Annotated in this window: 204 protein-coding genes, 17 tRNA genes, 3 rRNA genes and 8 pseudogenes (1 of these 232 running past the window's edge); 169 read left to right on the top strand and 63 right to left on the bottom strand. The window is 40.9% G+C overall.

Annotated elements, in window-relative coordinates; translation table 11 throughout:
• From LIT25_02540 to LIT25_02560, 5 genes are all read left to right on the top strand, one after another.
• A protein-coding gene (locus LIT25_02540; GenBank protein USK34302.1) for an SUKH-4 family immunity protein crosses the window boundary here: on the top strand, positions 1-304 show its 3' portion. The gene continues 251 nt to the left of window position 1, outside the view; the window shows 304 of its 555 coding nt (coding positions 252-555); the start codon falls outside the window, past its left edge; it ends in the stop codon at positions 302-304.
• Positions 305-355: 51 nt separating this feature from the next.
• Entirely contained in the window at positions 356-904 is a 549-nt protein-coding gene (locus LIT25_02545) for an SUKH-4 family immunity protein (protein ID USK34303.1), read from the top strand.
• 114 nt (positions 905-1018) lie between these two features.
• Positions 1019-1471 carry an SMI1/KNR4 family protein gene (locus LIT25_02550; GenBank protein ID USK34304.1) on the top strand — a complete coding sequence of 151 codons (453 nt, stop codon included), beginning with the start codon at positions 1019-1021 and terminating at the stop codon, positions 1469-1471.
• Between the two features lie 107 nt (positions 1472-1578).
• On the top strand, positions 1579-2043 hold the full coding sequence (locus LIT25_02555; protein ID USK34305.1) for a DUF600 domain-containing protein: 465 nt from the start codon (positions 1579-1581) through the stop codon (positions 2041-2043).
• Positions 2044-2212: 169 nt separating this feature from the next.
• Complete coding sequence (locus tag LIT25_02560; GenBank protein USK34306.1) at positions 2213-2716, top strand: cytoplasmic protein; 504 nt, start codon at positions 2213-2215, stop codon at positions 2714-2716.
• A gap of 24 nt (positions 2717-2740) precedes the next feature.
• Here the strand turns inward: LIT25_02560 and LIT25_02565 are convergent, their stop codons facing one another.
• Positions 2741-3433 carry a hypothetical protein gene (locus tag LIT25_02565; protein USK36127.1) on the bottom strand — a complete coding sequence of 231 codons (693 nt, stop codon included), beginning with the start codon at positions 3431-3433 and terminating at the stop codon, positions 2741-2743.
• 260 nt (positions 3434-3693) lie between these two features.
• On the opposite strand from LIT25_02565, the gene LIT25_02570 reads away from it, so the two are divergent.
• From LIT25_02570 to nadE, 5 genes are read left to right on the top strand one after another with little or no spacing between them, the layout of a single operon-like run.
• Positions 3694-4467 (top strand): NUDIX hydrolase, encoded by a 774-nt coding sequence (locus tag LIT25_02570; GenBank protein USK34307.1) that lies wholly within the window; start codon positions 3694-3696, stop codon positions 4465-4467.
• Between the two features lie 54 nt (positions 4468-4521).
• Positions 4522-5070, top strand: coding sequence for a cysteine hydrolase (locus LIT25_02575; GenBank protein USK34308.1), 549 nt, complete (start codon positions 4522-4524; stop codon positions 5068-5070).
• A gap of 19 nt (positions 5071-5089) precedes the next feature.
• Entirely contained in the window at positions 5090-6562 is a 1473-nt protein-coding gene (locus LIT25_02580) for a nicotinate phosphoribosyltransferase (protein USK34309.1), read from the top strand.
• Between the two features lie 27 nt (positions 6563-6589).
• Positions 6590-7204 carry a nicotinate (nicotinamide) nucleotide adenylyltransferase gene (gene nadD / locus LIT25_02585; GenBank protein USK34310.1) on the top strand — a complete coding sequence of 205 codons (615 nt, stop codon included), beginning with the start codon at positions 6590-6592 and terminating at the stop codon, positions 7202-7204.
• A gap of 12 nt (positions 7205-7216) precedes the next feature.
• On the top strand, positions 7217-8038 hold the full coding sequence (nadE, locus tag LIT25_02590) for an ammonia-dependent NAD(+) synthetase (protein ID USK34311.1): 822 nt from the start codon (positions 7217-7219) through the stop codon (positions 8036-8038).
• A 674-nt stretch (positions 8039-8712) separates the two neighbouring features.
• Here the strand turns inward: nadE and LIT25_02595 are convergent.
• Entirely contained in the window at positions 8713-10383 is a 1671-nt protein-coding gene (locus LIT25_02595) for a glutamine--tRNA ligase/YqeY domain fusion protein (GenBank protein ID USK34312.1), read from the bottom strand.
• 230 nt (positions 10384-10613) lie between these two features.
• Here LIT25_02595 and LIT25_02600 point away from each other — a divergent pair, with 230 nt between their 5' ends.
• The 23 genes and pseudogenes from LIT25_02600 to LIT25_02710 all read left to right on the top strand — a co-directional run bounded on the left by LIT25_02600 (position 10614) and on the right by LIT25_02710 (position 36665).
• Positions 10614-11636: a tripartite tricarboxylate transporter substrate binding protein gene (locus LIT25_02600; protein ID USK34313.1), complete on the top strand. Its 1023-nt coding sequence runs from the start codon at positions 10614-10616 to the stop codon at positions 11634-11636.
• A 216-nt stretch (positions 11637-11852) separates the two neighbouring features.
• Complete coding sequence (locus LIT25_02605; GenBank protein ID USK34314.1) at positions 11853-12305, top strand: tripartite tricarboxylate transporter TctB family protein; 453 nt, start codon at positions 11853-11855, stop codon at positions 12303-12305.
• 179 nt (positions 12306-12484) lie between these two features.
• Positions 12485-14011: a tripartite tricarboxylate transporter permease gene (locus tag LIT25_02610; GenBank protein USK34315.1), complete on the top strand. Its 1527-nt coding sequence runs from the start codon at positions 12485-12487 to the stop codon at positions 14009-14011.
• A 54-nt stretch (positions 14012-14065) separates the two neighbouring features.
• A pseudogene (locus LIT25_02615) lies at positions 14066-15673 on the top strand (sensor histidine kinase).
• Positions 15651-16346: a response regulator gene (locus tag LIT25_02620; GenBank protein ID USK34316.1), complete on the top strand. Its 696-nt coding sequence runs from the start codon at positions 15651-15653 to the stop codon at positions 16344-16346. The pseudogene LIT25_02615 and the gene LIT25_02620 overlap by 23 nt, the downstream one beginning before the upstream one ends.
• A gap of 187 nt (positions 16347-16533) precedes the next feature.
• Entirely contained in the window at positions 16534-16860 is a 327-nt protein-coding gene (locus tag LIT25_02625) for a hypothetical protein (protein USK34317.1), read from the top strand.
• A 47-nt stretch (positions 16861-16907) separates the two neighbouring features.
• Complete coding sequence (locus tag LIT25_02630) at positions 16908-18227, top strand: hypothetical protein (GenBank protein ID USK34318.1); 1320 nt, start codon at positions 16908-16910, stop codon at positions 18225-18227.
• A gap of 6 nt (positions 18228-18233) precedes the next feature.
• Complete coding sequence (locus LIT25_02635) at positions 18234-18632, top strand: hypothetical protein (GenBank protein ID USK34319.1); 399 nt, start codon at positions 18234-18236, stop codon at positions 18630-18632.
• 17 nt (positions 18633-18649) lie between these two features.
• A complete protein-coding gene (locus tag LIT25_02640) occupies positions 18650-19009 on the top strand; it encodes an SseB family protein (GenBank protein ID USK34320.1) in 360 nt (119 codons plus the stop codon).
• A 604-nt stretch (positions 19010-19613) separates the two neighbouring features.
• Positions 19614-22322 carry a GTPase domain-containing protein gene (locus LIT25_02645; protein USK34321.1) on the top strand — a complete coding sequence of 903 codons (2709 nt, stop codon included), beginning with the start codon at positions 19614-19616 and terminating at the stop codon, positions 22320-22322.
• Between the two features lie 139 nt (positions 22323-22461).
• Positions 22462-23223, top strand: coding sequence for a threonine/serine exporter family protein (locus LIT25_02650; GenBank protein USK34322.1), 762 nt, complete (start codon positions 22462-22464; stop codon positions 23221-23223).
• A 15-nt stretch (positions 23224-23238) separates the two neighbouring features.
• Positions 23239-23685: a threonine/serine exporter family protein gene (locus LIT25_02655; protein USK36128.1), complete on the top strand. Its 447-nt coding sequence runs from the start codon at positions 23239-23241 to the stop codon at positions 23683-23685.
• A 778-nt stretch (positions 23686-24463) separates the two neighbouring features.
• Positions 24464-24742, top strand: a pseudogene (locus tag LIT25_02660) (ABC transporter substrate-binding protein).
• Positions 24743-24963: 221 nt separating this feature from the next.
• Positions 24964-25707 (top strand): glycerophosphodiester phosphodiesterase, encoded by a 744-nt coding sequence (locus tag LIT25_02665; protein USK34323.1) that lies wholly within the window; start codon positions 24964-24966, stop codon positions 25705-25707.
• Between the two features lie 198 nt (positions 25708-25905).
• Positions 25906-27405, top strand: coding sequence for an alanine:cation symporter family protein (locus LIT25_02670; protein ID USK34324.1), 1500 nt, complete (start codon positions 25906-25908; stop codon positions 27403-27405).
• Between the two features lie 199 nt (positions 27406-27604).
• Positions 27605-29347 (top strand): ABC transporter ATP-binding protein/permease, encoded by a 1743-nt coding sequence (locus LIT25_02675; GenBank protein ID USK34325.1) that lies wholly within the window; start codon positions 27605-27607, stop codon positions 29345-29347.
• Entirely contained in the window at positions 29328-31148 is a 1821-nt protein-coding gene (locus LIT25_02680) for an ABC transporter ATP-binding protein/permease (GenBank protein ID USK34326.1), read from the top strand. The genes LIT25_02675 and LIT25_02680 overlap by 20 nt, the downstream gene beginning before the upstream one ends.
• Positions 31149-31206: 58 nt before the next feature.
• Positions 31207-31731 carry a type 1 glutamine amidotransferase gene (locus LIT25_02685; protein USK34327.1) on the top strand — a complete coding sequence of 175 codons (525 nt, stop codon included), beginning with the start codon at positions 31207-31209 and terminating at the stop codon, positions 31729-31731.
• A gap of 336 nt (positions 31732-32067) precedes the next feature.
• Complete coding sequence (locus tag LIT25_02690; protein USK34328.1) at positions 32068-33240, top strand: ABC transporter substrate-binding protein; 1173 nt, start codon at positions 32068-32070, stop codon at positions 33238-33240.
• 105 nt (positions 33241-33345) lie between these two features.
• Entirely contained in the window at positions 33346-34224 is an 879-nt protein-coding gene (locus LIT25_02695; GenBank protein USK34329.1) for a branched-chain amino acid ABC transporter permease, read from the top strand.
• Between the two features lie 5 nt (positions 34225-34229).
• On the top strand, positions 34230-35204 hold the full coding sequence (locus LIT25_02700; protein ID USK34330.1) for a branched-chain amino acid ABC transporter permease: 975 nt from the start codon (positions 34230-34232) through the stop codon (positions 35202-35204).
• Positions 35179-35958 (top strand): ABC transporter ATP-binding protein, encoded by a 780-nt coding sequence (locus LIT25_02705; protein USK34331.1) that lies wholly within the window; start codon positions 35179-35181, stop codon positions 35956-35958. Before LIT25_02700 ends, LIT25_02705 begins: the two co-directional genes overlap by 26 nt.
• Positions 35958-36665 (top strand): ABC transporter ATP-binding protein, encoded by a 708-nt coding sequence (locus LIT25_02710; protein ID USK34332.1) that lies wholly within the window; start codon positions 35958-35960, stop codon positions 36663-36665. The genes LIT25_02705 and LIT25_02710 overlap by 1 nt, the downstream gene beginning before the upstream one ends.
• Positions 36666-36889: 224 nt before the next feature.
• Here the strand turns inward: LIT25_02710 and LIT25_02715 are convergent, their stop codons facing one another.
• Positions 36890-38095 carry an MFS transporter gene (locus LIT25_02715; protein ID USK34333.1) on the bottom strand — a complete coding sequence of 402 codons (1206 nt, stop codon included), beginning with the start codon at positions 38093-38095 and terminating at the stop codon, positions 36890-36892.
• A gap of 231 nt (positions 38096-38326) precedes the next feature.
• Between LIT25_02715 and LIT25_02720 the strand changes: the two genes are divergently transcribed.
• Both LIT25_02720 and LIT25_02725 read left to right on the top strand, forming a co-directional pair.
• Positions 38327-38659 (top strand): DUF485 domain-containing protein, encoded by a 333-nt coding sequence (locus LIT25_02720; GenBank protein USK34334.1) that lies wholly within the window; start codon positions 38327-38329, stop codon positions 38657-38659.
• Between the two features lie 14 nt (positions 38660-38673).
• The gene (locus LIT25_02725) at positions 38674-40203 is read left to right on the top strand and encodes a cation acetate symporter (protein USK34335.1); all 1530 of its coding nucleotides are present in this window, start codon (positions 38674-38676) and stop codon (positions 40201-40203) included.
• 149 nt (positions 40204-40352) lie between these two features.
• On the opposite strand, the gene LIT25_02730 is transcribed toward LIT25_02725, so the two are convergent.
• Positions 40353-40538 (bottom strand): hypothetical protein, encoded by a 186-nt coding sequence (locus tag LIT25_02730; protein USK34336.1) that lies wholly within the window; start codon positions 40536-40538, stop codon positions 40353-40355.
• Between the two features lie 149 nt (positions 40539-40687).
• On the opposite strand from LIT25_02730, the gene LIT25_02735 reads away from it, so the two are divergent.
• The 9 genes from LIT25_02735 to LIT25_02775 all read left to right on the top strand — a co-directional run bounded on the left by LIT25_02735 (position 40688) and on the right by LIT25_02775 (position 51695).
• Positions 40688-41956 (top strand): two-component sensor histidine kinase, encoded by a 1269-nt coding sequence (locus LIT25_02735; GenBank protein ID USK34337.1) that lies wholly within the window; start codon positions 40688-40690, stop codon positions 41954-41956.
• A gap of 141 nt (positions 41957-42097) precedes the next feature.
• Positions 42098-44173 carry a carbon starvation protein A gene (locus LIT25_02740; protein ID USK34338.1) on the top strand — a complete coding sequence of 692 codons (2076 nt, stop codon included), beginning with the start codon at positions 42098-42100 and terminating at the stop codon, positions 44171-44173.
• A complete protein-coding gene (locus LIT25_02745) occupies positions 44166-44369 on the top strand; it encodes a YbdD/YjiX family protein (GenBank protein USK34339.1) in 204 nt (67 codons plus the stop codon). Before LIT25_02740 ends, LIT25_02745 begins: the two co-directional genes overlap by 8 nt.
• A gap of 96 nt (positions 44370-44465) precedes the next feature.
• Entirely contained in the window at positions 44466-46748 is a 2283-nt protein-coding gene (locus LIT25_02750) for an ATP-dependent DNA helicase (GenBank protein ID USK34340.1), read from the top strand.
• A gap of 75 nt (positions 46749-46823) precedes the next feature.
• Entirely contained in the window at positions 46824-46976 is a 153-nt protein-coding gene (locus tag LIT25_02755) for a hypothetical protein (protein USK34341.1), read from the top strand.
• A gap of 238 nt (positions 46977-47214) precedes the next feature.
• The gene (locus LIT25_02760) at positions 47215-48432 is read left to right on the top strand and encodes an endonuclease (GenBank protein USK36129.1); all 1218 of its coding nucleotides are present in this window, start codon (positions 47215-47217) and stop codon (positions 48430-48432) included.
• Between the two features lie 111 nt (positions 48433-48543).
• Positions 48544-49104, top strand: a complete 561-nt coding sequence (locus LIT25_02765) for an NAD(P)H-dependent oxidoreductase (GenBank protein USK36130.1) — start codon at positions 48544-48546, stop codon at positions 49102-49104.
• 70 nt (positions 49105-49174) lie between these two features.
• Positions 49175-49561, top strand: a complete 387-nt coding sequence (locus tag LIT25_02770; GenBank protein ID USK34342.1) for a VOC family protein — start codon at positions 49175-49177, stop codon at positions 49559-49561.
• Between the two features lie 229 nt (positions 49562-49790).
• Positions 49791-51695, top strand: a complete 1905-nt coding sequence (locus LIT25_02775; GenBank protein USK34343.1) for an ABC-F family ATP-binding cassette domain-containing protein — start codon at positions 49791-49793, stop codon at positions 51693-51695.
• A 424-nt stretch (positions 51696-52119) separates the two neighbouring features.
• On the opposite strand, the gene LIT25_02780 is transcribed toward LIT25_02775, so the two are convergent.
• Positions 52120-52899 (bottom strand): SDR family oxidoreductase, encoded by a 780-nt coding sequence (locus tag LIT25_02780; protein USK34344.1) that lies wholly within the window; start codon positions 52897-52899, stop codon positions 52120-52122.
• A 628-nt stretch (positions 52900-53527) separates the two neighbouring features.
• Between LIT25_02780 and LIT25_02785 the strand changes: the two genes are divergently transcribed.
• The 18 genes and pseudogenes from LIT25_02785 to LIT25_02870 all read left to right on the top strand — a co-directional run bounded on the left by LIT25_02785 (position 53528) and on the right by LIT25_02870 (position 71647).
• Positions 53528-53875, top strand: coding sequence for a flagellar basal body rod protein (locus LIT25_02785; GenBank protein USK34345.1), 348 nt, complete (start codon positions 53528-53530; stop codon positions 53873-53875).
• Between the two features lie 24 nt (positions 53876-53899).
• Entirely contained in the window at positions 53900-54544 is a 645-nt protein-coding gene (locus LIT25_02790; protein USK34346.1) for a PspA/IM30 family protein, read from the top strand.
• Between the two features lie 78 nt (positions 54545-54622).
• On the top strand, positions 54623-55354 hold the full coding sequence (gene liaF / locus LIT25_02795; GenBank protein ID USK34347.1) for a cell wall-active antibiotics response protein LiaF: 732 nt from the start codon (positions 54623-54625) through the stop codon (positions 55352-55354).
• Complete coding sequence (locus LIT25_02800; protein ID USK34348.1) at positions 55351-56391, top strand: sensor histidine kinase; 1041 nt, start codon at positions 55351-55353, stop codon at positions 56389-56391. Before liaF ends, LIT25_02800 begins: the two co-directional genes overlap by 4 nt.
• Positions 56384-57016: a response regulator transcription factor gene (locus tag LIT25_02805; GenBank protein USK34349.1), complete on the top strand. Its 633-nt coding sequence runs from the start codon at positions 56384-56386 to the stop codon at positions 57014-57016. Before LIT25_02800 ends, LIT25_02805 begins: the two co-directional genes overlap by 8 nt.
• A gap of 478 nt (positions 57017-57494) precedes the next feature.
• On the top strand, positions 57495-58754 hold the full coding sequence (locus LIT25_02810; GenBank protein ID USK34350.1) for an amidohydrolase family protein: 1260 nt from the start codon (positions 57495-57497) through the stop codon (positions 58752-58754).
• Positions 58726-59964 carry an amidohydrolase family protein gene (locus LIT25_02815; protein USK34351.1) on the top strand — a complete coding sequence of 413 codons (1239 nt, stop codon included), beginning with the start codon at positions 58726-58728 and terminating at the stop codon, positions 59962-59964. Before LIT25_02810 ends, LIT25_02815 begins: the two co-directional genes overlap by 29 nt.
• Before the next feature lie 340 nt (positions 59965-60304).
• The gene (locus LIT25_02820; protein ID USK34352.1) at positions 60305-60994 is read left to right on the top strand and encodes a DUF2306 domain-containing protein; all 690 of its coding nucleotides are present in this window, start codon (positions 60305-60307) and stop codon (positions 60992-60994) included.
• A gap of 263 nt (positions 60995-61257) precedes the next feature.
• Positions 61258-62226 (top strand): annotated as a pseudogene (locus LIT25_02825) (putative 2-aminoethylphosphonate ABC transporter substrate-binding protein).
• A 62-nt stretch (positions 62227-62288) separates the two neighbouring features.
• The gene (locus LIT25_02830) at positions 62289-63296 is read left to right on the top strand and encodes a putative 2-aminoethylphosphonate ABC transporter ATP-binding protein (protein ID USK34353.1); all 1008 of its coding nucleotides are present in this window, start codon (positions 62289-62291) and stop codon (positions 63294-63296) included.
• A 6-nt stretch (positions 63297-63302) separates the two neighbouring features.
• Positions 63303-65060: a putative 2-aminoethylphosphonate ABC transporter permease subunit gene (locus LIT25_02835; GenBank protein ID USK36131.1), complete on the top strand. Its 1758-nt coding sequence runs from the start codon at positions 63303-63305 to the stop codon at positions 65058-65060.
• On the top strand, positions 65060-65857 hold the full coding sequence (locus tag LIT25_02840; protein USK34354.1) for a phosphonoacetaldehyde hydrolase: 798 nt from the start codon (positions 65060-65062) through the stop codon (positions 65855-65857). The genes LIT25_02835 and LIT25_02840 overlap by 1 nt, the downstream gene beginning before the upstream one ends.
• A complete protein-coding gene (phnW, locus tag LIT25_02845; GenBank protein ID USK34355.1) occupies positions 65850-66962 on the top strand; it encodes a 2-aminoethylphosphonate--pyruvate transaminase in 1113 nt (370 codons plus the stop codon). Before LIT25_02840 ends, phnW begins: the two co-directional genes overlap by 8 nt.
• Positions 66959-68137 carry a saccharopine dehydrogenase NADP-binding domain-containing protein gene (locus LIT25_02850; protein ID USK34356.1) on the top strand — a complete coding sequence of 393 codons (1179 nt, stop codon included), beginning with the start codon at positions 66959-66961 and terminating at the stop codon, positions 68135-68137. Before phnW ends, LIT25_02850 begins: the two co-directional genes overlap by 4 nt.
• A 16-nt stretch (positions 68138-68153) precedes the next feature.
• Entirely contained in the window at positions 68154-68921 is a 768-nt protein-coding gene (locus tag LIT25_02855) for a DeoR/GlpR family DNA-binding transcription regulator (protein ID USK34357.1), read from the top strand.
• Positions 68922-69054: 133 nt separating this feature from the next.
• Positions 69055-69516 (top strand): GNAT family N-acetyltransferase, encoded by a 462-nt coding sequence (locus tag LIT25_02860; GenBank protein ID USK34358.1) that lies wholly within the window; start codon positions 69055-69057, stop codon positions 69514-69516.
• On the top strand, positions 69513-70223 hold the full coding sequence (locus LIT25_02865; GenBank protein ID USK34359.1) for a 5-formyltetrahydrofolate cyclo-ligase: 711 nt from the start codon (positions 69513-69515) through the stop codon (positions 70221-70223). The genes LIT25_02860 and LIT25_02865 overlap by 4 nt, the downstream gene beginning before the upstream one ends.
• Before the next feature lie 92 nt (positions 70224-70315).
• Complete coding sequence (locus tag LIT25_02870; protein USK34360.1) at positions 70316-71647, top strand: amino acid permease; 1332 nt, start codon at positions 70316-70318, stop codon at positions 71645-71647.
• 174 nt (positions 71648-71821) lie between these two features.
• On the opposite strand, the gene LIT25_02875 is transcribed toward LIT25_02870, so the two are convergent.
• From LIT25_02875 to LIT25_02890, 4 genes are all read right to left on the bottom strand, one after another.
• Positions 71822-72433, bottom strand: a complete 612-nt coding sequence (locus LIT25_02875) for a VTT domain-containing protein (protein USK34361.1) — start codon at positions 72431-72433, stop codon at positions 71822-71824.
• 83 nt (positions 72434-72516) lie between these two features.
• Positions 72517-73329 carry a YihY/virulence factor BrkB family protein gene (locus LIT25_02880; GenBank protein USK34362.1) on the bottom strand — a complete coding sequence of 271 codons (813 nt, stop codon included), beginning with the start codon at positions 73327-73329 and terminating at the stop codon, positions 72517-72519.
• A 117-nt stretch (positions 73330-73446) separates the two neighbouring features.
• Positions 73447-74232, bottom strand: a complete 786-nt coding sequence (locus LIT25_02885; GenBank protein USK34363.1) for an endonuclease/exonuclease/phosphatase family protein — start codon at positions 74230-74232, stop codon at positions 73447-73449.
• A 2-nt stretch (positions 74233-74234) separates the two neighbouring features.
• Entirely contained in the window at positions 74235-75875 is a 1641-nt protein-coding gene (locus LIT25_02890; GenBank protein ID USK34364.1) for a PTS transporter subunit IIBC, read from the bottom strand.
• A 435-nt stretch (positions 75876-76310) separates the two neighbouring features.
• Here LIT25_02890 and LIT25_02895 point away from each other — a divergent pair, with 435 nt between their 5' ends.
• Entirely contained in the window at positions 76311-77378 is a 1068-nt protein-coding gene (locus LIT25_02895) for a nitric oxide synthase oxygenase (protein ID USK36132.1), read from the top strand.
• A 272-nt stretch (positions 77379-77650) separates the two neighbouring features.
• Here LIT25_02895 and LIT25_02900 read toward each other — a convergent pair whose 3' ends face one another.
• Together LIT25_02900 and LIT25_02905 are read right to left on the bottom strand one after the other, a co-directional pair.
• Positions 77651-79072, bottom strand: a complete 1422-nt coding sequence (locus tag LIT25_02900; protein ID USK34365.1) for an aldehyde dehydrogenase family protein — start codon at positions 79070-79072, stop codon at positions 77651-77653.
• Between the two features lie 48 nt (positions 79073-79120).
• Entirely contained in the window at positions 79121-80470 is a 1350-nt protein-coding gene (locus LIT25_02905) for an aspartate aminotransferase family protein (protein USK34366.1), read from the bottom strand.
• Between the two features lie 229 nt (positions 80471-80699).
• Here LIT25_02905 and LIT25_02910 point away from each other — a divergent pair, with 229 nt between their 5' ends.
• The 12 genes from LIT25_02910 to LIT25_02965 all read left to right on the top strand — a co-directional run bounded on the left by LIT25_02910 (position 80700) and on the right by LIT25_02965 (position 94528).
• Entirely contained in the window at positions 80700-82091 is a 1392-nt protein-coding gene (locus LIT25_02910; protein ID USK36133.1) for a sigma 54-interacting transcriptional regulator, read from the top strand.
• Between the two features lie 354 nt (positions 82092-82445).
• A complete protein-coding gene (locus LIT25_02915; protein ID USK34367.1) occupies positions 82446-83897 on the top strand; it encodes a sigma 54-interacting transcriptional regulator in 1452 nt (483 codons plus the stop codon).
• Between the two features lie 339 nt (positions 83898-84236).
• Complete coding sequence (ablA, locus tag LIT25_02920; GenBank protein ID USK36134.1) at positions 84237-85640, top strand: lysine 2,3-aminomutase; 1404 nt, start codon at positions 84237-84239, stop codon at positions 85638-85640.
• A gap of 35 nt (positions 85641-85675) precedes the next feature.
• Positions 85676-85942, top strand: a complete 267-nt coding sequence (locus LIT25_02925; GenBank protein USK34368.1) for a YokU family protein — start codon at positions 85676-85678, stop codon at positions 85940-85942.
• 60 nt (positions 85943-86002) lie between these two features.
• Positions 86003-86863 (top strand): putative beta-lysine N-acetyltransferase, encoded by an 861-nt coding sequence (gene ablB, locus LIT25_02930; GenBank protein ID USK34369.1) that lies wholly within the window; start codon positions 86003-86005, stop codon positions 86861-86863.
• A 29-nt stretch (positions 86864-86892) separates the two neighbouring features.
• Entirely contained in the window at positions 86893-87123 is a 231-nt protein-coding gene (locus LIT25_02935; GenBank protein ID USK34370.1) for a ferredoxin, read from the top strand.
• Between the two features lie 330 nt (positions 87124-87453).
• Complete coding sequence (locus LIT25_02940) at positions 87454-88821, top strand: aspartate aminotransferase family protein (protein USK34371.1); 1368 nt, start codon at positions 87454-87456, stop codon at positions 88819-88821.
• Positions 88822-88831: 10 nt separating this feature from the next.
• Positions 88832-89530: a CoA transferase subunit A gene (locus LIT25_02945; protein USK34372.1), complete on the top strand. Its 699-nt coding sequence runs from the start codon at positions 88832-88834 to the stop codon at positions 89528-89530.
• The gene (locus tag LIT25_02950; GenBank protein ID USK34373.1) at positions 89515-90177 is read left to right on the top strand and encodes a 3-oxoacid CoA-transferase subunit B; all 663 of its coding nucleotides are present in this window, start codon (positions 89515-89517) and stop codon (positions 90175-90177) included. Before LIT25_02945 ends, LIT25_02950 begins: the two co-directional genes overlap by 16 nt.
• Positions 90178-90195: 18 nt before the next feature.
• The gene (locus LIT25_02955; GenBank protein USK34374.1) at positions 90196-91377 is read left to right on the top strand and encodes a thiolase family protein; all 1182 of its coding nucleotides are present in this window, start codon (positions 90196-90198) and stop codon (positions 91375-91377) included.
• 11 nt (positions 91378-91388) lie between these two features.
• Complete coding sequence (locus tag LIT25_02960) at positions 91389-92660, top strand: peptidase (GenBank protein ID USK34375.1); 1272 nt, start codon at positions 91389-91391, stop codon at positions 92658-92660.
• 410 nt (positions 92661-93070) lie between these two features.
• Complete coding sequence (locus tag LIT25_02965) at positions 93071-94528, top strand: amino acid permease (protein USK34376.1); 1458 nt, start codon at positions 93071-93073, stop codon at positions 94526-94528.
• Positions 94529-94828: 300 nt separating this feature from the next.
• On the opposite strand, the gene LIT25_02970 is transcribed toward LIT25_02965, so the two are convergent.
• Positions 94829-95020 (bottom strand): hypothetical protein, encoded by a 192-nt coding sequence (locus tag LIT25_02970; GenBank protein USK34377.1) that lies wholly within the window; start codon positions 95018-95020, stop codon positions 94829-94831.
• Between the two features lie 427 nt (positions 95021-95447).
• Here LIT25_02970 and LIT25_02975 point away from each other — a divergent pair, with 427 nt between their 5' ends.
• Entirely contained in the window at positions 95448-95864 is a 417-nt protein-coding gene (locus LIT25_02975) for a GNAT family N-acetyltransferase (GenBank protein USK34378.1), read from the top strand.
• A 216-nt stretch (positions 95865-96080) separates the two neighbouring features.
• Here the strand turns inward: LIT25_02975 and LIT25_02980 are convergent, their stop codons facing one another.
• Complete coding sequence (locus LIT25_02980) at positions 96081-96272, bottom strand: LuxR C-terminal-related transcriptional regulator (protein ID USK36135.1); 192 nt, start codon at positions 96270-96272, stop codon at positions 96081-96083.
• Between LIT25_02980 and LIT25_02985 the strand changes: the two genes are divergently transcribed.
• The gene (locus tag LIT25_02985) at positions 96271-96336 is read left to right on the top strand and encodes a hypothetical protein (GenBank protein USK36136.1); all 66 of its coding nucleotides are present in this window, start codon (positions 96271-96273) and stop codon (positions 96334-96336) included. The two genes, LIT25_02980 and LIT25_02985, sit on opposite strands and share 2 nt — an antisense overlap.
• A gap of 23 nt (positions 96337-96359) precedes the next feature.
• Here LIT25_02985 and LIT25_02990 read toward each other — a convergent pair whose 3' ends face one another.
• Positions 96360-97631 carry an MFS transporter gene (locus LIT25_02990; protein ID USK34379.1) on the bottom strand — a complete coding sequence of 424 codons (1272 nt, stop codon included), beginning with the start codon at positions 97629-97631 and terminating at the stop codon, positions 96360-96362.
• Between the two features lie 180 nt (positions 97632-97811).
• Here LIT25_02990 and LIT25_02995 point away from each other — a divergent pair, with 180 nt between their 5' ends.
• A complete protein-coding gene (locus LIT25_02995) occupies positions 97812-98606 on the top strand; it encodes a VOC family protein (protein ID USK34380.1) in 795 nt (264 codons plus the stop codon).
• A gap of 73 nt (positions 98607-98679) precedes the next feature.
• Here the strand turns inward: LIT25_02995 and LIT25_03000 are convergent, their stop codons facing one another.
• The gene (locus LIT25_03000; GenBank protein USK34381.1) at positions 98680-99078 is read right to left on the bottom strand and encodes a hypothetical protein; all 399 of its coding nucleotides are present in this window, start codon (positions 99076-99078) and stop codon (positions 98680-98682) included.
• Positions 99079-99242: 164 nt separating this feature from the next.
• Here LIT25_03000 and LIT25_03005 point away from each other — a divergent pair, with 164 nt between their 5' ends.
• On the top strand, positions 99243-99614 hold the full coding sequence (locus LIT25_03005) for a DUF1992 domain-containing protein (GenBank protein ID USK34382.1): 372 nt from the start codon (positions 99243-99245) through the stop codon (positions 99612-99614).
• A gap of 26 nt (positions 99615-99640) precedes the next feature.
• Positions 99641-100999, top strand: a complete 1359-nt coding sequence (locus tag LIT25_03010) for a deoxyribodipyrimidine photo-lyase (protein ID USK34383.1) — start codon at positions 99641-99643, stop codon at positions 100997-100999.
• Between the two features lie 300 nt (positions 101000-101299).
• Here the strand turns inward: LIT25_03010 and LIT25_03015 are convergent, their stop codons facing one another.
• From LIT25_03015 to LIT25_03025, 3 genes are read right to left on the bottom strand one after another with little or no spacing between them, the layout of a single operon-like run.
• A complete protein-coding gene (locus LIT25_03015; GenBank protein ID USK34384.1) occupies positions 101300-101827 on the bottom strand; it encodes a permease in 528 nt (175 codons plus the stop codon).
• The gene (locus LIT25_03020; GenBank protein USK34385.1) at positions 101824-102306 is read right to left on the bottom strand and encodes a hypothetical protein; all 483 of its coding nucleotides are present in this window, start codon (positions 102304-102306) and stop codon (positions 101824-101826) included. The genes LIT25_03015 and LIT25_03020 overlap by 4 nt, the downstream gene beginning before the upstream one ends.
• Positions 102299-102643: a PadR family transcriptional regulator gene (locus tag LIT25_03025; protein USK34386.1), complete on the bottom strand. Its 345-nt coding sequence runs from the start codon at positions 102641-102643 to the stop codon at positions 102299-102301. Before LIT25_03025 ends, LIT25_03020 begins: the two co-directional genes overlap by 8 nt.
• Positions 102644-103712: 1069 nt before the next feature.
• On the opposite strand from LIT25_03025, the gene treP reads away from it, so the two are divergent.
• The 5 genes from treP to LIT25_03050 all read left to right on the top strand — a co-directional run bounded on the left by treP (position 103713) and on the right by LIT25_03050 (position 109792).
• Positions 103713-105128 carry a PTS system trehalose-specific EIIBC component gene (gene treP, locus LIT25_03030; protein USK34387.1) on the top strand — a complete coding sequence of 472 codons (1416 nt, stop codon included), beginning with the start codon at positions 103713-103715 and terminating at the stop codon, positions 105126-105128.
• Positions 105129-105195: 67 nt separating this feature from the next.
• Entirely contained in the window at positions 105196-106881 is a 1686-nt protein-coding gene (treC, locus tag LIT25_03035; GenBank protein USK34388.1) for an alpha,alpha-phosphotrehalase, read from the top strand.
• Between the two features lie 26 nt (positions 106882-106907).
• Positions 106908-107627: a trehalose operon repressor gene (gene treR / locus LIT25_03040; protein ID USK34389.1), complete on the top strand. Its 720-nt coding sequence runs from the start codon at positions 106908-106910 to the stop codon at positions 107625-107627.
• Between the two features lie 470 nt (positions 107628-108097).
• Positions 108098-109495, top strand: a complete 1398-nt coding sequence (locus LIT25_03045; GenBank protein USK34390.1) for an Ig-like domain-containing protein — start codon at positions 108098-108100, stop codon at positions 109493-109495.
• 99 nt (positions 109496-109594) lie between these two features.
• Positions 109595-109792 carry a hypothetical protein gene (locus LIT25_03050; protein ID USK34391.1) on the top strand — a complete coding sequence of 66 codons (198 nt, stop codon included), beginning with the start codon at positions 109595-109597 and terminating at the stop codon, positions 109790-109792.
• A gap of 40 nt (positions 109793-109832) precedes the next feature.
• Here the strand turns inward: LIT25_03050 and LIT25_03055 are convergent.
• The 3 genes and pseudogenes from LIT25_03055 to LIT25_03065 form a co-directional block, all read right to left on the bottom strand.
• Positions 109833-110303, bottom strand: a pseudogene (locus tag LIT25_03055) (flagellin).
• 131 nt (positions 110304-110434) lie between these two features.
• Complete coding sequence (locus tag LIT25_03060) at positions 110435-110851, bottom strand: VOC family protein (protein ID USK34392.1); 417 nt, start codon at positions 110849-110851, stop codon at positions 110435-110437.
• A gap of 141 nt (positions 110852-110992) precedes the next feature.
• Positions 110993-111181 (bottom strand): NAD(P)-binding protein, encoded by a 189-nt coding sequence (locus tag LIT25_03065; GenBank protein USK34393.1) that lies wholly within the window; start codon positions 111179-111181, stop codon positions 110993-110995.
• 175 nt (positions 111182-111356) lie between these two features.
• Here LIT25_03065 and LIT25_03070 point away from each other — a divergent pair, with 175 nt between their 5' ends.
• Complete coding sequence (locus LIT25_03070; protein USK34394.1) at positions 111357-112286, top strand: alpha/beta hydrolase; 930 nt, start codon at positions 111357-111359, stop codon at positions 112284-112286.
• An 82-nt stretch (positions 112287-112368) separates the two neighbouring features.
• Here the strand turns inward: LIT25_03070 and LIT25_03075 are convergent, their stop codons facing one another.
• Positions 112369-116577 carry a bifunctional 2',3'-cyclic-nucleotide 2'-phosphodiesterase/3'-nucleotidase gene (locus tag LIT25_03075; protein ID USK34395.1) on the bottom strand — a complete coding sequence of 1403 codons (4209 nt, stop codon included), beginning with the start codon at positions 116575-116577 and terminating at the stop codon, positions 112369-112371.
• Positions 116578-116892: 315 nt separating this feature from the next.
• On the opposite strand from LIT25_03075, the gene LIT25_03080 reads away from it, so the two are divergent.
• The gene (locus tag LIT25_03080) at positions 116893-117411 is read left to right on the top strand and encodes a type 1 glutamine amidotransferase (GenBank protein ID USK36137.1); all 519 of its coding nucleotides are present in this window, start codon (positions 116893-116895) and stop codon (positions 117409-117411) included.
• 28 nt (positions 117412-117439) lie between these two features.
• Here LIT25_03080 and LIT25_03085 read toward each other — a convergent pair whose 3' ends face one another.
• The gene (locus tag LIT25_03085) at positions 117440-117604 is read right to left on the bottom strand and encodes a hypothetical protein (GenBank protein ID USK34396.1); all 165 of its coding nucleotides are present in this window, start codon (positions 117602-117604) and stop codon (positions 117440-117442) included.
• Positions 117605-117688: 84 nt separating this feature from the next.
• Entirely contained in the window at positions 117689-117916 is a 228-nt protein-coding gene (locus tag LIT25_03090; GenBank protein USK34397.1) for a DUF1128 domain-containing protein, read from the bottom strand.
• A gap of 193 nt (positions 117917-118109) precedes the next feature.
• Here LIT25_03090 and LIT25_03095 point away from each other — a divergent pair, with 193 nt between their 5' ends.
• Genes LIT25_03095 through LIT25_03105 form a run of 3 tightly spaced genes read left to right on the top strand, consistent with a single transcriptional unit; the run spans position 118110 to position 119784 of the window.
• Positions 118110-118580, top strand: coding sequence for a low molecular weight phosphotyrosine protein phosphatase (locus tag LIT25_03095; GenBank protein USK34398.1), 471 nt, complete (start codon positions 118110-118112; stop codon positions 118578-118580).
• Between the two features lie 18 nt (positions 118581-118598).
• Positions 118599-118937, top strand: a complete 339-nt coding sequence (locus tag LIT25_03100) for a YtxH domain-containing protein (GenBank protein ID USK34399.1) — start codon at positions 118599-118601, stop codon at positions 118935-118937.
• A gap of 4 nt (positions 118938-118941) precedes the next feature.
• Positions 118942-119784, top strand: coding sequence for a YihY/virulence factor BrkB family protein (locus LIT25_03105; GenBank protein ID USK34400.1), 843 nt, complete (start codon positions 118942-118944; stop codon positions 119782-119784).
• A 541-nt stretch (positions 119785-120325) separates the two neighbouring features.
• Here the strand turns inward: LIT25_03105 and LIT25_03110 are convergent.
• From LIT25_03110 to LIT25_03120, 3 genes are all read right to left on the bottom strand, one after another.
• On the bottom strand, positions 120326-120472 hold the full coding sequence (locus LIT25_03110) for a BH0509 family protein (GenBank protein ID USK34401.1): 147 nt from the start codon (positions 120470-120472) through the stop codon (positions 120326-120328).
• A 268-nt stretch (positions 120473-120740) separates the two neighbouring features.
• Complete coding sequence (locus LIT25_03115) at positions 120741-121901, bottom strand: MFS transporter (protein USK34402.1); 1161 nt, start codon at positions 121899-121901, stop codon at positions 120741-120743.
• A gap of 344 nt (positions 121902-122245) precedes the next feature.
• The gene (locus LIT25_03120) at positions 122246-122668 is read right to left on the bottom strand and encodes a pyridoxamine 5'-phosphate oxidase family protein (protein ID USK34403.1); all 423 of its coding nucleotides are present in this window, start codon (positions 122666-122668) and stop codon (positions 122246-122248) included.
• A gap of 122 nt (positions 122669-122790) precedes the next feature.
• Between LIT25_03120 and cax the strand changes: the two genes are divergently transcribed.
• The 3 genes from cax to LIT25_03135 all read left to right on the top strand — a co-directional run bounded on the left by cax (position 122791) and on the right by LIT25_03135 (position 125501).
• Complete coding sequence (gene cax / locus LIT25_03125) at positions 122791-123843, top strand: calcium/proton exchanger (protein ID USK34404.1); 1053 nt, start codon at positions 122791-122793, stop codon at positions 123841-123843.
• Positions 123844-124036: 193 nt separating this feature from the next.
• Positions 124037-124645: a membrane protein gene (locus LIT25_03130; GenBank protein ID USK34405.1), complete on the top strand. Its 609-nt coding sequence runs from the start codon at positions 124037-124039 to the stop codon at positions 124643-124645.
• 94 nt (positions 124646-124739) lie between these two features.
• Complete coding sequence (locus tag LIT25_03135) at positions 124740-125501, top strand: YfkD family protein (GenBank protein USK36138.1); 762 nt, start codon at positions 124740-124742, stop codon at positions 125499-125501.
• A 57-nt stretch (positions 125502-125558) separates the two neighbouring features.
• On the opposite strand, the pseudogene LIT25_03140 reads toward LIT25_03135, so the two are convergent.
• Positions 125559-126918 (bottom strand): annotated as a pseudogene (locus LIT25_03140) (IS3 family transposase).
• A 72-nt stretch (positions 126919-126990) separates the two neighbouring features.
• Complete coding sequence (gene yfkAB / locus LIT25_03145) at positions 126991-128118, bottom strand: radical SAM/CxCxxxxC motif protein YfkAB (GenBank protein USK34406.1); 1128 nt, start codon at positions 128116-128118, stop codon at positions 126991-126993.
• 141 nt (positions 128119-128259) lie between these two features.
• Here yfkAB and LIT25_03150 point away from each other — a divergent pair, with 141 nt between their 5' ends.
• From LIT25_03150 to LIT25_03185, 8 genes are all read left to right on the top strand, one after another.
• The gene (locus LIT25_03150) at positions 128260-128451 is read left to right on the top strand and encodes a hypothetical protein (GenBank protein ID USK34407.1); all 192 of its coding nucleotides are present in this window, start codon (positions 128260-128262) and stop codon (positions 128449-128451) included.
• A gap of 242 nt (positions 128452-128693) precedes the next feature.
• Positions 128694-130226, top strand: coding sequence for a fumarate hydratase (locus LIT25_03155; protein ID USK34408.1), 1533 nt, complete (start codon positions 128694-128696; stop codon positions 130224-130226).
• A 1947-nt stretch (positions 130227-132173) separates the two neighbouring features.
• Positions 132174-132977 carry a delta-lactam-biosynthetic de-N-acetylase gene (pdaA, locus tag LIT25_03160; protein ID USK34409.1) on the top strand — a complete coding sequence of 268 codons (804 nt, stop codon included), beginning with the start codon at positions 132174-132176 and terminating at the stop codon, positions 132975-132977.
• Between the two features lie 86 nt (positions 132978-133063).
• Entirely contained in the window at positions 133064-133927 is an 864-nt protein-coding gene (locus tag LIT25_03165; protein USK36139.1) for a DNA-3-methyladenine glycosylase, read from the top strand.
• A gap of 16 nt (positions 133928-133943) precedes the next feature.
• Entirely contained in the window at positions 133944-135332 is a 1389-nt protein-coding gene (rlmD, locus tag LIT25_03170) for a 23S rRNA (uracil(1939)-C(5))-methyltransferase RlmD (protein USK34410.1), read from the top strand.
• A 26-nt stretch (positions 135333-135358) separates the two neighbouring features.
• Positions 135359-136495 carry a DEAD/DEAH box helicase gene (locus tag LIT25_03175; GenBank protein USK34411.1) on the top strand — a complete coding sequence of 379 codons (1137 nt, stop codon included), beginning with the start codon at positions 135359-135361 and terminating at the stop codon, positions 136493-136495.
• 158 nt (positions 136496-136653) lie between these two features.
• On the top strand, positions 136654-136887 hold the full coding sequence (locus LIT25_03180) for an FAD-dependent oxidoreductase (protein USK34412.1): 234 nt from the start codon (positions 136654-136656) through the stop codon (positions 136885-136887).
• Entirely contained in the window at positions 136887-137114 is a 228-nt protein-coding gene (locus tag LIT25_03185) for an FAD-dependent oxidoreductase (protein USK34413.1), read from the top strand. Before LIT25_03180 ends, LIT25_03185 begins: the two co-directional genes overlap by 1 nt.
• Before the next feature lie 563 nt (positions 137115-137677).
• Here the strand turns inward: LIT25_03185 and LIT25_03190 are convergent.
• From LIT25_03190 to LIT25_03210, 5 genes are all read right to left on the bottom strand, one after another.
• Complete coding sequence (locus LIT25_03190) at positions 137678-137860, bottom strand: YfhD family protein (GenBank protein ID USK34414.1); 183 nt, start codon at positions 137858-137860, stop codon at positions 137678-137680.
• A gap of 82 nt (positions 137861-137942) precedes the next feature.
• A complete protein-coding gene (locus LIT25_03195; GenBank protein ID USK34415.1) occupies positions 137943-138071 on the bottom strand; it encodes a YfhE family protein in 129 nt (42 codons plus the stop codon).
• A 105-nt stretch (positions 138072-138176) separates the two neighbouring features.
• Complete coding sequence (locus LIT25_03200) at positions 138177-138734, bottom strand: GNAT family N-acetyltransferase (GenBank protein ID USK34416.1); 558 nt, start codon at positions 138732-138734, stop codon at positions 138177-138179.
• A gap of 308 nt (positions 138735-139042) precedes the next feature.
• The gene (locus tag LIT25_03205; protein ID USK34417.1) at positions 139043-140170 is read right to left on the bottom strand and encodes an amidohydrolase; all 1128 of its coding nucleotides are present in this window, start codon (positions 140168-140170) and stop codon (positions 139043-139045) included.
• A gap of 23 nt (positions 140171-140193) precedes the next feature.
• Positions 140194-141096, bottom strand: a complete 903-nt coding sequence (locus LIT25_03210) for a TIGR01777 family oxidoreductase (protein USK34418.1) — start codon at positions 141094-141096, stop codon at positions 140194-140196.
• Between the two features lie 161 nt (positions 141097-141257).
• On the opposite strand from LIT25_03210, the gene recX reads away from it, so the two are divergent.
• Positions 141258-142067, top strand: coding sequence for a recombination regulator RecX (gene recX, locus LIT25_03215; GenBank protein ID USK34419.1), 810 nt, complete (start codon positions 141258-141260; stop codon positions 142065-142067).
• Positions 142068-142071: 4 nt separating this feature from the next.
• On the opposite strand, the gene LIT25_03220 is transcribed toward recX, so the two are convergent.
• Positions 142072-142743: an SDR family oxidoreductase gene (locus LIT25_03220; protein USK34420.1), complete on the bottom strand. Its 672-nt coding sequence runs from the start codon at positions 142741-142743 to the stop codon at positions 142072-142074.
• 69 nt (positions 142744-142812) lie between these two features.
• Here LIT25_03220 and LIT25_03225 point away from each other — a divergent pair, with 69 nt between their 5' ends.
• Positions 142813-143151, top strand: coding sequence for a YfhH family protein (locus LIT25_03225; protein ID USK34421.1), 339 nt, complete (start codon positions 142813-142815; stop codon positions 143149-143151).
• Between the two features lie 38 nt (positions 143152-143189).
• On the opposite strand, the gene LIT25_03230 is transcribed toward LIT25_03225, so the two are convergent.
• Entirely contained in the window at positions 143190-143348 is a 159-nt protein-coding gene (locus LIT25_03230; GenBank protein ID USK34422.1) for a YpzG family protein, read from the bottom strand.
• Between the two features lie 30 nt (positions 143349-143378).
• The gene (locus LIT25_03235) at positions 143379-143543 is read right to left on the bottom strand and encodes a small, acid-soluble spore protein K (GenBank protein ID USK34423.1); all 165 of its coding nucleotides are present in this window, start codon (positions 143541-143543) and stop codon (positions 143379-143381) included.
• Positions 143544-143656: 113 nt separating this feature from the next.
• Between LIT25_03235 and LIT25_03240 the strand changes: the two genes are divergently transcribed.
• On the top strand, positions 143657-143923 hold the full coding sequence (locus LIT25_03240; protein USK34424.1) for a YfhJ family protein: 267 nt from the start codon (positions 143657-143659) through the stop codon (positions 143921-143923).
• Positions 143924-143958: 35 nt separating this feature from the next.
• On the opposite strand, the gene LIT25_03245 is transcribed toward LIT25_03240, so the two are convergent.
• Positions 143959-144939: a metal-dependent hydrolase gene (locus LIT25_03245; GenBank protein USK34425.1), complete on the bottom strand. Its 981-nt coding sequence runs from the start codon at positions 144937-144939 to the stop codon at positions 143959-143961.
• A gap of 377 nt (positions 144940-145316) precedes the next feature.
• Between LIT25_03245 and mutY the strand changes: the two genes are divergently transcribed.
• Entirely contained in the window at positions 145317-146411 is a 1095-nt protein-coding gene (gene mutY / locus LIT25_03250; GenBank protein ID USK34426.1) for an A/G-specific adenine glycosylase, read from the top strand.
• 126 nt (positions 146412-146537) lie between these two features.
• Here the strand turns inward: mutY and LIT25_03255 are convergent, their stop codons facing one another.
• Positions 146538-146762, bottom strand: coding sequence for a hypothetical protein (locus tag LIT25_03255; GenBank protein USK34427.1), 225 nt, complete (start codon positions 146760-146762; stop codon positions 146538-146540).
• A gap of 88 nt (positions 146763-146850) precedes the next feature.
• On the opposite strand from LIT25_03255, the gene fabL reads away from it, so the two are divergent.
• The 12 genes from fabL to LIT25_03315 all read left to right on the top strand — a co-directional run bounded on the left by fabL (position 146851) and on the right by LIT25_03315 (position 158178).
• Positions 146851-147603, top strand: coding sequence for an enoyl-[acyl-carrier-protein] reductase FabL (fabL, locus tag LIT25_03260; GenBank protein USK34428.1), 753 nt, complete (start codon positions 146851-146853; stop codon positions 147601-147603).
• Between the two features lie 96 nt (positions 147604-147699).
• Positions 147700-147876 (top strand): gamma-type small acid-soluble spore protein, encoded by a 177-nt coding sequence (locus tag LIT25_03265; protein USK34429.1) that lies wholly within the window; start codon positions 147700-147702, stop codon positions 147874-147876.
• 396 nt (positions 147877-148272) lie between these two features.
• On the top strand, positions 148273-148527 hold the full coding sequence (locus LIT25_03270) for a hypothetical protein (protein ID USK36140.1): 255 nt from the start codon (positions 148273-148275) through the stop codon (positions 148525-148527).
• 145 nt (positions 148528-148672) lie between these two features.
• Positions 148673-149203, top strand: coding sequence for a DUF402 domain-containing protein (locus tag LIT25_03275; GenBank protein ID USK34430.1), 531 nt, complete (start codon positions 148673-148675; stop codon positions 149201-149203).
• A 196-nt stretch (positions 149204-149399) separates the two neighbouring features.
• Entirely contained in the window at positions 149400-151142 is a 1743-nt protein-coding gene (locus tag LIT25_03280; GenBank protein USK34431.1) for an ABC transporter ATP-binding protein/permease, read from the top strand.
• A gap of 359 nt (positions 151143-151501) precedes the next feature.
• Entirely contained in the window at positions 151502-152503 is a 1002-nt protein-coding gene (locus LIT25_03285; GenBank protein USK36141.1) for an ABC transporter ATP-binding protein, read from the top strand.
• Complete coding sequence (locus LIT25_03290) at positions 152484-153452, top strand: dipeptide ABC transporter ATP-binding protein (GenBank protein USK34432.1); 969 nt, start codon at positions 152484-152486, stop codon at positions 153450-153452. Before LIT25_03285 ends, LIT25_03290 begins: the two co-directional genes overlap by 20 nt.
• 52 nt (positions 153453-153504) lie before the next feature.
• Entirely contained in the window at positions 153505-155115 is a 1611-nt protein-coding gene (locus LIT25_03295) for an ABC transporter substrate-binding protein (protein ID USK34433.1), read from the top strand.
• A gap of 59 nt (positions 155116-155174) precedes the next feature.
• Entirely contained in the window at positions 155175-156176 is a 1002-nt protein-coding gene (locus LIT25_03300; protein ID USK34434.1) for an ABC transporter permease, read from the top strand.
• A gap of 17 nt (positions 156177-156193) precedes the next feature.
• Complete coding sequence (locus tag LIT25_03305; GenBank protein USK34435.1) at positions 156194-157090, top strand: ABC transporter permease; 897 nt, start codon at positions 156194-156196, stop codon at positions 157088-157090.
• Positions 157091-157265: 175 nt separating this feature from the next.
• Entirely contained in the window at positions 157266-157835 is a 570-nt protein-coding gene (locus tag LIT25_03310) for a YdhK family protein (GenBank protein USK34436.1), read from the top strand.
• A 199-nt stretch (positions 157836-158034) separates the two neighbouring features.
• The gene (locus LIT25_03315; protein ID USK34437.1) at positions 158035-158178 is read left to right on the top strand and encodes a hypothetical protein; all 144 of its coding nucleotides are present in this window, start codon (positions 158035-158037) and stop codon (positions 158176-158178) included.
• 100 nt (positions 158179-158278) lie between these two features.
• Here LIT25_03315 and LIT25_03320 read toward each other — a convergent pair whose 3' ends face one another.
• From LIT25_03320 to LIT25_03330, 3 genes are all read right to left on the bottom strand, one after another.
• Positions 158279-159361: an aromatic acid exporter family protein gene (locus LIT25_03320; protein ID USK36142.1), complete on the bottom strand. Its 1083-nt coding sequence runs from the start codon at positions 159359-159361 to the stop codon at positions 158279-158281.
• A 191-nt stretch (positions 159362-159552) separates the two neighbouring features.
• Positions 159553-164025 carry a glutamate synthase gene (locus LIT25_03325; GenBank protein USK34438.1) on the bottom strand — a complete coding sequence of 1491 codons (4473 nt, stop codon included), beginning with the start codon at positions 164023-164025 and terminating at the stop codon, positions 159553-159555.
• A 311-nt stretch (positions 164026-164336) separates the two neighbouring features.
• Positions 164337-165632: a glutamate-1-semialdehyde 2,1-aminomutase gene (locus LIT25_03330; protein ID USK34439.1), complete on the bottom strand. Its 1296-nt coding sequence runs from the start codon at positions 165630-165632 to the stop codon at positions 164337-164339.
• A 130-nt stretch (positions 165633-165762) separates the two neighbouring features.
• On the opposite strand from LIT25_03330, the gene modA reads away from it, so the two are divergent.
• The 6 genes from modA to perR all read left to right on the top strand — a co-directional run bounded on the left by modA (position 165763) and on the right by perR (position 169899).
• Entirely contained in the window at positions 165763-166551 is a 789-nt protein-coding gene (gene modA / locus LIT25_03335) for a molybdate ABC transporter substrate-binding protein (GenBank protein ID USK34440.1), read from the top strand.
• Complete coding sequence (gene modB, locus LIT25_03340) at positions 166541-167197, top strand: molybdate ABC transporter permease subunit (protein ID USK36143.1); 657 nt, start codon at positions 166541-166543, stop codon at positions 167195-167197. The genes modA and modB overlap by 11 nt, the downstream gene beginning before the upstream one ends.
• A gap of 88 nt (positions 167198-167285) precedes the next feature.
• Positions 167286-167690 carry a potassium channel family protein gene (locus LIT25_03345; GenBank protein USK34441.1) on the top strand — a complete coding sequence of 135 codons (405 nt, stop codon included), beginning with the start codon at positions 167286-167288 and terminating at the stop codon, positions 167688-167690.
• A gap of 63 nt (positions 167691-167753) precedes the next feature.
• A complete protein-coding gene (gene bcp, locus LIT25_03350; protein USK34442.1) occupies positions 167754-168224 on the top strand; it encodes a thioredoxin-dependent thiol peroxidase in 471 nt (156 codons plus the stop codon).
• Between the two features lie 170 nt (positions 168225-168394).
• Positions 168395-169348 carry a D-2-hydroxyacid dehydrogenase gene (locus LIT25_03355; protein USK34443.1) on the top strand — a complete coding sequence of 318 codons (954 nt, stop codon included), beginning with the start codon at positions 168395-168397 and terminating at the stop codon, positions 169346-169348.
• Between the two features lie 113 nt (positions 169349-169461).
• On the top strand, positions 169462-169899 hold the full coding sequence (gene perR, locus LIT25_03360; protein ID USK34444.1) for a peroxide-responsive transcriptional repressor PerR: 438 nt from the start codon (positions 169462-169464) through the stop codon (positions 169897-169899).
• A 78-nt stretch (positions 169900-169977) separates the two neighbouring features.
• On the opposite strand, the gene LIT25_03365 is transcribed toward perR, so the two are convergent.
• Positions 169978-170331 (bottom strand): YgzB family protein, encoded by a 354-nt coding sequence (locus tag LIT25_03365; GenBank protein ID USK34445.1) that lies wholly within the window; start codon positions 170329-170331, stop codon positions 169978-169980.
• A 214-nt stretch (positions 170332-170545) separates the two neighbouring features.
• On the opposite strand from LIT25_03365, the gene LIT25_03370 reads away from it, so the two are divergent.
• The 20 genes from LIT25_03370 (at position 170546) to LIT25_03465 (ending at position 178187) form a co-directional block, all read left to right on the top strand.
• Positions 170546-171418, top strand: a complete 873-nt coding sequence (locus LIT25_03370) for a nucleotidyltransferase-like protein (GenBank protein ID USK34446.1) — start codon at positions 170546-170548, stop codon at positions 171416-171418.
• A 241-nt stretch (positions 171419-171659) separates the two neighbouring features.
• Positions 171660-173196, top strand: a 16S ribosomal RNA gene (locus LIT25_03375).
• A gap of 233 nt (positions 173197-173429) precedes the next feature.
• Positions 173430-176358: ribosomal RNA gene (locus LIT25_03380) — 23S ribosomal RNA — on the top strand.
• 125 nt (positions 176359-176483) lie between these two features.
• Positions 176484-176599: ribosomal RNA gene (rrf, locus tag LIT25_03385) — 5S ribosomal RNA — on the top strand.
• The 16S, 23S and 5S rRNA genes sit together here with 16 tRNA genes alongside, the layout of an rRNA operon.
• Positions 176600-176614: 15 nt before the next feature.
• A tRNA-Asn gene (locus LIT25_03390) sits at positions 176615-176689 on the top strand.
• 4 nt (positions 176690-176693) lie between these two features.
• A tRNA-Ser gene (locus LIT25_03395) sits at positions 176694-176783 on the top strand.
• A gap of 14 nt (positions 176784-176797) precedes the next feature.
• A tRNA-Glu gene (locus tag LIT25_03400) sits at positions 176798-176872 on the top strand.
• Between the two features lie 16 nt (positions 176873-176888).
• Positions 176889-176964, top strand: a tRNA-Val gene (locus tag LIT25_03405).
• A 58-nt stretch (positions 176965-177022) separates the two neighbouring features.
• Positions 177023-177099, top strand: a tRNA-Met gene (locus LIT25_03410).
• A 3-nt stretch (positions 177100-177102) separates the two neighbouring features.
• Positions 177103-177178 (top strand) — tRNA-Asp (locus LIT25_03415).
• Positions 177179-177202: 24 nt separating this feature from the next.
• Positions 177203-177278 (top strand) — tRNA-Phe (locus tag LIT25_03420).
• 13 nt (positions 177279-177291) lie between these two features.
• A tRNA-Thr gene (locus LIT25_03425) sits at positions 177292-177367 on the top strand.
• A gap of 10 nt (positions 177368-177377) precedes the next feature.
• Positions 177378-177462 (top strand) — tRNA-Tyr (locus LIT25_03430).
• 17 nt (positions 177463-177479) lie between these two features.
• Positions 177480-177553: transfer RNA gene (locus LIT25_03435), tRNA-Trp, on the top strand.
• Positions 177554-177580: 27 nt separating this feature from the next.
• A tRNA-His gene (locus tag LIT25_03440) sits at positions 177581-177656 on the top strand.
• 31 nt (positions 177657-177687) lie between these two features.
• Positions 177688-177762 (top strand) — tRNA-Gln (locus LIT25_03445).
• A 59-nt stretch (positions 177763-177821) separates the two neighbouring features.
• Positions 177822-177896: transfer RNA gene (locus LIT25_03450), tRNA-Gly, on the top strand.
• Between the two features lie 8 nt (positions 177897-177904).
• A tRNA-Cys gene (locus tag LIT25_03455) sits at positions 177905-177978 on the top strand.
• A gap of 19 nt (positions 177979-177997) precedes the next feature.
• Positions 177998-178086 (top strand) — tRNA-Leu (locus tag LIT25_03460).
• Positions 178087-178106: 20 nt separating this feature from the next.
• A tRNA-Leu gene (locus LIT25_03465) sits at positions 178107-178187 on the top strand.
• Positions 178188-178402: 215 nt separating this feature from the next.
• Here LIT25_03465 and LIT25_03470 read toward each other — a convergent pair.
• Genes LIT25_03470 through LIT25_03490 form a run of 5 tightly spaced genes read right to left on the bottom strand, consistent with a single transcriptional unit; the run spans position 178403 to position 182162 of the window.
• Positions 178403-178633: a hypothetical protein gene (locus tag LIT25_03470; GenBank protein ID USK34447.1), complete on the bottom strand. Its 231-nt coding sequence runs from the start codon at positions 178631-178633 to the stop codon at positions 178403-178405.
• A gap of 28 nt (positions 178634-178661) precedes the next feature.
• The gene (locus LIT25_03475; GenBank protein USK34448.1) at positions 178662-179234 is read right to left on the bottom strand and encodes a hypothetical protein; all 573 of its coding nucleotides are present in this window, start codon (positions 179232-179234) and stop codon (positions 178662-178664) included.
• Complete coding sequence (gene cadA, locus LIT25_03480; GenBank protein USK34449.1) at positions 179140-181311, bottom strand: cadmium-translocating P-type ATPase; 2172 nt, start codon at positions 181309-181311, stop codon at positions 179140-179142. Before cadA ends, LIT25_03475 begins: the two co-directional genes overlap by 95 nt.
• Positions 181312-181313: 2 nt before the next feature.
• Positions 181314-181847 (bottom strand): hypothetical protein, encoded by a 534-nt coding sequence (locus LIT25_03485; GenBank protein USK34450.1) that lies wholly within the window; start codon positions 181845-181847, stop codon positions 181314-181316.
• A gap of 18 nt (positions 181848-181865) precedes the next feature.
• Positions 181866-182162 carry a hypothetical protein gene (locus LIT25_03490; GenBank protein USK34451.1) on the bottom strand — a complete coding sequence of 99 codons (297 nt, stop codon included), beginning with the start codon at positions 182160-182162 and terminating at the stop codon, positions 181866-181868.
• A gap of 341 nt (positions 182163-182503) precedes the next feature.
• Between LIT25_03490 and LIT25_03495 the strand changes: the two genes are divergently transcribed.
• The 7 genes from LIT25_03495 to LIT25_03525 all read left to right on the top strand — a co-directional run bounded on the left by LIT25_03495 (position 182504) and on the right by LIT25_03525 (position 190084).
• Positions 182504-183445, top strand: a complete 942-nt coding sequence (locus tag LIT25_03495; protein ID USK34452.1) for a sugar ABC transporter permease — start codon at positions 182504-182506, stop codon at positions 183443-183445.
• Positions 183445-184272 (top strand): carbohydrate ABC transporter permease, encoded by an 828-nt coding sequence (locus LIT25_03500; GenBank protein USK34453.1) that lies wholly within the window; start codon positions 183445-183447, stop codon positions 184270-184272. The genes LIT25_03495 and LIT25_03500 overlap by 1 nt, the downstream gene beginning before the upstream one ends.
• Before the next feature lie 82 nt (positions 184273-184354).
• The gene (locus LIT25_03505) at positions 184355-185638 is read left to right on the top strand and encodes an ABC transporter substrate-binding protein (protein USK34454.1); all 1284 of its coding nucleotides are present in this window, start codon (positions 184355-184357) and stop codon (positions 185636-185638) included.
• 111 nt (positions 185639-185749) lie between these two features.
• On the top strand, positions 185750-186043 hold the full coding sequence (locus tag LIT25_03510) for a hypothetical protein (protein ID USK34455.1): 294 nt from the start codon (positions 185750-185752) through the stop codon (positions 186041-186043).
• A 480-nt stretch (positions 186044-186523) separates the two neighbouring features.
• Positions 186524-188335 (top strand): sensor histidine kinase, encoded by a 1812-nt coding sequence (locus LIT25_03515; GenBank protein USK34456.1) that lies wholly within the window; start codon positions 186524-186526, stop codon positions 188333-188335.
• On the top strand, positions 188316-189893 hold the full coding sequence (locus LIT25_03520; protein USK34457.1) for a response regulator: 1578 nt from the start codon (positions 188316-188318) through the stop codon (positions 189891-189893). The genes LIT25_03515 and LIT25_03520 overlap by 20 nt, the downstream gene beginning before the upstream one ends.
• Positions 189894-190010: 117 nt before the next feature.
• Positions 190011-190084: transfer RNA gene (locus tag LIT25_03525), tRNA-Gly, on the top strand.
• Positions 190085-190200: 116 nt separating this feature from the next.
• Here the strand turns inward: LIT25_03525 and LIT25_03530 are convergent.
• Positions 190201-190866, bottom strand: coding sequence for a hypothetical protein (locus LIT25_03530; protein ID USK34458.1), 666 nt, complete (start codon positions 190864-190866; stop codon positions 190201-190203).
• A gap of 87 nt (positions 190867-190953) precedes the next feature.
• Here LIT25_03530 and queG point away from each other — a divergent pair, with 87 nt between their 5' ends.
• The 10 genes and pseudogenes from queG to chbG all read left to right on the top strand — a co-directional run bounded on the left by queG (position 190954) and on the right by chbG (position 203127).
• Positions 190954-192087, top strand: a complete 1134-nt coding sequence (queG, locus tag LIT25_03535; protein USK34459.1) for a tRNA epoxyqueuosine(34) reductase QueG — start codon at positions 190954-190956, stop codon at positions 192085-192087.
• A 65-nt stretch (positions 192088-192152) separates the two neighbouring features.
• A complete protein-coding gene (locus LIT25_03540; protein USK36144.1) occupies positions 192153-193043 on the top strand; it encodes an amidase domain-containing protein in 891 nt (296 codons plus the stop codon).
• A 35-nt stretch (positions 193044-193078) separates the two neighbouring features.
• A complete protein-coding gene (gene trmL, locus LIT25_03545) occupies positions 193079-193573 on the top strand; it encodes a tRNA (uridine(34)/cytosine(34)/5-carboxymethylaminomethyluridine(34)-2'-O)-methyltransferase TrmL (GenBank protein ID USK34460.1) in 495 nt (164 codons plus the stop codon).
• An 840-nt stretch (positions 193574-194413) separates the two neighbouring features.
• Positions 194414-196309, top strand: a complete 1896-nt coding sequence (locus LIT25_03550; GenBank protein ID USK34461.1) for a PrkA family serine protein kinase — start codon at positions 194414-194416, stop codon at positions 196307-196309.
• A gap of 244 nt (positions 196310-196553) precedes the next feature.
• The gene (locus tag LIT25_03555) at positions 196554-196718 is read left to right on the top strand and encodes a hypothetical protein (protein USK34462.1); all 165 of its coding nucleotides are present in this window, start codon (positions 196554-196556) and stop codon (positions 196716-196718) included.
• Between the two features lie 352 nt (positions 196719-197070).
• Positions 197071-198243 carry a sporulation protein YhbH gene (yhbH, locus tag LIT25_03560; GenBank protein ID USK34463.1) on the top strand — a complete coding sequence of 391 codons (1173 nt, stop codon included), beginning with the start codon at positions 197071-197073 and terminating at the stop codon, positions 198241-198243.
• Positions 198244-198375: 132 nt separating this feature from the next.
• Positions 198376-199761, top strand: a complete 1386-nt coding sequence (locus tag LIT25_03565) for an ankyrin repeat domain-containing protein (GenBank protein ID USK34464.1) — start codon at positions 198376-198378, stop codon at positions 199759-199761.
• A 488-nt stretch (positions 199762-200249) separates the two neighbouring features.
• Positions 200250-200351, top strand: a pseudogene (locus LIT25_03570) (PTS lactose/cellobiose transporter subunit IIA).
• 692 nt (positions 200352-201043) lie between these two features.
• Positions 201044-202335: pseudogene (locus LIT25_03575) on the top strand (6-phospho-beta-glucosidase).
• Between the two features lie 102 nt (positions 202336-202437).
• Positions 202438-203127, top strand: a complete 690-nt coding sequence (gene chbG / locus LIT25_03580) for a chitin disaccharide deacetylase (protein USK34465.1) — start codon at positions 202438-202440, stop codon at positions 203125-203127.
• A 165-nt stretch (positions 203128-203292) separates the two neighbouring features.
• Here chbG and LIT25_03585 read toward each other — a convergent pair whose 3' ends face one another.
• From LIT25_03585 to LIT25_03600, 4 genes are all read right to left on the bottom strand, one after another.
• Positions 203293-204309 carry an acyltransferase gene (locus LIT25_03585; protein ID USK34466.1) on the bottom strand — a complete coding sequence of 339 codons (1017 nt, stop codon included), beginning with the start codon at positions 204307-204309 and terminating at the stop codon, positions 203293-203295.
• Positions 204310-204408: 99 nt separating this feature from the next.
• A complete protein-coding gene (locus LIT25_03590) occupies positions 204409-204537 on the bottom strand; it encodes a PRD domain-containing protein (GenBank protein ID USK36145.1) in 129 nt (42 codons plus the stop codon).
• Between the two features lie 559 nt (positions 204538-205096).
• A complete protein-coding gene (locus LIT25_03595) occupies positions 205097-206824 on the bottom strand; it encodes a HAMP domain-containing histidine kinase (protein ID USK34467.1) in 1728 nt (575 codons plus the stop codon).
• Entirely contained in the window at positions 206821-207534 is a 714-nt protein-coding gene (locus tag LIT25_03600) for a response regulator transcription factor (GenBank protein ID USK36146.1), read from the bottom strand. The genes LIT25_03595 and LIT25_03600 overlap by 4 nt, the downstream gene beginning before the upstream one ends.
• Before the next feature lie 619 nt (positions 207535-208153).
• Here LIT25_03600 and LIT25_03605 point away from each other — a divergent pair.
• Positions 208154-208573: a ferritin-like domain-containing protein gene (locus tag LIT25_03605; GenBank protein USK34468.1), complete on the top strand. Its 420-nt coding sequence runs from the start codon at positions 208154-208156 to the stop codon at positions 208571-208573.
• Between the two features lie 29 nt (positions 208574-208602).
• Here the strand turns inward: LIT25_03605 and LIT25_03610 are convergent, their stop codons facing one another.
• From LIT25_03610 to LIT25_03645, 8 genes are all read right to left on the bottom strand, one after another.
• Positions 208603-209055, bottom strand: a complete 453-nt coding sequence (locus LIT25_03610) for a hypothetical protein (protein ID USK34469.1) — start codon at positions 209053-209055, stop codon at positions 208603-208605.
• A gap of 468 nt (positions 209056-209523) precedes the next feature.
• On the bottom strand, positions 209524-210609 hold the full coding sequence (gene xerS / locus LIT25_03615) for a tyrosine recombinase XerS (GenBank protein ID USK34470.1): 1086 nt from the start codon (positions 210607-210609) through the stop codon (positions 209524-209526).
• 118 nt (positions 210610-210727) lie between these two features.
• Complete coding sequence (locus tag LIT25_03620) at positions 210728-211084, bottom strand: DUF86 domain-containing protein (protein ID USK36147.1); 357 nt, start codon at positions 211082-211084, stop codon at positions 210728-210730.
• 48 nt (positions 211085-211132) lie between these two features.
• Positions 211133-211558: a hypothetical protein gene (locus tag LIT25_03625; GenBank protein USK34471.1), complete on the bottom strand. Its 426-nt coding sequence runs from the start codon at positions 211556-211558 to the stop codon at positions 211133-211135.
• Complete coding sequence (locus LIT25_03630) at positions 211555-211722, bottom strand: hypothetical protein (GenBank protein ID USK34472.1); 168 nt, start codon at positions 211720-211722, stop codon at positions 211555-211557. The genes LIT25_03625 and LIT25_03630 overlap by 4 nt, the downstream gene beginning before the upstream one ends.
• A 622-nt stretch (positions 211723-212344) precedes the next feature.
• Entirely contained in the window at positions 212345-212485 is a 141-nt protein-coding gene (locus LIT25_03635; GenBank protein ID USK34473.1) for a hypothetical protein, read from the bottom strand.
• A 13-nt stretch (positions 212486-212498) separates the two neighbouring features.
• Positions 212499-212639, bottom strand: a complete 141-nt coding sequence (locus tag LIT25_03640; protein USK34474.1) for a hypothetical protein — start codon at positions 212637-212639, stop codon at positions 212499-212501.
• 297 nt (positions 212640-212936) lie between these two features.
• Entirely contained in the window at positions 212937-217247 is a 4311-nt protein-coding gene (locus tag LIT25_03645; protein ID USK34475.1) for a S8 family serine peptidase, read from the bottom strand.
• Between the two features lie 1303 nt (positions 217248-218550).
• Here LIT25_03645 and LIT25_03650 point away from each other — a divergent pair.
• The 6 genes and pseudogenes from LIT25_03650 to LIT25_03675 all read left to right on the top strand — a co-directional run bounded on the left by LIT25_03650 (position 218551) and on the right by LIT25_03675 (position 224570).
• Positions 218551-219383 (top strand): annotated as a pseudogene (locus LIT25_03650) (alpha/beta hydrolase).
• Between the two features lie 162 nt (positions 219384-219545).
• The gene (locus LIT25_03655) at positions 219546-220580 is read left to right on the top strand and encodes a substrate-binding domain-containing protein (GenBank protein ID USK34476.1); all 1035 of its coding nucleotides are present in this window, start codon (positions 219546-219548) and stop codon (positions 220578-220580) included.
• Positions 220581-220688: 108 nt separating this feature from the next.
• Positions 220689-221921 carry an extracellular solute-binding protein gene (locus LIT25_03660; GenBank protein USK34477.1) on the top strand — a complete coding sequence of 411 codons (1233 nt, stop codon included), beginning with the start codon at positions 220689-220691 and terminating at the stop codon, positions 221919-221921.
• A 150-nt stretch (positions 221922-222071) separates the two neighbouring features.
• Positions 222072-222935, top strand: a complete 864-nt coding sequence (locus LIT25_03665; protein USK34478.1) for a sugar ABC transporter permease — start codon at positions 222072-222074, stop codon at positions 222933-222935.
• Positions 222935-223756, top strand: coding sequence for a carbohydrate ABC transporter permease (locus tag LIT25_03670; protein USK34479.1), 822 nt, complete (start codon positions 222935-222937; stop codon positions 223754-223756). The genes LIT25_03665 and LIT25_03670 overlap by 1 nt, the downstream gene beginning before the upstream one ends.
• A gap of 91 nt (positions 223757-223847) precedes the next feature.
• Positions 223848-224570: a ThuA domain-containing protein gene (locus LIT25_03675; GenBank protein USK34480.1), complete on the top strand. Its 723-nt coding sequence runs from the start codon at positions 223848-223850 to the stop codon at positions 224568-224570.
• An 860-nt stretch (positions 224571-225430) separates the two neighbouring features.
• Here LIT25_03675 and LIT25_03680 read toward each other — a convergent pair.
• Both LIT25_03680 and LIT25_03685 read right to left on the bottom strand, forming a co-directional pair.
• Entirely contained in the window at positions 225431-226123 is a 693-nt protein-coding gene (locus LIT25_03680; protein ID USK34481.1) for a response regulator, read from the bottom strand.
• Positions 226123-227700: a sensor histidine kinase gene (locus LIT25_03685; GenBank protein ID USK34482.1), complete on the bottom strand. Its 1578-nt coding sequence runs from the start codon at positions 227698-227700 to the stop codon at positions 226123-226125. The genes LIT25_03680 and LIT25_03685 overlap by 1 nt, the downstream gene beginning before the upstream one ends.
• A gap of 106 nt (positions 227701-227806) precedes the next feature.
• Between LIT25_03685 and LIT25_03690 the strand changes: the two genes are divergently transcribed.
• Complete coding sequence (locus LIT25_03690; protein USK34483.1) at positions 227807-228835, top strand: TRAP transporter substrate-binding protein; 1029 nt, start codon at positions 227807-227809, stop codon at positions 228833-228835.
• Positions 228836-229404: 569 nt separating this feature from the next.
• Complete coding sequence (locus LIT25_03695) at positions 229405-230667, top strand: dicarboxylate/amino acid:cation symporter (protein ID USK34484.1); 1263 nt, start codon at positions 229405-229407, stop codon at positions 230665-230667.
• The last annotated feature ends 19 nt before the right edge of the window (positions 230668-230686 follow it).

Raw genomic sequence — 230686 nt, forward strand, 5'->3', positions numbered from 1 at the left:
TACTGGAGAAAATGATCCCATATGTATTTCTAAAAATAATGGAAATGTTATTTGTTTTGATTATCAGAATGATGTTATGGGAATTTTTATAAATTCAACTATCAATCAATTTGCAGAATCTCTTTTAACATATGTTGAATTTATAAGTAAAATAAAATCAGTCAACGGAAGAAAAGCTTTTTTAGAAAAAAACGCACCTAGTAAATCAATTTTGTGGTTAGAAAAAGAACTAAAAAGAATAGATAAAAACTCTTTAAATGAAAGCAGTTTTTGGAAGACAGAGATTGAAAGTTATGCAAATTAGACTCTGAAAAATAAGAAACATTTATAAAAGATAATTAAGGAGTTGGATAAATTGATATCACCTGAAAATTTCTTGAAGAATTGGAACACTGCAAAAGATGGAGAATTAATAGTTTTTAATGAAAATGATTTAAATATTAATTCGATTTCTGGACAAACAAGAGATTTCTTGGTGAATGCTGGTTTACCTGAAACACCCCCACCCTCTCTTGAATTTACTTCATCAAATGGATTTTTGCACAGTCTTATAGAGAAATTTAATATGCCATCCGATTTTAATGATTATTGGTATTTAGGTACTACAGGCTCTGGGGATCCAGTTTGTTTAAAGGTTAATGATAATATCGTTTATTTAAATAACGGTGATAATTATAATGAAATATTTATAAACTCTTCAATTAATCAATTTGCTGAATCAATTTTACTTTTCAATAACATGATTGATAAAGCAATAGAGGTAAATGGAGAAGATGCTTTTCTTGAAAATGATATACCTGATGAATTAATTACAAGGTTAAAAGAAGACTTAAAAAGAATTGACAAGAAATCCATAGATTCAAATTCATTTTGGAGAACGGAAATTGAAAATTTACAGGAGTAGTTTAAATAATGAGAAACCTTAAAGATATCAATAAATATGGATATGATAAGTAGTAGGATGGGACGGTTGTGGCTTCAAAGACGGTACCTAGAAGGGAAGAGTAGATATGTCACAATGGAAAGATGTGTTAAAAGAAATAGAAAAATTGTAGAGAAATATGGAAGTTCATTTAGAAATCCAGTATCAGATACAGAAATTATTAAAATGAAACAACATATTAAGCAGAAATTTGGAAACATTGCATTACCTGAGTCATATATCGAATTTTTAAAAATAGTAAATGGTTTAGACTTTAATGGATTAGTCATCTACGGTGTTGATAAAGTTCTAACTGATAAGGAAGAAGATGAAGAGATTCAGGGATTTATAGAGACAAACGAGCTTTGGTATGAGAATGATTGGAAAAAACAATATATATTTTTTGGAGATTCTGATACAGCTTGGTATTGTTACGACTTAAAAGAGAGTATGTATGAAGAACTTGATAAACCCTCAGGAACTTTAATTCAGTCATTTGATAATTTTGATTCCATGTTGAGTGATGCACTTGAAACAACTCTTTTATAATGAAATGGTATTTTACCATGCACTTAATGCTTTTAAAACCTCTAAATCGTTTAGTACTTTGATGATATCCTTTAAAAAGTTGTATTAAATAATTAGGAGTGGTTTTTATGGAAAAAGTGTTTGAAGACTATTTTTCAGAACTACAGACAGATATGGTAGCTATATGTTTAGAATACGTTGATGATAAAGCCGATGATATTTATATATATTGTTCATATGAGCCTGAAATGTATTCTTTTGATGTTTTTTATAGAATAAACAATAGATTTGTCTTAAAACATGAGGTTAATAATGCCGTTAAAATAATTACTAGAAAGCCAGAACATGTTTATGATACTGCTGACAATAGACAATTTGGAGTTCTTGATATTGGAAATGAAGACTTACAGAAGATACATCAAAAATGTAAGGAATTTGGTCGAGAGATGCCAACTGAAATGAAGATGCACTATAGTGTAACAAATAACAAGTTAGAAGTTAAATATCGATATGATTTAGTTTATTCTAATGATGATATTCTTTTACCAGATGATATATTTGAAAAATGGTATAAAGAAATTAGTGGGAAGTAATAGTAGATGAGTGGATTGTAATTGGTTTTGAGTAATTCTGATGGTTGATCCGTATTGTGTTGCGGAGGGAGTCATTTGAAAGACTCGGAATATGAAGAATTAACAAAAAGCAGTAGTTAATACATTTCAAGTTACGTTAAGTCAAAAAAGAGGCTGGGTGATTTAGTTAATGTACTATGGTGAAAATAGCCATTTAGTAGAAGAAGTAATAAAAGTAGCCTCTACTCTCAAATTAGCTTTCAGTGAAAAAATTCCAATACGAAATTTCACTATTACTCATGATTACGAGGAAGCCCAAGAATTGGCTTGGTCACAGGATTCTGAAATTGTAGACACCGTATGGGAGAGTGTAAAAGCATTTGAAAGTGGTGAAATCCTTGGGATACTGTACGAAGAGAATGTAACCCACATTGAAAAGTCATTGCGAGAATTGTTTCATTCTTCAAAAGGTTACCCAGATAATTTTGTTTTAGATTATATAGATATTTTTGAGGAGATTTCTGAAGATTTGCTTCAGTGTGCATTGAATCGGCTTATTTATGGGGAAATTGACAATTTTTTTGAAAGAGTCTTTCAGGTTTATAAGCAGGGAGGCTGGCCGTGCGGCTGGGATGGAAAGTATCCAGATGGACGAATGTTCATCTATATACCAAAAGAAAAAGAGTGCTCCTAAAATGACTGGAGCACTTGCTCATTTTTATCCATTATTTAATACAAACCGCCTGCCCCCATTAACATTCACTAAGCGAAAAAGTTGTGGTTTACACACAAATTGTTTGAGTAGTTCAAATGCTTGCTCATTCGTTGTTTCATCATCAATGACTATCCCTCTAAATTCTGCAGAATGAATAAGGGTATGGAAATCATGCTTGAACTCATGATCACCAACATAAGCATGAGCCAGTTTCCCATTCCAATCAATGTTGAACGTTTGATTTTCTGTCTTTGTAAATTTAATCGTGTGAAATGCCGCTGCGTCATGACCCAGTAAGTAAATACCAAAAGAGGTCGTATCTTGATCTAAGTTTTCTTGTTCATCCGGTGTTAAAAAATCAATGCGATATTCTTTCCCATCTAGGCTTTCAAGGTCAAAAGGTTTTAAATCAGTTCCTGCTAAAAAGCCAGTGTCACCCCATTGTGTTGAAGACAATGTACAGCTATGGTAGTTATTCCAGACGATTTTTGCGTGCCATTCGTCTTTTGCTTCCTCTTCATCTTCTTCATTATCCACATTCAAATCTTCCTCGTCGTAATCTGCCGTCTCAAGATGAAAATCAAAATATAATCCTGGTTTTGCTAAATTGCCAATTTCAAAATGCGCACTCCATTCAAAGCTTGCAATTCGGTGACCATTCGGCCAGGGGTTTTCTGCAAAATAAATTCGGTCCATTGGATTCACTCTCCGTTTTGAAATCATTAACTGGTTCTTATAAAATTCTGCCTTGTAAAGATTTGATTACTGTAAAGTTTATCAGAAAGCAATGCATGGTCAATTGGAAATACATTTAATGACAAAACAAGTTAATAACGTTATCGATTTTTTTGGAAATTCCCCGACATAATTCATTGACAGCTTCTAAAAAATAAGGTATAAATAAATTAACAATTAACAACTTGTTAATTAAAAACAAATTAAGGAGCCAGTTATTCATGTCAAACGATGAAGCTCTTAAGAAATACGATATAAAAAAATATCGGACTCCTGATGGGTACACGTCAGATATTTGTGTATTTACGATTGTGTCTGAAAGTGATGGAGAGTATAAGCCGCCATTGATGGATTTGAAGCTTATGCTGATCCAGCGTGCAGCGCTTGATGCAGAGGGGAATCCAAACATTGAGGCAAGCAAGTGGGCGCTTCCGGGCGGATTTGTTCAAGATGATGAATCAGCGTTTGAAGCGGCAAAGCGGGAATTAGAAGAGGAAACGAGTGTTTCCGGGGTTCATATGAAGCACTTTGGTGTGTATGATAAGCCGGGACGCGATCCGCGCGGCTGGATTATCTCGAACGCGCATTATGCGATTGTTCCAGAGCATTCGCTGTCCCTGAGAAAAGCTCAAGATGATGCTGCAGAGGTAGACCTTTTTTCAATCAACGATGTTCTGAATCTGGATCTCGCTTTTGATCACAGAGAAATCATTGAAGATGCCATTAAAATGATTACGAATGATCTTTTGCAGACGACAGTAGCTAAGAATTTTCTTCCTGAATTCTTTACTTATTCGGAGCTGCAGGCAGTGCTGAAGACGGTGACGGATGAACCTGCCATTGCAAGTGACCAGTCTTTTTCAAGGAAAATTAAGACACTGCCATTTATCAAGGAGGCAGAAGGAAAGACATCGCGCACGTCAAAAAAACCGACGCAGCTTTATACGTTTGTTGAGATGGATGTTGTCAAACCGATCTATACGGCACGTTATTAGATTTGATAATTAACAATTCATTAAGTGTTAAATACTAAAGGGGAGTGGACATTTATGAAAAGAGCGTTAATTAACATAGACTATACAGTGGATTTTGTAGCAGATGACGGGGCACTTACTTGCGGGAAGCCGGGGCAGGCAATTGAGGATGATATTGTAAAGCTGACTAAGGCTTTTATTGATGCAGGAGATTATGTGGTTTTTGCGATTGATAGGCATGATGAGAACGATAAGTTTCATCCTGAAAGTGCTTTGTTCCCGCCTCATAACATTGAAGGTACAGATGGGCGCAGACTTTTTGGGAAGCTTGAAGACGTTTATGAGCAGAATAAAGAGAAAAATCATGTACAATGGATGGATAAAACAAGATACAGTGCGTTTGCGGGGACAGATCTGGAATTGAAGCTCCGCGCACGGGGCATTACAGAAATTCATCTGGTTGGGGTTTGTACGGATATTTGTGTACTGCATACGGCAGTTGACGGTTTTAATAAAGGCTTCAAAATGGCTGTTCATGAAAAAGCAGTGGCAAGCTTCAATCCTGAGGGTCACACATGGGCGCTATCTCATTTTAAAAACAGCTTAAATGCACGGGTTGAATAGACAGATGGAGGTTCCTTTGATGAAATACACAGACGACAGTTTAATGCTTCACACGGATCTTTACCAAATTAACATGGCAGAAACGTACTGGGAAGACAACATGCACAACCGGAAAGCAGTATTTGAAGTCTTTTTCAGAAAGCTGCCGTTCAGCAATGGATATGGGGTTTTTGCCGGTCTTGAACGCATTGTCGAGTATTTGCAGAGTTTTTCATTTACAGAAAGTGACATTGAGTACTTAAGAGATGAATTGGGATACAAAGAAGATTATCTGGAGTATTTAAAAGAGGTTCGTTTTACTGGAACCGTCCGTTCAATGGTTGAAGGAGAGCTGGTTTTTGCCAATGAACCGATACTGCGGATTGAAGCGCCGCTTGCAGAGGCGCAGATGATTGAAACGGCTTTGCTTAACATTGTGAACTATCAAACATTGATTGCGACAAAAGCTTCACGCATCAAGCACGTTGTAGGCGAGCAAAGTGCGATGGAATTCGGAACACGCAGAGCGCATGAAATGGATGCGGCAGTGTGGGGCACCAGAGCTGCTTACATTGGCGGTTTTGATGCGACTTCTAATGTGCGCGCAGGTAAAATGTTCGGCATTCCTGTTGCGGGCACACACGCTCATGCATTGGTTCAGGCTTATCGTGATGAATACACTGCGTTCCATAAATACGCGCGCCGTCATAAAGACTGTGTTTTCCTGGTCGATACGTATGATACGCTAAAATCAGGGGTTCCTATTGCGATTAAAGTGGCCAAAGAGCTTGGCGATAAAATTAACTTCAAAGGGATTCGCCTCGATAGCGGAGATCTTGCATATTTATCGAAGAAAGCAAGAAAAATGCTGGATGAAGCAGGATTTACAGAGACGCAGATTATTGCTTCGAACGATCTGGATGAAAATACGATCATTAACCTGAAATCACAGGGTGCACAAATCGATTCATGGGGTATCGGCACGAAGCTGATTACCGCTTATGATCAGGCCGCTCTTGGTGCTGTATATAAATTAGTATCCATTGAAAATGAAAACGGGGAAATGAAGGATACGATTAAAATCAGCGGAAATCCTGAAAAAGTGACAACGCCGGGGATTAAAAGGGTGTACCGGATCATCAATTCCCTCAATAAAAAATCAGAGGGCGATTATATTGCGCTTGAGGATGAAAATCCACAAGCCGAGGAGCGCTTAAAAATGTTCCATCCTGTTCATACGTTCGTCAGCAAATTTGTGACGAATTTTGAAGCGAAGGAACTGCACCGTGATATTTTTGTAGATGGAAAATTGGTTTATAAACTTCCTGAGCTCCAGGAGATTCAAGACTATGCCGCTCAAAATATGGATGTTCTATGGGATGAGTATAAACGGACCATGCATCCTGAGGAGTATCCGGTCGATTTTAGCGAGCGCTGCTGGGAGAACAAGATGCGAAATATCGAAGAAGTTCAATCTAAGGTTAAGAATATGATTGAACAGGGAAAGAAGTAAGTAGAGGACGATGGGAGAGAAGAGCAAGTGGGGAAGATAGGGATTTACGGTTCGTCGTTTGATCCGATCACAAATGTACATTTATGGACGGCAAGCACCGTTGCACATCGATGCAGACTTGATAAAATTATTTTTCTGCCATGTTCAAACAAACGGAAAGATAAAGTGATGAAAACATCTGATCTGCACCGCTGGAATATGCTTGAGCTTGCACTTCAGGGGAATGACAAGTTTTTGGCTGATGATTATGAAATTAAGCAGGAAGCCTGGAATGTATATACGTATTACACGTTGGAGCACTTTAAAAAGAAATACCCGAATAATGAAATATACTTTATTATGGGTGCCGATCTGCTTGTTGATATTGCAGACGGCAAGTGGAAATATGATCAGGAACTGATTTCAAGCAATAAATTTATTGTGATGGCAAGAGAGGGCATTGATATGCTCCGTACGATTTCCCGTTCCCCGATTTTGCGGAATCATGATGACGGCTCAACTTTTCATTTGATTGATAAGGGGCTTGCGATGGAGATCAGCTCTACATACATCCGAGGTGAGTTTTCAAAAGGCGGGGAACCGCGCTACCTGCTGCCTGATGCTTGTTATGATTACATTAAAAAACATTCTTTATATCAGTAGGAGGAATTTTTGATGAGCTTGCAAGAGAAGATCATGAGTGATTTAAATGTTAAACCCGAAATTGATCCGAAGGCTGAAATAAGAGAACGCATTGATTTTTTGAAAGACTATCTGAAAAAAACGGGTGCGAAAGGATTTGTTCTTGGAATAAGCGGCGGGCAGGATTCTACTTTGGCAGGGCGTCTTGCCCAGCTGGCTGTTGAAGAGCTAAGAAGTGAAGGCAAAAGCGATGCGAAGTTCATTGCCGTCCGCCTTCCGCACGGCGTTCAGCACGATGAAAATGATGCACAGCTTGCTCTCAAATTTATTAAGCCTGAACAATTGATCACGTTTGATATTAAGCCGACTGTTGATGCCTTTGAAAAGCAATATGCAGATGCCGTTCAGGATGAGCTGAGCGATTTTAATAAAGGAAATGTGAAAGCAAGAACACGCATGATTACTCAATATGCGATCGGAGGTCAGGCTGGATTGCTTGTCATCGGTACAGATCACGCTGCAGAAGCGGTCACAGGGTTCTTTACGAAGTATGGTGACGGCGGAGCAGATCTTCTTCCGTTAGCCGGTCTTACTAAGCGCCAGGGCAGAAGCTTGCTTAAAGAGCTTGGAGCAGAAGAAAGATTATACTTGAAGGTTCCAACGGCTGACCTGCTTGACGATAAGCCGCAGCAGGCTGATGAGACGGAGCTCGGCATTACCTATGATGAGCTTGATGACTACTTAGAAGGGAAATCCGTTTCAGAGGAAGTCGCCTCTAAGGTGGAAAAGCGCTACTTAATGACTGAGCATAAACGCCAATTGCCTGCAAGCAAATTTGATGGCTGGTGGAAATAATAAAGGAAAGCAGCTGCATTTGCGGCTGCCTTGACTGGTACCATTTTGGAATTCGGCTGAAAAAAATGGAGAATCGGCTGTAAGTTTCTCGAATTCGGCTGTAAAATACGAAAAAACGGCTGAATGTTTGTGGAATTTGGCTGATAAAAGAGTTACGGTGTTTATTTTTTCATACTATGACTCACTGCCTTCAAAATAAACAGTTTTTCCTGTGAACTCAGCATTCTCCAGCTGCCTGCTCTGATTCTCATGATTCATCGTCCTCCTTTCTGCTTAGTATTTATTTAGTTCATCCTTCATTTTTTTTCGTTAGTACGATTATACCGCGAAAAATCATGATTAAAACCATTCAAATCTCTGCAATGTTCGGGTTGGACTTTGTCTGGAATTGTAAAAAGAGACCTTCAGACGACGTGATTCATCTCGATAGGACAAGCTTTTTACTCTTGTCCTATCGAATGCTGAAGAACATTTCATCAAAAAAAGACCTAAATTTCTTGGAAATTTAGGTCTTTTTTATGTTTAGGTTTTAAGAAAGTATAAAATTTTGCGCATCGATATCTAGCTCCATCGCCCAACTCCTCGGCCAGAACGGATCCGCCTGGCAAAAAGCGCCTTTTCTGGCGGATCCTTATCTGTCTGTAGGAGCTAAACGTGCGCTTGCGCTTTTCTTTTTATAATTTAAACGAGCTTTTTAAAGAGACAATCCGATTGTAAACAGCTTTTTCTGGTGTTGTATTCTTCGGATCCACGTTGAAATACCCGTGTCTGAAGAATTGGAATTTGTCCTGACCCAATACATCCTTCATGTTTGGTTCTACAAAGCCTTGAACGACTTCCAGCGATTGATCGTTCACGTAATCGAGGAATGTTTTTTCATCTGCTTCCTCTTCGCTTTTTTCCGCTTCCAGGTCTGCGTCAAGAATTAACGGCTGATACAAACGGAACTCTGCAGGCACGGCATTCTCAGCATCCACCCAATGGATTGTGCCTTTTACTTTACGGCCTGTAAAGCCTGATCCGCTCTTAGTTTCAGGGTCGTATGTGCAATGCAGTTCAACGACATTTCCATTTTCATCTTTGATGACATCTTCACATTTGATGAAGTAGGCATGCTTCAGACGAACCTCGTTGCCAGGGAAAAGGCGGAAATACTTTTTCGGAGGATCTTCCATGAAATCGTCCTGTTCGATGTAGATTTCTCTTCCGAACGGAATTTGTCGTGAGCCCATTTCAGGAACCTCTGGATTAATCTCTGCATCAAGCATTTCAGACTCGCCTTCAGGGTAGTTTGTTATCACCACTTTAAGCGGCTTAAGAACACCCATTGTCCGAGGCGCTTTCAGCTTAAGATCTTCTCTTGCGAAGTGCTCGAGCATGGCTTCGTCAACAGCACCATATCCTTTAGAAACGCCTGTTTCCCGTACAAAATTACGGATGGCATCAGATGTGTATCCTTTTCTTCTGAGTCCTGAAACCGTTGGCATGCGCGGGTCATCCCAGCCGTCTACAAAGCCTTCATCAACAAGCTGCTTCAGCTTGCGTTTACTCATGACTGTGTTCGTGATATTTAAGCGGCCAAATTCAATTTGCTGAGGCTTGCTTTCCATTTCACATTCCTCGACAACCCAATTGTAAAGGGGACGATGATCCTCAAATTCTGTTGTACAAATGGAATGTGTCACGCCTTCAATCGCATCTTCAATCGGGTGTGCGAAATCATACATCGGATAAATGCACCAAGTATCTCCTGTATTATGGTGAGTCGCATGTGATACACGGTAAATAACAGGATCACGAAGATTCAGGTTTGGTGACGTCATATCAATTTTAGCACGCAAAACCTTGCTGCCTGTTTCAAATTCGCCTTTGCGCATTTTATCGAACAGCTCAAGATTTTCTTCAGAAGGGCGATTGCGGTACGGGCTTTCTTTTCCAGGCTGAGTCAATGTGCCGCGGTATTCGCGGATTTCATCGGCTGTCAGGTCATCTACATATGCTTTGCCTTTTTTGATTAAAAGAACAGCGCGGTTGTACATTTCCTCAAAGTAATTTGATGCAAAGTGAAGCTCGTCCCACTCATAGCCAAGCCATTTCACATCTTCTTTAATGGAATCTACGTACTCCTGATCCTCTTTTAAAGGGTTCGTGTCATCAAATCGCAAATTGGTTCTGCCGCCAAAGTCATCGGCAAGTTCAAAGTTGATTAAGATCGATTTTGCATGGCCGATATGAAGGTAGCCATTCGGCTCAGGCGGGAAACGGGTGATGACCGTTGAATGCTTTCCGCTCTCCAGATCCTCTTTTATGATGCTTTTGATAAAGTTTGACGAGTTATTTTCCAATATCTATCGTCCTTTCTTCTATGTAAACTTCATTATATCCATAAATCATCTGTTCATTTTACAATTATATGTTTCCCGCGGCATTTATTCAAATGAATTCAGCTGTTATTTCGCCCGTGAACAAAAAGGACAAAAAGGAGCTAAAGGTTTTTATGCTCTTTACGTGTATAAACTATATTTTTTCAGAATCCTCTGTAAAATTAAGAAAACGCTTACAAAGGGGGATTTATATGTTCGGATTAAAAAAAGTATCCATGATTATGTGTACAGGGGCTCTTGCTTTAAGCTTAGGTGCTTGCAGCAGCGGAGAGAAAGCTGCTTCGGGCAGTACAGGTACAGGCTATCCATCAAAGGCTTTAACGGTTGTCGCTCCATCAGGTGCCGGTGGAGGCTGGGATTTAACGGCGAGGTCGTTCGTGAAGGTGTTAAGTGAAACCAAGCTTGTAGACCAGCCGCTCACCGTAGAAAACAAACCAGGCGGAGGCGGAGCGGTATTCATGGCTGAATATGCCACACAGGATGTGCAAAATAATGAGCGGTTATTTGTCAATTCGCCGCCTGTTATTATCAATAACCTGAAAAAAGAAGGAAACAGTCCATACGGATATAAAAATACAACCCCTCTTGCTCAATTGACGAAGGATTATGGGGCAATTGTTGTTAAAGAAGATTCAAAATACAAGGATCTGCAATCCTTATTGGAGGATGTGAAAAAAGATCCGGGTAAGCTTACGTTTGCCGGCGGATCAGCTCCAGGTTCTATGGATCATCTGATTTCAATTCTTCCAGCTTATGCAGATGGAGTGGATCCGACAAAGTTAAAATATGTTTCCTATGATGGGGGCGGAGAGGCGATTACAGCTCTTCTAGGGAACAATGCTGATGTAATAGGAACTGATGTATCAAGCGTCAAGGAGTTCTTAAAGGCAGGCAAGGTAAGAGTGCTGGCTACAACTGCATCCGAACGACTTCAAGGCGACCTTAAGGATCTTCCAACTGCGAAAGAGCAAGGAATTGACGCAGAATTCACCATTTGGCGGGGAGTTTTTGGTCCAGAGAAAATGTCTGATGAAGCTTATAAATATTGGGAGAAAACAATTAAAAATTTAGTAGAGTCTGAAGAATGGAAAAAGGAAGTCGAAACACAGGGATGGGAAATGGAATATAAGAATGGCGAGGACTTTAAAACATTTTTAGGAGAGCAGGAAAAACAAGTGCAAACCCTGCTTAAGGCTGTTGGAATGGCGAAATAATTGTGAAGCTGAAGAAGGAGGCAGTCTCCTTCTTTGCTTCAAGTTTTTAAGAAAGCATAAAATTTACCGTTTCTGGTCTAGCTTCACCGCCCAACTCCTCGGCCAGAACAAATTCCCCAAGGAAAGTAAAAAATCGGACTTTTCGGGTGAATTCTTATCTGTCATGCCTGAGCTAAACGGGCGGTTCCGCTTTTCCTATTAGAAAGGATGATTCAGATGTCAATCAAGTTTGACAGGGCAGCAGCCATTTTGTTTTTAGCGGTGGGAGCCCTCTTTATGTATGGCAGTATGCAGATAGCGGAATCTTCATATGGAAGTGTTGTCGGACCTAATATTTTTCCGTTCTTTCTCGCTGCCATCCTTTTTCTGCTTAGCCTTCGTTTGTTTTATGAAACCTTTCATTATGAGAAAAAATACGGAAAAAAAGAACCTTTGCAGATGAAAGCATTCATCATTATTTTTCTTGCAATACTGCTTTATATAGCAGCACTTGAAACAATCGGATATGTCATCACGACATTTGTTTTTCTATTTATATGCTTTCAAACAATGGAGCGCGGAAAATGGGTGAAATCGATTGTGATATCTGCTTGTTTTTCTGCCGGGATCTATTACTTATTTGTTGTTGTTCTAAAAGGAACCCTGCCGAGCTTTCCGGTATGGTTTTAAGTAAATGAGATACGAAAGCAGAAATTTAATCACATTGATGTTTAGAACGAGCGCCTGACTCCTCGGTCAGAACGGATCCGCCAAAAAAGTCAAACCCGGACTTTTTCGGCGGATCCTTATCTGCCTGCCGGAGCTGAACAAGGCGCTTGCGCTTTTCTTATTAAGGGAGGAAATGCATAATGGGAACAATTGATTATCTGCTGCAGGGCTTTCAGTCAGCCTTCATTTGGTATAATATCCTTTTTGCTTTTGCAGGCGTCCTGATTGGAACGGCAGTCGGCGTCCTGCCAGGAATCGGACCGATGAGCGGTGTAGCTCTTTTAATACCGGTCACAGCTTCAATGACTGGGGGGCTGCCGCCGGAACAAGCGGCAACAAGCGCCATTATCCTGCTTGCAGGGGTTTATTACGGAGCCATGTACGGAGGTTCTACAACATCCATTCTATTAAATACACCTGGAGAATCATCCTCTGTTGTTACCACACTTGACGGCTATCAAATGGCGAAGAATGGCAGGGCGGGAAGTGCTCTTTCCATCGCTGCAATCGGATCCTTTTTTGCCGGCATCGTAACGCTGATCGCACTTATTTTATTAGCAAAGCCTCTATCCAGCATAGCAATTAAGTTTGGCCCGGCGGAATACTTTTCACTGATGCTGCTTGGTATTGCAGCAGTCAGCGGTCTGGCAGGAAAATCGGTGACAAAAGCACTTATCATGACGATTTCAGGCTTATTGCTTGCAACGATTGGAGTGGACAATGTTTCAGGTGTTGCAAGATTTACGTTCGATTTTCCGTGGCTTTATCAGGGAATCGAATTTTTAACAATAGCGGTTGGCCTGTTTGCATTAGGAGAGGTCTTCAAGACAATCCTTGAAAAAGAAGAGGAAGACGCGGAAATTGCTAAAATCAATAATATCTTACCCTCAAAAGAAGAATTGAAGGAATCCGCAGGTCCGATCACAAGAGGTTCATTATTAGGATTCTTCATTGGAATACTGCCGGGAGCCGGCGCCACATTGGCCTCATTTTTCTCGTATATGATGGAAAAGAAAATCAGCAAGGACCCATCTAAGTTCGGTAAAGGTGCAATTGCAGGTGTTGCTGCACCGGAATCTGCCAATAACGCGGCATCAGGCGGTGCGATGATTCCATTATTGACGCTTGGCATTCCGGGATCAGGGACAACTGCGATCCTGATGGGTGCCCTGATGATGTATAACATTCAGCCGGGTCCGCTGCTGTTTGAAGATCATCCTCAAGTTGCGTGGGGATTAATTGCAAGTATGTTCATCGGAAACATTATGCTTCTCGCTTTAAATATGCCGCTTGTTAAGGTGTTTGCGAAAATTATTCAAACGCCGAAAAAGTATTTGATTCCTATTATTATCGCGATTTCGATTTTTGGTGTATATGCGGTGCAGGTATCAGTGTATGATTTACTCCTTCTCCTTGCATGCGGCGTTCTCGGCTACTTTTTATCCAAGAATGATTACCCGATTGCTCCACTGGTATTAGGCTTGGTATTAGGCCCGATGATTGAAAACAATATGAGAAGAGCGCTTACCATTTCAAATGGTGACTACAGCATTTTCTTCACGCGTCCCATTTCCGTATCATTCTTAATTCTTACGGCACTTTGGCTCCTGATTCCGGTTTTAATGAAAAAACGGGGAAAGGATGTAGTTATTAACGTAGAGGGCTAAAAAACTCCTTTTTAATAAGGAGTTTTTTTACTATGATTAATCAGAGGTGAGTGAATGCGTTTACATGCTAAGCTGATGATTGGGATTTGTCTTGTGGTAGTCCTGATGGCAGGTATATTTGAACTAACCTTTAAGTCCATCATGGAAAACAATTTGAAGAAAGATAAGGGTATGCAGGCGCTGTCTGTTGCAGAGACAATCGCATATATGCCTGAGATCGCGGAAGCCTTCTTAACGGAAAATCCGTCTGAAATCATTCAGCCGATCGCAGAGAAAATCCGCAAAGAGGTGGGAGCGGAATTTATCGTCGCAGGAAACCTTGATGAAATCAGGTATTCACATCCTGATGTGGATCGTTTGGGTGAAAAAATGGTTGGCGGAGATAATGAAGAAGTATTCAAAGGGAAAACCGTCATTTCTGAATCTGTCGGTACCCTTGGACCATCTCTTAGAGGAAAAGCACCCATATTCGATCAGAATGATAATGTGATTGGAGTCGTTTCTGTCGGATTTCTTCAGGAGGATATTGAAAAAGAACTGACAAAACTTGAAAATAAAATCTTATTTTCTACGATTGTTATCTTAATAGGCGGGATTATTTCAGCGTTATTGATCTCATTAAACATTAAAAAAGCCATATTTGGCCTTGAGCCGCGTGAGATTGCCTGGATGTACCAGGAAAAACACGCCATATTGGAATCTATACATGAAGGGATCATTGCCATTGATACCGACGGGAAAATCACGGTTGTGAATGAAAATGCCCATAAAATCCTGGAGATTCCAAATGAGATTCTTTTAAGGGGAAAGCGGATCGAAGAGATCATTAAAGATACCCATCTGCAGCATGTTGTTGATTTCGGACAAGCTGAATATGATTAGGAGTTCATCATTCTTGAGGATGTTTTCGTCGTAAACCGCATTCCTATTTTTGATAAAAGAGGAGAAGTTATAGGCGCTGTAGCGAGTTTCAGGAATAAATCAGAGCTGTCACAGGTGCTGAAGGAACTGTCACACGTAAAAGCATATGCAGAGGGGTTAAGAGCGCAGACACATGAATATTCGAACAAGCTCTACACCCTGCTTGGACTCATCCAATTAGGGTCTTACAAAGAAGCGATTGAGTTTATTTCGACAGAAGTAAATGTTACGCAGGGATTTATTGGCTTCATCATGAGGGAAATTCCCGATCCTATTCTTGCGGGATTTATATTAGGAAAAATCAGTCTTGCAAGCGAATTGAAAATCCATTTTTCCATAGATGAGGAAAGCAGCTTTAAGGATGTTCCGGACTCACTGAATCGTGATGCTTTAATAACCATTTTCGGCAATCTGCTGAATAATGCCTTTGAAGCTGTCAGAGAAAAAGAAGACGGATATAAAAAGGTATCGCTCTTTTTAACAGATCTGGGCAAAGAATTGATTATTGAAGTTGAAGACAATGGACCAGGTATAGATGAGGAGCATTTCGAGAGTATTTTCCAGCAGGGGTTCTCTACAAAGAGCAGGGACAAAAATGCAGGCATCGGTCTGAGTCTTGTCCGGCAGGCTTTGAAAAAAGCAGGAGGAACGATCACTTTTTCATCGAAGAAAGGAGAAGGAACAGCGTTTACTGTAGCCATTCCAAAAAGCAGGGGGTATGATGATGAATCAAGCCATTGAGGTGCTGATCATTGAAGACGATTTAAGAATTGCAGAGATTCAAAGAAGATTTCTTGAACAGATAGAGGGGTTTCACACCATTGGAATAGCTGCTAATTATGCTGAGGCAAAAAGCTTGATTGATATCTTAAAACCGGATTTAATTTTACTTGATGTTTATTTTCCTGATATGAACGGATGTGATCTTTTAAAGGAAATCAAGCAGCTTGATAAGCAAACGGATGTCATTATGATAACAGCTGCGCGGGAAATTGAGACGGTGCAGGAAGCCATAACAATCGGAGTGTTCGATTTTATTATCAAGCCTGTTGTTTTTGAACGGTTCAAGCAGTCCTTAAAAAGATACGAAGAACATTACCGCAAACTTGTAGCAATCAGATTGGAAAACAAAATCATGGGTCAGGAAGAAGTTGACAGGCTTCTTTATAAGCTGCATGACATTACTGAGAAGCCCCTCCTGCCAAAGGGGATCGATAAACTGACGCTGATTAAGGTTATGGAAGTGTTGGATGCAGGACAGGGATTAACGGCTGAAACAGTAGCGAAGCAAATCGGTGTGAGCCGGACAACTGCAAGGAGATATTTGGAACACCTCATCTCCCAGGAGAAAATTGCTGCTGACTTATCCTATGGAACAATTGGAAGACCAGAACGTGTGTATGTGCTTAAATAAGGTTGTTTTAGTGGAATACATTACGTGAAGTTTTTAATATATTCTAATAGTAGGAAAGAATAATTTCTTTTCTAGTCATTTTCGCCTATGTGCAAAAATAGTTTAATAGATAGTTGCCGGATTCATCCCCATATTTTAACATAAATATAAGATGCTTCTAAAACAGGAAGAAGGACGTGGAAAGAACTTGTTGGATACGATCGAAGACTTCTTTGAAGACTTGGAGAGAAAGAGAAAGCAAGCGGAATACAATCGGGATGCAGATGAACTCGAAGCATATCTGGCTGCTGTTAATAACGCAATGGGAACGTTTGATGACGGAGTTTTTCATTTTCATAAACTGCATCTGCAGTATGATGATGAATGGACCGGTCAAACAAAATTAGTCTATGAAAGTATTCGGGATGACATTCGTGTCACTTATAATCATATATACGATATGAAGGATGAGCTTTTTCAGGAGCTGAGAAACGAAATCGGAAGGCTTAGAGAACTGGCTGCTGGCCTCGCCTAATACAGCGCTGCAAATGTTTTAGAGGAATAAAGGAGAGGTAGACGCACATGGAAATTAAAATAAGACCAGAAGAGCTTGAAGCGTTCGCACAGAGCATTGAACAATCCCGCTCATATACGGGAGATGCACTTGATCTGTTAAACTGGGAATCTGCCAGACTGCGCTTTACCTCTGTTGCACGTGTAGAAAGGGCTATTGATCTTCAGGAAGAGATCCGGCACTTGGTGAATCGGTTTCATACGCTGACAGAAGATGCAAAAGCATTAATTGAAAACACCGCAAATGGAATGAGAGAAGCAGATGAGGCCGCCAAATCGTCTGCTTCTTCAGGCTGGGGCGGTTTTTTCTCAGGATTATGGGATGGCGCTAAGAATGGACTTACAGACGCTTGGGACGGGCTTGTATCCCTCACAGAATGGGAAACATATGAAGCAATGTGGGATGCCATCATTCACCCCCTTGAAACCCTTGAGTCAATGTGGAACACGCTCTCTGAAGCTTGGGAAACAAAAGTAATAAATGGAGATATTTACAGCAGAACAGAATTCTTTACATATGGTGTCGTCTCTATTGGACTTGGCATTCTTGGAGGCAAGGGAATCGATAAGCTCGGAAAAGCTGCGAAGCTGACAAAAGTACCTGACGGGACGTCCTCTAAGCCGAAAGTGGAGACTGTCACTCATGGGATAGATACGAGTTTTGATTATGCGAAACTTTCGCAGGGGAAAGGGTTTGCTGCTGAGATTGATTCGGTACTTGATGAAGCAGGATTAACAAGAGATGAATTTTTAGCACTTCAGCCAAAGCATCATACAGAGTTGACCCAAGATCAGCTAGAAAAAATGAGGCAAGTTCGCGACGCAGTTGGACCAGTTGGTGATGATACTGTTCTACAGAAGGTTATTGATTTAGGAAGAGTTGAGGCCTTTCTCTCAGGACGTGAAACTACGTTAAGCGGGTGTATTGCGAGAATGGATGATGTTGCAGACGTACATATGTCAGATGATGTTTTCTATTCGCTGAGACTGGATTACGGAGATGAGAACTATCCAACACCGTTCTCACCTAATGAAGGATATGCTGTTATTCGTTTTACAACTGACGACTATGATAAAATGAGAATACCTTATGCGGAAGAGCTGAATAGCCAGGGTGCTGCAAAGCCAAATGAATTTATTAAATATCCGCAAACTGGCCATGGATTTACTGCTGCTGTAAATGGCAGGATCATTCCTGAATTTGAAACAAAATACAGAGATGGCGCTGAGCCTACAGTTGGAGAAATATATATCGTCAATGAAGGTGTAGAAGAACTTGTAGGGGTTTATAATCCATTTAAGGAAAGATTTATACGTGTAGAGGAGTAGTGTAACGTGAGAAAAGGAAAATTTGGAGTTTATCAGGGGAAGGAATATAAGATTATTAGTTATAAAAAAAACTATTATCTAAAATCTATTGACCCATTGACTCAAGCAATTGGTTTTTCACTTGCACCTGGTGAAAATTCTATCTATATAAAAAAAGTAGAACCAAACGATTTAGATGATGCATACGAAATAATTCCAACTACCTTTTACAAAGGCTATCATTTCGGAATTATCGGCTATGATGAAGCGAAACAAGAAGTTATTCTTATGACAAGCAATCCAGAGGCATGGAAAAAATTAAATCTGGAAACTCATGCAAAATACGAATTTACAGTGGATGTTCCACTTAATGAATTGGATATTATTGAAGAGAAAGAGCCAATTCTTGGGTTTGGTGAAAAATGAGTACAGAGTTCAACTCTTTGGAAAAAGCTTTAATTGATGCGATGAGCAGCAGCGGAAAAGTAGCTGTTTTCTATGAAGTGCTAGCGAAAAGCAATGTATGGTTAATAAAAAAGCTACATGCGGACAAGGATTCTTCTTCAATTGAACAGGTTCATATTATGGAGAAAAAAAGCAGAAAATTGCTGCCGGTTTTCTCATCAAAGTTTCCGATAGAAAAAATGTTTAAGCAAAATGACTCGATCATGATGTCTTTTGAAGAAATTTTAAATCAAATCGATGGACAGACCGGCATTATATTAAACCCTGATACTCCGTTATCAAAACTGCTTATCCCTCAGGAACTTGAGATGATGAAGAGCAGAAAAAATTATTTTTAAAATTGATTTTTAAGGAGAGGAGAAATCCTCTCTTTTTTAGATGAAATGGATTACTAAATTGAACGGAGAAAAAAACGATGTTGAAAAAAGGAGGATATGGTTTATATCAAGGAAAAGAGTATTCAATCATTCCTGAGGGAAGCGGAAAGGTCACTTTGCGCACGCGTGACAAAGCAGCTCAAAGCGCGCGGGATTTCAGGCAGCAGGATTGAAGAAAAACATTTTTATTAAAGAAATTGCTCAATCTGAATTAGAGAGTGCCTATGGGTATAAACCTTATGCTTCAGCCCACCCGAAAATGATTTCGGGCAAATTAGCTTATTTTACCTGTAAAATAAGCCTTTAGAATCACATACTAATTACATAAGGGATTATTCTCCTTGAATTTTCCGGTGTTTACCATTATTTCATGGGAAACTGGATAATTTAAACACATGGATACCGACTTAAAGCCCAGGTATATCTCAAATGCTGTCCCGACTAGATCCTTAGTAGTGTAAAAACCGGCAAAACGGGTATACATAAATAAAGCATTCTAAATGCATCTTTTGATAGAATAGACTATTATAGATAAGTTTCTAGTGTACGTTAGGTGGAGGGTAAAATGACAAACGATAAACAGTTGATTCATAAAGCATATTTTGAAAGGTTTATGGAAGACAGTGCTTCTGCTCAGCCTGTACAGGTGCTTGGAGAACTTTATTTCGAGGAGCAGGCAAAGGAAGTTTATGATCTGTCCTATATTCGCTTTGCACAGGGTGAGGTCTATTTTCACAACAAAGATTATGAGACAGCGATCTTCAAGTGGGAAAATATCAGCAATGAATTAGAGTCATGGGCCAAGAAAAATATTGCGGACTCTTATTATGCTCTGGGTCATCTTTCAGCTGCAGAGGATATTTACACATCCATTCAAAGTGATTCGAAGACTTTGAAAATGGAAGTGGCGCTTGAATTATTTTCACTTTATCTATTGAGAGACAAAATTGAACTTGCATATAAGGTCATTAAAAAGGCGATGGATATTCATTCGGATTATCCGAATGTAACGGATCTGGCACGATCTTTCTATGAGGATCAGCAGGACTGGAAGAATGCCGTTGAGCTTACTGTTGCTGAAGGCGTGCGAACGGAATCGCTTGAATGGTTTGAGCTGCTGAATGAGTATGTTCAAGCGGGATATACGAAATCGTTTGATCCTGAATACTTTTATCAGCCGCTAATTTCTCTTTTCCGAATCAATCAAAAATTATTTCAGAAGGTTACAGCTTCCTTGTGGGACAGCTACCGAAATGGTGATTCCTACTTATCATGGCTGAAAACCGTTAATACAATCTTCCTTAATGTTGATGTGCAGCCGTTTGATTCCTGGACGAAGATGTCTGATATCCACCAGAACACTTACTTAAGTGTGATTAATGGCACTTATTTGGTAAAGGATTTAGAAGATATTATTCCTGTGCTTTTAGCGAACTGGCAAAAGCTTGCGAATCAGTCAAAAGCGTTATTTGCTGCAACGGCTGTACTTGCATGGAATGAAATTTTTCCATCGTCTATGGATGCTGCGAATCTTAAGACAGCTGAAAAGCTGATCTTTGATTCGGAGCATGACAGCATCAGTCTCAAATACAGCCTGGATTTATTTAAGTCTCTTGTTTCTTGGGCAGAGAATAACCATATCGAAGTGGGCTATAAAAAGAAATGGCTCGTTTCAGGGCTTTCCGACTTAAAGACATCTCGTCTTTTAATCACCGGCACAACTGAAAGCGGAAAATCCGCATTTATTAATCATATCCTTCAGGAAAATCTGGTCAGCCGCACTGATTCACCTGTGTTTGTACGATCTGATGGTGATTTGGCGGAAATGAATGAAATTACAAATGCCGGCATAAGAAGGATATCTGACAATCCTGAGTATCAGGAATCAGAAAATACTTGGATTGAAGTGAAATGGCCTTCTGCTCTTTTAGAAGAGAACAATACGGTGTTCCTGCATACACCTGAATTGGATCGTATTGGAGATGTAGAACAAACAGCAGAATTTCTGCCGATATCAGATGGAATGCTGTTCGTCCTTGATAAAAATACGCCTTTTAATGAGCACGAGCTTGAATTGCTGATGAAGCTTCAGGAATATGCTCTTGATACACCGTTTCACTTTATCCTGAATCATTCATCTGAACAGTGGAAATTGGCAGAAGACCTGCAGGGAACAATCAACCAGTTCTTCCCTCAGTCACAGGTATTTGCTTTTTCACCGGATAATCTTGGCGGTTTGAGTGAATTTTTGAATACTGTTTTCAGAAAATCGGACGCGAAGCTGGAAGAAAAACGCACGGCAAAACTTCTATATTTCATACGCAAGACACTTACGGATCTTCTGAACAAACGCGTTCAGATGGAGAATCGATTAGTAGAATCCGTTAAATGGAATGAGGATATTTTAGTAAGACTGAACGGCTTCATGAATCATTTAAGAGACGTGGAGCAGGAAAAGGCTAAATCCATCTCGGCTTCCTATCGTGAAGTGACTGCTGAGATGAAAAGAGACATGGCTGTGCAGCTGCCGAAAATTCTGCGCAACTGTTCTGCTCATATTAGTGAAAACAGTGATTTCAGCCAAATTCACATATCGTTAAACAAGAAAATGAATGAAGAAATTAGCGCTTATATCCATCAGAACTTGATTCCAAGATTCCAAACGGCTCTGCGTGAATGGCTTTCACAATCAAATGAAGAGCTAAACGAAAGCCAGGCGTATCTTGATGAAATGAGCCTGTCTTTCAATGGTTTATACGGAGAAGAAAAAATGAAGCTTCTCTGCGATTTTAAAGTCATTGAAGACTGGCGCCGTGATTTAAACAGAATGACAAGCAGAGCGGATGTTGACGAGCAGAATATCCTGCTTAGATTTAAGCCGACAGAATTCCTGCTGAAAAGCGCCGGAAAGCTGTTCGCCGCTCTTCCCCAAAACAAGTCGGTGCTGTACAACCAATATAAAAAATATGTCGAAAGCAAAAACTACGAGGACACATCAGAAGAAATTTCAAAAAAATTCTTCCTCGAATTCGATTTATTTGAAAAGGCTCTGAAAGCGGACATTATCATGTTCTTCCAAAATCCGATTCTGTATGTGGAACAGACCATCCACGAATCAGAAAATGAAATTTCAGGTTCAAAAGCAACCCTTGAGAAAATGAAAGCAAGTCCTGAAATCTATTACGACCCATTGCGTCTCTTTGAAGTAAGACTCCTTCAATATGAATTTATGGTGAAGGCGAATGAAGAGAATACGTATATTAAACATCAATAAACAGAAGGACCCTTTATTTTAGGGTCCTTTGCTTTGTCCAAAAATTGATAATCCCCCAAAACTCAGATAAACTGAAACAAACCACAAACATAAATCCTTACTTGAAGGGGAATATCAAGCTATTGGAGAGAACATAAAGATGAAGAGTCAGCAAAATTATTCTTATAAGATTATGGAGGTTTGTCTGCTTGCCGGAAAAATTATGCTGATCAGCGGAGCTGAAACGTACCGGGTAGAAGATACGATGATGCGGATTGCTGCATCATACGGTGTGAAGAACTCGCATAGTTATGTGACACCGACTGGCATCATCTTCTCCATAGAGTCAGATGAGCCGACGAAGACGAAATTAATTCGAATCATGGAACGAACGACTGATCTTGATAAGGTTACGAATGTGAACGCCATTTCAAGGAAAATAAGCAATGGAGATTTAAATGTTGATGAAGCCTATGATTTGTTAAAAGAAATTGATGAGGCGAACTCTACCTACTCTCTCTTTTTGCAGGTGATTGCTGCAGCGATTGCAAGCGGCTGCTTTCTGATTATGTTTCAGGGGCAGTGGTCTGATTTTATTCCTGCTGTTCTGGCAGGGGGGCTCGGTTTTATGGCCGTTATTTATTTCCATCGTCTTGTGCCTATTAAATTCTTTGCGGAGTTTCTGGCGGCATTCATTATAGGAATGCTTGCTTATTTATTCGTAAGGACCGGTTTTGGATCTGAAATGGATAAAGTGATTATTGGCTCAGTTATGCCATTAGTTCCTGGTCTGCTTATTACAAATGCAGTCAGGGATTTAATGGCCGGGCATTTGATATCGGGACTTTCAAAAGGAGCAGAAGCGTTTTTAACTGCATTCGCCATCGGATCTGGTATTGCGGTTGTTTTTTCATTATTTTAAGGGAGAGAAAGAATGATGTGGGTCTTGGGACAGCTAGTGACAAGCTTTATATCTACCGCTGCATTCGGCATTATTTTTCAGGCGCCTAAACCTTCCCTCATTAAATGCGGACTTGTAGGGATGTGCGGCTGGATGATCTATATATCCTTGGTGGGCTATGGATTTGATGCAGTTCCTGCTACTGTCATTTCAGCTGTATTTGTAGCTGTGACAAGTCAGGTTTTTGCAAAGATCTACAAAACGCCGATTATTATTTTCAGCGTAGCCGGCATTATTCCTTTGGTTCCTGGGGGAATGGCGTACGACGCGATGAGAAATTTCGTTGAAAATGACTATAATACTGCGATTACATTAGCTGCAAAAGCATTTATGATTTCAGGTTCCATCGCGATCGGCCTTGTTTTTTCTGAGGTGATCAATCAAGTCATAAGAAGGTCTCAGCTTCGTACAAAGGTTAAGTAAACGGGGGATTCAAATGAAACTGGAGACACCGCTAAGGAGACTTTGGGGAGCCGGAGCTTATGGTCTCGGCGCTCGGACTTGGCACGTGGCAGTTCAGCAAGGGCAGCGGAATGCCTGCAGCCCTTAAAGCGTATGCAGCCGCTTTCTGGATAAATTAGTGCTTGAAGACAGCATGTCACCCAGCCAGATTGCTCTGAACAGGACTGAGCACTATCATGGTGGAACCGTGGTCGCCGTTCCGAGAACCTCAAAAAAACACAGGACAGAAGAAAACGGGTACGAAATTGCACAGCAGTTTCGTACCCGTTTTTTTGTTATTTTAACGTTTTGTGATGAATGATTATTTTTGCCTATCAAATATCCAAAACCTTGATTAGACAGTTTCGGGGAAACAACTGCATGCGATGAATACTCAAAATTCCCGATTTTGCAACATTGGGCATAGTTCATATACTAAACGATTTCTTGTGATCAATTCTTAACTTTTCCGCTGAATACTGCCTTCAACTTCAATTCTCCTTCACTGGAACCTGTTAGCCTAAAAAGCTAGGGTTTTTCTTTTTGTATTTTACAAACCCCTAACAATTCCTTCATATAAATCTACATTACCTTCATACTGGATTTACCTTGAAGAGGTATGATGGAACTCATGAAAGGCAAGTGAATATAACCAGGTTGAGATAGTGAGAAACCATAAAAAAACATAGGTGTTTTGTAAAAGGCCGCGTTTTTTTATGGTTTTTACAAAATGCCAAAAAAGAGAATGACGGCCTGGGCAGATCTTGCAAAGGATTTTAATGAGCCGCAGGATGAAGTTGAAGTGAAACCTGTTTTTCAGGGTACATATGAAGCAGCTTTAACGAAATTCAATACAGTTGCAAGAACATCTGATGCTCCATCTATTATGCAGACATTTGAAGTAGGCACTAAATACATGATCGACAGCGGTAAAATTCAGCCTGACCAAAAGTTTATCGATGAAGAAAACTTTGATACAGCGCAATGGGAGAAAAACATTTTCAACTACTATACCGTAGACGGAAAGCAATATTCCCTGAATCAAGACAGAAGATCGTATCAGGAATGGAAAGTCTTTATCAGGGAATGGATCCGCAAAAAGCATTAGATCAGGCGGCGAAAGAAACAGATCGTGCACTTGAATCAGCAGGGAAGAAACAAGGGAAATAATAGGAGGAACTGATGAATCAGTTTTTTAGATTCGTCGGTTCCTATTTTGACAGAATCTAAGAATTGCATCATAGAAAGGAGTACAAAATCTTGAGCAAGCCAGTTGAAATATACGCACACCGGGGATGCAGCGGTAAGTTTCCTGAGAACACGATGGCCGCCTTTGAAGCGGCCTGTAAGATTGGGGCGGACGGCATTGAGCTTGATGTGCAGATGACAAAGGATGGAGAAGCTGTTGTTATTCACGATGAACAAATAGACCGGACAACGAATGGGATTGGATTTGTAAAAGATTTCAGATACAAACAATTAAAACTGTTTGATGCCGGAAGCTGGTTTCACCCCAAATATTCGCGGCAAAAAATTCCCTCTTTACAGGATGTCCTGGACTTAATCAAAACGAGCGGTCCAGAAATGAAAGTAAATATTGAACTGAAAAATGATGTCCTGCTCTATGAGGGGATAGAAGAAAAAGTGCTTCAGTGTGTACAGAGGTCAGGAATGATGGACTCAGTCATTCTCTCATCCTTTAATTTTAAAAGCATGGGGAGAATGCGAGAGCTGGACAATGACATTCAAACGGCCCTTTTATTCGAAGGGATCCCATCAAACATTATGGAGGAAGCCAGGAAGGTTCGGGCAAATGGCCTCCATTCGGAAGCTTTATTTGCAGTCTCAGCTGCTGGAAAAAGAACCGTTGATGCAGGGTATCCCCTCAGAGTTTTTACAGTAAATCAGACTGATAAACTAGAGGATTTGGCCAAGTCGGGTGTCTCTGCACTTATTACTGACTATCCAGAATTATTTTTAGAGAATAAGAGTGTGCCTTTTTAGGCGCATTCTTTTTTATGTCACTTTTTTTAACGCGTAGTGTAAGGAAGAAGAACCGCTACCTATATAGGTTGTTTGCGTTTTTATTGTATTTCATCACGACATATGGGACATATTCTATCAAAATAGAGATTGTACACTTATTGCTTATCCCTTATAATCTAAAAAGAAAGAATATTCAGTATTAAAGGGGGATTTTATTTGGAGGCGTTTGTTACTAGCTTAAACGGAATTTTGTGGAGCACCCCAGTTATTTACACAATTTTAGCAATAGGACTTATTTTTTCCATTTTAACCCGATTTCTGCAAGTAAGACACATTAAAGATATGATTTTGCTGATGTTTCAAGGCAAAAGCTCTGAAGCTGGAGTTTCTTCTTTTCAGGCTTTATCAATTGCCTTATCAGGCCGTGTAGGAACAGGTAATATTGCCGGCGTTGCTACTGCAATCGGTTTCGGCGGTCCGGGAGCTGTTTTCTGGATGTGGGCAATTGCATTTATTGGTGCTTCAAGCGCATTTGTTGAATCCACTCTTGCTCAAATTTATAAAGTAAAGCAAGATGGACAATACCGCGGGGGGCCGGCATACTATATTGAAAAAGGTACTGGATGGAAATGGTATGGCATTACATTCGCCTTGGCTGCCTTGCTTGCTATGAGTCTATTAATGCCTGGAGTTCAATCAAATTCGATTGCGCTTGGTCTTGATAATGCTTTTGGGCTGAACCCCGTCTATACTGGTGTGGGACTTGTTATTGTATTGGCACTTATTATTTTTGGAGGAGTCAAAAGAATTGCGAATGTTGCTCAGTTCGTTGTTCCTTTTATGGCCCTCGGATATATTCTTGTATCACTTATCATTATCGCCGCAAATATAACAGAGGTTCCTGCTGTTTTTGCTCTTATTTTTAAAAGTGCATTTGCATTAGATTCTGCTTTTGGCGGCATCGTTGGTATGGCAATTGCATGGGGAGTTAAGCGCGGTATTTATTCCAATGAAGCGGGGCAAGGTACCGGAGCTCATCCTGCAGCTGCAGCTGAAGTTTCCCACCCTGCCAAGCAAGGCTTAGTTCAAGCATTCTCCGTTTATATTGACACGCTTTTTGTATGTTCCGCTACAGCCTTTATGATTCTTTTTACAGGAATGTATAATACACAAGATCCTGAAGGCAATTTTATTGTGAACGAACTGGGAGCTAAAGTTGAGCCAGGTCCGGTGTTTACTCAGGCAGCAGTTGAATCTGTCATACCGATTCCGGGATTTGGCTCTGGATTCGTTGCGATATCCTTATTATTCTTTGCGTTCACGACTATTATGGCTTATTACTATATTGCTGAGACAAATATTGCCTACTTAACACGCGGGAAAAGCAATAAAGTTCCCATGTTCTTATTAAAAGTTGTTTTGCTCGGCGCAACATTTTACGGTTCAGTTAAAACAGCATCCTTAGCTTGGGCATTAGGGGATGTCGGCCTCGGAATTATGGTATGGCTGAACTTAATTGCGATAATAATCCTTGCTAAACCTGCTCTTTTATCTCTAAAAGATTATGAGGAGCAAAAGAAACAAGGGCTTGATCCGGTATTCGACCCTGTAAAACTCGGCATTAAAAATGCAGACTATTGGGAAAATGAATATATATATGAAGGGCCCGATTCTGCACCTAAACTTGATAAGAAGAATCGCTCAATAAGTTCATAAGATTTGAAATGGCCTCTTGTTTACCAAGAGGTCTATTTTTTGTGCGATTCCTGTAATTGAGCATATTTTTTAATTAGAGAAACATAAATCTAAATATTCAAATTTTAACCAATAAGGAGTATGATAGAATAGATGAAATTCAAGATATTAGTCCAGCTAAATATGTACATAGAATGTTGCAACGTTTGGAGGCAGCCACATGTCGAAAGTATTTTCTTTGCTAAAGCCTTACCGTCTTGCGATGGGTGTGGCCCTGACCCTGATGCTGATTGAGCTTGGGGTAGAGCTGTTGCATCCGCTGTTAATGGCGAAAATAATTGATGATGGCATTTTGAAAAATGATTTATCAGTTGTCATCTATTGGGGAAGCGTCATGGTTGGGATTTCAATTGCGGCTTTTGCTGCAGGTGTGACGAATTCCTTTTACGCGGCTCACGTCAGTCAGAGCTTTGGGTATGATGTACGCAAAGATTTGTTTGAGAAGGTCCAGTCCTTTTCTTTTGCGAATTTTAGCCTGTTTCCGACATCGTCTCTCATCACGAGGATGACGAATGACGTGACTCAGCTTCAGAATACGATTTTTATGAGCCTGCGGATAATGCTTCGTGCTCCCTTATTAATAGTAGGGGGTACGATCATGGCTTTAATCGTCAATTTTCAGCTGGCACTCATTCTTCTCATTTCTATTCCCCTTTTAATAGGTTTCTTATTGTGGATGATGAAAAAGGGAAGCGGTCTGTTCAAAGCAGTACAGGACCGGCTTGATTCCGTCAATGGCGTCATGCAGGAGAATCTGACCGGAATGCGCATTATCAAGGCCTTTTTGAGAAGAAACTATGAAGTCTCAAGGTTTACAAAAGCAAATGAAGAGTTAAGGAGCGGGACTGTTTCAGCACTCAGGCTGATGGAGATTGCCATGCCTGTTTTATTATTGGTTATGAATATCAGCATCCTTGCCATACTCTGGTTTGGCAGCATCAATGCGGGCACAGGGGATGCGAAGGTTGGGGAAGTAGTGGCGATTGTAAACTATGCGCTGCGGATTTCCTCTGTTTTATCCATTTTTTCTTTTATCATCATGGCTTTTTCACGTGCAAAAGCATCAGCTGGCCGCATCAATGAAGTTTTGGAGACAGAAGCGGACTTGACTGATTCACTTGATGCAGAAGAAACAAGTGTGATTGAAAAAGGCGAAATTGAATTTAAATCCGTTTCTTTTACTTATCCGGGAACGGACACCGCTGTGCTGAATGACCTTTCCTTTACTGTGAATGCGGGTGAAATGATTGCCCTGCTTGGAGCCACAGGCTCTGGGAAATCGTCCATTTTCAATCTGATTCCAAGGCTTTATGACGTGACGGACGGGGCGATTTACATTGATTCAAAGAATCTGCTTGATATGAAGCTTGAAAGTCTCAGGGGACAAATTGGGTTTGTCCCGCAGGAGTCCCTCTTGTTCACAGGATCGATCAGAGAGAATATTGCATGGGGAAAAGAAGGAGCAGCACTTGAAGAAATCAAGGAAGCGGCAATAAATGCTCAGATTCATGAAACGATTGAAAGGCTTCCGAATGGCTATGATACAAGGGTGGGCCAAAAAGGAGTCAACCTTTCTGGAGGCCAAAAACAAAGACTTTCGATAGCGAGAGCACTAGTCCGCAAGCCTAAAATTCTTCTGCTTGATGACAGCACAAGCGCTCTTGATTTAACTACGGAAGCAAAGCTTTTAAAAGCGTTAAAAGCATATGACTGCACGATTTTTATCATTACACAAAAAATCAGCACGGCTATGGGGGCGAGCCAGATCCTCTTGCTGGATGAAGGAGAAGTTCTGGCTCAGGGTTCTCATCATGAATTAATAGAAGAATCGGCGCTGTATCAGCGGATCTATGAATCCCAGTTTGGAGAGGAGGCCCTGCAGGATGTTCAAAGAGCTAAGTAAGCCATTCAAGTATCCGAAAGTAAAACAGGAAGAACCACTTCAGAAAAAAACAGTGAAACCAAAAAACTGGTTTGTGACGATAACAAGGGTATGGTCGTATCTTTCTTTGAATAAAGGACTGCTTAGTCTGGTTCTTCTTATGGTAGTTCTTAGTTCCTTTTTGGCCCTTCTTGGTCCTTACCTGATTGGGAGAGTCATTGATGATTATATTGTCACTAAAGAAAGCAGCGGGTTTATTAAGCTGCTGATTGCTTTAGTCTTAATTTATCTTGTCCAATCCATTTCTCTGCTGCTGCAGAACATCTGGATGATCGGAATTGCCCAAAATACCGTTTTCACCATGAGAACTCAGCTTTTCCGCCATCTGCACAGCCTGCCGATTTCATACTTTGATAAACGGCAGCACGGGGAACTGATGAGCAGGGTAACAAATGATATTGAAAACGTCAGTTCGACCTTAAACAGCTCTGTTATTCAAATTTTCTCAAGTATCCTGACACTTGCAGGAACTATTTGTGTCATGCTCTGGCTGAGTCCGCTGCTTACATTAATAACTCTTGCCATTATCCCGATTATGTTCTGTGGGATGAGGTGGATCACGAACAGAACAGGAAAGTTATTCAAAGCACAGCAGCAGAACTTGGGAAATCTTAATGGCTTTATTGAAGAAACCATTTCAGGTCAGCGCATCGTTAAGACGTTTTCACAGGAACAAAAAGTGATAACTGAGTTTCTGGAAAAGAGTCAGAGGCTTAAAGGAGCAGGGTTTTGGGCTCAGACCATATCAGGCTTTATTCCGAAGCTGATGAACGTCCTGAACAATTTAAGCTTTGCCGTGATTGCCGGGGTGGGCGGCATCCTCGCTCTGAATGATTTGGTTTCAATCGGGGTAATCGTGATTTTCACTGAATACTCCAGACAGTTCACACGTCCTCTAAATGAACTTGCGAATCAGTTCAATACGATTCTATCTGCTGTAGCAGGTGCTGAGAGAGTGTTTGAAATTCTGGATGAACACGAGGAAATGAAAGATGAGGAAGATGCTTCAGACCTTCAAGCAGTGAAGGGAGAAGTTATATTTGACACGGTCTCATTCTCTTATGAGGAAGAACAGCAGACGGTTCAAAACTTGAGTTTTCATGCATCTCCCGGTGAAACGGTAGCCATCGTCGGTCCTACCGGTGCAGGAAAAACGACGATGATCAACCTGTTATCCCGATTTTACGATCCTGATGATGGAAAGATTCTGATAGATGGGATGGAAAGCACAAAAATCAGGCGAAGCAGCCTGAGAGAGCACATGGCATTTGTCCTTCAGGATCCCTTCTTATTCACCGGGACAATCATGGAAAACATTCGGTACGGCCGTTTGGATGCAACGGATGAAGAAGTGATGCAAGCTGCAAAAGAAGCGAATGCCCATTCTTTTATCATGAAAACAAAAAATCAGTATGAAACGGTTCTCACTCAGGACGGAAGCGGGATCAGCCAGGGTCAAAAACAGCTGCTGTCCATTGCAAGAGCGATCCTTTCTAGTCCGGTTATTCTAGTTCTTGATGAAGCGACAAGCAGCATCGATACCATTACAGAGCTGAAAATCCAGGAAGCCCTTCAAAGATTGATGAAAGGCAGAACAAGTTTTGTGATTGCACACAGGCTGAATACCATTCAAAAAGCTGACCAAATCCTTGTGATTGAGAATGGAACGCTGATTGAAAAAGGAAGTCACGAGTCCCTTCTTCGTGAAAAAGGATTTTACTGCGGTCTATTTCAAAGTCAGCTGAAAGACGAGGTTGTTTGAATGCCTCTTTTTTTCATTAGCGAAATGGTCATGCTATACTGAATGTGGAGGTGGGACAATGCGTTTATCAAATAAAAAAGTTATTGCACTGGTCAGTGCTGATTTTGAAGATCTTGAATTATGGTACCCTGTGCTTCGTTTACAGGAAGAAGGGGCAGCAGTCCACTTAGTAGGTGAGAAAGCAGGCGAAACCTATATCGGAAAGTATGGTGTTCCAGCCAAATCGGATTATGCGTTTGGTGATATACGCTCTCTAGATTATGACGCCATTTTGGTTCCTGGAGGATGGGCGCCTGATAAATTAAGACGATATCCAGAGGTTCTTCAAATGGTGAAGGACATGCATGAGAAAGAAAAGCCGATCGGACAAATCTGTCATGCAGGATGGGTGCTGATTTCAGCCAGAATATTAGAAGGCAGAAATGTAACAAGTACACCTGGCATTAAAGATGATATGGAGAATGCAGGGGCCAAATGGCATGATGAAGCAGTTGTTGTTGACGGACATATCGTTTCGAGCAGAAGACCACCCGACTTGCCGCCTTATGTAAAAGCTTTTGCAGATGTTTTAGCTGAAAAATAATTATTTATAGATAAAGGAGAGAGAGTGTCATGGAATGTGATGCTTTCTTTTTTATTTTTATATAGATTATTAAATAAATATTATTGATAATGAGAGATTTTAGTCTACTATCCTGATGAAGGGATCAACAATAGATGAAATGTCAATAGATAAAAAGAATAGAATACTATAGACGAATAGCAAATAATATTATAATATATTTTCAGAATATTAATTTTCTTTTGAAGAATCATATTATTGGGACTAAAGATCCTTTTAGGGGGTGATTCGATTAGAATCAGGAACCGATAAGACCGAAAGTTTGCTTCAAAATATGATTAAAAACGGGGGATACAAATGAAAAAGAGAAGATTAATGGCAGTGTTTATGTCACTTATGATTTCAGCTGGCGTGATGGCTGGGTGCGGTGCAAAAAGCACAGGTTCATCCGAAGGAGAGACAATAAAAATCGGAGCGAACTTAGAATTATCCGGCGGGGTGGCCTCTTACGGGCAATCCATTTCAGAAGGCCTGGAACTTGCTTTAGAAGAGATCAATAAAAAAGGCATCGACGGCAAAAAGATTGAGCTTGTTGAATTTGATAATAAATCAGATGCAGCTGAAGCAACGAATGGAGCTATCAAACTTGTAAGCCAGGATAAGGTAGCTGCCATCATTGGAGCTGCAACAAGTACAAATACTCTGGCTCAGGTGCAGATTGCACAGGATAATAAAGTGCCATTAATTACACCAACTGGAACGAACCCGACAATAACGAATACAGATGGCAAAGTCAATGATTATGTATTCCGTACATGCTTTATCGACCCATTCCAAGGAACGGTTGCTGCAAACTTTGCAACAGGCGACTTATCAGTAAAAAATGCGGCTGTACTAATCGACAGCTCAAGCGATTATGCGAAAGGTCTGGCAAAATCCTTCAAAGAATCATTTGAGAAAAGCGGCGGAAAAATTGTCTCAGAGGAAGCTTATGTAGCTAAAGACACAGATTTCCGTGCAACTCTTACAAGAATTAAATCAGCAAATCCAGAATTTGTTTTCCTTCCTGGCTACTATGAAGAGGTAGGCCTAATTGTGAAACAAGCACGTGAGCTTGGCATTGATGTTCCTTTCATGGGAGGCGATGGATGGGATTCTCCGAAGCTGATTGAAATTGCAGGCGGAGAAGCTTTGAACAACACATTCATTACGAACCATTATTCTGCTGGTGATCCAGATGAGAAAATTCAAAATTTCGTAAAAGCGTTCAAGGCGAAATACAAAGATAAATCTCCAGATGCATTTAATGCTCTTGGATATGATACAGGATATTTCCTAGCTGATGCGATTAAACGTGCAGGCGGCGCTGACCCTGAGAAGCTTCAAAAAGCAATTGAAGAAACAAAAGATCTTGCTCTTGTTTCAGGTAACCTGACGCTTGATGAACTTCATGATCCAGTTAAGTCTGCTGCTATTCTTGAATACAAAGATGGCGAGCAAACATTTAAAACGAATGTAGATCCTGAATAAACAATCATATAGCAGATGGAGTAGGGGGCCGTGCCCCCTATTATTCTGAATTTAACAATGAAAACTGCCATACAAAATAAAAGACTTTCAGGGGAGAAAGAGACTATGGAAATTTTTCAGCAGATTGTCAACGGAATATCTCTGGGCAGTATTTATGCTTTAATTGCACTTGGCTATACGATGGTATACGGCATCGTGAAGCTCATAAACTTTGCTCATGGTGATGTGTTCATGATAGGTGCCTTTGTAGGGTTTTACTCGATTACGATTTTAGAACTTGGGTTTTTCCCTGCATTAATCATCTCTATGGCAGTTTGTGCATTATTCGGAGTATTAATCGAGAGGATAGCATATAAACCTTTGAGAAATGCGACTAGAATTGCAGCACTTATAACAGCAATTGGAGTTTCCCTCCTCATTGAATACGGAGTGATTTACGTAAGAGGAGCACAGCCGGAAGCATATCCTGGAACAGTTCTTCCATCGGAGAGCATTTCAATTTTCGGCGTCACAATTAGCAGTCAGTCATTATTTATTCTGGGTATTTCTGTCGGGCTTATGATCTTGCTTCAATTTATTGTTCATAAAACGAAAATCGGCAAAGCCATGCGTGCGGTTTCACATGATGCAGATGCAGCAAGGCTGATGGGAATCAACGTTGACAATACGATTTCTGCTACTTTCGCAATTGGCTCTGCTTTAGCGGGTGCAGCGGGTGTTATTTTTGGAACTTATTATATAAAAATTGAGCCGCTTATGGGGATTATTCCAGGCTTGAAGGCCTTTGTCGCTGCAGTATTGGGCGGAATCGGGATTATTCCAGGTGCGATGGTTGGCGGATTACTTCTCGGAGTCATTGAATCACTGGTAAGTGCAATGGGCTATTCCTTATGGCGTGATGGTGTAGCATTTATCGTCCTTATTCTCATTCTTATCTTCCGTCCATCAGGATTGTTTGGCAAAAACGTTAGAGAGAAAGTGTAAGGGGGATGACAGCAATGAAGAAATCAAAAGGGTTTTGGTTATCAATCGGTTTGGCACTTGTTGGTTTCATCGTCGTACAATTTTTAATCACGGGCGGGTTTTTGAACATTTATCTGGTAAATGCTCTTTACTTTATGGCCATTAATATTATGCTGGCTGCAAGTCTGCATCTTATTATCGGAATTACCGGTCAATTTTCAATCGGGCATGCAGGATTTTTAGCGGTAGGGGCGTATGCTTCGGCTATTATTACAATGAAGATGCAATTGCCGTTTTCGGTTGCCCTGATTGTAGGCGGACTAGCTGCAGCTGTTGCCGGTCTTATTATTGGAATTCCAAGTTTACGTCTAAAAGGGGACTATCTTGCAATTGCTACACTTGGATTTGGTGAAATCGTCCGCATCACGTTTCTGAATATTGATTATGTTGGCGGAGCAAGCGGCATGCAGGTATCCCATCTTACAACTTGGCCGTGGGTGTTCGGATGTTTGCTCATTACGATTCTTGCCATTGTCAATTTTACGAATTCAACTCATGGACGAGCTTGTATTTCTATTCGTGAAAATGAAATAGCAGCAGATGCGATGGGAATCAATACAACGTACTACAAAGTTGCGGCATTCGTGATTGGTGCCTTTTTCGCAGGAATGGCAGGCGGACTGTTCGCACATAACTTTTACATCATCCAGCCAACAAACTTCGGTTTTTTAAAGTCATTTGATATTTTAATCTTTGTCGTTCTTGGCGGGCTCGGCAGTATGTCCGGTGCCGTTCTGGCAGCAATCCTGCTTACGATTGTTTCTACTTTCCTTCAGGAATACCCAGAGACGAGAATGATTATTTACAGTCTTGTCCTGATTGTGATGATGCTTTATCGTCCTCAAGGCTTGCTCGGTACGAAAGAGTTCACTTCATTTTTCAAAAATCGTAAAGGCATGAAAGGGGGTGCAGGTCATGACAGCAAAAACACCGTTGCTTAACGTGCAGAATTTAGGCATAAAGTTTGGGGGTCTTAAGGCTCTTTCATCCGTCACTATCGAATTGAATAAAGGTGAGCTTGTTGGATTGATCGGCCCAAATGGAGCTGGAAAAACGACCTTTTTTAATCTGTTAACAGGCGTATATGTACCAACAGAAGGAACGTTAATGCTTGAAGGTCAAAAACTGAACGGTCTTGTGCCCTATAAAATTACGCGCAAAGGAATCAGCAGAACGTTTCAAAACATTAGACTGTTCAGTGATCTTTCTGTTTTGGATAATGTAAAAGTGGCCTATCATTCTCTTGCAAAGCATTCCATTGCAAGTTCTATTCTCAGGCTGCCTTCCCATTTTTCCGGAGAACGTGAAATGGAAGAAAAAGCGATTGAATTTCTTAAGATTTTCAAGCTTGATAAAGTGAAACACGAGAAGGCAAAGAATCTGCCATACGGTCAGCAGCGCCGTTTAGAAATTGCCCGTGCACTTGCAGCTAACCCTAAGCTTTTGCTTCTTGATGAGCCTGCAGCAGGGATGAACCCGCAGGAAACAGAAGAACTGATGAATTTGATTGCATTTATCCGCGCGAAGTTTGATTTAACGGTTTTGCTGATTGAACATGATATGCCGCTTGTCATGGGTGTTTGTGAACGAATTTATGTACTTGATCATGGCCAGTTAATTGCTCAGGGAGTGCCTGAGGAAATCCGAAACAATCCAAAAGTCATCGAAGCGTATCTCGGCGAGGAGGTTTCATAATGCTGAAAGTAAATGGAATCAATGTATACTATGGAAATATACAAGCAATAAAGGATGTATCTTTAGAGATCAATCAAGGTGAAATTGTGACCTTGATCGGTGCAAATGGAGCCGGGAAGAGCACACTTTTAAAAACCATTTCAGGACTTTTAAAGCCTAAAAAGGGAGAGGTGCTTTTCCAAGATAAATCAATTGCAGGAAAAGCAGCTCAAACAATCGTTAAACAAGGAATATCACATGTTCCTGAGGGACGCAGAGTGTTTGCAAACATGACGGTTGAGGAGAATTTAGAGCTTGGAGCTTACTTGCGCAAAGATAAAGCTGAAATCAAAAGGGATTTTGAAAAAGTATTTGAACTCTTTCCAAGGCTGCTTGAGCGCAAAAAACAGCAGGCAGGAACACTATCAGGAGGGGAACAGCAGATGCTGGCAATGGGACGCGCACTAATGGCGCGCCCCAAGCTGCTTCTGCTGGATGAACCATCAATGGGACTTGCTCCGCTGCTGGTTAAAACGATCTTCAGAATTATTGAAGAGATCAATAAAACTGGCACAACCATTTTATTAGTTGAACAAAATGCAAACATGGCTTTGTCGATCGCTGATAGAGTATATGTGGTTGAAACAGGCAAGGTTGTGCTGTCTGGAACGGCAGATGAATTAAATGCAAGTGATCAGCTGAAAATGGCTTACCTGGGAGGTCATTAACAGAAAAAACCCCTTCAACTCTTAAAGGTTGATGGGGTTTTTCATTGTCTAGGAAATTATAAAAGGTAATAGGTTGTGGATAACGAAATAAAGTTATCTACGTCCAGCGCAAGCGCCTAAATCCTCGGTCAGAACAAATCCGCCAAAAAAGTCAAACCCGGACTTTTCTGTCGGATTCTTATCTGCCTTTCGGATCTAACCAAGGCGCTTGCGCTTTAGTTCTGTTAAAACAGCTGTTTGGCTTTTGTTTCTTTTCCAAGAACGATAACAGCCAGTACACCGATCAGTATGGATACACAAAAGGTTGAAAAGATCATGGTCATCGGGGTATCTTCGGCAACAAGATAACCAACAAGCAATGGCCCTAAAATTCCGCCAATGCGTCCGAATGATGCAGCCATCCCGGCGCCTGTTCCGCGAACAGCTGTCGGATATTGCTCAGGGGTATAAGCGTATAACGCTCCCCAGGCTCCCAGATTGAAGAATGACAGGAATATTCCTGATGTAAGAAGCAGAGTGAGAGATTCAGCCGTTCCAAAGAAATAGGCGCTTAACGCAGTTCCGACTAAATAGGTCGTTAACACAAACTTCCTGCCGAATTTCTCTATAAACCAGGCTGCTGTGAAATAGCCCGGAAGCTGAGCTAGAGTCATGATAAGAACATATTGAAAGCTCTTGATTAAACTGAAGCCTTTCAGAACCATGACACTTGGCAGCCATAGGAACATGCCGTAGTAAGAAAAGACGACACAGAACCAAAGAATCCAAAGCATAGTGGTCTGACGAATATAATCCTTAGACCAGACTGTTTTGATATTTTCCAAAATGGACGGCTTCTGTTCTTTCTTTATCGCTAAAAACTGGGGAGAGTCCGGAAGTTTGATCCGTAAGTACAGCGCATAAAATGCTGGCAATGCACTTAGAAGCAGAGCCGTTTGCCATCCGTAGCTTGGAATAATGAAATAAGAGATAAGAGCGGCAATAAGCCAGCCTGCAGCCCAGAAGCTTTCGAGCAGGACAACAATTCTTCCCCGTTTTTCAGGTGCTACACTTTCAGACACGAGAGTTGATGCAACAGGAAGTTCTCCTCCAAGGCCCATTCCAACAAAAAACCTTAATATGAGGAAGGCGGTTAATGTAGTTGTGAAAGCAGACAGTCCGCTTCCGACTGAAAAGAGAAGCAAGGTAATAATAAAGACATGTTTCCTTCCGATACGGTCAGACAATAATCCAAACACGAGGGCGCCAACAGCCATTCCGATAGAATTCATGCTGCCGATCCAGGCCATTTGTTTAACGCTTAAACCCCATTCAGATTGAAGCGCCGCTATAATAAATGAGAGCATTCCAACATCCATGGCATCAAAAAGCCAGCCAAGTCCTGCAATTCCAAGCAGTTTTCGGGTTGGAAGTGTATTCTTTTTCTCCATCGTATCCTCCTTAACAGCTTTCACCGATAATAGAATGCAGTAATCTTTCTTATTTTAGTCTACCATCTGAATTATTTCTATCTTTGAATGAGTCTAAAGAAGGTTATTTTTAAAAAAATAAGATAACTAAATTTACATACTTTTCAGATAAATATATAATGAGAGTGTGAAAATTTGGAATTAAAGGAGGTTTGGTTTTTTTATAAACTTTTAACTAAGGGGGAACTAATAGTGAGTAATGAAAAACAACAATTGAAGTCCGCACAGTCCTCAGTAGATTACACCAAAATTGTTCAGTCGCAATCCTTTCAAAAACTGCTTCAGGCAAAACGAAATTTCATTTTGCCAATGTCATTATTTTTCTTAGCATTTTATTTTACACTGCCGGTGTTAACGGCTTATTCAACCGTACTGAATGAGTATGCAGTCGGCCCGATCAGCTGGGCATGGGTATTTGCCTTTGCCCAATTTATTATGACTTGGACGCTGTGTATGCTTTATTCCAGCCGGGCAAAGAAGTTTGATCAGATGGTAGAAGAAATCAAAGCTGAAGCAAGAAGGTAAGGAGGAAACTTTCAATGAACATGCTGGCATTCTCTCTCTTTTTGGCGATCGTTATTATGACATTATTTATTACCTATTTTGCCTCAAAGCGCACAAAGACAACCAGTGATTTTTACACCGCAGACAGCAGTTTAACCGGCTTTCAAAACGGACTGGCTATCGCTGGCGATTATATGTCCGCAGCTTCTTTTTTAGGGATCGCCGGAATGATAGCGCTTTCTGGATTTGATGGTTTCTTTTACAGCATAGGGTTTTTAGTTGCATATCTTGTGGTGTTATACATAGTGGCTGAGCCCCTTCGGAATTTGGGGAAGTATACAATGGCTGACATGATAGCAGCAAGGTTTAATAACAGTAAAGTGCGCGGTGTAGCGGCTCTGAATACGATTTCTATTTCAATCTTTTATATGATTGCTCAGTTAGTGGGAGCGGGAGGGCTTATACATCTGCTCCTTGGCATTGAATATGTGTATTCAGTTCTGATTGTAGGCACTCTGATGACAATCTATGTGGTATTCGGAGGAATGACTGCAACGAGCTGGGTGCAGATTGTAAAAGCTGTTCTTCTTATGATAGGTACATTTATAATCTCAGTTATTGTGTTTGCTAAATTTGATTTCAGCATCATGAAAATGTTCTCTGAGATGCAGACGGCGACGCCGCTTGGTGAAAGCTTTTTGAATCCGGGGAATAAGTTTAAGAATCCGCTGGATACGATTTCGCTGAATCTGGCGCTTGTTCTTGGAACGGCCGGACTACCTCATATCCTGATTCGTTTCTTTACAGTGAAGGATGCCATTACGGCACGTAAATCTGTTGTATATGCAACCTGGATTATCGGTGCGTTTTATGTGATGACTGTCTTTTTAGGTTTAGGAGCTGCAGCGTTTGTTGGCTATGACAATATTGTAGCTGCAAACTCAGCTGGGAACATGGCAGCGCCATTGCTTGCAGAAGCGATTGGCGGGGATTTCTTATTTGCCTTTGTTTCTGCAGTAGCATTCGCTACAATACTCGCTGTTGTAGCGGGACTCGTGCTATCAGCTGCTTCTGCATTTGCGCATGACTTTTACAGCCATATTCTTCGCCGCGGAGAAGCAACTGAGAAAGAGCAGGTTGTGGCAGCCAGATGGGCATCTATCGGTGTGGCCGTTCTTTCAATTCTTCTCGCTTTGTTTGCGCAGAACATGAACGTAGCATTTTTAGTCGCATTGGCCTTTGCTGTCGCGGCAAGCGCCAATTTGCCAATTCTCCTGCTGACGATATTCTGGAAACGGTTTAATACAGCCGGCGCTGTTACAGGTATGCTGACTGGCTTGTTCAGTTCTTTGATTCTTGTAGCTATAAGCCCGAATGTATGGTCACCAGAAGCAGGAGCTGCCATTTTTGTAGGAGATCCTTTGTTCAGTCTGACTAATCCGGGTATCGTTTCAATCCCGCTTGGATTCCTTGGTGCTTACATCGGAACCATCGTTTCAAGCAAGAAAGAAGATGCGAAGAAATTTGATGAGATTCTTGTGAAGGCTAATACTGGAATGAAATAAGTCATAAAAAACCCTCCCGCTTGTACTTGTAGCGGGAGGGTTTTTGTATAAGACTAGTGAGAAATAAAGAGAGATTCCGGGTTAAAAAGATCTGTCTGAAACAGAAGAATTTAAGCTGCGAAAGAACAAAAAAGCGGCCGGCTGAAAAATTAATCACTTGAAGATTGATCCTTTGTTTTATGTTTCTTCTTTTCATCCTGAAGTCCGATTTTTACCTCTTCGGTCGGGATAGCGTCAACGGTCATTTCATTTTCCCGTTCAATTAGTGTTTTTCCGTCACGCCCTTGTATCTGCTCGGGGTTATCTTGTTTTTGTTTCGTTTTTTTATCAGTCACGCCAATCACCTCCATGTATGTACAGATACCTGTTTTACTGCGGGTTAAAACATTTGTTTAAATATAAGGTTCATTAAAAAACAAAGAGGAGTTATGCGATTTTTGTCGAATATCAAACTCAATACACAAATATAATTGAGGAAATTACGATGCTAGCAGAGAAATTAACATTACATGTTTTAATCGTTTTGGTTCCTGTCTTAATTTATACGGTTATTTTTGAAAACAAGCGCATTACGGCATCTCCTTATTTCTCCGGAGTTATATACGGAATCGCTGCCTTTTTGTGCATGATTTTTTCGTTTTATGATTACGGTCTTTATTGGGATTTAAGATATGTCCCAATGGTGCTGGCATTGCTGTATGGAGGTCCTGTTTCAGGCCTGATTGTTTTCTTTTTCATTCTGCTTGCCAGAACATACATAGGCGGGGAAGCAATTGTTTTTGGATATATAAGCGCCTTCCTTGCATTGATTGTACCGTTCCTATTTTCAAAGCGTTTTAGAAAGTACAAGCCTAAAAAAAGAATTCAGCTTTCTATCCTTATTGGATTCTGTCCAGCTTTTGTCCAGCTTTTCATTCTGCTTTCTTTTTTAATTACATCTGATTTCACCTTCACCAGCAGCAGTGAGCTGTTATTTTATGTGTTCATCTTCGGAACTTTACAAGTTATCGCTATTGGGATAGCTGCTAAGCTGCTTGAAGCAGGCATTGACAGGAAGATGATGAAGCAGGAGATTATCCGTACAGAAAAGCTGAACACGATTGGTGAGCTTGCTGCATCCATCGCACATGAAGTCCGAAATCCATTAACCGTTGTAAAAGGGTTTTTGCAGCTGATGGAAAAAGAAAAGAAGACCGAAGAACAATATATGCGTTTAATTTTGAGTGAGCTTGGCAGAGCAGAGTCCATTCTGAATGATTATCTTAATTTTGCTAAGCCTAAGCTTAAAAAAATTGAAGAATTTCAGCTCTCAGAAGTTATTCAGGATGTCGTCTATTTATTAAATGCACTTGCGGTCAAGCAAGGAGTTAAGTTATCCTGCCAGCTGCAGCCGGGTCTTTATGTTGAAACAGATCGAAGCCAGCTGAAGCAGGCACTTGTAAATTTCATTAAAAATGCAATCGAAGCAACTCCTGGAGGCGGAAGGGTCCGAATACAGCTCTATTTGAAAAACGGCCATGCCCATACAGTCATATCTGATACAGGCAAGGGGATGACAACGGAGCAGCTTTCCCAGATTGGCACTGTCTTTTATTCGACCAAGGATAAAGGCACCGGTCTTGGAACAACCGTTTCGCTTCGCATTATTGAAACCATGAAAGGAAGAGTAGCATATAAAAGCGATCTTGGTGCGGGTACAGAAGTGACCATGATCCTGCCGGTGAAAAATAATAAAAGAGGCGCACCACAGTAGGTACTGTGGTTTTTTTATGCCTTAAATCACAACTTCCAATCTGAAATTCTAGTATTAACCTATTAAATTAGCAAAAAATTATTTAAAAATTCAGATAACAAAAGTATAATAGGTTTGTATGTTACAGAAGGGATGATGCAGATGAAGGCTTTCAGGTCTATTATTATTTGGGGGTTAGTCTCTGCACTGGGAGCAGCTGGATTTGCAGTCATCGCTCTCAATCAGGGGGAGAGCATTAATGCAATTTGGCTGCTGACAGCTGCTGTTTGCTCGTATGCGGTTGCATACCGTTTTTACAGCCGTTTTATAGCGGTCAAGGTATTTGAGCTTGATGACAAGCGGGAAACACCTGCAGAAACACACAATGACGGCAAGGATTATGTGCCGACCAACAAATGGGTATTGTTTGGTCATCACTTTGCAGCGATCGCGGGAGCAGGACCGCTTGTAGGGCCTATACTTGCTGCACAAATGGGTTATTTGCCGGGTACGATCTGGATTATCGTCGGCGTGATCCTTGCAGGAGCCGTACAGGATTTCATTATTTTGTTCGGTTCAATGCGCCGAAAAGGAAAATCATTAGGGGAAATGATTAAAGAAGAAATTGGTCCGATAACGGGGATCATAGCCATGGTAGGTATTTTAGGTATTATGATTATTTTATTAGCCGTTTTGGCTCTCGTTGTTGTGAAAGCGCTTGTAGGAAGTCCGTGGGGAATGTTTACAATCGCAGCAACGATTCCAATTGCTGTATTTATGGGCGTTTACATGAGGTATATTCGCCCGGGAAGAGTGGGGGAAGGTTCAGTAATCGGTGTCGTGCTTCTTCTATTATCGATCTTCCTTGGACAGTACGTTGCGGAAACTCCGGAACTTGCAAAGCTATTTACATATAAAGGCGAAACAATTGCTATTTTAATGATTGTATACGGTTTCATAGCGTCTGTTTTGCCGGTTTGGCTCCTGCTTGCGCCAAGGGATTATCTAAGTACATTCCTGAAAGTCGGAACCATTGTCGGTCTCGCACTTGGAATCATCGCTGTAGCTCCAGAACTGCAGATGCCGTCTGTTACACCATTTATAGATGGTACAGGGCCTGTATTTGCAGGAAATATGTTTCCGTTTTTATTTATCACGATTGCATGCGGTGCTGTTTCCGGCTTCCATGCTTTAGTATCTTCGGGCACAACGCCAAAAATGATCGAAAGAGAATCGCATGCCCGTCCAATCGGATATGGCGCGATGCTGACAGAATCTTTTGTCGCTGTTATGGCGATGATTGCTGCCTGTGTTCTTACGCCGGGTATCTATTTCGCTATTAATAGTCCCCCGGCACTGATTGGGACGGAAGCTGTACAAGCGGCAACAACCGTTTCAAGCTGGGGCTATACGATAACGCCGGATGATTTGACGGCGCTTGCAGATGATGTTGGAGAAGAAACGGTTCTCTCAAGAACTGGAGGAGCTCCAACTCTTGCAATCGGAATGGCTTATATCTTTTCTGAAGTCATTGGCGGTAAAGCGCTTATGGCCTTCTGGTATCATTTCGCCATTTTGTTCGAAGCCTTATTTATTCTGACAACAATTGATGCGGGAACCAGGGTTGGGCGCTTTATGATTCAGGATTTATTGGGTCATATTTATAAACCTTTGGGCAGAACAGAATATCTACCGGCCAATATCCTTGCAACCGCACTTTGTGTTTTTGGCTGGGGGTATTTCCTCTATCAGGGTGTTATCGATCCGTTAGGCGGAATCAACACACTCTGGCCGCTGTTCGGTATTGCCAATCAGATGCTGGCAGGAATTGCATTGCTGCTTGGAACGACGATTCTTTTCAAAATGGGCAAAAAAGCATACGTTTGGATTACACTTGTTCCAACGACTTGGATTTTAATCGTAACGATGACAGCCGGATGGCAAAAGCTTTTCCATGAAAATCCGAAAATAGGATTCTTATCACATGCAAATCTGTTTAAGGGTGCGCTTGATAAAGGAGAGGCACTCGCCCCTGCTGCAAATGCCGCTCAGATGAAGCAGGTATTGATAAATGATTACGTTGATGCAGCTCTTTGCGCCATCTTTATGCTTGTAGTAATCGCCGTCTTGATTTCGGCCATCCGCATATGGATAAAGGTATTGACCAACAAGAAGACCACATTGCACGAGGCGCCGTATATTGCCAGGTCTAAAGGAGGCATAAGCCACCATGTATAAGAAACTGTCTTCCATTCTTAAGTTCAGAAAGCAGTTTATCAGCTTGATGGCAGGTGTTCCAAGCTATGAAAAATATGTGGAGCATATGATGGTGCATCACCCGGATCAGCCGGTCCAAAGCAGAAAGGAATTTTTCTGCGAGGCACAGGAAGCACGCTACAACGCAAAAGGCGGAAAGGTTTCGCGCTGCTGTTAATGATGAGAAATCGCCCATCTCCCAGGTGGGCGATTTCTTTTTATCCTGAGGCTAAAACCACAAAATATCTGATAAAATAATAACAGGTGATGTCGAATGAAAGAAGTGCATATTTCAGTCAGAGCACTAGTAGAATATGTTTTCAGATCGGGAAGCATTGATTCAAGATTCAGGACAGCTGCAACGATGACAGAAGGGACAAAAGCACATCAGACGATTCAGAAGACATATGAAGAAGCAGATCAAAAAGAAGTATTTTTAAAGACTGTCATAGAGCATAACCACCTCTCTTTTTTAATTGAGGGGAGATGTGACGGGCTTCTGTTAACTGAAGATATGCCATATATTGATGAAATAAAATCAACTGCGGGTGATCTTTCTTTATTAAAAGAGGATTCTCATCCAGTTCACTGGGCCCAGGCGAAATGCTACGCTTATATTGTTTCAAAAGAAAGAGCATTAGATCACATCGGAGTGCAGTTGACCTATGTCAGCGTACAGTCAGGCGAACAAGTGAGGTTCAGAAAAATAGTTTCATCAGCAGATCTCGATTCTTTCATGGAGGAATTGGTAAAAGGTTTTTATCCATACGCTGAATTAAGAGCAGGGCATCAAAAGAAACGTGATGAAAGCATTGAAAAGTTATCTTTTCCTTTTGAAACATACAGAGAGGGTCAAAGGAAGCTTGCTGGCACAGTCTACAAAGCAATCAGCGACAAGGCAGACTTGTTTGCTCAAGCCTCAACCGGAATCGGCAAAACGGTTTCCACAGTCTTTCCAGCTTTGAAAGCTATGGGAGAAGGTAAAGCAGAAAGACTTTTTTACTTAACGGCTAAAACGATCACAAGAAAAGCGGCAGAAGATACCTTTTCTTACATGGAAACAAAGGGACTGTGCTTTAATACTGTTACGATTACAGCAAAGGACAAGGTTTGCTTAAAGGATGAGACCCGCTGTCAAAGGGATTACTGCGAATTTGCAAATGGTTACTATGACAGGATTAATGGAGCGGTGCTTGATATCCTCTCTAATGAAACCCGTTTAACATCAGACGTCATTAAGAAGTATGCGTTAAAGCATACCGTTTGCCCCTTTGAATTTTCCTTAGACCTCGCATCTGCTTCAGACGGAATGATTTGTGATTACAACTATGTGTTTGATCCGCGCGTATCCTTAAAACGTTTTTTCGATGAACAAAAGAAAAAATCGGTCCTGCTGATCGACGAAGCGCATAATCTGGTTGACAGGGGAAGGGCGATGTTTTCTGCAGACTTGAAAAAATCGGACTTTCTTCAGCTGAAAAAGGAATTTAAAACGGCCAGCAGGTCCATCTTCGAACATGCAAAAAAAATAAATGGTTTTTTTATTGCTCTTAGAAAACAATGTGAAAATGAAAATCATGCGATGCTGATGGAGAATGTCCCTAATGAGCTAATTGAGCAGCTGGAACCATTTATTTCAGACGCAGAAAAAGAGCTTTTAATGGGAAGTCAATCACAGCTTCTGTTAGATTGTTACTTTCAGGCTCAGACGTTTGTGAAAATGTCCAAGCTCTATGATGAGAGGTATGTGACGACAGTGGCAGCAGATCGAAATGAGGCTGTGATTAAACTGCTGTGCCTTGATCCATCCTATCTTCTGCAGCAGGTGAAAAAACCGTTTCGCTCAAGTATCCACTTTTCAGCTACACTCTCTCCCCTCCATTTTTACAAGGACATGCTTGGAGGAGTTTCAGACGATTATCAAGTGAAAATTCCCTCCCCATTTACCAGGGAAAACTTAGATGTCTATATCAAGCCGCTTTCTACCAGATATCACGACAGGGAAAAAAGCAAGAAGCCGATTTCTGAGGTGGTTATGCAGCTGCTTGAAGAACGGGGCGGAAACTACCTTATCTTTTTTCCTTCTTACGTTTATATGAAGGAAGTATATGAATCTTTGACAGAGGTGAATCCGCCTTTTGAAATGATGATTCAGCAGCCTCAGATGACTGAAGCAGAGAGAGAAGCTTTTTTAGCTGCCTTTCAAGAAAACAGCAGCACGACACTGATTGGATTTGCCGTAATGGGCGGGATCTTTTCTGAAGGTGTTGACCTGATAGGCAACCGGTTAAACGGGGTCATCGTTGTTGGAGTAGGCCTGCCTCAGATAGGCTTTGAAAGAAACATTATGAAAGCTTATTTTCAGCAGACGGGAAAAAACGGGTTTGATTATGCCTATGTTTTCCCTGGGATGAACAAAGTGCTTCAGGCAGGTGGAAGACTGATTCGTTCTGAAAAAGATACCGGAACCATTGTGCTGGTCGATGACCGTTTCTTAACCGATAAGTACCAATCGCTTCTTCCGTATGAATGGAAGAACTTTGTCATTTTAAACTGAGACCTCTTTTCTATTCATTCAAACTCTCTGTACAAGGGTTTTTAATCTGCGTATAGGGGTAAAAAGGGAAAAGAGGTGATAATAAATGAAAAGGACTTCTTCCTTTTTATAGGCGGATTCTTAAATATCGGAATAATTCTGCTGTTTGTCGTACTTGTTTTTGTCGTAATTGGAGTAAAACGAAAAAACAAACGCAAGGCTGGTCATATGAAAGATCAAAATTATTAATAGGAAGAAAAGATGCACTTCAGACAGAGGTGCATTTTTTGTGCTTTTAGGTTCAGGGGGCACTAGTCTCATTCTCTCATCTTTTACAAAAAAGCAGGATTATGACGCAAATTTACAAAATTATCATAAATAGTTAATGTTTCCATAGTATTCTATTTTCGTGATAATCAGAAAAATGAGGAGGAATACCATTTTGCCTAAAAACAAACATGCTGCAATCATCGTAAAACTGGCTCTTATGCTTAGTTTTTTTATTCCTGTGTTTCAAGTCTCGCCATCACAAGCTTCAACTGGAGACGGCACTTGGACAGCACCGTATTCAGTCGCTCAGGCAAATGCCAATCAAACTGGTTCTGTTAAAACGGTTAAAGGATACGTTGTGGGACAGCCGACTGCCGCGAACATGGTAGTGACATCCAATTATCCGAATGATTATGCACTTGCTCTCGCAGATTCACCGTCAGAAACAAGTACATCTAAAATGATTTATGTGCAAATTCCATCCTCGTTCCGAACACAATTTGGTTTGAAAACGAACCCTTCTCTAAAAGGCGCGGAAATGAAAGTAACAGGTAAACTTGCAGCCTATTTTTCTCACACTGGAATAACGGGTGCGACAGCTATGGAAAAACAATCTGGAACCACGGACCCGACAGACCCGACAGACCCGACAGACCCGACAGACCCGACAGACCCGACAGACCCGACAGACCCGACAGACCCGACAGACCCGACAGACCCGACAGACCCTATAGAGCCACCTTCTTATGATGACACATATTATCAGTCTGCTATAGGGAAAACAGGCGACGCTTTAAAGACGGAACTTCATAATATTATAGACGATCATAGAGAGCTTTCTTATGACAATGTCTGGGAAGCACTCAGAAACACAGATGAAGACCCAAACAATCCAAACAACGTCATTCTTCTTTATACAGGACGTTCACAAAGCAAGCTTACAAACGGCGGAAATGTGAATGATTGGAATAGAGAGCACGTTTGGGCGAAATCACATGGCGACTTTGGAACAAGTGCCGGTGCCGGGACCGATATCCATCATTTAAGACCAACTGATGTTTCAGTAAACAGCTCAAGAGGCAATCTTGATTTTGATAACGGAGGAACACAGCACTCTGAAGCTTTAGGCAACTACTATGACTCTGATTCATGGGAGCCGAGAGACGCTGTTAAAGGTGATGTGGCCAGAATGTTATTTTACATGGCGGTCCGTTATGAAGGTGACAGCGGCGAGCTGGATCTTGAGCTGAACAACAATGTAAACAATGGAACAGCTCCGCTGCATGGAAAAATGTCTGTTCTGCTTGAATGGCACAGAGAAGATCCAGTAGATACACGCGAAAGAAGAAGAAATGACATCATCTATAAAGACTATCAAAATAACCGCAATCCATTTATAGATCATCCAGAATGGGCTGAATCCATCTGGAACTAAGTAAATATCAGAAGCCTTCCAAGCAGTATCGGGAGGCTTTTTATGTTTGATGGAATAAGAAAAAGGCAAATAGATTACTATAAATGAAACCAAAAAGGAGACTAAATCATGCTGAAAACTCTCTATTTGAATTGTTCTTTAAAAAAAGGAAACGAACCCTCAAACACAGAATCCTTAATGAGACAATCTCAAAAACATTTGCAGAATGAAGATGTTCAAACAGAAGAATTGCAAATTGCGGACTACAATATTGCATTTGGCATGTCAGAAGATATGGGCAGGGGCGATGATTGGCCGCTGATTATGAAAAAAATAGCCGATGCTGATATCGTTGTGGTCGGAACTCCGCTGTGGCTTGGAGAAAAGAGCAGCATTGCTTCTCTTGTTATGGAAAGACTTTACGCATCAAGCAGTGAAACGAATGAAAAAGGACAGTCTATTTATTATAATAAGGTTGGGGGCGTTGCTGTAACAGGCAATGAAGATGGCGCGAAGGAAGCAGCCCGTTCCATTTTATACGGCCTGCAGCACATCGGATTTCTTATCCCGCCTAATGTGGATGTGTATTGGGTTGGAGAAGCTGGGCCGGGACCTTCCTACATGGAAGCGGGAAAAGAAAATGCATTTACGATTAAGAATACGAGAACAATGAGCTTAAATTTAGTTCACTAGGCGAGACTCCTGGCTAAGTATCCAATTCCAGCAGAAGGAAATACATTATAAAAGCAATGGAGTGTGTACGATGATAATCAATGAATCCATTCAGCATGTCAGCCTGTCCGTGACAAATCTTGAGATGGCAAAGCATTTTTATGAAAATGTATTATGCTTAAAAGAAATCGAAAGACCTCCTTTTGATTCTTATGGCGCGTGGTATGAAATCGGCTCACAGCAAATTCATCTAATTGTTGATGAAGATTCGCAAACACTGAGAAAGAATTATACCCTGAATTCCAGAGAAGGACATCTTGCATTGAGGATTGCCGAATATCAAACTGCTGTTGATTGGCTTATTTCACATCATATTGAATATCGGGAAGACAAAAATGGAGTGAGCGGTTTTAATCAAATATACTGCTGTGATCCGGACGGGAATTTAATCGAGCTGAATGTTGAACAAAATAAGTAGGTGAGAGGGATCATATGTCTCTCTTTTTTTATGGAAAAAGGCTGTGTTCGACATTTCCTTGGAAATAAATCAGGTTATTTGCGGATTCCTGCAGAAAAAGGAAGGAGAAGTTTATTGGGGTTTATCCAAGCTTGTCAGTCACATAGGAATGGAAAATATCTTATGCTAGTTTTTGTGCATCTAACTGCTGTACAATATAATGAAACATTATATAAGGGCGGATAAATAAATGAGCATTCTTTCTGTAGAGAATTTATATAAAACATATGGCGAAAAGACTTTGTTTGATCATATTTCATTTTCAATTGCTGAAAGGCAGAGAATTGGATTAATCGGGACAAACGGAACAGGGAAATCAACCCTTTTGAAATATCTTTCAGGACTAGAGACTGTTGAAGAAGGAAAAATGATTCATGCCAATTCGTTTCATATTGAATACCTTCCGCAGCAGCCTGAGCTTGAGGAAGAATTGACAGTCCTTGAACAGATCTATTACGGGGATTCCTTGATCATGCGGGCGATGCGTGATTATGAGCTTGCTCTTTCTGAACTGGAAGCAGATCCGTCTAATGAAAAAAAACAATCCAAGCTTCTTTCAATGCAGCAAAAAATGGATGAAAATGACGCGTGGGAAGCGAGTACGGTTGCCAAAACCGTTTTGACCCGCCTCGGCATTTCCGACTTTGCAAGGCCAGTAAGGCTTTTATCAGGCGGTCAAAAGAAACGTGTTGCGATTGCAAAAGCTTTGATTCAGCCGGCAGATCTGCTGATTCTGGATGAGCCTACAAACCATCTGGATAATGAAACGATCGAATGGCTGGAGACTTTTTTAGCACAATACAAAGGCTCTATTCTTCTCGTGACCCATGATCGTTATTTCCTTAACCGGGTAACAAACCAAATTTTCGAATTAGAAAATGGCAAGCTGTATGTTTATGAGGGAAACTATGAAGTATTTCTTGAGAAAAAAGCAGAGCGTGAATTCAATGCCGAGCAGTCTGAAAGCAAGCGCCAAAATCTGCTGCGCAGAGAGCTTGCCTGGCTGAGACGAGGCGCTAAAGCCCGGACAACAAAACAAAAAGCACGCATTGGACGTGTGGAAGACCTTCAGGATCAGGAAGGACCGGCAGCAAAACATAGCGTTGATTTTGCCATCGGATCAACAAGACTTGGGAAAAAAGTAATTGAGCTTGAAGGTGTTTCAAAAGCTTTTCAGGACCGTACCTTAATGACAAATGTAGATTATCTCGTGGTTCCCGGGGAGAGACTTGGAATCATCGGACCTAATGGAAGCGGGAAATCGACACTATTAAACATCATAGCAGGACGCATTCAGCCTGACGGCGGCAAGGTTGAAATTGGCGAAACCGTCAAAATCGGCTATTATACTCAGGATCATGAGGCAATGGATGAAGATTTGCGCGTCGTTGAATATATAAAAGAAGTTGCGGAAGTTGTGCAGACAGTTGATCATCAAACGATTACAGCAGAGCAAATGCTTGAGCGCTTCATGTTTCCAAGATCGATGCAGTGGACATACATCCGTAAGCTATCAGGCGGAGAGCGCCGCAGATTGTATTTGCTCAAGGTATTAATGCAGGAGCCAAACGTTCTCTTCCTTGATGAGCCTACAAATGACTTAGACACTCAAACACTCAGCGTCCTCGAGGATTATCTTGATCAATTCCCTGGCGTTGTCGTCACTGTTTCCCATGATCGCTATTTTCTTGACCGTGTAGTGGATCATCTCCTTGTTTTTGAAGGAAGCGGCAAGGTTCTCCGATTTCAGGGAAGCTACTCAGATTACATGGATACAAGAAAAAGAATGAAGGAAGCTGAAAGTGCGGCACCAGCTCCTAAAGTTCAGGAAATGGCGGCAGCTCCGAAGCAGAGAAAAAAACTCTCCTATAAAGAGCAGCAAGAATGGGACGTTATTGAAGATAAGATTGCGGAACTGGAAGAAAAAAGAGAAGAGCTTGAAGTCCAAATCGCTTCAAGCGGCAGTGATTACGGCAAAATTCAGCAGCTGATGGAGCAGCAGCAGGCTATTGATGCGGAGCTTGAAGCAACAATGGAGCGCTGGGAAGAACTCTCGCTTATGGTTGAAGAAATAGAAAATGCGAAGCAGCAATAAGTATAAGCAAACAGCCCGGAAATATTTTCTTTTCGGGCTGTTTTCTTGCTTAAGAGAAAGTATAAAATTTTGCGCATTGGTGTCTAGCTCCACCTCCTAGCCCCTCGGCCAGAACAAATTCCCTCAGGAAAGTCAAACCCGGACTTTTCGGGGGAATTCTTATCTGTCTGCCCGAGTCTGACCAGTCGGTTCCGCTTTTCTTATTTCTTCAGATCTTTTTTCGTTTCTTCACTTCGGATGTTGATTTCTTTTGAGAATTCAGTATCCTGCTTCTTGTTGTTGGGATATTTGTTCTTCGATTCACGATTATCGTTGCGGTTAGTCAAGGTTACCCCTCCTTTAGTACAGTTTAGAGGTTTATTTTGGTCCAAAACAGGCATTTTTATCCGAAAAAAAACACCTTCTGTTTAGAAGGTGCAGCAGGTTAAAGCAATGATTCTGCTCCATCAATATAGACTTCTGTGCCAGTAATATGACTGGATAAATCGGATGCAAGAAAATAAACTAGATCTGCCACTTGTTCAGGCGAGCCTGCTTTCTTTTCTAAAGGCTGCTCACCCTCTGGAAACTCGACTGGAATCTCTACCTTTTTTATGTTTTCTTCTTCTGCAAAGGTATTGCTGTCGATGTTTGTTTCAATGGCTCCAGGACAGATCATATTGACGCGGATTTTATATCCTGCAAGCTCCAGGGCAGCCATTTTTCCAAATCCGACCTGGCCTATTTTTGACGTGCTGTAGGCTGACCGGCCAAATCCTCTGTATAAGCGGTTGCCATTAATAGAGCTGGTAATGATAATGCTGCCGCCTTTTTCTTTCATATACGGAATCGCATATTTGACACTCAAAAATGTACTCCTTAAATTCGTGTTGATTGTTTGATCCCAGTCCTCTGGAGTAAGATCCTCAATCGGGGTCCATCTGCCGTTAATCCCCGCGTTTGCAAACACGATATCGATTTGCCCCCACGTGCTGATGACTTTTTTGTAGCTGCTCTCCATTCGTTTTGCATCGGATACATCACACTCAACAATGATGGCCTCTCCGTTTTTAGCTTCAATCACAGATTTCACTTTTTTGGCATTTTCCTCTTTTATGTCCAGAAGAGCTATTTTTGCTCCCTGTTCTGCAAGTTTTATCGCGGCAGCTTCACCAATGCCGGAGCTTGCGCCAGTAACAATCGCTACTTTGCCAGATAGATTCATAATGGGGACAGCCTCCTTAATATTGCACTTTTCTTGTTATTATCCCCTTATTGCCAAATAAGGAAACCACTTTAAAAAAAGGGCTGTGACCAGCTGTTTTATGTATGGAAGATCTGACATAGTGAAGATCCCGCCATTAATACCGTTGTGTTATCTGATTTCACAGCATGCACCTTCTGCATTTCAAACGCATTGGGAACGAAGTGAAAATCAATCTTTGTAAAGGTAATAAAAGAAAAAAAGGTACTTCTCATGGAATGTACCTGTTTTTTGTTAAGCGCCTTTTCTGATAGGTTCATGCTGCTTTTTATCCTTAAAAAGGAAATTGGCAACATGGTTTGTTTTTAATGGGATAAAAATAAGTAATCCAATAAAATATTGCTTTTTCACTAAAATGCCTTCTGTAGTTACATAGTTGAATGTTCATTATGATAACAAGGAAAGAAGTATCGGACAAGAGGGAATTTTTAAAATTATATAAAACTTTAATATATTAGGCGAAATTTTGTTGAATCATGCCAGTCTCAGGTCTGCTACGCCTCAAGTCTTAGTACAAAATAAAGCTCAGGCTCGTTATGAGAAAACAGCAGGGAAGGTAGGATAGAGATATAGAAAGGAGGAACAGAAAATGAAAAAATTCGGTTTATTGATCGCAGGGGGAATAGCAGCCATAGTCCTGCTTGCAAATCTTGCCCCAATGCTGGCACTGGCCATCAGTCTGGTTATCCTTTATTACTCGTATAAAGGATTCATGAAGACTGATTCAACTGGAATGAAAGTTTTCTGGGCAATCGCCGGAATCATTGCCTTATGTGCGTCGGCATCAAATCTTCCAGCCGTACTTGGCGCAGCCGCAGCTTACATCCTTTATGTTGTCTATAAGAAATGGAACAACAAAGAAAAGACTGCTTTTAAAGAATCAAACGACCCATTCACAAATTTTGAAAGACAATGGGCAGAAATGAAAAAAAATTAATAATTGAAAGAGGAGAGGTAAAAAATGAGTAATTTATTTACAAGAATTAAGGAAACAATCACGGCAGATTTTCACGAAATTCTGGATCAAAAAGAGCAAAAAAACCCAATCTCTTTGCTGAATCAATACTTAAGAGAATGCGAGCAGGAAACTGATAAGGTCCGAAAGCTTGTGGAAAGACAGTATTTATTAAAAGAAGAATTCACACGCGAATATAAGCAGGCAGAGCACCTTACTGAAAAACGCAAGCGCCAGGCAGAAATTGCGGCACAGGCCGGCGAGACAGAACTGCATGAATTTGCAGTGAGAGAACATGAACAGTATCAGGAGCGTACAGTAAGACTGAGCGAATCCCTAAAAGAAGTAACCCGTCAATTAGAAGATCTTGAACGCAAGTATGAAGAAATGAAGCATAAACTAAAGGACATGTATATCAAGCGCATGGAACTGATGGGCCGTGAAAATACAGCACGCGCCACTCACCGCATGAACAAAGTATTAGACAGCCGCAGCTATTCGGCTGGTTCGTATGGCCGCTTTGATGAGATGGAAAACTATCTTGAGCGCTTAGAGCATCAGGTCAATACAGGCTATCACCGCAATACAATTGATGGTAGAATTGCACAGCTTGAAAAAGAACTTAAAAAAGAAGATTCTATTGCACAATAAAAACATGGTATTCTAAAGAAGGCGTAGATTTCTGCGCCTTTTTAAAACAAAATCGAAACGGAAAGGAGGTAAGCCCATATGCTCAAAAAAGCGAACGCTGATATGATGACGTATATTTTACTCATTGGAATAGTGCTGCTTATGCTTGAAGTCCTGTTTGATCATGGAGGGCTTATCTTTTTTCTGTTTTTCTCATCAATCTGCATATATCTTGGGAAAAAACGCCTTGCCAGGAAAACGGGAAAACTTCTCTTTTGGTTTGGCTTAATTAGTTTAGTTATCACGGTCATGAATTTATGGGCAGTAAAATTTTTGATTTTCGCTTTCGCCATTTATTTATTATTTCAATACAGGCAGTCTAAAAAAACGCCCGCCGTTATTACACCTGAAATTAAAGAATCCATTTCTCTGCAAAAAGAAGATGTTGTTTATAAGAAACCACTGTTCGGCAACAACGTTTTTGGCCAGCAGACTTCTGCAGAAGAAATCTATGAATGGAATGATATTAATATCCAAAGCGGAATCGGAGACACGATCATCGATCTCAGCAACACCGTATTGCCGAAGGAAGAATGCATCATTGTGATCCGGAATGTCATCGGAAATGTGAAAATCCTTCTCCCGTATGAGCTTGATGCAGCTTTTCAGCATTCTTCATGGGCCGGAGCTGTATCCATCTTTGAACGTCGTGAGCCAAAGGTTTTTAATCAGGTTGTTTCGTATCAGACAAAAGGCTACGAGGATGCCGTGCAAAAGGTAAAAGTGGTGACATCTTCGATAGTTGGTGATCTAGAGGTGAAAAGGATATGAGCAGCATTTTTCGGCAAATGGCTTTAGGTGCAGCCATTTCTTTTTCCGTTCTCATCTTCTTATCTGCCAGTTTTTTTGTTATGTTTCCGCTTGATGACTGGAGCATTTTATGGAAAAGCGAAATGCTGGATCTTCCTTTTATCTATTTTGTTCCTGCAGTCAGTCTTTTAATTGGCTTGTTTCTCGGCTTTCTCTCGGGGATTTTTCTGCGAAGCGATATTGCACAGCTGTCGGATGGACTTTCACAGCTGGAGCAGGGAAAGTATGTAGATGGCGCTTTTAGCCGAAAGTCAGGAGAGTTTGAAAAAATTTGGATTCATCTGCGCAATCTTCAAAAGCACATGACAGAGCAAACAAAGCTTTCTCAAAAGCTTGCAAATGAAAAAGCGGAAGAGCAGGAAAAGCGCATTCAAAAAATTGTTTCCGAAGAGCGCAACAGGCTTGCAAGGGAGCTTCATGATTCAGTTAGTCAGCAGCTTTTTGCCGCATCCATGATGATGTCGGCAGTCAATGAATCAGCTGATCATCGCAGTGAGGCAGATAATAAACAATTAAGCATGGTCGAGCAGATGATTCATCAATCTCAGCTGGAAATGAGGGCCCTTCTTCTGCATCTCAGACCGGCTGCCCTAAAGGGGAAAACGCTTCATGAAGGGATGCAGGAGCTGTTAGAAGAGCTGCAGCAGAAGGTTCCGATGGAGATCTCATGGAAAATGGAAGAGATGAAGCTTGATAAAGGAATTGAAGATCACCTTTTCCGCATTCTGCAGGAATCTGTTTCAAATACACTGCGCCATTCAAAAGCAGAAACACTTGAAGTGCTTTTTATTCAACGGGATGAACTGATTTTGCTTAGAGTGATGGATGATGGAGTAGGATTTAAAGTAGATGCAGCTAAGACAGGAAGCTATGGTCTGCAGAATATGCACGAACGTGCAGCACTGCTTGGAGGCACGATGAAAATAGTGAGCTTCCCCGGAAAAGGAACGAAGCTTGAGGTTAAAATACCAATTGTAAGGGGTGAGAATAATGATTAAAGTTTTATTTGTAGATGATCATGAAATGGTGCGGATTGGGGTATCATCCTATTTAGCCGCTCAAAGCGACATCGAAGTAGTCGGCGAAGCTGATAACGGCTTTAAAGCAATCGAACTTGCGCTCGAGCTCCGGCCTGACATTATCTTAATGGATCTTGTCATGGAAGGAATGGACGGGATTGAAGCAACCAGACAAATCATCGAGAACTGGCCGGAAGCCAAAATCATTATTGTCACTAGCTTTTTGGACGATGAAAAAGTGTATCCTGCTCTAGAAGCAGGCGCGACAAGCTATATGCTGAAAACATCTAAAGCAAGCGAAATCGCAAATGCAGTCCGGAATACGTTTCATGGACAATCTGTTCTTGAACCAGAGGTCACTGGGAAAATGATGATGAAAATGCGTCAAAAACCTGTTCATAACCCTCATGATGAGCTGACCGCCAGGGAAATGGAAATTCTGCTGCTCGTTGCAGAAGGAAAAACGAATCAGGAAATTGCAGATGAGTTATTTATAGCATTAAAAACAGTGAAAACACATGTCAGCAATATCTTAAGCAAGCTCGGCGTGCAAGACCGCACACAAGCCGTTATTTATGCATTTAAACATTCCCTTGTACAATAAGGCTTGCAGGGATACATAGAGTGAGGACAAAGTGCAGATCTCAAAAGATTTGCGCTTTTTTTGCAGACAATAAAAAGATTTGGGACTTTAGTTTTATCTTTTTATACCGATAGTAAGGATAGAATGGCATTTTTATTGATTGAAAGTTTGAGAGCTGCTTATTCTCAGCTAGTTCCGCGATATAAATACTTTGCCTGATTTCCCATAAGATATAAAAAGACCAATATACTTGCCGTGACAAAGCTAATCCAGATAGAGGCAATAGAGGATTGATAAAAAAGAGCTGCCGTCCCCGCCGCCCAACCAGTTAATGAGCAATATGGCAGGTAAGCAGGAATTTCCTTGGCTTAATGCTGTTAACTATTTAATGGTAAATGATGTTACGCTAGAATAAGAGGAATAAGTGGCTCAGGCGAAAAAGCGCTCTGGGTCACCCTTCGCGGTTAATAGAAAAAATCAATATGGGAGGAACTTTATAGTGAATACATTTTGGCTGAAAAATGTCAGGCTTGAAACGGGTTTTAAAAAAGAAAATGGCGAAGTTACAGGGACCGTTGCACAAGAGTTCCATTTGAAAATAGAAAATGGAAAATTAAAGTCTATGACAGCAGATGAGAGCGAGATCAAGAACTCTTTACCTGTTGTTGATGCAAAAGGAATGCTCATGCTGCCATCTTTTCGTGAAATGCACATTCATATTGATAAAACGTATTATAGCGGGCCATGGAAAGCGTGCCGTCCTATTACAAATGGCATTTTCACCAGAATAGAGGAAGAAAAGGAATTGCTTCCTAAACAATTTCCATTTGCTCAAAGACGCGCAGAGAAAATGATTGAGCTGCTGCTGCAAAATGGCCATACACATATCAGAACACACTGTAATGTTGAACCAACATCTGGCCTGAAAAATCTTGAAGTAACAGTAAGTACGCTAGAAAAATATAAAAAATTTATAACCTATGAAATTGTTGCCTTCCCTCAGCATGGGTTATTGCGAAGTGGCTCTGTGCAATTAATCAGGGATGCTATGAAAAATGGAGCAACACATGTAGGCGGAGTGGATCCAGCGACAATCGACCGAAATATTGAACAATCTTTGTGGACAACATTTGATATTGCGGCAGAACACAATGCAGGTATAGATATTCATCTCCATGAACCGAATTCATTAGGAGCCTTTACTTTTGAACGTCTTGCTGATTTTACGAAAGAAGCCAAAATGAAGGGGAAAGTGACAATCAGTCATGCCATTGCACTGGGTGATCTAGAAGGTCAGCCTCTCTTAGATATTATGAATGTATTAAAAGAACAAGAAATTGATATTACAACTACTGTTCCGATAAATCGTCCTACTATTCCAATTCCTGCATTAGATCAACATGGATTAAAAGTATCTGTTGGCCACGACAGCCTCACTGATCATTGGTCTCCATTTGGAACTGGGGATACAGTGGAAAAATTAAGTATTTTAGCGGAACGTTTCCGTTATATTGATGAATTTTCATTAAATAGATCTTGGAAATATGCCTCAGGCGGTGTCACTCCTCTTAATGATGCAGGTGAACAAGTGTGGCCGAAAGTTGGGGACCCGGCAGATTTTATCTTAGTGGATGCAAGCTGTTCAGCTGAAGCTGTAGCAAGAAGAGCACGAATTGAATCTGTCTATAAGAATGGGAATAAAGCAGATCAATCTTGCTTAGAAAGGAATGATGAACTTGAAATGGCTGAAGAACGTTAAATTAGAGGTGGGAAATCAGCTTAACGAAGATGGACTTATTGAAACGAAAACAGATCTATTCCATATTGGGATTAAAGAGGGAAGAATTATAGAGCGACTGCATCATACTGAAAGGATCTCAGAACAGGCAGAAGTGATTGATGCAAACGGATTACTTGTGATTCCAACCTTCAAAGAAATGCATAATCATTTGGACAAAACCTATCTATCTTTGGATTGGAAGGCTTGCAAGCCAGTAAAGAATCTAAATGAACGGCTCCATTTTGAAGCGCAGGAACTAAAAGAACTTGCACCGACGACGAAGCAAAGAGCAATGAGCATGATTGAAATGATCTTATCCAAAGGCTCAACCCACATCAGAACGCATGTAAACATTGATCCTTACATTGGTCTGAAAAATTTAGAAGGTGTTCTTGAAGCACTTGAGGAGTTCAAAGGAGTGATTACTGCTGATGTCATTGCTTTTCCGCAGCATGGATTACTGAGAGACGATGTTCCGCAATTAATGAGAAAAGCGATGAGAAATGGAGCTACAATGGTCGGAGGCCTGGACCCTGCTGGAATCGACCGCTCGATTGAGAAATCATTATATGAAACTATGGAAATTGCTGCAGAGTTTAACGCAGACGTTGATATTCATTTACACGATGGAGGAAACGCTGGGGTCTACACAATAGATAAGTGGATGGATTTCGTTGAAGAAGCGAACTGGCAGAACCGCTCTGCTATCAGCCATGCTTTCTGTATCGGAGAGGTTCCTGAAGTTCAGCAAAAAGCACTTGCAGAACGCTTAAGGGAAAATGGTGTCTCTATTATGTCAACCATTCCTCTTACAAAATCTTTACCGCCAATCGAGCTTTTAGATGCTCATGGCGTAGATGTCCACTTTGGCTGTGATGGTTTCTATGATTCATGGAGTCCTCATGGGAATGGAGATGTGCTTGAGAAGGTTCAAAAATATGCCCAAATTAGCCGCAGAATTGATGAGGTGTCGCTTCGGAGCACGTTAAAGTGGGCAACGGGAGGCGTAACAGCGTTAACAAATAAAGGAGAATATCTGTGGCCGAAAGCTGAAGATCAAGCAAATTTCATTTTCATAGAGGCTGCTTCCTCAGCAGAAGCAGTTGCAAGACGCCCAGATCGGAAAGCCATCATGATAAATGGGGAAATTGTATACGGCAGGTTAAGTAAATTAGAGTATTCAGTATGAAGCATATTCTTAAGACAAAGCCCATGTTTATCTATATGGGCCTTCTTTTTTGTGTCATTTTCTGGGGCAGTAACTTTATCTTTGGAGCAATCCTGGTAAACTATTTCCGTCCAATACAGTCGAATAAACGGAATGCCATGATATCGGCGGACCGGCTTGGCAATGAGTTTTTATGAAATTTTGGAAACAAAAGACAACGGAGACAATCCTCTTAAATATTGAAAGAAAGGCTGCGAATAAATTGCGCAGTCTTTTGGCATTGAAATAAGAAATCACTCTAATTATAAAAAATAAGAAAATAATGTAAATAAAGAAGTAAAATAAAAATGGAGGTGTTTCCGTGGAGTTTTTTCAATTATTTAAAATACTGCATATTATCGGGGGATTCGCTGCACTATTTGTCTTTTGGATTCCAATTGTAACGAAAAAAGGAGGCAAGGTACACCGGGTATCAGGGTGGATTTATACAGCCAGTATGATTGTGGTGGCTATAAGCGCTTTTTATATGGGCATTTACCGTATTTTTTTCGACGCCAATGCGAGTGCAGAGCTCATCTCTTTTTCATGGTTTTTAATTTTCATTGCGATTTTAAGCTCAGCAGCAGCTTATTATGGAATTCGCGTTCTCCGGTTTAAAAATCGGAAAGATCGGCACAGAAATGTACTCGATCTCATTTATCCATTGCTGCTTCTATCATCAGGAATTGGTATGTGTATTTATGGGATTGTTAATGACGTTGCATTGCTCACATGGTTTCCGCTTGTAGGAATCTTTCTCGGAATTTCTCAGCTGACATATTGGCTTACTAAACCGAGGCAAAAAATGCATTGGTGGTTTGAGCATTTTTCCGGCATGCTTGCCTGCTGTATTTCGACGATCACGGCGTTTATGGTATTTGGAGCTCCAAGGCTGCTTGCGATTGAATCAGTGAGTATTCTATTATGGTTTCTGCCGACAATCGTGATTACGCCTTTAATCGTCGGATTATCGGTTTTTTACAGGAAAAAATTTAAAAAGAAAGCTGCTTAAAAAGAACAGAGGGGCATGATCCCCTCTGTTTCTTTTTGATTTTAAAAGACAAAGGAATACAACAAAAAAGCACACAAAACAAATTCTTAACTCCACGTTAATATTTGCTTAACATTGTGGTTTTATATTGTATTTGTAAGAAAAAATACTAAACGGGGAGAAAAACAATGAAAAACCACATTCTTAAGCTTTTCGTTTTACTTATGTCTTTCACACTGTTAACTGCTTGCGGGTCAAATGCTTCAAATGGAGAAGCAAACAAAGAAGTAGAAGGTGAACTTACGGTTTACACTGCTATTGAAGAAGAACTTATTCCAGAATACTTAAAATCATTTGAAGAGAAATACCCGAATATCAACCTGAATATTGTCCGTGATTCAAGCGGAATTATCACAGCTAAGCTTTTAGCAGAAGGAAAAGATACTGAAGCAGATGTTGTTTGGGGACTGGCTGCCTCAAGTCTGCTTGCGCTGGATGGGAAGGAAATGCTGAAAGGCTATACTCCAAAGGATTCAGCTAAAATTCTTCCACAATTTAAAGATGACAATCAGCCTGAAAAATGGGTTGGAAACACCGCATTTATGACTGGGATTGTTGTAAACGAAGTGGAGCTTGAAAAGAAAAACTTGCCAATTCCAAAAACATATGATGACTTAACTAAGCCTGAGTACAAAGGGTTAATCGTCATGCCTCACCCTGCATCATCAGGAACAGGATATTTAACGGTCAATGCATGGCTGCAGATGATGGGCGAAGACAAAGGCTATGATTACATGGAAAAACTGCATGAAAACATCGGTACTTACACACATTCGGGGTCAAAGCCCGCTAAGCTATCTGCAGCTGGGGAATATCCAATTGGAATCTCATTAGTATATAGCGGTGTCACACAAAAACAAGATGGTGCCCCTGTAGATGTCATCTTCCCTGAAGAAGGCTTAGGCTGGGATGTTGAAGCGAATGGACTTATTGCTAAAAATGAGATGAAAAATGAAGAGGCTGCAAAAGCTTTCTTAGATTGGGCCATTTCGGAAGATGTAATGAAGAAATATTACGATGCAAATGGATTTTCAACAATGGAAAACAAGTTTGAAAAACCAGAAGCATTCCCTGAGGGTGTACAAGACAAAATGTACAAAGACAATGATCTGAATTGGGCTGCAGAAAACCGCGACATGATACTTAAAAAGTGGGAAGCAGAATTTGGTGAAAAAGCTGAACCAAAAGAGTAAGAAAATGAGGCTTTAGCGAGAACTTGGTTTCTCGCAAAGCCATTAGAAAGGCTGGTATAAAAATGCCGCATTCCTATCTGAAGGTTGAAGGAATAAGTAAAAACTTCAATCAGTTTACAGCTCTTAACAACGTATCTTTTGACATTAGCAAAAATGAATTTGTTTGTCTGCTCGGACCGAGCGGATGCGGAAAAACAACCCTGCTGCGCATCATTGCAGGACTTGAGGAACCTAATGCAGGCCGTGTTTATGTGAATGGCAAAGATATGACAGACTTGCCGCCGGCTAAACGAAACTTTGGAATCGTGTTTCAATCCTATGCGTTATTTCCTAATTTAACAGCTCTTCAAAATATCGAATTTGGACTGAAAACCCGCAAGTATCCGAAAAAAAGAGTGAAGGAAAAAGCGCTTGAAGCTTTGAATCTAGTAGATCTTCTGCATGTTAAGGACAAATATCCGGCACAGCTCTCAGGCGGTATGCAGCAGCGCGTTTCGCTTGCAAGAGCGATTGCACTTGAGCCGGATTTCCTGCTGCTGGATGAACCTTTATCAGCGCTGGATGCAAAGGTGCGTGAAAAACTGCGTTATGAAATTCGCACCATTCAAGAAAAGGTTGGGATCACAACCATTATGGTCACGCATGATCAGGAGGAAGCATTAACAATGGCTGATCGGATTGTCGTCATGAATCATGCACAAATCATGCAGGCTGGTACCCCGCAGGAAGTGTACCATCAGCCTAATCAGCCATTTGTTGCTAACTTTATCGGTTCTATGAATTTCTTGAATTCTGACGAAAATCACCTGATGGCGATACGGCCTGAGCATGTCCAGGTTACAAATGATAACGGAGCAAATGCAGTGATAGAAGCAGTTGAATTCAAAGGGCCTGTCTACAGGGTGAAGGTGAAAATTACAGAAACAGAATCGAAGCTATTCAATCAGAATTTGCTTGTTGATTTATCGGCCCATATGGCGCACCGCATGGATCTTTCGAAGGGGAAATCCTTGAAGATTACACTGCCAGATCATCGATTGTTAGCCTACAAAGAACAGGTGGTTGTCTAAATGGAGATGCAAATGGCCACTGCACATTCAAAGCTATCATCGAATAAACGTAAACGGCAAAAAGCAGGATTAAATGAATGGCTGCAGCGTTTGCTCTTGATCTTCTCACTATTAGCTGCTGCTGGTGTATTGGTACTCCCATTATTAATGCTGTTTGTCCAAGCATTTATTGACGGTAAAGGTATCTTTATTGGACTGCAGAATTTTGTCAGCTACTTTCAGTCTGAAATTCTTGTTCAATCTCTAAAAAATACACTCTTTGTTTCAAGCATTACTACAGTCCTGGCAGTAAGTCTCGCATTTGTATATGCATTTGCAATTGCTCGGACAAACGTTTATGGAAAAACCATTTTTCGCTATTCTGCATTGCTTCCGTTATTTGCTCCAACAATGATGCATGGAATTGCCCTGATGTATCTTTTTGGAAATCAAGGCTTGATTACAAATGGTTTTTTCGAAACGATTCCTGGGTTTAAGATCGATTTATATGGTCCAATCGGAATCATTATGGCTGAAACGATTTACACCTTTCCGCAGGCATTCCTGATTTTAATGGTTGCTTTATCTGGTGCAGATCAGCGGCTGTATGAAGCCGCTGACTCAATGGGAGCAAGCGGTATAAAAAAGTTTTTCACGATTACTCTTCCATCAGCGAAGTATGGTTTAATCAGTTCCATTTTTGTCGTGTTTACTTTGAGTTTTACAGATTACGGGGCTCCTAAAATAGTAGGCGGCCAATATAACGTTCTTGCGACAGATGTCTATAAGCAGGTCATTGGCCAGCAAAACATGGGCATGGGCGCCACAGTCGGCATGATTCTCATGCTTCCGGCGTTCCTTGCATTTGCAGCTGACCAGCTATCACAGCGGAAACAACAAGGCGCTGCCAGTTCAAAAGCAGTCCCTTATCAAATAAAACGCAATCCTCTAAGAGACCGTTTAGCATTTCTTTATTGCTCTGGCATATCATTAGCCGTTATTGTTCTTTTTTTAACTGTGTTCATTGCGGCCAGCGTGAAAATCTGGCCATATAACATGACGTTTACATTAGAGCATTTTGCCTTTGACAGCTTTACGGGCGATGGCTTGACGGCTTATAAAAATAGTTTGCTTGCAGCGGTCCTAACGGCCTTCTTTGGAACGATTTTTACGTTCATTTTCGCTTATATGATAGAAAAATTCAGGGGAATGATTGGACTTCGGAAATTGAGCACCTTTTTATCTCTTATTCCTCTTGCAGTTCCTGGCTTAGTCATTGGACTCGGGTATATCTTTTTTTTCAGTAAACAAAATCTGTCAATCTTTGGCTATACGGTAGCAAATCCGTTTCATTTTCTATACGGAACCATTGCCATCATTGTCATTGCAAATATCGTTCACTTTTATTCTGTTTCTTTTATTACCGCAACAACGGCATTGAAAAAACTGGACAAGGAATTTGAGCTCGTATCAGAGTCTATGGGTGTTCCGTTTTATAAAATCTTCATGAAAGTGACGGTTCCAATGTGCCTGCCGGCGATTCTTGAAGTAGCGATGTATTATTTTGTGAATGCCATGGTGACAGTTTCAGCGGTCATATTCTTATATACAGCTGATTTTAAACTTGCTGCAATATCAATCGTAAGCATGGATGATGCCGGGAATTTAGCATCAGCAGCTGCCATGAGCATCTTGATTGTTGTAACGAACATTCTTGTTCGGGTTTGCTATGAACTAATGGTGAAATGGATGAAAAATCGAAAAGCACTTAAGGAGGAACTATAATGGGGAAAATTGAAGGAATAATCTTGGATTGGGCAGGCACAACGATTGATTATGGATGCTTTGCTCCTCTCCAGGTATTTATAGAAGTTTTCGAGAATCGGGATGTGAGCATTACAGCTGAGGAAGCGCGCAAGCCGATGGGATTATTAAAAATTGATCATATTCGTGCATTATGCGAAATGCCGCGCATTAAAAAAGAATGGGTGAATGTACATGGTCTGGAGCCATCTGACCAGGATATTGAATTGATGTATGGAGAATTTGAAAAGATTTTATTTTCCATTCTTCCACAGTTTACGACGCCTCTTCCGGGTGTGATCCAAACGATACAAAAGCTGCGCGATCAAGGTTTGAAAATTGGATCTACAACTGGCTACACAAAAGAAATGATGAAAATTGTGGCACCTCATGCAAAGGAAAAAGGATATTATCCCGATTTTCTTTTCACTCCTGATGATGTAAAAGAGGGACGTCCTTATCCTTGGATGACATACATGAATGCAATGGAGATGGGTATTTATCCAATGAATAAGCTTGTAAAAGTCGGTGATACCGTTTCGGATATGAAAGAAGGCATCAACGCAGGAATGTGGACAGTAGGAGTTATCCTGGGCAGCAATGAACTTGGACTGACGGAAGATGAAGTGAGTACGCTGGGTCAAGAAGAATTAAAGGAAAAAATGAGTGCAGTCAGAGAGCGTTTCTACGAGGCTGGTGCTAATTATGTTATTAATGAATTTGCAGAACTGATTCCTTTAATTGAGGAAATGGAAAAGAGGCTGTCCGCACATGAATAATCCATACTTGCTGTTAACACCGGGACCATTATCAACTTCAAAAACAGTCCGGGAGTCGATGCTGAAAGATTGGTGCACGTGGGACAAGGATTATAACGCAATCGTTCAGGATATAAGAAAAAAATTAACTGCTCTTGCAGCTCCTGGTTCAGATGAATACACTGCCGTTCTCATGCAGGGCAGCGGAACGTTCTCAGTTGAGTCTGTCATTTCAAGCGTGATTCCAAAAGAAAAGGGGAAGCTTCTCGTCGCATGCAACGGGGCATATGGAGAACGAATCGCAGAAATGGCGGATATCCTTGGAATTCCGACGATCATTAAAAGAACTGATGAGCAGTCTGTTTTAGATATCGAATCCATTCAAGAAATACTTGAATCCCACAAAGATCTTACGCACCTTGCAGTCGTGCATTGCGAAACTACAACCGGGATGCTGAATCCAATTGAAGATATATGCCGTCTCGCAAAGAAGCATGGATTAATCACAATTGTTGATGCAATGAGCAGCTTTGGCGGAATTCCGATAGACGTCTCAGCCTTGAAAATCGATTATATGATCAGCAGCGCCAATAAATGCATTCAAGGTGTTCCGGGTTTTGGATTTATCATTGCTAAAAAAGAAGAGATTGCTAAATGCAAAGGCAATGCGAGATCTCTGTCTCTTGATTTATATGATCAATTTGAAACGATGGAGAAGCATGAAGGAAAATGGCGATTTACATCCCCAACACATGTTGTCAGAGCTTTCTTTCAGGCCCTAAATGAGCTTGAAGAAGAGGGCGGTGTATTGGCAAGATATGAACGCTATAAGGAGAATCAGCGGCGTCTTGTCGATGGCATGCAGAAAATGGGTTTTGCTGCATTGCTGAATCAAGAAAACCAATCACCGATTATTACGGCATTCTTGTATCCTAAAGACACTTCATTTACATTTGCCGGTTTCTATGAAGCATTAAAACTAAAAGGATTTGTCATCTATCCTGGGAAAATCTCTAAATTGGATACCTTCAGAATCGGAAACATCGGCGAGGTTTATCCGAATGATATAGATCAATTATTAGCTGCAATTAAAGAGACATCATCTGAAGGGGCTGTGAAACTATGAAAGTATTTTGCTTAGGCGGAGCAGGGAAAATTTGCAGAGAAGCGATTTTAGATTTAGTGGAGCATTCGAAATTCGAAAAAATCACAGTATCAGACTTCAACGAAGAAGAAAGCATGAAGGTAGTTGAGTGGCTGAATGATCCGCGAGTCGATTTTGTAAAAGTGAACGTGTTTGATCATGAGGATACAGTCTCCAAAATGCGGGGCTATGATATTGTAATGGACGGCACCACGATAACGCTGAACGGAAAATCAACGGCTTGCATCGCCGAAGCGGGCTGTCATGGCATTAATTTAAACGGCTTTGGCGAAGAGGATCCCCAGCACGAATTATTTCAGAGAAATGAAAAAACGTGTCTTCCCGGTTTTGGCATGACGCCTGGACTGACCCAGATGATGGCCATGCATGCTGCAAACCAACTTGAGACAATAGAGTCTGTAAGAGTCAGCCACGGTTCTTTCCGTCCTATTGCGTTTTCTCGCTCGATTGCAGAAACAACCTCTTATGAGTATGATCCGAATCTTCCATCAAGGGTCGTCTTTGAGAACGGTGAGTTCATACAGGTGCCTCCGTTTGCGAGACCAATGGAAATTGAGCTTCCGCAGCCTTATGGAAAAGGTGTGCAGTATATTATTCCGCACTCGGAAACGAAAACATTGGCTCAAGCTTTAAAGCATAAAGGCGTTCAGTTAATCGAGGTCCGCGGAACTTGGCCGCAGCAAAATATGCAGCTTGTGCGGGCATTATATGATTATGGTATTCTGCGGAATGATAAATTTGTCATGAACGGTACAGAAATAGGGATTATGGATTGTATCTCGGAGTATTTATATCAATCGAAAGAAGGCACAGAAACAGAGCAATATGGTTATGCCCTTCATATACAGGTCATTGGAACGAAAAATGGCGAAAGAGTTGAGCATATTCTAACCCATACGCATCCTTCTTCAGATGGCACTGTCCAAGGCTGGGAAGGATTGAGAGCCTACACACGCAACGTAGCGATTCCTTTTGCAATCGCAACAGAGCTGATTGCAAAAGGTGAGGTTGAGAAAAAAGGAATCGTGATACCTGAGGATGCTTTTACCGATCCTGAACAAATATTTAATCAGTTAGAAAAACGTGGTATATTTATCCATGAAGAAATCAATAAATTGGATGAAAATAATATTTAATATAGGAGTCTGAGGAATGTCTTTATTAGCAGAGGAAAGAAAAAGAGTCATTGCGGAGCTAATAGAAAAACAAGGTAAAGTGAAGGTCAACGATCTTGCTAAGGATTTTAACGTATCAACAGAAACCATCAGGCGTTACTTAGAAGAGCTTGAAAGTGAAAAAAAACTTAAAAAAGTGTATGGAGGCGCCGTAAAAGTGTCTGATGAAAAGGAAGAACCAGCACTTTTTGAACGGGAAATCATCAGAATTGAAGAAAAGCAGTGCATCGCACAGAAGGCTGTATCTTCTATTAATAAAAACGACGTCATTTTCATTGATGAAGGAAGTACAACTTTGCAGATGGTCAGGCCATTATGTGATTGTCCAAATGTGACCGTCATTACAAACTCCTTTCCAGTCGCATCGCTCTTGATATCATACGCCAATAAGAATTTATTTGATGGAGAGGTTATTTTTATCGGCGGAAGCGTAAGAAGCAAGCACTATCGGTCCTCGGGAGCGCTGGCAGAGCAAATGGCAAAAGAATTTTACGTCAACAAAGCCTTTATCTCGATAGACGGCATTTCCGCTGAAGAAGGCATTACTTGCTATGATCTTGAAAAGGCGGTTCTATCAAAGATACTCATTCAAAATGCAAAGGAAGTCTATGTTTTAGCCGATCACTCTAAAATTGGCTCACGCGCCAACTATAAAATGGTGCCTATAGAAAAAGTGGACAAAATTATTTCTAATGCCGATAAGCCGGCAGACTGGGATGTTTTGTGTGATTGGATTAAATGCTAAAAAAGTCGACCGATATGAACTGACCCCATAAAGTTAGACAGGTTATTTAGTTAGGCAGCCTGTTGGGCATGAGCTCGGTATTGTACCGGGCTCATGCCTTTTAATTTTGCCTAATGAAGAAAGAGGGAATTAATTGATTACAATAAAACGATGGGATTCAGCAGATTCGGAAGGGATTTCAAGCCTTGTTGAGGAAAGTAAAGGAGATGGATTTCGTTTTTTGGAAAGACTCGTTACTGAGTATCAATCTGGAGATAATACGTTTCAAAAGCCAGGGGAAATGCTGTTGGGGGCGTATCATGATGAAACTCTGATTGGTATCGGGGGCATAAATCAGGATCCATATTCAAAAAATGAAAAGGCTGGGCGGATAAGGAGGCTCTATGTTTCAAAAGAACATAGAAGGCAAGGTGTCGGCGAACTTCTATTAAGTACTCTATTAACGGGAGCTGATGATTTCTTCAATGTCGCTGTGCTAAGAACGGATACTAAGGAAGCATCCCGCTTTTATATTAAGGCAGGATTTATAGAAGATAATCTATTTGAAAACTCAACACATTATTTAGATTTGACACGAAAGGGGGACAATCAATGAAAACGAAGGACGAAATTCGTCAGAATAAGTGGGACAGGCTTGAGAAAGAGAAGCTTGGAGGATTTCCGTTTCCTTTGAAAAATAGAATCCCGAATTTTAAGGGGGCAGCGGCGGCAGCAGAATATGCAGCGCAGCTTGATGTATACAAAAATGCTGAAGTGATAAAGATTAACCCCGATGCGCCACAGCTGCCCCTTCGTGCACGTGTCATTAAAGATGGAAAAACACTTCTCGTTCCGACTCCAAGGTTAAAAGCAGGTTTTATTATGCTGAAAAGAGAATGGGTTCCTGAAGGAGAAGAGCGCAGGGCTGTGAGCTTGAAGAATATGAAACAATATGGAAAAGAAATTCCGCTATCCGGGCTGCCGAGGGTTGACTTAATTGTGGCCGGATCTGTTGCTGTTCATAAAGACGGAAGAAGAATCGGCAAAGGAGAAGGGTATTCGGACCGGGAGTATGCCATTATGAGGGAGCTTGGAAATCCTCATGTTCCTGTCATATCAACGATCCACAGCATCCAAGTGACGGATGAGGAGTTTGAGGTGGAAACATATGATTTGCCTGTGGATTATATCGTAACAGAGCTTGGTGTGATGGAAACGAACACACCATACTGCAAGCCGGACGGTATTCATTGGGATAGGGTAACAGAAGAAGAAAAACTGGAGATGCCGGTTTTACATGAGATTTGGGAGCTGACGAAATAAACCTAAATTTAGGCAGTTTTCACGTTTTAGCTTTTTTGTTAAGATAACATGTACCACAAAAGAGCATAGAACATGAGTAAGGAGAGACGAGCATGAGTTCAAATAATGAAGAATTAGCCAGAGGACTGAAATCAAGGCATGTGACTATGATTGCCCTTGGCGGTGCAATCGGGGCAGGCATTTTTCAGGGCAGCAGTTCATCCATTGAACTTGCGGGACCTGGTGTTATTTTATCTTATTTATTAGCGGGCATTATTTTATATTTTGTCATGCAGGCTATGGCTGAAATGGCTGTTCAGCAGCCTAAAGCGAAAACTTTGAGAGATTTGATTCAGACGATCCTCGGCCCGTATGCCGGATTCTTTGCAGGGTGGATTTATTTCATCAGCTGGATGCTTGTTATGGCAGCAGAAATGGCAGCTGCAGCAGGGTTTTTGAAATATTGGTTTCCAGATACTCCGCTATGGCTGCTGTCGCTGATTGTTTCTGTATTAATCACAGTTATTAACTTGTTTGCGGTTAATATATTTGGAGAGACAGAGTACTGGCTTTCTGCGTTAAAGGTATCCGTTTTGACCCTGTTTATTTTACTTGGCGGCGTTCTGATTTTTGCAGGCTTTAATGGAGAAAGTGCTGCCGGGTTTGGAAACCTTACCGCGCATGGCGGCTTTCTTCCGTTTGGCCTATCAGGTATTGCCGCTTCTATGCTTGTTGTTATGTTTTCATTTGGCGGAACTGAAATGATCGGTATGACGCTTGGAGAAACAGAAAATCCTGAAAAGGTTATTCCAAAAGCAGCACGCAGCGTTATTATCCGGATATTAGTCTTTTATGTCCTTCCAATACTTGTCATTGTCAGTCTGATGCCATGGAATGAGGTTGGCAAGCAAAGCCCGTTTGTTACGGTATTCGATACACTTGGCATTCCTTATATAGGAGGCTTTATGAATTTCGTCCTGCTGACTGCTGTGATATCTGCAGCAAACACTGGGATGTATGCTGCATCCCGTCTCCTGTATACACAGGCTTTGGACGGAAATGCACCGAAGTTTTTCTCGAAGTTATCTTCTAAACGTGTTCCTGTCAGAGCACTGCTTGCGAGTACTTCATTCTTATATGTCGGAGTAATCATTGCGGTATTTGCTGAAGGCGAAACGTTTGGCTATCTGATGGTGGTGCCTGGATATGCGATTTTAACGATCTGGATTTTGCTTACGATTGCTCATTTGAAAAGCAGAAAACCAGGAGTTGCGCTAAAAGGTTTTTTTGTAAAAAGCTATCCTTATACATCATGGTTTTCGCTAATTGCATTACTTGCGATTCTAGTTGGGATATTAATCACTTCACCGCCTATCGGTACGATTATCACACTCTCGATATGCATCATTTTGTCGCTGATTTATCTGATTGGTGCAAAAAAATAATCCAAGGGGAATCCCCTTGGATTTTTTTAGAAATAAGAAAGTATAAAATTTTGCGCATTTTTGTCTAGCTTCATCGCACAACTTCTCTGCCAGAACAAATCCGGCAAAAAAATCAAGCCCGGACTTTTCTGCCGGATTCGTTCTGCCATGCAACGGGCGCTTCCGCTTTTCTTATTAAACCTTTTGACTAGAGGAACTGGCTGAATCAGAACAATCCTTCTTCTTGTAGACAAAACGGTAGAGAAGGAATAGGACAACCGTCAATCCGACGGCAATTATTATATAAGTCTGCATATCTGACATGAATGCAGTAATCGATTTTAGGCTGCCAATCTGTCCAAGCCAGAGCATGGTGATATTTAGAGGGAATACCCCTAAAAATGTAAGGCCGGCAAATGGCAATGCCTTCACTTTTGAAAGGCCTGAAACGTAAGAAATATAGTTGCCGATTCCTAAGGGCCGTGCAATTGCAATGCTCCAAAGTCCGCATTTATTAAACCAGCGCTGTGTTTTTTCAAATGTTTTTTTCTTTTTTGTCAGCTTCTTTTTCATTTTATGCTCTAATTTATATCCAATCCAATAAGGAATAAAACTGAATACCGTGTAAACCGCACTGCCTAAAAGGGCAATCCAGATTAATTGGAGAATCGATAAATCCAGTAAATAGCCATACGCAAGGGTTATAAGTGAACCTGGAAAAGGCAGGGATGAAGCTTCAATTGCAAGACCTGCCATCAGACCCCATATTCCAAACTCCCGCAATAGATTTATGATGAAATCTAACATGAGATCTCCTTTCTCCTCTTTCGTCTTCTTACCGTAAAAGTACCCTCTGCCATATATATCAAAACTGGTACATTCAGGAGAAATCAGTCAGGACAGAACTTTTTTCTTCTGCGGCAGACGCGCATCGCATTTATTTCTCCGCCAAGTAAAATGGAGAAGGCTGTGAAATACAGCCAAATCAGTAAAATAATGATGCCTCCCAAACTTCCATAAGCAGCGTTAAAGGCTTTGAAATTATCAACGTAAAAAGAAAACCCATATGAGCTTATAATCCAGAGCGTTGTGGCTAAAAGAGATCCGAAATAGATATCAAAAAATCCAAGCTTTTCACTTGGCGCAAAATAATAAAGGGCGAGCAAAACCAAATTAATCATGAAAAATGAAAGAATCCACCTGGCCTGATTCAATAGCGGATTGATATTTTCAAGAAAGGGCGCATACCGAGTCGCACTGTCGATGATGACTTTTCCAAATACAGGAAGAAGGAGGGCGATTGTAATTGTAATGATAAGGCCAGCTGCCAAAAGCAGAGCATCAATGCGGACATAAATGAAAGGACGGGTTTCTTTAATTTCAAGTGCCCGGTTAAATGTCCGAATCAAAATATGTGTCGCGTTACTTGCAGACCAGAGCGCTGCAATCAGGCCGAATGCGAGAATGTAGCTATTTGTTTCCCCAAACAGACTTTTGATCTGTTCTGTAAGCAGCTCAGCTGTTTCAGAAGGCACGTAGTGATTAATCAATGTTAATAATGGAGAAACATCGAGCGAAAAATATGGAAACATGGCAATTAAAAAAATAAGCAGCGGAAAAAGGGAAAGTAAAAAATAATAGGCAATAACTGCTGATAAGTCGTTTAATTCGTGCTGGTGAATTCTTCTTAGCAAATCTTTCATAGTCGGCCTCCCTATAACCTTTTTAATTTCCCCGTGAGACAAAAAGGATAAACGCAAAAAGAAGAAAAAATGACAAAATAAAAAAAGGCTGCCTCTTTAAAAAGAAGCAGCCTGCATTTACATGCTAATCTCTGTCTCAACACCATAATGATCTGAAACGACAGGTTTATGTTCACCGTTGAAAATAACTTTGGATGACAGAACTTTAATCTTATCACTTGATAGAATCAAATCAATGCGTAAATCTTGTTTATTTTCATCCCAGCCGGCAATTTTGCCTTTAACGGTTATACCTGAATCCTTATCTTCAGCAAGTTTATACGTATCATATAAACCGTTTGACAGGAGGTAATCATAACCTTCATCTCTTATATCAGCGCTGTTATTGAAGTCACCCATTAAAAAAAACGGATGAGATCGGTCAAGCTTTTGAAGAAGAGAATCCATCTGGAATTTGCATGGCTCCTCTTCGTCATGCCACCAGCCAAGATGACATGAGTAAAAGGAGAGTAATCGCTCATTGTATTGAATCGTGGCACAAACGATTGACCGGGCTTTCCAGGTATTCTGACCATTGGTAACGAAGAAGATTTCATTATTGGTTATAGGATGCTTGGATAAAATGGCCAAGCCTTCCTCGTATCCAGGATATCCCATATGGGCAAAACCCCAAACGAGATGATAATCAGTTACTCCAAGCTGTTTCAGCTCATCGAGAAGAACTAACGCATAATTGTTCTTTTTTAACTGATCATAAACGACCGGCTCATCTTCAAGCTGGCTGACTTCCTGAAGGGCAATGACATCATATGATTTTTCCTGGATTGTTTTTGCCAGTGTTTTGATTTTCTCCATCTGGTTTTCTTCTTGCCAAGAGTGACAATTAAGCGTTAATAATTTCATGGTTAAGCTCCTAACGTATCTTGAATATCAGATTTTAAAACATCTGCTTTCGGTCCGTAGATTGCTTGTACACCTTTGTCTTTAATAATTAAACCAAGAGCGCCGTTCTCTTTCCATTGCGCCTCGCCTGCAACCTTGCCTGAATCTTTTACAGTAACACGAAGGCGTGTCATACATGCATCTACATCTTCAATATTAGCAGATCCGCCAAGTAAAGTAATGATAGCAGAAGCCTGTGAATCGCTGTTTACTGCACCAGTGCCTTTAGCAGCAGGCTCTTCAGAATCGATGTAGTTTCCGTTGCGTCCCGGAGTAGGGAAGTTGAATCGTTTGATCATGAAGTTAGCGATTCCAAAGTTAAGACCAAAGAATACTAAACATGCAAGAACAAAGTTCACGATATCCATCCATAAACCAGCTTTAATGATCATTGGAGTACGGGTTAATAATTCGATGAAACCAAATGAGTGAACACGGATGTCGATGATATCGACGATCGCAAATGCAAGCCCTGTTGTAATAGCGTATACAATATACAGAACAGGAGCAGCGAACATGAACATGAATTCGATTGGCTCTGTTACGCCAGTTAAAAATACTGCAAGACCTGCAGATAAGAACATTGATTTATATTTTATTCGTTTGTCTTTATCAACATTGCGGTACATCGCATAAGCAATACCGATTAGTGAAGCTGTAGAAAGAATCATTTGCCCAACTTTAAAACGGGCTGGAGTCACGTCATTTAACAACTGGTTATAGCTTGCAGTATCTCCTGCAGCAAGGAAGTTGTTTAAGTCGGCAATCCATGCAAGCCATAAAGGATCTTGACCGGATACTGTTGAACCAGCGCTTCCGCCAGTTAAGATTTCGTATGTTCCGCCAAGAGACGTATAGTTCATCGGCACCGTCAGCATGTGATGAAGTCCGAAAGGAAGAAGCAGGCGCTCAAGGGCGCCAAAGATAAATGGTGCAACAATTGGTGCCGTGTTGCGTGAAGTGGCAATCCATTGACCGAAGTTATTTAAAAGTCCTTGAATAAATGGCCAAACTAGAGATAATACGATAGCGGTTACAACAGATCCGCCGATAACTGCGAAAGGCACAAAGCGCTTGCCGTTAAAGAATGAAAGTGATTCTGGAAGCTTATTGAAATTGTAATATTTATTGAACAGGTTTGCACCAAGGAAACCTGCGATAATCCCAACGAATACACCCATGTTTAATGCCGGAGCACCTAATACAGATGTGAAGTAATCTTTAACAATTAATTCTTGTCCGAATAAAGAATTTACAGTTGCTTCAGGATCTGCAAGCATAGCAGAATTAACTCCGAAGATTGCTCCTGTAATACGGTTAATAAGAATGAACGCGATTAATGCAGCGAATGCTCCGCCAGCTCGTTCCTTAGCCCAGGAACCCCCAATCGCAACTGCAAACAGGATATGAAGATTGGTGATAATGCCCCAACCGATGTCTTCCATCACTCGCGCAATCGTTTGCACAAGCGTGATGTCTCCGCCTGACATGGCGATTAACTTGCCAAGTGAGATCATAATTCCGGCTGCTGGCATAACGGCTACAACAACCATCAAGGCTTTACCGAATTTTTGCCAGAAATCAAACGATAATAAGTTCTTCATCTTTTGCCCTTCTTTCCCCTATTAAATATAAATAGTGTAAACGAATTCATTATTAGGAAGAATTGCTTACTTATTTTTTAAAATAATGTTGTGCAAATATGAGTGCAACCTCGTGCAATCGCTTGCATAAGCCTATTTTAAATAAAGGGCTTTCATATTGCAACAAAAAAATGATAAGTTTTTCATATTTTTATAGAATATCTTTTTTCTAGAGCGAATTTCCTCCTGAGAGATATGAATTAGGCGAGAATCCTTCATATATATATTTTCCGTATAGAAAAGTTCATCAAAGTTTTGCTTGTAGTAAAAGTATGCTTCAAAAGGGATGATATACTGTAATGATATCGGAGGAATCTTTTTTTGAATAATTTACGTAGTTCTTACTATATAAGCTTGATTATTTAGGAGGTTATCGTGGCTGCTCAACTTGAATATATGGTAGAGGCAGAAAAATTTATCAGACAATGTTATCAGGAGCTGGGCAAAACGGAAGAAGAAACTGTTGCCCGTCTTTTGCAAATCAAATCTCTGCTCGATAAAGAGGGTCAGTATCATTTAACGTTTAAAGAACTTGAGCATGGGGCTAAACTGGCGTGGAGAAACAGCAATAAGTGCATTGGCCGCTTATTCTGGAACACGCTAAAAGTTGTGGATGCAAGAGACCTTGCGACAGAAGAAGAAATCAGGGACGCACTGTTTTCGCATATTGAATATGCAACCAACAACGGCAGAATCCGTCCGCTTATTACGATTTTTAAGCCTGTTCTGGATGGATCTGAACCTGTCCGGATCTGGAATCACCAGCTGCTGAGATATGCGGGTTATGAAACGGATTCAGGCATTGTCGGCGATCAAGGGTCCATCGCATTTACAAAGAAATGTGAAGAGCTTGGATGGGAGGGAGGGGGAACGGACTATGATCTGCTTCCGCTTGTCATACAGGCAGGAAATCGGGAGCCGGTGTGGTATGAAATCCCTTCTGAAATTGTGTTTGAAATTCCAATCACGCATCCTCAATACCCGGAGTTCTGCGAGCTTGACGCCAAATGGTATGCTGTTCCGATTATATCCGACATGAGCCTTGAAATAGGCGGGATAACGTTTCCTGCAGCACCGTTCAATGGCTGGTATATGGGAACGGAAATCGGGGCAAGGAATTTAGCTGACGAGGGAAGATATAACATGCTTCCAAAAGTGGCTTCAATTATGGGAATGGATACCTCCTCCAATGCAACGCTTTGGAAAGACAAAGCACTTGTTGAACTGAACGTTGCTGTATTGCACTCTTTCAAAGAAGCAGGAGCAAGCATTGTCGATCATCATACCGCTGCCCAGCAATTTAAACGCTTTGAGCACAACGAAGCGGCAGAGGGACGGGGTGTAACTGGAGATTGGACATGGCTGATTCCTCCGGTTGCACCTGCGACGACACATATTTTTCATAAACAGTATGAAAATAAAACCGTGAAGCCGAATTATTTATATCAGGATCGTGCTTATTAGGACAAGCTCATTTATGGGCTTGTTTTTTAATTTCAAGGCTTTGTTAATGCTTGGTGATGATTTTCTTAATTGACAGATCTATAAACTTGATATGGATAGGGCTGAGCGCAAACTCCATTTATTCTGCTTATTCTATATTGTACACTCTAATTAAAGGTCCCCCCTTTTTATTGAAAAAGCATCTGCTTTCACCTAAGCAGATGCTCCTTTTTGTTTCGTGTTTCTTCTATTTTTTAATCGATTTATTAGTGTTTCATAAAAGTGAAAAGTTATTAATTTTGATTAAATATGACTAATTTTTGTTCCGTCATTTCCTCAATGGCGTACTTTACACCTTCCCGTCCAATTCCACTTTCTTTTACTCCCCCATATGGCATATGGTCCAGACGGAACGTAGGGATATCATTTACTATAACGCCTCCTACGTGCAGCTTTTGCGAAGCCATTAATGCCGTACGAATATTCTCTGTGTAAATACCCGCTTGCAATCCGTAGCGAGAATCATTGACAAGCTCTATTGCTTGATCAACAGTTGAGAATTTATTGATCAATACGATAGGGGCAAACACTTCTTGGCAAGAAACTTTTTGGGACGGATCCACTTCCAATAAAACAGTTGGATGCAAAATATTTCCTTCCGATTTACCTCCTGTCGCCACTATTGCTCCTTTCTGCTTCGCTTCCTCAATCCATTCGAGGGATCGTTCTATGTCCCGGGGACTGATTAATGCAGAAACATCTGTCATCGGATCAAGAGGATCTCCTAGTTTTAGCTTTTGAGTCGCTGCAACGAATTTTTCTGTAAATGTTTCATATAGTTCTTCATGAACATAAACCCGCTGAACGGAAATACAGACTTGTCCTTGAAATGCAAACGCTCCGGTTACACAACGTGAAATGATTTTGTCAATATCAACGCCTTTGTCAATAATGACCGCCGCATTAGAACCTAATTCAAGGGTGACCTTTTTTAATCCGGCTTTATTCCGAATGTCAATGCCTACGGAGGGGCTTCCTGTAAAAGATATCTTTTGAATTCTTTCATCTGTCACAAGCTTTTCACCTATTAATTTCCCGCTTCCTGTTACAACATTGAATGCTCCTGCCGGCAACCCGGCTTCCTGGAGTAACTCAGCAAGAAATAATGAGGACAATGGTGTTTGTGCAGCCGGTTTTAAAACAACGGAATTGCCTGAAGCAAGTGCAGGTCCTACTTTATGTGCTACTAGGTTCATAGGAAAGTTAAAAGGTGTTATTGCCGCAATGACTCCTATTGGCTCCCGGACAGTATAGGCAACTCTTCCTTCTCCTCCTGGTGCAGCATCAACCGGTATCGTTTCTCCATGTATCCGTTTTGCTTCTTCAGCAGAAAATTTATATGTTTGAATCGTGCGATCAACTTCCCCTTTTGCAGTAGAAAGTGGTTTAGCTGCCTCCAGAGCAATTATTTCTGCCGCTTCATCTGATCTTTGTTCTAATAGATTTGCAAGATTCTCTAAAATCCTTGCACGCTTATAACTTGGCATATCAGCCATTGTTTTTCTGGCTTCATAAGCAGCAGTCAACGCCATTTCTACTTCTGTAAGAGTTGCTGCAGGAACTTCTGCAATCACCTCTCCACTGTAAGGAGATAATAAAGGACTATAGCTTTCTGCATTTACCCACTCACCGTTAATAAATAAGTTTTTTTTCATAATGAATCTCCTCGCCTTGCATTATTTGTGTAGTAATAATTCTTGTGTTTACTTGGCTGCATAGTTTTCTGAAGCAAGATCTGCTTCGATAACTGAGATAGAATTGTTTAGAATCTCAATCATTTTCTTGATTTCGTCTTTATTAATCGTTAACGGCGGTGCAAATACTACTATATCTTGATCATCCAAGACGACTGATCTGCAAATAAGCCCTTGTTTTGCAGCTTCTAAAACAATTGCAGGAGACAGAGGGGCAGCGTAATGTTCTTTTGTTTTTGAATCTATGGCAATTTCAATACCTGCCATCAACCCAAGCCCTTTTACTTTACCGACTATTTTTTGGTCTTGCTGGATTCGGTATAGTCCTTTTAGCAGTTCCTGTCCCATTGCTTCAGCATTTTCTATTAAATGTTCCTGTTCAATAATCTCTAAATTTTTCAATGCAACCGCACAAGCCATTGGATGCCCGCTATACGTGTATCCATGCAGCAAAGTGCCCGTTGAGAGCTCCGTTAATTCCCGATGGATCTTTTCGGATATCATGACCCCTCCAAGCTGAGCATATCCGCTTGTGACACCTTTTGCAAAGCACATCATATCAGGTGCAACACCGTAATGATCCATTCCAAAGTACATTCCTGTTCGGCCAAATCCAGTTATCACTTCATCTGTAATAAATAAAACTCCATACTCATCGCAAATTTCACGTACTTCCTTAAAATAATTTTCCGGAGCTACGTGAATGCCCCCTGCTCCTTGTACAGGTTCTGCAATAAAAGCCGCAATCGTTTCAGGACCTTCTGCTGCAATCAATTCTCGTAAAGATTGAGAAGAAAAGTTGTCTGCGTACAGAAAATCAGGAGCCAGTGAGTTCGTGAAATCCCGAAAAGCTTTCAGCCCAGTTGCACTTGTTGCCCCCATTGAGACTCCGTGATAGGATTTTGTTCTTGAAATAATCTTTTTTCTTCCTGGCTGACCTTTTAGAATCCAGTAATGGCGTGCAAGTTTATAAGCTGTATCATTCGCCTCCGAACCGCCAGAAGTGAAGAAGGTTGCGCTTAAATCTCCAGGAGCTATTTGTGCAAGTTTTGCGGCCAATCGAATGGCAGGTTCGTTGCTATATGTGGCAAAACAGGAACTGAAACCCAGTTTTGACATCTGCTCCATCGCAATTTTGCCTAATTCCCCGCGCCCATGCCCTGCGTTTACATTCCAGAGAGATGACATACCATCAATGACTTCTTTTCCTGTTACATCTTGAAGGTAGACTCCCTTTCCTTCTGTAAAAATAAAAGCAGGCCCCTGTTCTTGCTGCTGTTTAACTGGGGATGTTGGATGGATAAAATGTTTTTTATCTAACTCTCTTAATTCCTGGATTGTGTTTTCAGTATGTGTCATCATGAACACCCTTTCTTTTTGAATAAATAAATATGATCTTACCTATTTATTATGCAAGATTCGTGCCAACTAATTTTCCTAGAGTTAAGGCTGTTTTTTAGTTTAATTGATTTAAAATTAAATCAAATATGTGGTTTTTAATTTAATTATTGATTATTTTCTCTTTTTTGATTTATATTTTAATCAACATTTATAGACATAAAAGGAGGGGACCGTATTGGAAGATGGAATGCTGGGGATGGAATTAAATAAAATTATCGAAACATCGAATAATAACATTACAATTACTGATGAAAAAGGAATTATTTTACGATCTAATCGAGAACATTGGGCAATTTATGATATGCAGCCTGATACATACATCGGTACATCGGTTTATCAATTAGAAAAAGAAGGGCTGCTTTCACCTTCTATCAATGCAATCGTTTTAAAGGAAAAAAAATTCACTCGTATTATGCAGCATACAAGAACAGGCCGAGTTGTCATGTCAACTGGCTATCCGATTTTCAATAAGGAAGGCCTCCTGGTTAGAGTGATCAGCTATAGTCAGGATCAGACCGAAATATGGAAATTGCAGGAACAATACGAGGAATTACAACGCAAGATAAAGGGCTATCAGACAGAAGTCGAGGATTTAAGGGGAAAGGAACTTGGTCATCATGCTTTTATCGCTAGAAGTAATCAAACACAGCAGATTTTAAAAACGATTCATAATGTCGCTAAAACCGATGCCACGATTCTTTTTTTAGGACCAACTGGGGTAGGGAAAAGTACGTTTGCACGCGCTCTTCATAATCAAAGCAACCGAAATAAAGAGCCATTTATTGAGGTGAATTGCAGCACAATCCCAGAAAGTTTGTTTGAATCAGAGATATTTGGATATGAACCAGGATCCTTTACAGGGGGAAACAAACAAGGCAAGCAGGGACTGATTGAACAAGCTGACAGCGGTACTCTTTTTTTAGATGAAATCGGGGAACTCCCCCTTGCTATGCAAGCTAAATTATTGAAAGTGCTTCAAGAAAAAAAGATAAAGCGCATCGGCGGAAAAAAAGAAAGACTTATTAACTTCCGGCTAATCGCAGCAACAAATCAGGATCTGGAGAAGATGGTAAATGAAGGAAAGTTTAGGTTAGATTTGTTTTACCGTTTAAATGTGATACCTATTCAAATTCCTTCATTACTTGAGCGTAAAGAAGATATACCAATCTTAATTCAGCATTACTTGCAGAAAACCAATGATAAATACCAGACAATAAAAAAATTACATCCCTCGACTTATGAAGTATTGACGCATTATGAATGGCCCGGGAATATACGGGAATTAGAAAATTTGATTGAACGGTTAATTCTTACCATTGATGAACCCGCTATCTATCCCAAACACCTTCCCCTAGCCATCACAGGGCAAGTGGAACAGACGGAAGATTCCTCTTCCTCCGCAATTGAACAGGAATTAAGCGGGAAACAAGATCTTAAAAAGACGTTAGAAAAGATTGAAATACAATTGATTGCCAAAGCATATAAACAATGTAAAACGACATACGAAATGGCAGATTATTTGGGAATCAGTCAACCTTCAGTCATCTATAAATTAAAGAAATATAAGGAACATTTTTGAATCATTAGGAAGAATCTCTGATATAAAAGAAATTTATCACCTAATTTAATCTTTCCTTCGCGAACTCCTTTATCTAAAGCGAGAGGGATTGCAGCTGATGAGGTAATTCCGTCATCCACTAAACAATGTGTAGTCATTCGGAAGGCCGCTTTTTTCGCCAATCAGCTTCATTGGCTGATACGAATTGCTTGCCGGTCATTGCCAAAGCACTTGATATTATCTGAGTGCTTTTTTGTTCGATCATTCTCGGAATTAGAATTTTCAGATTCATATAGATAAAGAGATAAATAATTCATATCCAAATGCTATAATTTACTGGTAATACCATCAATTACAAAGAGCGGAGATGAGGAAATGAAATCTTTAGCAAACAAGTTTTCCACTCAATTTGAATGGATATTGAATGTGATTAATGTTGGTGTCCATATAGTTAATAAGGATGGAGATACCGTATTCTACAATGAAATGATGGCTCATATCGATGGGCTGAATCGTGAACAGGTGTTAGGAAAAAATATCTTTCAGCTGTATCCATCCTTAACGGACGAATCCAGTACGCTGTATTTGGCATTGGGAAAAGGCATAGAAACGAATGAGTCTATTCAAACCTATGTCAATTTAAAAGGGGAAAAAATAACTTCTATCAATAGCACTTATTCTTTATACGAGGAAGGTAAAGTTATTGGGGCAGTGGAAATCGCCAAGGATATTACTAAGGTCATGAGCATGTACGATCAAATTGTGGATCTGCGTTCTCAGCTGGCCGAGACCCACAAGAAAAGCAAGTTCTTTGCAGGTACAGCCACTTATCATTTTAGTGATTTAATTGGGGACAGCCCTGCTTTTCAAGAAGCTATTTCATTGGCGAAAAAAGCGGCTCGTACACATTCTCCAGTAATGATTTATGGACCTACAGGAACAGGAAAAGAACTAATTGCCCAAAGTATACATAATGTAAGTGCTCGGCGAAATCAGCCATTCATTGCGCAAAATTGTGCTGCTGTTCCAAAGGAATTAATGGAGGGTCTGCTGTTTGGTACAACGAAAGGGGCTTTTACGGGAGCGGTGGACCGTCTGGGTATTTTTGAACAGGCAAGTGGCGGTACCCTGTTTCTTGATGAACTGAATAGTCTAGACCTTGGTCTGCAGGCAAAATTGCTTCGAGTATTACAAGAAGGGGAAATACGCCGTGTTGGAGGATCGAAGGAACAGAAAATTAATGTAAAAATCATTGCTGCGATGAATATTTCTCCAGATGAGGCGTTAGAGCGGGGAATTATTCGCTCAGATTTATTTTTCCGTCTAAATGTTGTGACAATCCAAATGCCATCTCTACTGGAACGCAAAGAAGATATTCCTGAAATCGTAAATCACTTTATTCACAAATTCAATCGATCATTCGTTTCGGATGTACGAGGGATCAGCCGAAAAGCTATGCAACGGATGCTTCAATATCCATGGCCGGGGAACATTCGGGAATTGGGTCATGCTATAGAGTTAGCTTTTAACGTCATGGACGCGGGTGAAAAAACAATTGATGAACATCATCTTCCTGCTTATTTATTCCCATCAGGAAAGTATTCCGCTTTAAATACGCAGAACCATCTTCCTCCATTAAAAAATGAGATTGATTTACCTGCTGTGCTGGAAGAAATAGAAAGGGATATGATTATAAATATGTTTGAGAAATGTAACGGGAATATCAGCAAAACAGCTGAGGCTCTCAATATAAAGAGACAGGGTTTACAGTATAAGCTAAACAAATACGGTATCGAGAAAGTATATACCGGAAGAATAAGGGAATGAAAATAATCTAGATAATTTTGGAAACGCTTCCATTTTGATGAGTCAAAAGTAAAATTGTAATAAGTGAGTAATGGAATATTCTTCGAGTCTGCTGCTATCCCGAGTGAAACTAACTAAAAATATTAATAAATTTAACTTGGAGCAAATTATTTGGCTGCAAAACATCATGCGTAACGCAAAATATCTTGCGTTTTTTAAAAAGAGAGAGGGCATACAGCCCTCTTTTTTCTATGTTTTCCTCGTTTTGTATGTTGGCATCATTCTTGCAAGTAGATAAATATAAAGAACAATCCAAAGTTCTTAAGATAGAAGGAGGTAATTTTAATGAGTTTGATGGAGATGGACTTAAAACGTAAAGAATACCTTGGTGGACGCAGACACTATAATGAAATTGAACTGTGGAAAGATGTAACGGAAGAGAAATGGAATGATTGGCTCTGGCAATTAACAAATACAATTAAAACTCTGGACGATCTGAAAAAAGTTGTGAACTTGACACCGGATGAAGAAGAAGGGGTTCGAATTTCGACTCAAACAATTCCTTTAAATATTACGCCTTACTATGCATCCTTAATGAATCCGAATGATCCTCGCTGCCCGATTCGTTTACAGTCTGTACCGCTTTCGGCAGAAATGAACAAGACAAGATATGATTTGGAAGATCCGCTGCATGAGGATGAAGATTCCCCAGTGCCAGGTCTGACGCATCGTTATCCGGACCGCGTTCTATTTCTTGTCACGAACCAATGCTCTATGTATTGCCGTTATTGTACTCGCCGTCGCTTTTCTGGTCAGGTTGGCATGGGGGTTCCTAAGAAGCAATTAGACGCAGCGATTGAATATATTCGAAATACTCCAGAAGTGAGAGACGTTCTGATTTCAGGAGGAGATGGGCTGTTAATCAATGATAAGATTCTCGAATACGTATTAAGTAATTTACGTGCTATCCCACATGTGGAAATTATTCGGATTGGTACTCGTGCCCCGGTCGTTTTCCCGCAGAGGATTACAGAGAATTTATGCAATATTCTGAAAAAATATCATCCAATCTGGTTAAATACGCATTTCAATCATTCACTTGAACTGACGGAAGAAGCGAAAAAGGCATGTGATATGCTGTCGATGGCTGGAGTGCCGCTTGGTAATCAGGCTGTCATTCTTGCTGGGATTAACGATAGTGTTCATATCATGAAAAAGCTTATGCACGACTGTGTTAAAGCTAGAGTAAGACCTTATTACATTTATCAATGTGATTTATCTGAAGGGATTGGCCATTTCCGTGCCCCGGTTTCTAAAGGACTGGAAATCATTGAAGCGCTTCGCGGCCATACATCAGGATATGCGGTGCCGACCTTTGTGGTAGACGCTCCTGGAGGAGGAGGAAAAATCGCCTTGACTCCTAATTACCTCCTTTCACAAAGTCCTGATAAAGTGGTCTTACGAAACTTTGAAGGAGTTATTACAAGCTATCCGGAGCCGAAGAACTACATTCCTGGAAGTGCAGATGCTTACTTTGATGAGGTATATGGTACGGAAGAAAGAAAAGAAGCCGTGGGAATCGCTGCTCTCATGACAGACGAAAAATTCAATTTGGTACCAGAAGGCCTCCGCCGCCTTGACAAGAGAAAAGCGTATGAGAGTACTGATGAACATGCATCCTTAAAGGATCGCCGTGATAAACGGGATGAAATGAAAGAAAAATTGATGAAAGCTCAAGAAAAAAAGAATCAACCGACGGTGTAGACCTCGGTGAAAAATAAACGCAAGGGGGAATAAAGATGGATTGCTTGTGGTGTAATGCCCCAAACGTGGAGGAAAGTGAAAAAAAGGATTGTTACTGGATTATGCCTGATGGTAAACGATCAATAAAGATTCTTCAAGTTCCAGCTCTGAACTGTCCGAATTGCGGAATCTATGTGTCTGACTTGATGAATCAAAAGGTGGATGAAGCTTTATATATATATGACGTGAGTGAGTATCCTGATGAGTTTACGTATGAACAGCTTCTTTCAGCCCCTGTAAAGAAATTGTTTAATTGGAAATAGAATGCCGGGAGAAGATGATGAATCATCACTTCTCCCGAATTTAGATGAGGAGGGTACATAATGTCTGTTCAAAACCTGCCTTTTTTCACCCGAATTGAGACTGGGGAATGTTTTAAAATAGAGCTCTTTCTAGATCATGCGAATCTTCGCTTACGCATAGATGATTATCAAGGAAATATCAAAAAAGTGATAGCTCGAGCACTGGTCATCGCTCAGGAACATGGTTTTACAAAAGTGATCCTTAAAGCTAGGCAGGAAGATTTATCTGCGATATTGGCTCATGGATTTATGCTGGAGGGGAAATTGAATAGGTATTTTAATGGGAATGATGCTTATTGCATGGCATTATATTTTACCAATGAGAGGCGATCAAGCGACTATTGGATGAAAGAAGACAAAATTCTAAAAGAAATCATTGAGATTCCCAGGCTGATAGAAAAGCCGAAAATACCTGAAAATTACTCCCTTCGATTTGCTGCAGTTGAAGATGCACACGAGCTGGCAAATTTATATAGTACAATTTTTGAAACCTATCCAACACCAATGAATGATGAGCATTATATAAAAAAAGTGATAGAAGAAGGTACGATCTTCAGTGTTATCCAATATGAAGGATCCATCGTGAGTGCCGCATCCGCGGAGGTAAATGATATCTATCATAATGCTGAACTAACAGACTGTGCGACTATCCCTCATCATAGAAAGCATGGTTTTATGAAGGTGCTTCTCTCGGCATTAGAACAAGAACTTATCAGGCGAAATATTTATTGTGCCTATTCTTTAGCACGAGGTTTGTCAATGGGGATGAACGCTGTTTTTCACCAGCTGGGATATGAATATGGAGGAAGATTAACAAAGAATTGCAATATTTGGGATAAGTATGAGGATATGAATATTTGGGTTAAAGATTTATCTTCTTGAAAGGATTTTTAAAATAGGAGGAAATTTTTATGGCTAAATACACATGGGTAGATAAAGATACTTGTATTGCCTGTGGAGCATGCGGTGGAACAGCACCTGATATTTATGACTTTGACGAACAGGGACTTGCTTTCGTTGTCTTGGACGAAAATCAGGGGATTGCTGAAATTCCTGAGATTCTTCATGATGACATGCATGAAGCAATGGAAGGCTGCCCTACAGAATCAATTCTCATTCAGGATGAACCTTTTAATAGGTAAACCCGGTTTCAAAGATTCAAATTTGCCATTTTTTTTCATTTATTTAATAGAATTTTTCCAATAGATTTAGGGAATTTGGACGGTCCACTCCTTACACCTCATTTCACCCTTGATATTAACGAATAGCGACCCTGAACTTAATAGATCATAATTTATGGTATTACCAGGAACTTGCTTCTGAAACATATTGTACGAATGTACCGATTGCAGGGAATGGACAGTGGAAATCTAAATTGTTGTTCCTTTTATATATTCAAATTAATAGGTTAACTGATTCATAGAAATAGAAAAATGAGTAGTGGGCAAGAAACTTAAAAAAGGAGAGATGAAATGAAGCGGAGTCATTTGATTAAGCCTATTCTAGATTATAACTATCCCACCGTCTCTCATGGGAATGGAATATATCTTTATGACATGGATGGTAATCAATACATCGACGGATCATCAGGTGCGGTTACAGCAAGTATTGGTCATGGAGTATTAGAGGTTGTTGATGCCATGATGGTGCAGGCAAGCAAAGTTTCTTTTGCATATAGATCTCATTTCACAAGTGAAGCCGCAGAGACATTAGCAAAAAAGTTAAGTGAGTTAGCTCCAGGAGACTTAAATTGGACGTTTTTTGTAAACAGCGGATCTGAAGCAACGGAAACGGCGATGAAGATAGCGATTCAACATTGGCAAGAAAAAGGATATGAGCGGAAAAATCGCATCGTCTCCCGCTGGACGAGTTATCACGGGATTACGATGGGTGCTTTATCAATGTCCGGTCATGTGTTAAGAAGAAAACGTTTTGTTCCGTTATTAGAGGATTTTCCTGGTATATCTGCTCCGTATTGTTATCGATGTCCTTATAATAGTGAACCTTCTAGCTGCAAGCTGCAGTGTGCAAATGAATTGGAGACGGCCATTCAAAGAATTGGATCTGAGAATATTGCCGCATTCATTGCCGAACCAATTATTGGGGCATCCGCTGGTGCTGTTACACCGCCTGACGGATATTATCAAAGGATTAAGGAAATATGCGAGCGTTACGACATTCTATTTATCGCTGATGAAGTTATGACAGGAATCGGACGTACGGGAAAAATGTTTGCCATGGAACACTGGGGCGTTACCCCAGATATCATTGCATTGGGTAAAGGAATGAGCGCTGGCTATACTCCGATGGCTGCCACTTTGGTTAGTGATCGTGTTATGGAACCCATTTTAAAAGGCTCAAAATCAATCATGGCTGGACACACTTATAGCGCAAATCCACTATCTGCTGCTGTTTCCTTAGAAGTTCTTAATTACATTGAGCGAATGAATTTGGTTCAGGAAGCGGAAGAGAAAGGACAATACCTATTGCAGCAATTACATGGACTTGCTGAGAGATTTGACATCATTGGTGATGTGCGGGGAAAAGGGCTTCTTCTGGGACTTGAGTTTGTTTCCAATAGAATTTCAAAAAAATCATTCCGCTTGCAAAATGGCATTACCTCAAGGATCGTAAATAAAGCATTTGAGAAGGGATTGTTGATCTATCCCGCTTCTGGTGCTATCGAGGGAATCGAGGGCGATGCGGTTATTATTTCTCCGCCGCTGGTTATTTCAAATGAAGAAATTGACCGTCTTGTAAAGCTGCTGGAAGCATCAATTGAGGAATTACAGCATGAATTGCACGCGGAAGGCCTGATAGAGAACATGCAGGCTATTTAGGAGGAACGATATGAAGCAAGTCATTGCGAAAAAAAACAAAATTGTGACCATAGAAGAAGCACTCAAGCATATCAACGATGGATGTACACTCATGTATGGAGGGTTTGGGGGAGTGGGGACTCCGCCAACACTCATACAGGGCATCCTGAACAAGGGCGTTAAGGAACTAACTTTGATTGGCAATGATGCAGGATTCCCTGATATCGGAATTGGCCGGCTAGTGTCTGATGAAAGAGCCAAAAAGGTCATCGCCTCTCATATCGGATCCAATCCTAATGCGGGTCGGCTCATGAATGAAGGAAAGCTGCAAGTGGAATTCTCTCCGCAAGGGACATTAGCTGAAAGGATTCGTGCAGGCGGAGTAGGCTTGGGCGGAATTTTTGTCGATATCGGGATTGGCACGATAGCTGAAGAAGGCAAGGACAAAATCGTAATCGGCGGAAAGGAATATTTGATCGAAACGGCTTTAACCTCAGAAGTGAGTGTTGTCTATGCCAAAAAGGCAGATCCGCTTGGAAATCTGGTGTATGACAAGAGTGCCCGCAACTTCAATCCGCTGGTAGCGATGGCAGGAGCCTTTACCATTGCAGAAGTCGAAGAAGTTGTTCCGGCAGGCGAACTGGATCCGGAGTGTATTGCCACGCCAGGTATTTATGTAGATATGGTAATTCCAACAGAAGGGGTGAATTGGAAATGGGCATGGGAGTAGATGTACGAATTCGCATCGCCAAACGCGCTGCCAAGGAAATCCATGATGGATTAATTGTCAATTTAGGTATTGGCATTCCTACCTTAGTTGCCGATCATTTACCTCAAGATATCCATGTGCTGTTCCATGCGGAAAACGGTGTCCTTGGTACAGGTCCCACTCCGAATCCGGGGCAAGAAGATCCTGCTCTCTGTAACGCAGGAGGGTTCCCGATTACGACCGTAACAGGGGCTTCTTACTTTGACAGTGCAACGGCATTTGGCATGATCCGTCGAGGATACATCGACATTACCATCCTTGGTGCATTGGAAGTTAGTGAAAAAGGGGATTTGGCCAACTGGATTGTCCCAGGCAAACGGGTACCGGGAATGGGCGGAGCAATGGAGCTGGCCCAAAAAGCAAAAAAGGTGATTGTCTTGATGAATCACGTGAATAAGCAGGGTGAATCAAAGATATTAAAGGAATGCACGCTTCCTTTAACCGCAAGACAAAGTGTAGATTTAATTATTACCGATATGGCTGTCATGGAGGTTAAAAAAGAGGGATTGGTGCTGAAGGAAGTTATGGCACCTTATACAGTCGATGAAGTGATTGCGAATACAGAGGCGACGCTTAAAATCCCGGCTGTTGTCAACAGCATTGAATAGCTAAGAGGAGGCATAAGCATGAATGAGGTTGTCATCGTTGCTGGAGCGCGGACGGCAGTCGGATCCTTTGGGAAGTCACTCCGGAATGTTAAAGCTGCCGAATTGGGCCGTCAAGTATTGGAAGGCTTAATGGAAAAGTCTGGCTTAGACAAAGAAAAGGTCGATGAAGTGATCTTTGGACATGGCTATGTCCATGGAGGCGGTCTTAACTCTGCCCGGATTTCATCGCAGATGGCGGGTTTCCCGCAAAATATCCCTGGTCACATTGTAATCAAAGCATGCGGATCAGGTTTAAAGGCCATTACCAGTGCGGCTTTAACTATCGCTGCTGGTCAAGAAGAAGTGATCATCGCCGGCGGAGTGGAGAGCATGAGCAATGTGCCATATATCGTGAAAAATAGATGGGGCGGTAAATTTGGAAACGTAACGATGGAGGATGCTCTGCTGGCAGATGGATTAATATGCTCCTTAGAAAATGAGCATATGGGAATAACAGCTGAACGTCTGGCTGAACAATACGGTATCCGTCGCGAGGAACAGGATCAATTTGCTTATCAAAGCCACAAGAAGGCCTGGAAAGCTGTAGCAGAAGGCCGCTTTGATCAAGAAATTATTCCGCTTAAAATCAAGGATCGAAAAGGGCTTCATGTCTTCAGCCAAGACGAAGGAGTTCGTGAGGACATTCATCTGGATCAACTTGCCGGCCTTCCTGCAGTATTCAAAAATGAAGGAACCATTACGGCAGGTAATGCGTGTCCCATGAATGATGGAGCAGCAGCTGTACTATTAATGTCCAAGCAGCAGGCAGAAGAAACGGGATTAAAAACGCTCTTGAAAATCAAGGCTTTCGCCAGTGCAGGTGTTGAACCGGGAGTTATGGGGATCGGACCCGTACCAGCGACTCGAAAAGCATTGGCAAAAGCAGGTCTATTGTTAGAGGATATCGGCCTGGTTGAACTTAATGAAGCCTTTGCTGCCCAAGCACTTGCTGTGATCAAGGAGTTAGATTTGAATCCGGATATCGTCAATGTCAATGGAGGGGCAATTGCACTTGGTCACCCTGTAGGGGCAACAGGTGCAAAATTGACAGTCACACTGATGCATGAAATGCTGCGTTCTCAGGTTAAGTACGGAATGGTAACGTTGTGTATGGCAGGCGGAATGGGACTTTCAGTTATCTATGAGAATATGTGTATATAAGGAGGATAAAAGTGCCAGATATTAAAAAACGCATTCACCAATGGATCAAGGATCATCGGGAAGAAGGAACGGACTTATTGCAACGATTGGTACAAGCCCCCAGTACGCAAGGGAATGAAGCCGCGGCGCAGGCTATCGTCGTCCAAAAACTGCAGGAAATGGGTCTGCAGGTTGATATTTGGGAGCCTGACGGTGTGGAATTGAAAAAGCATTCCTATTTCTATTCTCCTCGCAGCGATTTTTCAAACAGCCCTAATGTGGCGGGAATTATGAAAGGATCCGGAGGAGGCCGCTCCATTATCTTGAACGGACACATCGATGTGGTTCCGGATGGTGATCGGGAACAGTGGGATGACGATCCATACAGCGGAGCTATTAGGAATGGAAAAATGTTTGGACGTGGCGTAACAGATATGAAAGGAGGCAATGTATCCCTTATTCTGGCAATGCAGGCGTTACAGGAAAGTGGCATCCAGTTAAAGGGAGATGTGATTTTTCAAAGTGTGATTGAAGAAGAAAGCGGCGGAGCAGGAACTTTAGCAGCCATTTTGAAGGGATACAAAGCCGATGCTGCCCTTATCCCTGAACCGACAAATATGAGGATTTTTCCCAAACAGCAGGGTTCGATGTGGTTCCGTATTCTGGTAAAAGGCCGGTCAGCCCATGGTGGAACAAGGTATGAAGGAATTAGCGCCATTGAAAAGAGTATGACCGTAATAAATCACATTCGTGCTCTGGAAGAAAAGCGAAATGCACGCATCAGTGATCCGCTTTATCAGAACACACCTATCCCGATTCCAATCAATGTAGGCGTCATTGAAGGCGGTAATTGGCCTTCCTCCGTTCCCGACCTGGTGAAAATTGAAGGAAGAATGGGTGTTGCGCCGGAGGAAACGATGGAGCAGGCGAAGAACGAAATGGCTGAATGGCTGTTCCAGATAAAAGAAGTTGACGAATGGTTTAAGGATCATGCTCCTGTTTTAGAATGGTTCGGAGCACGCTGGGTTCCAGGGGCAATTGACACAGAACATGAACTGATGAATACGCTCGTCCATCAATATCGGCAAGTTGCTGGACAGGATCCGGTCATTGAAGCTTCTCCGTGGGGGACTGATGGAGGATTGCTGACTCATGTCGGTGAAACGCCTGCAATTGTTTTTGGTCCTGGAGCAACAGAGGTTGCCCATTATCCAAATGAATACATCTTACTAGATAATGTGTTTACGACAGCGGAGATTATTGCCCTTACTTTAATTCAATGGTGTGGTATTGAAGAGGAGTAGAAATCGATTTACGAATGATGTTAGTCGAAAAAAGTAAACGGGACAAACGAAACCGTAAATTAGGAGTTGCCTGCTGGAACAATGATTATTGAAATTAACAAGAATCGATTAATTCAAGTAGGGAGTGAGGAATGTCATACCAATTGGACGAGACATTGAAAGAAATTGAAGATCAACCCTTTTTGATTTTGATTTACATCCGACGGATAGAAAAAAATATAGTTATGAGATTTGATGTCTAAGCCCCGTTTCCTTAAAAATCCAGTAAAGTAAAGTTTCCGTTTTGGCAGTGGAACGAATCAGGTTCTTAAGTTAGAATAGGATATGGACTCTACTATCTGCTGTTAAGACAATTCTCTTTTATTATTTCTGAAAATTTAAAATTCAAATGAATTGTAGGTGGGAACCAAATGGACATGAATCTCATTGAAAATCAAGAACCGACAGTTAAAAGAAAATTGAAAGCAAGGCATATGTCTATGATCGCAATTGGAGGTTCTATCGGAACTGGCTTATTTTTGGCAAGTGGTGCAACCATCCAAAGTGCAGGACCTGGCGGATCTCTCACTGCATATGCATGCATAGGAATTATGGTTTATTTTCTTATGACCAGCTTGGGGGAAATGGCGACATATATGCCTGTATCTGGATCCTTTTCTACCTATGCTACACGCTTTGTAGATCCCGCATTTGGTTTTGCACTTGGCTGGAATTATTGGTTTAATTGGGCAGTCACCCTTGCAGTGGAAATAGCTGCGGCAGCTATCATTATGAAATTCTGGCTGCCTGAAGTGCCAAGCATTATTTGGAGTGCATTGTTCCTTGGACTCATCTTTATTCTGAACGCTCTATCCATTAGAAGTTATGGTGAATCAGAATATTGGTTTGCCCTTATAAAAGTCGTGGCCATCATTGTTTTTATCATTATTGGATTATTGACAATCTTGGGGATTTTTGGCGGAGAAATGATTGGATTTAAAAACTTTACTACGGGTGAAGCTCCTTTCAAGGGAGGATTTTTATCGATCATCAGTATCTTTCTTATCGCTGGATTTTCATTCCAAGGTACAGAACTAGTTGGTATTGCTGCTGGAGAAAGTGAGAATCCTGAAAAAAATGTTCCAAATGCGATTCGCCAAGTATTTTGGCGCATCTTATTGTTTTACATCGGAGCCATTTTAATACTTGGTTTGTTAATTCCATATACGAGTCCAAGTTTATTAAGCGGGGATTTAGAAAACATTTCTGTAAGCCCTTTCACGCTCGTTTTTGAACGGGCAGGACTTGCGTTCGCGGCTTCTGTCATGAATGCGGTTGTTTTAACATCCTTACTATCAGCAGGGAACTCTGGGCTTTATGCATCAACTAGGATGTTATGGTCGATGGCAAAAGATAATCAGGCTCCAAAGTTTCTAGCAAAAGTTAACCACAGGGGAATCCCGATGAATGCTTTGATAATCACGACATTAATTGGAGGGCTGGCTTTTTTAACGTCTGTTTTTGGGGATCATGTATTTACATGGCTATTAAATGCTTCAGGATTAACGGGATTCATTGCTTGGATTGGAATTGCCGTTAGCCATTATCGTTTTAGACGTGCGTACGTAGCACAGGGCGGTGACTTAAACGAATTAAAATACAAAGCAAAATGGTTCCCGCTCGGTCCGATTCTTTCATTTATCCTTTGCATAGTTGTCATTGCAGGACAGAATTACGAGGCGTATTTAAACGGCAGTATTGACTGGTACGGGGTCGCAGTCTCCTACATTGGTTTACCATTGTTTCTAGCGATATGGTTAGGGTACAAGGTTTTTCATAAGACCAAAATAATTTCATTGAAAGACTGTCATTTTGAAAAATCAATGTAGGACATATAAATAGAGTCAAGCAGCAGACAGTAAAAAAAAATGCTATCAAGTAACCTGAGGTCTCTGCGGGACTCAGGTTCTTTTATTTAGATTGAATTCAGCAATAATTATAGAAAGAAATGTATTGCTATTGCTTGAAAGCCTTGATAATAACAAAGGGAGAAAACGGACCGGAGGCATTTCATTAAAAAATGATAAATCGAATTGAGAAGGTTTTGAATATCAAGGTTAAATAAAGAACACACAATTTGATTTGTCTAAAATGTGCGTTCTTTTGTTTTCGTTAAAAATAGAATAAAGCTATTTTTTATTTACTTGACGTCCGCTTTTTTTTTGGCTCTGTGAACTTGTATTGCCGATAGAATATTCGTTTCCTGATTCAACATCATTTCTTAGGTCCTGTTTCTCGATTTGATCTCTTGTCTGATTCTTATTCTGCATACCTTGTTTAGGCATTCCTTTATCCATCTCGCTTTCAAATATAATCATCATTAATATGCTCAAAAATAAGGAAAAAAATGATTAGTTTGAACAAAAGAAAATTACGGTTGATTCCTAACGGGTAAATGGAAGAAGAGCATAATGCACGGACACCTGTTGATTTGAATTGTACTCGAGAGAAGAAGTAACGCCTGAATTAGGAGTTCGCTGGAAAAAAGGAAGTAAATGTTTAATTTATGAAAGTATTTTTCAGATATTGGCAAGTAAAATGGTGAAAATGGAAAGAAAAAGCACCAAAATGGAAAGTAAACATCTATCACAGTAGTACTGCTTAAAAAAGAACACATTCAATGTGTTCGATGAGTCAGTTTCCTGCCAGTTACAATTATATGTAATGTTTTCATAGTAAAATCGCCTCCTTTTCTGACTTTTCCCGTTGTTTTCTTATTATAATCAAAATATAAGTGATACAAAGGAGATGATGCAGTTGAAATGGGAGAATGAAGGATATATCGTATCGGATGACAAAACGCTGCTTCAAATGGGAAAAATAGAAGCTTGGCTCAGCGAAGCGTATTGGGCAGCAGGCCGCTCTAGAGAAATTATCGAAAAAAGCATCCAACACTCCTTGTGCTTTGGAATGTATGATCCAGATGGCAGGCAAATAGGTTTTGCCAGAGTCATTACAGATCAGGCGGTTTTCTCGTGGATTATGGACGTAATCATTGATCAGGAATTCAGAGGAAAAGGCCTGGGAAAAAAGCTCGTTGAATGTATAATCGCACATCCGGACATTTTGCATACTAAAATGGGATTAGCTACAAAGGATGCTCACGGGCTTTATCGGCAGTTTGACTTTGAAATGGATGAGTGCATGAGAAGACCACTCTTATAAAAAGCTGTGTTCGCATAGATTGTTGTTTTTCATAAATAGACTCATTCACGTCTAACAGTAAAGTTTCGTGTTGCCTTTCTAAATAAAATCGCTCAAAACTTACTCTGAAATAACATTTGAACGTACTTAAAACAACTTGAAAAGCAACGAAGTTTTTAGAAAAGACCCTATAAAAATATCAGCCCGTATGCAAATAAATGCAGCGGGCTTTTCTGCTTAATGTATCATTCCTTTTCTTAATCTGGCAGCCACAGCCTCTGCGCGATGGTTCACCCCTAATTTTCGAATGACGGCACTTATGTAATCCCTGACGGTAAATTCGCTGATCTTCATGTATGAAGCCATTTCTTTCATACAATATCCATTTGCAAGATGCTGAAGCACTTCCGTTTCCCGGTTGCTTAAAATGAGAATCCTTGAAGTAAAAGCATTGTCAGAAAGCTTGAGATCCTCTTTTGAAAAAAGGCTTTAGAGAACAGTAAAAAGCACACGGACTTATGACCGTGTGCCAGCTGTACTTCTTTTATCATAAACCGAAAACATCAACCAGTAGAGCAGCGCACTTACGCATGCAAGGATCCCGAAAATGGCAAACGTCCATTGAAAACCAAACCAGACCGTCATCGGGATGGAAAGCGGGGCAATCGTCCGCCCTACGGTATATCGAAGACTGGCTGCGGCAAAATATTGTCCTCGCATGTGTTCAGGAGCAAGCTTTGAGACGAAGCTTTGCTGCAAACCTGCCGTCATCAGTTCAGCAAATGTAAAGAGCGCCATAGCAAAAATAAGTCCCCAGATAAAGCTGAACTGTCCAAAGAGGAAGATCGACACTCCGTATAAAATAGAGGAAAGAATAAAAACGTTCCTTTCTTTATAGGCCGTCATCCACTTAGTTACGGAAATTGTCAGGATGGCTACAAGCAAGCCATTTTCTGAAAGCAGAAACCCGAAAGCCTGCTCACCCCCGAGAGTGACGGACCAATCTCCAATTGAGAACAGCTGCTCATTCTGAACGGTTTCTTTTGTATACACAGGAATCAGCATATCAAGCTGCATAAAGGTTTGAGCTGCAAGCACGCCTGCACCAATATAAAGAAGGAATGCTTTATCCTTAAAAATAATCTTGTAATCCCGAATCTGATGAAGAAGAAATTCATACCACTTGGAGCCGCTGCCAAGCTTGCTGCCGGCAAAAGGGGCAGTTTCGCGCGTCCATAGAAAAAGCAATCCTGCAAGCAAGAAACAAACGAACCCTGCAAACACCAATAATTCAAAGAAATAATTCACATAGAAAATAGCACCCAAAATCGGACCAATGACGACGGCCAGGTTAATGGACGTGTAGAAGACGGCAAACACATTGCTTCGGTCTTTTTCTTCTACGACATCTGCAATCATGGCCTGACTTGCCGGCCAATAAAATGATCCGAAAACTCCTGCAAGCGCAAAGCAGAAAAAACCAAGAAGCGGAGCTTCAAACCATGGGGAAACGGAAAGAGCAAACGTAAGAAATGACAGTCCCTGACCAACAGCAGACAGCACCATCATTTTCTTCCTTCCGAACCGGTCCGCGCAGTAGCCTCCCATTAAGTTCGCCATAACAGAAAAAATCTGCGAAAACACAAGCAGAAATCCCGCCTGCTCCTTCCCGAATTCCTCAGCAAAATAAATTGTCAAAAAGGGGAAAAACATCCAATATGTAATATTCATCAATGCTTCGCCAAATAAGCGTATTTTTAAATTTCGGTCCCAATCCCTAAGTCTCATGCTGCTATCCTCGCTTTTTCAAAATCCACCTTCTCTATGATACCCCTCAGCTGAATAGAAGAGCAACGTATTCATGCTTGTGAATCCCTTTAAGAGATGATAGGTTTTAATGACAGACCGTTTTGGATATATTTATAGAATAATAGAGAGAATCACCAGCTTGAAGAAAGGAGTGAATCTATGGAATTCAAACTTGATCACATCGTTCATTTTGTTGACAGGCATCCACTTGAAGCCGCAAATATGTTCATAAAACAGGATTTACATGCTGTTATGGGCGGACGTCATGAAAACTGGGGGTCTCACAACAGCCTATGTTATTTCAGCGATCTGGCCTACTTGGAGTTTCTTGCTGTTGAAGACCGCAAGAAAGCAAATGCGGCAAATAATCCGCTTATTCTCAGGCTGTTAAAGCAGCGTGCTGAAGGCTTGGGGCAGCTTGCAATCCGGACTGACCGGATTGAAGAAGTGAAACAGCAGCTTGAAGTAAAGGGGCTTGAGACAGGAGAAGTCATTGATGCCAGCAGAAAAAGAGAGGATGGCAGCTTATTAGAATGGAAAATGCTCTTTATTCAACAAAGCGATGAAGGCTGTCCGCTGCCTTTTTTTATCCAATGGAACCAGACAGATGATGAACGGAAGCAAGACTTGCATAAGAACGGTGCTTTGGGCGCTCAAAACCTGGACGTATCTATTTCAGCCGTCCATTATATCGTAAAAGATTTAAATTCCGCCGTTACCAAATGGAGAAAATACTTTGATTTGCCAAGGGGAGAGGAAACGGTGAATGATGAGTGGCGGGCAAGAAGCTATGCCATCAAGCTTCCATCCTTTCAGCTCATTTTTACAGAAGCATCCGGAGCGGGCACGGTTCAGCAAATGCTTGCGAAGAAAGGCGAAGGTCCATATTTGGTTGAATTCGATCCGCCGGTTTTTAAATCCTGCTATCAAATTTGCGGCAGTATGTTTAAATAAAAAATCCGCTTCCTTTCTATCTGGAAGCGGATTTTTTATTAAAGAATGGTTGATATTCTTTTATCTTATGTCCTTATTTAATTGGCTTAACGACAATAGCCTGAGAGCTTTTTCTAATTAGACAGTCTTTTAATTCCTCTTCGGAAATCATTCCAAGTGTAAGGGCGGCATCAATTTTTTGCTTGTCAGGCTGTTTTACTGAAATAATACAATCAGTTAAATTTAAGTCTTCTAAAACCTTTACTGTTTTCTCAGGATGATATTGTTCTGAATGCCGGATCTGCCTCTGAATCTTATAATCACCGATTCTCTCTTCCCCTTTGCAGAGCTTTCCGTGCGCATGATCAAAAAAGGAATTGAAGATTTTTTTCATCTCTGCAAGTTCCTCTTCAATCCCTTTCGCCTTTTCATTCAATGAAGCATATCGTGCAACCATTTCCTCAGGAATTTGAAAGGTTTTTGAATCGCTCATTTGGATGCCTCCGTTTTTCGTGTGATTCTAAACTATATGCTAAACTGCCTGGATGTAGAACGTTTGTTTGATTCTTTATCATGAAACATCTATATTTTAAGAAGGAATAACGCAGCTGATTGTATAACCTAAGTAAGAGAAGGATTTTTAATGGAGGGAGAAAAATGGATTTTTTCACGATTCTTTCAGAAGATAAAATTAAACAGGCGATAAAAGATGGCGAGTTTAAACAGCTTCCCGGTATGGGAAAGCCTCTTGAGCTTGAAGATTTGTCCCATATTCCGCCTGAACTCCGAATGTCCTATAAAATGATGAAAAATGCGAACATGATGGATGAAGACATCGAGCTGAAAAAAGTGATTCATACGTTAGAGCAGCTGATTGCCCAATGTCCGGATGAAATGGAGAAAGAAAAGCTGCAGGTGCAGCTGAACGAGAAAGCATTTCAGCTTGATAAGGTTCTAAAGAAAAGAAATACCTTCAGTTCAAGAGCCTCTGCTTTTTATAAAGATAAGATTTATTCGAAATGGTCCTAATAGACATCGATGATGGAGTGATTCTCATGAACGTTGTCTGGTTTAAACGTGATTTACGAATAGCTGATCATAAGCCGCTTGCTGACGCAGCTCTATATGGGGAAGTTCTCCCGCTGTATGCAGCCGAACCATCTTTATGGTCTGGAGAAGACTATTCTGCAAGGCACTTTCAGTTTGTCCGGGAAAGCTTAGAGGAACTGCAGGGTGCTTTGGAAGATAGGGGCGGCAGATTATTCACCTATATGGGGGAGATGGAAGAGGCGCTTTCTGCACTCTTTAAAACATATGGCCCATTCACTTTGTATGCTCATGAAGAAAAGGCAGGGCCACGTGTACATGACAGGAATGCAAGAGTGAGAGAATGGATGAATGATAGAGGTCTCAGGTTTTTGGAGTATCCCATTAATGAAAAAAACAGCGGAAGAAAACTTCAGGAAAGATGGAACGTTTTTTGTCGAAGTGAGCCTTTTAGCCGCCCTGAGCATGTCGAAGTACCAAAAACCATTCCAGAAAGCTTTTTCATTGGGTCGGAAAAACTTAAATCTTTTCCTGTCAGTGGGGAACCAATCAGATTTGGCCAGCAGGGCGGTGAACAGCAGGCGCTTGAAACGCTTGAAACCTTTTTGGAGGAACGATTTCACTTATACGAAGAGCATGGTTCTAACCTTCTTCAATCAACTGTTTCATCAAGCAGGCTTTCGCCATATTTGGCATGGGGAAATATTTCGTTTCGTGCAGTTGTCCAGAAAACGTCGATAAAGATAGAAAATTGTGATAATTTGTTTCTTGTGAAACAATTAACATCTTTTCAGGAGCAGCTTAAGGAAAGGTGGAAGCTGATGGAGCAGGAAAATCTCCTTGAATTGCAGCCTTTGCCGGATGAAAAAGGGGCAGGGGATGATTTGTTTTTGAGATGGTTTAAAGGGCAAACTGGGATTCCCATGATAGATGCATCAATGACTTGTCTTCATAAAACCGGGTGGATCCCCTCAAAATATCGAGGTATGCTCGCGTCTTTTGCTGCCAATACGCTTTCCCTGAACGTGCAAAAGTGTTCGGATGCGCTAGCTTCCCTTTTTCTGGACTATGAGCCCATCATTCATGTTCACCAGATTCAAAAGATGCCGGAGAAAGTGCAGGATCCAGTGAAAATAGGAAAAAAAGAAGATCCAGACGGGGTTTTTATTAAGAGATACTTACCAGGTCTTTCGAATGTTCCTGCTAAACATATCCATGAGCCTTGGCATTATCCCGGTTTTTTTCGCTTGGATTATCAGGCGCCAATAGTAGATATTAAAAAAGCGAATCAGGCTGCAAGGAAGCCGGGTATATCAGAACGTCCTTCAAAGTCCTCTGATCATGAACAATTGAAATTCGATTTGTGAAAGGAGACTGATTTAAAACCACGATAAATAGGGTAAGGGGTTCCGTTTTGGGAGGGAAATCTCAAAATCACACCCTATTTAGCACTAGAAATAACACCAAGATTCGCAAATTAAATCGCACTGCTTTTAGCGGTGTTTTTTTGCACGCAAGAAAACTCAGTCCTTATTCGAACTGAGTTTATAACATTTTTTAAAAGTTACTCCATTAAAGCCCCCGATTGTGGAATATTTTTGTTTGTTTCGGTTCAGTTCTTTACTTTTAATCCTACTTTACTTGATCACTGCTTAATAATCTAATTTTTATACGTCTTCTGTTATATCATAATTCATCAATTGTTGAGGGGCATAAATTTTCTCAAAAATAACACCCAAGAAATAGGAGAACATTAGACCAAAACAAATATGAATAAGTGTAAACTTAACTCCAAATGAAGCCAATTCATATACAACAACTGGTAATTTTGCAGTTGACCAAACCCCTATAAAGAATACAACATACCGTAAACTTGCTCCTTTTTTTAGAAAAATTACCGCTATGGGAAAAGCAACATATAATGGACCAGCAGCAATTACTCCTAAAAATAGAGCGAAAAAAATGCCATAGAAGCCAGAGTTTTTCCCCATATATCTAATTAATGTTTCTTTCTCTACCCATTTGTCAAGTAAACCTACAAATATTAAGACAGGGGGGAGCAGAAAAAGCATATCTAAAATGCTTTTTCCAGTTAATTGAGTTGCCTTCCATCCTATCGAATGGTTTATAAAAGTAAGTATAATGAGCCCAATTAATAAAATGAAAAAGAAACAATATTTTCTTAAAATTTTCATCTCATCACCACCCAAATAATAAAAGCAAATATGACAGACATTAATACTGCAGCAACATTACGAGCATAAGCGAAGCTTCGCCCAAATATTTTTTGTTCCATAGGTAATGTTACGATTCCAACAGACATAAATGACGACATTAATGCAGCTACTTGAGGGAGACCTGCACCATTTTGGACTAATGTAGCTCCAAGTGGGAATACAACAAAGCTTGGTATTAGTGAAACAGAACCTATTATTGTAGAGTAAACAATACCAATAAATCCGGATTTCTCTCCAATTATTGAAGAAATTAAAGATGGCGTTAATATTGAAAGTGATAATCCTACAAAAAGCATAATTGCTAACACGTCAGGCATAATATTGCTAAACATTTTCCATGACTTTAATAGAGCATCTTTCGTTTTATTTTTATTTTTTGAAAAAGAAATTATAGTAAGAATGATAGCTATAGCGTAAAGAATAGCCCCATTAATCATGATTAGGCTTCTTTTTCAATTCTTTATATTTTTTTATGAAAAATGATAAATTTTTCATTTTTACCTCAATATCTATTTGAAACTCTTCTAATTTTCGTTTTCCAGCTACAGTAATCTTGTACATCCTTATCGGTTTATCTCGATCGGTTGTATCCAAATAAGACTCTACAGCACCTTCTGTTTCTAATTTTTTTAGTGTGCGATATATAATTGCACTATCAATCGGATTGACCGGTAGCTCTTCCTCACATTTTTGTAGAAGTTTCCCTCCATAACAATCTCCTTCAGTTAAAAATAATAAAAGAAATGCACCTGTATGTCTCCCTGTATGTTTCATAACATTGAACCTCCTTAGATTTGATACTGTATTTAAAAAACATTTACCGCTATTAAGATCATACTGTTGTTAACATCATACTGTCATTAACAGTAATATGTAATTAACAGTATATGTAGAATATAATTTCATGTCAACTCTATAACACAATATGTGTTTTAAGTCGTAATATTTTCATCTTAAACAAATATTCCGTTCTCAAATTATCTTTCATGAAGCAAGACTTGAGTCTGATAAGATCCCCTTATCTTAGAGACAAAAAACCCCCTCCTATAATTTAGGAGGAGCAAAGAAAAAGGTTAAGTTGTTAAAAAGCTTTTATAATAAACCTTGCTTTACTGGAGTTTTTTTTCATATCCTCATTTAACCTTTGCCCGATTGCTGAATAACCATTTTCACATAAGAAAGAGGTTCAGATGGCTATTTTCTTATGCGAAATAAGCTGCATTGGCAAGCAAATTATTACCCTAATCAGCATACTAAAAACCCACTGGCCAATGGCTTGTCCTCTTGCTAATTCCTATGCTAATTAAGTGGTTAAAAACGATTAAAATTACCTCGAAACGTTGATATAACAAGAAAAAAAAGCAGGTCTAATTCATATGCGAATTAGCCTGCTATTTCTAGTGCTATTTGCTGTTTTTTCTCCCTAATCGGAACCCATTATAAATAGGGAGTGTTTTTTTGTTTGAGGAAAATGGGTTTGGGCAGTCATAAATCTTCTATTAGCGGTCAGAAAAAGGGCAAGCCTATTTTAAATCAATCATGCACTGCAGCCTCAAAAAATATTAAATAGAGTGCTTTTTTGCAGGAGTTAGAGGGTATGGATAAATGAAGTGTGAACACAAGATTTACGAATGACAAAAACGGAAGGACTTGGTAATAGCGTATAACAGGATAAGCAGTCAGAAAAATGAAAACGATTACTCTTTTTTGTTGACAACATGTATATACAGGAATACAATATGGATGTAACTTGTATATACAGGAATGTGAGAGAATATAGATTGCTAACTCTTTTAGGCGATACTAGGTTATTGATGAAAACGATTACGGGAGGTTGAAATAGATGAGTGTGAACAAACAGGAAGTCCGCGATATCGTCGATGCTGTCGGCGGAAAGGACAACATTGCAGCAGCTACACACTGTGTCACTCGTTTACGATTTGCTTTGAAAGATGAAAGCAAAGTGGATAAAGAAAAACTGGAACAGATTGATATGGTTAAAGGCTCTTTTTCAACAAATGGCCAATTCCAGGTAGTGATTGGACAAGGTCTTGTTGATAAAGTTTACAAGGAAATGGCAGATCAAACGGGAATGGGCGAGTCTTCAAAAGAAGATGTAAAAGATGCAGCTTCAAGCAATTTGAATCCTCTTCAAAAAGCCGTTAAAATGCTGGCTGATATTTTTATTCCGATTTTGCCGGCTATCGTAACGGCTGGTTTGTTAATGGGAATAAATAATATTCTGAGCGGGTCGGGGATTTTCTTTGATGATAAGTCACTGATTGAAGTTTATCCGCAATGGGCAGATTTATCAGGCATTATCAACTTGATTGCGAATACAGCTTTTACATTCCTCCCAGCTCTAATCGGCTGGTCGGCTGTGAAACGCTTTGGAGGAAGTCCGCTTCTTGGGATTGTTCTTGGTTTAATCCTCGTGCATCCGGATCTTCTGAATGCTTGGGCATATGGTGAAGCTCAGGCTAAAGGGGAGGTTCCGGTGTGGAACTTATTCGGCCTTGAGATTGAAAAGATCGGCTATCAAGGGCAAGTTCTTCCTGTTCTGTTTGCCTCTTATTTACTCGCTAAAATTGAAGTCTTTTTAAATAAAAGGGTACCTGATTCAATTAAGCTATTAGTGGTTGCCCCAATTACCTTATTAGTGACTGGCTTTGCTGCTTTCATCTTAATTGGACCAATTACGTTTGCAGCAGGAAACTTTATTACAGACGGTGTTATTGCCATTTTTGATAACTTTGAAGCTCTTGGCGGTTTGCTCTATGGAGGTTTATACTCACTGCTTGTTGTAACAGGCATGCATCATACTTTCCTTGCAGTTGACCTGCAGCTTGTAGCAAGTGCTGGAGGCACATTCTTATGGCCGATGCTTGCATTATCGAACATCGCACAGGGTTCAGCAGCATTTGCCATGATGCGAATTGTGAAAGATGATAAACAAAAAGGTCTGGCTTTGACTTCAGGAATCTCGGCTTACCTTGGTATTACAGAGCCTGCTATGTTTGGTGTGAATCTTAGATATCGCTATCCATTCATCGCTGCCATGATCGGTTCTGCAATCGCAGGCCTCTTTATTACAATCAATCATGTAAAAGCATTCTCAATTGGTGTTGGGGGAATCCCTGGATTCTTATCCATTCAATCTGAATACTGGACCGCATTCTTTATCGGAATGGCCATCGCAATCGTTGTGCCATTCGTACTGACTTATGTATTTGCCAAGTTCAAGTGGAAGAAAAAATAATAAACAAAAAGGACAAGCTATTGTCCTTTTTGCCGTTTAAATCTAAAAGATGGTGGTGCATGTGAAAATGAAACAGCCTTGGTGGAAAAAATCAGCGGTTTATCAAATTTATCCGAAAAGCTTTAATGATACGAATGGGAACGGAGTAGGCGACATTCAGGGCATCATAGAAAAATTAGATTACTTAAAAAAGCTCGGCGTTGATGTTGTATGGCTGACGCCAATTTATGAATCTCCTCAAAAAGACAACGGTTATGACATCAGCGACTACTATTCCATTCACGAAGAATATGGAACGATGGAGGATTTTGAATCTCTTTTACAAGAGGCTCACGATCGCGGGATTAAAATCATCATGGATATCGTTGTAAATCATACTTCTACTGAGCACGCATGGTTTAAGGAAGCAAAATCATCAAAAGAGAATCCTTACCGTGATTTCTATATTTGGAAAGAAGGAAAGGAAGACGGATCTGAACCGACTAACTGGATTTCAAAATTCGGCGGTTCAGCGTGGAAGCTGGATGAAAATACAGGCGAATACTATCTGCATCTGTTTGACGTCACTCAGGCTGACTTGAACTGGGAGAATGAAGAAGTTCGCAGAAAAGTTTATGAAATGATGCAGTTCTGGTTTGAAAAAGGTGTAGACGGCTTTAGACTTGACGTGATCAATCTCATTTCAAAAAATCAGGATTTTCCGGATGATGACGGAAGCACAGCTCCTGGCGACGGCCGCAAGTTTTACACAGACGGTCCGCGCGTGCATGAATATATGAAAGAAATGAACAAGGAAGTTTTCTCGAAATATGACAGCATGACAGTTGGGGAAATGTCCTCTACGACGATCGAAAACTGTATTAAGTATTCAAATCCGGAATCTAGAGAACTTAGTATGACATTTAATTTTCATCATTTGAAAGTGGATTACCCGAACGGAGAGAAATGGGCACTGGCAGATTTTGATTTTGGTGCACTTAAGCAAATTCTTTCGACATGGCAGGTGGAAATGCACAAAGGCGGGGGCTGGAACGCACTGTTTTGGTGCAACCATGATCAGCCGCGGATTGTTTCAAGATATGGAAATGACGGTGAATACCGCATCGAGTCCGCTAAAATGCTTGCGACAACGATACACCTGATGCAGGGAACTCCTTATATTTATCAGGGGGAAGAGTTTGGCATGACTAATCCTAAATTCGAAAGCATCAATGAATATCGGGATGTAGAAAGCCTGAATACATTCGAAATTTTGAAAAATGCAGGGAAGTCAGAAGAAGAGATTATTGAGATTTTAAAAAGCAAATCAAGAGATAACTCACGTACACCTGTTCAATGGAATGATTCCAAGCATGCCGGATTTACAACTGGAACACCTTGGATCAAACCTGCAAGCAATTATCCGGAAATCAATGCCGAGAATGCTCTTCAGGATGAAAATTCTGTTTTTTATCACTATCAAAAATTGATTCAGCTTAGAAAAGACATTGATTTAATCACTTACGGAGATTATGAACTGATTCTTAAAGATCACAGCCAGCTGTTTGCTTATGTGCGAAACGGTAATGGAGAGAAGCTGCTGGTCATCAACAACTTCTATGAAAAGGAAACAGTATTTACTTTGCCGGATCATATTGATGCAGAAGGATATAACAGTGAAATTCTTATCTCCAACTATCCTGATTCTGCGCAGACATTAAAAGAAGTTACATTGCGCCCGTTTGAGTCCATCGTTTATCATCTTAAGAAGTAATGGTAAACTAATAGTGGTGGTTAAATATGAAAACAAACAATAAATATTTAGCAATATTTCAGGAGTTATCAGACAGGATTAAACAAGGACTTGTTAAAGTGAATGAAACGTTGCCTTCTGAAAACGAGCTCGCCGTACAATATGAGACTTCAAGGGAAACGATTCGCAAGGCCCTTAATCTTCTTGCCCAAAATGGATACATTCAAAAAGTTAAAGGTAAAGGATCAATTGTTCTCGATGTAACGAAAATGAGCTTCCCTGTTTCAGGACTCGTCAGTTTCAAGGAGCTTTCGAAGAACTTAGGAAGAACTTCTCAAACAGCAGTTGAAAAATTCGGCCTGATCAAGCCAGGCAATTTTATCATGCAGCAGCTGAACCTCGGTGCACGTGACGAAGTCTGGGAGGTTGTACGCTCAAGAAAAATTGACGGCGAGAACATCATCCTTGATAAGGATTATCTCAATCGCAGGTACATTCCTTTTTTAACAAAGGAAATATGCGAGGACTCGATCTATCGCTATATTGAAGAAGAATTGAAATTAAAGATCAGCTTTGCAAAAAAAGAAATTGTTGTAGAAGAGTGCACAGAGGAAGATTATCAGTACTTGGATTTAAAAAATTTCCAGCATATTGTCGTTGTGAAAAATCACGTTTATCTGGAAGATACAAGTCTGTTTCAGTACACAGAATCACGCCACAGACTTGATAAATTTAGATTTGTTGATTTTGCGAGAAGAGGACATTAAAAAGTCAGGCTTATGCCTGGCTTTTTTAATAAGTAAAAATGCTGAGTTTGATTGGCAGAAGACTGATAAAAAGACTGCAAAATAAACTGATAAAATATGCAGTTGAATGTATCTAGATAAAAGTAAATTCTAGGAGACAACAATGAAATCAACCGGAATGTTTAGAAAAATTGAAAAGTTAAGGAGAATTGTAATCCCAGCTGAATTACGTAGAAATTTAGATATCGAAGTTAAGTATGTGATTCTTGAGTTGAAGATTTAGTTGGTTCCTTAGTAATGAGCAGGTAAGGCTATTGCCGTGTAACAGGCGATCTTAACTTAAAGGTCTCCTGTTTTTTATTGCTATCTGAAATGCTAAGAAACATGAAGAAAAACTATTTCGTAGGTAATTAGAATTATTAGATGGTAATATTAAGCGTTTTATTGTACTATTAGAATGTTCTTAATAACGAATAAGGGAGAGGTAAATTGTGCGCAAAAAAGGTATTATTTCATTAGTGGCTGTAGGTCTATTAGCTTCATCATTGTCTGTAGGTGCTGTAAAGGCTGAAGGAAACGAGTATGAACTGTCAAAGAAGAGTATTGAACGTCAAGTTGAAAAACCACTTAAAAAAGGCATCATTGATTCTCACACGTTTAATCAACTTGAAAAAGAAACAAAAGGCTCTCAGTCCTATTTAACAAAAAGTTTAAATAAAATGGGAGTTATGAGTAGCGCCGCTGCCAGCGATGAAGAGTATGTACTTGAAAAAGAATACAATGATACTTTTAATACTGCAAATGCTTCATCGTATGAAAAACCAACTATAGGACAATTGCTTCCTTTGTATGATGTAGATTTTCACAAAGTCGTAGTACCGCAAAATGGCATGTTATTAGTGGCTGGGGCTACTAACTCCTATGCTATTGATCTAGCTTTTGCTGCTGTGCAAAAAGATTTTGTTGAGAATGATAAATTAGTATATTTAGGTTCTGAATATGAAGATGGAGTTGAGTACCAGGCATACCAGGCTAAGGGTGGCACATACTACGTAGGCGTTTTCGACAATGATAACGATTACTATGATGACAATACAGAAGAAGATTTATATGCACTCGCAACTGCATTCGTTGACAATGTGGTTCCAAACAAGCCTACTGTTAACAAGGTAGACAATAATGACAAAGTTGTTACCGGCAAGGGTGAATCTGGTGCAACGATTACAGTTAAAAATGGAAATACAGTAGTAGGTTCTGCTAAAGCTGCATCTAATGGGAATTTTTCAGTTAATATTGCTGTTCAAAAAGCCGGCACAAAATTGACAATCACAGCTAAAGATAAGGCAGGAAATGTGAGTGCAAGTGTGTCAGTAACTGTTGTAGATGTTGTTGCTCCAAGTAAGCCAACTGTTAACAAAGTTGATAATAATGACAAAGTTGTAACAGGCAAGGCAGAGGCTAACTCTACAGTTACAGTTAAAAGAGGCAATACAGTACTTGGATCAGCTAAGACACCATCTAACGGTTCTTTTTCCGTTACTATACCTGTTCAAGGAGCAGGTGCAAAATTAACCATCACAGCTAAAGATGGCGCAGGGAATGTAAGCTCAGGTGCATCAGTAACAGTTGGAGATGTTATTGCACCTAGTAAACCATCTGTTAACAAGGTAGATAATAATGATAAAGTTGTAACCGGCAAGGCAGAGTTTAACTCTACAATTACGGTTAAAAACGGAAATACAGTGCTAGGAACGGGAAAGACACCATCTAGTGGTTCTTTTTCTGTTACTATACCTGTTCAAAAAGCAGGTGCGAAATTAACGATTACAGCTAAAGACGGCGCAGGAAATGTAAGTCCAGCTGCAACTATTGTAGTATTAAAACATTAAAAACATATAATTTTATAAATATATGAAATATTGATGCCATTCTACAGAAAAGTCATAATACGATAAGATAAGATCTAACAAGGTTAAAGGAGGATCTTATTGGACCAGATTAATGATTTTTCTTGGAATGGTCACTCATTGACCAATGAAGAACTACAAATGTTTAACGAAGGATTAAAGGAACTCTTGAATGATAAAAGCATGAATAAACTAAATGAAGTGGCCGCCTACATGACCGAAAAATATGGAGAAGCTGATGGCACTATACATAGTTTTATAACAACCAGAAAAAAATAATATTAAAAAAAGAGCAGCCATTTAGCTGCTCTTTCATTTATTAACGTAGTAATTGAAGAACGCCCTGCGGAGCCTGGTTTGCTTGAGCTAGCATAGCTTGAGAAGCTTGAGCAAGGATAGAGTTCTTCGTTTGCTCCATCATAGTCTTAGCCATGTCAGTATCTCTGATACGAGATTCAGCAGCAGTTAAGTTTTCAGATGTTGTTCCAAGGTTGTTGATAGTATGCTCTAAACGGTTTTGAACAGCTCCTAAGTTAGAGCGGTCTTCAGAAACAGTGTTAATAGCATTTTGAATTTTAGTTAAATTAGCTTGTGCAGTAGCGCTATCTCCGTCTAATACTGCAAGGTCTGTTGCGCTCATATCTACTCCTAAAGTAACTGCTCTATTATCAGTCAAGTTCAGAGTGATTGTCTCACCAGCATTAGCTCCAACTTGGAAATCTAATGATGCGTTTGAACCATCTAGTAAGCTCTTAGTGTTGAATTTCGTTTGTGTTGCAACTTTGTCGATTAATAGTAGTTGAATACCGAACAGTTAGGATAAGCATAATATTAATTGAGACAGCCGCTGCACAGATAATTGCTACACCCCACAGTGCTGCTTTCCAAGACTCAGTTAACTTTGAATGCCGACGGCTAGGGTCACACTTTTCTGGTCGAACCCAGAACCTCCAAATAGTGCTGATTGTACATAATGCCTAGGATGTTCCCAAAAGGATCGACCACGGAAGCAGTGATGAACCCCTCGCCGCGCTCTGTGGGTGCCTCGTACTCTTTCGCTCCCATAGACAGCAGCTTCTTGAAAGTTGCTGTTACATCGTCGACGTGCCAGTACACTACAGCACCGGCCGGGCCGGTCGCTGATCCATCGGGCGCGTAACTGCTATCGATCAGGCCCAGCTCGTGCTGGTAGTCGCCGATGCGAAACTCGGCATATCCTGGACGTTCGAAGTATGGTTCGATGCCCAATAGCTCGGTGTACCACTTCTTTGCCGCTGCTAGATCATCCGTCCAAAAACTAACTGTGGTGAGTCCTCGTAATGTCTGTGTATCACTCATAATCGATTTCCTCCCTTAATTTGAGCAGTATATCTTGATACTCAAACTCAACTAAATAACATCTTCTGAATTACTTCGATTTACTTACGATTAATCCCTTCTCTTATTCAACAAATATGGCCCTTTTACGCAAAAAGGACGCTAATCCTTATTCCGGATATGCGGCCTTAGCTCTGAATGGTATGGTTCACGTCGCTGGAATTTTCCTGCACATTTGCCCAAATCATTACAGGCTTCGAGCACTGCCACATCGATCTGATTCATTGCTGGCAATGCAGCAGTTGCCAGCTCTCCGATTCCCCCTCCGATCACGACAATTTTTTGCTTCATTTTCCACACCTCATTCAATCTGTCATTGTACTGTTAGCATTCACAGACACCAAAGTTTCAAAATGCTCTGCATAATTTAAAAAACTTTTACAGAACTTAAAATAGCAGCTTTACATTTTTCACCTATGATGGAAGGGAATAATATGATGGGAAAAAGGGAAGTGAAGGTGATTCCATGTGGATTATTGTTTGTTCCATACTCGCCGTTTTTTTAGCTATCCTCGCTGTGTCCTGCTTTTTCAGCTGCATGATTACCATTCCTAGAAAAGTGGCATACGAAAAAACGTATTTGCTTGGAGTAGAGAGCGGTGAAATCAATACTGATATTTTTGAAAGCGCTCAAAAAGAAGAATGGTTTATCGACTCTTTTCATGGCTATCAAATTCACGGAATGTGGTTTCCTGTATCAGAGAGCAAAAAAGCCATCATTATCGCACATGGAATTACCTGGTCTCTGTTCGGGAGCTTCAAATATGTAGAAATGTTTCAAAAAAGGGGATATCACGTGCTCCTATGCGATCACCGTTTTCATGGTTTGAGCGGAGGAGATCACACATCTTTCGGCTATTATGAAAGTGATGACTTAAAAGCATGGGTGGACTGCCTTCATGAAAAATTGGGGAAGGATGCTTTTGTAGGGATTCTTGGGGAATCACTTGGAGCAGCTTCTGCCCTGCAATATGTAAAAAAAGATCCAAGAGTCGCATTTTGCATCGCTGATTGTGCATTCAGCGATCTGACAGAATTGCTGAAAACAAGGCTCAGAATTGATTTTAAAGTTAAGTTTTACCCGCTGATCTCCTGGACCAGTATTGTAACAAAGCTTCGCTATGGCTGGGGATTTGAAGAAATAAAGCCTGCCAGGGACCTTGAACATACGAAAACACCGATTCTTTTTATTCATGGAAAAGAAGATCATTTTATCCCGATGAAAATGACGCTTGATATGTATCATTTGAAAAAGGGAATAAAGCAGCTGTATTTAGTTCCAAAAGCAGGGCATGCCCAGGCTTTTTTAACAGATCCTAAAGGATATGAGAGAAAGGTTCTGGAGTTTATTTCAACTATAGAAAAGTATAAAGAGAGTGCAGCGGAGATGATATAAGGTTGAGACTGATCAGAAGGGTCTTTCAGCAATTTACTCCATAAAAATACCCCTTCTCGTTTTGAGAAGGGGCTTTTCTTCATTATTTATTCCCTAACCGTCGTCTTTGAATGAAGTAAAAAATGCTTCCTGCAAGCAAAATGCTTAAGCCTGTCAGGATAATATTGAATGAGCTTGTTGCTGTGTGAGGAAGTCCGTTTCCTCCGTTATTGTGATTGCCTTTGTCAGGGCTGTTTCCATGTCCTGGGCCGCTGCCCGGGTTATTTCCATTCCCGGAACCATTGCCAGGACCGTTTGCATCAGCTGATTCTAATACAGTAAACTCGCTGAAATGGCTTGTATACCCATAAACAGCACCGTCTTCATAGACTCCATCCAGTTTTGTAAGTTTTTCTTTTTCACGGTCCACATAATAGACTTGAGGATTTTCAGCATTTTCAACGAAGAAGGCAATTGCCGCTTCCTCTTTGAATTTAGTCAGAGCTTGTCCATCTTGTGTAAGCGTAAAGTCATATGTGTCTGTTAATGCATCTTCGATTTCTTCCGTTTTTGCAAATGAAATACTGGTTTCTTTTTCTTCAAGATTTGAAAGCGGAATATCAAGTCCGACAGCTTCATTATTGAAAGACAGACTGGATTCTTTCGCTTTTAATGCTGCGATTTGGCTGTTTGTGAACTGCAGTTCTACTGCATCAAATTCAGATGTTCCGAAAAGGTCGATCAGGACTTCATTTGTATGTTCAACATACGGAATAAAAGTATCATCAAATGTAATCGTTGCTTTATTATCTTGAACATCAACTGAAGGTGTGAAATATTCCATAATGCGTCCTTCAATTTCTGGCTGAACGGATTTTTCTGCTTCAAGCTGCTCAAGGAACACTTCATAATCTACGAAGAAAAGATCTTCAGCATAGGAGGCTTCCTTAAAGACATCATATCCGTCACCGCCGGCACCCATAAATCCATTTGTTGCAATACGGTATGATTTTTCCAGCTCTATAGCAGAGAAGGTTCCATCTTCATTCTCGACTTGAACATCCATTATTCTCTCTCCTGCAGGAAGACCTTTAGAGAAAGAGAACTTAACTCCTGCAACTTGAGGGAACTGTCCTTTTCCTTCTTCTGCCGCACTTACTCCGTGCTCAAGTGCTTCGACAATTTGCTCCCCTGTTACATCAAGAACAAATAATGTATTTCCGAAAGGCATGACCGTCAATACTTCTCCGAGAGTAATATCACCTTCGTTGATGGATTCACGGATTCCTCCGCCGTTTGTAATCGCGAGCTGAGCACCTTTTGCTTCTTTCGCTTTTGCAAGCATTCCATCAGCTATCAGGTTTCCAAGGTTTGTTTCTTTTGAACGGACGTTTTCGCGTTTCCCGTCCAGAGCAGCTTTTGTATGTCCGACTACTTTATCTTTAAAGCTGTTAATCTCTTCTTTGTAGCCATCCAACAATGCTTTTGCTTCAGGATCTTCTGCTATTGTTTCATCGATGGCAATCAGTTCTGTACTTGATTCAGCAGGAACGACTAAACCATCTTTGTTAAAGGCAACATCAAGTTTACCGAGGAACTTGCCGTAATCCTGCACTTGGGCAACAATCGTAGGCGTTTCATCCTCATCTACGACTTTTAATGTATCGACTAGTGTATGTGTGTGGCCGCCGATAATCACATCAATTCCTTCAACTTTTTCAGCAAGCTCAAGGTCTTTCTCGTATCCAAGGTGAGTAAGAGCAATTACCTTCTCGACTTTTTCTGTTTCTGTAATGGTTTTTATTGTTGCTTCAGATGCTTTGATAGCATCATTGAATACAATGTTTTCACCAGGGCTTGAAGCTTCAGGCGTATCTTCTGTTGTCAGACCGTAGAGAGCAACCTTCTCCCCATTCACATCAAGAATGATGTACGGATAGATAACACCTTCTTTTTTCAAAGGAAAGTCTTTAGGATCTTTTACTAAATCACTCAATTTTGGTTCGTTGCCTACATCTACATTGGAACTGACAATCGGGAACTTCGCTTTTTCAATAAAAGCTCTTAATACCTCAGGTCCTTTGTCAAACTCATGATTTCCAAACGTCATTGCGTCATATTGCATCATGTTCATAAATTCGACATCGGCAAGTCCGTTCCATCTAGTAAAATATAAATCTCCAGAGAATACATCGCCGGCGTCTAATAAAATGCTGTTTTCCTCTTGTGCACGAATTTCTTTTACCTTTGCAGCACGTCGGGCGACGTCATCAAGATGTGCATGTGTGTCGTTTGTATGCATAACAGTTAATTTCCAGCTGTCGGAAGGAGGCGTGACTACGGCGCCTTTTAAATCAAGGGAATACTTTGCAAACCCATCAGCTGCTTCTCCTGCATATCGGATATTTTCCGTTTTATCGGCAAAATCCTTTGCAGCCGGAGTTGATTCAAATACAACTTCAGCATCTCCCTTAATTGGAGCAATGGACCAGTTTCCGTCAGCAGAAGGGTTGATTGTCTGTTCTTCTGTAATATAGTTCATTAAGGCCTGACGGTTTTCATCTGCTGAAATGTACGCAATATTTTCTGGCTTCATGTTAGGGAATCCGCCGCCTCCGGAAGCACGGTAGTTATTAGTGACAATTAAAAACTCTTGCTCTGGGCTGACTTCCTTGCCTTCATATTGGAAGTTAACGATTCTGCTTGAATCAGCGTTTATCACTTTTCCATCGGCCGAGTATTTAGCGGGCTTTGTTACATCAATTTGATAGGTAACGCCGTCAATGACGTCAAAGTTATAAGATCTGAAGTTTGCATCAAGCAATGGCTGTTCGCCTGTTTTTGCAGGATCAATCTGATTAAATTGTCCGGCAGACATCTCTAGCCATTCCTTTACTTGAGGTCCGTTCAGCTTTATGATCTGCACGGTATTGTCGTAAAGATATAAATCACCGATATTTTTGATGGCTAAATCGCCTTTTGCAATATTTGTGTAATAGTCAGCACCGTTGCGTCCGCCGGCTTTAAACGGTGCAGCAGCGGAAAGGATCGGCAGCCCCTGTAACTTAGGATTTTCGGCAGCGATTTTTTTCGCATACCATGTTTGAGCATCGTTCACAATCTGCACTGAAGGATCATCCTGCACTAAAGCAAAGAAGCTGTTAATGGGTGCTTCTGTTGTTCCTACTGCTTTTCTTACATAGTTAAGAGTGCTTTCGTGAGTTGATTTGATTGATTTTACGATTTCTTCATCTTTAGTTGTGACAGAAGTGATTGGAGCTGGAGTTGACTGAGAATCAGTAACCGTCCATTTTCCGTCTTTTTGGCCTAATTCCAAATCGATTATACCTAAGTGGCTTCCCCAGTTTTTAGGCATGACTACGGGCACGCCATTTACTGTCCCTTTAGCATTGTCGATTTCTGCAATTCCATTGTACTTTTTGTCTCCGGGGAAAAGACCATGCTGATGACCTGATACGATTGCATCAATGCCTGGTACTTCTTTAGCCAAATCAAAGACCATATTTTCAGATCCTGCAGCCTGCGAAGCGGTCTCTATTCCAGTGTGAGCCATGACAACAATCAAGTCTGCACCTTTTGCCTTCATTTCAGGTATGACCGTTTTGGCTATTTCAACTATGTCTTTTGTGACAACTTTTCCTTCAAGATGCTTCTTGTCCCAAACGTTGATTTGGGGAGGGACGAAGCCGGTGTATCCAATTTTAACGGTATGCTTATTGCCGGTATTATCAATAAGTTCTTTTTCTTTAATATCGTATTGTTTGAAATAAGGCTTGTCAGTTTGAGCATCAAAAATGTTTGCACTTACCACAGGGAAGTTTGTCCCTTTGAGAGAGCCGTTAAGATAGTCTAATCCATAATTGAACTCATGATTTCCAAGCGTGCCTGCATCATACTGAAGGGTGTTCATTGCGTCGAAAATCGGATTTGTTTTCGTGCCGGCTGCTATATCAGCACCTAAATTTTTATAAACATATTCACCCAGCGGATTTCCTTGAATAAGATCTCCGTTATCTACTAAAATACTGTTTTTTGCACTTTTTCTGTAATCATCAATTAAAACAGCTGTACGGGCTAATCCGTAGCTCGCCGTTTCTTTATCTGAATAGTAGTCATAGTCCATAATGTGGGCATGAATATCGGTTGTTTCCATCAAACGCAGATCAATTGAGGGAAGCTCCTCAGCAGCTGTATTTAATGCCGGGAAGGGGAGAACACTGAGTAAAACAAGGAAAGCAGCAAATGAATTGAATAATTTCTTGCCAAACGTATTGCTTATTTTTCTTTTCACAAATATCCACCTTTCAGTATTTTTCACAACATTTAAATTTTATAAATATTTCGACTATAAATCCATGAGTATTTTGTCATTTATTGTTAAAATAAAGTAAAGATTATCAAAACTTTGTATTTACATTTACCGACTTTTAATGGATATAAATGACAGTTATTGAAGATTTTTTTGTTTTTTGAAAATGGTTCGTAGTTAAAAAGAACTTGTATATCTATAAAAAATTTCATTCTTGAAACTAGCAGCCTTCATAATTCGACAAGAGCATCTATACCGTCTTGTGTTTTGTTTCTTTTACAAAGGATAGATTTAAAAATATTAATTAAAAAAATTGCTGTCGTTGTAAAGGATCATTTTGAGGACTCTGAATATACGGAGCCTGCAAAAGCTTATCAAGAAGCTTTTCACCAATTGACTGTTATCGAAAATGAAAAAGGCAAAACAGTAAAAGGGAAACAAGGACAGGAAACAATCAAGGCAGATGCATCGATTGATGAAGTAAATGCGGATGACTTTAATGCGCTGTTTATTCCAGGAGGTTTTTCACCAGATATCCTGCGCGCTGATGATAAGTTTGTCACATTCACGAAAAAATTCATGGATGATAACAAACCGGTCTTTGCTATTTGTCATGGTCCTCAGCTGCTCATTACAGCAGAAACGCTTAATGGGAGAGATGTAACAGGGTATAAATCAATTGCCGTTGATTTAAAGAATGCCGGTGCAAATTTCCATAATAAAGAGGTTGTCGTATGCGGAGATCAGCTTGTGACAAGCCGCACGCCTGATGATCTGCCTGCTTTTACACGTGAATCGGTGAATCTTTTAAAATAAAAAAATAGCCCGCGCACTAGGCGCAGGGCTATTTTTCATCTTCGAGATCCGGATTCTCCGCATTTGGGAGCGGATCTATATTTATAGCATCTTCAGTGTGAATCGCAGTCTTAAGTGAATAAATAATAAAGACAATACTAGTAATCAATAACAGGAATAAAACAATTGTTGCAAGCCACCACATTGCAGCCATTTTTCAGCCCCCTTTGTACACATATATGCAAAAGGGGACGTGCTTTAGAATCTTTTTTATTCTTTTTAGAAAGGAAAGTCCGATTTAAACTTTGCGGAGGTTTCCAAGCTCTTCAACAATAGCCTGCATTTCATTTGGTGAAAATGTATTCTTCTTCATGACTAAATCGTAAATATCCTTCAATTCTTCATACATCTCTTCGTCAAAATGTGACGGTTTAATCGCTCCGATGTTAATGACGCGCAGTTTTTCTTTAATTTGTTCAATCATGTATTCTACGTTTTCAACTGATTTTTCTGATAGATTATTCAACTGAATTCATCCTTTCGAATTTTCCCATTTAAGTATTAATTATTGTAACATGTTTTATATAAATAAAAGATGCTTATTATAAAATCACTTGTGTAAAGAATAGAGAAATGTACCATAAATAGATCAAGAGGAATCATACATATAAAAAGGCTTGTTTTTTATGGCTCATTGTCTTGTTCGCAGGAGGAAAATGATGATTAAAGTAGTATTTGTTTGTTTAGGGAATATATGCCGATCCCCGATGGCAGAAGGAATAATGAGGCACTTAATTGAGGAGCAGGGTCTAAGCAGGGCTATTGTGACAGATTCAGCCGGAACAGGGGACTGGCATATCGGACATCAGCCCCACGAAGGAACAAGGAAAATTCTTGATCATCACAAAATTGGGTATGAAGGGATACAGGCAAGAAAGGTGACCCTTGATGATCTCATGGAAGTCGATTACATTATTGCGATGGACAATGAAAACCTTGGGTACTTAAGGAGGCTTGCGGGCTACTCCAAAACCGGCTATGTCGGAAGGTTAATGGACTTTGTGCCGGATTCAGATCTGGCAGACGTACCGGATCCTTATTTTACAGACAACTTTGAAGAGGTTTACGAAATGGTGTATACAGGATGTTCTCATTTGCTTGCGCGTATTAAAATAGAACATAACTTATAAGAAGAGGGGTTATTTCAGATGAGTAATGAATCGAACAGTTTGTTTCTAAAAGGCCTATTTGCCGGTGCAGCGGTTGGAGGAGCACTTACTCTTCTCCATAAGCCGACAAGAGATCAGTTTGTTGCACAGGGAAAATCCTTAAAAGACAAAACAGCCCTTTATTTTGAAAATCCGTCTCTATTGACAGAAGAGATCAAACAGCAGATTGATCAGGCAAAAAACGTGATCCAGGAAGCTAAAGAAGATATTGAATTTATCAATGAAAAAATAAATGAACTAAAAGAAACAACACCTCAAATGATAGAAATGATAGAAGAAACAAAAGAAAGGTTTATTACAGATCACAAAGAGAGGTGAAAAAATGAAAAGCGTGAAGCAGCACCAGCATACACAGAAATCCATCCTGAGAGATCTGTTTGAGCGTTTTTCAAAAGATGAAATCATTGGCCTTTCGGCAGAACTCGCCTATTTCTTTTTACTTTCTCTGTTTCCGTTTTTAATCTTTTTAATGACTCTTATAGCCTTTCTTCCGCTTTCTCAGGAAGATATACTGAATTTTCTTGCGCAATATGCACCAGGAGAATCCGTTGCTATTATCAAAGAAACATTGGCTGAAATCATCAGCAATTCAACTGGAGGATTGCTGTCGTTTGGGATCCTTGCCGCTTTGTGGTCTGCCTCAAATGGGATTAATGCTATTGTCCGTGCCTTTAATCGCGCCTATGACGTCTCTGAGAGCAGATCATTTATAGTAGCAAGGGGCATGGCGGTTTTGCTTACAATTGCGATGGTTTTTGTCATTTTAGTTGCCCTGCTTTTGCCTGTATTCGGGAAAGAAATTGGCATGTTCCTTTTTTCTGCATTTGGACTGTCAGAAGAATTTTTAACCGTGTGGAATATGGGAAGATGGATTGTCAGTGCGATTATTTTGTACATTGTTTTTACAGCTCTTTATTTCTTTGCCCCGAATAAGCATTTGCATCTGAAGGATGCAATGCCGGGTGCTGTTTTAGCAACAATTGGATGGGCCTTCGTGTCATTTGCCTTTTCTTATTATGTCGGGAGCTATGGCCATTACAGTGATGCCTATGGGAGTTTGGGCGGAATCATTGTTCTGATGATCTGGTTTTATCTTTCCGGAATGATCATTATGATTGGCGGAGAGTTAAATGCCATTCTATACAAAAGAAAAGGGTCTCATTAAAATTTCCAAGGATTGTGTGTCATAGAGAGCGGAAAATAGTGAAATAGTAAAGAAGAAGACATGATCTTCAAAATCTTGCTGGGCAGGTGAATCTTCATGGCAAAGCATACGAAAAAAGGTGGAAGCCATAACAAGCAGAATTCAAAAAGCAAGCCGCAGCATAAAACAAGTGGCAGTGCAAACGGTCAGAACGGCTACCACTAAACAAAAAAAGCAAACCGCAATTGTGCGGTTTGCTTTTTTTTCTGTCTGTCGCCTAAGGTTTTCTTCTGAAATCAAGCTGATTCTGCTATTAAATCAGGATTAATGCTAAATAGAAAAGAATTCGGCCAGGTAATTTAATTACTGGCTATATGAACGGCTAAATTAAATTTAATATCGGCTAAATAAAATGGGAAATCCGCTAATTAATGGTGAATTTCTGCTAATAAAATGGCGATTTCGGCTAAATGATTGCCTCAGCAGCGAAGCTGCCGCAAAAAAAAGCAAATCGCTATCCCTGCGATTTGCTCTTTTGGTAACGGAGGTTCCGCTTTTCGTTTTATTCAGCAAGCTGAATATAACTATGATAGGCCGATGAATAAATATGCTCGATATCCTCATCAGTCATATACATCAATGTTTCTGTTTCGATATCCTTCATTTTTGCGATAAATTCGATCATGTTTTTGCGCTCTTGTCTTTTCATAATAATAATTCCTCCTGTTATAGTATTGTTATGATACAGAATGTATTTGTTAATACTATTATATAACAGACAATTCAAAATGTTCAACCTATATTTTAAAAAAACCGCCAATTTTTTAGAGATTAGGGAGTATGAAATTTTTGCGCTTACATGTCTAGCTCCATCGCCTAACTCCTCGGCCAGAACGGATCCGCCAGTAAAGGAAAAAAGCGCCTTTTTGGCGGATCCTTATCTGTCTTTCGGAGCTAAACAGGCGCTTGCGCTTTTCTTAATTATTGGCGGTTTTAAAAGCAGGCTGCTTAAAGAAAGCGGTCGTTATGAAAATAAGGAGCAAAATAAAGCTGACTACATGAAAAAAATTAGCCGATGCCACATGCTCAATATATAATCCGCCTAAAAAAGGACCGGATATGCTTCCGATGCTGAAAAAGATGCCGCACAGCAGGTTTCCTGCAGGAAGCAGGTTTTTAGGAAGCAGATCAGCCATAAAGCTGATGCCAAGCGAAAAAGTGGATCCAACAAGCATGCCAGCTGTAAAGAAACAGATAACGAGCGGAATGAGTGTGTCTGCAAAGCTTGCGGCCATAAAGCTAATAAATCCAAACAGCATGACGAATAAAAGGGTATTTCTTCTTCCAAAACGGTCGCTGATGATCCCGAGAGGAAGCTGAAAAACAATGGCTCCGATGGCAAAGGAAGATAAGATAATGGAAACAGATGAGACATCTATTCCTGTCCGAAGCGCATAGACAGGGTAATTTCCGTTAAGAGAGGCTTCCAAAAAGCCATATCCGAACGTAGGAAGAAATGCGACCCATGCAAGCTTTGAAGCTTTTGCAAAGCGTTTTGCTGTCCCAAAAAATGAAGTCGATCCCATGTCTTGTTCAGGAAAATCATTCTTCAGGAAAAAGACGAAAGCCCATGCGATTAAACTAATGCAGCCTGAAAGAATAAAAGGCAGGCTTGGGCTTATTTCAGCAAGCGGTACCATAAGCGGCCCTGCTGCAAAGCCAAGTCCAAAAAACAGTCCATAAAGAGAGATATTGCGGCCGCGTTTTTCCTCAGAAGAGATGGATGTAATCCATGTTTGCGTTGAAAAATGCAGCATGTGATCGCCTACACCGATTAAAAGCCTGAGTAAAAACCAGAACCAGAATGACTGAATCCAAAGAAAGCCAAACAAGCTGAGACCAACCATGATTCCTCCAACTAAAATCAGAGGCTTAAAGCCAAACCGCTTCAAGGGCCCTTCCATAAAAGGAGAGGCAATTAAAACACCTATGTAGAGCCCTGTGGCATGCAATCCATTGACAGATGAGGAGTATCCTTCCTGCTCAAAGATGATGGCAATCAATGGGAGAAGCATTCCCTGTGAAAAACCTGAAATAGCGACAATACTGACGAGTATAGCGAATTTGAATTTCGGCATAATCTTGACTCCTTACTCTATTTTCCATCCTGAATGTTACACTCATTATTCAAAGCAGACAATAAAAAATTGCATTTCCTTTTCGGGTCAAATGTTTTTCGGGTCTGATGCATAAAGAAAGGGATGATGACAGTGGAATTTAAAATGAGGGAAGCAGGATTCAGCGCAAATTTTGAATACGGGGAACTGCATGTTGCAGGAAATGAAGAATATGGTTTTCGTCTCTATAAAGTTGATTAAGCTTGCCAGAAAGAATTGCCTAATGGTGCGTTTTAAGACAGCATTAACATTATTGAAACGTTCGAAATCAAAAAATGAGACTGTGCATATCGCACAGTCTCATTTTAAAGTTCGATGATTTCAGGTTCGCTTCCCGCTTTTTGATAATACCTGATTGATTTAGGGGTTATTTTTAAAAGTAAGTAGTTTGGATCGTCTGGTCCGGAAATCCACTCTTTTAACTCCCCGTTCCAGAATTTTTCTTTTAATTCGGCAGATTCTTCTACAGAAGCACTGCCTTCTATTTCTGCATAATCATTTTTCCAGCAGTCGCCTTCAAAGCCGAGAAGAACATGAACGCTTGAATTGCTTTCAATATCTTCTGCCTTGTGGGTATCTTTGTTTGTGGCTGTATATAAAGTTAGTCCATCGTGGAAAAACAGCATGAACCTGGAGAATGGTTTGTTTTGACGGATTGTGGCAAGTGTGCCGATTTTGTGTTCTTTGAACATTTGCAGAACTTTTTCATTAGCTTCACTCATATTCATTCACTCCTTTCATATCTTTCATTAATCTGCATCAAATACGTCTTTTCATACGCAGCAAAAGCGTGTGGTTTAATTTTTAGCAAAAAAGAGAAAGAATAAGTAGAAGAAAGGGTGAGAATGAAATGAATCGAATCTTTTTTATTGTTGTAATGGCAGGTGTTCCTCTATCAGTTATAGGGAGTCTAATGCACTGGCCGCAGATCCTCATGTTTGCCGTTTATTGTATTACTATTATTGCTCTTGCCGGCTATATGGGAAGAGCCACAGAAAGCCTTGCAATCGTGACAGGTCCACGGATAGGAGGACTGCTCAATGCTACGTTTGGAAATGCTGTTGAGCTGATAATCTCTATTTTTGCGTTAAAGGCAGGTTTAATTGGAGTGGTGCTTGCCTCTTTAACAGGCTCTGTTCTTGGAAATTTGCTTCTTGTAGCCGGACTGTCGTTTTTCGTAGGCGGATTAAAATTTAAAAGGCAGGAGTTTAATGTATACGACGCGAGGCATAATTCGGGTCTATTAATTTTCGCTGTTGTTGTGGCATTTGTGATCCCTGAAATTTTTGCAATGGACATGGATGAGGCAAAAACGTTAAACTTAAGTATAGGTATTTCAGTTATTTTAATTATTTTATATTTAGCAGCCTTATTCTTTAAGCTTGTTACTCACCGCGGTGTTTATCAGCATAAAACAGATGAAATCGAAGATCACGAGCAGCCTGAATGGACTGCTAAAAAAGCATTGGTTATTCTATTGCTTGCTACAATTGCTGTAGCTTACGTTTCGGAGAATCTCGTACATACATTTGAGGCTGTTGGCGAGAGCTTCGGCTGGAGTGAACTCTTCATCGGGGTCATTATCGTTGCAATTGTCGGAAATGCTGCTGAGCATGCATCAGCAATCATTATGGCATATAAAAATAAAATGAATATAGCAGTCGAGATAGCGGTAGGATCCACCCTGCAGATCGCCATGTTTATAGCACCGCTTCTGGTCCTGATTTCCTTAATGTTCACAAAAAAAATGCCGCTTGTCTTTACAGTGCCGGAATTGATTTCAATGGTAACGGCCGTTCTGCTGACCATTTCCATTACGAGTGATGGGGACACCAACTGGTTTGAAGGGGCAACCCTTCTGGCAGCTTACTTGATTATGGGCATCGGTTTTTATCTTTTGTGAAAAAAAGGGACTCTGTGCAAAGCACAGAGTCATTTTTACGTGTAGGACGAAACAATTAGTAAGAAGCTAACCCTCATGAAATCATGTGAGTTATTATAAATGTAGCATATCGTTTAAAAAATGTAAATATTCAGTTTTTAATTCTCTGCTGCAAAAGAGGACATACATATAAAGATAAAAGGGGATGGAGAGCATGATTTATCGATTGGCCTTTTATGTAATCGGTTTATTTGTTTTGGCATTTGGTATTACACTGACGATTAAAGCAAACCTGGGAGCTGGAGCATGGGATGCATTAAATGTGGGATTAACCGATCAAATCGGCTTAACAGTCGGCAGCTGGATTTTTATTGTGGGAATCATAATTATTTTGTTAAACGCTGTTCTTATGAGAGAAGCTCCAAAGGTACTCGGCGTCGTTACCATTTTATTGATTGGCTTTTTTGTTGATTTCTGGATGCTTTCTATTTTTCAGGATATCATCATACAAAATCTATTTTTAAAAGCAGTCATTTTATTTTTGGGGATTTTATTAATAGCAATTGGAGTTTCTATTTATCTTCAAACCAGCTTCCCTGCAAATCCGATTGACCAGCTCATGCTGACGCTGCATCAGAAGTTTGGACTAAGTCTGATGGCTGCAAAGACGATTGGTGAAGTGGGTGCGCTTGTTCTTGCTCTTTTATTTGCAGGTCCTATTGGCCTTGGGACAATCATTATTACCTTCGCAATCGGACCGCTGATTCAGCTGTGCAATAATCCTGTAAACGCGGTTATTGGAAAATGGGTGGCGAAAACTTAGTTAAAAAGTTGGATAAAGAAGTAAGAGCTTGAAAACAATAATTGTAAAGCAACCGAAAGGGGTTTAGGAAATGAGAAAATGGATGCTCGTTTCAATGGCTTTGCTCTTATCAATTAGTTTTTCAAGCTCTGTTTTTGCGGCGAACAAAGCAAAAGTGCCAAGCTCTGTTCTGGATATCTCCAAGGAGAATACGTATCCGAACCCAACTCAGGATCTGCCGTATCTTCAGCCGAGTGAATTTGCTCAAGGCCTGATTGAAACATCTAAAATTCCGATTGAAAATCCTAATTTAATTCGTCTCCTGAATGAATCAACAATCTCTGATAATCCGCTGTCAATCGGATACAGAGCAACGATTTTCCTCGGGCAATGGGCATTAAATTATGAATCAAGCGAAACCGCTGTTAACTGGGAGTTCCAGAAAATCAATACAAATTTCTTTGATAACCGCGGCGGCAAGGCAACAACTCAAATATATTATAAGCAAGAAGCCCAAAAGCAGGTAAAAGGCGGATTAACTGCTCATATTCCCAGTGAAGATGATGTGAAAAAAATGATGCTTTTGAAGGCGATGAAAAAGACAAACCTGCCTTTATCGTTTCAGACAATTATCGGAACAGGATCAAAAAAAGAACAGATCTATAACATCCCGCCAAAAAGAGTCGGATATTTAAATGCATACGCACCGGCAGTCAATGAAAAGGGCAAAGTAACATACGGCGAAGTCTACTTAGTGTTAAAAGGAAATAAACGAAAAATTGCAGTTCAAAATGTGACATCCCAGGGAATTGGGGCCTGGATTCCTGTTCAGGATCACGCTTCTTTCGGATTTACCGTTTCAGAACAACCGAGATAATCAGAAAAGCGAGCCTTCACAGTGAAGTGACCCCTAAAAGTTAGACACAAGATTTCGTTAAGCTACTTGTTGGGCAAGAGTCCGGTATTGTACCGGGCTCTTGCCTTTTAATTTTGTCTTAATTCGTTTGTGGTTATAGTAATGGATGTATTTCCTTAGTTCTTCTTTGAAATGTTCCACATTTTTGAAGTCTTGGTAATTAAGGAATTCTGATTTTAGAATGCCAAAGAAATTTTCAATGACCGCATTGTCATAACAGTTCCCTTTACGAGACATGCTTTGTATGATGTCCTTTTTCTTCAAAGCCAGACGGTATTTCTTCATTTGATAGTGCCATCCCTGATCCGAGTAAATGAGTAACGTATCTTCTTTGCGCTTTTTTCTTAGGGCTTTATTTAACATACTCGATACAAGGGAATAGGTCGGTCTAGAGCCAATCGTATAGGTGAGAATTTCGCCATTGTATAAATCTAGCATAGGTGAAAGATACAGTTTTTCTCCAAATAATTTGAATTCGGTAATATCGGTTACCCATTTCTCATTCGGCTTGGACGCCTTGAAGTTCCGATTTAGCACATTTTCGGCAACCTTGCCTGCTTCACCTTTGTACGACCGATATTTCTTTATGCGGACAAGGCACTTCAATCCTAGTTCTCTCATAAGTCGATAAACTTTCTTATGATTAACATGCAGTCCTCGGTTGGCTAGCTCAGCACGAATACGCCGGTACCCGTATCGGCCTTTATGTTCATGAAAAATCTCTTTAATCACCGTTTTTAATTCAGCATCTTTATCTGGGCGGTCAAGCTGTTTCGTCAAATGGTAATAGGTACTGCGAGGGATACCCGCAAGCTTTAAGAGTGATTTCACCGGGAATTCCTGCCTCAATTCATAGACTACTTTCGCTTTGTCTTGTTTGGTGATTTTTCTTTGTTCTGAACTAAGGCATTCAACTTTTTTATATAAGCAAGCTCCATACGTAATCGTTCATTTTCAGCCTGAAGAGCTTCAATAGATTCTGCCACTGGTTCTTTTATCTCAGATACTTTTGGGATTTCTTTTTCATCGATGACCGCCCCTTTTCTCTTGGAATAAGGCCGTCCACTCCTTGTGTGTCGAATAATCTCTTCCATTGAGTAATCGTAGAGGGAGATTGAATTTTAAAGATCGCAGCTGTCTCACTGAGGGACGTCCCGTGTTCGTTCATATAGGTAAGTACCTTTAGTTTATCGTCCAAAGAATAGGTTGTATATCGTTTTTTAAACGCCTTTTCTCCGTTATATTGATACTGCTGGATCCACCTATGAAAAACCCCGTGAGCTACTCCTATGGATATTGCGATCGCTTTGTGCCCTTCTGTGCCATTAAGATATCGCTTAACGGCATTTACCTTTTCCTGCTCTGTAAATTTAGCCATAAAAAAACTGCACCTCCAAATGTTAGATCGTGTCTAACATTTGGGGGGCAGTTCAACAGCGGCTCGCTTTTTTCATATAACAGATTTTCTTTTTTGAAAGTCAAGATCCTGATAGTAACTATTCTTCACTAAAAGGTTTGGACCAAGACATGAAACAGCCGGGCAATGGCAGTTAAGCTCGCGGGCAAGCTTAGATTCATTCCAGCGGTTATAGGCGGATTGGAGCGTATCATTTTGAATGTTGCCAAGCTCCGGTGTATCTCCAAAGTCTGTTACAATGATATCTCCATTAAAAATATTGACATTAAGCCTTGAACGGCCGTCAGGATCATTGCGTACTGTTACGTTCTTGCTTTCCCGAAGTCTTCTGATCAGTATTATGTCTTCTTCTTCGTCACTGCAGGCGTAAAAAGGCAGTGTGCCAAACAGCATCCACACATCTTCATTTCGTATATCAAGCAGCTGATGAATAGCTGCTCTGACTTCTTTTAAAGAAAGTGTCTCTAGGGCACTTGCGAAATCAGAGGGATACATTGGATGAATTTCATGACGCTGGCATTTCATATCATTCACGATTTGCTCGTGAATTTTTTCAATATGAGGCAATGTCCGCTTATTCAGCATCGTTTCTGCAGAGACCATAACTCCTGCATCAACAAGTGCACTGCTGTTTTCAATGATTCGATCAAAATAAGCAGTGCGCTGTTCATAAGTTGGCTTGCGGTCCATCATCGCAAATCCGCCTTCTGCAAAATCATCGAGCGTTCCCCAGTTATGAGAGATATGTAAAACGTCCAGGTATGGAGCAATTTTTTCGTAACGCGCCAAATCAAGCGTCAAATTTGAGTTTATTTGCGTACGAACCCCACGCGCGCGGGCATACTTTAGTAAAGGAAGCACATAATTGTCTACTGATTTAAGCGACATCATTGGTTCTCCGCCAGTAATACTGATCGACCTGAGCGTTTCTGCTTCGTCAAGTCTTTTTAGGATTAAATCAATCGGCAATGCTTTCGGATCTTTCGGGGAGAGCGTATAGCCTACAGCACAATGCTCACAGCGCATGTTGCACAGAGTCGTTGTCGTAAATTCAACATTTGTTAAGGTTAATTTGCCATATTGCTTTATATCTAAATAAGCCTCCCATGGATCATAAGAAGGTGTAATGGGCTGCAGTATATTTCCAGTTGATGCATTCATTCATAAAACTCCTTTTTCAAGTTCACATAGAGAACATTCTATCATGAACATCATATTTTGGAATACCTTCTCCGAATGTACTGTTGTCAAAGAAGGGCGAATAAGCTACGATATCACTATCAGTGAAAGGAGAGATACATCTTGGGCAACGCCGTTCATGATAAAGACTCACAGTTAAAATATTTAAAAACTCGCTTAAATATGTTTATGAATGTCATCGATTCAATGGATCCTGAGTCAACAGACGTCGAGGATATTGATCGTTTAATTAAAATGCTTGATGAGCTTGAAGTGAAGCAGGAACAGTTTAAAAAGGACTGGGATAAAGAATAGTGGGAATCAGCTGCTGAGGCAGCTGTTTTTTTTATGTAATCACAATTTAGATTAGGTGATGATTGGAAAAAGGTTTATGCAAGTAAAAAGAACATTTTGGAAAGTAAATGAATATCCCCTTTTAAATGTTTTTCGGGTAAATTCTTTCCAAGCTGTAAGCCTTTCCAACCAAAACACAAAGGAGTATAATAAAAATTGAATGAAATTGACCGAGTTCTATAGACAATAAGGGGAGAAACAGGATGGAAAAATTTTATCAAAGCATGTACGAATTAATTGTCGAGACATCTACAAACCTTCCTAAGGATGTCCGCCGTGCAATTTTGAAAGCAAAAATGAAAGAGAATGCTGGTACGCGTGCTGCATTGTCTCTTGCGACTATATCTGAAAATATCAAAATGGCTGATGAAAATGTATCGCCAATTTGTCAGGATACGGGTCTTCCGACTTTCAAACTGAAGGTTCCCGTTGGTGCTAATCAGCTTCAAATGAAAGAAGAGATCAAACGCGCCATTGCTCAAGCGACAAAAGACGGAAAGCTTCGTCCAAACTCAGTTGATTCGTTAACCGGTGAGAACAGCGGAGATAATCTTGGATACGGCACACCCGTCATTAAATTTGAGCAATGGGAAAAAGACTATATTGATGCCCGTTTAATTTTAAAAGGCGGCGGCTGTGAAAATAAAAATATTCAATACAGTCTTCCATGCGAGCTTGATGGACTTGGAAAAGCTGGCCGGGACTTGGACGGCATCCGCAAATGCATTCTGCATTCTGTTTATCAGGCACAAGGACAAGGCTGCAGCGCAGGGTTCATTGGAGTGGGAATTGGAGGAGACCGCACTTCCGGGTATGAACTTGCAAAAGAACAGCTTTTCAGAAGTTCAGAAGATATCAATCCAAACCCGGATCTTCAAAAGCTTGAAGAGTACATTGTGGAAAAAGCCAATCAGCTCGGAATCGGTACAATGGGCTTTGGCGGGGAAGCTACTCTGTTAGGGTGCAAGGTTGGAGTGATGAACCGGATTCCTGCTAGTTTCTTTGTATCTGTTGCATATAATTGCTGGGCATATCGCCGTTTAGGGGTAAACATTGATGCAGCAAGCGGTGAAATTCAAAATTGGCTGTACCAAGAGGGTGAGATGCCAAACTTGAATAATGCAGATCAAACGGATGAAGCACCTCAAGCTTCACGTGAAGTTGTTCTGGAAGCGCCAATTACAGAAGAAAAAATCCGTGAATTAAAAGTTGGGGATGTTGTTCATATCAATGGAATGATGTACACGGGCCGCGATGCGATTCACAAATACTTATCTGACAATGACGCCCCGGTCGATCTTGACGGTCAAATTATCTACCATTGCGGTCCAGTTATGCTGAAGGATGAAGATGGGAATTGGCACGTGAAGGCTGCCGGGCCGACAACAAGTATTCGTGAGGAGCCTTATCAGGGCGATATCATGAAAAAATTCGGTATTCGCGCGGTCATTGGAAAAGGAGGTATGGGGCCAAAAACGCTGAAAGCCCTTAATGAACATGGCGGAGTCTATCTGAATGCAATTGGCGGAGCCGCACAATACTATGCAGATTGCATTAAATCAGTTGAAGGCGTAGATCTTATGCAGTTCGGCATTCCAGAAGCGATGTGGCACCTGAAGGTTGAAGGATTTACCGCGGTAGTCACAATGGACTCACACGGCAACAGCCTGCATGCAGATGTTGATCAGTCCTCTCTTGAAAAGCTTTCACAATTCAAAGAACCTGTTTTCAGTTAAGGAGAAGCCGGATTTATTCCGGCTTTTTTATTATGAAAAGGAAACACTAGGCTAGGGTTCTAAAGAGCTTTCAGCATGGTAGTAAAAAATTCTTCCAAATATATATGGTTCGCCAACCTATACTGGAACAATCCCATCTGAATGGGTGCCTTAGAAACCGGAAAAAACGATTCAGATGGTGCCCTAGAAAACAGAAAAAGCGAAATCCAGGTATCCATACGAGCGGAATGGTGCCCTAGAAACGGGAAAAAGCGAAATGCAGGTACCCATAGGATCGAAATGGTGCCCTAGAAACGGGAAAAAGCGAAATGCAGGTACCCATAGGATCGGAATGGTGCCCTAGAAAACAGAAAAAGCGAAATGCAGGTACCCATAGAGCGAAATGGTGCCCTAGAAAACAGAAAAAGCGAAATGCAGGTACCCATAGGATCGAAATGGTGCCCTAGAAACGGGAAAAAGCGAAATCCAGGTACCCATAGGATCGAAATGGTACCCTAGAAACGGGAAAAAACGAAATCCAGGTACCCATAGGATCGGAATGGTGCCCTAGAAACGGGAAAAAGCGAAATGCAGGTACCCATAGGAACGGAATGGTGCCCCAGAAAACAGAAAAAGCGAAATTCAGGTACCCATAAGAGCGGAATGGTACCCTAGAAAACAGAAAAAGCGAAATTCAGGTACCCATTAGGAGCAGAATGGTGCCCTAGAAACGGGAAAAAGCGAAATGCAGGTACCCATACGAGCAGAATGGTACCCTAGAAATCTGAAAAAGCGAAATCCAGGTATCCATAAGAGCGGAATGGTGCCCTAGAAAACAGAAAAAGCGAAATCCAGGTACCCATAGGATCGAAATGGTACCCTAGAAACGGGAAAAAACGAAATCCAGGTACCCATAGGAACGGAATGGTGCCCTAGAAACGGGAAAAAGCGAAATGCAGGTACCCATAGGAACGGAATGGTGCCCTAGAAACGGGAAAAAGCGAAATGCAGGTACCCATACGAGCAGAATGGTACCCTAGAAATCTGAAAAAGCGAAATCCAGGTATCCATAAGAGCGGAATGGTGCCCTAGAAAACAGAAAAAGCGAAATCCAGGTACCCATAGGATCGAAATGGTACCCTAGAAACGGGAAAAAACGAAATCCAGGTACCCATAGGAACGGAATGGTGCCCTAGAAACGGGAAAAAGCGAAATGCAGGTACCCATAGGAACGGAATGGTGCCCTAGAAACGGGAAAAAGCGAAATGCAGGTACCCATACGAGCGGAATGGTGCCCTAGAAAACAGAAAAAGCGAAATCCAGGTCCCTATACGAGCGAAATGGTGCCCTAGAAAACAGAAAAAGCGAAATGCAGGTACCCATAGGAACGGAATGGTGCCCTAGAAAACAGAAAAAGCGAAATTCAGGTACCCATAAGAGCGGAATGGTACCCTAGAAAACAGAAAAAGCGAAATTCAGGTACCCATTAGGAGCAGAATGGTGCCCTAGAAACGGGAAAAAGCGAAATGCAGGTACCCATACGAGCAGAATGGTACCCTAGAAATCTGAAAAAGCGAAATCCAGGTATCCATAAGAGCGGAATGGTGCCCTAGAAAACAGAAAAAGCGAAATCCAGGTACCCATAGGATCGAAATGGTACCCTAGAAACGGGAAAAAACGAAATGCAGGTACCCATAGGAGCAGAATGGTGCCCTAGAAAACAGAAAAAGCGAAATGCAGGTACCCATACATAGGAACGGAATGGTGCCCTAGAAAACAGAAAAAGCGAAATCCAGGTATCCATAGGATCGGAATGGTGCCCTAGAAAACAGAAAAAGCGAAATCCAGGTCCCCATTCGAAAAGCTTGCTAAATCATTCCTTCCCATATGTTACCTGCTAAAAAACAGTATGTAATTCACGTTCTTTCCGACACTATAGATAGAAACTATTTCAGGGGAGCGATTTTTTTGAAATACTGTTGCGCTATTTTAAGTGTTCTGCTGTTTTTATCATTCGGAATACATGAAGCAAAAGCGTCTGTCTCTAACCAGCCGATCAACTGGGGCTTTGAAAAAAGCAAAAATCACAAATCAGTAAATCCTGGTTTGCCGCTCGAGAAGCTGCTGAATAAGTATGATTCTTTTTTTATGGGTGACCCGACTCAAAAATATATTTACTTAACATTTGATAATGGTTACGAAAACGGCTATACGGGAAGAGTCCTTGATGTGCTGAAAAAAAGAAAAGTACCCGCCGCTTTTTTTGTAACAGGTCATTATTTGCTCGATCAGCCGGAGCTTGTCAAGCGCATGGCAGATGAAGGCCATATTGTTGGTAACCATTCATGGCATCACCCGGACTTAACAAAAGTCAGTGATGAACGATTTAAGAAAGAGCTGGACTCGGTAAGACTGAAAACAGAGCAGTTAACAGGCTACCATGGCATCAATTATTTGCGCCCGCCAAGAGGTGTTTTCAGTGAAAGGGTTCTGTCTTTATCAAGAGAACTTGGCTATCAGCCTGTATTCTGGTCGCTTGCCTTCGTCGACTGGCATACGAATGCACAAAAAGGCTGGAGATACTCATATGATCAAATCATGGCTCAAATTCACCCAGGCTGTATTCTATTGCTGCATACTGTCTCTAAAGATAATGCAGAAGCTCTTGACCGTGCGATAGAAGATTTAACAAAACAAGGCTATATCTTTAAAAGCCTTGATGATCTGATGATTGACCGAACATTTCACCAGCCATTCTTTTACTCCCTTTGACTTATGCTCGGAGGGAGTTTTGCGTTTCCCGCTTGTGTATTCATGGTATAATACACAGTATCAAAAATAAGGGATTTGAGATGACTATGTGGGAAGAACGTATACGAATAGAACCTCCATATGATTTTGACCGTATGCTTGATCGTTTATCCATGGATCCGCTTCATCATGTCAGATTAGTGAAGCGTGAGGTTTCCATTCCTCTCCGAAACCAGAACAACGATCCTTTTGTTGTAACCGTAAAAGGACTGGGTACTAAAACGGCTCCTGAGTTTCTCTTAAGTGGGAAATCAGACAAAGACTATGCGATAAAAGAAACAATGCGCATTTTTCAATGGAATGTATCTTTAGTTGATGTTCAAACACATTTTCGTTCTTCAAACATTGCAGAAATATTCGAAGCGCATGACGGGACGCCGATTGTCCTTGAATTTAGTCTTTACGGCTGTCTGATGAAGTGCATTATTCATCAGCAGCTCAATCTGAAATTCGCCCATACACTGACAGAGCGTTTTGTTCATACATTTGGTGAGCAGATTGATGGTGTATGGTTTTACCCTGCTCCTGAAAAAGTGGCGGAACTTGATTACAGTGATTTAAGGGAGCTTCAGTTCAGCGGCCGCAAAGCAGAGTATGTGATTGATACATCAAAGCTTATAGCTGAAGGCAAAATAAATCTTGAAGAACTTCAGAATATGGAAGATGCAGATATTCTTAAGGAGCTTGTAAAAATACGCGGTGTAGGTCCCTGGACCGTCCAGAATCTGCTTTTATTCGGTCTCGGTCGTCCAAACCTTTTTCCGTTTGCAGATATAGGTATACAAAATGCATTAAAAAAGCATTTTCAGCTTGAACGGAAACCAACCTTTGAAGAAATGGAGATACTAAGCAAAGAGTGGTCACCTTATTTAAGCTATGCATCTCTTTATTTATGGAGAAGCATTGAATAGAAATGGAGCGGCAAACATGAAGACCAATCAGAAAAACATCGGAATTACCCTTGAAAAAGGACAGACTTTTCCTCTCACAATAAAAAGACTCGGCATTAACGGAGAAGGGGTAGGCTACTTTAAAAAACAAGTCGTTTTTGTGCCAGGCGCCCTTCCGAACGAGGAAGTTGTGGTAGAAGCAACGAACATCGGACAGAAATTTGCAGAAGGCAAGATCAAGAAAATCAGAAAGGCATCCCCTCACAGAGTAGATGCGCCGTGTCCGATTTATCATGAGTGCGGGGGCTGCCAGCTTCAGCATTTTTCCTATGAACAGCAATTAAAAGAAAAGAGAGACATTATTGTTCAGGCGATGGAGCGGTATTCAGGGCTTGATTTAAGTAAAGTTGAAATCAGACAAACAATCGGCATGGATGATCCATGGAATTACCGGAATAAAAGCCAGTTCCAGACTGGTTTACGAAACGGCAAAGTCATTGCCGGCCTTTACAGCAAAAATTCACATCATCTTGTAAATATTGATCACTGTATTGTACAGCATGAAGCAACAAATAAAGCGACTCAAACAGTAAAGCAGATTTTGCAGGATTTGAAGGTATCAATTTATGATGAACGTAAGCGCAAAGGAATCGTACGTACGATTGTCAGCAGAATTGGCTTTACAAGCGGTGAGGTACAGATTGTCCTGATCACATCACAAGAGAACCTTCCGCGCAAAGAACTGATTGTAAGTGAAATTCAAAAGCGCCTTCCTGAAGTGAAATCCATTATGCAGAATGTAAACGGCGAAAAAACGTCTTTGATCTTCGGAGAGAAAACCATTCACTTAGAAGGCGAAGAAGTGATTCAAGAGAAATTGGGCGATCTTTCGTTTGAATTATCAGCACGTGCCTTTTTTCAATTAAATCCTGTTCAGACAGTCAAGCTGTACAATGAAGTTAAAAAAGCGGCACAGCTTACAGGTTCTGAAAAAGTAGTTGATGCATATTGCGGAGTCGGCACCATCGGCATGTGGCTTTCTGAAGGTGCGAAGGAAATCAGAGGGATGGATACAATCGCGGACTCCATTATAGATGCGAAGAAAAATGCAAAGAAGCATGGAGTTAAAAATGCAACTTATGTAAAAGGAACGGCTGAGCACTGGCTGCCTAAATGGCTTGGGGAAGGGTGGCGTCCTGATGTTGTGGTAGTGGACCCGCCGCGTACTGGCTGTGATTCAAAATTATTAGGCGCGATCTTAAAGGTTAAACCGGAGAAATTCGTCTATGTATCATGCAACCCATCAACACTTGCAAAAGATATTCAAACACTTTCAAAAGTGTATAAAGTGAAGCACATTCAGCCTGTAGACATGTTCCCGCATACAGCACATGTGGAAAGTGTCACATTGCTAGAAAAGAAATAATCCAAAGAAATGAAAAGGTGAAAATTATGAACGACACATGGTCATTGCTGACAGAAGCGAAGCCATTTTTACAAGAGGCATGGAAGAAAGCAGCATACACAAACCCGACAGCGATACAGGAAAAAGCGATACCAATGATATTGGATGGACGTGATGTTATCGCTGAATCCCCAACCGGTACAGGAAAAACTCTTGCTTACCTGCTTCCGCTTTTAGAGCGCATCAATTCAGAAAGCAAGGGAGTTCAAGCGTTAATTATGGCTTCTTCGCGCGAGTTAGTCATGCAGATTCATCAGGAAATTCAAAAATGGTCGGAGGGAAGCGGCATTTTAGGAGCTTCTTTCATCGGCGGAGCAAATGTGAAAAGACAGCAGGAAAAGCTGAAAAAGCGTCCGCAGATTATTGTCGGTACGCCGGGCCGTGTCTCTGAGCTTATTAAACAAAAGAAAATCAAAATGCATGAAGTAAAAACAATCGTACTTGATGAAGGAGATCAGCTGCTTCAGCCTGAACATTTATCAGATATTAAAAACATCATTAAAACAACATTGAAGGACAGACAGCTCTTGCTTTTCTCGGCAACTCTCCCGGAAAAAACGGAAGCAGAAGCGAGAAGCCTGATGCAGAATCCTGAAGTTATCAAAGTCAGCAGAGATGAAAGCGTGCAGTCTAAAGTCGATCATATCTATTTCACTGCAGAAGCCAGAGATAAAATTGATTTACTTCAAAAGCTCTCAAGATTAGATGGAGCTAAAGCGATCGCATTTGTTAAAGACATCGGAAATGCAGCTGTTTTAGCAGAAAAGCTTATGTACAAAGGATTGCCGCTTGGCATTCTTCACGGGGATTCTACAAAGCGAGAGCGGGAAACAGCCATCAAAAGTTTCCGTACAGGAGAGCTACCGATGCTCCTCGCTACAGATGTAGCAGCAAGGGGCCTCGATATTGAAGGGGTTACACACGTTATTCATTATGACCTTCCCGAAACAGTTGAGCAGTATGTTCACCGCTCGGGCAGAACAGGACGAAATGGAGCAGACGGAACGGTCGTTTCGCTTGTAACAGAACGAGAAGAGCGTGAACTGAAGCAAATCTGCAGAGGATTAAAGGTTGAGCTTCATAAAAAGCGTTTTTATAAGGGCGAAATTGTAGAATCTAAATAAAAAAATCCCGCAGCCAGATGGCTGCGGGATTTTTTATATACTTCTCTCCCCTCCTGCGTATTACAAAACGTGTAAGGAAATGTAACATACTTACTGCATTTTTAAAGGAAATAATGATAATCTCAACTACCATTTTGAAGTATGCTGGAGGTTTCAAAATGACTAAACAAAAATTAGTAGTAGTAGGAAACGGAATGGCGGGGGCTCGCTGTGTGGAAGAAATTATTAATACTGACGCCGAAGCGTTTGATATTACCATTTTCGGAAGTGAACCGCACATTACCTATAATCGAATTTTACTATCAACAGTTATGCAGGGCAGTATGACTACAATAAATGATCATAATTGGTATGCAAAACATAATATACAGCTGTTTACAGGTGAAAAGTGATGGATATCGATACTTTGAATCAAATCATTCAAACAGATAAGGAGAGGGAGTTATCCTATGACAAGCTAATTCTTGCCACTGGTTCTGTTCCTTTTTTTCTTCCTGTCCCAGGAGCTGATAAAGAGGGAGTAATCCCTTTTCGCACAATTGAAGGTTGCCGGAAAATGATTGAAAGTTCGCTTCAATATAAAAAAGCGGTAGTTATTGGAGGAGGATTATTAGGCTAAAGAGCTGGAAAGGCAAGGCATGCACTTTTCTATTAAAAAAGGTGACAAAAGAAATCATCGGAAACAGCCGTGCAAAAGGCGTTCGTTTTCAAGATGGAACAAAAACAGAGGCAGATTTACTATTATTAATAAATTGAGATTTCTTTATATATGTAAGGAAACATGACATACTTTTAGTTAGAGATGCTATAAATACAAAAAGAAGCTGCCTGCTGGCAGCTCTTTCATAGATATCATGATGTCAATCATTGATGTATAGTTAAAATTTGTAAAAAACTCAAAAAATATGCGCACTATCCATTAAAATATTTAACCCGCAATGAAAATCCATAAAATACAAAGGCTCCACAAGTTTATACACAGTATCCACAATTTAAATAGAAGTTGTCCACAAAATTATTAAAAAAACTGACAATTTTTCATTTAACTGTATTAATAAGTGTCTGATGAAAATTATCCACAAAATACACATAGGTGTTAATAACATTATCCACAGGTTATCTAAGAAAAATAAAAAAGAGAGTGCATTAAGCACTCCCCTTTTTGTATTATCCATAAATCGTTTATTTTCCCTGACGCTCATCTGCAGCTTTAGCTCTTGCTTGAGCCGTTTTATCTGCCTGATCTGCGAGTTCAGCCGAATATTCTTCATAAACTCCGTCAGATTCTTTTTTAAGGTTTTTTGGAACCTGCGCTAAATTATTTTTGCTTTTGCTTCTAGAATGCTGGCTGTTTGCTCTGCCCATTTTTTAGCCCCCCTGAAGTTAGCTTGAACATCACATGTTCATTGATTAGTTTTATCTTAACTGGAGGAAGGTATGCTGGCAGTTAATGACTCGATTTGCTGTTTATGTATCCGCCTGCACGGTCAGCCCTTTTAAATTCTCTTGAATAGGTTACTTCCTGTGCACCGCTTAAAGAATTGCGGGTTTTTTCGCGTTTTCTTTTATCAGCCATTTTAAGTTCACCCTTTCTTTTGTCTGTCTGCACTATTTTGGTCATCTTTCAGGAATCTCATACAAAAAAACCTGCTCAGGAATGAAGTGAGCAGGTTTTGCATCATTACGCTTCTTTAAGATGCTGTTCCTCTGGCGATGCAGCAGTACGCATTGTATAGAAGGTGTATAGGTCTTTTGAAATTTCGTATAAGTTATAAATATCCTCGCCCTGATTGATTTCGTCCAGAAGAGGTTTTCTTGTTTCATTGGCATTTACTACGTAAGGCAGCTTTTCAGCGGCTTTTGTTGAGCGGATGTTTTTCTTTCTGATGCGGAGAAAAATCCGTTCAATGTCAAGCTCAAAAAAGAGTTCATTGAAAAAAGCATCTTTAGCAGCCTGGTTATAGCCTTTTCCGTGAAATGGCTTCCCAAGCCATGTTCCTAGAAACCCGGCATTGTCCTGAATATCAAATAAACTGATCGTTCCGATTGGAGAGCCCCATTCATCGAGAATGGTACGTGAAATCAATTCCCCGCGCTCTTCTGCTTCAATCGTTTGTTTTGTTAAAAATAGATATTCATCAATTGATGCAGCTTTGTGGCGCACAAAAGGGAAGACATCAGGGTGAACCATTTGATCATAGAGCGGCTGACTGTCTTGAATATCACGTTTTTTTAGCATCTGCTATCCCTCCAACCAGAGGGCAGACTTACAGACTTGTCGTGTTGAAGTCCCACCCTCGAAATTTTTTAAATTAGATAAAAAAATTTCGGGGTGGGAATCGAACCCACTAGGACCAGTTTACTGGTGGCGCACCATTTGCCTTCCCACGCATTTGCATCATTCGGTTTTTAGTAATTATTTTATTACTCTATCCTCTCGTATCATACTCGATTTTTTTTCAAAATGAAACTATTTTTTTGTTATTTTTTTATGAATTTAAACACATTTTTTTATGCGGGAAAATGCGTATATTTCAAGAGGGGAATTCAGGTTTTTTGAAAGACGATTTTCCCGTTAATCATTGTCAGCTCGGGCTTTGCAAGGTAGTGAAAAGGGTGATGACTCCATAGCACTATGTCTGCGTCTTTTCCTATTTCAAGACTCCCTGTCCGGTCATCAATTAACAGGTTTTTGGCAGCAGTAATGGTAATGGCTTCTAGCGCCAATTTTTCCTCAAAACCTTCTCTTACGGCGATGGATGCCACAACATTTAAGTACTGAATAGGTGTATATGGATGATCTGTTGTAATGGAGACCTCAACGCCGCGGTCTGCTAATGCCTGATAAGTAAGCCAGCTTTTATTTTTAAGCTCTACTTTAGACTTTCTTGTTAGCGTAGGACCTACGCTAACCTTTATTTTTTTGCCTATAAACTCATCTGCAATAAGATGTCCTTCTGTACAATGTTCAATTCTGAAATCAAGATTGAATTCTTCAGCAAATCGGATGGCTGAAAGGATATCATCTGCGCGGTGAGCATGAATACGTACCGGTATTTCGCGATTAAGCACTTTGCGGATGGAAATCGATCTGAAATCATCTGGTTCTTTGCTGCACTGTGCTTTGTAAAAAGCCTCTCTGAGCATCCCCATAATACCCATTCTCGTAATGGAATCTTTATTGCCATGACTGTGAATACGTTTGGGATTTTCCCCAAGTGCGATTTTCAAAGCGGCTGTTTCAACGACGATCATGTCCTTAATATTTACGCCATGTGTTTTAATGACAGATGTTGTGCCTCCGATCACATTTGCACTTCCAGGCATAATATGAACGGTGGTAATGCCGTACTGAACGGCATCCTTAAAACCTTGATCAAGAGGATGAACCCCGTCAAGAGCGCGAATGTGCGGAGAGAGCACTTCAATGGTTTCATTGGCATCATTTCCTGCCCATCCTGTACCTTCATCATAAAGGCCAAGATGTGTATGAACATCAATGAAGCCAGGGAACAAAAATTGCTCCTTGCAGTCGATTATTTTAGTTCCTTCCGGGCATGGCAGCTGTTTGCCGATTGCCATAATTTTACCGCGGGAAACATAGAGATCGGATTGATAAAGTGGTTTTGATGTAACAGGATAAATTGTTGCATTCCTAAATAAAAAGCTATCCATGATAAACTCCTATTCTCGTGTCCTTATGAGGATTTTAATATGTCAGATAGAGCTTCTTTAAGCACTGAATGTGAAAATTGAAAGTTATTTTCCAGTGCGACTTTCGGAATCACCCGCTGTCCTTCAAGAACAAGAATGCTTTTTTCTCCGAGTGCAAGCTTTAAAGCAAAGCTTGGAGCAGGAATCCAATGAGGACGGTGCAGCACTTTGGCAACCGTTTTTCCGAAATCCTTCATTTGAACAGGATTTGGAGATGCTGCATTAACAGGACCTTCAATCGATTTTTGAAGAAGCAAAAAGTGAATAAGTTTCACTACATCATTTATATGAATCCAAGACAGCCATTGTGTGCCGGAGCCAACCGTTCCTCCAGCAAATAATTTATAAGGCAGTATAATAGAAGGAAGAGCGCCTTTCTCTCCTAATATAATACCGAAGCGCGTAATTACAGTCCGCACATCAAGCTCTGATATCCTGGCTGCTTCCTGCTCCCATTTAATAACCGTTTCTGAGAGAAAGTCTGATCCAATCGGATGTGATTCCTCTGTAAATATTTCGTCTTCCGATGTCCCGTAAATTCCTGCTGCGCTGGCGTTTATCAGCACTTCTGGCTTTGTTTCCAAATTTTCAATGATTCTGTATACTTCACGTGTCGTTTTAACGCGGCTCTCAACAATCTGTTTTTTAGTTTCTTCTGTCCAGCGGTCATTAATTGATTTTCCTGCAAGGTTAATGAAAGCATTTATTCCATCCAGTTCGCGTTCCGGAGCTGCATCCTCTGACATCCATTCAACGTATCTAAGCCCGGATTTCTGGCTTTCTTTTTTCGATCTGCTTAATATCAGCACTTCGTTTCCGTTTTCTAAGAGGTAGTCCGTGAGCTTTTTGCCTACAAAACCGGTTCCGCCAGCAATCGCAATTTTCATCGTATCACTCCTTGTTATTCTCTATCCTTATATTTCATCAATCATACCCCGATAATCCTTCTTAATATGCTGAGAAAGATAAGTCTCTTCAAATTGTGTCCCAGCGCTTACATTAAGCCGTCTGAAAGCGAAATATGATAAGATGAAGGAGAGGTGTCAATATGCCAATAATAACGAAAATTACGGTTCAAAAAAGCAGTGAAGAGCGTTTTAATGTCTTTTTGAATGAGGGCAGCGGCGAAAAATTCGCATTCAGTGTCGATCAGAATGTCCTTTTAAAATTCGGTCTTAGAAAAGGTCTTGAACTGGACGAGATGGAAATCCTGGAAATTCAATATGGAGATTCAGTGAAAAAAGCGTTCAATAAAGCCATTGAATATTTAGGATTCCGAATGCGCTCTGAAAAAGAAGTAGCGGACATGCTGCTGAAAAAAGAGTATGAAGAAGCCGTTGTTTCTGAAGTGATGCACCAGCTGCGCCACTATGAGTATGTAAACGATGAAGAGTTTGCAGATGCATATATCCGCACGCACTGGAAAACCGGCGGAAAAGGTCCTGGTGTAATGAAGCAGGAGCTTTCATTAAAAGGCATCAGCAAGGACATTGCCGAAAAAGCTCTTTTGCAGTATTCAAAAGAAGATCAAGTGGAACAAGCGATGGTCCACGCCGAAAAGGTCGTTCGGAAAGAAACGAAGATCTCAACTGTAAAGATTAAGCAAAAAGTGGAACAGACACTTATGAGAAAAGGCTTCAGCTATGATGTCATCTCTATTGTAAAAGAAGAATTAATGTATGAAAATAATGATGATGAAGAGTGGAATTCCCTTGTTCTTCAGGCAGAAAAACTGAAAAGGAAGTATGCCAAAGGAGCACAGGCTCAATATAAAATGAAAATGAAGCAGGCTTTATACAGAAAGGGTTTCTCAATTGAAAACATCGACCGTTATTTAAACGAAGAAGAGCAGGATTGATATCCTACTCTACAATGATTTCTGTTCTGCCGTCATCAAGACGATAAATCTTTTCTGCAATAACTGCCGGTGATTTAAGACGGGTTTTATCTTTAATGTGTTCATTATTGTCCCAAAAGGGTGTATCCATGCCGCCCATATAAGCTCCGGCAATCGTAATGTCCGTTCCGTCCAGCTCTTTTACAAGACTTTCTGTAAAACCCCTGACGGCGAACTTCGATGCAACGTACACACTTTCGTTTACCTTGCCCCGCAGTCCGGCGGTAGAGATAATATTTAGAATTTTACCTGTACCTTTTTTCGTGAATTCTTTTATAAAAGCCTGGGTTAAAAAAATAGTGCCTTTTACATTTGTATCCAGCATTTCACTGATTTCTTCAGCTGATAATAAAGTGACGGGCCCGAAGTGGCCTACTCCCGCATTGTTAATGAGTGCAGCTGCATCGTGCTTGGTGAACAACGATGTGCATAAGGATTGCACTTCATCATGATTTTGGATATTCACGGTATATGTAAAGACTTTAAGCTCTCGGCTTTGCTGCAGAATGTCTTTCGTTTGCTGAAGACGTTCTTGATTTCTCCCGATTAAAATGATTTCATTAAAATCTTTGCTGTATTGCAGAGCGAGTGCTCGCCCAAGCCCTGAACCGGCGCCTGTAATAACTATAGCTGACATTGGCTCACTCCTTCTAATTATTACTTATATTCTATACTTATTTTTACGAAATGTGAAAGGATGATCATTTTGCAGACAAAACGATACAGTACTCTGACTGAATATGAGCTAAAAACAGAAATCGCCCAGCTGCGTGAAAAAGCGCGTAAAGCGGAACAATTGGGAATGATTAATGAGTTTGCTGTTTTAGATCGTAAAATGACAATGGCGCAAGCCTATTTACTGAATCCGGACAGCTTCTTGCCTGGAGAGGTTTATGAAATAGAAGGGGCACCCGGAACGTTTTTCAAAATCTCCTATATGAATGGTGTCTTTGCCTGGGGCTATCGTCTGGAAAGCCCAAGTGATGAAGAGGGTATTCCGATTTCAATGCTCGGTGAGAAAAAGGATGAAAACGAACCACACTGAATACTTTCATTCAGCATGATTCGTTATTCTTTAAAAATCTATGATCTTTTTCTTGTTTGTGCTTCTAAAATAATTAAGTCCTGGGTCAGCTGTGTCTGTCCATTTACCTGAGAATGTGCATGCTTAGGATTAGCCCAGGGCTGCTGAAACGGATTTTCATATCTGTTGTTATAGAACTTCTTATGGTTTGAACCCATTATAAGCACCTCCGCAAAATTTGTGCAAAATCAAGAACCAATATCATTGCGTTCGCCTGAAGCTCTCATTCTTTCCTGCGGGTTAGTGTTGATTGTACCATTCGCTCTTTTTGAAGCGAAGTCATCTTTTGCTCTTGGTTCTCCCTCAAACTTGTTGCTGGATTGAATCGGAAAGTCTTTTGCTTTATTCCGCATGCGTATGACCTCCAATGGGTTTAAAATAGCTTCAATAACTGAAGCGTATTTATAGTATGTGATGCTGCTGCTAAAACTATAAGCATGAATCAATGCCCCCGAGGTGATGAAAAATGGAAACATATTATGAACGTTTAACTAAGCTGCTGATGGAAAAAAATCCGTCCTTAAGCTATGAAAAAGCCCGGACCTGGATTGAACTCCTTTGGGAGGATTTTGAAGCAACCTACGCCAAAGCTGGCGAAAAGTACCGCGGAAAAAATGTAACGGAGAAAATAGTGACGCAGTGGATTACCAACTACGGTGAGCATTTGCATGAGTTTTTAGCAACAAATCCTAAATACAAGCATTTACTGAATGATGATCATTTGCTGCATTAAAAAACTTGGCTCCGACTGGGGCCAAGTTTTTGTATTTATTCGGGAAAAAGATCTAATTTTTTTCTGAGCTTTTCCTCACTGAATATCCAGCCTGTATACGAACTGACAATGTTTAAATCCTGATCGAGCTGGACGATGGCAACAAAGGGATAATGCCCTTTGCTCCGGTAGCGCAAGTCGATAAATTTCACCTCGTAATGGTCTGTGTATTCATCAACCTCCCACCTGTAAACAGGGGAGAAAGATAAGAACGCAGAAATATTTTCATCCCGTTCAGCAGCTTTGATAACATCTGTTTGAGGTACGGGAACCCGGTTATATTCATCAAGGATTGTCAGTTCATTATTAAGTGAACGTCCCACGTAGTAATGGTTTTTTGAAATGATCGCGATCCGCAATTTTCTGAATTTCATCGTTGGGGAAATAATGATTTTTTCTACATCGCCATATTTCTCATGGATTTTATGAACAATTCTTCTCTTCATAATAAATCTGAGAATGTAGTACCCGAATGCAACGATAAAGACTGTTAAAAATGTATAGCCTGCAGGTGCTCCAAATATCCAAACCACAATTCCTGCTGTATAAATCAAGAACAAGATAGGATCAAAGGTATTGATCATGCCAAGTGCGATCCACTTTTGTGAAAATGGACGAAGTGCCTGGGTTCCGTAAGCATTAAAAATATCAACAAATACATGAAGTACAACAGCGACTGAGGTCCATATGGCCAAATGCAGCAAATCAGCTCGCGGGAAGATCCAGTACAAAAGAGCAGTAATCAAAACGGACCAAAGAATTACAGCAGGTATAGAGTGAGTAATCCCGCGATGATTGCGAATATATTTAGCGTTATTTCTAAACTTTAATACGGTATCAAGATCGGGAGCCTGAGACCCTGCAATGGCTCCGATCATAACAGCCTGTGCAGTCACAGGATCTGTGCCTACTGAGGGATCAAGTGTTGCAAGCCCGCCGAGAGCAATACCCATCACAACATGTGTGCCTGTATCCACTCATTAAAACCTCCTGTCACTATCATATGATGAAATAAGGTTTTCTCATCCCTTTATTTTATAGGATACATTACTGATTATTATAGTTTTTTGTGAGAAGGCATGCCTGCCTCTTTTTAATTTGCGGCGAATGCTGTATGATTTTTTAGTTGAAATAAGAAAAGCGCAATCGCCCGTTTAGCTCCAACAGAGAGATATGAAATCACCCGAAAAGTCCGGGCTTGACTTTTTGGGGGATTTTGTTGTGGCCGAGGAGTTGGGCGCTGGAGCTAGACATCAAAGCGCAAAATTTTTATACTGTCTTAAAACTCAAATGAAAGCCTACCATCTATTTTCCCAAATTTCCTATAAAAATAACATGCGGAGGATATTTAAATATGCTCGACTCAATTGATAAAAATTTACATTCATTGAATATAGACGAATTTAGAAAAGATTTAATTTCGTGGTATTTGCTTGAGAAAAGAGATCTGCCTTGGAGACTTGATCAGGATCCTTATAAAATATGGGTTTCTGAAATTATGCTTCAGCAGACAAGAGTTGATACAGTTATTCCGTATTTTCTTGCCTTCACAGAAAAGTTCCCGACACTTGAAACCCTGGCTGATGCGGATGAAGAAGATGTTCTGAAAGCGTGGGAGGGACTTGGCTATTATTCAAGAGTACGTAACTTGCATTCGGCTGTTAAAGAGGTCATGAGCAGCTACGGGGGCATTGTACCTGATACACCTGAGGAGATCAGTAAACTAAAAGGAGTGGGTCCTTATACAAAAGGGGCAATTTTGAGTATTGCCTATAACGTGCCGGAGCCGGCAGTAGATGGAAATGTGATGAGAGTGATGTCGCGTATTCTATCTATTTGGGAGGATATCGCAAAGCCGAAAACCCGCAAGATTTTTGAAAACATTCTATATGAGGTAATCTCAAAGGAACAGCCTTCAGAATTTAATCAGGCATTAATGGAGCTTGGCGCGATTATTTGCACTCCGACGTCACCAACATGTCTTATGTGCCCTGTCAGAGAGCATTGCCACGCGTTCCATGAAGGTGTGCAAAGAGAACTCCCTGTCAAAAGCAAGAAGAAAAAGCCTAAACAAGTCACTATGGCCGCTGCCGTTCTGAAAGATGAAGATGGCCATTATTACATCCATAAACGCAATTCTTCAGGACTTCTCGCTAATTTATGGGAGTTTCCAAACTGTGAAACATCGATTGACATCGTCTCGCAAAAAGAACAGCTTGTAAATTTCCTGAATGATGAATATGAGACAGATGCTGAGCTTGAACCGCTTGCAGGCACCATTCAGCATATATTTTCTCATTTAGTCTGGAACATTTCCGTCTATACAGGTCAGCTTAAACCTGGCGGCAGCAGCAGCTATAAAGATCTTGTAAAAGTGACAGAAACTGAAATGCAGCGATACGCGTTTCCTGTTTCACATCAGAAGATTTATCAGATGTCAATTCAGTGATTTTGAAATCGTATGAACGTGCAGAAAATTGAGTGAGTTTGCAAAAATTCACCCGTGAACAAATAAATTGATATGCATGCTCCATTTAAAAACACACAAAACCGGCCTGATTACGGCCGATTGGTGTTAGTCATAGCTTATTTTTGTCCCGTGTGTGTAATTAGCTTCATTGCGTTTTAAACCGCCCCGTTCTTCAATTTCCTGTATGATATCACGGTGTATTGTTTGTCCTTCGGCGTTTAAATATAGCATCATTTGCTGAAGTCCATGATGAAAGTAAGCTAATTCATTGTCCTTCCACTCATGAATGGACATCATGGATAATTCAGTCATATCACGGCCTGCATACATATGCAATCCTCCTCTACTACTCGCTTGTCCTATTGTTTGATACAATAAAGGCAACTATACGATTAACAGCAAATAAGGAGATGTAAAAATGAACCAGAACAAAACAGCTTTAATTACAGGAAGCAGCCGCGGAATCGGGAAAGCAATCGCACTCCGTCTTGCTAAGCAGGGATACAATATTGTCATCAATTATGCCAGAAGCAAAGGTGCAGCTCTTCAGACAGCAGAAGAAATTGAAGCGCTTGGCGTAAAGGCGCTTGTAGTAAAAGCAAACGTAGGAAAACCTGAAAAGATTAAAGAGATGTTTGCCGAAATAGATGAAACCTTCGGCCGTTTAGATATATTTGTAAACAATGCTGCATCAGGTGTATTAAGACCATTAATGGAGCTTGAAGAAAGCCACTGGGACTGGACAATGGATATTAACAGCAAGGCTCTTTTATTCTGTGCTCAGGAAGCTGCGAAGAGAATGGAAAAAAATGGCGGAGGAAAAATTGTCAGCATCAGTTCTTTAGGTTCGATCCGCGTTCTTGAAAATTACACCACAGTTGGAGTATCAAAGGCTGCGCTCGAATCTTTGACGCGCTACCTGGCAGTCGAGCTTGCATCAAAAAATATTGTGGTGAATGCTGTTTCAGGTGGAGCTGTTGATACAGAAGCACTGAAGCATTTTCCAAACCGCGAGGAACTGCTTGCTGATGCGAGAAGAATGACTCCTGCAGGACGTATGGTGGATATGGAAGATATGGTCGATGCAGTTGAATTTCTCGTTTCAGACCAGGCATCGATGATCAGAGGACAGACCATTATCGTGGATGGCGGACGTTCCCTCCTGATGTAGAAAAAAAATTGCACCTCAAAAATCAAAAAAAAATTTAAAACCTTTGGATATTAATTTCACCTTCGGGACATGATAAATTTCGTGGAGGTGATAATCATGGCAAATCAACAACAACCAAACAAAACTCAAGCTGGCACTAACGTACAACAAGTGAGACAACAAAACGCTCAAGCTGCGCAAGGTCAACAACAATTCGGAGCTGAGTTCGCTACCGAAACAGATGCTCAACAAGTGAAAAAACAAAATCAACAAGCTGAAGCTAAGAAAAGCTAAAACTCTTAATTTAAAAACCGCTTAAAAAAAGACACTTCTTCCTTGTGAGAATAAGTGTCTTTTCTATTTTTATTTAGCGCCTGACAAGCCCTTCAACGTTATAAGATCAGCGGTCAACTGGCCCGGCAATGCAACGAACGGCATCCGCCCCCAGAATGAGCAGATCCACCAGCGAAATACAATCCTTCGTATATATCGCTAAATTCGGACTGTTTAACGTTTTCCCTATTTTAATGGATACAAACCAAATCAGGCATCTCAATGTGCTGAAAAACACAATTCTGCATCCGACAAAACCTCTTATTCCTCAACATATAAAGTCAAAGGAAAATGATTTATGAAGAAGAAAAAGTATGTGTACAAATCAGCAAGACGGTAGAGAGAGGTGTAGTTGGATTGAAAGATTTTGATCAATTAGTCGGCAATCAGCTCCAGACGATGGAAAAGCTGCTGTGCCTGCAATCTGAAATTGAGAGATGTCAGCAGTTAAAGGAGCAGCTGAGCAATCTTCCGGATGAAATAAAATGCAAGGAGATTGAGTCAGAGATTGACTTTATGAAGGATGAACTGCATGTGATTCAGAAAGTGTTTGAAAAGCAGACAGAAGAGGTGATTCTTTCTTATCAGGCTGTTGAGCCATTACGCAAATAAAGGGCTATTACGAGAGTCTCCCAAAACCTCAGGGGCGGCTCTTTTATTTTCTTTTTTTTCCTGCAAACGGTATAATAGTAAAAACAATTAGTTGAAGATCTTTGCTTTTTCAGCAAAGCGGCGATACGGAAAGTAGGGGAGTAAAATGGGATTTCCCAAGGAAGGAGATAACATACAAATTCATAGCTACAAACATGATGGGCATATTCACCGAATTTGGGATGAAACAACAGTATTAAAGGCTAGTCAGCATTGTATTATCGGCGGAAATGACAGGACGGTTGTGACAGAATCCGATGGCCGAACCTGGATTACCCGTGAACCTGCCATTTGTTACTTCCATACTAAGTACTGGTTTAACGTAATAGGTATGATCCGTGAAGACGGCATTTATTATTATTGCAACATAAGCTCGCCATTCGCATGGGATGATGAAGCGCTGAAATACATAGATTATGACCTTGATGTTAAAATTTTTCCTGATATGACCTATATCATCTTAGATGAAGATGAATATGAATATCACCGTAAAAAAATGAAATATCCTGATGTCATCGATCTTATTTTAAAGAGCAACCTTGAAAAATTGCTGCGCTGGATCAGACAGCAAAAAGGTCCGTTCTCAGCAGAATTTATCGATGAGTGGTATGAACGTTATTTAACACATGTAAAATGATTTGTTATCCGTTCACACTTCCTGATGTACAGCACTTAGATAGCAGATTTGGGGATGTACAGCCTGACAGCCTGTTTGATAAACAGGCTTATTCTTTTTGCCGGGATATTTCTAAAGCCAATCATGCGCTGCAGGGGAGGGTATTAGATGCTCTGCTGCGCGCAAAATAGACAAAGAAAGGGGGAGACAAAGGCCCTTGAGTTCTGTAAAGCGTTACATGAAATTCGTCAAACCATATAAATTTCAAATAGCAGGAACGATATTAATTGGAATTATAAAATTCTCTATTCCTTTATTAACACCACTGCTGCTTAAGTATGTAGTAGATGATATATTAGGCGGAAAAATGTCAGCTGATGAAAAAACGGCTAAGCTGCTGACTATAATGGGAATCATGTTTGCCATTTTCCTAATAGTAAGGCCGCCAATTGAATATTATCGTCAATATTTTGCACAATGGACAGGCAGCAAAATCCTTTATGATATAAGGGACAGCCTGTTTACACATCTGCAAAAACTCAGTCTCCGCTACTATGCAAACACAAGAGCGGGAGAAATTATCTCGAGAATCGTCAACGATGTTGAACAAACGAAAAACTTTGTCATCACCGGTCTAATGAACGTATGGCTTGATATTTTTACAATCGTGATCGCAGTGATCATCATGTTTACAATGGATATCAAACTTACACTGGTATCAATTATTCTGTTTCCTCTTTACGGCTTTTCCGTCAAGTACTTTTACGGAAAGCTGAGACATCTGACTAGAGTCAGATCTCAAGCTCTGGCGCAAGTGCAGGGACATCTTCATGAGCGAGTTCAGGGGATGCCTGTCATACGAAGCTTTGCCATTGAAGAACATGAGCAGGCTGAATTTGATAAAGAAAACCATAACTTTTTAACGAAAGCGCTCGATCATACAAGCTGGAATGCTAAGACGTTTGCAGTTGTGAATACAATTACGGATGTTGCCCCCCTGCTTGTTATATCATATGCAGCCTATCAAGTTATTCATGGGAACATGACAGTTGGGACAATGGTAGCATTTATCGCTTATATTGATCAGCTTTATAATCCGCTCAGACGTCTTGTTACTTCGTCAACTACTCTCACTCAGGCCCTCGCATCCATGGACCGTGTGTTTGAACTAATTGATGAAAAGTATGATATCACAGACAAACCGAATGCAATAGAAGCAAAAGCGGTAAATGGAACAATTGAATTTGAAGATGTGTCGTTCAAATATGACGAGAAAGAACCGATGATCCTTGATCATGTCTCTTTAAAAGTGAACAGAGGGGAAACGGTTGCCCTAGTAGGCATGAGCGGAGGAGGAAAATCCACCTTCATCAGCTTGATTCCGCGTTTTTACGATGTTTCAGAAGGGAGCATTCTTCTTGATGGGATTGATATCAGAAACTACCGGGCTCAAAGCCTGAGAGATCAAATTGGCATGGTTTTGCAGGATACGTTTTTATTCAGTCAGTCTGTTAAAGAAAATATTCTGATCGGCAAGCCTGGAGCAACGGATGAAGAAGTGTTTGAAGCCGCAAGAGCAGCTAACGCCCATGATTTCATTTTAGGCTTTCCTGATGGCTATGATACAAAAGTCGGTGAACGCGGTGTTAAGCTTTCAGGCGGACAAAAACAAAGACTTGCCATTGCAAGAGTTTTCTTGAAGAATCCTCCAATTCTTGTTCTAGATGAAGCAACGTCAGCTCTTGATTTGGAAAGCGAGCACCTCATACAAGAAGCGCTGGAGAAGCTTGCTCAGGACAGAACTACGTTTATCGTAGCTCATCGACTTTCAACCATTACACATGCTGATAAAATTGTTGTCGTAGAAAACGGGAAAATTGCAGAACAGGGGACTCATTCTGAGCTAATGGAGAAACAAGGCCATTATTATTCTCTATTCCAGATTCAGCAATTAGATTAGTCCATGTTTTTCTATCATAATAAAATCATATCTTTAGGAAAAAAGAATTCCATAATAAGTAAAATAAGCAATCCTTTCGGGATTGCTATTTTTTTTGCTTCAAAAATGATTCAAAAGTGCTTCAAAGGACATGAATTTAATTAACATAATCACTTTATCAAAGTAATGCAATAAAACTATTTAGGCACAAAGGACTATTTTAATATTTAGAATATTTAGTCTATAATTTGTACATATCCAATTTTTTTGTATTTTGAATAATATCTTACAGAAATATCAAGAGAGAGCATAGAGGATGATCCGACATCATATGTTTTTAAGGTGTTGGAAAAAAAGTGTCCTCACTGGGGGTGAACGGTCTGACACGGGAAAAAATTTTAGAAATCAGGGATTTAAGCATTACATTTATGCAAAGCAAAGAAGAAACGCGTGTTGTGGATTCCATTCGCTTTGACGTACATAAGGGAGAAGTTTTAGGAATTGTAGGAGAATCGGGATGCGGAAAAAGTGTGACTTCGCTTTCGATTATGGGGCTATTGCCAAAGAAAACATCAAAGCTTACAGGAGAAGTGCTGTTTCAAGGGAAGGATCTTCTGAAGCTGAATGAAAAATCACTCCGGAAAATGCGCGGAAATGAAATTGCGATGGTCTTTCAGGAGCCAATGACTTCGCTCAATCCATTATTTAAAATAGGCAACCAGCTTGAAGAGTCACTTCGTGTTCATCAGAACTTAACTAAAAAACAGGCAAAGGACCGGGTCATTCAAATTCTAAAACTGGTAGGACTGCCGAGACCTGAGGAGTTATACGGAGAATATCCCCATCAGCTGTCCGGAGGTATGAGGCAGCGTGTCATGATTGCGATGGCGATGATCTGTGATCCGAAGGTGCTGATAGCCGACGAGCCGACAACTGCACTTGATGTAACGATTCAGGCACAAATACTGAAATTAATGAAAGACCTAAATGAAAAGCTGGAAACGTCCATTGTCTTCATTACACATGATCTTGGTGTGGTAGCAGAAATGTGTGACCGAGTCATGGTCATGTATGCAGGACAAGTTGTGGAAGAGGGAAGCGTCAAAACCATCTTCAAAAATCCTAAGCATCCTTACACAAAAGGGCTTATGAAATCAGTGCCTGATATCCGGCATAAAAATGACAGGTTATATTCCATTTCAGGGCAGGTGCCGCGCCCTGGCACGGTTCAACAGGGATGCCTGTTTGCAGGGCGCTGTGAATATGCAATGGCTGAGTGCATGAATGATTCACCTCCGATGTACAAGTTAGAGGATTCCCATCAATCAAGATGCTTTCTGGCACGAGAGGAGGCTATTCATCATGACGAAGCCTTTGCTTAAAGTGGACAAGCTGTCAAAGCATTTTCCGATAAATGGAGGAGTGTTTGGCAGACAAGTTGGTGCAGTCAAGGCGGTAAATGATTTGTCTTTTGAAGTATATGAAGGAGAAACACTTGGAATCGTCGGTGAATCGGGCTGCGGGAAGTCAACTATGGGCCGGCTTTTGCTGAAACTGATCGATGCTACAGAAGGATCTGTTACTTTTCAGGAAGAACAGCTGCTCTCTAAGTCTTCAAAAGAGATGAGAAAGATGAGGCGGGAGCTGCAGATGGTTTTTCAGGATCCTTATGCATCGCTGAATCCTAGAATGACTGTAGAGCGAATTCTTGAAGAGCCGCTTATCGTACATAAAATTGGAAACAAGGAGCAGCGCAGGCAAAAAGTAAAAACGATGCTGAAAATTGTCGGTCTCGATGAAGCTTACGGAAAAAGATACCCGCATCAGTTCAGCGGAGGACAGCGGCAAAGAATCGGGATTGCAAGAGCCTTGATGACGAATCCGAAGCTGATCATTGCAGATGAGCCAGTTTCTGCTCTGGATGTTTCCATTCAATCTCAAATTCTGAATCTATTAAAAGACCTGCAAAAGGAATTTTCATTAACTTATATTTTCATTTCCCATGACCTGGGAGTTGTTCGCCACATCAGTGACCGGCTTGGAGTCATGTATTTGGGAAGTTTAGTAGAGCTTGCAGACAGCGAGCAGGTGTACGCTGAACCGCTGCATCCGTATACAAGAGCGCTGCTTTCTGCCGTGCCTCTCCCGGATCCTGAGGCAGTTAAAGAACAGATTGTTTTAAAAGGGGATCTTCCGAGTCCGTCTGATCCGCCTAAAGGGTGTGCTTTTCATACTAGATGCCCTGCCTGCTTTGAACCATGCAAGGTGAAAAAGCCCGCATGGACTGAAGTAAAAGAAGGTCATTATGTCGCGTGTCATTTATATCAATAATGGCACAGATATGATTGATAGATTGATAAATAGGAAATAGGGGGATGTATGCGTGAAAAAGAAAAGCCTGTTGGTCTCAATTATGTTTGTGCTGCTGTTATCAGCGGCATTGATGGGATGCAGCTCAAATGACACCTCATCAGAAGGTAAATCAGAAGGCGGAAGCAGTGAAAAGAAACAGGACAGTCTTGTTTTTGGACGTGGCGGGGATTCTACATCACTTGATCCAATTACAACAACAGAGGGAGAAGCATTTAAAGTAACTGTCAACGTATTTGAAACACTGTTGAATTACGGTGAGCAGGATACAACTGTTCAGGAAGGTCTTGCAACAAAATGGGAAGTTTCTGAAGATAACCTGACGTATACTTTTACATTAAGAGAAGGCGTTAAATTCCATGACGGCACGGACTTCAACGCTGAAGCTGTTGTGTTCAACTTCGAGCGCTGGATGAACGGGGATGCCGATAAATTCCCTTACTACACAATGTTTGGCGGATTTAAAAAAGATGAAGGCCATGTAATTAAAGAAGTGAAAGCAGAAGGCGAGAATAAAGTTGTTTTCACACTAAAGCGTCCTCAAGCTCCGTTCTTAAAGAACCTTGCGATGTCTCCATTTGGAATTGCAAGTCCTGCTGCTATTGAAAAGCACGGAGATAAATTCAGAGAAAATCCTGTTGGAACAGGTCCATTTAAATTTGTAGAGTGGAAGCCGAACGACAGAATCGTTCTTGAGAAAAATGAAGACTACTGGATGAAAGGATACCCGAAATTAAATCAGGTAATCTTTAAATCCATTCCGGAAAACTCAGCCCGCTTAAATGCATTGCAGACGGGAGAAATTGATTTAATGGATGGAGTGAATCCATCTGATACTGCATCTATTACAAGCAATAAAGATTTACAGACGTTTGAGCGTCCGTCCATGAACATAGGGTATGTCGGATTAACGACAAACCGCAAGCCTCTTGATAACAAACTTGTGCGTCAAGCATTGAACCATGCAGTAGATAAACAGGCGATTATTGATTCTTTCTATGGCGGCCTTGCTGAACCTGCGAAAAATCCAATGCCGCCTTCATTAGAAGGCTATAACGATGAGATCGAGCCATACCCATATGATTTGGAAAAAGCAAAAGCGCTTCTTGCTGAAGCTGGACATCCTGATGGCTTTAAAATGGAGCTTTGGGCAATGCCTGTACCGCGTCCGTATATGCCAGAGGGTATGAAAGTGGCTGAAGTTCTTAAATCAAGCTTTGCAAAAATCGGTGTTGAAGCCGAAATCAAAACATATGACTGGGCAACTTATTTAGACAAAGCAAGCAAAGGGGAAGCGGATTCCTTTATGCTCGGCTGGACTGGAGATAATGGAGATGCTGACAACTTCCTTTATACTCTTTTAGACAAAGACAGCATCGGCAGCAATAACTATACGTACTACAGCAATGATGAACTTCATGACATTCTGATTGAAGCTCAGTCTAATGCTGACCAGGAAAAACGCAATGAGCTCTATAAAAAAGCGCAGGAAATCATTAAAGAAGATGCACCTTGGATCCCGATTGCCCACTCAACGCCAATTTTGGCCGGAAGCAGCAGCTTAACTGGATTCATGCCGCATCCAACTGGATCTGACATTTTAACAAAGGTTGAATTTAAGTAATCTTGAAGGAGGAGGACAAGTCCTCCTCCTTTTTTCAGAAATAAATGCGAGGTGAGACGATGGTTTCATACACAGTAAGAAGAATTGGATTGCTTATACCGGTTTTAATTGGGATGACACTAGTCGTTTTTTCTATAATCAGAGCCATTCCGGGCAACCCGGCACAGGTCATTCTCGGGCAGCGCGCTACACAGGAAGCAATCGAAAAATTAACGCAGCAGCTTGGTCTTGATCAGCCTTGGTACTTACAATATTTTGATTATGTTGGAGGACTTCTGACGGGTGATCTTGGTCAGTCCATCCGAACAGGAGCACAAATCAGCCAGGAAATGACTCCTTATTTGGCTGCAACAATGGAACTGACGATTTTTGCTATGATGATTGCAATCGTGGTAGGGGTCAATGCAGGAATCATCAGTGCCTGGTTCCGGAATTCGTGGTTTGATTATACAGCAATGGTTATCGCATTAGTCGGAGTGTCGATGCCGATATTCTGGCTTGGACTAATGGAGCAGTATGTCTTCTCCATTCAGCTTGGCTGGCTTCCTACGACAGGGCGGGAGGAAATTCGGAATCCGATAGATTCTATCACAAATCTTTACTTGCTCGACACCCTTCTGCATGGCAGATTTGATCAATTTATAGAAGTTCTCAAACATATACTTCTGCCGGGAATTGCGCTCGCGACGATTCCAATGGCGATCATTGCCAGGATTACCCGTTCAACCATGATTGAAGCAATGGAGTCGGATTTTATCCGTACAGCACGCGCTAAAGGTCTTCATATGTTCTGGGTTGTATACAAGCATGCTTTAAAAAATGCCATCATTCCGATTTTAACAATTATTGGACTGCAAACTGGATTATTGCTTGGCGGAGCCATTTTAACAGAAACCATTTTCGGCTGGCCGGGGATGGGAAGGTATATTTTTGATGCCATCAGCTATCGCGATTATCCGGTTATCCAATCCGGAATCTTAATTATCGCAACGATTTTTGTATTTATTAACCTGATTGTTGATCTTTTATATGCTGCAATTGATCCAAGGATTAAATATTAGGAAAGGGGGAGACTGCTATGTCACTACCATCGCTGCAGGAGCAGCAGACTGCCATTATAAAACAGGAGAAGGTTGTCACTCCTTTTCAGCAGAAGCTGCGCGTCTTTTTACAAAATAAATTAGCAATCGCAGGAAGCTTTCTCGTCCTTTTCTTTGTTATTATTGCAATCACAGCACCGCTGATTGCCCCTCAAGGCATTGATGAGCAGGAGCTCTCAAAGAGATTGCTTCCTCCTTCATCTGAGCATTGGTTTGGAACGGACGATTTTGGCCGGGATATTTTTTCAAGAGTCCTGTTTGGGGCAAGAATTTCCCTGTGGGTTGGCTTTTTCTCAGTCCTTGGATCAGCAATAGTGGGAACACTTCTTGGTATTATGGCAGGCTATTACGGCCGTGTCATTGATACCATCATTTCAAGGATTTTTGATATCATGCTTGCCTTTCCGAGCATCCTGCTTGCCATTGCGATTGTTGCTATTTTAGGACCTTCCCTGCAGAATGCACTGATCGCCATTGCTGTCATTAACATTCCGAACTTTGGCAGGCTGATCAGAGCGAAAGTGCTATGTGTAAAAGAAGAAGAGTACATACATGCAGCAAAAGCGGTCGGAACAAGCGATACCCGAATTCTGCTTGTTCATGTTCTGCCGAATAGCCTTTCGCCGATTATTGTACAAGCTTCTCTTGCAATTGCAACTGCCATTATTGAAGCGGCTGCTCTTGGATTCCTTGGACTTGGCGCACAGGCTCCAAATCCTGAATGGGGGAAAATGCTTGCCGATTCCAAGCAATATTTAGTTCAGGCTCCGTGGACACTGTTTTTCCCCGGCCTTGCCATTATGCTTACCGTTCTTGGGTTTAACTTAATGGGTGACGGACTTCGGGATGCACTCGATCCAAAAGGGAAGCATTAATAAAGCAATATACATGAAGAGTCCAGATCTAAGAGATTTGGGCTCTTTGTATTTTAGGGAATATGAACATAGCAAAAGAGTCATATTGATGATTAGTCAGTTTTTTATGCTTGCACAAATTCTGCACAATTCTTTTGTATGATGTGATCAAAGCTTATGGGAGGATGAGGAAAATATGAAGAAAAAGAAACTGACTATCTTTTTATCGCTGATCATGGCCGTTTCATTGTCACTTGGTGCTTGCGGGAACAGTGCAGGGGATCAAGGAGAAAAAAAGGAAGTTTCGGAACATATGGATCATGGCAGTATGAACCACTCAAGCTCTGGAGAAGTGCCTGAAGGGTTAAAAGAGGCGGAAAGTCCATCTTATGAAGTAGGAAGTAAAGCCATTATCAAAACCGATCATATGGAAGGTATGAATGGTGCCGAAGCTGTGATTTCGGGTGCATTTGATACAACTGTTTATGCCATCTCCTATACTCCTGAAGGCGGCGGAGATCCTGTTGTGAATCATAAATGGATTATTCATGAAGAAATCAAGAATGCTCCTGAACAACCGTTAAAAGCAGGAGATGAAGTAACTGTCGAGGCGAGCCATATGGAAGGCATGGAGGGCGCGGAGTCTGTCATTGATTCTGCTGAAAAAACAACGGTATATATGGTCGATTACACCCCTGAAGGCGGCGGTGAAGAAGTAAAAAATCACAAATGGGTGACAGAAAGTGAGTTAGCCAAAGCTGAATAATAAAAAAGACTGTGTTCGCATTGATTGTTGCTATTCGTAAGGTTATTGCACCTGCAATAAGGTAACAGCCGTGCTCTTTTCAAATTTAAGCAGGGATTGGAGCAGAAAAATCGCTTCCCCCCTGAAAAAAGTGCGTCAAAGCGGGAAATGGAGCAGAAAAATCGTCCCTCGCTCTTAAAAAAGTGCGTCAAAGCGGGGAATGGAGCAGGAAAATCGTCTCTCCCCTGAAAAAAGTGCGTCAAAGCTGGGAATTGAGCAGAAAAATTGTCTCACCTCTGAAAAAAGTGCGCCAAAGAGGGGAATTGAGCAGAAAAATCAACTCCACCGTGAAAAATTAGTTTAGACGATGTACTTATATTGAAAAATCTAAAAACCCAAAGAAAGTTCCTAAAAAAGAGGACTAACCATTATCGGTTAGTCCTCTCTTATTTTTGGAATGAAAATCAGCTGTTTTCTTCGATTTCATTAATTTGAAGCTCATTTTCATCTTTATGATAATTATGGAAGCTGTTTATTAGAGTATCCAAATGTTCCAGCTGCTCGCTATAGTCAATGATGATAGCGATAAGAGGGAGCAGGTGATAGAAGCATTCCTGATCAATGCAGTTTCCTTTAAATTTCATAAAAGTATCGACGAGCTCCTGCTTGTTAAACTGGCCTTCCTTAATGAGGTCATTTGTGGACTGCGGTTTAATTTTGCCTATAAATTTCAGGAGGCTTCTTTCATGAAAATCGATCAAATAGTCCAGCTCATTGACAAGAATCTCTTTAAAATCCTCTGGAAGGTGATGCAATTCATTTTCCAGCCTGTGGAGCTTTTTCAGGGTATCCAGGGAACGATTCGATGTAACAAGCATTTGCCTGAACAGGACGAGCTTGCGCGATTTTGCATAGATATTTCTTTTGAAATAAGCCCGTTCTTCCTTATACAGCAGATAAAGCTGATCAAGCTTAATCATTTTATCTTTTATTTTCTCAATGTCTGTTTTCAGTTCGCTGTAATCGGAAACCTCCCTCATGTTAATGCGGATCCATTTGATTATTTCCTCCGTATTGTCCACAATCCTGTAATATAGCTTTGTTTCGTATTTAGGCGGGATAAAGATTAAGTTGACTATGAAGGCCGATAAAACTCCGAGCAGGACCGTTCCAAAACGGATGAGAGAAAATTCAATGAAATCTTCCCCAGGACTTTCTAAGATCGCAATAACTGTAACGATGGATACAGGAATCGTATTTTCAATTTTTATTTTTAAATTAATCGCTATGACAATAATCACAGTTAAACCTATAACAAACGGGTGGGGACCAAAGATCAGCCCGAACAATATGGCAAAGGCTGCTCCGATGATATTTGCCTGAACTTGCTCAATGACAGTTAGATAAGAGCGATATATGGTTGGCTGGATCGCAAAAATGGCTGCGATACCTGCAAACGCGGGAGACGGTATTTTTAATAACGTGGCTAAGTATAGAGCCAGCGTAATGGCAATCCCCGTTTTTATAATGCGGGCACCAAGTTTCATGAGGTGTGTATGGACATTCCCTTCTTTTGTTGGCTGTTTCGCACAAATGAAAAAGAACAATGTTTGCAGAAAAGCCTTCTTGTTAAATAATTAATGACTATACAACGTTTAAACAAATTATTCAAGTTACATTTTCCCGTTTTGGTAAAAAAAAATAACACCTGACAGGCAGGTGTTATTTGGAAGAAGTTTTATTCAGTTGATACAGATGGATCTGCCTGCTCTTTAACAGGCACCAGCTGAATAAAGTTATTTTTTAAATCCTGTAAAAGTGGTTTTAGTTCTTCAGCTTCATCATTTTGACCATGACGCTTTAGAGCCTCGATGTATGTTGTAAGCAATTCTGATACATCACTCAGGCCTTTTGAATTTAGAGGTGAAATATCAATTTTAGCGCCTTTTGCAATTCGGCGTTCTATGGCCTGCTTTGTTAATCCAAGCTCAGGCTGATGTCTGACATACACAACCCCGCCAGTCATCCCTGCACAAATCCATGGGCCTGGATCTCCCATGACAAGTCCTCTGCCGTTTGTCATGTATTCAAACGCAAATCCTTTAATATTGGCGTTTACTCCAATATTACCCTTCTCATTTGCAGGAATTGGCTTATCAATCTTACCGCCAATAATCATGTCTGCTCCTGAGAGGCGAATTCCAGCGCGTGCATCCGCATTGCCTTGTACAAGCAGCAGGCCGCTTTGCGCGCCATAGCCAAATCCTTTACCGACTGAACCGTTGTAGTACTTTCCGTCAGTTCCTTTAGATTTGAATACTTGGATACTGCCTCCAAATGACGTTTTGCCTGTGCCATCCTGCGCTCCGCCTTCAACACGGATATTAATGCCGCTTGAATTATAGGCGCCAAGACCGTTTCCTGGAATAGAGCCTTCTTTATAATAAAGCTCAACGTCATCCAGTTTTTTGTAAGAGCCATCGAGACGGCCGCGCACTCTGTGACAGGAAACCCGGCTGCCGAGGATGCGCTGTTCAGATGTAACGCTCGAGAATTCTCTTGAATCATGAAGTTCATTGTCATCGTAATCTAAATACTCAGCTCCGGCTGCAACAGCGAGACGTTTGCTTTCTAAGCTTGCTGCAACTTCTTTATGAGAAAGATTTTGAATATCCAATGTTTCAAGCAAGAGTGAAAGATCCATTTCTTCTTTGCCGCGCGTTTGCTCAAGCAAGTCAGATCTTCCGACAAGTTCCTGAAGATTTGTAAATCCAAGTGATGCTGTCAGTGCCTGAAGCTCTGAACCGAATGCGCTGAACATATTAACAAGGCCCTGTACAGCAGGATCGTATTTTCTTGGAACAAAGCGTCTTAAGCCATGCTCTTTTGCCTGTGCTTCTGATTCAATTTGAGTGGCAATCCCCACGTGGCATGTATCTAAATGACAGCCGCGGCATGTTGTACAGCCGATTGCAATCATCGATAATGTTCCAAAACCGACGCGGTTCGCTCCAAGCAGAACGACTTTCATAACGTCGAGTGCACTTTTAATTCCGCCGTCTGCCCAAAGCTCTACTTTTTCACGCAATCCAGCTTCGAGTAATGCGTTATGTGCTGCTTTAACACCGATTTCAACAGGCAGCCCAACATGCTGAAGTGCATGGATGCGGGCTGCACCAGTACCGCCGTCAAATCCGCTCAGCGTGATGATGTCAGCTCCGGCTTTTGCAATTCCTACTGCTATCGTTCCGATGTTAGGAACAACAGGAACTTTAACGGAAACCTTTGCCTGATCATTAGCTGTTTTCAGTTCAGAAATCATTTGCGCCAAATCCTCAATCGAGTAGATATCGTGGTTATTTGACGGCGAGATGAGATCTGATCCGATCGTGGCATTCCTGGATTCTGCAATTTTCGCAGTTACTTTTGAACCCGGCAAGTGACCGCCTTCACCAGGCTTCGCTCCCTGGCCGATTTTAATTTCCAGGAGGTTGGAAGAGTTCAGAAGCTCTGCATTTACGCCAAATCTTCCTGATGCGATTTGCTGTCCGCGTGTGCGCGGATATTTACCGAGCATATCTTTAATTTCTCCGCCTTCACCGTTTAGACTTACCATATTTAATTGTTCAGCGGCTTCTGCATAAGCACGGAATGCTGTTTCATTTTGTGAACCGAAGGACATGGAGGCGATCACGAATGGAAGACTGTGCTCTCCGACTCCGATATTTACTTTTTCTTTTGGCACGGCAGTTTTAGCTGTTTTTAAGTCAGTTAAATGACGAATGGTAATCGGATTGCTTTCTTCCTGCTCTGTCAGTTTTTCGCGATAACCGTCATAACTGCCCGTTTTTGCAACATCGCCAATCGCTTTCCAGATTCTCGGGAAAATGTGGAACGTCTTGCTCGGACGGGCTTTTTCATTTTCAAAGTCCTGGCTTCGTTCAAGTGCATCCGCTTTGAGGCTTTCAAAATTGTATTTAAGAGAACGAGAGCCTAAGAAGTTTACAATGTTAAGCTCTTTTTCGATTTCCTCATTCAATCCGATAGCCGAGAAGAGTCGTCCATATCCTCTTAGCTCATGAATGCCGATTGTAGAAATGACCTTCTCAAGTCCTTTGTTCAATGATTCATACAAGTTAACAGCAGGTTTTGCTGATTCTTCCTCAACAACAGTAGCAAAAAGGATATATGGACTGATTAAATTTGCTCCAAGACCGTATGCAATCATAATGTCATGCAGGGATCTGATGGCTCCTGTGCGAAGAACGATCGAGCAGTTTCTTCGCAGGCTTGCTTTAACCAATGCCTGATCAATAACGGAAGTAATCAAGTGAGGATCAATCCACAGCTTTCCGTTTTGATGGGCTTCCTGATCGTCAAGCACAAGTAATACAGCGCCTTCGTTTACAGCTTGAATAGCTTCAAGCTTCAGACGGTCAAGAGCGTCTTTCAGGCTCTCACTTTCAGAGTACACAGCAGATAGGACATACAGCTGTTTTTCCTTAGAGAATGTCTCGATAACTTCTTCATATGGAAGCTGTTCAATATGCTCAGATGCCATTATTCCAAGCTTGCCTTCAAGCAATAATGGTGAAGGAAGCTCAATCATAGCTGTTTTTTCCTGCTGCTCAGTCAGTGAAGGGCGTTTCCCGATTACAGAGCGGATGGAGAAATGCTCTGACTCGCGATCACGGTCAATCGCCGGATTGGTAACAACAGCAACACTTTCTTTAATAAAGTCAGCAATGTTTTTCCGGTCTGGATGAATTGCTGCAAGTGGGCCATCATGGCCGAGTGAGCGAATCGGCTCTGCTCCTTTTTCAGCCATTTGCTCAAGCAGCTGAATGTGCTCGCGATCCCAGCCGAATGCAGCGTAATGTCCATTGTGAACCTTGAAAATAGGAGACGCTGAACATTTGCCTTTGCTGACTGGATGCGCCAATCTTCTGCGGTACCCGTCAATATCTGTTCTGCCTGAAAATCTTTTATAGACTTCCTCCTGAAGAGAAGGATACTCAAACAGTTCGATAACATCCTTGTTCCATTTAAGGCCAAGCTTCTCGCCAGGTCCAAGCGGTTTAGGCTCGCCTGCATAAAGAGAAGCCGGAATGATTCCCGGTTCAGATGCAAATATATAGGAAGATTTTGATTCTACCTTCCATAATGGTCTGAGTCCCAAAGCATCTACGCTGAATACTGCTTCATCTGCGAATCTCGAGATAATGCCTGCAGGACCTTGTGCGAAATGGCCCCAAGCTTCACGAATATACGTGTATAAGTCCTGAAGGTGGTCTGGATATGCTTTAATTTCATTAATAATGGGAGGAAAAAGAACGTCCAGTGCTTCAAACAGGCTATAGCCGTCTCTTGCCACCAATGTTTCAATCGTTCTGTTCAAGTCTTGAGAATCACTTCCGCCGTCTGTAAGCGGAACATTCATCATTCTTGCTTCGTCACGAAGCTTTGCAATTGTATTGATTTCACCGTTATGACCTAACAGGCTAAATGGCTGCACACGAAAAAAAGTAGATAATGTATTAGTAGAATACCTGTTATGGCCAAGAGTCATCGTTGATGCTGCAAGCGGATTTGCAAGATCATGATAAAACTTCGGAAGGACATCTCCCGCACCCATAACCTTATAAACAGCAGCATGCTGACTGAGTGATGCGACATGTACATTGAGGTTTTTCTCAATCTGAATCGTCAGCTCAAAAAGATCCTTATTAAGAGAATCATGCTTGCCGGCTGGAATCATGGCAAATTGCCAAAAGAGAGGTTCTTCTTGCAGGGCGATGGGTCCTAATGCAGATGATGTTGTGACTTTATCTGTTTCGAAAACAAGTTCGAAATTCTTTTCGGATAGAAGGTTTTTAATTTCTTTTTTCAATTTATCAGGGCTTTCGTTTTTAGACAAAAAGAGGTGTCCGACGATAAAATCGCCACGCTCGGCTAGTTGCTGATCAAGATTTGCGTCTGCAAGCTTCTGCTTCCACAGGGCTCTAGGAATATCAATATGAATGCCGACACCGTCTCCTTCGCCGTTTATAAACCCGGCGCGGTGATTCATCGTAATCAATGCATCTATACATAAATCAATGTTTTCTTTAGTCGGCACGTTCCGTTTTTCGATGACTGATACAATGCCGCAAGCGTCATGCTCTGCGTTGTAATATTCCTTAAACTTACTTGGGCTCCAATTTTCTTTCATAAAAGCGGCTTGAAAGGGGAATGTGTTCCCTCTTATAGCCTTCACCTCCCGATAAAATATGAATCTATCATTTAAAACTATAGATTTCTTTGTAAGATTTAATAACCAAATTTTCAGAAATGTAATACTTATCATATCATTTAGATTAAAAAAATTCAATTATTTATGCATGTTTTTGGGGTGCATATACAAGATTGAAAAGTTTAAATATTTATAAAAAACGTACAGGTGCTTATTTGTAAACGTTTTCAATAATAATTAAATAAATAAAAAAACAGGGACTAAAATCCCTGTTTGAATAAATTGTATATTTATACATTTCGCAACTGCTTGAACGAGCGCTCGACTGCAAGCAATGTATCCTTGATATCTTCTTCTGTATGAGCTGTTGTAAGGAACCATGCCTCGTACTTAGAAGGAGCAAGATTAACCCCTTCATGAAGCATCAGTTTAAAGAACTTGGCGAACATTTCGCCATCCGTTCTTTCCGCCTGTTCATAATTGACAACCTTCTCTGTCGTAAAGTAGATGGTCAAAGCACCTTTCAATCGGTTCATCGTAATTGGAATTTGATAGGTTTCTGCATGTTTTTGAATGCCTTCTTCAAGTATTTGTCCAAGTTTATCAAGGTTTTCATATACACCTTTTTCCTGAAGCACTTCAAGACAGGCGATGCCTGATAAGATAGAAGCGGGGTTGCCGGCCATTGTCCCGGCTTGATAGGCAGGACCAAGAGGTGCAACTTGTTCCATGATCTCTTTTTTCCCGCCGTATGCACCAATTGGCAGACCGCCGCCAATGATTTTCCCGAGGGCAGTCAAGTCAGGTGTGACACCAAGCATATCCTGTGCTCCTCCGTACATAAAGCGGAATGCTGTGATGACTTCATCATAGATGACAAGAGCTCCGGCATCATGAGCAAGCTCGTTAATTGCTTCTAAAAAACCTGGATAAGGTTCAACAATCCCGAAGTTTCCTACGATTGGTTCAACTAGAACAGCTGCAACCTCGTCTCCCCATTTCTCAAGTGCTTCTTTAAAAGGTTCAATATCATTAAAAGGAACCGTGATCACTTCATTTGCAATGCTTTTTGGAACTCCAGCAGAATCGGGTGTGCCGAGAGTCGAAGGTCCGGAGCCCGCCGCAACAAGCACAAGATCTGAGTGACCGTGGTAGCATCCTGCAAATTTAATGATTTTATCCCGGCCAGTATACGCCCTTGCAACACGGATCGTTGTCATAACGGCCTCTGTTCCGGAGTTGACAAAACGTACCTTGTCCATTGCCGGCATTGCCTCTTTCAGCATTTTAGCGAACTTCACCTCATGGGGAGTCGGAGTTCCGTAAAGTACGCCATCTTCTGCTGCTTTTTGAATGGCCTTTGTAATGTGCGGGTGAGCATGTCCGGTAATGATTGGCCCGTATGCTGCGAGGTAATCAATGTATTTATTGCCGTCAACATCCCAGAAATAAGCTCCTTTTGCTCTTTCCATCACGACTGGAGATCCGCCGCCGACCGCTTTATAAGAACGGGAAGGACTATTAACCCCGCCTACAATATGCTGCAACGCTTCTTCTTGAAGCTCTTCAGATTTAGTGAATTTCATGTCTTCCTCCTGAAAAAAATTTCTAAAGTCTATTCTAGCATGTTTAAAAAGGATGAAAAACTTTTGCGCATTTTTTTAGTATAATAGAAAGAAATAGATGATTCAGTAAGTAAAGGGTGGACGCTGACAAGTGCTGAAAAAATACCTGGCTTTTCTTATTAGTATAGTTTTCTTAACATCATGCGCATCACAGCAGAGCGGTCCTGAAAAGAAAACCGTTTTGGTCGTTTCGGCTGCAGTAAGTTTAAAAGATTCATTGAATGAGATAAAAAAACAATTTGAGGAAGAGAATCCTTCTATTGAAGTTCGTTATAATTTCAGTTCGACCGGCGCTCTAAAGCGTCAAATAGAACAAGGGGCTCCAGTAGATGTCTTTTTTTCTGCTTCAAAAGATCTTTTTGAACAGCTGGATAAAAAAGGTTTACTAAACGAATCTCTTCAAATGGATTATTTGGGAAACAGTTTAGTGCTTATTACAAATAAAGAGAATGAAGCATTAAAAATGCAGGACCTCGCTTTAGGTGATTTTGGCAAGTTAGCAATAGGCACACCGGAAACAGTTCCTGCCGGCAAGTATGCTAAAGAAGCTCTTATGCATGATGATTTGTGGGAAAGAAACAAAGACCGAATTGTATATGCCAAAGATGTGCGGCAGGTCCTGTCCTATGTTGAAACAGGCAATGTTCAGGCGGGAATTGTTTACAAGACAGATGCCGAGACTTCAGAAAAAGTGAATCAGACCCCAATAGAACCGGCTTCATATGAGAGCATTATCTATCCAGCGGGTGTGCTGAATGAAATTGAACACGAAAAAGAAGCCGAAGCTTTTTTTCACTTTCTGCAGAAAGAACAATCGATAAACGTATTTGAGCAGCAGGGGTTTAAGGTGCTTCATAAAGGTGATCGAGATGTGGAGTGAATTCAGTCAGCCTATTGAGCTGTCACTTCAGGTTGCAATGGTATCGAGTGTATTAGTCATAATAAGCGGAACGTTCATTGGCAGGATCATGGCAAGAACCTCTTTTAAAGGGAAGACAGTGATTGAGACGCTCCTGATGCTGCCGCTTGTTCTTCCGCCTACAGTTGTTGGTTTTCTTCTGATCGTCATTTTCGGCATGAATAGTCCGGCTGGTCAACTTATTGAACGCATTGCAGGCTTTCCAGTCATTTTCACTTGGTGGGCAGCCGTTATAGCCGCATGCGTTGTTTCTTTTCCGCTGATGTATCAGGCCGCCAAGCTTGGATTTCAAATGATTGACCGTGAAATCGAGGATGCTTCGAGGATAGATGGAGCGGATGAACGTCAGGTTTTCAGGCATGTTTCGATCCCGCTCGCGATCCCGTCACTCGTCACGGGGGCGGTTCTTGCGTTTACAAGAGCTCTCGGTGAGTTCGGGGCAAGCCTGATGTTTGCCGGGAATATTCCGGGGCAGACGCAGACAGCTGCAACTGCTATATATGTAGCGATCGATTCAGGGGATATGGAGATGGCGTGGCTTTGGGCTGGAGCGCTTGTCTTGCTTTCTTTCAGTCTTTTGCTCGTTGTCCAGCTTATAAGAAAATAGATGCGAAATTTAAGACAGGCCGAATATTAAAGAACTTCTTGTATATATTGTACCATTACGTGTTTTGGACATGGGGTGCTGCTCATATATGGGAGGGTTATTTGCTATAGCTGTATCGCTGTGTTTGCTGATGAGCTTTACCATCTTCATCCGCACATTTAAGGAACGAAATTTTCTATCTATAGATACATTGTTAATTGTCATCTTCTTATATATTTCAATTTTGATTGGCTTTAGTATGATTTTCTTAATTTTGGACACAAGCGGGTTTGAGGTGCTTGTTGATAATGGGGTTATTATGGAAGGAACCTATCTTGAGCGTTTGCATACTTGCCTGTATTTCAGCGCCGTTACTCTTTTTTCATTAGGATATGGAGATGTCATTCCGATTGGGTTTGGCAGACTGCTTGCCGTTCTCGAAGCGCTTATAGGATATGTTCTGCCTGCTGTTTTTGTTGCAAGAACGGTGTGGGGACTGGAAAAAGGGTCATAAGTTGAATCATTCTTTAGAATTGGGTAGTCTTAGACTAAACCAATTTTTGCGGAGGCTGATAGTATGACAACTCAAATCGGACAAACTGCACCAGATTTTGAACTGACAGCTGATAACGGGGAAAAAGTGAAGCTTTCAGATTTTAAAGGAAAGCATGTCATTCTTTATTTTTACCCAAAAGATATGACCCCGGGCTGCACAACGCAGGCATGTGACTTCAGAGATCAGCACAAAAGCTTTGAGGAGCTTGATGCTGTCATCCTTGGAGTCAGTACAGATGCACAGAGCAAGCATGAAAAATTCAAAGCCAAATACGATCTTCCATTTCTTTTATTAGTTGACGAAGATCACGAAGCTGCTGAAAAATACGGAGTATGGAAGCTGAAGAAAAACTTTGGAAAAGAATATATGGGGATTGAACGTTCAACTTTCCTTATCAATAAGGACGGCGAGCTTGTCAAAGAGTGGCGGAAAGTTAAAGTGAAAGGCCATGTTGAAGAAGCCCTTCAATATATGAAAGAAAATTTGTCATAACAGGACTTTTTTTAGGAACTGAGTCAAACGTCCAGACAAAAAATAAGAATCGGAGTATGTTGTAAAGAAGGCATAACCTCCTCATTCGTTAGCGCAATTAAGTGCAGGAACTTTGGTTCCTGCACTCTTTTTATTTCTGATAAAATAAAAGGAAAAAGGGGAATTTGAATGTGAAGATTTTATCAACAGTAAAGCTGCCCGGTTATTTGAAGGAAGAATTAATAAATAAATTTCCAGATGTGAATTTTCATTTTGACAACAGGATCAATGAAGTCATGGACGAAGTAAAAGAAGCAGAAGTGATTTTGACATACGGTGAAGATCTGACAGCTGACATTATTGGACAAGCAAAAGAACTGAAATGGCTGATGGTTGCGTCTGCAGGGATGGATAAACTCCCTTTTGATGCGTTAATTCATCAGAATATACTGGTCACCAACTCTAAAGGTGTGCATAAGATTCCAATGGCTGAATATACACTATCAATGATGCTGCAAATTTCAAGGGAGTCACAGCAGCTGTATGGGAATCAGCAGGAGAGAAAATGGGACCGCAGAGTCAAAATGCATGAACTCCATGGGAAAACTGTCTTTATTTTAGGAGCAGGTGCCATCGGAACTGAAATTGCAAGGCTCGCTAAAGCTTTCGGAATGACAACGAAAGGGATGAACAGATCCGGCAGAATCGTTGAATATTTTGATATAATCTATACATACAATGGCTTGGAAGAAGGAATGAAAAAAGCAGACTTTGTTGTTTCTGTTCTGCCTAGTACAAAAGAAACAAAAGGGATAATGGAGTATAAAGCATTCAGCTTGATGAAACCGGAAGGCGTCTTCATTAACATTGGGCGCGGAGATGCGGTATGCGAAGCTGATTTAGTAAAAGCGCTGAACGAGGGAAAGCTAAAGCATGCAGTACTTGATGTGTTCAGAGAGGAACCATTGAGACAAGATCATCCCTTCTGGGGAATGAAGAATGTAACAGTAACACCGCATTTGTCCGGCATCACAGAGAACTATCTGCCTAGAGCGATGGATATTTTTAAAACAAACTTGGCGTTATATATAGATGGAGATTATGCATCCATGGAAAATGCAATTGAATTAATACAAGGATACTGAGGCAATCACAGCCAGGCTGTCTAACAGCAATTGACAAAAGTCTCAATCACAATGTACACTATTTATAAATATTATAAAGTAAGAATGTTTTTCAGGAAAGAGGTGCATAGCGGATGTCTGAACATCAGTTAAAAGAAGCACTTGACACGCTGAAGCAGACTGGAGTGCGCATTACTCCCCAGCGGCATGCCATTTTAGAATACCTTATTCAATCTATGACTCACCCTACAGCTGATGATATTTATAAATCCCTGGAAAGCAAGTTTCCAAATATGAGCGTTGCAACGGTCTATAACAATTTGCGTGTATTTCGCGAGGTAGGCCTTGTCAAAGAATTAACGTACGGGGATGCTTCGAGCAGATTTGATTTTGTCACAACGGAGCATTACCATGTTATTTGTGAAAAATGCGGAAAGATTGTAGATTTTCATTATCCGGGACTAGATGAGGTAGAACATCTTGCTTCACACGTGACAGGTTTCAAAGTAAGTCATCATCGCATGGAGATCTACGGAGTGTGCGGAAGCTGCGAAAAGAAAGAAACGCATTAAACGGACTGAATGACTTTATAAGCATTCAGTTTTTTTTTCTGAAATATAAGCGGGGTGCAGTATATGCACCCCGCTTTTTTATTCGACCGTTGTGCGATTGTATTTTTCATCAAAGTCTTTGCCTTCCAGATTCGGATCCAGTGTCAGCGGTTCGTTGCAATACATGCATATATCAACCCTGCCGAGAATCTTCGTTGTTTTGCTGCATGAAGGGCATGTTACTTGAACAGCTTTAGTCGAGAGCATGCCGATCCAGAAGTAAACCACCGTGCTTCCTACTATAGATAATAACCCGAGCATCATGAATATGGTCATGACAATCGGAGAAGTTCTGAAGAAAATACCAATATACATAATGAAAAATCCAATAAAGACTAAACTCAATGCAAACGTGCGGATTTTATTAATCTTGCTAGAATATTTCGCTGCCATTATTCCAACCTCCCAAATACAAATATAGCACAAATGTAAGGGATTTCGCAGAAAATATCCAATGGTGCCTTAAATAAAAACGACAGGAAATCTTAGAAAATAATAGATTCTCTCTCAGCATTCACTTATAATTTTGAGGTGCTGTATTTGAAAGGGATTTTATCACTTATGTAGAATTCTGATATATAGTCATAAATTAAATGGGGGAATCACAATGGAAAATCTTCTCCGTCCTATTTATCAAGAGAGAGCAAGTCATCCAGACACATTAGCAATCGTCATGATTGAAAAGAGAAATCAAACATCACCGCTTACAGATAATTTGGATGTCGCCCTGCTTGTTATTGTAAAAGAAGCGAAGCAGCCTGTTTATATTAAGCATTATGAATTTGACAATCAAAAGGCTTCACTGAATATAGTGACTGATGAACAGATTCAGCAGTGGATCCTGCTTGGAACTAACCGCCGCATTGTAGAATGGATTTTAAACGGGAAAGTTCTATTTGACAGAAATGAATACCTTGGCAAGCTTTTGGATCGTCTAAAAATGTTTCCTTTCTCAGAACGCAGATTAAAAATCGGCCTCGAGTATGGCAAGCTTATTAGAAGATACTTGGAAGGCAAGGTGTTTTTTGAATCAAAGCAGTTCCTTGATGCGTACAATCATATCGTTCATGCCCTTCATCATCTGGCCAGACTTGAAGTAATTGATCATGGATTTTATCCTGAGGTTACAGTCTGGAATCAAGTGAGGCAGATGGAACCGCAGGTTTATAAGCTGTATAAAGAGCTGGTTGAAAGTGAAGAGTCACTTGAAAAAAGACTTGAACTCCTCTTTTTGGCGAGTGATTTCCTGATCCACTCCAAATCAGAAATTGGTGCAGGACACCTGTTAAGCATCCTTTCTGAAAAAGAAGTGTGGCACTATGCAGAGCTTCTAGAGCATCCGGAAGCTAAATATTATTCGGTAGATTTAAGTGTGTTATTAGAGTTTCTTGTAGATAAAAATTTCGTTGAAGTTGTTCAGATTGAGACGAAAGGACAGAGAATTTTCCATCGCGGATATTCTGTTACAAAAAAGTATTGACTTTAGTTTTTTACGATGATATATTAATAAGCGTCGCTGCTGAAGCAAGTTCAAACATGACGGCGCAGACAGCGACTTTCAATTAAAAAAACTTCTTAAAAAATGTTGACACCGAGTTAACGAAATGTTATATTAAGAAGGTCGCTTCAAGAGTGAAAATGATCTTTGAAAACTAAACAAAACCAAAAGCGTACCAAACGTTTTAAATTTTTAAGTCAGCAACAAATTGAGTCACAAATTTTCTTCGGAGAGTTTGATCCTGGCTCAGGACGAACGCTGGCGGCGTGCCTAATACATGCAAGTCGAGCGAACTTCTTCGGAAGTTAGCGGCGGACGGGTGAGTAACACGTGGGCAACCTGCCTGTAAGACTGGGATAACTCCGGGAAACCGGAGCTAATACCGGATAGTATCTTGAACCGCATGGTTCAAGTTGGAAAGACGGTTTCGGCTGTCACTTACAGATGGGCCCGCGGCGCATTAGCTAGTTGGTGAGGTAATGGCTCACCAAGGCAACGATGCGTAGCCGACCTGAGAGGGTGATCGGCCACACTGGGACTGAGACACGGCCCAGACTCCTACGGGAGGCAGCAGTAGGGAATCTTCCGCAATGGACGAAAGTCTGACGGAGCAACGCCGCGTGAGTGATGAAGGTTTTCGGATCGTAAAACTCTGTTGTTAGGGAAGAACAAGTGCGAGAGTAACTGCTCGCACCTTGACGGTACCTAACCAGAAAGCCACGGCTAACTACGTGCCAGCAGCCGCGGTAATACGTAGGTGGCAAGCGTTGTCCGGAATTATTGGGCGTAAAGCGCGCGCAGGCGGTTTCTTAAGTCTGATGTGAAAGCCCCCGGCTCAACCGGGGAGGGTCATTGGAAACTGGGAAACTTGAGTGCAGAAGAGGAGAGTGGAATTCCACGTGTAGCGGTGAAATGCGTAGAGATGTGGAGGAACACCAGTGGCGAAGGCGACTCTCTGGTCTGTAACTGACGCTGAGGCGCGAAAGCGTGGGGAGCGAACAGGATTAGATACCCTGGTAGTCCACGCCGTAAACGATGAGTGCTAAGTGTTAGAGGGTTTCCGCCCTTTAGTGCTGCAGCTAACGCATTAAGCACTCCGCCTGGGGAGTACGGTCGCAAGACTGAAACTCAAAGGAATTGACGGGGCCCGCACAAGCGGTGGAGCATGTGGTTTAATTCGAAGCAACGCGAAGAACCTTACCAGGTCTTGACATCCTTTGCCACTTCTAGAGATAGAAGGTTCCCCTTCGGGGGACAAAGTGACAGGTGGTGCATGGTTGTCGTCAGCTCGTGTCGTGAGATGTTGGGTTAAGTCCCGCAACGAGCGCAACCCTTGATCTTAGTTGCCAGCATTCAGTTGGGCACTCTAAGGTGACTGCCGGTGACAAACCGGAGGAAGGTGGGGATGACGTCAAATCATCATGCCCCTTATGACCTGGGCTACACACGTGCTACAATGGATGGTACAAAGGGCTGCGAGACCGCGAGGTTTAGCCAATCCCATAAAACCATTCTCAGTTCGGATTGCAGGCTGCAACTCGCCTGCATGAAGCTGGAATCGCTAGTAATCGCGGATCAGCATGCCGCGGTGAATACGTTCCCGGGCCTTGTACACACCGCCCGTCACACCACGAGAGTTTGCAACACCCGAAGTCGGTGGGGTAACCGCAAGGAGCCAGCCGCCTAAGGTGGGGTAGATGATTGGGGTGAAGTCGTAACAAGGTAGCCGTATCGGAAGGTGCGGCTGGATCACCTCCTTTCTAAGGATATATGAGGACGCTTTTGGTTTTTGTTTAGTTTTGAGAGATCATTCTCTCTATGATAGAAGACAAATCATCTGATTTGTCAGTTGTTCTTTGAAAACTAGATAACGTAATTGATAACAAGTAATTCACTGAGATTTACGCTTACCATAATTAGTGATTTTCTAGACATTTATGTCTAAACAAACAACGAAATGCGAAACGCATCTCATGATGCGATTGACCATTTAGGTTAAGTTATGAAGGGCGCACGGTGGATGCCTTGGCACTAGGAGCCGATGAAGGACGGACTAACACCGATATGCTTTGGGGAGCTGTAAGTAAGCTTTGATCCAGAGATTTCCGAATGGGGAAACCCACTGTTCGTAATGGAACAGTATCTTTATCTGAATACATAGGATAATGAAGGCAGACCCGGGGAACTGAAACATCTAAGTACCCGGAGGAAGAGAAAGCAAACGCGATTTCCCAAGTAGCGGCGAGCGAAACGGAATTAGCCCAAACCAAGAGGCTTGCCTCTTGGGGTTGTAGGACACTCTATACGGAGTTACAAAGGAACGGGGTAGATGAAGCGACCTGGAAAGGTCCGTCAGAGAAGGTAATAACCCTGTAGTCGAAACTTCGTTCCCTCCAGAGTGGATCCTGAGTACGGCGGGACACGAGAAATCCCGTCGGAAGCAGGGAGGACCATCTCCCAAGGCTAAATACTCCCTAGTGACCGATAGTGAACCAGTACCGTGAGGGAAAGGTGAAAAGCACCCCGGAAGGGGAGTGAAAAGATCCTGAAACCGTGTGCTTACAAGTAGTCAGAGCCCGTTAATGGGTGATGGCGTGCCTTTGTAGAATGAACCGGCGAGTTACGATCCCGTGCAAGGTTAAGTTGATGAGACGGAGCCGCAGCGAAAGCGAGTCTGAATAGGGCGTTTTAGTACGTGGTCGTAGACCCGAAACCAGGTGATCTACCCATGTCCAGGGTGAAGTTCAGGTAACACTGAATGGAGGCCCGAACCCACGCACGTTGAAAAGTGCGGGGATGAGGTGTGGGTAGCGGAGAAATTCCAATCGAACCTGGAGATAGCTGGTTCTCTCCGAAATAGCTTTAGGGCTAGCCTCAAGTATGAGAGTCTTGGAGGTAGAGCACTGATTGGACTAGGGGCCCTCATCGGGTTACCGAATTCAGTCAAACTCCGAATGCCAAAGACTTGCTCCTTGGGAGTCAGACTGCGAGTGATAAGATCCGTAGTCAAGAGGGAAACAGCCCAGACCACCAGCTAAGGTCCCAAAGTATACGTTAAGTGGAAAAGGATGTGGAGTTGCTTAGACAACCAGGATGTTGGCTTAGAAGCAGCCACCATTTAAAGAGTGCGTAATAGCTCACTGGTCGAGTGACTCTGCGCCGAAAATGTACCGGGGCTAAACGTATCACCGAAGCTGTGGACTGTTCTTACGAACAGTGGTAGGAGAGCGTTCTAAGGGCGTTGAAGCTAGACCGTAAGGACTGGTGGAGCGCTTAGAAGTGAGAATGCCGGTATGAGTAGCGAAAGAGGGGTGAGAATCCCCTCCACCGAATGCCTAAGGTTTCCTGAGGAAGGCTCGTCCGCTCAGGGTTAGTCGGGACCTAAGCCGAGGCCGAAAGGCGTAGGCGATGGACAACAGGTTGATATTCCTGTACCACCTCCTCACCATTTGAGCAATGGGGGGACGCAGGAGGATAGGGCAAGCGCGCTGTTGGATATGCGCGTCCAAGCAGTTAGGCTGAGAAGTAGGCAAATCCGCTTCTCATATAAGGCTGAGCTGTGATGGCGAGGGAAATTTAGTACCGAAGTTCCTGATTCCACACTGCCAAGAAAAGCCTCTAGCGAGGTGAGAGGTGCCCGTACCGCAAACCGACACAGGTAGGCGAGGAGAGAATCCTAAGGTGAGCGAGAGAACTCTCGTTAAGGAACTCGGCAAAATGACCCCGTAACTTCGGGAGAAGGGGTGCTTTTTAGGGTTCATAGCCCTGAAAAGCCGCAGTGAATAGGCCCAGGCGACTGTTTAGCAAAAACACAGGTCTCTGCGAAGCCGCAAGGCGAAGTATAGGGGCTGACGCCTGCCCGGTGCTGGAAGGTTAAGAGGAGAGGTTAGCGCAAGCGAAGCTTTGAATTGAAGCCCCAGTAAACGGCGGCCGTAACTATAACGGTCCTAAGGTAGCGAAATTCCTTGTCGGGTAAGTTCCGACCCGCACGAAAGGCGTAACGATCTGGGCACTGTCTCAACGAGAGACTCGGTGAAATTATAGTACCTGTGAAGATGCAGGTTACCCGCGACAGGACGGAAAGACCCCGTGGAGCTTTACTGTAGCCTGATATTGAATTTTGGTACAGCTTGTACAGGATAGGTAGGAGCCTTGGAAGCCGGAGCGCCAGCTTCGGTGGAGGCATTGGTGGGATACTACCCTTGCTGTATTGAAATTCTAACCCACAGCCCTGATCGGGCTGGGAGACAGTGTCAGGTGGGCAGTTTGACTGGGGCGGTCGCCTCCTAAAATGTAACGGAGGCGCCCAAAGGTTCCCTCAGAATGGTTGGAAATCATTCGCAGAGTGTAAAGGCACAAGGGAGCTTGACTGCGAGACCTACAAGTCGAGCAGGGACGAAAGTCGGGCTTAGTGATCCGGTGGTTCCGCATGGAAGGGCCATCGCTCAACGGATAAAAGCTACCCCGGGGATAACAGGCTTATCTCCCCCAAGAGTCCACATCGACGGGGAGGTTTGGCACCTCGATGTCGGCTCATCGCATCCTGGGGCTGTAGTCGGTCCCAAGGGTTGGGCTGTTCGCCCATTAAAGCGGTACGCGAGCTGGGTTCAGAACGTCGTGAGACAGTTCGGTCCCTATCCGTCGTGGGCGCAGGAAATTTGAGAGGAGCTGTCCTTAGTACGAGAGGACCGGGATGGACGCACCGCTGGTGTACCAGTTGTCTTGCCAAAGGCATCGCTGGGTAGCTATGTGCGGAAGGGATAAGTGCTGAAAGCATCTAAGCATGAAGCCCCCCTCAAGATGAGATTTCCCATCACATTAGTGAGTAAGAACCCTGAAAGATGATCAGGTTGATAGGTCTGAGGTGGAAGCGCGGTGACGTGTGGAGCTGACAGATACTAATCGTTCGAGGACTTAACCACATCTAATATGTGTAAATGTAAGTGAATCTTGTTATCAAACGTTATTTAGTTTTGAAAGAATAACTTCTTTCAAAAAAAAGCTTGAAATCTTTTGATTTCATAGTATAATAATTTTTGTCACTATGTCTGGTGATGATGGCAAAGAGGTCACACCCGTTCCCATGCCGAACACGGAAGTTAAGCTCTTTAGCGCCGATGGTAGTTGGGGGTTTCCCCCTGTGAGAGTAGGACGTTGCCAGGCTGGTGAAAATATTATTCCGCAGTAGCTCAGTGGTAGAGCTATCGGCTGTTAACCGATCGGTCGTAGGTTCGAGTCCTACCTGCGGAGCCATTTTGGAGAGCTGTCCGAGTGGCCGAAGGAGCACGATTGGAAATCGTGTAGGCGGTAACCCGTCTCAAGGGTTCGAATCCCTTGCTCTCCGCCACTACTTATATAAATGGCCCGTTGGTCAAGCGGTTAAGACACCGCCCTTTCACGGCGGTAACACGGGTTCGAATCCCGTACGGGTCACCAACATCATTTTCACTGCGGAGGATTAGCTCAGCTGGGAGAGCATCTGCCTTACAAGCAGAGGGTCGGCGGTTCGAGCCCGTCATCCTCCACCATCTTTACTAAATTGCTGCTGTACTGAATTTAGCAGCACAAAACTTCATTTATTATTATCGCGGGGTGGAGCAGTCTGGTAGCTCGTCGGGCTCATAACCCGAAGGTCGCAGGTTCAAATCCTGTCCCCGCAACCAAATGGTCCCGTGGTGTAGCGGTTAACATGCCTGCCTGTCACGCAGGAGATCGCCGGTTCGATCCCGGTCGGGACCGCCATTCTTAATTAAAAAAGAAAAAAATGGCTTGGTAGCTCAGTCGGTAGAGCAAAGGACTGAAAATCCTTGTGTCGGCGGTTCGATTCCGTCCCAAGCCACCATTTACACTTAAATGCCGGTGTAGCTCAATTGGTAGAGCAACTGACTTGTAATCAGTAGGTTGGGGGTTCAAGTCCTCTTGCCGGCACCACTTACAGTGTGGAGGGGTAGCGAAGTGGCTAAACGCGGCGGACTGTAAATCCGCTCCCTCCGGGTTCGGCGGTTCGAATCCGTCCCCCTCCACCATTTTATAAAAAGAATATAGGGGCATAGTTTAAAGGTAGAACAGAGGTCTCCAAAACCTCCGGTGTGGGTTCGATTCCTACTGCCCCTGCCAATAATTTAAATCTTATATAGTATAATGGCGGTTGTGGCGAAGTGGTTAACGCACCAGATTGTGGCTCTGGCATTCGTGGGTTCGATTCCCATCAGTCGCCCCATTTTTTACTTAATAGGTTTTTTGTTCTGTTTTGGGCTATAGCCAAGCGGTAAGGCAACGGACTTTGACTCCGTCATGCGCTGGTTCGAATCCAGCTAGCCCAGCCATTTTTCAATAAGAGTCATCTTTGTGCAGCTCCTGCATAAAATACATTACGATACGATTTGCGGAAGTAGTTCAGTGGTAGAACACCACCTTGCCAAGGTGGGGGTCGCGGGTTCGAATCCCGTCTTCCGCTCCAATAGTTGAGGCGGCATAGCCAAGTGGTAAGGCAGAGGTCTGCAAAACCTTTATCCCCGGTTCAAATCCGGGTGTCGCCTCCAATTTTTATTTATCACCCTTGCCGGGGTGGCGGAACTGGCAGACGCACAGGACTTAAAATCCTGCGGTAGGTGACTACCGTACCGGTTCGATTCCGGTCCTCGGCACCATCTTCATCACAATTTCATTTGCCGGTGTGGCGGAATTGGCAGACGCGCACGACTCAAAATCGTGTTCCTCTGGAGTGTCGGTTCGACCCCGACCACCGGTATCATTTTACTTAAAAACTAGCTAATTATAAAGGATTGTGAGTTCAGTTTATATGCTGAGCACGCAGTCCTTTTTTGTTTATATCGTGTGCGTATTTAATATCTTGCAGCATTTAATTTATAATTAGATGATCACATCGTATTGCTTATGGTCTGGTCAGTAACAATGGTTTACGACAAATAAAACCACCCGTTGCCCGGATGGTTTTATAGAAAATTATCTTGATCCGACCGCTTGCTTTTCTGCAATTAAATCTTCCAGTCTCTCTTTCTGTGTCACAAGATCCTCTATGGTGAGCTCCGCCTTGGCTGGGGAAAAGGTTACTTGAGGAGCCTGCTGAATCAGATTTTTGAGCTGTCCGTTATTTTGCTCATACACCCGGTAACCGACAGCCCCAAATACTGTTCCAGATACAAAACCCATTAAAAAGTCGCGATTAAAATTCATTTTCTTCATCCTCCTGTATGTTTTGTATTTATATTTGGAGAAGCAGAGAGCTTCTTCGCATATCATTAAAAACCTCGAGTAAGTTTACAACCCAAGTAACCATCGCTACCTGCAGGATGTTTTCTGCCCCTAGGGAGAGCATTGAAATAATTCCAGTTATCACATCCGGATGACTTAGCTTGTTTTCTCCATGTGATAAGACAGTATATGACGTTGAAATAACCACTAAATAGTCAAATGCGTCTGGGCGGCGTTTAGTATGCTTCCTTAGAAAAGCCGCAATCAACAAGGCACCCGAGATAAACGATCTCAGAAGATCTGCTGCTATTTTTTTCTTGCTGCCGAGCATCATCGGATTTGTTCCATCAAAGCTTTGAAAAAACAGGCCGACATACCGGAGCACATTTTTGCTGTTAAGTATGTGCTGATCATAGTTGATAACAAGAGATTGAACAATCGGTTCGATCCTGACATTTACAATTCCTCTAATTGATTCAAACATTTCTTTAATAGCTGAGTGCTCGGTTGTTACTGCCAGCGCCGGAACCGATAATCTCATTCTGCCTGCTATGGAATGTAGGATTCGGTATCTGAAATACATTCGATTTGCCTCCTGTAAAAATAAGTTTGGCACTATTGAGGACAACACCTATTGTTGCCGCATTATGAATGGCAGCACCTACAACAGGTCTTATGATTCCGAACGTCCCGAGTAATATGGCGCCGGTATTAATAAGAAGGGTAGCAGTGATGTTTTGTTTCATGATCTTCATCGTTTCTTTAGAAATATTAATGGCTTCGCTCACCAGCAAAGGGTTGTCGGAATGAATAACCACATCTGCAGTTTCCATTGCAATATCCGTTTTTTTGGAACCGATTGTAACACCGATGTCTGCATAGGCAAGGGCAGGTGCATCATTGATCCCGTCCCCGACCATCATGATAGTCCGTTCCTGATCTTTTTTGAGGTGCCGGACAATGCTGGCTTTATCCTGGGGCATGGCCTCTGAGATGTATTCGTCTACAGAGATGCGGGCAGCTACTTTTTTTGCAGCTTGTTCATAGTCACCGGTCAGCATGATGCATTCATCAATTCCATTCCGTTTCAGCTGATTGATTGAACGATTCATACCATTTCTGATTTTATCTTCAATTTCAATTACACCCATCAGCTGGAGGTTCATTGCTACATATACCCCTGTTTGAAGACGGCCGGGTACATCTACACCATGATCATCCATAAAATTCCTGCTTCCTACGATGACATGTTTCCCATTAACAAAAACAGAAACGCCTTTTCCTACGTAATTTTCTAACGATTCGTCTTCATGATCAGGTATGGAGATACCCCTGATCTCGGCTTCCGCTAAAATGGCCTCGGCAATTGGATGAGAGGAATGCTCCTCAGCGGAAGCAGCATAAGCCAGCAGCTGGTCTTCTGAACAGCCGTTAACGGTATGAATTTCTGTAACAATCGGCTTTCCTTCTGTGACGGTTCCTGTTTTATCAAAAATTACTGTATCTGTTTTAGCCAGTTTCTCGATTGTATGGCCGCCTTTTATTAAAATTCCTTTTTGGGCTGCCTTCCCGATTGCTCCTGAAATGGCGGCTGCTGTCGATAGCTTTACTCCGCACACATAATCAATTACAAGCATATTCAGCACCCGGTTCCAGTCTCTTGTAAAAACGAAAATAAAGCCAGCCAGCATAAATGATAAAGGAACCATCTTATTCGTAAAGCGCTCAGATATTGTTTGTATTGGTGCTTGCTTATCCTGAGCCTCTTCGATTAATTTGATCATCCTGTTAACTGTCAGATCCTCACCAATTTTGTCTACCTCAAGAACGATGTTCCCTTCAGTGACGATGCTTCCGGCATACACATAAGAACCTTCTGAAACATGAACATGTGTATATTCTCCCGTTATAGAGGATTGATCAACTTGAGCATGATGGCTTACAATTCTACCGTCAAAAGGGATCTTTTCCCCTTGGAAAACAGCAACTTGATCACCGGCTTTTACTTTGTCTGTTTCGACTTTAATTTCTTGTTGATTTCCGGTGACCAGCCAAGCATAAGGTGTTTTAACTTCCATCATTTCCCTTATGTGTCCTCTTGTCCTGTTTAACGTATAATCCATGAGCCATTCACTGATGGACGACATGACATAGATAACCAGTGCGGATTGCGGACTTCCTTTTAATAAAGATGCAATCAGAGCGGAAGCAGTAAGGGTATCTGGATTAGGTTTTCTCAAAGATTTTAAACCATTGATGATTATTTCCCTTGAAGCGTACAAAACTGCAAAAGCAGAAGGAGTAAAGAAGTTTGCAAAAGGCCCTTTGAAAAGAGGCGGTAAACCAAACATTCTCTCCGCAATATAAGTTGATGCCACCAGCCCGAAACCGCTAAAAGCCTGCAGTGGTGAAGAGGTTTTTCTTGCAGATTGGGCATGAACAGATTTTTCAGGAGAAGGAAATAATTCCAATTTTAGATTAATGCAGGCTGAAGAATGGTGAAGCACAGCAGTACGGCTTATTGGAGAATATAAGGCTGATATGACTCCGGGAATCGACCTGAGCTTTGCTTCAATAACGGAAATGGACTCCCCGCTGCCAGTCCATCTGACTCTTGTTCTTCCTGGAATGGAATGCAAAATCTCAATGGCTAAATTCATGGTCAACCCCTCTCTTTTTTGTTTTTTGATATAATTGTGTAAGCCCAATAGAGAAGGCTGCTCGAATAAACTGGATTTGCAGGCAGCTTTAATATACCGCTTACAATCAGCACAACCGACAATAAAGAGTCCGTATCCACTCTCCCTGCTGTCTGTTTTTTTAGTCCAGTATCAAGGTTTTGCATCAAATTAGATAGAATCTGAGAAAGGTCCGACTGGATCCCCGGATAAGAAGCAACGGAGATTTCAACCGCTCCCTTTACTATCTCATCAAACTGTTCCTGTGTAATCATCTGCTCATAAAATTCGATCAATAGCGTACCTGTAATAGAGGATGCTTCAGCTCTCTTCACTGTTGGAACGTCATTAAAGACTTTTGTTAGATTGGAAGCTGTATACTCATTTTTCCACCTGTCGCATTTCAAGCGCACCCTCCCAGGAATAGCGTGAACAACATGAACTTTTTGATCCTTTATTGCTGAAATGATTTTAGGAGCGGCTAAGGAAGCTCCAATTCCAAGCATTGTTTTAAGCATATGATTTCTCCCAGCTTATCATGTATATTTTTCTATGATTTTCAGCCAGCGTTTAATAGAAAGCGGCTGTGCAGCAGACTCCGGTTTAAATAGAATGAGAGCAGAGCCCGTCTCTTTCGTAAATTCTATTGAATTAATATCTGGATCCTGTTTCATTTCGTCAATCAGCAACCACATATTCTTCTCATTGTCTCTCCAATTTGGAAAAGACAGACGCATGCGTCCTGGAATATAATGCTTAAGGAAAATCCCATTCCTCTGCAGCAGCGTATTCACCCTTCTTGTAAAAAAATAATCCTGTACAGCATTCAGCAAATCCATACCCCTCTACTAAATATTGTATTTATTCTTTTTTTTGAATTTTATAACTATCATCTTATATAGTCAATAATTTCCTATTATAACAGGATAATAGTCCTGTCTCTTTCAACAAAGAAAGATAAAGTTAGCCAGATCTATGGTTCGGGCCTTCAATCTATAGATATGTTTTACTTTCTTAAATAATTTAACTGTTCAGCTACCCGGCTGTCTTTTTCACTAGCAAGATCATATAGTCAAAATATTGCACCTTCTTCGTCAATTTAGTCTCCCTATATAAGTAAGCGCTGCCATTATAATAAAAGAAAGCGATTACATTAAAAGGGGTGGTGATACGGTTGGAAACGAAAATTCAGACGGATCCGGTAAGCACGAAATCTCATTTGGAGGCAGTACCTAAAAAGAAATTTAAGTATAAGAGTTTACTAACATACGCTGCCTTTGTTGGACCGGCACTTTTATTTTTCTTAGTTATTCAGATTCTTCCTTTCTTAATGGGTCTTTATTATTCATTTACTTCATGGAATGGAGTCAGCTCGGCTGTTGAGTGGGTAGGAATTGAGAATTATAAGAAAATCTTTACGAACGATCCGGCCTTTTTTAATTCTTTTATGTTTACGACGAAATTTATGTTTGCGGCTGTTATTATTAGTAACTTAATAGGTTTTGCGTTTGCGCTGATTTTAAATGCTGCGCTTAAAACCAAAAACATATTGCGGACTGTGTTTTTTATTCCTAACGTGATCGGCGGGTTATTGCTCGGATTTATCTGGCAGTTTATTTTTGTAAAAGGGTTTGCTTCGATCGGGAACATGACGGGCATCGAATTTTTCAAAATGCCGTGGCTTGGGGATGAAACGACAGCGTTCTGGGGAATTGTCATTGTATTTGCATGGCAGACCAGCGGTTATATGATGGTCATCTATATTGCAGCGCTTCAAGGTGTGGATAATTCCCTGCTGGAGGCTGCGAAAATGGATGGTGCATCAAGCTTCACACTTTTAACAAAAATCATTATTCCTTTAATATTACCGGCATTTACGATTTGTCTGTTCTTAACGATTTCGATGGCATTCAAGATCTTTGACCTGAATATTTCCCTGACAGGCGGAGGGCCATTCAATTCAACTCAGTCTGTAGCGATTAATATTTATCAGGAAGCCTTCCAGAACAACCGTTATGGATTAGGTACAGCGAAGTCCATTCTGTTCTTTGTAGTAGTTGCAATCTTTACTACAGTTCAGGTTATGATGACGAAGAAGAGGGAGGTTGAGGCTTAATGGGTAACCGGTATACAAGCAGGACGTTTATATTAGAGATAATAGCCATTGCCGTCGCGCTCATTTTCCTTGTTCCTTTTTACTTCGTGCTGATCAACTCTGTCAAGCCGTTTGCGGCAATCCTCATTGATGCTGCAGCATGGCCGAAGGAATTCATGTTTTCTAACTATGCCAAGGTGTGGGAGATCATCAACTTCCCTCGTGCATTCTGGAACTCCCTTGTGATTACGGTTTTCAGTAACATTGGTTTAGTTATCATAAGTTCGATGGCTGCGTGGAAAATGGTCCGCACGCCAGGAAAGTTCAGCAAGATTTTATTCATTCTCTTCGTAGCTGCCATGGTCATCCCGTTCCAGACGGTCATGATCCCGCTTATGAAGCTTGGCGGTACGCTCGGGATAACAAATAGTATTCCAGGCTTAATCATGATGTATTTTGGATTTGGTGTTCCGCTGTCGCTGTTCTTATATCATGGATTCGTAAAAACAGTTCCTGTGGAAATTGAAGAATCAGCGAAAATAGACGGGTGCAGCGAGTTCGGAGTATTTTGGAGAATTGTTTTCCCTCTTCTAAAACCGATAACTGTCACGGTCGTTATTTTGAACACGCTATGGATCTGGAATGATTATCTGCTTCCATTGCTGGTTCTTCAGGATGCAGAGCTGCGGACGATTCCGCTTGCAGCAAGCTCATTCTTTGCTCAGTATACGAAGCAGTGGGATATGGGTCTTGCCGCGTTAGTGCTTGGTATTACACCAGTCGTCATCTTCTTCTTATTCTTACAGAAGCACATTATCAAGGGCATTGCTTCTGGCTCAATCAAGTAGATATAAAGTTTCTGCATTCATTGGATGTAATGGGTGCAGAAAATTATATAATATTATAGTTATCAAGGAGGTCAATCCATTAATGAAACGCTTTCTGTTATTATGTATGTCTTTGGTATTCGTATTTGGTATTATGGCTGGCTGTTCTTCAAAGGAAACGGCTAAAGATGGGGAATCAGGCGGAGATTCTAAGTCTGGTGATGAAGTAGTAACGCTTAATTTCTTCCAATTCAAGGTTGAAATTGCTGATCAGCTTCAAGAGATGATTAAAGAATTCGAAGCTGAGCATCCAAACATTAAAGTAAAGCTTGAAACAGTTGGCGGAGGTGCCGATTACGGTGCAGCGCTTAAAGCAAAATTCGCTTCAGGTGAAGAGCCGGATATTTTCAACAACGGCGGATTTAAAGAATTAGAGCTTTGGAAAGAAAAGTTAGCTGATCTATCAGGCGAGCCATGGGTTGAGCATGTTCTTCCAATCGGAAAAGTGCCAATGACAGATGCAGACGGCAAGCTTTATGGTATGCCTGTAAACCTTGAAGGATATGGATTTGTTTACAACAAAGATTTATTTAAAAAAGCGGGTATTACAGAGCCGCCTAAAACGATTGACGAATTAAAAGCCGCTGCGAAAAAGCTTGAAGCTAAAAAGATCACTCCATTCTCTGCCGGTTATGGCGAGTGGTGGGTAATTGGACAGCATTTACTTAACATTCCATTTGCTCAGCAAGAAGATCCAGAAGCATTTATCGCTGGATTATATGATGGTTCTGAGAAAATCCCAGGCAACAAGCAGTTTAAAGAATTTAAAGAAGTATTAGACACAGAGCTTAAATATGCAAACGATAATCCATTAACAACAGATTACAATACTCAAGTTACACTGTTTGCTTCTGGTGAAACAGCAATGCTTCAACAAGGAAACTGGACTGAGAACATGATCACTGAAATCAATCCTGAAATCAACATGGGCTTCCTTCCAATTCCAATCAGCAATGATGATAGTGCAGGAAACCTTCCTGTAGGCGTTCCGAATAACTGGGTATTGAATAAAAACTCAGAGCACCTTGAAGAAGCTAAAACATTCTTAAACTGGATGGTTTCTTCTGAAACTGGTAAACGCTTCATCACAGAAGAATTTGCATTCATTCCAGCATTTGATAACATTGAGCCAGCAGGTCTTGGCGATCTGGGAACATCAATCCTTGATTACTCTAAGGAAGAAAAAACAATTCCTTGGACTTGGTTCAAATGGCCGGATGGAGCGAATAAAGAATTCGCAGCAGCTATACAGGAATACGCTGCAGGCAAAATTGATTATGATACACTGCTTGAGAGATTCCAGACCTCATGGGATAACTTGAAGTAATAGATTGAAAGAAAGCATGCCTGTTAGAGGTATGCTTTCTTTTCTTGCCAACCCATATTGTTGATTCAATAGGCGCGATGCAGCACTTTCTAGAGAAGTCAGTATCGAGTTGTGGTATCAAAAAGCGAAATGCAGCACTTTCCTAAGCAGTCAACATCGATTTGTGGTATTAAAAAGCGAAATGCAGCACTTTCTAAAGAAGAAAGCATCGATTTGTTGTATCAAAAAGCGAAATGCAGCACTTTCCAAAGCAGTCAACATCGAGTTGTGGTATTAAAAAGCGAAATGCAGCCCTTTCCAAAGCAGTCAGCATCGATTTGTGGTATCAAAAACCAAAATGCAGCACTTTCTAAAGAAGAAAGCATCGAGTTGTGGTATCAAAAAGCGAAAAGCAGCACTTTCTGAAGAAGTCAGCATCGATTTGTGGTATCAAAAAGCGAAAAGCAGCACTTTCTGAAGAAGTCAGCATCAAGTTGTGGTATCAAAAACCAAAATGCAGCCCTTTCTGAAGAAGTCAGCATCAAGTTGTGGTATCAAAAACCAAAATGCAGCCCTTTCTAAAGAAGTCAGCATCGAGTTGTGGTATCAAAAACCAAAATGCAGCACTTTCAGAAGAAGTCAGCATCAAGTTGTGTTATCAAAAACCAAAATGCAGCCCTTTCTAAAGAAGTCAGTATCGAGTTGTGGTAACAAAAACCGAAATGCCGCACTTACCAAAGGAGTCTTATCAAGTTGTTGCATCAACTCAATCCGCACTTATCACACCAAATAGAATATCCCCATTCAAACCTCGAGGTATTTGCAGGAAGATTCAAAAAAGTCCTTTTAAGAGTATGAACCTCACTATATACTAAAAGTTAAGTATGACCTGGGAGGTCCGTCCCCATGCTGAAGAAAAGCATCCGGAATAAGCTAATTGTTTTATTAATGATTACGACAATTGTGCCTTTTGGCAGTTCGATCATTATTACCTATTTATATACGAAAGGCTCCATGGAGGACCAAGTCGTCCAGGAAAGCAGCAATCTGCTGTATCAGGGCAAGGTTAACCTGGAGAGTTACCTTAATGAGCTGAATGGTTTAACTCTTTCTCTCTACAATAATCCTGATTTCATTAACTATATGAGATCACCGGATACTGAGAATAATTATTTAACCATAGGAATTGTTAAAAATGTGATGCTGACAATTCTTTATACAGCGGATACCATTAATGAAGTGAAAATTTCATTTGCAAAGGATGACCGGGTTATTTCTGCAACGAAACGTTCCACAATTGTTTTTTCCACAAGCAAAGAAGATTCCAGGAATGAAGCGTTCAACAGTGCAGAACGCAGTCCTTATAACATGTATATTGAACCAATCTATGCAAGCCACGAGAACAACACAAGAGGTGCAAGAGACATCATAAAGATCCACAGAGCACTGACGAATGTTCCTGGCAATGATGTCCTTGGCTATATTACACTTGGGATTTCACCTGATAAGATAATCGATTTAAGCAGAAATTTATATAATCGTGATACAGAAGAATTCTATCTATTATCATCAGAAGGCGAGCTTATTTACAGCTCAGATACAGATATTTCTGACAATCAAAATGATCATAAATGGATTGACCGCGTTCTGGGAGCAGAAAAATCTTCAGGAACCATGGAGTGGAAGGAAGACTCTTTTAATGGGGTGATGATGTACGATCAGCTTTCGGCTTCATCTGGAGGATGGATTTTAGTGAAAAGGGTTCCATATCACAACTTATATGAAAGTGCTTATAGTGTAGCCAAAATTAATATTCTATTTGGGGTTATTGGATTATCATTGGTTGTATTAGCTACCTTGTTTGTTTCATTTAAAATCACATCGCCTATTCGAATTTTGCTTCAAAATATTGAACAAGTGGAAAAAGGAAATATGAAGGTTCCGGTTCAGTCCTTTGGTTCAGATGAAATCGGGATTCTTGGATACAGGTTTCAGCAAATGATTGAACGGATCAATCACTTGATTACCCGTGAATATAAGCTTGAACTGGAAAACAAGACGAATCAGCTAAAAGTGCTGCAATCACAGATCAACCCGCACTTTTTATACAATGCGCTGCAATCAATCGGTACAGTTGCTTTAAAAAATAAAGTTCCGCAAATTTATTCCTTAATTACGCACTTATCTAAAATCATGAGATATGGAATGAACATGGAGGAAGATTTAGTTCCTTTGAGTAAAGAAATAAATTATACGAACGCGTTTCTTCTTTTGCAAAAGGAACGCTTTGGCGAAAATCTTGATTACACTGTAGATGTCGATGAAAACGTTCAAGAGGTTCAGGTTCCAAAAATGATTTTGCAGCCGATTATTGAAAATTATTTTAAACATGGGTTTGATATTCGTGAAGGTGTCGGGAGCATCCGGCTAAGATGCTGCAGGGAAAACGATGAGCTTGTCATGAAAATAAGCGACAATGGAATCGGAGTGACGGAAAACAGGTTAAATGAGATATATGAACATTTTAAAGCAGAGGCATTGAATAAAAAAGGAGAAGAAACAAATATAGGGCTGAAAAATGTGTATGTCAGGCTAAAGCTCTATTATAATCTGCAAGCTGATCTAAAGCTTGAAAACCAAGAAGAAGGAGGCTTTATGGTAACCATGAGGCTGCCTATATGGATGGAAGGTGAAGGAAATGAAAGCAATCATCATTGATGATGAAAAGCATGTTCGTGAAGGTCTGCTTTTATTGGCGGATTGGGATAGGCACGGAATTCACACCATTCTTGAGGCTGAGGATGGCGAGGAAGCGGTAGAGCTGATCACAAAGCACAGGCCGGAAATTATTTTTACGGATATGAGTATGCCAAGAAGAGATGGAATAAGTCTGTTAAAATGGCTTTATTCCTCTGATTTAGGCAGCAAAACGATTGTCGTAAGCGGATATGATGACTTTGATTATATGCGAAATGCCATAGCTTACAAGAGCTTTGATTATATTTTAAAGCCCATTGAGCCTGATGTCTTAAATGAAACATTGGAACGGGCCGTGACAGAATGGAAAGAGCAGGCCCGTTCCCGAAACTCTCTGGCTGAGGAAAGCCGGGTTATGAATGAAGTGAAGCCTCTCTATTGGGACCAGCTGTTCTCAGGTCTCTGTACAAAAAAGGAAATACCACAATCAGCAGAAGAGAAAATTGAAAAAGAATTTGGCATTTCAATAACGCTCGCTGAAAAAACAGCTGCCATCCTTCCAATAAAATCAATTGTCATGAAATCATTCCAGGGTAATTATGAGCTTGCCTATTCTGCACTTTCAAACATGTGCAGCGGATTATTAAGAAAACAGAATGACGGTGTATGTTTCCGGAACATTAATAAGGAAGAAGAGCTCGTTATCCTCTTTTGGAAGAATAAGAATGTAGCCTATCTTTTAGAAGAAATCAGCGCTTTCATTTATCAATCTTATAAAATTAATTGTATTCTTGCTTTGGGAAAAAGATCGATTGATTTAAATGAAGCCTATGTTTCTTCTGAGCAAGTATATATAAAACATAATTTATTGAGTAAGCAAAAGATTGTGACAAGTAATGATGTTGATTTAAAGCCGCTCCTTCATCTGTTTGATTTTTCAAACGAACTGAAATGGGCGCTTAAATCGGGCAGTGCTGCCCAGGCGGAAATACAGCTGGATCAAATTTTCACAAAGCTGATCAATGATCATACGCTGTCATTAGAGCAGATTAAACTATGGGAAAATCAATTTGACTTATTGAGAAGCAATTGGATCAAAGAATATGAGGTCCATCATCATCCGGCTTTTTATTCTGGTACGGATTATTGGAAGGAAGACGGTTCTTTTTCTTTTGAAAAGTTCAAAGAAGAAAAGAAAAAAGAATGCGCTCAGCTAATCAATTTTCTCTCTCATGTGAAGTATCAGAAAGAAAAAAACAACATGCAGCAAATTGAAGAATACCTGCAGCAGCATTATCAGGAGGACATCAATCTCCAGGATATTGCCGATCGGTTTTTCTTAAGCCGTGAATACATTTCAAGGAAATTTAAACAGGATTATCATGCAACACTAACAGATTATCTGACAAATATCCGCATGGAAAAAGCAAAAAAGCTGCTTGAGAATCCTTATTTAAAAATATATGAAGTGGCCTATGGTGTAGGCTATCAAAATGAAAAGTACTTCAGTAAGGTGTTTAAGAAACAAGTTGGGATTACACCAAATGAATACCGGCATTCTCTGACTTCTAAACCGTAATTGATGATAGAGAAAAAGCAGAAATTCCTGTTTTTTCTTTATCGTAATTTCGACAAAATCTGATTTTTTAGGTTGAAGAAGGGTCCATTTTTTGCTATAATATCTTTATTACCTTTTGCGGGTGTAGTTTAATGGTAAAACTCTAGCCTTCCAAGCTAATGTCGTGGGTTCGATTCCCATCACCCGCTCCATACATATACAACGCAGTGTTTCGTTTTTTGACAAACGGGGCATTGCGTTTTTTATATTTTTGTTAAAAACTAAATCCCTCCCTGTAAATCAGGGAGGGAATGCTGTGTCAGGTGCATTATTTTACTAAACTGTATTTTCCATCCCCGCCATGAATCTGAAGGAACATTTTCGTTAATGATGATAACATTTCATCCGCATTTTCATCATTCATGCTTGGCTGGAGATAGATCAAGTGAAGTGCGTTTGAAGTTTCTTCAGTGACAGCAGTCCGCTTTGAGTCCACATAAGGGCTTCCAAAGGCACCTGTCTCATCTGATGAAAGCAGTTTTCCGTTCATGGATATATCCCGTCCATTGATGGCCATATAAGCATCAGATTCCTTGCCAACCCTGATTTCAATATTCCCGGACATCTTATCGGTATCGTAAATGCCGAATGGGATTTGATGCTGCAGGGAGAAGAAGTTATTTAAATCAACGGCTGAATGGATTGGTTCAAGATACTGCTGCTTTTGAATTCTGCGGTACAGCGCTTCGCTTGAAGGACGATACCGTCCTGGATCTGCGCCAAGCTTTTTAAAAATGCTTCGCCATTCCTGAATCGGTTTTAGATCCTGTACTTTTTTGTCTTCCATTTCAAAAAAGATTGATTCCTGGAAGAGCCGCATTCTTCCTTTAAGCATTTGCGGGGATTCTGATACACTTATTGCTGTATACTCAATAACGCCCAGCTTAAACTCAGGAAAATGCTGTTTGATTTGAGGGCGTATAGAAATTTCCATCATTTTATCCTCCACTTTTTAATGTACTTATTTTACCATATAAGATAATGTCTTTTCGAAAATATAAACCGAAGGGAGGTGCAGGACATGAATTATTTAGAGCTTAAACAGGATATTCTTTCATTCAGCAAGAGCATTGGCATTGATAAAATCGGGTTTGCACAGGCGTCTGTATTTGATGAACTGAAGCAGCGGCTGATTGTTCACGAACAAAAAGGATATCATTCCGGTTTTGAAGAGCCTGATCTTGAGAAGCGGACAAATCCCGATCTTCTTCTGCCAGGGGCGAAATCGATTATTTCCATTGCGCTTGCTTATCCATCCAAGCTGAAGAATGCACCAAAAAGCACGAAGGAAGATAGAAGAGGTATCTTCTGCAGAGCTTCGTGGGGACAGGACTATCACCATGTGTTAAGGGATCGTCTGAATAAGCTCGAGGCATATATACGGGAGCGGGTTCCTAACGCAGAGCTTAAGTCAATGGTTGATACAGGGGAACTGTCAGACCGGGCTGTGGCAGAGAGAGCAGGCATTGGCTGGAGCGGAAAAAACTGCGCGATCATCACTCCGGAATTTGGTTCGTATGTATACTTGGGCGAAATTGTCACAAATATCCCATTTTCGCCGGATACACCAATGGAAGACCGCTGCGGCAGCTGCAATATCTGTGTGGATGCTTGTCCGACAGGGGCGCTTGTACAGGGCGGCCAGCTTGATTCTACTAAATGCATCGCCTTTTTAACGCAGACGAAGGGCTTTTTAGCAGATAAATACCGTAAGAAGCTGGGAAACCGTTTATATGGCTGTGATACTTGCCAAACAGTATGTCCAGAGAACAAAGGCAAGGATTTTCATCTTCATGCAGAAATGGAGCCGGACCCTGAGATTGCAAAGCCGAAGCTAAAGCCCCTTCTTACCATGAGCAACCGGGAATTTAAAGAGAAGTTTGGACATGTATCGGGGTCATGGAGAGGGAAAAAACCGATTCAGAGAAATGCGATTATTGCACTCGCGCACTTTAAGGACCAAACTGCTATCCCGGAATTAATACAGCTGATGCACAAAGATGCGCGTCCGGTCATTCGCGGAACGGCTGCATGGGCAATCGGATCGATTGGTGAAAAAGATAGTCTGATCGACCTGCAAAAAGCCCTTCAGTTTGAAGAAGACGAAGAAGTCCGGAAAGAAATCAAAAAAGGAATATCGCTTATAGATGCGTAAGTTTCATACTTGCCAATCTCCTTTCATATGGTCTTACTAAAGACAAATATGGCGGTGAGGCATTGATGAAAAATAATCTTTCAGCTGCAATAAAAGCTAGGTTAGAGCTGCTAATCAACAATCGGCGTGCTAAAGAGCTTGATATAATAGAAGACAGCAAAGTGCTGCTGCGGAAAAAAAAGATTCTGGAAAACAGGAATGTCGAGATGGTAAAAGGAAATGTCTCCGTTCAATTGCAGCATATCGAAAAAGTATCTAAACGGGAGAAGCGTGTTTCCTACCAGTGTCATTATAAGTATTTTCATAAAGATCAGGAATCCTTTTATCTTGAAGAAAAAACGGAAGACCGTATCGCTGTATTTCAAAATGGAACAATCATCAGAGATTATAAGGTAGAGCATCAGTATGATGAAACATTTGCAGAAAGCGATGATTCTTCTAATGAAAGAGTATCTTTCTTTTACGACAGACTTGCTGCCGTTCAATATGCCGAGAGATGGTGGAACACCCACAATCCCAAGTTTAAAAATTTCGATGTAAACTGCACGAACTATGTTTCCCAGTGTCTTCATGCAGGCGGAGCTCCAATGAGAGGGTACCCGGGGCGGTCAGCCGGGTGGTGGATGCAGAACAATATCTGGAGCTACAGCTGGACGGTTGCCCATTCTCTCACCCTGCATCTCGGGAATTCTAAAACAGGCTTGAGAGCGATAGCAGTGGGAGCACCAGAAGCGTTAATGCCGGGGGATGTCATCTGCTACGATTTTCAAGGCGATGGCAGGTTTGATCATACAACCATTGTTGTCGCGAAGGATCAGGCAAACATGCCTCTTGTGAATGCAAATACGTACAACAGCAGAATGCGTTATTGGGATTATGAAGACTCAACAGCTTACACACCGAACATTAAGTATAAATTTTTTCATATCGAGGATGATTCGGGTTCTAAAAAATAAACAGTGGTATAATACGGGTAACAGATTTTGATGAGGTGAAGAAAGTGGCATTACATGTCGTACTCTATCAGCCGGAAATTCCGGCAAACACAGGAAATATTGCACGAACTTGCGCTGCAACCAATACAACACTGCACTTAATCCGTCCTCTTGGCTTTTCAACGGATGACAAAATGCTTAAGCGTGCGGGCCTAGATTATTGGGAATATGTGAATGTGGTTTATCATGATTCCTTAGATGAGCTGTTTGAAGCATATCCGCAGGGCGAATTCTACTATATAACGAAATTCGGAGAAAAACCGCATACAACATTTGATTACAGCAACCATGAGGAAGATACCTTCTTTGTTTTCGGGAAAGAAACAACAGGACTTCCGAAAGACTTAATCGCAGAAAACCTGGAAAGATGTCTGCGTTTGCCGATGACAGGTAATGTAAGATCCCTGAACTTATCGAACACCGCTGCGATTTTAATCTATGAAGCATTAAGGCAGCAGAACTATCCAGGATTACTCAAAAAAACGACCTGAGAAGCGAATCTCAGGTCGTTTTTTTATATGTTTATTTTTTTAAGCCTGGCTTATCATTGTATCCAGCAGTGAATATAGAAACTAAGAAAGTGATGCATACCCCTAAAACTAATGCCGTTTTCATCGTGCTGATTCCTCCCTTATATGTAAATGATGACCCTTACATAGCTAGTCCTATTATATCCTATCCCAAATATCATGTGAATAAAAATGGGAAGATTTCCTGAATTATCTTTTTTTGAGATCTGCAGGCTAATCATGAAGTTATTCACCGGCTAATAATGGACATTTTCGAATAGAAAAATGATATTTAGAATCGAAACGTTCATCTGCGGATCATATCGGAAAATCAAGGCTAAATCAAAATTTAGAAAATCTAAATAAATGCCAAAACCGGCTAAATCTTTTTAAAATCCGGCTACTAAAATTTCAATTTCCGCTAATAAAACTTCGATTTCCGCTAGATATGTACCCTGGCCGAAAAAAATTCATAATCGGCCGTAAGATTTTAAAAATTGACCGTAAAATTCGTCATTTTGACCGTATGGCGGGCTCAGGCCGTTATCAGGGGGCACGCTTTTTTTATTGAATTCTTATCTGCCTGTCGGGGCTGAACAGTCGGTTCCGCTTTTCTCATTGTCTTGCTCCACCTCCTAACCCCTCGGTCAGAACAAATTCCCCGAAAAAGTCAAAACCGGACTTTTCCGGTGAATTCTTTTCTGCCTGTCGGGGCTGAACAGTCGGTTCCGCTTTTCTATACAAAAAGAGAATGTTAAAGGACATCCTTGCATAAAGTGTATTAATCGCGCTCAAGTATCACCAATGATGGAGGAGGTCCTTATGGATATCTTAAAAAAAATTGAAAAGTACAGAGAAGATGAACAGCGACTGAAGTGGGAAGGAACCTTCGTTGAGTATTTAGAGATGTTAAAAGAGAAACCATGGGTTGCACAATCGGCTCATTCACGAGTTTACAATATGATCAAAGATGCCGGTATAGAGGAAGAAAACGGATCAAGGCGCTACAAGTTCTTTGATCATAAGCTGTTTGGACTTGAAGAGTCGCTTGAGAAACTTGTGGAGGAGTACTTCCACCCGGCAGCAAAGAGATTAGATGTCCGGAAACGGATTTTGCTGCTTATGGGTCCTGTCAGCGGGGGGAAATCAACGCTCGTGACCATGCTGAAAAGAGGTCTTGAGACGTATTCTCTGACAGATCGCGGTGCTGTGTTTGCGATTAAAGGCTGCCCAATGCATGAGGATCCTTTGCATTTAATTCCCCATCATCTAAGAGAAGATTTCTTTCAGGAATACGGTATTCGCATTGAGGGGAATCTGTCGCCTCTAAACCTGATGAGACTTGAGCAGGAGTACGGAGGCCGCATTGAAGATGTGCTGATTGAGCGGATCTTTTTCTCAGAGGATAAACGGACAGGAATCGGAACGTTCAGCCCGTCTGATCCGAAATCACAGGATATTGCAGACTTGACTGGAAGCATTGATTTTTCAACCATTGCGGAGTTTGGTTCAGAGTCTGATCCCCGAGCTTATCGTTTTGACGGCGAGCTGAATAAGGCAAACCGCGGGATGATGGAGTTTCAGGAGATGCTGAAATGTGATGAGAAATTCTTGTGGCACTTGCTGTCTCTTACGCAGGAAGGCAATTTTAAAGCAGGGCGATTTGCCTTAATTTCCGCTGATGAGCTCATAGTGGCGCACACCAATGAAACTGAGTACCGCTCCTTTATTTCCAACAAGAAAAACGAGGCACTCCATTCAAGGATTATCGTGATGCCTGTTCCTTATAACTTAAGAGTTTCTGAAGAAGAAAGAATTTATGAAAAGATGATTATGGAAAGTGATGTAGCAAATGTTCATATTGCACCTCACACGATGCGTGTTGCGGCTATGTTTACCATTTTAACGAGATTGAAGGATCCGAAGCGCGGCGACATTGATCTCGTCAAAAAGATGCGCTTGTATGATGGCGAGAATGTAGAAGGCTACAATAACGTCGATGTAGAGGAGCTGCAAAAGGAACATGTAGATGAAGGAATGAGCGGAATTGATCCGCGGTATGTCATCAACCGAATTTCTTCGACCATCATCAGAAAAGAAATTCCTTCTATTAATGCACTCGATGTCCTCAGATCTTTAAAAGAAGGATTGGATCAGCACGCATCCATCTCAAATGAAGACCGCGAACGCTACTTGAACTTTATCTCCGTTGCAAGAAAAGAATACGATGATCTTGCGAAGAAAGAAGTGCAGAAGGCATTCGTTTATTCTTACGAGGAGTCTGCCAAAACGCTTATGGATAACTACCTGGATAATGTGGAGGCTTATTGCAATAAAAATAAGATCCGCGATCCGCTGACTGGGGAAGAAATGAATCCGGACGACAAACTGATGCGCTCAATTGAAGAGCAGATCGGAATCTCTGAAAATGCGAAAAAAGCATTCAGGGAAGAAATTTTAATCCGAATCTCTGCTTATGCCCGGAAAGGAAAACGATTTGATTACAACTCTCATGAGCGTCTTCGCGAAGCCATTCAGAAAAAACTGTTTGCTGATCTGAAGGATGTAGTGAAAATTACAACGTCCTCAAAAACACCGGATGAGCTGCAGCTGAAAAAGATCAATGAAGTTGTGAAAAGACTCATCGATGAGCACGGCTATAACTCAACATCTGCAAATGACCTGCTGCGCTATGTGGGCAGTCTGTTAAATCGGTAAATGAAAGCCGGGTAAATGTGCCCGGCTTTCACTTGTAAATGGGTTTGGCTGATTTTGAAAGACGGCGGTAATAATCGAAAAAAAGCTGAAAGATTGAAGAACCGTAATTTAGACAGCGTGGATCCAGGGTTTGTCATTTATCCCCCATCCTGGCCCAAGAACCTAATCCAGTTCGCATATCACCTTCAGGTTTCAATATGGATAATACCGGGAAAAGTAAAATTAATACAGGGAGGTGCTTACCATGACGAAAGAAAATGAAACAGAAACAGAAAACGGTTCAATGGTGCGCAATATGAAGGATTTAGTAGAGCATTCGAAGATCATGGAGCATATGAAAACAAATCAGGAAGTGATAAAAAGCGGCAAAAAACCTGATCCTGCTCAGCATGAAGATCAAAATAAATAAAAACTCTCTGATGTGACTGTCAGAGAGTTTTTTTCTGTCCTTTTTTACACTATGACATAGCGTGATTATAAAGGGATGCATATATATAAAACCAGGTTTTACATGAAAGGCCATATTAATTCGCTTTTCTGAATAAACCCAATCATAACTTCAATAAATATACAGAATGTAACTTGTCTATTTTTTAAAAGGACAAGTCTAATTTTCTAAATTATTTGTCAATTATCTCTTTTTTCAGCATAGGATAGAGTAATCTAAACAATACCGAATCTAGACCCAAAGCTATTTTATGTATATAGGTGCAGTTTGGTGAATCTATTCCAAAATTTTTTTTGGAGGGGGAGAAAATAAGATGATAGAAGGAAATGGGCGCAACTTTGTCATTTCGAATGAAGATTGGTCCCTCCATCGCAAAGGCCACGATGATCAGAAACGTCACCAGGAGAAGGTTCAGGAAGCTATCCGCAGCAATTTGCCAGATCTAATTACGGAAGAAAATATTGTGATGTCAAACGGTAAAGATGTCGTTAAGATTCCGATCAGGTCACTGGATGAATATAAAATCAGATACAATTATGATAAAAACAAACATGTTGGTCAAGGAAATGGAGACAGTAAAGTCGGCGATGTTGTAGCAAGAGATGGTTCTCAGCAGAATGCAAATGGTCCCGGTAAAGGGCAGGGAGCAGGCGATCAGGCAGGCGAGGATTATTATGAAGCAGAGGTTTCACTGATGGAGCTTGAGGTGGCGCTTTTCAAGGAGCTTGAGCTGCCGAATCTGAAGAGAAAAGAAATGGATCAGATTGTTGTAGAAAATATTGAATTTAATGATATACGAAGAACAGGATTGATGGGAAACATTGATAAAAAGCGGACGATGCTCTCTGCTTATAAACGCAATGCTATGTCAGGAGCACCGAAGTTTCATCCAATTTATCCTGAGGATTTAAAGTTTAAAACGTGGAATGAAGTTGTGAAGCCTGAATCACGCGCTGTCGTTTTAGCGATGATGGACACAAGCGGATCAATGGGTATTTGGGAGAAGTATATGGCAAGAAGCTTTTTCTTTTGGATGACAAGATTTTTGCGCTCCAAGTACGAAAAAGTAGAAATTGAATTTATTGCCCATCATACAGAAGCAAAGGTTGTCTCGGAGGAAGACTTCTTTTCAAAAGGGGAAAGCGGAGGAACGATCTGTTCATCTGCATACCGGAAAGCACTTGAAATTATTGAAGAAAAGTACCAGCCGAGCCGCTATAATATCTATCCTTTCCATTTTTCAGATGGAGATAATTTAACATCTGACAACGCCCGCTGCGTCAAGCTGGTGGGAGAACTGATGAAGGTTTCAAACATGTTTGGATACGGGGAAGTTAATCAGTACAATCGCCATTCTACTTTAATGTCCGCTTATAAGAATATCTCTGATGAAAGATTCCGCCACTATATCCTCAAGCAAAAAGTCGATGTGTTCCACGCGATGAAAGGATTTTTCCGGAAAGATGAAGAGCAGATGTATGCATAGAAAAAGAGGACGAAACATCGTCCTCTTTTTCTGCTTTTCTATAAAAAAAATGACCTTTCAATAAAGCGTAAAAATAGGTAAAATAGGATAGTTCATATCGCACATAGAATTTACATATATCCGGAGGGTCGAATGTCAGAGCATATACACAGAAAAGAACATATTTATTTTATTATCCTGCTTTTAATCAGTATCCCGATATATTTATTATTTATCTTCACGGGAGTCGGACTTTTAATTTTACTTCCTATTATACTGATCCCGCTCATTGCTCATTTGCTTTCCATCGGAATGATCCGCGGCAATGGAGTGAAGGTTACCCCTTATCAGTTTCCTGAGATTTATACAAAGGTGAATGATCTTGCAGTTAAAATGGAAATGAAGAAGCTGCCCGATATTTTTATCATTGAATCTGAGGGCATGCTGAATGCGTTTGCGGCAAGATTTTTGGGGAGAAACATGGTTGTACTTTATTCGGGATTAGCCGAGCTGCACGTAAAGGGAGGAAAAGATGAACTTGATTTTGTCATTGCGCACGAGCTTGCACATATTAAAAGAAATCATCTATTAAAAAATTTCTTCGTTCTGTTTGGAAACTGGGTGCCATTCCTCGGCAGCGCCTATTCAAGAGCCTGCGAGTATACTTGTGACGCCATCGCTCATTATTATACGGAAGACCTGGATGCCTCAAAACGCGCATTGACTGTCCTTGCTATTGGTTCAGTACTATATAAACATGTTAACGAGACTGAGTATCTGCAAGAAAGCAGCCGCGAAAAAAACCTGTTTGTCTGGTTTAGTGAAAAATTATCTACACACCCTGTTCTGCCAAAGCGGATTCATCAATTAAATGTGAAATTTGGCGAGCATGATCCATCCATCTCATTTAAGACGACTGCATGGTTTAAAGCGGGTTTAGCAGGAGCACTTGCATTGATCTTGCTTCTCTGCGCATCAAGTTTCTATTTATTTCAAATGCTGGCTGACACAAGTCTTTACAGTGATTTTGTGCTGGACAGCGAGGAAACTACCCAGCTTATGCTTGCAGCGTCAGAAAATGACTTAGAGCGTGCAGAAGAGCTCATAGAAGATGGTCAAGATGTAAACGCTCAGGATGCATTTGGCATGACTCCGCTTATGTATGCAAGTTATCCACCCGCAGATGAGTATGAAGAAGAGTTGATCATCAACACTGAAATGGTTGAGCTGCTCCTTAAACATGGGGCAGATCCAAACATCATTTCAGAAAATGGAGATTTGGCTACTGTAGATATCATTTACTCAGGCAATCTTGATTTAGCTGAACTGCTTATTGAGAAAAATGCCGATATCAATCTAGAAGACGGCTACGGGCAAACAGCGCTTACTGCTGCTGTATATGAGGGAGATGTGAAAATGGTTGAACTTCTGCTGAATGCAGGGGCAGATCCTGATTATGTCACAAGCGAAGATGAAACAGCCCGCTCAATTGCCAAGGAAGTAAAGGTGCCAGAAATTACTGCCATGTTAAAGAAGTAGCTTGCTAATTTTATAGAAAATGATATAATTTTGATAATTTACAGTCGAAAGGGAGATACACCGTGTAATTTTTGCAAGCCGCTTCAGGTAATATGGCTGTCATCCAGTCTTATCAGGAACTGCGTCCAAGCTAAATTTGTACTCCCGGCTTACAGATGAGAAAAAAAGAATAGTAATTAAAGGTCCAAATCCCATTGATTTGGACTTTTCTTAGCTTCAGCGGCACATGCTCCGTTTGGCGGAATGAAGCTGCCTTGGAAGCGAAGGCAGTACGGAAGGCATCGAGCCATACTAAGAATTTATATCAATCAGAATTTTATAGAAGTGTTCAACTTTCAATTAGACAAAAAAATAGCGGAAACTAACGCCTAATTTCTTACATGAAACACAGAGAAATTAGGCTTTTAGTATGTGTATACCCTTAACTCCTTCATTTCCATTAAATCTCTGCCTCCTGAAATTCCCCAGTTTTTCTCCTGCCCTATATCCTTTTAGTACATGCCCAGGATCATTTGATGAATACGATCACGGTCCGCGAGCTGACACAGGAGATTATCTATTTGCACATAAAGATCGAAGAAAAAAACTGAAAAAAGAGAGAGAGGGAGAACGATGTGTTAACGCACGTATGATTCCTCTTTTTTGGCTCACTCCTGGATTTGGGTACTCATAGGGTGCGTATGATTCCTCTTTTTTGGCTCACTCCTGGATTTGGGTACTCATAGGGTGCGTATGATTCCTCTTTTTTTGCTCAATCCTGGATTTGGGTACTCATAGAGTGCGTATGATTCCTCTTTTTTGGCTCAATCCAGGATTTGGGTACTCATAGGGTGCGTATGATTCCCCTTTTCAGGCTCAGACCTGGATTTGGATACTCATAGAGTGCGTATGATTCCCCTTTTCAGGCTCGATCCTGGAGTTGGATACTCATAGAGTGCGTATGATTCCCCTTTTCAGGCTCACTCCTGGAGTTGGATACTCATAGAGTGCGTATGATTCCTCTTTTTTGGCTCACTCCTGGATTTGGATACTCATAGAGTGCGTATGATTCCCCTTTTCAGGCTCACTCCTGGATTTGGCTACTCATAGGGTGCGTATGATTCCCCTTTTCAGGCTCACTCCTGGAGTTGGGTACTCATTGCGTGCGTCTCCTTTCTTTTTTTGAAGGAATAGGGAAATAAAAGCTTTTGCGCATTGAAGGCGAGCGCAATCGCCAACCTTCGACAAATCTGTCATACAGTAGCTAAACAGGCACTTGCGCTTTTCTTATTAATTTGATGAGGTGAATGGGATGAAAATAGTAACAATCGGCGGCGGTTCAAGCTATACACCGGAATTAATTGAAGGACTTATCAAACGCTACAGCGAGATTCGTGTATCGGAAATCTGGCTCGTTGACATCGAAGCCGGCAAGGAAAAGCTGGAGATTGTCGGACAATTGGCCAAGAGAATGATTGAAAAAGCAGGACTTCCAATAAAGGTTTCTCTAACAACAGATCGAAGACTTGCACTGAAAGGTGCGGATTTTGTAACCACCCAAATGCGTATCGGCTCCATAGATGCCCGAATATTGGATGAGAAAATTCCGCTTAAATATGATGTCATCGGACAAGAGACGAATGGTTCAGGCGGCTTATTTAAAGGTCTTCGGACGATTCCGGTCATCCTTGATATTTGCCGTGACATGGAGGAACTTTGTCCGAATGCCTGGCTGATTAACTTTACTAATCCAGCAGGAATGGTCACAGAAGCTGTTTTAAGATACAGCAAGATTAAGAAGGCAGTAGGCTTGTGCAATGTTGCAAAAGTCCTGAATGTTGAAAGCGCACGAATTCATATTGATTTTGCAGGATTGAATCATATGGTATTCGGATTGCGTGTATATTTAGATGGGAAGGACAAAACAGCGGAGATTATCGATAAACTGACAGCCGAGGATCAGCAAATGTCGATGCAAAACATAGCCTCGCTTGAATGGGAGCCTCAATTTTTGAAAGCGCTGCAGGTGATTCCGTGTCCATATCACCGCTATTACTATAAAACAAGGGAAATGCTTAAGCATGAGAAGGAAGAAGCAGCTGTAAAAGGGTGCAGAGGAGAAGTCGTGAAACAGCTTGAAAAAGATCTGTTTGAACTTTATAAAGACCCAAATCTGTCGATCAAGCCGCCGCAGCTGGAAAAACGCGGAGGAGTGTATTACAGTGATGCCGCCTGCAGCTTAATTAACTCCATTTACAATAATAAAGGGGACATTCAGCCAGTGAATGTTCAAAATAATGGAGCGATTACAAGTCTTCCTTTTGACTCAGCAGTAGAAGTGGACTGCATCATTACAAAAGAAGGTCCGAAGCCGATTGCGATGGGAGGGCTGCCTGTGACTGTTAACGGGCTTGTTCAGCAAATTAAATCGTTTGAAAGAGTGGCGGCAGAGGCAGCAGTTTCAGGCAGCTATGAAACGGCTTTGCTCGCCATGACCATTAATCCTCTCGTTCCTTCAGACCGTGTGGCAAAGCAAATCTGGAAGCACATAATGAACACCTTCCGCAGTTTTTCAAGGAAGCATCTTTTCGTTAATAGTATTTTTAAAGTTTGATATTGGCGAAGGAAATGCGGTCTGTCATTTTCAAGAAAATAACTATGCGAAAAACAGCCCTATCAGAAGACAGGAGGAATCTTATGCCTCGTTTTATTATCAATGCAGATGATTTTGGCTATTCACGGGGTGTAAATTACGGAATCATTGATGCACATACTGATGGCATTGTAAATTCAGCGACAATGATGGTGAATATGCCTGGTGCACAGCACGCCGTTTCGCTTGCTAAGGAGCATCCTGAGCTGCAGATTGGCATTCACTTAACGCTCACTTGCGGGAGGGCTGTAAGCGATCAAGTATCTTCTTTAATAGATGATAACGGCTACTTTAAGATTAAGAATGATCCTAACCAAAATCAGAATTTAAATGTTGCCGAAGTTGAGATTGAATGGGAGACGCAAATTCAGCGGTTTTTGTCATTTGGCCTTACTCCTTCTCATCTTGACAGTCATCATCATGTTCATTCATGGCCAGTACTAGAACAGGTTATAATGAATCTGGCAAATAAGTATGATTTGCCGGTAAGGCGTTTTTGGGAAGGGGAAAAGGAAGGACTGCAAGCATTCTCTGATGTATTTGTGCATACTTTTTACGGTGATGATTTAAATCCGGATTATTTTACGGATTTGAAAGAATCATATCAAGGGGATATTCGTGTTGAAGTCATGTGTCATCCTGCTTATATTGATGAAGCTCTATTAAAGGGTTCTTCCTACTGCTTGCAGAGAAGCAATGAACTGTCTATATTAATGGCAGCTCGACGTGTATAGCTTGCGACCAGCTAAATTAAGCGATTTTCAGACAGAAAAAAATTCAGAATAGATAAAGAATGCTGAAGAATCTCAGTCCAATATTAAATGAAGGTATTTTCAGCCTGGTATCACTTTTAAATTGCTGGTATCTCTAGCAGTATAGAATCTTTTATCATTTCATTTTTATCCTCTAAATGACTGTTTTAAATATTGAAGAAAACTATATGCAAAATACGAAATAAAAAAAATAAACAGGGTATATAGTAGGGTCCAAATTAAATTTTCTGTCATACTTTTCAGTCCCCAAGTATTTACTCCCATTTCAACGATTTTTATGAAAAAAACATGGATAATATAAATACCAAGAGCATTACTGCCAACTTTTGTTATAAACAAACCCTTTCCTAACTGTTTGTTATTCAGTGCAAAGGAAAATAAAAACACGGTTAGAAAAATTGTGGATATAAAATATTCTCCATGACTGCCTGATAATAACTTTTCTAAAATGTAGCCCTCCATCACTTGCAGAAATGAAAAAACAAAAAATAAATATAAATAAATATTTGCGTTTATTTTCAGGGATTTAATTATTTGTGAATTAAAAGCAAAGAAAAATCCTAACGTTATATAAAATAAACCGAAGAATATAGCATCTCTAGTACTGATTGAAATTTTGCAGAACATTGAATAGGATTGTCCGAAAAGCCCTATTATGTTCAAAATAAAACTAAGGATTAATAGCACATTTATTTTTTTTAGTCTATAAAAAATAAACAGAATGATGATACTCCAAATTAAGGACGTTAAAAACCATAATTGATATCCGCTGGTCCCTTTGCCAAAATATAAAAGATTCAGCATTGTAAATTCATCAAAATACTTCATTAATTTCTGTTGTACATTAGAATCACTTTGATATATGACGAGAACATCGTATATTGTATAAAAAATGAGCCAGCAAACGTAGATTTTAGCTATTTTTATAACATACCTTTTAAAATATACAACAGACTCTCTGGTATTTAATATTTTAATTCCGAACAAATAACCTGAAGCAACAAAGAAAAAAGGAACAGCGAATCTAGAAAGGTTATCAAGAATAAATAATCCAATCTGACTATCTAATGGGAAAGTATGTATCACTACTACAGCAAAGATCGCAAAAAATTTTATAAAGTCTATTGCATAATTTCTCTCCATTATTTAACCCCTTCGTTTTAATCTTTTACCTTGTTTTAGAATTGTCTTATTATTAACAAATATTGCTTTTATAATTAAAAAACGTCCGTCTGGCTTACCTCAGACGGACGTTTTTTCAGTTTTAGCACTGCTCTCATTTTTTAATAAGAAATCCATAATGAAACATACTTCATCATTCGGAATGGCAATTTGATAAGATTCTTCGATTTTATTGAGCGCTTTTCTGATTTTTAAATGAGAAGATAATGTTCATTGATTTTCGCATCTTTATTTTCCGACGCCTGTTTCACCGAAAATGAGCGTATGCATGATATTGAGAGGATAAAGAATAGCTGATTTAGCCTGATCAATGGCTGTCCGTAAACTGCGGTTTTCCTTTTGAAAAGAGTCAAATAAACTGCCCCCTGAGTTTATCAGCTGCCGGATCACGATCAGCAATTAAAAAGAAAACGACAGGTCTTGATGAAGACTTTGACAGCAGGCCTTCTTTCACGAGTCTATTCAGATCGCTGCTTACATTTGCGCGGTCAAGCTGAAGCAATTCTGAAATTTAAGCGGCAGAATAGGAGACCCTGCTCTGCTGCTTAAATAAGCTGTAAATCAAATCCTTTCTTTTCATAAAATACAACAGCCTCCTTTACACAAACCGGTATAAAGCGCTTACAATAAATGGCGGGAATCTCCTGTTTTCAGGGGAATAATCTACTATGAAAATAGCATAGAGTCTGTAAAATAGATCTAATGGAATAGGCCCGTTCCGGAAGTGGACGAGCCTGGTTAAAAGAATTTAAAGCGGGAATTTAAGCGTAATGACTGTACCTTTGCCAAGCTCGCTCCAGACGGCGATCTCGCCATTATGAGCAAGAATAAGCTGCTTTGCAATGGCAAGTCCGAGTCCGGTCCCTTTTGTTGAGTCTTCTGTGTTTGTTCCTCTGAAATAACGGTCAAACAGATTATCCTTTGTTTCCGCATCCATCCCATTGCCAGAGTCATTAATCAGGATAGAGAAGTACTCTTCTTCTTTTTTCAGAGAAATTCCAACCACTGTTGAAGATGGATTATGCTTGAATGCGTTAGCAACAAGGTTTTCAATAATGCGCTGAAACCATCTTTTATCAATAGGATAATAGATTGCATCTTCCGAAGGGTGAAAATCTATTTCCCGTTCTTGATAAAGCGGGTCATTTAAAAAATGCACGATGGATCTTCTGATTGTTTCATTCATTTCCTCTGTTTCAATATGAAGCGGAAGAGCATTATTTTTCAGCCGATAGGTCAGATTGAAGTCTTCAATCAAAGATGTCATATAGCTTGCTTTGTCTTTCATAATTCCTGCGAAATCCTGAATCTCTTCCTTTGTCCAGTCATATTGATCAGACTCCAGCATATATGCATAGCCGTAAAGAGAGCTTAAAGGCGTCTTCAAATCATGAGACAGTCCTGTAATCCACCCTTCTCTTCTTTCATCCATCATGGCCCTGTCTTTATCTTTTTGAATTAAGTTAGAGGTAAGCACATTGAGAGAGTAGATAATGTCGTGATAAATTCTAAAAGAATTTTTTAACTTTCCGTTTTGTCTCGAGCTTGCCCGGACGCCTTTTTTAGAAAGAGGCTCCTCATATCGTCCAGTGGCGAGATTTTCAAGCCATAGAATCGTATGAAGCAGCGGCTTTCCAAGCTTATTTGAATACCAGATAGAGATAATGAAAAATAAGATTCCAGTGAAAAGCACGAAAACGATTATCCATTTGAATAAAGAGATCATGAGACTGCTGTCAAACTGATCGTCGGGGAAGTACTCTTTATTTGGCGAACCAATGACATATATATAGCCGGTTGCCGGATCGGCATAAGTGGAAATAGCCGTTTTATGATTCCACGGTTCTTTTTTATAAGACATGATCTCGAAGTATTTTGGCAGATTTTTATTCTGTTTATTATGAGAGTAAATTAATGAGTACTCAGAATCATAAACCGCAAGCCAGGCTTTTTGTTTTGAAAAATCGGCCTGCATTTCTTTTGAAAGCACTGGCTTTTCATTAAATGAAAGGCCGTTATCTATAAGGTCAGTCATAAGATCGGTATTTGCAGAATGCTTTCCGTAGAGGACTATATAGGAATCTTCTTCCTGGTGAAGCATCCAGTACGTCTGGTCATAGTGAAAGGTTCTTTCAACATCTGCAAAAAAGTGCGGCAGTGAATATTTCTTCGGAATGGAAGAAGGTGTCAAGTACGAAAAGACTACGGCCCCTTCCTCATCAATTACCTGCAGCCAGCCATTCTGTTTTTTAATTGCATCTCTGGCAGACTTGTCAAGCGAGATGTCATCATCTGAAAACTGAAAAATATCTCCTATGTACAGCGGGTCAATACGTTTCACTTCTTTTTCAAGCATGCTATTGAAATCCTGTGTCATTAAGATCACGAGTGATGCTCCCGTGATGGTCAAAAAGAGAATAAACCAGACAATCATATGAAAAATAAAAAAACGAGTGAGCTTTCTTTTTAAGTTCATGGTTTGACCATGTCATCCACAAATTTGTAGCCAAGACCTCTGATTGTTTTGATGTATCTCGGCTGACTTGGATTTTCTTCAATTTTCTCGCGGAGCTTTCTGATGTGGACCATTACCGTATTATCATCGACCATGTAATGCTCATTCCAGACGTTTTCATAAAGCTGATGTTTGGTAAATACACGATTTGGATGTTTGCAGAAGAAAATCAGCAGCTGAAAAAGCTGCGCGGAGCAGTCAACAGTCCGATTAGCTACGGTCAGTTCTGCTGAAGATACATTTATGCTGAAGCGTTCATACTCATACCGCTCCTCTGCCGCAGTCTTTTGATTGGATTGAGGCATGGTGCGTTTTAAAAGGGCTTTAGCGCGTGCTGCAACTTCAAGAGGGTTAAAAGGCTTTGTAATATAGTCATCAGCGCCATATGCAAAGCCTGATAACTTGTCGAGATCACTGCTTTTTGCGCTTAAAAAGATAATTGGAGCATCTGTTTTTTGTTTAATAAGCGGGCAAAGCTCAAATCCGCTTATATCAGGCAGCATGATATCAAGTACAATTAAGTCATATTGTCTATTCTCAATTGCCTTAAGAGCGCTCGCTCCCGTTAAGGATTCATCTATATGTAAAAAGCCTTCTTTTTGCATAACAGTTCGGACGAGCTTGATAATGGCTTCTTCATCGTCCACTAATAGAATTTTGCATGTATGAATCAAGGAAATCTTCCCCTTTCTGTCCTTCATTACCTTAATTCAAATCAGTGCATTTGTTAAGGGTTTCTTGCATGTTTCCATTTCTTTTTTTTGTGTCACATGACAACCTATATTTCCGGTGAGACCGCCAAAAAACAAAGCCGCCTCTTGCGAATGCTCATCAAAAATGTCTTGAAATCATTAATATACATGCAGCAGTTGCGGTAAACCTGAAAATACATTCATTTAGTCAGCTCCTATTCTTGCACTCTCACAAAGTCTATCAGGTGAAGCTTTACACATTTTTATCAAAACCTTAAAAGCAGCTTAATTGTTAAAAAAAGGATAAATATACAAATTTAAGGGTGATTTTATCGTTATTTTTAATGATTGCAACAAGATTCATGAAGGTCTATATCTTTTTTTACGGAGCGAGCAGTATGGCAGTAGAATTTTCAGGGATACCTATAAAACATATCTCGATTACTTTACTTAAAGTGGATGACTATTTTTACATGTCAATCTGGTTTTGTTTAATGATCTTTTACTTGCTGAAATTTCCCAATCACAAATAACCGGCATATTCTCTCTCTTTAAAAATATAATTCTATCAATGATTTATTTAAGGGGAGAAAATTTAATGCATAGCTATTATCGTGCAAATCAGGCTGAAATAGATCAAATTGCAAAAGCACTTGCTGGAGAATATAATGCGATTCAGTGTTATGAACAGATGGCAAATTTGGCGAAGAATGAGGAAGAAAAAAAGCAAATCATGGAGATTAGAAATGATGAAATAAACCACTATCAGACATTCGCTGCTATTTATCAGAATCTGTCCGGGATGCAATACAATCCAAAACAAACGGAAGAATGCCCTGGGGATTATTTTAGTGCGCTGATAGCGGCTTTTAGAGACGAGCAGGAGACTGTGGATTTTTATCTTGATATTGCTGAAAATGCAAGTAGCCCTTATATTCGAAAACAATTTAAAAGAGCATCAGCAGATGAACAGAATCATGCCGTGTGGTTCCTGTATTACTTCATGCAGAACAAGTGAGGCAGAAATTTCATCGCTGATGCCGGCCGTTACTTCAATTGATAATCGACCTTGCTGTACAGCTTCGTTCCGTTATGAAGACCAAGCCTTTTTTCCTGATTTTCATCAAGGCCGTTAATGCTGATGACAATTTCGTCTCCTCGAAGGGAGATCGTTCCTTCAACCGGCTTTTCAAGTGCAGGATCCTCTATTGTAAAAGGGCCATCGCCATTTCCTTGAATGGTCGTTTTTGTTTTGGTCTCACGCAGAATCTTGTTATCCTTCGATTTCAGTCCAAGTGTCAGCTCAGCAACTTGTCCATTCTCTGGAAAATTGACGATGACAAAATTGCCTTCCTCTTTCACTTTTACCCGGTCAACCCAAGTTCCGTTATATATACCCTGCATACTGTAATCTTCATTCTTAAGCTGCGGACGGTTGCATCCTGCGAGAATGACTGCAGCAACAGCAATGAACAAAAGACTTACTTTTAAATTCTTCATAGCAGATCCCTTCCTGTTCCAAATCTCACTTTTATTATCGCCTAAAAAGGGGGAAAGAAGCAATGGATAGGGAGCTTCCGGCCAGATATTGAATGCAGGCTGAAAGTATGCTGGAAAATGGCGCATTATGCAGAGCGTCAGAATCGGTACCGGGGAGGCCAACTCGCAAAAATCACTGGTCAATTAGTGAAAATGCAACTCCAACTCGCAGGAATCCCGTTTCAACTCGCAGAAAGGGGCATTCAATTCGCAAGGCTCAAATTCCAATGAAAAAACCTCATAATAATGCCTATTTCTAGCTGCCGTTGGCCAGTTAAAAAAGATTCAGCATAAAATTAAAGAGTTTCGGGTGTGTATAGAGCATCAGACATGGTACCGGGGAGCCCAACTCGCAAAAATCGCTGGCCAATTAGCGAAAATGCAACTCCAACTTGCAGGAATCCCGTTTCAACTCGCAGAAAGGGGCATTCAATTCGCAAGGCTCAATGCTTCAGTTTGATAACCGAAGCTTATAAAATGAAAAATTGATACTAACATTATAGATTGGCGCATAAGAAGGTGAATATCACCTGTTTCCTCCATTAAATTGGTAGCATATGTATGACTTAATTTATGAGGGGACATGGATTTATTGTTTTTATAGGCCTTTGTATATTTCTTTACTAAACTTTCTATTGCACGATTAGAAAGGGGAGAGGAAGCATTATGTACTTTAGCAACAAAGACATACTCATTTTCTTCATTGCTTGCTTTGTATCTTTCTTGACGTATGTCTAGATATGTTTTCACGTCCTGCATAGATTCAGGTACGACAGATACTGTATCCTGTTTACCACCTTTTCTAATAACGTTGATACGATTTTCATTAAAATCTAAATCTCTTAGACGTAGGTTTGAGAGCTCATTTACACGAATCCCACTACTTAAAAATAAGGATAGGATAGCAATATCACGTTCCTTGTCCCTCTTGAAGTATACCTTCTTTCTTGGTTCATTCTCTAACTCATTTTCATATTCCTGTTGAATATATTGTAAAAAGTGAATGTCATCATCATTGTGAAATATTTCAGTGGAAATTTTACTTGCTCGAGCACCAAGAGTCTCTTTTACTTTGTTTACTTCAATTTTTAACATAACATTACGATAGAAGTAGGGTTCTCCATCATCATTTTCCGTTTGAGTGGTTAAATATTTAAACAGTGATCGTAAAGCAGATATTTTACGGTTAATTGAAACTTTTTCTGGCTTTTTCGTTTCATCTCTTTGTACCTTAATATCACGTCTTTGGAGATATTTAAAAAAGTTTTTCGCATCATCCAACTTCAAATTCTCAAGCACGGATAGAGGAATGTCTTTTTTGTTAGATACCCCAGCAATCTTTTTATCTACTAACCATTCAAAAAAAAGTTTATAGTCGTGTAAATAATTCAAAAGAGTGGAGGGAGAGCGATTGTCAATCTTATCGTCAACATATTCACCAACATAGGAGGGCATCATTTTGACCATTTCCATAAGTTTCTTTTCGTGTATCTGATGTTGTCTTGATTCAGCCAAAATAGTACTCCTTGTCAAAAAAATGTCGATTCATGCGTAAAATTCAATTTTTCAGCACAGTTCAATACTATTAATGTAGAAGAATCGTTTTCGTGTACTGCATAAAGTCAATCAGGTGTTAATCCAATATTTTTTGTAAAATCACTAAGTTAATCTCTTGATAATCATGGACAGCAATATTACGGAAGCCAACCATTGCTTTCATTTTCTGCGAAAGGGAAGAGGGGATGATTCCTTCTGATTCTAATAATGTAAAAGCGTCACGACTATTTTGTGGTAATCCTAGTTTTCGTTCTGCTACAATATGCATGCCTAAATCAATACTAGCTTCACAAGCTCTCTGTAGGTTTAATACAATGGAATCTTGCTTCGTAAAATTCTCTAAATTGGAAGGATTATTTTCATATTCTTCATGGATCCGTTTCATACACCGTTCTATGATACTAACTTTGTTTAATATCACATCATTTTTTATTGTTAATAATCAATAAAGTCCCTTCTATAATTAATAAACATAACGATATTAATTTTCAATCGGCTTAGGCTGCTGGATCACCATATCTTTTTTTGCGGACTCTTCCATTCTTTCTGCAAGGGTTTGAATATAAGATTCTGTCAGTTTAGCAGGATAGTATCCAATCCGTTCTCGGACAAGGTTTTCAAGAACAAAGCATTTTCGAGTGGCTTTTTCATATTCACTAAAGGTGTATTGCTCCGCTTCTGTAAACTCGTCTGCTCCTTCATTCATCGCTCGAATAAAGATATACCGTTGATTGTAAATGTCCGATCGTTCCTTTCTAGCAAATTTTAAAAGGAACAGTAGTTCAACAGTTGAAAGACACATAAGCTCAGGCGTGCCTTTGTTCAAATCAGACAGAGAAGGCTGAGAAGACGGCAAAAGATTTTTTCTTTTTCCATTTTCCTGAACATCCTCATCTTTCAGCTTCATCTTACAAAAAGAGCAATAGCAATCATACCTATTAATAGATGTAACAGAGCTTCCAAACTAGAAAGGAATTGTAACCACTCCTGAAACTTCTCACTCGTCATAACCTCTTGAATTCCTTGATCCAATTGTTCTTGGATTTCTTCTAATGCTTTGTTTTTAACCAATGTTTTTTCCTCCCTTGTTTTTGCGCTGTGAGCGATTCATTTCCCTTAAGGGGATTATTTTTCGCCCTTTTGACGTGGAGAACGAACAAAGAGCATAGGCAGACGGTCAAGGGATGAGCACAAAAAGTTTTTTGATGTTACGAATGTGTGGTTAATCAAAAAACTTTTTTGTCCCTTGACTGGCTGACTATCCGACTTAGCTTTCAGCAGGTGGAGGGCGGTAGCCTAGGAGGCTCGGGCGTGCTGGAAGGTTAGCTCGGATTGTGTACTTGTACGATTCGCAGCGCAAAAGGGTGGAAAAAACAAAATAAAAAGCAGCCGTTCGGCTGCTTTCCTTTTAGTCTCTTTTCTTTGCTCGTTCGGTATGGCCGATAGGTAAAGGAAATCGGAATCTAGAGGGAGTTTGACTGGAGGGAATTAGTCCCCCTGGTTAGCTTTTTCTTTAATGCCGAAGTGACGCGAACAGAATGATAGAAAGCGTATAGCTTCCTGATCCGTCTGTAGTGCTGCCGCCCTCCTGATTCATTGCTTCCTTTATCCCTTATACTTTGCTCTTTGTAACATTCGGTCAATGGTTCTTCCGTATAGGATGGTTGACTGACATGAAATTCTCATGATCCAATTAAACGCCATCATACGTTTTTTTCCAAAAGTCGCTTTCTTTCTCCGTTCTGATTACGAATTTAAACGTATTTGTGCCGATGACTTCCTCTTTAGTGATTAAAAACCATTTTAAACCTTCATCGAGATTCCTGAACTTCATACCCTTTGTTTCCTTACAACGTTTTCAATCGATTTTTTTCTTTTTCACAATACGCTTGAGCCGTTGCTTTTGACCAATATTTTATACCGCCTACAATAAGATCCGGCTGCGGTACTTTTCCTCGATCGTAATATAAATGGAGTTTTTGGGTCATATCGTAACCCTTTCTCCGTTAAATATTCTGCAAATTGACTTTGATTTAAATAACAAGAAGGTATTCGAAAAAAATCTAAAAACTCTTATTAAACATAAAATAACATTTGTTCCTGCTTATCCCTATAGAACAGAGATATAAAGTTTTAAAAAAACCGGTAACGTATGAAGCGTCACCGGTCCTTGTTAATCATGTAATTCATCTAGAGCCAATCTGTAGTTTGTACATGAGATGTTGTCAACATATCTAATTGGCTCTAAAATAGTTATTTCAATGCGTACAATAGAACTGGACTGCTTATTTTTTCGGCTCTAGACCAATTGCACGCAAGAAATCTTCTAATCTTTTGTTTCCTAATTTTTCTTTCGGTTTCTTATTTTTAGGTACATCCGGGCCAACTTTCAAGTAGTTCTTTTCGATAAGGCGAATATCCGATTCGTTCACAATGCCATCCTGGTTAATATCTGCCATTTTATTTTCCTTGCCGTAAAAGGCGACAACCTGTTGGACATCATAAATATCAATCATCGCGTCCTGATTCACATCACCGGCTACTGCAACTGGTTGAGCACCTTGTTTTTGTATATACTCACCGACGACTTCGCCCCACGGTGTTTTCGTACCAGGAAGCGTCAGTTTCTGAATGCTTTTCAAGTGTCCAGGTGCTTCGACGACAATTTCGATTGGATCTTTCGACAAAGGAAGATGCTTGATATCTACAAAACCGTTTTTGGCAATCGTTCCTGGCACTTTTGTCCCGTCTGTCAATTGCGCGTATGCTTTCGCTCCTATGATTGAATAATCCATCGTCCAGTTCATATAGAACGCTTCAAGGTGGAGAAAAGATACCACATGATTGTCCTTTGGTATGATTTTATAATGGTTCATTTGGTTGAATGATGGGATGACAACCGGTTCTTGCTCACCGTATTGTGTATACGTGAATGGCACTGTATTATCTTCGACGTTCATCGTGTCATAGTAGGATCCGTACTTACCGTCATCATACAGTTTAAATGTCACATCAAGGAATGGCATGTTATCGAAGTCGACTCCTTCGAAGTTAGCACCGCCGCTGATATGAGCGCCCGCATTCACCATGTCTTTATTACCTGGATATTCAGGGTGATCCTTCACAGTTGGTTCATCAACACTGACTGTTAATCCGTTTGCATCCGCATACTGCTGGAATTCTGGGTTCACTTTTACGCTTTGGAACTGGAAGAGCCAATCATAGAATCCAACATTGTAGTTTCCAGCCATCAAATCCTTTACGTTATTTAGATTTAATGTCATCGTCAACGTATCATCTAGATAAACTTTTTCCTTATCGTAAGATGGTACCACATAAGGTGTGCCTTTTTTGACGAATGCATATGAATAGGATTCATTTAAAAGTTCCGCATTTCTCGCCATATCCATAGGTATTAGTTTGACTGTTGCTGGACCATTCTCAATATCAGATTGTTCAATTCCGATTTTTGTATCTCCGTTTGCATCAAGTGGGAAATCGCCGTTCGCTGTAGCTTTTTGATTGAAGTAATAGTATAGCTTATTATCAGACTGTGTGAAGCCTAAAGGTGCTAATTTTGCCGTTCCTTCGTCCCATACATTCGGATGAAGCCAAAACGCATGGTACGTATTTCCGTCTTGCCCCTGTTCATCTGTAAAGTCCGAATCACTTAGCTCATAGACGCCAGGTTTACGGTCGTCTTTAAACGTCAACTTCGGTAACGTGTTATCGATGATAAACTTTTGATTCGCGACCTCGTATCTCACCGCATCTGCATCTGTTGTACGAAGTTTGATTGTATAATCACCTTCTGGCAGTTTCGCCATTGGCTGATTGATGTCTGTTTTTTCATCATTCGGATCGCCGATAAACGGATAATACGATGGCGAGAATACTGTTCTTAGTTCCGTATCAAGAGGCGCACCGTTTAAGCTAAATGGTTTTAACGAACTTGCTCCAAGTACTTTGCCGTCTTTATCATAGATGATCGCCCATAAATCTTTCATCGGGCTGTTTAATCTGAATTTGATATAGCGAGTTTGAGGTGCCATCCATGGATGACGCCAAGGCATCGTTGTGATTGCTGGACCCGAGATCTCAACGTCTCCGATTCCTTTTTCAACGAAGCGAGTCGCGAACGGAATGCGATAGTGTTCGTTTGGATTGTCATGGTTGACAATGTTCACATACCCTTCATATTGTCCCATCTCTGCGCTCGCAGGTATGTTAACCGTTGCCGTTACATTTGTTGCCCCCCCTGCAGCGACCGTCACAGATGCTGAAGAAGTCGTTACGGTTACATTGTTCGCTACTGCGTCACTTACATGTGCACTTACATTATCAATCGGTTTACTATATTCTGCCGAAACGTCGAATGTTTTCGCTTGGGTACCGCGGTTTTTAAAGACAATCGTACGGTTTGTTGTGTTTGTGCTATCGTCTTTTTTGTAAACCGCACCAAACGTCAATGCGCCTTTTTCATACGCGTTCTCTATAAATCCACCATTTCCATCACCTATTATCGTGGTGTCTTGTACCTTGAATGCCATCACGTTATGAACGGCTTCTGCTACATCTACTTCACCTGCGCCTACTTCGTACACGGAATAGTCGCCGTTTAGTTTGTCCGCACTATTCATCAACGCTGCTTTGACATCAGCCGGTTTGTAATCTGGGTGTGCTTGTAAAATCAGTGCAGCAATCCCTGCTACGTGCGGAGAAGCCATTGATGTACCCGAAATACGAGCATATGCTTGTGAGTAATCAATTCCTGGTTCTGGACTGTGGATAAATTCTGGATACGTCGAGTAAACCGATACCCCAGGAGCCACAACGTCCGGTTTAATGTCATAGGTTGACGTAACGGGTCCTCTTGAACTGAAGCTAGCCAAATGGTTACCTTCTGTTACTATTGACCCGATTTCAGTAAACGTGATCGACGCAGTTTCTGCTGCTGCTTTTAAGCGTTCGCCGTCTGCTTTTGACATGCGGAATGTTGGGATAAACCCAATATTACTTGCTAAATAGTTATCGATGTCGCCGTCGATATTGTTATACATGATTGCCGCCACTGCGCCTGCTTTTTGTGCATTCACAATTTTTTCACTAAGCGCATAGGTTCCACGCGCTATCAATGCTATTTTTCCGTGCAAATCAACATCTTTGAAATCATCCTCGCCACCTAAGCCAACAAACACAACTGGATACGTTTTATTCGCAAGTGTTTCCACGTGGTCATTGAACCCTTTTCCAAGCAATTTAAAGTTGGTGAACGTTTCGTTTCCAACTGTCGCCGTTGCGGTCGGAATCGACATCGCGAAGTCACTTGCACCAACCGTAATCGGAAGCGCTGCTGCTCCAGGTGTGCCAAGTGTATATGCATAATTACCTGAGTTTCCTGCTGCAATGACGCACGTTACACCAGCTAATGTCGCATTGTTAACCGCGATTGCTTCTGCTGATAGTGGATTGTTACTCGATGCACCAAGAGACATGTTAATGACTTTCATGCCGTCACTAACTGACTTGTCAATTCCTGCAACAATCCCGCTCGAAGAACCAGAACCGTAAGGACCTAGTACGCGGTAGACATATAAATCAACGCCAGGGGCAACCCCTTGTCCCGGATATTCGACATTGGCTTTCGATTGTGCTGCGATTGTTCCAGATACGTGCGTACCGTGGGACGTCGGGTATTCACGGCCTGGTATTCCTGGCTTACCTGCATTCACCCAGTCATCATATGTTGTTTCCATCGGATCTGCATCGTTATCGACGAAATCCCACCCTTTAACCGAACTCGGGTTAATCTTAGTTGGATCAACGCCTTCTTGTTTTCGGTACCCTTTATACACATCCGTTAAATCCGGATGGTTGTAATCAATTCCTGTATCTAAAACGCCGACTTTCACGCCGTTCCCTTTAATGCCTTCGTTATGAATCGCATCAATACCAGGAAGTGGGATACTATTTTCTTCTAGTCCTTCCACGCTTTTTTGTGACACAGCCGTTGGTTTAATCGGGTCGATTGTGACCTTTTCGTCCGCAAGGACATGTCTGACAAGACCGGAATCAAACAGTCTCTCGACCATTGTTCCTGGAAGTGTCATCGCTACCCCGTTCAACGCGTTCTGAAACTCATGCGTAATTTGGATATCAGATGAAGTTCCAGCTGCATTTTTTGCAGTGACCGCATTGACGCTCGCTTGACGCGTAGACAACCCTTCGATAAATGAACGGAATTGTTTGTGCGCATCACTTACTGCTTGTTTCTCTTCTTTTAAGGTTGTCTCATCTCCAGCTACTTGTGCCTGCATCACCGCTACTTTTGCCGGTGCTTGCATGAATTCAACAATGACGCGAACAGGTTCCGCGCTTGATGTGTTGATGTTCGGCGAAATTTTCGGACCACCTATGCTGATCTGATTCAATGCCGCAATTTGTTCTTTCGTCAACTGTGGAGCGCTTGCTTCCTGACGAAGAGGATCGATCGGTGTTGATGTCGCTGCCAACACGTTGTACGGAATGACAGATGACAGTAATAAAGCACTCATCGTCATAGTTGCTAAAATGTTCTTTAACTTACGGTTTGCCAATTCAATCCCCCTATTTTCGTAATCTTTTGAATATTCACAGTTCTCATTATAATTCGAATTATTCATGTCGTAAATTGGGGGAATTTGCATTGAAACCCTCAATTCCATGTAGAATTTTGGCATAAAATATCGTTAAATTTTTGTATAATCTATATTTATTGGGACTTTTCATAATAATTTATATTGGGGGAATCTAAGGACGGGTTCATTTTTAATAGCTTCCTATATTACCAGAAACAAAGTAGGGAGCGAAAATTCCAAAAAACCTCATAATAATGCCTATTTCTAGCTGCCGTTGGCCAGTTAAAAAAAGATTCAGCATAAAATTAAAGAATTTCGGGTGTGGATAGAGCATCAAACATGGTACCGGGGATCCAACTTGCAGAAATCGCTATTCAATTAGCGAAAATGCAACTCCAACTCGCAGGAATCCCGTTTCAACTCGCAGAAAGGGGCATTCAATTCGCAAGGCTCAAATTCCAAGGAAAAACCTCATAATAATGCCTATTTCTAGCTGCCGTTGGCCAGTTAAAAAAAGTTTCAGCATAAAATTAAAGAGTTTCGGGTGTGTATAGAGCATCAAACATGGTACCAGGGAGGCCAACTCGCAAAAATCACTGGTCAATTAGTGAAAATGCAACTCCAACTCGCAGGAATCCCGTTTCAACTCGCAGAAAGGGGCATTCAATTCGCAAGGCTCAAATTCCAATGAAAAAACCTCATAATAATGCCTATTTTCTAGCTGCCGTTGGCTAGTTAAAAAAAGATTCAGCATAAAATTAAGGAGTTTCAGCTGTGTATAGAGCATCAGACATGGTACCGGGGAGCCCAACTCGCAAAAATCGCTGGCCAATTAGCGAAAATGCAACTCCAACTTGCAGGAATCCCGTTTCAACTCGCAGAAAGGGGCATTCAATTCGCAAGGCTCAAATTCCAATGAAAAAACCTCATAATAATGCCTATTTCTAGCTGCCGTTGGCCAGTTAAAAAAAGATTCAGCATAAAATTAAAGAGTTTCAGCTGTGTATAGAGCATCAGACATGGTATCGGGGAGCCCAACTCGCAAAAATCGCTGGCCAATTAGCGAAAATGCAACTCCAACTCGCAAGAATCCCGGTTCAACTCGCAGAAAGGGGCATTCAACTTCGCAAGCAAAATTTAGGTGTAAAAAAACACAGAATAGATAGAAAGCAGAGATAACAGTTATCTAAAATAACCGGTGAGTTGCCCGTTTTAAAGTAAAAAAAAGGGTATACATATAGCTTACGACAAGAAAATTGCAGAAGACGAGAGGATACCAAAAATGAAATTAAAAAAGAATATCGCACTTATAGCAGCTATCAGTTTAGCAGCAATCGTTTTTATCGTTCAGTCTATAAAGCCTGAGATTACAAATGGAGCCAGTGATGTAAAGCACGAAGGAACGCCGACGGTCTTTGTGCATGGCTATAGAGGCACGCTGAATTCGTTCGAAGGCATGATGGAAAGATTTCAGTCGGATTATGAATGGGGAGAAAAAACTCTTGTTTGCACCTCTGATAAGAGAGTCGCGGAGTGTAAGTCTCTGACAGACGAAAAAGTGAAAAATCCCCTTATCCAGGTTTATTTTGAAGACAGCGATTCGAATTTTGAGAAGACAAGCATAGAACTCGGCAATATCTTTAAACTTTTAAAAGAAAAATATGGTTACGATAAAATTAATATCGTTGCACATTCAATGGGAGGCTTAGTTTCTGTCAATTATATTCAGGAAACAAGACAGGAAAAAGAGTTTCCTAAAGTAGAAAAGCTCGTTACAATCGGAACTCCTTTTAAAGGCATTAAGAGGGAAGTATTTGAAAAACGATATCATGAGAAAAAGCATGATCTAATTGCCGGTTCACAGGCGATTCAGGAATTATATTCAGAAAAGGATAACTTTGATACAAATACACAAGTGTACTCATTGCAGGTAAAATCAGTAAAAAAGAAGATGGCGACGGTCTGGTCTCAGTCAAGAGTGCAACTTCCTTAAAAAATGTAGTCGACACAGATCATTACCGGGAACAAGTCATCGTGTCGAAGAAAGCAACACATAATGGATTGCATGAGAATAAAGAAGTCGATGAGGAAGTCGGCAGATTTTTGTGGAAGTAGAAGAAGTGAGAGTCCATTGCGGGCTCTTTTTTTGGGAATCAAAAGCAAATTGCTCAAGTATGTTTCAAGAATTGATATCTCTCAAGGGTAGAAAAAAATTAATTATTACCATATTGTAAATGCTTTCATAAGGTGGTACTATAAATTTACGAAAACGTTTACGTGAAAGCAGGGAGAAGATGGGAAATGAATTATACCATCAAAGATGTAGCAAAAAAGGCGAATGTTTCGATTGCAACTGTTTCAAGGATTCTGAATAATCAGAAGGGTTACTCTGAAAAAACAAAACGGAAGGTTCTTGAAGCGATTGAAGAATTGGACTACCATCCAAATGCCATTGCAAGAGGACTTATCAATAAGAAAACGTCGACGATTGGTGTATTATTTCCGGCACTTTCGAGTATGCTCGTAACGGAACTGTTAGCCGGAATAGAAAAAGCAGCTCATCAGCTTGGATCAAGCGTGATTGTCTGCCATACAGAGTCCAATGGTTCAAAAACAATGAAATACCTGCAATTGCTCAATGAAAAGCGTGTTGACGGAATTATTTTCACAAGTGAAATTCTAAAAGAGGAGTACTATGAATTTATTCAGAAAATGAATATTCCCCTAGTCCTTTTATCGACGGAATCACGTGCTTATTCAGTGCCATACGTCAAAGTGGATGACAGGCATGCGGCGTACTCTGCCGCTCAGTACTTAATTAAGAAAGGCCACACGCGCATCGGCATGATCAGCGGAAATCAAAATGATCTTATAGCAGGAAAACCAAGAATTGATGGATTTATGAATGCGTTAATAGATCACGGCTTGCCTGTTCATGACAGACAGATTGTCTGCAGTGAAGGATTTACCTTTGCAGACGGCATAGAAGGATTAAAGAAAATGAGACAGCAGGCACCTGAAGTGACAGCTATCTTTGCGGCAAGCGATGAAATTGCTTTTGGAGCGATTTCAGAAGCTTATCAGCAGGGCATAAGAATACCCGAGGAATTATCGATTATCGGCTACGATAACTTGAGTATTGCCGAAATGTCGATACCCCCGTTAACTTCACTTGCTCAGCCCTTTTATGAAATGGGAGAAAAGGCAGCAAAAATGATATTTGACATGATCAATGGTGATCAGCTCGTAGAAAGCCGGATTATGCCGCATTCCATTAAGGAAAGAAGCAGTGTAATAAAAAAAGAGGAATAGCTTCTTCTTTTTTGTAAATGACGTAAACGTTTACGCGGGAAGAGCGCCAATTATTTTTTTGCTGAAAAGAGTAAACGTTTACTTATTCTGAACTGGGAGGCGAAATGAATGATCAAGAAAATTACTGTACTTGCCGCAGGCATGGTGCTTGGGGCTGCCATATTGGCGGGGTGCTCTTCAGGGGAAGAAGCGGACGGGAAAGTCACGCTGAATCTTTTCTCCAACAAATCTGAAAATATCAATACATATAAAGGTCTGATAGAAGAGTTTGAAGCAGAAAATCCAGATATCAGGATCAAATTTGATTCTCCTCCGGAAGCAGAAACCGTGCTGCGGACAAAGCTTATTAAGAATGACATTCCTGACGTTATGCTGATTGCAGGAAATGCTACATACGGTGAATTGGGAAGAGCAGGAGTACTTGAGGATTTTGCGGATACAGAACTTATCGATTCCATCCAGCCTTCCTATCTCGACATGATTGACCGCTTAGTAGGCCCTGAAAAAGATGGGGTCTACGGACTGCCATATGCGACAAACGCAAACACGGTGATCTATAACAAACTGAAGTTTGAAGAGCTTGGCCTTGAAGTTCCGAAAACGTGGGATGAATTTATCGCCGTATTGGAAAAAGCAAAAGCTGCTGGCGAAATACCAATCTATTTGACTCTTAAAGATGCATGGACTGGAATGATTTCCTTGAACTCTCTTGGAGGAAATCTGGCAGGCGAAGAATTTGCAGAAAAGAAAAGCTCTGGACAGACGTCATTTGTAAAGAGCTACGATGAAGTCGCAGACAAGATGCTGACCCTTACAGAATACGGACACAAAGACAACTTTGGAATTGCCTACGGCGATGGCAACAATGCGTTCGCAGCAGGCGAGGGTGTCATGTATATTCAGGGGAACTGGGCGATTCCTGAGATTTTAAAAGCAAATCCTGAAGCAGAGCTTGGCGTTTTTCCGATGCCTGTAACCAACGACCCAGAGAAAAACAATCTTGTTTCAGGTGTTGATGTTCTGCTGACCATCAGCAAAGACAGCGAGCACAAAAAAGAAGCCGAAAAATTCCTTGCGTTTATGCTGAAGAAAGAGACAGCAAAACGTTACATTGATGAGCAAAAGGCTTTCTCTGCAATAAAGGGAGTTTATCAGGAGGATCCGGTTTTCGAAGGAATAAAAGAAAACTTTGAAAAAGGAAAAATCACCAGTTTCCAAGATCACTATTTTCCAGCAGGAATGGGAGCAGAAAACATTCTTCAGGAATTTCTGATCGAGAAAAAGAAAAACGCTTTCTTGAAGAAAATGGATAGAGAGTGGGAGAAGGTTGAGGATCGCTAATAATTTTTATTTTGTCCAGCTGCACCGCCTACCCCCTCGGTCAGAACAGATTCTCAGAAAAAGTCACAACCGGACTTTTCCGGTGAATCCATATCTGCCATGCCTGGGCTAAACATGCGGTTCCGCATTTCTATGAAGGGAGATAAATCAATGAATAATAAAAACAAAGTATTCCTCATCATGACTGTTCCTGCTGTTCTCTTATTCTTTATTTTTCATACGTATCCTGCCCTTCAGGGGATATTCTACAGTTTTACGGACTGGAGAGGATACGGGGAGTGGAACTTTGTCGGTCTGAAAAACTATCTGAATGTATTTAAAGATGAAAGAGCACTCAATGCGTACGGCTTCACCTTTCAGTTTGCCATTATTTCTACGATTCTTGTGAATTTTTTCAGCTTGCTTGTGGCAATGGGGCTTAATGCAAAGATTAAGTTTCAAAAAACACTTCGAGCTGTCTATTTCATGCCTTATATCTTAAGTATTCTGATCGTTGGTTTTATCTTCAACTTCATTTTCACGCATTTTCTGCCTGATATCGCAGGCGGCCTTGGAATCGAGGCATTATCTAAAAATATTCTGGGTGATCCGAACCTTGCCTGGGTTGGTATCGTTATCGTAGCTGTTTGGCAGGCAATCGCGTTCAATACAATCTTGTACCTTGCAGGTCTTGTAACCATTACTGAGGATTTATATGAAGCTGCAAGCATTGACGGTGCTGGAATTTGGACAAAGTTCTGGAAAATCACCTTTCCGCTGATTGCACCATTTTTTACAATTAATATGATTTTGTCGATGAAAGGTTTTCTGATGGTTTTTGACCAGATCGTTGCCCTTACAGGCGGAGGACCCGGTCAATCAACAGAATCGATTTCGCTTCTGATCTATAGAGGCGGCTTTCAGGGCGGAGAATTTGCCTATCAGTCTGCAAATGCGGTCATTTACTTTATTGTTATTGTTATCTTTTCTATCTTTCAGCTTAAGATTCTTGAAAAAAGAGAGGTGGGCAACTGATGATCAGCAAAAAGACAAACTGGCCTGTCACCATACTCTTGATTTTAGGGGCAATGTTCATTATCCTGCCGCTGTACTTAACCATTACCATTGCCTTTAAAACACCGCAGGAGCTTGCGGGAAACTTGCTTGCTCTGCCGCAGTCATGGTCTTTTGACAACTTTGCGAAAGCGATAGAAATGACGAATTTCTTCAATGCATTAAAAAACAGCGTTTTCGTCACTGTATTAGTCGTTATTTTTACTGTCCTGACGAATTCTATGGTCGCTTATGCGATTGCACGCAACATGCATAAAAAGTTTTATAAATTCACATTTTACTATTTTGTTAGTGCGATGTTCATCCCTTTCCCGATCATTATGCTTCCAATCGTAAGACAAACAGCATTGTGGGGCATGGATAATCTTGTGGGATTAGTCATTTTGTACATTGTCTACAATCTATCTTTCAATATCTTTATCTATGTAGGATATATAAGATCCATTCCGAAAGAATTGGAAGAAGCTGCAATAGTAGACGGCGCAACAACATGGGGAGTATTCTGGAAGGTCATTTTCCCGCTGCTTGCACCAATGAATGCAACTGTGGCCATCCTTACATGTCTTGGGGCATGGAACGATTTTCTGCTGCCGCTCGTCGTTCTGAGCGACAGTGACATGGCAACATTGCCGCTTGTGCAGTATATTTTCCAATCACAGTTCAGCACAGACTATAACCTGGCATTTGCCTCGTATCTGCTTGCACTGATTCCGATGATTATTGTCTATGTTTTTGCACAAAAATGGATCATCAGCGGAGTAATGAAAGGGTCAATTAAATAATTTGGCTTAATTAATAGGCTGGAATATTGTATATTGAAATAGAAAGATTAGCTTAAATATTAAAAATAATTCATTATAGGGAGATTTCACAATGAAAATTACAGTTTGGAACGAAAACCGCCATGAACAAAAAAATCCAAAAGTAGCAGAAATTTACCCTGATGGCATTCACGGTGCCATCGCTAATTTCTTAAAAGAAAACGGAATGGATGCAGCAACTGCAACACTTGATCAGCCTGAGCACGGGTTAACAGAAGAAGTATTAAGCGAGACTGACGTTCTTTTCTGGTGGGGACACCTTGCACATGATGAGGTCTCTGATGAAATCGTTGAGCGAGTTCAAAAACGTGTACTTGAAGGAATGGGCTTAGTTGTTCTTCATTCAGGACATTTCTCAAAAATCTTTAAAAAGCTGATGGGTACATCTTGTGATCTTAAATGGCGCGAAGCCGACGACAAAGAGCGTCTATGGGTTGTTGATCCTTCTCATCCAATTACTGAAGGAATCGGCGAGTACATCGAAATTGAAAAAGAAGAAATGTACGGAGAGCATTTTGATATTCCGGCACCAGATCAATTAGTATTTGTCAGCTGGTTTGAAGGCGGAGAAGTATTCCGTTCAGGATGCACATACCAAAGAGGAAACGGAAAGATTTTCTATTTCCGCCCTGGTCATGAAACATACCCGACTTACCATAACAAAGAAATTCAAAAGGTATTAGTGAATGCAGCTATTTGGGCAGCACCGACAAAACGCGAGTATCCGGTTTACGGAAATGCTCAGCCGCTTGAGAAAATTACTGTTAAGTCATAATGAAAAAGGGTACGAAATTCCACAGCAATTTCGCACCCTTTTTTTGTTGTTTTGACAGCTTGATGCTGTGGGGGAGAAAAGGTGAATTAGAGGATGAACCGCTATATATGAGTTCCCAAATACCGGAGAACAGTCCTGTTTGGAGACTCAAAGAGTAGCTATGAGTCTCCAAATCGAGAGAGAAGTCATGTTTGATTACTCAAATGGCAGTTATGATTCCTGTTTGGGTACTCAAAGAGTAGCTATGAGTCCCTAAAATTACGTGAGAAGTTCAGTTTGAGTACTCAAAGAGTAGCTATGATTCCTCAAATCGAGAGAACAGTCCTGTTTGGGTACTCAAAGAGTAGCTATGAATCCCCAATCCGCGCTAGAAATCCTGTTCGGGTACTCAAAGGGTAGCTATGAGTACCCAATCCGCGCTAGAAATCCTATTTGAGTACTCAAAGAGTAGCTATGAGTCCCCAAATCGAGAGAACAGTCCTGTTTAAGTACTCAAAGAGTAGCTATGAGTCCCCAAATCGAGAGAACAGTCCTGTTTGAGTACTCAAAGGGCAGATATGATTCCTCAAATAGAGAAAGAAACCCTGTTTGAGTACTCAAAGAGTAGCTATGAGTCCCCAAATCGAGAGAACAGTCCTGTTTAAGTACTCAAAGAGTAGCTATGAGTCCCCAAATCGAGAGAGAAGTCCAGTTTGGGTACTCAAAGGAACAGTCCTGGTTGAGTACTCAAAGGGCAGCTATGCTATGATTCCTCAAATAGAGAAAGAAATCCTGTTTGGATACTCAAAGGGTAGATATGATTCCCAAAATTGAGGGAGAAGTCCTGTTTGAGTGCTCAAGGATAACTATGAACTATGCAACTAAGCTCTTCCTGAAATAAGATACTTGTTGACAGGCCTCCCGACACCGCCATATTGAATATCAATCTCTAATTTTCCTTCTCGTTCAAGGTGTTCAAGATATCGTCTTGCTGTTACTCTGGCAATTCCCACGCTTGAGGCTACATTCTCAGCTGATGCAGGAGCGCTTTGATCTTTGAGATAGGTGAGAATTTTATAAAGAGTCACCTCATGCAATCCTTTTGGCAAATCCTTTTTCTCTTTAAGCTCTTCTTTTTGAAACCTGATTGAATCAAGTTCATTTTGTGTCAGCCGGGATTTATCTTTCAGCTTGCTGCGGTAGGCTGAATAGTTTTCAAGTGATTGCTTCAGCCGTTCGAATTTGAATGGTTTCATTAAATAATCCACGGCTCCGTGAAGCAGAACATTTCGGACTGTTTCCATATCACTTGCGGCCGTTATCGCAATAATATCAGAGGCATGTCCTTCAGCCCGAATGGCTTGAATGGTCTCAAGACCATTCATTTTGGGCATATACATATCAATCAAAATCAAATCAGGAGCAAGCATTCGCACAAGCTCCAGGCCTTCGGCACCATTTGATGCGATGCCAATAACCTCAAAACCATTCACTCTATTTAAAAACTCCCGATTCACTTCCTGAACCATTAAATCATCTTCAATCAGAAGTACGGAAACTGGTTTGACCTGCATCAAATCTCCTCCATATAAAAAGTAACTGTAAAACTTGTTCCCGCACCTTCTTCAGACTCCGCCATGATCGTGCCATTTGCCTGCTGAACAAGCTGATTGACTAAATAAAGCCCGATTCCCCGTTCCCGGCCTCCCTTTGTAGAAAAGCCCTGTTCAAAAATGCGGGGGTAATCTGCTGCTTTTATTCCGCTTCCATTATCCTCGACTATGAGTGTCAGTATTTCTGCATCCTGCTCGATGCTGATAAAAATATGAGGGAAGGGAACTTGATGGTGTTTAAAAGAATCAAATGCATTTTCAATCAGGTTCCCAAGGATAAGAACAAAATCATGATGATCAAGCTTATCTGGGAACCTATTAAACTGGCTGTTGCGGTCAATTTCCACGCTGATTCCAAGTTCGGTCCCCCGGCGGATTTTACTGAGCAGCAATCCCGCCATACTCTCATCTTTGATGTTCTTACTCAAAAATTGAATCAGTTCTTCTTGCTCTTCAGTCGTTTGAAAGACAAATTGGAGCGCTTTTTCGTGATTCCCGAGCTGTATCAGACCTGCAATCGTATGGAGCTTATTATTGTATTCATGATTTTGGACACGTAAAGCGTTTACAAAGGCCCGTACGCCAGTTAATTCTTCCGCCATCTTTTTCACCTCGGTCCGGTCCTGAAAGATGGCCACAGCTCCAACCGTTTGGCCGCTCACTTTAATCGGAACCCGGTTGCTTAAAATGTTCAGGTTGCCGACATTGAGTTCTTTGCTGTATATCGCATGATCAAGTTTGAGAATTTCAGGCAAGGCGGTATCTGGAATGACTTCTCTGATGGATTTTCCAATCACGTGACCGTTAATCCGCATCATTTTCATGGCTTTATTATTAAAAATAGTAATCTTTTCATTCGTATCAATAGCTATTACACCTTCGTGCATGGCATTGAATGTTTCAGTGCGCTCGACAAGGAGCCTTGCAATTTCATGCGGCTCCAGGTGAAACATCTGTCTTTTAATTTGCCGTGCCAGAATCCAGGCGCCCCAGCCCCCAAATAATAAAGAGAGACTTGATGTGATGAAGATTTCAAACACAAGGCTTTGCAGCACTTCTATAAAGACTGGAAGTTTGTAACCCGCAAGGACGACTCCAATCTGTTCATGGTCATCGTTCATGACAGGGACAAATGCACGCATGACGGTCCCGATTTCTCCATTTGCCTTAGATGTGTAGGAGTGTTCTGCAAAGGCCGGGCCCTCATCGTTTCCCTGTGAGCGGGTACCAATCCTGTCATGTACGGGATGTGTCAGTCTTTCGCGATCCATGTTTAAAACAACAATATAATTTGCGTTGTTGATGATTCTTAGGCGGTCGATTACTTTATTAAGATTATTCTGTCTGCTTTCAAGAGCTTCTTTCACTTCAGGAAGTTCGGCGATCGTCTGCGCTGTTACGAATGAACGCGCCTTTAACTCTTCTTCTTTTCCGCTTATATAATTGCCGATTAAAACAATTCCTGCCAGAAAAAGAGAAAACCCTAATATAAAGAAGATTAAGCCTGTAATTTTCCATAAGATTGAAATTCGTCTCATATTGGTTCCTCATTATTCTGAAGAATAAAATATCTTTCATTGTAACATGCACCAAAATCTCATGATACAATGAATCTACTAAAAAATTGTTGAAACGGTGGATAGTATGAAATGGTTTATTAGCTCAAGTCTTTTAACTGTGCTCTTTTTAGTGGCAGTTTTTTCACATGATCCCATGCACGAAATAGAAGATGACGATGAACAGCATGGTTTGAGTGATCAAATTGTCATTAAGTTCAGTCATGTGGTTGCTGAAAATACACCTAAGGGACGGGCTGCAGAAAAATTTGCTGAGATTATTGCAGACCGGACTGATGGAAAAATAAAAGTGGAAGTTTTTCCGAACGAAATTATGTATTCAGATGAAAAAGAGCTGAATGCGCTTAAAAAGGGCGACGTTCAAATGATTGCTCCTTCTTATTCAAAAATGACAGAGGTCATCCCTGAATGGCAAGTGCTTGATTTGCCTTTTATTTTTCAGGATGAGCAGCATGTACAAAACGTATATACAGGGGAAGTTGGAGAACGGCTGCTGGCTGAACTTGAAAGTGAAAATATTAAGGGCCTCGCTTTGTGGGGAAATGGCTTCAAACAAATGACAAGCAGCAACGGGGCGTTGATCGAGCCTGAGGATTTTTCAGGACAGCGCTTTAGAATAATGCCAAGTGATATAATTGCAAAACAGTTTGAATTGCTGGGTGCCATTCCAAAAGCTTCTTCCTTCAATGATGTTTACATCGCTCTGGAAGGAAATGAATTTGACGGCCAGGAAAATACGATTTCAAATATTTATTCAAAAGGATTTTATCGACTGCAAAAAGACATGACGGTTTCGAACCATGGCTATTTAGGCTATTCTGTCTTAATGAATGCAGAATTCTGGAACAGTCTGGAACCTGAACTGCAAACTCAAATTCAAAAAGCCATGGATGAAACGACTGAGTGGATGCTTAAAGAATCAAAAAAGATGAATGACTCACAGCTAATTAGAATGAAACAAAATTCCAAGATGAAAATCTATGAACTGAGTGAAGCCGAAAAAGATAGGTGGCGTAAGGTGTTCAAGCCGCTTTATGAAACGTATTCCACTGAGTATGGGAATCGTTGGATTGAGGATATTCGGAATGTACGATAATAAATGATTGGCCGCTGCCTGTAATGCAGCGGTTTTTCTATTAATGAAGCATTCGGCAAGATTTAGCTAAAATGACAGAATAAATGATAATAGAAAAGGAAAACGACTAAATAAGCAAAATTTAGAAGAAATCAAAAAAATCATTTGGCTAAATAAAACCTGAAAATGGCTAAATGCATCAAGAAAACGGCTAATAAAGTCAATAAATCCGCTATAAAAATCTCCATTTTCGCTATAAAGAGATTGGTGAAGCGTGCGGCTTCAAAGTCAAACCCGGACTTTTCTGGCGAATTCTTATCTGCCTGTCGGCGCTGAACAGTCGGCTCCGCTTTTCGTGATGTCTAGCTCCACCTCCTAACCCCTCGGTCAGAACAGATTCCCCGAAAAAGTCAAACCCGGACTTTTCCGGTGAATCCTTATCTGCCTGTCGGGGCTAAACAGTCGGTTCCGCTTTTCGTGACCAAAAAGACCAAAAAGAACAATAATACCAAAACGAAATGATGTCTAAATTATCAGTTAATATAAAGGTATTCTTGTAAGCGCTAACAATAAAAAGAATGGAGGATACTATGAAAATTAACTTTAAGAATTTAACGGTTCAGGTCATTATCGGAATTATTTTAGGTATTGCTGTTGGTTTTTTGTTTCCAAGCTTTGGGATTGAGCTGAAAGTTTTAGCGGATGTCTTTATCAAAATGATTAAAATGGTGATTGCGCCAATTATCTTTTTTACGGTTGTAATCGGAATTGGCAGCATGGGTGACTTAAAGAAGGTCGGAAGAATCGGAGGCAAGGCCCTCCTGTATTTTGAAATTGTGACGACCTTTGCGCTTGCAATCGGACTTATTGTAGTAGGAATTGTAAAGCCTGGCGAAGGCTTCAACACAGATGCCGTTGAGGGCGGAGATGTATCTCAGTATACGGAACAGGCAGAAGAAACAAGTCATGGTTTCATTGACTTTGTAGTCGGCATTATTCCTGAGAATGTTGTAGGCGCAATGGCTGAGGGAGAACTGCTCCCGATCTTATTCTTTGCTGTCTTGTTTGGAATCTCAATGGCCTCTATTGGGGAAAAAGCAAAACCGGTTGTCGTTTTGTTTGAAAGGCTGACAGATATTTTCTTCGGTGTTGTAAACATGATTATGAAAGTTTCACCATTCGCGGCTTTCGGTGCAATGGCGTACACGATTGGACAATTTGGATTAGGATCGCTTGTTGCTCTCGGTAAGCTGATGGGATCTGTGTATATCACCATGTTCCTATTTATCATCTTTGTCTTAGGGGCAATTGCAAAATATTATGGCTTCAGCATTATAAAATTTATCGCTTTTATTAAAGAAGAGATCCTGCTTGTACTTGGAACATCTTCATCAGAATCCGCACTTCCGAAGATGATGGAGAAGATGGAGAAATACGGATGCTCAAAATCTGTTGTGGGACTGGTCATTCCGACAGGCTACTCCTTTAACTTGGACGGCACTTCAATCTATTTATCAATGGCGGCCATGTTTATTGCACAGGCATATGGAGTAGATCTCAGTATTTGGCAGCAGCTGACCCTTCTTGGAATTCTGATGCTGACATCTAAAGGGGCAGCAGGAGTAACAGGATCCGGCTTTATCACATTGGCAGCAACGCTTGCTGCATTCCCGATGATTCCGGTTGAAGGCATCGCCTTACTGCTCGGAGTGGACCGTTTCATGTCTGAAGCCCGGGCGATCACAAATCTCATTGGAAATGGTGTTGCAACTGTTGTTGTTTCTAAAATGGAAGATGAATTTCATCCTCCGGCTGAACACGCTGAACCTGCAAAAATTTCAATTGCTAAGTAAAAAAAGCGGAGTTTCCGCT

Origin of the sequence: Bacillus sp. F19 (genome assembly GCA_023823795.1) — a bacterium.
GTDB lineage: Bacteria > Bacillota > Bacilli > Bacillales > Bacillaceae > Bacillus_P.

Excerpts from the sequence above, each read along its gene's own strand:
- LIT25_02995 (USK34380.1), top strand. The coding sequence starts at position 97,812 with ATGGAATTCAAACTTGATCACATCGTTCATTTTGTTGACAGGCATCCA.
- LIT25_03690 (USK34483.1), top strand. The coding sequence starts at position 227,807 with ATGAAATGGTTTATTAGCTCAAGTCTTTTAACTGTGCTCTTTTTAGTG.
- LIT25_03265 (USK34429.1), top strand. The coding sequence starts at position 147,700 with ATGGCAAATCAACAACAACCAAACAAAACTCAAGCTGGCACTAACGTA.
- treC (USK34388.1), top strand. The coding sequence starts at position 105,196 with ATGAAACAGCCTTGGTGGAAAAAATCAGCGGTTTATCAAATTTATCCG.
- LIT25_03520 (USK34457.1), top strand. The coding sequence starts at position 188,316 with ATGAAAGCAATCATCATTGATGATGAAAAGCATGTTCGTGAAGGTCTG.
- LIT25_02910 (USK36133.1), top strand. The coding sequence starts at position 80,700 with ATGCTGGGGATGGAATTAAATAAAATTATCGAAACATCGAATAATAAC.
- LIT25_02935 (USK34370.1), top strand. The coding sequence starts at position 86,893 with ATGGCTAAATACACATGGGTAGATAAAGATACTTGTATTGCCTGTGGA.
- LIT25_02955 (USK34374.1), top strand. The coding sequence starts at position 90,196 with ATGAATGAGGTTGTCATCGTTGCTGGAGCGCGGACGGCAGTCGGATCC.
- LIT25_02905 (USK34366.1), bottom strand. The coding sequence starts at position 80,470 with ATGACACATACTGAAAACACAATCCAGGAATTAAGAGAGTTAGATAAA.
- LIT25_03505 (USK34454.1), top strand. The coding sequence starts at position 184,355 with ATGAAACGCTTTCTGTTATTATGTATGTCTTTGGTATTCGTATTTGGT.
- LIT25_03315 (USK34437.1), top strand. The coding sequence starts at position 158,035 with ATGGAGCAGGAAAATCGTCTCTCCCCTGAAAAAAGTGCGTCAAAGCTG.
- LIT25_02725 (USK34335.1), top strand. The coding sequence starts at position 38,674 with ATGAACATGCTGGCATTCTCTCTCTTTTTGGCGATCGTTATTATGACA.
- LIT25_02580 (USK34309.1), top strand. The coding sequence starts at position 5,090 with ATGAAATACACAGACGACAGTTTAATGCTTCACACGGATCTTTACCAA.
- LIT25_03175 (USK34411.1), top strand. The coding sequence starts at position 135,359 with ATGAACGACACATGGTCATTGCTGACAGAAGCGAAGCCATTTTTACAA.
- LIT25_02780 (USK34344.1), bottom strand. The coding sequence starts at position 52,899 with ATGAATCTATCTGGCAAAGTAGCGATTGTTACTGGCGCAAGCTCCGGC.
- LIT25_02815 (USK34351.1), top strand. The coding sequence starts at position 58,726 with ATGAACTTGAAATGGCTGAAGAACGTTAAATTAGAGGTGGGAAATCAG.
- LIT25_02570 (USK34307.1), top strand. The coding sequence starts at position 3,694 with ATGTCAAACGATGAAGCTCTTAAGAAATACGATATAAAAAAATATCGG.
- LIT25_03085 (USK34396.1), bottom strand. The coding sequence starts at position 117,604 with ATGGCTGCAATGTGGTGGCTTGCAACAATTGTTTTATTCCTGTTATTG.
- LIT25_02835 (USK36131.1), top strand. The coding sequence starts at position 63,303 with ATGCAAATGGCCACTGCACATTCAAAGCTATCATCGAATAAACGTAAA.
- LIT25_02620 (USK34316.1), top strand. The coding sequence starts at position 15,651 with ATGATGATGAATCAAGCCATTGAGGTGCTGATCATTGAAGACGATTTA.
- LIT25_02770 (USK34342.1), top strand. The coding sequence starts at position 49,175 with ATGATAATCAATGAATCCATTCAGCATGTCAGCCTGTCCGTGACAAAT.
- LIT25_02805 (USK34349.1), top strand. The coding sequence starts at position 56,384 with ATGATTAAAGTTTTATTTGTAGATGATCATGAAATGGTGCGGATTGGG.
- LIT25_02560 (USK34306.1), top strand. The coding sequence starts at position 2,213 with ATGTACTATGGTGAAAATAGCCATTTAGTAGAAGAAGTAATAAAAGTA.
- LIT25_02775 (USK34343.1), top strand. The coding sequence starts at position 49,791 with ATGAGCATTCTTTCTGTAGAGAATTTATATAAAACATATGGCGAAAAG.
- LIT25_03095 (USK34398.1), top strand. The coding sequence starts at position 118,110 with ATGATTAAAGTAGTATTTGTTTGTTTAGGGAATATATGCCGATCCCCG.
- LIT25_03670 (USK34479.1), top strand. The coding sequence starts at position 222,935 with ATGATCAGCAAAAAGACAAACTGGCCTGTCACCATACTCTTGATTTTA.
- LIT25_03000 (USK34381.1), bottom strand. The coding sequence starts at position 99,078 with ATGAGCGATTCAAAAACCTTTCAAATTCCTGAGGAAATGGTTGCACGA.
- LIT25_03555 (USK34462.1), top strand. The coding sequence starts at position 196,554 with ATGACGAAAGAAAATGAAACAGAAACAGAAAACGGTTCAATGGTGCGC.
- cax (USK34404.1), top strand. The coding sequence starts at position 122,791 with ATGAATCGAATCTTTTTTATTGTTGTAATGGCAGGTGTTCCTCTATCA.
- treP (USK34387.1), top strand. The coding sequence starts at position 103,713 with ATGAGTGTGAACAAACAGGAAGTCCGCGATATCGTCGATGCTGTCGGC.
- LIT25_03275 (USK34430.1), top strand. The coding sequence starts at position 148,673 with ATGGGATTTCCCAAGGAAGGAGATAACATACAAATTCATAGCTACAAA.
- LIT25_02700 (USK34330.1), top strand. The coding sequence starts at position 34,230 with ATGACAGCAATGAAGAAATCAAAAGGGTTTTGGTTATCAATCGGTTTG.
- LIT25_03470 (USK34447.1), bottom strand. The coding sequence starts at position 178,633 with ATGAATTTTAATCGCGACTTTTTAATGGGTTTTGTATCTGGAACAGTA.
- LIT25_03675 (USK34480.1), top strand. The coding sequence starts at position 223,848 with ATGAAAATTACAGTTTGGAACGAAAACCGCCATGAACAAAAAAATCCA.
- LIT25_03190 (USK34414.1), bottom strand. The coding sequence starts at position 137,860 with ATGGGCAGAGCAAACAGCCAGCATTCTAGAAGCAAAAGCAAAAATAAT.
- perR (USK34444.1), top strand. The coding sequence starts at position 169,462 with ATGTCTGAACATCAGTTAAAAGAAGCACTTGACACGCTGAAGCAGACT.
- recX (USK34419.1), top strand. The coding sequence starts at position 141,258 with ATGCCAATAATAACGAAAATTACGGTTCAAAAAAGCAGTGAAGAGCGT.
- LIT25_03155 (USK34408.1), top strand. The coding sequence starts at position 128,694 with ATGGAAAAATTTTATCAAAGCATGTACGAATTAATTGTCGAGACATCT.
- LIT25_02655 (USK36128.1), top strand. The coding sequence starts at position 23,239 with ATGTGGGTCTTGGGACAGCTAGTGACAAGCTTTATATCTACCGCTGCA.
- LIT25_03660 (USK34477.1), top strand. The coding sequence starts at position 220,689 with ATGATCAAGAAAATTACTGTACTTGCCGCAGGCATGGTGCTTGGGGCT.
- LIT25_03500 (USK34453.1), top strand. The coding sequence starts at position 183,445 with ATGGGTAACCGGTATACAAGCAGGACGTTTATATTAGAGATAATAGCC.
- LIT25_03475 (USK34448.1), bottom strand. The coding sequence starts at position 179,234 with ATGTATTTCAGATACCGAATCCTACATTCCATAGCAGGCAGAATGAGA.
- LIT25_02880 (USK34362.1), bottom strand. The coding sequence starts at position 73,329 with ATGAAAGATTTGCTAAGAAGAATTCACCAGCACGAATTAAACGACTTA.
- LIT25_02575 (USK34308.1), top strand. The coding sequence starts at position 4,522 with ATGAAAAGAGCGTTAATTAACATAGACTATACAGTGGATTTTGTAGCA.
- LIT25_03565 (USK34464.1), top strand. The coding sequence starts at position 198,376 with ATGTCAGAGCATATACACAGAAAAGAACATATTTATTTTATTATCCTG.
- LIT25_02945 (USK34372.1), top strand. The coding sequence starts at position 88,832 with ATGAAGCAAGTCATTGCGAAAAAAAACAAAATTGTGACCATAGAAGAA.
- LIT25_03020 (USK34385.1), bottom strand. The coding sequence starts at position 102,306 with ATGATTAATGGGGCTATTCTTTACGCTATAGCTATCATTCTTACTATA.
- LIT25_03110 (USK34401.1), bottom strand. The coding sequence starts at position 120,472 with ATGAAAAGACAAGAGCGCAAAAACATGATCGAATTTATCGCAAAAATG.
- LIT25_02890 (USK34364.1), bottom strand. The coding sequence starts at position 75,875 with ATGAAGAACTTATTATCGTTTGATTTCTGGCAAAAATTCGGTAAAGCC.
- ablB (USK34369.1), top strand. The coding sequence starts at position 86,003 with ATGTCTGTTCAAAACCTGCCTTTTTTCACCCGAATTGAGACTGGGGAA.
- LIT25_02855 (USK34357.1), top strand. The coding sequence starts at position 68,154 with ATGTCTTTATTAGCAGAGGAAAGAAAAAGAGTCATTGCGGAGCTAATA.
- LIT25_03205 (USK34417.1), bottom strand. The coding sequence starts at position 140,170 with ATGGATAGCTTTTTATTTAGGAATGCAACAATTTATCCTGTTACATCA.
- LIT25_02740 (USK34338.1), top strand. The coding sequence starts at position 42,098 with ATGAAGGCTTTCAGGTCTATTATTATTTGGGGGTTAGTCTCTGCACTG.
- LIT25_02950 (USK34373.1), top strand. The coding sequence starts at position 89,515 with ATGGGCATGGGAGTAGATGTACGAATTCGCATCGCCAAACGCGCTGCC.
- LIT25_02645 (USK34321.1), top strand. The coding sequence starts at position 19,614 with ATGACAAACGATAAACAGTTGATTCATAAAGCATATTTTGAAAGGTTT.
- fabL (USK34428.1), top strand. The coding sequence starts at position 146,851 with ATGAACCAGAACAAAACAGCTTTAATTACAGGAAGCAGCCGCGGAATC.
- LIT25_03540 (USK36144.1), top strand. The coding sequence starts at position 192,153 with ATGAAAAATAATCTTTCAGCTGCAATAAAAGCTAGGTTAGAGCTGCTA.
- LIT25_02675 (USK34325.1), top strand. The coding sequence starts at position 27,605 with ATGTCGAAAGTATTTTCTTTGCTAAAGCCTTACCGTCTTGCGATGGGT.
- LIT25_02875 (USK34361.1), bottom strand. The coding sequence starts at position 72,433 with ATGTTAGATTTCATCATAAATCTATTGCGGGAGTTTGGAATATGGGGT.
- nadE (USK34311.1), top strand. The coding sequence starts at position 7,217 with ATGAGCTTGCAAGAGAAGATCATGAGTGATTTAAATGTTAAACCCGAA.
- LIT25_03025 (USK34386.1), bottom strand. The coding sequence starts at position 102,643 with ATGAAACATACAGGGAGACATACAGGTGCATTTCTTTTATTATTTTTA.
- rlmD (USK34410.1), top strand. The coding sequence starts at position 133,944 with ATGAAGACCAATCAGAAAAACATCGGAATTACCCTTGAAAAAGGACAG.
- LIT25_03185 (USK34413.1), top strand. The coding sequence starts at position 136,887 with ATGGATATCGATACTTTGAATCAAATCATTCAAACAGATAAGGAGAGG.
- yfkAB (USK34406.1), bottom strand. The coding sequence starts at position 128,118 with ATGAATGCATCAACTGGAAATATACTGCAGCCCATTACACCTTCTTAT.
- LIT25_03135 (USK36138.1), top strand. The coding sequence starts at position 124,740 with ATGGCTTTGCTCTTATCAATTAGTTTTTCAAGCTCTGTTTTTGCGGCG.
- LIT25_03305 (USK34435.1), top strand. The coding sequence starts at position 156,194 with ATGTCACTACCATCGCTGCAGGAGCAGCAGACTGCCATTATAAAACAG.
- LIT25_03130 (USK34405.1), top strand. The coding sequence starts at position 124,037 with ATGATTTATCGATTGGCCTTTTATGTAATCGGTTTATTTGTTTTGGCA.
- LIT25_02895 (USK36132.1), top strand. The coding sequence starts at position 76,311 with ATGGTAGAGGCAGAAAAATTTATCAGACAATGTTATCAGGAGCTGGGC.
- LIT25_03515 (USK34456.1), top strand. The coding sequence starts at position 186,524 with ATGCTGAAGAAAAGCATCCGGAATAAGCTAATTGTTTTATTAATGATT.
- LIT25_02685 (USK34327.1), top strand. The coding sequence starts at position 31,207 with ATGCGTTTATCAAATAAAAAAGTTATTGCACTGGTCAGTGCTGATTTT.
- LIT25_02680 (USK34326.1), top strand. The coding sequence starts at position 29,328 with ATGTTCAAAGAGCTAAGTAAGCCATTCAAGTATCCGAAAGTAAAACAG.
- LIT25_03165 (USK36139.1), top strand. The coding sequence starts at position 133,064 with ATGTGGGAAGAACGTATACGAATAGAACCTCCATATGATTTTGACCGT.
- LIT25_03695 (USK34484.1), top strand. The coding sequence starts at position 229,405 with ATGAAAATTAACTTTAAGAATTTAACGGTTCAGGTCATTATCGGAATT.
- LIT25_03530 (USK34458.1), bottom strand. The coding sequence starts at position 190,866 with ATGGAAATTTCTATACGCCCTCAAATCAAACAGCATTTTCCTGAGTTT.
- LIT25_02800 (USK34348.1), top strand. The coding sequence starts at position 55,351 with ATGAGCAGCATTTTTCGGCAAATGGCTTTAGGTGCAGCCATTTCTTTT.
- LIT25_03120 (USK34403.1), bottom strand. The coding sequence starts at position 122,668 with ATGAATATGAGTGAAGCTAATGAAAAAGTTCTGCAAATGTTCAAAGAA.
- LIT25_02695 (USK34329.1), top strand. The coding sequence starts at position 33,346 with ATGGAAATTTTTCAGCAGATTGTCAACGGAATATCTCTGGGCAGTATT.
- LIT25_02790 (USK34346.1), top strand. The coding sequence starts at position 53,900 with ATGAGTAATTTATTTACAAGAATTAAGGAAACAATCACGGCAGATTTT.
- LIT25_03235 (USK34423.1), bottom strand. The coding sequence starts at position 143,543 with ATGCGGAATAAAGCAAAAGACTTTCCGATTCAATCCAGCAACAAGTTT.
- LIT25_03640 (USK34474.1), bottom strand. The coding sequence starts at position 212,639 with ATGACCCAAAAACTCCATTTATATTACGATCGAGGAAAAGTACCGCAG.
- LIT25_02850 (USK34356.1), top strand. The coding sequence starts at position 66,959 with ATGAAAGTATTTTGCTTAGGCGGAGCAGGGAAAATTTGCAGAGAAGCG.
- LIT25_02550 (USK34304.1), top strand. The coding sequence starts at position 1,019 with ATGGAAAGATGTGTTAAAAGAAATAGAAAAATTGTAGAGAAATATGGA.
- phnW (USK34355.1), top strand. The coding sequence starts at position 65,850 with ATGAATAATCCATACTTGCTGTTAACACCGGGACCATTATCAACTTCA.
- modB (USK36143.1), top strand. The coding sequence starts at position 166,541 with ATGTGGAGTGAATTCAGTCAGCCTATTGAGCTGTCACTTCAGGTTGCA.
- LIT25_03320 (USK36142.1), bottom strand. The coding sequence starts at position 159,361 with ATGAAACTTGGTGCCCGCATTATAAAAACGGGGATTGCCATTACGCTG.
- LIT25_03255 (USK34427.1), bottom strand. The coding sequence starts at position 146,762 with ATGTATGCAGGCCGTGATATGACTGAATTATCCATGATGTCCATTCAT.
- LIT25_03070 (USK34394.1), top strand. The coding sequence starts at position 111,357 with ATGTGGATTATTGTTTGTTCCATACTCGCCGTTTTTTTAGCTATCCTC.
- LIT25_02870 (USK34360.1), top strand. The coding sequence starts at position 70,316 with ATGAGTTCAAATAATGAAGAATTAGCCAGAGGACTGAAATCAAGGCAT.
- yhbH (USK34463.1), top strand. The coding sequence starts at position 197,071 with ATGATAGAAGGAAATGGGCGCAACTTTGTCATTTCGAATGAAGATTGG.
- LIT25_03220 (USK34420.1), bottom strand. The coding sequence starts at position 142,743 with ATGTCAGCTATAGTTATTACAGGCGCCGGTTCAGGGCTTGGGCGAGCA.
- LIT25_03665 (USK34478.1), top strand. The coding sequence starts at position 222,072 with ATGAATAATAAAAACAAAGTATTCCTCATCATGACTGTTCCTGCTGTT.
- LIT25_03550 (USK34461.1), top strand. The coding sequence starts at position 194,414 with ATGGATATCTTAAAAAAAATTGAAAAGTACAGAGAAGATGAACAGCGA.
- LIT25_03210 (USK34418.1), bottom strand. The coding sequence starts at position 141,096 with ATGAAAATTGCGATTGCTGGCGGAACCGGTTTTGTAGGCAAAAAGCTC.
- LIT25_03015 (USK34384.1), bottom strand. The coding sequence starts at position 101,827 with ATGAAAATTTTAAGAAAATATTGTTTCTTTTTCATTTTATTAATTGGG.
- cadA (USK34449.1), bottom strand. The coding sequence starts at position 181,311 with ATGAATTTAGCCATTGAGATTTTGCATTCCATTCCAGGAAGAACAAGA.
- LIT25_02565 (USK36127.1), bottom strand. The coding sequence starts at position 3,433 with ATGGACCGAATTTATTTTGCAGAAAACCCCTGGCCGAATGGTCACCGA.
- LIT25_02830 (USK34353.1), top strand. The coding sequence starts at position 62,289 with ATGCCGCATTCCTATCTGAAGGTTGAAGGAATAAGTAAAAACTTCAAT.
- LIT25_02600 (USK34313.1), top strand. The coding sequence starts at position 10,614 with ATGTTCGGATTAAAAAAAGTATCCATGATTATGTGTACAGGGGCTCTT.
- LIT25_03200 (USK34416.1), bottom strand. The coding sequence starts at position 138,734 with ATGCTAAAAAAACGTGATATTCAAGACAGTCAGCCGCTCTATGATCAA.
- LIT25_02710 (USK34332.1), top strand. The coding sequence starts at position 35,958 with ATGCTGAAAGTAAATGGAATCAATGTATACTATGGAAATATACAAGCA.
- LIT25_03345 (USK34441.1), top strand. The coding sequence starts at position 167,286 with ATGGGAGGGTTATTTGCTATAGCTGTATCGCTGTGTTTGCTGATGAGC.
- LIT25_03685 (USK34482.1), bottom strand. The coding sequence starts at position 227,700 with ATGAGACGAATTTCAATCTTATGGAAAATTACAGGCTTAATCTTCTTT.
- LIT25_03180 (USK34412.1), top strand. The coding sequence starts at position 136,654 with ATGACTAAACAAAAATTAGTAGTAGTAGGAAACGGAATGGCGGGGGCT.
- LIT25_02915 (USK34367.1), top strand. The coding sequence starts at position 82,446 with ATGAAATCTTTAGCAAACAAGTTTTCCACTCAATTTGAATGGATATTG.
- LIT25_03485 (USK34450.1), bottom strand. The coding sequence starts at position 181,847 with ATGCTTAAAACAATGCTTGGAATTGGAGCTTCCTTAGCCGCTCCTAAA.
- LIT25_02715 (USK34333.1), bottom strand. The coding sequence starts at position 38,095 with ATGGAGAAAAAGAATACACTTCCAACCCGAAAACTGCTTGGAATTGCA.
- LIT25_02610 (USK34315.1), top strand. The coding sequence starts at position 12,485 with ATGGGAACAATTGATTATCTGCTGCAGGGCTTTCAGTCAGCCTTCATT.
- LIT25_03115 (USK34402.1), bottom strand. The coding sequence starts at position 121,901 with ATGCCGAAATTCAAATTCGCTATACTCGTCAGTATTGTCGCTATTTCA.
- LIT25_03625 (USK34471.1), bottom strand. The coding sequence starts at position 211,558 with ATGAAGCTGAAAGATGAGGATGTTCAGGAAAATGGAAAAAGAAAAAAT.
- LIT25_02965 (USK34376.1), top strand. The coding sequence starts at position 93,071 with ATGGACATGAATCTCATTGAAAATCAAGAACCGACAGTTAAAAGAAAA.
- LIT25_02690 (USK34328.1), top strand. The coding sequence starts at position 32,068 with ATGAAAAAGAGAAGATTAATGGCAGTGTTTATGTCACTTATGATTTCA.
- LIT25_03585 (USK34466.1), bottom strand. The coding sequence starts at position 204,309 with ATGGAGAGAAATTATGCAATAGACTTTATAAAATTTTTTGCGATCTTT.
- LIT25_03325 (USK34438.1), bottom strand. The coding sequence starts at position 164,025 with ATGAAAGAAAATTGGAGCCCAAGTAAGTTTAAGGAATATTACAACGCA.
- LIT25_02990 (USK34379.1), bottom strand. The coding sequence starts at position 97,631 with ATGAGACTTAGGGATTGGGACCGAAATTTAAAAATACGCTTATTTGGC.
- LIT25_02975 (USK34378.1), top strand. The coding sequence starts at position 95,448 with ATGATGCAGTTGAAATGGGAGAATGAAGGATATATCGTATCGGATGAC.
- LIT25_03300 (USK34434.1), top strand. The coding sequence starts at position 155,175 with ATGGTTTCATACACAGTAAGAAGAATTGGATTGCTTATACCGGTTTTA.
- LIT25_02735 (USK34337.1), top strand. The coding sequence starts at position 40,688 with ATGCTAGCAGAGAAATTAACATTACATGTTTTAATCGTTTTGGTTCCT.
- LIT25_02760 (USK36129.1), top strand. The coding sequence starts at position 47,215 with ATGCTTAGTTTTTTTATTCCTGTGTTTCAAGTCTCGCCATCACAAGCT.
- LIT25_02750 (USK34340.1), top strand. The coding sequence starts at position 44,466 with ATGAAAGAAGTGCATATTTCAGTCAGAGCACTAGTAGAATATGTTTTC.
- LIT25_03230 (USK34422.1), bottom strand. The coding sequence starts at position 143,348 with ATGGGTTCAAACCATAAGAAGTTCTATAACAACAGATATGAAAATCCG.
- LIT25_02885 (USK34363.1), bottom strand. The coding sequence starts at position 74,232 with ATGAAATTATTAACGCTTAATTGTCACTCTTGGCAAGAAGAAAACCAG.
- LIT25_02925 (USK34368.1), top strand. The coding sequence starts at position 85,676 with ATGGATTGCTTGTGGTGTAATGCCCCAAACGTGGAGGAAAGTGAAAAA.
- LIT25_03635 (USK34473.1), bottom strand. The coding sequence starts at position 212,485 with ATGAAGTTCAGGAATCTCGATGAAGGTTTAAAATGGTTTTTAATCACT.
- chbG (USK34465.1), top strand. The coding sequence starts at position 202,438 with ATGCCTCGTTTTATTATCAATGCAGATGATTTTGGCTATTCACGGGGT.
- LIT25_03065 (USK34393.1), bottom strand. The coding sequence starts at position 111,181 with ATGAAGCAAAAAATTGTCGTGATCGGAGGGGGAATCGGAGAGCTGGCA.
- LIT25_03595 (USK34467.1), bottom strand. The coding sequence starts at position 206,824 with ATGAACTTAAAAAGAAAGCTCACTCGTTTTTTTATTTTTCATATGATT.
- LIT25_03610 (USK34469.1), bottom strand. The coding sequence starts at position 209,055 with ATGAAGAATTTAAAAGTAAGTCTTTTGTTCATTGCTGTTGCTGCAGTC.
- LIT25_02630 (USK34318.1), top strand. The coding sequence starts at position 16,908 with ATGGAAATTAAAATAAGACCAGAAGAGCTTGAAGCGTTCGCACAGAGC.
- bcp (USK34442.1), top strand. The coding sequence starts at position 167,754 with ATGACAACTCAAATCGGACAAACTGCACCAGATTTTGAACTGACAGCT.
- LIT25_02745 (USK34339.1), top strand. The coding sequence starts at position 44,166 with ATGTATAAGAAACTGTCTTCCATTCTTAAGTTCAGAAAGCAGTTTATC.
- LIT25_02650 (USK34322.1), top strand. The coding sequence starts at position 22,462 with ATGAAGAGTCAGCAAAATTATTCTTATAAGATTATGGAGGTTTGTCTG.
- LIT25_02865 (USK34359.1), top strand. The coding sequence starts at position 69,513 with ATGAAAACGAAGGACGAAATTCGTCAGAATAAGTGGGACAGGCTTGAG.
- mutY (USK34426.1), top strand. The coding sequence starts at position 145,317 with ATGCTCGACTCAATTGATAAAAATTTACATTCATTGAATATAGACGAA.
- liaF (USK34347.1), top strand. The coding sequence starts at position 54,623 with ATGCTCAAAAAAGCGAACGCTGATATGATGACGTATATTTTACTCATT.
- LIT25_02705 (USK34331.1), top strand. The coding sequence starts at position 35,179 with ATGACAGCAAAAACACCGTTGCTTAACGTGCAGAATTTAGGCATAAAG.
- LIT25_03370 (USK34446.1), top strand. The coding sequence starts at position 170,546 with ATGGAAAATCTTCTCCGTCCTATTTATCAAGAGAGAGCAAGTCATCCA.
- LIT25_03330 (USK34439.1), bottom strand. The coding sequence starts at position 165,632 with ATGAAATTCACTAAATCTGAAGAGCTTCAAGAAGAAGCGTTGCAGCAT.
- LIT25_03105 (USK34400.1), top strand. The coding sequence starts at position 118,942 with ATGAAAAGCGTGAAGCAGCACCAGCATACACAGAAATCCATCCTGAGA.
- LIT25_03100 (USK34399.1), top strand. The coding sequence starts at position 118,599 with ATGAGTAATGAATCGAACAGTTTGTTTCTAAAAGGCCTATTTGCCGGT.
- LIT25_03010 (USK34383.1), top strand. The coding sequence starts at position 99,641 with ATGAACGTTGTCTGGTTTAAACGTGATTTACGAATAGCTGATCATAAG.
- LIT25_02970 (USK34377.1), bottom strand. The coding sequence starts at position 95,020 with ATGATGATTATATTTGAAAGCGAGATGGATAAAGGAATGCCTAAACAA.
- LIT25_02900 (USK34365.1), bottom strand. The coding sequence starts at position 79,072 with ATGAAAAAAAACTTATTTATTAACGGTGAGTGGGTAAATGCAGAAAGC.
- queG (USK34459.1), top strand. The coding sequence starts at position 190,954 with ATGAATTATTTAGAGCTTAAACAGGATATTCTTTCATTCAGCAAGAGC.
- LIT25_03195 (USK34415.1), bottom strand. The coding sequence starts at position 138,071 with ATGGCTGATAAAAGAAAACGCGAAAAAACCCGCAATTCTTTAAGCGGT.
- LIT25_02940 (USK34371.1), top strand. The coding sequence starts at position 87,454 with ATGAAGCGGAGTCATTTGATTAAGCCTATTCTAGATTATAACTATCCC.
- LIT25_02840 (USK34354.1), top strand. The coding sequence starts at position 65,060 with ATGGGGAAAATTGAAGGAATAATCTTGGATTGGGCAGGCACAACGATT.
- LIT25_03680 (USK34481.1), bottom strand. The coding sequence starts at position 226,123 with ATGCAGGTCAAACCAGTTTCCGTACTTCTGATTGAAGATGATTTAATG.
- LIT25_03290 (USK34432.1), top strand. The coding sequence starts at position 152,484 with ATGACGAAGCCTTTGCTTAAAGTGGACAAGCTGTCAAAGCATTTTCCG.
- LIT25_03060 (USK34392.1), bottom strand. The coding sequence starts at position 110,851 with ATGAGTGATACACAGACATTACGAGGACTCACCACAGTTAGTTTTTGG.
- treR (USK34389.1), top strand. The coding sequence starts at position 106,908 with ATGAAAACAAACAATAAATATTTAGCAATATTTCAGGAGTTATCAGAC.
- LIT25_02605 (USK34314.1), top strand. The coding sequence starts at position 11,853 with ATGTCAATCAAGTTTGACAGGGCAGCAGCCATTTTGTTTTTAGCGGTG.
- LIT25_03310 (USK34436.1), top strand. The coding sequence starts at position 157,266 with ATGAAGAAAAAGAAACTGACTATCTTTTTATCGCTGATCATGGCCGTT.
- LIT25_02555 (USK34305.1), top strand. The coding sequence starts at position 1,579 with ATGGAAAAAGTGTTTGAAGACTATTTTTCAGAACTACAGACAGATATG.
- LIT25_02785 (USK34345.1), top strand. The coding sequence starts at position 53,528 with ATGAAAAAATTCGGTTTATTGATCGCAGGGGGAATAGCAGCCATAGTC.
- LIT25_03005 (USK34382.1), top strand. The coding sequence starts at position 99,243 with ATGGATTTTTTCACGATTCTTTCAGAAGATAAAATTAAACAGGCGATA.
- LIT25_03240 (USK34424.1), top strand. The coding sequence starts at position 143,657 with ATGGAAACATATTATGAACGTTTAACTAAGCTGCTGATGGAAAAAAAT.
- ablA (USK36134.1), top strand. The coding sequence starts at position 84,237 with ATGGACTTAAAACGTAAAGAATACCTTGGTGGACGCAGACACTATAAT.
- LIT25_03365 (USK34445.1), bottom strand. The coding sequence starts at position 170,331 with ATGGCAGCGAAATATTCTAGCAAGATTAATAAAATCCGCACGTTTGCA.
- LIT25_03605 (USK34468.1), top strand. The coding sequence starts at position 208,154 with ATGCATAGCTATTATCGTGCAAATCAGGCTGAAATAGATCAAATTGCA.